This is a genomic window from Neoalteromonas arenosi, from assembly GCF_030362855.1.
Taxonomy (GTDB): Bacteria; Pseudomonadota; Gammaproteobacteria; order Enterobacterales; family Alteromonadaceae; genus Alteromonas_E; species Alteromonas_E arenosi.
Genome location: NZ_JAUCBP010000007.1, coordinates 865073 through 1095758 on the forward strand (window position 1 = coordinate 865073; position 230686 = coordinate 1095758).

The 230686-nt window shown below is 45.6% G+C and carries 206 protein-coding genes and 4 tRNA genes (2 of these 210 cut by a window edge); 89 read left to right on the forward strand and 121 right to left on the reverse strand.

What is annotated here, in order from left to right:
- From QTP81_RS10205 to QTP81_RS10225, 5 genes are all read right to left on the reverse strand, one after another.
- Window positions 1-310, reverse strand: the start of a protein-coding gene (locus QTP81_RS10205; protein WP_289365258.1) for a rhomboid family intramembrane serine protease. The gene continues 413 nt to the left of window position 1, outside the view; only the first 310 of its 723 coding nucleotides appear in the window; its start codon is at window positions 308-310; its stop codon lies off the left edge, out of view.
- A gap of 386 nt (window positions 311-696) precedes the next feature.
- Window positions 697-1275 carry a nucleotidyltransferase family protein gene (locus tag QTP81_RS10210; protein WP_289365260.1) on the reverse strand — a complete coding sequence of 193 codons (579 nt, stop codon included), beginning with the start codon at window positions 1273-1275 and terminating at the stop codon, window positions 697-699.
- A complete protein-coding gene (locus QTP81_RS10215; protein ID WP_289365261.1) occupies window positions 1272-2255 on the reverse strand; it encodes an XdhC family protein in 984 nt (327 codons plus the stop codon). The genes QTP81_RS10210 and QTP81_RS10215 overlap by 4 nt, the downstream gene beginning before the upstream one ends.
- Before the next feature lie 9 nt (window positions 2256-2264).
- Entirely contained in the window at window positions 2265-3446 is a 1182-nt protein-coding gene (locus QTP81_RS10220; protein WP_289365262.1) for a vWA domain-containing protein, read from the reverse strand.
- On the reverse strand, window positions 3446-4282 hold the full coding sequence (locus tag QTP81_RS10225; RefSeq protein ID WP_289365263.1) for an AAA family ATPase: 837 nt from the start codon (window positions 4280-4282) through the stop codon (window positions 3446-3448). Before QTP81_RS10225 ends, QTP81_RS10220 begins: the two co-directional genes overlap by 1 nt.
- Window positions 4283-4470: 188 nt before the next feature.
- Between QTP81_RS10225 and cysK the strand changes: the two genes are divergently transcribed.
- The 7 genes from cysK (at window position 4471) to QTP81_RS10260 (ending at window position 12029) form a co-directional block, all read left to right on the forward strand.
- A complete protein-coding gene (gene cysK / locus QTP81_RS10230) occupies window positions 4471-5436 on the forward strand; it encodes a cysteine synthase A (RefSeq protein WP_289365264.1) in 966 nt (321 codons plus the stop codon).
- Between the two features lie 118 nt (window positions 5437-5554).
- Window positions 5555-6010, forward strand: a complete 456-nt coding sequence (locus QTP81_RS10235; RefSeq protein WP_289365265.1) for a hypothetical protein — start codon at window positions 5555-5557, stop codon at window positions 6008-6010.
- Between the two features lie 96 nt (window positions 6011-6106).
- Window positions 6107-7282 carry a hydroxymethylglutaryl-CoA reductase gene (locus QTP81_RS10240; RefSeq protein ID WP_289365266.1) on the forward strand — a complete coding sequence of 392 codons (1176 nt, stop codon included), beginning with the start codon at window positions 6107-6109 and terminating at the stop codon, window positions 7280-7282.
- A gap of 159 nt (window positions 7283-7441) precedes the next feature.
- A complete protein-coding gene (locus QTP81_RS10245) occupies window positions 7442-8740 on the forward strand; it encodes an efflux RND transporter periplasmic adaptor subunit (protein WP_289365268.1) in 1299 nt (432 codons plus the stop codon).
- A 25-nt stretch (window positions 8741-8765) separates the two neighbouring features.
- Window positions 8766-9467, forward strand: coding sequence for an ABC transporter ATP-binding protein (locus tag QTP81_RS10250; RefSeq protein WP_289365269.1), 702 nt, complete (start codon window positions 8766-8768; stop codon window positions 9465-9467).
- A gap of 17 nt (window positions 9468-9484) precedes the next feature.
- On the forward strand, window positions 9485-10795 hold the full coding sequence (locus QTP81_RS10255; protein ID WP_289365270.1) for an ABC transporter permease: 1311 nt from the start codon (window positions 9485-9487) through the stop codon (window positions 10793-10795).
- Between the two features lie 40 nt (window positions 10796-10835).
- Window positions 10836-12029, forward strand: coding sequence for an ABC transporter permease (locus QTP81_RS10260; protein WP_434532979.1), 1194 nt, complete (start codon window positions 10836-10838; stop codon window positions 12027-12029).
- Here QTP81_RS10260 and QTP81_RS10265 read toward each other — a convergent pair.
- The 5 genes from QTP81_RS10265 to QTP81_RS10285 form a co-directional block, all read right to left on the reverse strand.
- On the reverse strand, window positions 12026-12739 hold the full coding sequence (locus tag QTP81_RS10265; protein ID WP_289365271.1) for an SOS response-associated peptidase family protein: 714 nt from the start codon (window positions 12737-12739) through the stop codon (window positions 12026-12028). The two genes, QTP81_RS10260 and QTP81_RS10265, sit on opposite strands and share 4 nt — an antisense overlap.
- A gap of 35 nt (window positions 12740-12774) precedes the next feature.
- Complete coding sequence (locus tag QTP81_RS10270) at window positions 12775-13191, reverse strand: hypothetical protein (protein ID WP_289365272.1); 417 nt, start codon at window positions 13189-13191, stop codon at window positions 12775-12777.
- A complete protein-coding gene (locus QTP81_RS10275) occupies window positions 13191-14381 on the reverse strand; it encodes a hypothetical protein (protein ID WP_289365274.1) in 1191 nt (396 codons plus the stop codon). Before QTP81_RS10275 ends, QTP81_RS10270 begins: the two co-directional genes overlap by 1 nt.
- Before the next feature lie 72 nt (window positions 14382-14453).
- Entirely contained in the window at window positions 14454-15881 is a 1428-nt protein-coding gene (locus QTP81_RS10280) for a DNA recombination protein RmuC (RefSeq protein ID WP_289365275.1), read from the reverse strand.
- Window positions 15882-15926: 45 nt separating this feature from the next.
- On the reverse strand, window positions 15927-17456 hold the full coding sequence (locus QTP81_RS10285; RefSeq protein ID WP_289365277.1) for a fumarate hydratase: 1530 nt from the start codon (window positions 17454-17456) through the stop codon (window positions 15927-15929).
- 115 nt (window positions 17457-17571) lie between these two features.
- Between QTP81_RS10285 and pabB the strand changes: the two genes are divergently transcribed.
- The 4 genes from pabB to QTP81_RS10305 all read left to right on the forward strand — a co-directional run bounded on the left by pabB (window position 17572) and on the right by QTP81_RS10305 (window position 22141).
- Window positions 17572-18948: an aminodeoxychorismate synthase component I gene (gene pabB / locus QTP81_RS10290; protein ID WP_289365279.1), complete on the forward strand. Its 1377-nt coding sequence runs from the start codon at window positions 17572-17574 to the stop codon at window positions 18946-18948.
- A complete protein-coding gene (locus QTP81_RS10295; RefSeq protein ID WP_289365280.1) occupies window positions 18945-19520 on the forward strand; it encodes a CoA pyrophosphatase in 576 nt (191 codons plus the stop codon). Before pabB ends, QTP81_RS10295 begins: the two co-directional genes overlap by 4 nt.
- Before the next feature lie 129 nt (window positions 19521-19649).
- Window positions 19650-21023, forward strand: coding sequence for an L-serine ammonia-lyase (locus QTP81_RS10300; protein ID WP_289365283.1), 1374 nt, complete (start codon window positions 19650-19652; stop codon window positions 21021-21023).
- A gap of 86 nt (window positions 21024-21109) precedes the next feature.
- Window positions 21110-22141, forward strand: a complete 1032-nt coding sequence (locus QTP81_RS10305; protein WP_289365286.1) for a metal-dependent hydrolase — start codon at window positions 21110-21112, stop codon at window positions 22139-22141.
- Window positions 22142-22156: 15 nt separating this feature from the next.
- Here QTP81_RS10305 and cysB read toward each other — a convergent pair whose 3' ends face one another.
- Window positions 22157-23131, reverse strand: coding sequence for an HTH-type transcriptional regulator CysB (cysB, locus tag QTP81_RS10310; protein ID WP_289365288.1), 975 nt, complete (start codon window positions 23129-23131; stop codon window positions 22157-22159).
- A 188-nt stretch (window positions 23132-23319) separates the two neighbouring features.
- Here cysB and QTP81_RS10315 point away from each other — a divergent pair, with 188 nt between their 5' ends.
- The 4 genes from QTP81_RS10315 to QTP81_RS10330 all read left to right on the forward strand — a co-directional run bounded on the left by QTP81_RS10315 (window position 23320) and on the right by QTP81_RS10330 (window position 25536).
- Complete coding sequence (locus QTP81_RS10315) at window positions 23320-24003, forward strand: sensor histidine kinase (protein WP_289365289.1); 684 nt, start codon at window positions 23320-23322, stop codon at window positions 24001-24003.
- A gap of 69 nt (window positions 24004-24072) precedes the next feature.
- Window positions 24073-24837: a hypothetical protein gene (locus QTP81_RS10320; RefSeq protein ID WP_289365637.1), complete on the forward strand. Its 765-nt coding sequence runs from the start codon at window positions 24073-24075 to the stop codon at window positions 24835-24837.
- Between the two features lie 158 nt (window positions 24838-24995).
- Window positions 24996-25214 carry a hypothetical protein gene (locus tag QTP81_RS10325; RefSeq protein ID WP_289365290.1) on the forward strand — a complete coding sequence of 73 codons (219 nt, stop codon included), beginning with the start codon at window positions 24996-24998 and terminating at the stop codon, window positions 25212-25214.
- Complete coding sequence (locus QTP81_RS10330) at window positions 25201-25536, forward strand: low molecular weight protein tyrosine phosphatase family protein (protein ID WP_289365292.1); 336 nt, start codon at window positions 25201-25203, stop codon at window positions 25534-25536. The genes QTP81_RS10325 and QTP81_RS10330 overlap by 14 nt, the downstream gene beginning before the upstream one ends.
- Before the next feature lie 70 nt (window positions 25537-25606).
- Here the strand turns inward: QTP81_RS10330 and QTP81_RS10335 are convergent, their stop codons facing one another.
- Entirely contained in the window at window positions 25607-26506 is a 900-nt protein-coding gene (locus tag QTP81_RS10335) for a LysR family transcriptional regulator (protein ID WP_289365294.1), read from the reverse strand.
- Window positions 26507-26613: 107 nt separating this feature from the next.
- Here QTP81_RS10335 and QTP81_RS10340 point away from each other — a divergent pair, with 107 nt between their 5' ends.
- The 5 genes from QTP81_RS10340 to QTP81_RS10360 all read left to right on the forward strand — a co-directional run bounded on the left by QTP81_RS10340 (window position 26614) and on the right by QTP81_RS10360 (window position 31283).
- The gene (locus tag QTP81_RS10340; RefSeq protein WP_289365296.1) at window positions 26614-27312 is read left to right on the forward strand and encodes a CoA transferase subunit A; all 699 of its coding nucleotides are present in this window, start codon (window positions 26614-26616) and stop codon (window positions 27310-27312) included.
- Window positions 27313-27322: 10 nt separating this feature from the next.
- Complete coding sequence (locus QTP81_RS10345; RefSeq protein ID WP_289365297.1) at window positions 27323-27979, forward strand: CoA transferase subunit B; 657 nt, start codon at window positions 27323-27325, stop codon at window positions 27977-27979.
- Between the two features lie 203 nt (window positions 27980-28182).
- Window positions 28183-29385: a toll/interleukin-1 receptor domain-containing protein gene (locus QTP81_RS10350; protein ID WP_289365298.1), complete on the forward strand. Its 1203-nt coding sequence runs from the start codon at window positions 28183-28185 to the stop codon at window positions 29383-29385.
- Window positions 29360-29701: an SH3 domain-containing protein gene (locus QTP81_RS10355; protein ID WP_289365300.1), complete on the forward strand. Its 342-nt coding sequence runs from the start codon at window positions 29360-29362 to the stop codon at window positions 29699-29701. Before QTP81_RS10350 ends, QTP81_RS10355 begins: the two co-directional genes overlap by 26 nt.
- Window positions 29702-29942: 241 nt before the next feature.
- Window positions 29943-31283, forward strand: coding sequence for a DEAD/DEAH box helicase (locus QTP81_RS10360; protein WP_289365301.1), 1341 nt, complete (start codon window positions 29943-29945; stop codon window positions 31281-31283).
- Here QTP81_RS10360 and QTP81_RS10365 read toward each other — a convergent pair.
- The 4 genes from QTP81_RS10365 to QTP81_RS10380 all read right to left on the reverse strand — a co-directional run bounded on the left by QTP81_RS10365 (window position 31264) and on the right by QTP81_RS10380 (window position 34420).
- A complete protein-coding gene (locus QTP81_RS10365; RefSeq protein WP_289365302.1) occupies window positions 31264-32409 on the reverse strand; it encodes an alpha-hydroxy acid oxidase in 1146 nt (381 codons plus the stop codon). The genes QTP81_RS10360 and QTP81_RS10365 overlap by 20 nt on opposite strands.
- A gap of 96 nt (window positions 32410-32505) precedes the next feature.
- The gene (locus QTP81_RS10370) at window positions 32506-32751 is read right to left on the reverse strand and encodes an EF-hand domain-containing protein (RefSeq protein ID WP_289365304.1); all 246 of its coding nucleotides are present in this window, start codon (window positions 32749-32751) and stop codon (window positions 32506-32508) included.
- Between the two features lie 102 nt (window positions 32752-32853).
- Entirely contained in the window at window positions 32854-33846 is a 993-nt protein-coding gene (trhO, locus tag QTP81_RS10375; protein ID WP_289365306.1) for an oxygen-dependent tRNA uridine(34) hydroxylase TrhO, read from the reverse strand.
- 85 nt (window positions 33847-33931) lie between these two features.
- On the reverse strand, window positions 33932-34420 hold the full coding sequence (locus QTP81_RS10380; protein ID WP_289365308.1) for a VC2046/SO_2500 family protein: 489 nt from the start codon (window positions 34418-34420) through the stop codon (window positions 33932-33934).
- Between the two features lie 121 nt (window positions 34421-34541).
- Here QTP81_RS10380 and QTP81_RS10385 point away from each other — a divergent pair, with 121 nt between their 5' ends.
- The 4 genes from QTP81_RS10385 to QTP81_RS10400 all read left to right on the forward strand — a co-directional run bounded on the left by QTP81_RS10385 (window position 34542) and on the right by QTP81_RS10400 (window position 38769).
- A complete protein-coding gene (locus QTP81_RS10385; RefSeq protein WP_289365309.1) occupies window positions 34542-36197 on the forward strand; it encodes a tetratricopeptide repeat-containing response regulator in 1656 nt (551 codons plus the stop codon).
- Window positions 36194-36496 (forward strand): hypothetical protein, encoded by a 303-nt coding sequence (locus tag QTP81_RS10390; protein ID WP_289365311.1) that lies wholly within the window; start codon window positions 36194-36196, stop codon window positions 36494-36496. The genes QTP81_RS10385 and QTP81_RS10390 overlap by 4 nt, the downstream gene beginning before the upstream one ends.
- A 157-nt stretch (window positions 36497-36653) precedes the next feature.
- Window positions 36654-38279, forward strand: coding sequence for a Na/Pi cotransporter family protein (locus tag QTP81_RS10395; RefSeq protein WP_289365312.1), 1626 nt, complete (start codon window positions 36654-36656; stop codon window positions 38277-38279).
- The gene (locus tag QTP81_RS10400; RefSeq protein ID WP_289365313.1) at window positions 38263-38769 is read left to right on the forward strand and encodes a hypothetical protein; all 507 of its coding nucleotides are present in this window, start codon (window positions 38263-38265) and stop codon (window positions 38767-38769) included. The genes QTP81_RS10395 and QTP81_RS10400 overlap by 17 nt, the downstream gene beginning before the upstream one ends.
- A 98-nt stretch (window positions 38770-38867) precedes the next feature.
- Here QTP81_RS10400 and QTP81_RS10405 read toward each other — a convergent pair whose 3' ends face one another.
- Genes QTP81_RS10405 through QTP81_RS10415 form a run of 3 tightly spaced genes read right to left on the reverse strand, consistent with a single transcriptional unit; the run spans window position 38868 to window position 41241 of the window.
- Window positions 38868-39431 (reverse strand): hypothetical protein, encoded by a 564-nt coding sequence (locus QTP81_RS10405; RefSeq protein WP_289365314.1) that lies wholly within the window; start codon window positions 39429-39431, stop codon window positions 38868-38870.
- Between the two features lie 38 nt (window positions 39432-39469).
- Window positions 39470-40399 (reverse strand): DMT family transporter, encoded by a 930-nt coding sequence (locus QTP81_RS10410; protein ID WP_289365316.1) that lies wholly within the window; start codon window positions 40397-40399, stop codon window positions 39470-39472.
- Window positions 40400-40404: 5 nt separating this feature from the next.
- On the reverse strand, window positions 40405-41241 hold the full coding sequence (locus QTP81_RS10415) for a DUF6279 family lipoprotein (RefSeq protein WP_289365317.1): 837 nt from the start codon (window positions 41239-41241) through the stop codon (window positions 40405-40407).
- A 157-nt stretch (window positions 41242-41398) separates the two neighbouring features.
- Here QTP81_RS10415 and QTP81_RS10420 point away from each other — a divergent pair, with 157 nt between their 5' ends.
- Window positions 41399-42394, forward strand: coding sequence for an ATP-dependent 6-phosphofructokinase (locus QTP81_RS10420; protein ID WP_289365318.1), 996 nt, complete (start codon window positions 41399-41401; stop codon window positions 42392-42394).
- A 9-nt stretch (window positions 42395-42403) separates the two neighbouring features.
- Here QTP81_RS10420 and QTP81_RS10425 read toward each other — a convergent pair whose 3' ends face one another.
- From QTP81_RS10425 to QTP81_RS10440, 4 genes are all read right to left on the reverse strand, one after another.
- Entirely contained in the window at window positions 42404-43231 is an 828-nt protein-coding gene (locus QTP81_RS10425; RefSeq protein WP_289365320.1) for a LytR/AlgR family response regulator transcription factor, read from the reverse strand.
- Window positions 43221-44306 (reverse strand): sensor histidine kinase, encoded by a 1086-nt coding sequence (locus QTP81_RS10430; RefSeq protein ID WP_289365638.1) that lies wholly within the window; start codon window positions 44304-44306, stop codon window positions 43221-43223. The genes QTP81_RS10425 and QTP81_RS10430 overlap by 11 nt, the downstream gene beginning before the upstream one ends.
- Before the next feature lie 119 nt (window positions 44307-44425).
- Complete coding sequence (locus QTP81_RS10435) at window positions 44426-44887, reverse strand: Mpo1 family 2-hydroxy fatty acid dioxygenase (RefSeq protein ID WP_289365321.1); 462 nt, start codon at window positions 44885-44887, stop codon at window positions 44426-44428.
- Between the two features lie 17 nt (window positions 44888-44904).
- On the reverse strand, window positions 44905-45636 hold the full coding sequence (locus QTP81_RS10440) for a PilZ domain-containing protein (protein WP_289365322.1): 732 nt from the start codon (window positions 45634-45636) through the stop codon (window positions 44905-44907).
- A gap of 37 nt (window positions 45637-45673) precedes the next feature.
- Between QTP81_RS10440 and QTP81_RS10445 the strand changes: the two genes are divergently transcribed.
- Window positions 45674-47476 (forward strand): M61 family metallopeptidase, encoded by a 1803-nt coding sequence (locus QTP81_RS10445; RefSeq protein ID WP_289365323.1) that lies wholly within the window; start codon window positions 45674-45676, stop codon window positions 47474-47476.
- Window positions 47477-47478: 2 nt separating this feature from the next.
- On the opposite strand, the gene QTP81_RS10450 is transcribed toward QTP81_RS10445, so the two are convergent.
- The 3 genes from QTP81_RS10450 to yejK all read right to left on the reverse strand — a co-directional run bounded on the left by QTP81_RS10450 (window position 47479) and on the right by yejK (window position 50333).
- Window positions 47479-48303 carry a M23 family metallopeptidase gene (locus tag QTP81_RS10450; RefSeq protein WP_289365325.1) on the reverse strand — a complete coding sequence of 275 codons (825 nt, stop codon included), beginning with the start codon at window positions 48301-48303 and terminating at the stop codon, window positions 47479-47481.
- Window positions 48296-49204, reverse strand: coding sequence for a 6-carboxytetrahydropterin synthase (locus QTP81_RS10455; protein WP_289365327.1), 909 nt, complete (start codon window positions 49202-49204; stop codon window positions 48296-48298). The genes QTP81_RS10450 and QTP81_RS10455 overlap by 8 nt, the downstream gene beginning before the upstream one ends.
- A gap of 88 nt (window positions 49205-49292) precedes the next feature.
- Window positions 49293-50333 (reverse strand): nucleoid-associated protein YejK, encoded by a 1041-nt coding sequence (yejK, locus tag QTP81_RS10460; RefSeq protein WP_289365329.1) that lies wholly within the window; start codon window positions 50331-50333, stop codon window positions 49293-49295.
- A gap of 154 nt (window positions 50334-50487) precedes the next feature.
- Here yejK and QTP81_RS10465 point away from each other — a divergent pair, with 154 nt between their 5' ends.
- Both QTP81_RS10465 and QTP81_RS10470 read left to right on the forward strand, forming a co-directional pair.
- Window positions 50488-50700, forward strand: a complete 213-nt coding sequence (locus QTP81_RS10465; RefSeq protein WP_289365330.1) for a YejL family protein — start codon at window positions 50488-50490, stop codon at window positions 50698-50700.
- A gap of 6 nt (window positions 50701-50706) precedes the next feature.
- Window positions 50707-52248, forward strand: coding sequence for a DUF3413 domain-containing protein (locus tag QTP81_RS10470; protein WP_289365332.1), 1542 nt, complete (start codon window positions 50707-50709; stop codon window positions 52246-52248).
- Between the two features lie 5 nt (window positions 52249-52253).
- Here the strand turns inward: QTP81_RS10470 and QTP81_RS10475 are convergent, their stop codons facing one another.
- The 5 genes from QTP81_RS10475 to QTP81_RS10495 are packed head-to-tail and all read right to left on the reverse strand — an operon-like array spanning window position 52254 to window position 57564.
- Window positions 52254-52823: a D-glycero-alpha-D-manno-heptose-1,7-bisphosphate 7-phosphatase gene (locus QTP81_RS10475; RefSeq protein ID WP_289365333.1), complete on the reverse strand. Its 570-nt coding sequence runs from the start codon at window positions 52821-52823 to the stop codon at window positions 52254-52256.
- Window positions 52824-52858: 35 nt separating this feature from the next.
- Window positions 52859-53746 carry a 3-hydroxyisobutyrate dehydrogenase gene (gene mmsB / locus QTP81_RS10480; protein WP_289365334.1) on the reverse strand — a complete coding sequence of 296 codons (888 nt, stop codon included), beginning with the start codon at window positions 53744-53746 and terminating at the stop codon, window positions 52859-52861.
- A complete protein-coding gene (locus tag QTP81_RS10485; protein ID WP_289365335.1) occupies window positions 53743-54894 on the reverse strand; it encodes an enoyl-CoA hydratase/isomerase family protein in 1152 nt (383 codons plus the stop codon). The genes mmsB and QTP81_RS10485 overlap by 4 nt, the downstream gene beginning before the upstream one ends.
- Window positions 54895-54902: 8 nt before the next feature.
- Window positions 54903-56057: an acyl-CoA dehydrogenase family protein gene (locus tag QTP81_RS10490; protein WP_289365336.1), complete on the reverse strand. Its 1155-nt coding sequence runs from the start codon at window positions 56055-56057 to the stop codon at window positions 54903-54905.
- A 16-nt stretch (window positions 56058-56073) separates the two neighbouring features.
- Window positions 56074-57564, reverse strand: coding sequence for a CoA-acylating methylmalonate-semialdehyde dehydrogenase (locus QTP81_RS10495; protein ID WP_289365337.1), 1491 nt, complete (start codon window positions 57562-57564; stop codon window positions 56074-56076).
- 229 nt (window positions 57565-57793) lie between these two features.
- Between QTP81_RS10495 and QTP81_RS10500 the strand changes: the two genes are divergently transcribed.
- Window positions 57794-59455 carry a response regulator gene (locus tag QTP81_RS10500; RefSeq protein WP_289365338.1) on the forward strand — a complete coding sequence of 554 codons (1662 nt, stop codon included), beginning with the start codon at window positions 57794-57796 and terminating at the stop codon, window positions 59453-59455.
- Window positions 59456-59466: 11 nt separating this feature from the next.
- On the opposite strand, the gene QTP81_RS10505 is transcribed toward QTP81_RS10500, so the two are convergent.
- Window positions 59467-60336, reverse strand: a complete 870-nt coding sequence (locus QTP81_RS10505) for an NAD(P)-dependent oxidoreductase (protein WP_289365339.1) — start codon at window positions 60334-60336, stop codon at window positions 59467-59469.
- 146 nt (window positions 60337-60482) lie between these two features.
- Between QTP81_RS10505 and QTP81_RS10510 the strand changes: the two genes are divergently transcribed.
- The gene (locus tag QTP81_RS10510; RefSeq protein WP_289365341.1) at window positions 60483-60965 is read left to right on the forward strand and encodes a glutathione peroxidase; all 483 of its coding nucleotides are present in this window, start codon (window positions 60483-60485) and stop codon (window positions 60963-60965) included.
- 3 nt (window positions 60966-60968) lie between these two features.
- Window positions 60969-61976: a 2-hydroxyacid dehydrogenase gene (locus QTP81_RS10515; RefSeq protein WP_289365343.1), complete on the forward strand. Its 1008-nt coding sequence runs from the start codon at window positions 60969-60971 to the stop codon at window positions 61974-61976.
- Window positions 61977-61978: 2 nt separating this feature from the next.
- Here QTP81_RS10515 and QTP81_RS10520 read toward each other — a convergent pair whose 3' ends face one another.
- The 4 genes from QTP81_RS10520 to QTP81_RS10535 are packed head-to-tail and all read right to left on the reverse strand — an operon-like array spanning window position 61979 to window position 65149.
- A complete protein-coding gene (locus QTP81_RS10520; RefSeq protein WP_289365345.1) occupies window positions 61979-62695 on the reverse strand; it encodes an SDR family NAD(P)-dependent oxidoreductase in 717 nt (238 codons plus the stop codon).
- Window positions 62696-62710: 15 nt separating this feature from the next.
- Window positions 62711-63589, reverse strand: a complete 879-nt coding sequence (locus tag QTP81_RS10525) for a peptidylprolyl isomerase (protein ID WP_289365346.1) — start codon at window positions 63587-63589, stop codon at window positions 62711-62713.
- Between the two features lie 40 nt (window positions 63590-63629).
- The gene (locus tag QTP81_RS10530; protein WP_289365348.1) at window positions 63630-64376 is read right to left on the reverse strand and encodes a methyltransferase domain-containing protein; all 747 of its coding nucleotides are present in this window, start codon (window positions 64374-64376) and stop codon (window positions 63630-63632) included.
- An 11-nt stretch (window positions 64377-64387) separates the two neighbouring features.
- Entirely contained in the window at window positions 64388-65149 is a 762-nt protein-coding gene (locus QTP81_RS10535; RefSeq protein WP_289365350.1) for a Nif3-like dinuclear metal center hexameric protein, read from the reverse strand.
- Between the two features lie 95 nt (window positions 65150-65244).
- Between QTP81_RS10535 and QTP81_RS10540 the strand changes: the two genes are divergently transcribed.
- Complete coding sequence (locus QTP81_RS10540; RefSeq protein WP_289365351.1) at window positions 65245-65595, forward strand: hypothetical protein; 351 nt, start codon at window positions 65245-65247, stop codon at window positions 65593-65595.
- 34 nt (window positions 65596-65629) lie between these two features.
- Here QTP81_RS10540 and QTP81_RS10545 read toward each other — a convergent pair whose 3' ends face one another.
- From QTP81_RS10545 to topA, 3 genes are read right to left on the reverse strand one after another with little or no spacing between them, the layout of a single operon-like run.
- Window positions 65630-66082 carry an acyl-CoA thioesterase gene (locus QTP81_RS10545; protein WP_289365353.1) on the reverse strand — a complete coding sequence of 151 codons (453 nt, stop codon included), beginning with the start codon at window positions 66080-66082 and terminating at the stop codon, window positions 65630-65632.
- A gap of 10 nt (window positions 66083-66092) precedes the next feature.
- A complete protein-coding gene (locus QTP81_RS10550; protein ID WP_289365354.1) occupies window positions 66093-66638 on the reverse strand; it encodes a DUF2058 domain-containing protein in 546 nt (181 codons plus the stop codon).
- Window positions 66639-66659: 21 nt separating this feature from the next.
- On the reverse strand, window positions 66660-69293 hold the full coding sequence (gene topA / locus QTP81_RS10555) for a type I DNA topoisomerase (protein ID WP_289365355.1): 2634 nt from the start codon (window positions 69291-69293) through the stop codon (window positions 66660-66662).
- 258 nt (window positions 69294-69551) lie between these two features.
- On the opposite strand from topA, the gene astB reads away from it, so the two are divergent.
- The gene (gene astB, locus QTP81_RS10560; protein ID WP_289365357.1) at window positions 69552-70892 is read left to right on the forward strand and encodes an N-succinylarginine dihydrolase; all 1341 of its coding nucleotides are present in this window, start codon (window positions 69552-69554) and stop codon (window positions 70890-70892) included.
- Between the two features lie 64 nt (window positions 70893-70956).
- On the opposite strand, the gene QTP81_RS10565 is transcribed toward astB, so the two are convergent.
- Window positions 70957-73158, reverse strand: coding sequence for an Ig-like domain-containing protein (locus tag QTP81_RS10565; protein ID WP_353059725.1), 2202 nt, complete (start codon window positions 73156-73158; stop codon window positions 70957-70959).
- A 119-nt stretch (window positions 73159-73277) separates the two neighbouring features.
- Between QTP81_RS10565 and QTP81_RS10570 the strand changes: the two genes are divergently transcribed.
- Complete coding sequence (locus QTP81_RS10570; protein WP_289365358.1) at window positions 73278-74639, forward strand: dicarboxylate/amino acid:cation symporter; 1362 nt, start codon at window positions 73278-73280, stop codon at window positions 74637-74639.
- A gap of 148 nt (window positions 74640-74787) precedes the next feature.
- On the opposite strand, the gene QTP81_RS10575 is transcribed toward QTP81_RS10570, so the two are convergent.
- Window positions 74788-76161, reverse strand: coding sequence for a sensor histidine kinase (locus QTP81_RS10575; RefSeq protein WP_289365359.1), 1374 nt, complete (start codon window positions 76159-76161; stop codon window positions 74788-74790).
- Window positions 76151-77563: a sigma-54-dependent transcriptional regulator gene (locus QTP81_RS10580; RefSeq protein WP_289365361.1), complete on the reverse strand. Its 1413-nt coding sequence runs from the start codon at window positions 77561-77563 to the stop codon at window positions 76151-76153. The genes QTP81_RS10575 and QTP81_RS10580 overlap by 11 nt, the downstream gene beginning before the upstream one ends.
- A 202-nt stretch (window positions 77564-77765) precedes the next feature.
- Here QTP81_RS10580 and QTP81_RS10585 point away from each other — a divergent pair, with 202 nt between their 5' ends.
- The 3 genes from QTP81_RS10585 to QTP81_RS10595 are packed head-to-tail and all read left to right on the forward strand — an operon-like array spanning window position 77766 to window position 82278.
- Entirely contained in the window at window positions 77766-79112 is a 1347-nt protein-coding gene (locus QTP81_RS10585) for an efflux RND transporter periplasmic adaptor subunit (RefSeq protein WP_289365362.1), read from the forward strand.
- 33 nt (window positions 79113-79145) lie between these two features.
- Window positions 79146-79826 (forward strand): ABC transporter ATP-binding protein, encoded by a 681-nt coding sequence (locus QTP81_RS10590; protein ID WP_289365363.1) that lies wholly within the window; start codon window positions 79146-79148, stop codon window positions 79824-79826.
- A gap of 19 nt (window positions 79827-79845) precedes the next feature.
- A complete protein-coding gene (locus QTP81_RS10595) occupies window positions 79846-82278 on the forward strand; it encodes an ABC transporter permease (protein WP_289365364.1) in 2433 nt (810 codons plus the stop codon).
- Between the two features lie 174 nt (window positions 82279-82452).
- On the opposite strand, the gene QTP81_RS10600 is transcribed toward QTP81_RS10595, so the two are convergent.
- The 8 genes from QTP81_RS10600 to dnaQ all read right to left on the reverse strand — a co-directional run bounded on the left by QTP81_RS10600 (window position 82453) and on the right by dnaQ (window position 87750).
- Window positions 82453-83046: a DUF1287 domain-containing protein gene (locus QTP81_RS10600; protein WP_289365365.1), complete on the reverse strand. Its 594-nt coding sequence runs from the start codon at window positions 83044-83046 to the stop codon at window positions 82453-82455.
- A gap of 115 nt (window positions 83047-83161) precedes the next feature.
- On the reverse strand, window positions 83162-84394 hold the full coding sequence (locus QTP81_RS10605) for a lipoprotein-releasing ABC transporter permease subunit (RefSeq protein WP_289365367.1): 1233 nt from the start codon (window positions 84392-84394) through the stop codon (window positions 83162-83164).
- The gene (lolD, locus tag QTP81_RS10610) at window positions 84391-85074 is read right to left on the reverse strand and encodes a lipoprotein-releasing ABC transporter ATP-binding protein LolD (protein WP_289365368.1); all 684 of its coding nucleotides are present in this window, start codon (window positions 85072-85074) and stop codon (window positions 84391-84393) included. Before lolD ends, QTP81_RS10605 begins: the two co-directional genes overlap by 4 nt.
- Before the next feature lie 136 nt (window positions 85075-85210).
- Window positions 85211-85287 (reverse strand) — tRNA-Asp (locus QTP81_RS10615).
- A gap of 20 nt (window positions 85288-85307) precedes the next feature.
- Window positions 85308-85384: transfer RNA gene (locus QTP81_RS10620), tRNA-Asp, on the reverse strand.
- A gap of 24 nt (window positions 85385-85408) precedes the next feature.
- Window positions 85409-85485 (reverse strand) — tRNA-Asp (locus tag QTP81_RS10625).
- A 169-nt stretch (window positions 85486-85654) separates the two neighbouring features.
- Complete coding sequence (locus QTP81_RS10630; protein WP_434532975.1) at window positions 85655-87010, reverse strand: TIGR03503 family protein; 1356 nt, start codon at window positions 87008-87010, stop codon at window positions 85655-85657.
- Window positions 87011-87036: 26 nt separating this feature from the next.
- On the reverse strand, window positions 87037-87750 hold the full coding sequence (gene dnaQ / locus QTP81_RS10635) for a DNA polymerase III subunit epsilon (protein WP_289365370.1): 714 nt from the start codon (window positions 87748-87750) through the stop codon (window positions 87037-87039).
- A gap of 116 nt (window positions 87751-87866) precedes the next feature.
- Between dnaQ and rnhA the strand changes: the two genes are divergently transcribed.
- Window positions 87867-88334 (forward strand): ribonuclease HI, encoded by a 468-nt coding sequence (gene rnhA / locus QTP81_RS10640; RefSeq protein ID WP_289365373.1) that lies wholly within the window; start codon window positions 87867-87869, stop codon window positions 88332-88334.
- Window positions 88335-88341: 7 nt separating this feature from the next.
- On the opposite strand, the gene QTP81_RS10645 is transcribed toward rnhA, so the two are convergent.
- The gene (locus QTP81_RS10645; protein ID WP_289365374.1) at window positions 88342-89322 is read right to left on the reverse strand and encodes an NAD(P)H-quinone oxidoreductase; all 981 of its coding nucleotides are present in this window, start codon (window positions 89320-89322) and stop codon (window positions 88342-88344) included.
- Between the two features lie 63 nt (window positions 89323-89385).
- On the opposite strand from QTP81_RS10645, the gene QTP81_RS10650 reads away from it, so the two are divergent.
- Entirely contained in the window at window positions 89386-90573 is a 1188-nt protein-coding gene (locus QTP81_RS10650; protein ID WP_289365375.1) for a class I SAM-dependent rRNA methyltransferase, read from the forward strand.
- A 12-nt stretch (window positions 90574-90585) separates the two neighbouring features.
- Here the strand turns inward: QTP81_RS10650 and QTP81_RS10655 are convergent, their stop codons facing one another.
- The 4 genes from QTP81_RS10655 to QTP81_RS10670 all read right to left on the reverse strand — a co-directional run bounded on the left by QTP81_RS10655 (window position 90586) and on the right by QTP81_RS10670 (window position 96605).
- On the reverse strand, window positions 90586-90888 hold the full coding sequence (locus QTP81_RS10655) for a PilZ domain-containing protein (RefSeq protein ID WP_289365641.1): 303 nt from the start codon (window positions 90886-90888) through the stop codon (window positions 90586-90588).
- 96 nt (window positions 90889-90984) lie between these two features.
- A complete protein-coding gene (hrpA, locus tag QTP81_RS10660; protein ID WP_434532980.1) occupies window positions 90985-94932 on the reverse strand; it encodes an ATP-dependent RNA helicase HrpA in 3948 nt (1315 codons plus the stop codon).
- 95 nt (window positions 94933-95027) lie between these two features.
- Window positions 95028-95444 carry a CBS domain-containing protein gene (locus QTP81_RS10665; protein WP_289365378.1) on the reverse strand — a complete coding sequence of 139 codons (417 nt, stop codon included), beginning with the start codon at window positions 95442-95444 and terminating at the stop codon, window positions 95028-95030.
- Window positions 95445-95591: 147 nt separating this feature from the next.
- On the reverse strand, window positions 95592-96605 hold the full coding sequence (locus QTP81_RS10670; RefSeq protein ID WP_289365379.1) for an isoaspartyl peptidase/L-asparaginase family protein: 1014 nt from the start codon (window positions 96603-96605) through the stop codon (window positions 95592-95594).
- Between the two features lie 182 nt (window positions 96606-96787).
- Here QTP81_RS10670 and QTP81_RS10675 point away from each other — a divergent pair, with 182 nt between their 5' ends.
- The 3 genes from QTP81_RS10675 (at window position 96788) to QTP81_RS10685 (ending at window position 101621) form a co-directional block, all read left to right on the forward strand.
- Entirely contained in the window at window positions 96788-98431 is a 1644-nt protein-coding gene (locus QTP81_RS10675) for a response regulator (RefSeq protein ID WP_289365381.1), read from the forward strand.
- Between the two features lie 16 nt (window positions 98432-98447).
- Window positions 98448-99890: an exodeoxyribonuclease I gene (gene sbcB / locus QTP81_RS10680; RefSeq protein WP_289365382.1), complete on the forward strand. Its 1443-nt coding sequence runs from the start codon at window positions 98448-98450 to the stop codon at window positions 99888-99890.
- Between the two features lie 75 nt (window positions 99891-99965).
- Entirely contained in the window at window positions 99966-101621 is a 1656-nt protein-coding gene (locus QTP81_RS10685; RefSeq protein ID WP_289365383.1) for a flagellar assembly protein A, read from the forward strand.
- Between the two features lie 18 nt (window positions 101622-101639).
- Here the strand turns inward: QTP81_RS10685 and QTP81_RS10690 are convergent, their stop codons facing one another.
- Window positions 101640-102332: a substrate-binding periplasmic protein gene (locus QTP81_RS10690; protein WP_289365385.1), complete on the reverse strand. Its 693-nt coding sequence runs from the start codon at window positions 102330-102332 to the stop codon at window positions 101640-101642.
- Window positions 102333-102607: 275 nt separating this feature from the next.
- On the opposite strand from QTP81_RS10690, the gene QTP81_RS10695 reads away from it, so the two are divergent.
- Both QTP81_RS10695 and QTP81_RS10700 read left to right on the forward strand, forming a co-directional pair.
- Complete coding sequence (locus QTP81_RS10695) at window positions 102608-103021, forward strand: CBS domain-containing protein (RefSeq protein ID WP_289365386.1); 414 nt, start codon at window positions 102608-102610, stop codon at window positions 103019-103021.
- 193 nt (window positions 103022-103214) lie between these two features.
- Window positions 103215-103907, forward strand: coding sequence for a 2OG-Fe(II) oxygenase family protein (locus QTP81_RS10700; RefSeq protein WP_289365389.1), 693 nt, complete (start codon window positions 103215-103217; stop codon window positions 103905-103907).
- A 53-nt stretch (window positions 103908-103960) separates the two neighbouring features.
- On the opposite strand, the gene QTP81_RS10705 is transcribed toward QTP81_RS10700, so the two are convergent.
- From QTP81_RS10705 to QTP81_RS10725, 5 genes are all read right to left on the reverse strand, one after another.
- On the reverse strand, window positions 103961-104299 hold the full coding sequence (locus tag QTP81_RS10705) for a hypothetical protein (protein ID WP_289365390.1): 339 nt from the start codon (window positions 104297-104299) through the stop codon (window positions 103961-103963).
- Window positions 104283-105764, reverse strand: coding sequence for a transporter substrate-binding domain-containing diguanylate cyclase (locus tag QTP81_RS10710; protein ID WP_289365391.1), 1482 nt, complete (start codon window positions 105762-105764; stop codon window positions 104283-104285). Before QTP81_RS10710 ends, QTP81_RS10705 begins: the two co-directional genes overlap by 17 nt.
- Window positions 105764-107017, reverse strand: a complete 1254-nt coding sequence (gene kynU / locus QTP81_RS10715) for a kynureninase (protein WP_289365393.1) — start codon at window positions 107015-107017, stop codon at window positions 105764-105766. Before kynU ends, QTP81_RS10710 begins: the two co-directional genes overlap by 1 nt.
- Window positions 107010-107849, reverse strand: a complete 840-nt coding sequence (locus QTP81_RS10720) for an alpha/beta hydrolase family protein (RefSeq protein WP_289365395.1) — start codon at window positions 107847-107849, stop codon at window positions 107010-107012. The genes kynU and QTP81_RS10720 overlap by 8 nt, the downstream gene beginning before the upstream one ends.
- A gap of 106 nt (window positions 107850-107955) precedes the next feature.
- Window positions 107956-109131, reverse strand: coding sequence for a thiolase family protein (locus tag QTP81_RS10725; RefSeq protein ID WP_289365397.1), 1176 nt, complete (start codon window positions 109129-109131; stop codon window positions 107956-107958).
- A 258-nt stretch (window positions 109132-109389) separates the two neighbouring features.
- Here QTP81_RS10725 and QTP81_RS10730 point away from each other — a divergent pair, with 258 nt between their 5' ends.
- From QTP81_RS10730 to QTP81_RS10755, 6 genes are read left to right on the forward strand one after another with little or no spacing between them, the layout of a single operon-like run.
- Window positions 109390-109779 (forward strand): MerR family transcriptional regulator, encoded by a 390-nt coding sequence (locus tag QTP81_RS10730; protein WP_289365400.1) that lies wholly within the window; start codon window positions 109390-109392, stop codon window positions 109777-109779.
- Window position 109780: 1 nt separating this feature from the next.
- Window positions 109781-110950, forward strand: coding sequence for an isovaleryl-CoA dehydrogenase (locus QTP81_RS10735; RefSeq protein ID WP_289365403.1), 1170 nt, complete (start codon window positions 109781-109783; stop codon window positions 110948-110950).
- A gap of 56 nt (window positions 110951-111006) precedes the next feature.
- Window positions 111007-112614: a carboxyl transferase domain-containing protein gene (locus QTP81_RS10740; RefSeq protein ID WP_289365405.1), complete on the forward strand. Its 1608-nt coding sequence runs from the start codon at window positions 111007-111009 to the stop codon at window positions 112612-112614.
- Between the two features lie 11 nt (window positions 112615-112625).
- Window positions 112626-113426, forward strand: coding sequence for an enoyl-CoA hydratase/isomerase family protein (locus QTP81_RS10745; RefSeq protein ID WP_289365407.1), 801 nt, complete (start codon window positions 112626-112628; stop codon window positions 113424-113426).
- Window positions 113423-115429 carry an acetyl/propionyl/methylcrotonyl-CoA carboxylase subunit alpha gene (locus QTP81_RS10750; protein ID WP_289365410.1) on the forward strand — a complete coding sequence of 669 codons (2007 nt, stop codon included), beginning with the start codon at window positions 113423-113425 and terminating at the stop codon, window positions 115427-115429. The genes QTP81_RS10745 and QTP81_RS10750 overlap by 4 nt, the downstream gene beginning before the upstream one ends.
- On the forward strand, window positions 115422-116327 hold the full coding sequence (locus QTP81_RS10755; RefSeq protein ID WP_289365413.1) for a hydroxymethylglutaryl-CoA lyase: 906 nt from the start codon (window positions 115422-115424) through the stop codon (window positions 116325-116327). Before QTP81_RS10750 ends, QTP81_RS10755 begins: the two co-directional genes overlap by 8 nt.
- 19 nt (window positions 116328-116346) lie before the next feature.
- Here QTP81_RS10755 and QTP81_RS10760 read toward each other — a convergent pair whose 3' ends face one another.
- The 3 genes from QTP81_RS10760 to QTP81_RS10770 are packed head-to-tail and all read right to left on the reverse strand — an operon-like array spanning window position 116347 to window position 119046.
- On the reverse strand, window positions 116347-117534 hold the full coding sequence (locus QTP81_RS10760) for an MFS transporter (RefSeq protein WP_289365414.1): 1188 nt from the start codon (window positions 117532-117534) through the stop codon (window positions 116347-116349).
- Complete coding sequence (locus QTP81_RS10765; protein ID WP_289365415.1) at window positions 117527-118474, reverse strand: fatty acid desaturase family protein; 948 nt, start codon at window positions 118472-118474, stop codon at window positions 117527-117529. Before QTP81_RS10765 ends, QTP81_RS10760 begins: the two co-directional genes overlap by 8 nt.
- Window positions 118475-118509: 35 nt before the next feature.
- Complete coding sequence (locus tag QTP81_RS10770; RefSeq protein ID WP_289365417.1) at window positions 118510-119046, reverse strand: SRPBCC family protein; 537 nt, start codon at window positions 119044-119046, stop codon at window positions 118510-118512.
- Between the two features lie 140 nt (window positions 119047-119186).
- Between QTP81_RS10770 and glgC the strand changes: the two genes are divergently transcribed.
- Entirely contained in the window at window positions 119187-120449 is a 1263-nt protein-coding gene (glgC, locus tag QTP81_RS10775; RefSeq protein ID WP_289365419.1) for a glucose-1-phosphate adenylyltransferase, read from the forward strand.
- Between the two features lie 23 nt (window positions 120450-120472).
- Here the strand turns inward: glgC and QTP81_RS10780 are convergent, their stop codons facing one another.
- Window positions 120473-121288 (reverse strand): alpha/beta fold hydrolase, encoded by an 816-nt coding sequence (locus QTP81_RS10780; RefSeq protein ID WP_289365422.1) that lies wholly within the window; start codon window positions 121286-121288, stop codon window positions 120473-120475.
- On the reverse strand, window positions 121285-122340 hold the full coding sequence (locus tag QTP81_RS10785) for an AraC family transcriptional regulator (RefSeq protein WP_289365424.1): 1056 nt from the start codon (window positions 122338-122340) through the stop codon (window positions 121285-121287). Before QTP81_RS10785 ends, QTP81_RS10780 begins: the two co-directional genes overlap by 4 nt.
- A gap of 160 nt (window positions 122341-122500) precedes the next feature.
- Here QTP81_RS10785 and QTP81_RS10790 point away from each other — a divergent pair, with 160 nt between their 5' ends.
- Entirely contained in the window at window positions 122501-123664 is a 1164-nt protein-coding gene (locus QTP81_RS10790; protein WP_289365426.1) for an alkane 1-monooxygenase, read from the forward strand.
- On the opposite strand, the gene QTP81_RS10795 is transcribed toward QTP81_RS10790, so the two are convergent.
- Window positions 123661-124974 carry a spinster family MFS transporter gene (locus QTP81_RS10795; RefSeq protein WP_289365427.1) on the reverse strand — a complete coding sequence of 438 codons (1314 nt, stop codon included), beginning with the start codon at window positions 124972-124974 and terminating at the stop codon, window positions 123661-123663. The two genes, QTP81_RS10790 and QTP81_RS10795, sit on opposite strands and share 4 nt — an antisense overlap.
- A 156-nt stretch (window positions 124975-125130) precedes the next feature.
- On the opposite strand from QTP81_RS10795, the gene QTP81_RS10800 reads away from it, so the two are divergent.
- Complete coding sequence (locus tag QTP81_RS10800; protein WP_289365431.1) at window positions 125131-125946, forward strand: acyl-CoA thioesterase; 816 nt, start codon at window positions 125131-125133, stop codon at window positions 125944-125946.
- A 10-nt stretch (window positions 125947-125956) separates the two neighbouring features.
- On the opposite strand, the gene QTP81_RS10805 is transcribed toward QTP81_RS10800, so the two are convergent.
- Together QTP81_RS10805 and QTP81_RS10810 are read right to left on the reverse strand one after the other, a co-directional pair.
- Entirely contained in the window at window positions 125957-126802 is an 846-nt protein-coding gene (locus QTP81_RS10805) for an HDOD domain-containing protein (RefSeq protein WP_289365432.1), read from the reverse strand.
- A complete protein-coding gene (locus tag QTP81_RS10810) occupies window positions 126799-127887 on the reverse strand; it encodes a 2-dehydropantoate 2-reductase (protein ID WP_289365434.1) in 1089 nt (362 codons plus the stop codon). The genes QTP81_RS10805 and QTP81_RS10810 overlap by 4 nt, the downstream gene beginning before the upstream one ends.
- A gap of 79 nt (window positions 127888-127966) precedes the next feature.
- Here QTP81_RS10810 and QTP81_RS10815 point away from each other — a divergent pair, with 79 nt between their 5' ends.
- On the forward strand, window positions 127967-129181 hold the full coding sequence (locus tag QTP81_RS10815) for a glycosyltransferase (RefSeq protein WP_289365435.1): 1215 nt from the start codon (window positions 127967-127969) through the stop codon (window positions 129179-129181).
- Window positions 129182-129288: 107 nt separating this feature from the next.
- Window positions 129289-130674: a diguanylate cyclase gene (locus QTP81_RS10820; protein ID WP_289365437.1), complete on the forward strand. Its 1386-nt coding sequence runs from the start codon at window positions 129289-129291 to the stop codon at window positions 130672-130674.
- Window positions 130675-130868: 194 nt separating this feature from the next.
- Here the strand turns inward: QTP81_RS10820 and QTP81_RS10825 are convergent, their stop codons facing one another.
- The 6 genes from QTP81_RS10825 to QTP81_RS10850 form a co-directional block, all read right to left on the reverse strand.
- A complete protein-coding gene (locus tag QTP81_RS10825; protein ID WP_289365439.1) occupies window positions 130869-131120 on the reverse strand; it encodes a BLUF domain-containing protein in 252 nt (83 codons plus the stop codon).
- Window positions 131121-131209: 89 nt separating this feature from the next.
- A complete protein-coding gene (locus tag QTP81_RS10830) occupies window positions 131210-131959 on the reverse strand; it encodes a DUF3379 family protein (RefSeq protein WP_289365442.1) in 750 nt (249 codons plus the stop codon).
- Window positions 131959-132510: a sigma-70 family RNA polymerase sigma factor gene (locus QTP81_RS10835; RefSeq protein WP_289365642.1), complete on the reverse strand. Its 552-nt coding sequence runs from the start codon at window positions 132508-132510 to the stop codon at window positions 131959-131961. The genes QTP81_RS10830 and QTP81_RS10835 overlap by 1 nt, the downstream gene beginning before the upstream one ends.
- A gap of 98 nt (window positions 132511-132608) precedes the next feature.
- The gene (locus QTP81_RS10840) at window positions 132609-133295 is read right to left on the reverse strand and encodes a hypothetical protein (protein WP_289365444.1); all 687 of its coding nucleotides are present in this window, start codon (window positions 133293-133295) and stop codon (window positions 132609-132611) included.
- A gap of 38 nt (window positions 133296-133333) precedes the next feature.
- Window positions 133334-134941 carry an aminotransferase class V-fold PLP-dependent enzyme gene (locus tag QTP81_RS10845; protein WP_289365446.1) on the reverse strand — a complete coding sequence of 536 codons (1608 nt, stop codon included), beginning with the start codon at window positions 134939-134941 and terminating at the stop codon, window positions 133334-133336.
- A gap of 45 nt (window positions 134942-134986) precedes the next feature.
- Complete coding sequence (locus QTP81_RS10850; RefSeq protein WP_289365448.1) at window positions 134987-135403, reverse strand: DUF2750 domain-containing protein; 417 nt, start codon at window positions 135401-135403, stop codon at window positions 134987-134989.
- 176 nt (window positions 135404-135579) lie between these two features.
- On the opposite strand from QTP81_RS10850, the gene xthA reads away from it, so the two are divergent.
- Together xthA and QTP81_RS10860 are read left to right on the forward strand one after the other, a co-directional pair.
- A complete protein-coding gene (xthA, locus tag QTP81_RS10855) occupies window positions 135580-136386 on the forward strand; it encodes an exodeoxyribonuclease III (RefSeq protein WP_289365449.1) in 807 nt (268 codons plus the stop codon).
- 3 nt (window positions 136387-136389) lie between these two features.
- Window positions 136390-137034: an energy-coupling factor ABC transporter permease gene (locus tag QTP81_RS10860; protein ID WP_289365451.1), complete on the forward strand. Its 645-nt coding sequence runs from the start codon at window positions 136390-136392 to the stop codon at window positions 137032-137034.
- A 32-nt stretch (window positions 137035-137066) separates the two neighbouring features.
- On the opposite strand, the gene QTP81_RS10865 is transcribed toward QTP81_RS10860, so the two are convergent.
- The gene (locus tag QTP81_RS10865) at window positions 137067-137630 is read right to left on the reverse strand and encodes a phosphoribosyltransferase (protein ID WP_289365453.1); all 564 of its coding nucleotides are present in this window, start codon (window positions 137628-137630) and stop codon (window positions 137067-137069) included.
- Between the two features lie 43 nt (window positions 137631-137673).
- Window positions 137674-138867, reverse strand: a complete 1194-nt coding sequence (locus tag QTP81_RS10870; protein ID WP_289365456.1) for a lipoprotein-releasing ABC transporter permease subunit — start codon at window positions 138865-138867, stop codon at window positions 137674-137676.
- A gap of 111 nt (window positions 138868-138978) precedes the next feature.
- On the opposite strand from QTP81_RS10870, the gene QTP81_RS10875 reads away from it, so the two are divergent.
- From QTP81_RS10875 to QTP81_RS10890, 4 genes are read left to right on the forward strand one after another with little or no spacing between them, the layout of a single operon-like run.
- Window positions 138979-139587 (forward strand): PilZ domain-containing protein, encoded by a 609-nt coding sequence (locus QTP81_RS10875; protein WP_289365457.1) that lies wholly within the window; start codon window positions 138979-138981, stop codon window positions 139585-139587.
- Between the two features lie 33 nt (window positions 139588-139620).
- A complete protein-coding gene (gene mfd, locus QTP81_RS10880) occupies window positions 139621-143118 on the forward strand; it encodes a transcription-repair coupling factor (protein ID WP_289365459.1) in 3498 nt (1165 codons plus the stop codon).
- Window positions 143115-144482: a CsiV family protein gene (locus QTP81_RS10885; protein WP_289365461.1), complete on the forward strand. Its 1368-nt coding sequence runs from the start codon at window positions 143115-143117 to the stop codon at window positions 144480-144482. Before mfd ends, QTP81_RS10885 begins: the two co-directional genes overlap by 4 nt.
- Window positions 144479-145003, forward strand: a complete 525-nt coding sequence (locus QTP81_RS10890; protein WP_289365463.1) for a cob(I)yrinic acid a,c-diamide adenosyltransferase — start codon at window positions 144479-144481, stop codon at window positions 145001-145003. Before QTP81_RS10885 ends, QTP81_RS10890 begins: the two co-directional genes overlap by 4 nt.
- A gap of 16 nt (window positions 145004-145019) precedes the next feature.
- Here the strand turns inward: QTP81_RS10890 and QTP81_RS10895 are convergent, their stop codons facing one another.
- Complete coding sequence (locus tag QTP81_RS10895; protein WP_289365466.1) at window positions 145020-146417, reverse strand: SLC13 family permease; 1398 nt, start codon at window positions 146415-146417, stop codon at window positions 145020-145022.
- A complete protein-coding gene (gene nagZ, locus QTP81_RS10900; protein ID WP_289365468.1) occupies window positions 146414-147424 on the reverse strand; it encodes a beta-N-acetylhexosaminidase in 1011 nt (336 codons plus the stop codon). Before nagZ ends, QTP81_RS10895 begins: the two co-directional genes overlap by 4 nt.
- Window positions 147425-147508: 84 nt before the next feature.
- On the opposite strand from nagZ, the gene QTP81_RS10905 reads away from it, so the two are divergent.
- Window positions 147509-149800, forward strand: coding sequence for a penicillin acylase family protein (locus tag QTP81_RS10905; protein WP_289365469.1), 2292 nt, complete (start codon window positions 147509-147511; stop codon window positions 149798-149800).
- On the opposite strand, the gene QTP81_RS10910 is transcribed toward QTP81_RS10905, so the two are convergent.
- Window positions 149793-150323, reverse strand: coding sequence for a hypothetical protein (locus QTP81_RS10910; protein ID WP_289365471.1), 531 nt, complete (start codon window positions 150321-150323; stop codon window positions 149793-149795). The genes QTP81_RS10905 and QTP81_RS10910 overlap by 8 nt on opposite strands.
- A 100-nt stretch (window positions 150324-150423) precedes the next feature.
- Here QTP81_RS10910 and QTP81_RS10915 point away from each other — a divergent pair, with 100 nt between their 5' ends.
- Window positions 150424-150732 carry a hypothetical protein gene (locus tag QTP81_RS10915; protein WP_289365473.1) on the forward strand — a complete coding sequence of 103 codons (309 nt, stop codon included), beginning with the start codon at window positions 150424-150426 and terminating at the stop codon, window positions 150730-150732.
- Here the strand turns inward: QTP81_RS10915 and QTP81_RS10920 are convergent.
- From QTP81_RS10920 to thrS, 8 genes are all read right to left on the reverse strand, one after another.
- The gene (locus tag QTP81_RS10920; protein WP_289365475.1) at window positions 150726-151025 is read right to left on the reverse strand and encodes an integration host factor subunit alpha; all 300 of its coding nucleotides are present in this window, start codon (window positions 151023-151025) and stop codon (window positions 150726-150728) included. The genes QTP81_RS10915 and QTP81_RS10920 overlap by 7 nt on opposite strands.
- Window positions 151026-151028: 3 nt before the next feature.
- Complete coding sequence (gene pheT / locus QTP81_RS10925) at window positions 151029-153416, reverse strand: phenylalanine--tRNA ligase subunit beta (protein ID WP_289365477.1); 2388 nt, start codon at window positions 153414-153416, stop codon at window positions 151029-151031.
- An 11-nt stretch (window positions 153417-153427) separates the two neighbouring features.
- Window positions 153428-154408, reverse strand: a complete 981-nt coding sequence (gene pheS / locus QTP81_RS10930) for a phenylalanine--tRNA ligase subunit alpha (protein WP_289365643.1) — start codon at window positions 154406-154408, stop codon at window positions 153428-153430.
- Window positions 154409-154606: 198 nt separating this feature from the next.
- Window positions 154607-155329: a PEP-CTERM sorting domain-containing protein gene (locus QTP81_RS10935; RefSeq protein WP_289365479.1), complete on the reverse strand. Its 723-nt coding sequence runs from the start codon at window positions 155327-155329 to the stop codon at window positions 154607-154609.
- A gap of 225 nt (window positions 155330-155554) precedes the next feature.
- Entirely contained in the window at window positions 155555-155911 is a 357-nt protein-coding gene (gene rplT / locus QTP81_RS10940) for a 50S ribosomal protein L20 (protein WP_289365481.1), read from the reverse strand.
- Window positions 155912-155928: 17 nt separating this feature from the next.
- Window positions 155929-156126 (reverse strand): 50S ribosomal protein L35, encoded by a 198-nt coding sequence (rpmI, locus tag QTP81_RS10945; protein ID WP_289365483.1) that lies wholly within the window; start codon window positions 156124-156126, stop codon window positions 155929-155931.
- Window positions 156127-156244: 118 nt separating this feature from the next.
- Window positions 156245-156784, reverse strand: coding sequence for a translation initiation factor IF-3 (gene infC / locus QTP81_RS10950; protein WP_289365644.1), 540 nt, complete (start codon window positions 156782-156784; stop codon window positions 156245-156247).
- 86 nt (window positions 156785-156870) lie between these two features.
- On the reverse strand, window positions 156871-158787 hold the full coding sequence (gene thrS, locus QTP81_RS10955; protein ID WP_289365485.1) for a threonine--tRNA ligase: 1917 nt from the start codon (window positions 158785-158787) through the stop codon (window positions 156871-156873).
- Window positions 158788-159048: 261 nt separating this feature from the next.
- Here thrS and QTP81_RS10960 point away from each other — a divergent pair, with 261 nt between their 5' ends.
- Both QTP81_RS10960 and QTP81_RS10965 read left to right on the forward strand, forming a co-directional pair.
- Window positions 159049-159966, forward strand: a complete 918-nt coding sequence (locus QTP81_RS10960; protein WP_289365487.1) for a fructosamine kinase family protein — start codon at window positions 159049-159051, stop codon at window positions 159964-159966.
- Window positions 159967-160030: 64 nt separating this feature from the next.
- Window positions 160031-161065, forward strand: a complete 1035-nt coding sequence (locus QTP81_RS10965) for a DUF3080 family protein (RefSeq protein ID WP_289365489.1) — start codon at window positions 160031-160033, stop codon at window positions 161063-161065.
- Between the two features lie 16 nt (window positions 161066-161081).
- Here QTP81_RS10965 and QTP81_RS10970 read toward each other — a convergent pair whose 3' ends face one another.
- Both QTP81_RS10970 and QTP81_RS10975 read right to left on the reverse strand, forming a co-directional pair.
- Window positions 161082-161264, reverse strand: a complete 183-nt coding sequence (locus tag QTP81_RS10970; RefSeq protein ID WP_289365490.1) for a hypothetical protein — start codon at window positions 161262-161264, stop codon at window positions 161082-161084.
- A 284-nt stretch (window positions 161265-161548) separates the two neighbouring features.
- Window positions 161549-162574, reverse strand: coding sequence for a phospholipase A (locus tag QTP81_RS10975; RefSeq protein WP_289365491.1), 1026 nt, complete (start codon window positions 162572-162574; stop codon window positions 161549-161551).
- Between the two features lie 246 nt (window positions 162575-162820).
- Between QTP81_RS10975 and QTP81_RS10980 the strand changes: the two genes are divergently transcribed.
- From QTP81_RS10980 to QTP81_RS10990, 3 genes are read left to right on the forward strand one after another with little or no spacing between them, the layout of a single operon-like run.
- A complete protein-coding gene (locus tag QTP81_RS10980) occupies window positions 162821-164527 on the forward strand; it encodes a RyR domain-containing protein (RefSeq protein ID WP_289365495.1) in 1707 nt (568 codons plus the stop codon).
- Window positions 164528-164545: 18 nt separating this feature from the next.
- Window positions 164546-166681, forward strand: a complete 2136-nt coding sequence (locus QTP81_RS10985; protein ID WP_289365497.1) for a hypothetical protein — start codon at window positions 164546-164548, stop codon at window positions 166679-166681.
- Between the two features lie 18 nt (window positions 166682-166699).
- The gene (locus QTP81_RS10990) at window positions 166700-168613 is read left to right on the forward strand and encodes a hypothetical protein (RefSeq protein ID WP_289365499.1); all 1914 of its coding nucleotides are present in this window, start codon (window positions 166700-166702) and stop codon (window positions 168611-168613) included.
- 4 nt (window positions 168614-168617) lie between these two features.
- Here the strand turns inward: QTP81_RS10990 and QTP81_RS10995 are convergent, their stop codons facing one another.
- From QTP81_RS10995 to QTP81_RS11005, 3 genes are read right to left on the reverse strand one after another with little or no spacing between them, the layout of a single operon-like run.
- A complete protein-coding gene (locus tag QTP81_RS10995; RefSeq protein WP_289365500.1) occupies window positions 168618-170360 on the reverse strand; it encodes a trypsin-like peptidase domain-containing protein in 1743 nt (580 codons plus the stop codon).
- A gap of 20 nt (window positions 170361-170380) precedes the next feature.
- The gene (locus QTP81_RS11000) at window positions 170381-172312 is read right to left on the reverse strand and encodes a serine/threonine-protein kinase (RefSeq protein ID WP_289365502.1); all 1932 of its coding nucleotides are present in this window, start codon (window positions 172310-172312) and stop codon (window positions 170381-170383) included.
- Window positions 172313-172331: 19 nt separating this feature from the next.
- Window positions 172332-173660 carry a trypsin-like serine peptidase gene (locus QTP81_RS11005; protein ID WP_289365504.1) on the reverse strand — a complete coding sequence of 443 codons (1329 nt, stop codon included), beginning with the start codon at window positions 173658-173660 and terminating at the stop codon, window positions 172332-172334.
- Window positions 173661-173952: 292 nt separating this feature from the next.
- Here QTP81_RS11005 and QTP81_RS11010 point away from each other — a divergent pair, with 292 nt between their 5' ends.
- Both QTP81_RS11010 and QTP81_RS11015 read left to right on the forward strand, forming a co-directional pair.
- Complete coding sequence (locus QTP81_RS11010; RefSeq protein ID WP_289365506.1) at window positions 173953-179094, forward strand: nSTAND1 domain-containing NTPase; 5142 nt, start codon at window positions 173953-173955, stop codon at window positions 179092-179094.
- Window positions 179087-182800: a tetratricopeptide repeat protein gene (locus tag QTP81_RS11015; RefSeq protein ID WP_289365507.1), complete on the forward strand. Its 3714-nt coding sequence runs from the start codon at window positions 179087-179089 to the stop codon at window positions 182798-182800. Before QTP81_RS11010 ends, QTP81_RS11015 begins: the two co-directional genes overlap by 8 nt.
- Here QTP81_RS11015 and QTP81_RS11020 read toward each other — a convergent pair whose 3' ends face one another.
- The 3 genes from QTP81_RS11020 to QTP81_RS11030 form a co-directional block, all read right to left on the reverse strand.
- Window positions 182801-183871 carry a hypothetical protein gene (locus QTP81_RS11020; RefSeq protein WP_289365508.1) on the reverse strand — a complete coding sequence of 357 codons (1071 nt, stop codon included), beginning with the start codon at window positions 183869-183871 and terminating at the stop codon, window positions 182801-182803. It lies immediately after the preceding gene.
- A 56-nt stretch (window positions 183872-183927) separates the two neighbouring features.
- A complete protein-coding gene (locus tag QTP81_RS11025; protein ID WP_289365510.1) occupies window positions 183928-187371 on the reverse strand; it encodes a toll/interleukin-1 receptor domain-containing protein in 3444 nt (1147 codons plus the stop codon).
- Between the two features lie 96 nt (window positions 187372-187467).
- A complete protein-coding gene (locus QTP81_RS11030) occupies window positions 187468-188682 on the reverse strand; it encodes an EAL and HDOD domain-containing protein (protein ID WP_289365645.1) in 1215 nt (404 codons plus the stop codon).
- A 183-nt stretch (window positions 188683-188865) separates the two neighbouring features.
- Between QTP81_RS11030 and QTP81_RS11035 the strand changes: the two genes are divergently transcribed.
- Window positions 188866-189795, forward strand: a complete 930-nt coding sequence (locus QTP81_RS11035) for an ATP-grasp domain-containing protein (protein WP_289365511.1) — start codon at window positions 188866-188868, stop codon at window positions 189793-189795.
- A gap of 10 nt (window positions 189796-189805) precedes the next feature.
- On the opposite strand, the gene QTP81_RS11040 is transcribed toward QTP81_RS11035, so the two are convergent.
- From QTP81_RS11040 to QTP81_RS11055, 4 genes are read right to left on the reverse strand one after another with little or no spacing between them, the layout of a single operon-like run.
- On the reverse strand, window positions 189806-190549 hold the full coding sequence (locus QTP81_RS11040) for a HugZ family pyridoxamine 5'-phosphate oxidase (protein WP_289365512.1): 744 nt from the start codon (window positions 190547-190549) through the stop codon (window positions 189806-189808).
- 7 nt (window positions 190550-190556) lie between these two features.
- Complete coding sequence (locus QTP81_RS11045; RefSeq protein ID WP_289365514.1) at window positions 190557-191327, reverse strand: ATP-binding cassette domain-containing protein; 771 nt, start codon at window positions 191325-191327, stop codon at window positions 190557-190559.
- Window positions 191320-192351: a FecCD family ABC transporter permease gene (locus QTP81_RS11050; RefSeq protein ID WP_289365515.1), complete on the reverse strand. Its 1032-nt coding sequence runs from the start codon at window positions 192349-192351 to the stop codon at window positions 191320-191322. Before QTP81_RS11050 ends, QTP81_RS11045 begins: the two co-directional genes overlap by 8 nt.
- Window positions 192341-193162: a heme/hemin ABC transporter substrate-binding protein gene (locus QTP81_RS11055; RefSeq protein WP_289365517.1), complete on the reverse strand. Its 822-nt coding sequence runs from the start codon at window positions 193160-193162 to the stop codon at window positions 192341-192343. Before QTP81_RS11055 ends, QTP81_RS11050 begins: the two co-directional genes overlap by 11 nt.
- A 92-nt stretch (window positions 193163-193254) precedes the next feature.
- Between QTP81_RS11055 and QTP81_RS11060 the strand changes: the two genes are divergently transcribed.
- The gene (locus QTP81_RS11060) at window positions 193255-195471 is read left to right on the forward strand and encodes a TonB-dependent hemoglobin/transferrin/lactoferrin family receptor (RefSeq protein WP_289365519.1); all 2217 of its coding nucleotides are present in this window, start codon (window positions 193255-193257) and stop codon (window positions 195469-195471) included.
- A gap of 50 nt (window positions 195472-195521) precedes the next feature.
- Here QTP81_RS11060 and QTP81_RS11065 read toward each other — a convergent pair whose 3' ends face one another.
- Window positions 195522-196073: a hypothetical protein gene (locus QTP81_RS11065; RefSeq protein ID WP_289365520.1), complete on the reverse strand. Its 552-nt coding sequence runs from the start codon at window positions 196071-196073 to the stop codon at window positions 195522-195524.
- Entirely contained in the window at window positions 196033-196236 is a 204-nt protein-coding gene (locus QTP81_RS11070) for a hypothetical protein (RefSeq protein ID WP_289365521.1), read from the reverse strand. The genes QTP81_RS11065 and QTP81_RS11070 overlap by 41 nt, the downstream gene beginning before the upstream one ends.
- A 275-nt stretch (window positions 196237-196511) precedes the next feature.
- Here QTP81_RS11070 and ylqF point away from each other — a divergent pair, with 275 nt between their 5' ends.
- Window positions 196512-197519 (forward strand): ribosome biogenesis GTPase YlqF, encoded by a 1008-nt coding sequence (gene ylqF / locus QTP81_RS11075; protein WP_289365523.1) that lies wholly within the window; start codon window positions 196512-196514, stop codon window positions 197517-197519.
- Between the two features lie 12 nt (window positions 197520-197531).
- On the opposite strand, the gene rlmE is transcribed toward ylqF, so the two are convergent.
- Window positions 197532-198152 carry a 23S rRNA (uridine(2552)-2'-O)-methyltransferase RlmE gene (gene rlmE, locus QTP81_RS11080; RefSeq protein WP_289365524.1) on the reverse strand — a complete coding sequence of 207 codons (621 nt, stop codon included), beginning with the start codon at window positions 198150-198152 and terminating at the stop codon, window positions 197532-197534.
- Window positions 198153-198247: 95 nt separating this feature from the next.
- On the opposite strand from rlmE, the gene QTP81_RS11085 reads away from it, so the two are divergent.
- Window positions 198248-198994 carry a TrmH family RNA methyltransferase gene (locus QTP81_RS11085; protein ID WP_289365525.1) on the forward strand — a complete coding sequence of 249 codons (747 nt, stop codon included), beginning with the start codon at window positions 198248-198250 and terminating at the stop codon, window positions 198992-198994.
- A 127-nt stretch (window positions 198995-199121) separates the two neighbouring features.
- Here the strand turns inward: QTP81_RS11085 and QTP81_RS11090 are convergent, their stop codons facing one another.
- The 10 genes from QTP81_RS11090 to QTP81_RS11135 all read right to left on the reverse strand — a co-directional run bounded on the left by QTP81_RS11090 (window position 199122) and on the right by QTP81_RS11135 (window position 206943).
- Window positions 199122-199739, reverse strand: coding sequence for a hypothetical protein (locus tag QTP81_RS11090; protein WP_289365526.1), 618 nt, complete (start codon window positions 199737-199739; stop codon window positions 199122-199124).
- Window positions 199740-199889: 150 nt separating this feature from the next.
- Complete coding sequence (locus QTP81_RS11095) at window positions 199890-200117, reverse strand: DUF2798 domain-containing protein (RefSeq protein WP_289365527.1); 228 nt, start codon at window positions 200115-200117, stop codon at window positions 199890-199892.
- 27 nt (window positions 200118-200144) lie between these two features.
- Complete coding sequence (locus QTP81_RS11100) at window positions 200145-200675, reverse strand: NADPH-dependent FMN reductase (RefSeq protein WP_289365528.1); 531 nt, start codon at window positions 200673-200675, stop codon at window positions 200145-200147.
- Window positions 200676-200708: 33 nt separating this feature from the next.
- Window positions 200709-201611 (reverse strand): pirin family protein, encoded by a 903-nt coding sequence (locus tag QTP81_RS11105; RefSeq protein WP_289365529.1) that lies wholly within the window; start codon window positions 201609-201611, stop codon window positions 200709-200711.
- A gap of 648 nt (window positions 201612-202259) precedes the next feature.
- Window positions 202260-202823, reverse strand: coding sequence for a flavodoxin family protein (locus tag QTP81_RS11110; RefSeq protein ID WP_289365530.1), 564 nt, complete (start codon window positions 202821-202823; stop codon window positions 202260-202262).
- Window positions 202824-202879: 56 nt separating this feature from the next.
- Window positions 202880-203962, reverse strand: a complete 1083-nt coding sequence (locus QTP81_RS11115) for an alpha/beta hydrolase family protein (RefSeq protein ID WP_289365531.1) — start codon at window positions 203960-203962, stop codon at window positions 202880-202882.
- Window positions 203963-204394: 432 nt separating this feature from the next.
- Window positions 204395-204835: a hypothetical protein gene (locus tag QTP81_RS11120; RefSeq protein ID WP_289365532.1), complete on the reverse strand. Its 441-nt coding sequence runs from the start codon at window positions 204833-204835 to the stop codon at window positions 204395-204397.
- Between the two features lie 61 nt (window positions 204836-204896).
- Window positions 204897-205346, reverse strand: a complete 450-nt coding sequence (locus QTP81_RS11125; protein ID WP_289365533.1) for a GNAT family N-acetyltransferase — start codon at window positions 205344-205346, stop codon at window positions 204897-204899.
- A 224-nt stretch (window positions 205347-205570) separates the two neighbouring features.
- Complete coding sequence (locus tag QTP81_RS11130; RefSeq protein WP_289365534.1) at window positions 205571-206314, reverse strand: NAD(P)H-binding protein; 744 nt, start codon at window positions 206312-206314, stop codon at window positions 205571-205573.
- A gap of 227 nt (window positions 206315-206541) precedes the next feature.
- Complete coding sequence (locus QTP81_RS11135; protein WP_289365535.1) at window positions 206542-206943, reverse strand: hypothetical protein; 402 nt, start codon at window positions 206941-206943, stop codon at window positions 206542-206544.
- A 297-nt stretch (window positions 206944-207240) separates the two neighbouring features.
- Between QTP81_RS11135 and QTP81_RS11140 the strand changes: the two genes are divergently transcribed.
- From QTP81_RS11140 to QTP81_RS11165, 6 genes are all read left to right on the forward strand, one after another.
- Window positions 207241-208149 (forward strand): LysR substrate-binding domain-containing protein, encoded by a 909-nt coding sequence (locus QTP81_RS11140; protein WP_289365536.1) that lies wholly within the window; start codon window positions 207241-207243, stop codon window positions 208147-208149.
- Window positions 208150-208427: 278 nt separating this feature from the next.
- Window positions 208428-208805: a VOC family protein gene (locus tag QTP81_RS11145; protein WP_289365537.1), complete on the forward strand. Its 378-nt coding sequence runs from the start codon at window positions 208428-208430 to the stop codon at window positions 208803-208805.
- A 114-nt stretch (window positions 208806-208919) separates the two neighbouring features.
- Window positions 208920-210146 (forward strand): hypothetical protein, encoded by a 1227-nt coding sequence (locus QTP81_RS11150; protein WP_289365538.1) that lies wholly within the window; start codon window positions 208920-208922, stop codon window positions 210144-210146.
- A gap of 155 nt (window positions 210147-210301) precedes the next feature.
- Window positions 210302-211795 (forward strand): serine hydrolase domain-containing protein, encoded by a 1494-nt coding sequence (locus QTP81_RS11155; protein ID WP_289365539.1) that lies wholly within the window; start codon window positions 210302-210304, stop codon window positions 211793-211795.
- Window positions 211796-212000: 205 nt separating this feature from the next.
- Window positions 212001-212828 (forward strand): alpha/beta fold hydrolase, encoded by an 828-nt coding sequence (locus QTP81_RS11160; protein WP_289365541.1) that lies wholly within the window; start codon window positions 212001-212003, stop codon window positions 212826-212828.
- A 132-nt stretch (window positions 212829-212960) separates the two neighbouring features.
- Entirely contained in the window at window positions 212961-213578 is a 618-nt protein-coding gene (locus tag QTP81_RS11165) for a hypothetical protein (RefSeq protein WP_289365542.1), read from the forward strand.
- A gap of 340 nt (window positions 213579-213918) precedes the next feature.
- On the opposite strand, the gene QTP81_RS11170 is transcribed toward QTP81_RS11165, so the two are convergent.
- A tRNA-Val gene (locus QTP81_RS11170) sits at window positions 213919-213995 on the reverse strand.
- Between the two features lie 169 nt (window positions 213996-214164).
- Here QTP81_RS11170 and QTP81_RS11175 point away from each other — a divergent pair.
- A complete protein-coding gene (locus QTP81_RS11175) occupies window positions 214165-218010 on the forward strand; it encodes a response regulator (RefSeq protein ID WP_289365543.1) in 3846 nt (1281 codons plus the stop codon).
- Window positions 218003-219829, forward strand: coding sequence for a putative bifunctional diguanylate cyclase/phosphodiesterase (locus QTP81_RS11180; RefSeq protein ID WP_289365544.1), 1827 nt, complete (start codon window positions 218003-218005; stop codon window positions 219827-219829). The genes QTP81_RS11175 and QTP81_RS11180 overlap by 8 nt, the downstream gene beginning before the upstream one ends.
- Here the strand turns inward: QTP81_RS11180 and QTP81_RS11185 are convergent.
- Window positions 219805-220734 (reverse strand): GGDEF domain-containing response regulator, encoded by a 930-nt coding sequence (locus QTP81_RS11185; RefSeq protein WP_289365545.1) that lies wholly within the window; start codon window positions 220732-220734, stop codon window positions 219805-219807. The genes QTP81_RS11180 and QTP81_RS11185 overlap by 25 nt on opposite strands.
- 135 nt (window positions 220735-220869) lie before the next feature.
- Between QTP81_RS11185 and QTP81_RS11190 the strand changes: the two genes are divergently transcribed.
- The 7 genes from QTP81_RS11190 (at window position 220870) to QTP81_RS11220 (ending at window position 225232) form a co-directional block, all read left to right on the forward strand.
- Window positions 220870-221925 carry a patatin-like phospholipase family protein gene (locus tag QTP81_RS11190; RefSeq protein WP_289365547.1) on the forward strand — a complete coding sequence of 352 codons (1056 nt, stop codon included), beginning with the start codon at window positions 220870-220872 and terminating at the stop codon, window positions 221923-221925.
- Between the two features lie 85 nt (window positions 221926-222010).
- Window positions 222011-222394, forward strand: a complete 384-nt coding sequence (locus QTP81_RS11195) for an ACT domain-containing protein (protein ID WP_289365548.1) — start codon at window positions 222011-222013, stop codon at window positions 222392-222394.
- Window positions 222394-222915 carry a PTS glucose transporter subunit IIA gene (locus QTP81_RS11200; RefSeq protein ID WP_289365549.1) on the forward strand — a complete coding sequence of 174 codons (522 nt, stop codon included), beginning with the start codon at window positions 222394-222396 and terminating at the stop codon, window positions 222913-222915. The genes QTP81_RS11195 and QTP81_RS11200 overlap by 1 nt, the downstream gene beginning before the upstream one ends.
- A gap of 22 nt (window positions 222916-222937) precedes the next feature.
- Entirely contained in the window at window positions 222938-223288 is a 351-nt protein-coding gene (locus QTP81_RS11205) for an ArsC family reductase (protein WP_289365551.1), read from the forward strand.
- Window positions 223285-224409 carry a succinyl-diaminopimelate desuccinylase gene (gene dapE, locus QTP81_RS11210; protein ID WP_289365553.1) on the forward strand — a complete coding sequence of 375 codons (1125 nt, stop codon included), beginning with the start codon at window positions 223285-223287 and terminating at the stop codon, window positions 224407-224409. Before QTP81_RS11205 ends, dapE begins: the two co-directional genes overlap by 4 nt.
- A gap of 8 nt (window positions 224410-224417) precedes the next feature.
- Window positions 224418-225092 carry a M15 family metallopeptidase gene (locus QTP81_RS11215; RefSeq protein ID WP_289365646.1) on the forward strand — a complete coding sequence of 225 codons (675 nt, stop codon included), beginning with the start codon at window positions 224418-224420 and terminating at the stop codon, window positions 225090-225092.
- A complete protein-coding gene (locus tag QTP81_RS11220; protein ID WP_289365554.1) occupies window positions 225089-225232 on the forward strand; it encodes a DUF2897 family protein in 144 nt (47 codons plus the stop codon). The genes QTP81_RS11215 and QTP81_RS11220 overlap by 4 nt, the downstream gene beginning before the upstream one ends.
- Before the next feature lie 15 nt (window positions 225233-225247).
- On the opposite strand, the gene yghU is transcribed toward QTP81_RS11220, so the two are convergent.
- The 6 genes from yghU to QTP81_RS11250 form a co-directional block, all read right to left on the reverse strand.
- Window positions 225248-226123: a glutathione-dependent disulfide-bond oxidoreductase gene (yghU, locus tag QTP81_RS11225; protein ID WP_289365555.1), complete on the reverse strand. Its 876-nt coding sequence runs from the start codon at window positions 226121-226123 to the stop codon at window positions 225248-225250.
- A 74-nt stretch (window positions 226124-226197) separates the two neighbouring features.
- Window positions 226198-226524, reverse strand: coding sequence for a heavy metal-binding domain-containing protein (locus tag QTP81_RS11230; protein WP_289365556.1), 327 nt, complete (start codon window positions 226522-226524; stop codon window positions 226198-226200).
- Window positions 226521-226946 carry an HIT domain-containing protein gene (locus tag QTP81_RS11235; protein ID WP_289365557.1) on the reverse strand — a complete coding sequence of 142 codons (426 nt, stop codon included), beginning with the start codon at window positions 226944-226946 and terminating at the stop codon, window positions 226521-226523. Before QTP81_RS11235 ends, QTP81_RS11230 begins: the two co-directional genes overlap by 4 nt.
- Entirely contained in the window at window positions 226939-227973 is a 1035-nt protein-coding gene (astE, locus tag QTP81_RS11240) for a succinylglutamate desuccinylase (protein ID WP_289365647.1), read from the reverse strand. Before astE ends, QTP81_RS11235 begins: the two co-directional genes overlap by 8 nt.
- 80 nt (window positions 227974-228053) lie before the next feature.
- Window positions 228054-229370, reverse strand: coding sequence for a putative bifunctional diguanylate cyclase/phosphodiesterase (locus tag QTP81_RS11245; protein WP_289365558.1), 1317 nt, complete (start codon window positions 229368-229370; stop codon window positions 228054-228056).
- Between the two features lie 131 nt (window positions 229371-229501).
- Window positions 229502-230686, reverse strand: partial view of a glycogen/starch/alpha-glucan phosphorylase gene (locus QTP81_RS11250; RefSeq protein ID WP_289365560.1) — the final stretch only. The gene runs 1326 nt beyond the window's last position; the window shows 1185 of its 2511 coding nt (coding positions 1327-2511); its start codon lies beyond the right edge, outside the window; its stop codon occupies window positions 229502-229504.

Below are 230686 nucleotides of genomic sequence, written 5' to 3' on the forward strand. Positions count from 1 at the left end.
GCGTGGCTTGTCGCGCAAATAACCATACGCCGATCCCAGATAGCAGCCAAACTAACACTAACACTCTGCGCCTAGAATTTGGATAGCCGTACCAGAGCATACTCAGCAAAATGATCAGTGGTAAGGTGTTGTTGAATAAGTGCTCGTAACTACCATGCACTATGGTGCCTGTGATAATTCCGTAGATTTGCGATACGTCGTGAGGAACAACACCTAGGGCGTGCTGATTCAGGCCAAATAGCACAACTGCAGAGTGAATCACCCACAGTAATGCCGTAAAGGCTACCGCTAGCATAATTGATTTTTGCATAACACCCTCTGTCTCTATCGCTTACCTCTTGTATCTTGGTCCATAAGACCCAGATACAAGAGGTAAGCTTACAATAGCATTAGCGGTTTGCTGACTGAGTTAGAACAAAACTCTCTAAGGACTAGGGCGTGTTGATCTTTGCGGTACAATTTTGCAGCAGTAAGACTACAATTTAGACAAGGATGAATGCGCGCAGTGTAGTTATTCTACATAAGCGCATGAAGACGCTGTATAAATTGTAGTATTGCGCTGCCCATTGGGTTAGGTTAAGTGGCTTGGGGCCTTTGTCACTCCTCATTCACTTAGAATAACTAAGCTTCATTCATCGTTTCGCGGCCGCAAGCCACTTAATTGAACAAAATTCGTACCGCAAAGATCAACACGCCCTAGCTCTTGGTTTTTAAAAAAGCGGCTAGTTCTGTGCGAGTATCAATGTCGATAGCCGCCTGAGGCAAGTCGATGGTGCTTACACTTGCTTTGCCATTTAGAATTTGTCGAGCGCCCTTGTCGCCACTACAGGCAAGTAACTGCGTAAAGTATTTACGTGGAAAAATAGCAGGAACACTGTTTACTGACGGCAACTTAGCGCAAACGATGGATTCAGGTAGCTGCACAGCCTTACTAAGCAACAATTCAAGGTGATGGCTGGTAACACTTATTTGATCAGCAAGCACAATCAATAGGTGGCTGCAATTTGCTGGGCACGCATGCACCGCTTGATGTAACGAAGCACTTAAACCATCTTGCCATTTATCGACTTGGATTATATTGAAATCGGCTGGCACGGTGCTCGCGATTTCATCAAAATATGCGCCTAAACACACTTGCATATGCGCCACATTGAGCTGGCGCACCTGTGATAGTACTTGCGACAACATGGTGCACTGCCCGACCATTGCCAGTTGCTTAATACCATCGAATCGGCTTGACTCACCTGCTGCTAATACAGCTACGGAAGTTTTCATGTAGTGCCCAAGATCTGGCTGATCGATTGGCCATCCTGCTGATTTAACCAAGCGTGTATCTCTGCCAACATAGCCAGCGCAAGGGATTCAGGTAAATCGCCGCCTAACCGCAAACCAATTGGATTAGCGAGTCGCCCCTGTAGCGCTGCTAAACCAATACCAGCGTTATCCAATACGCGTTCAGTCCGATGCCCAGGCCCAAGCAATCCGATATAACCAATATGTGCTGCTGTTGGCAGCAGGGTTAACTGCAAAGCTTGCGCATCGAGCTCAACACTGTGGTGCATAACAATAACTGCTGACACTTTGGCTAGATGCTCGTGGTCGGCAAGTGCTAAGGGCGCGAGATTGCTGCCGCGCTGCGCATTTACAAAATCACTGCGGCGCGCGTATCGCGGGCGTGGGTCATTCACCCACATTTTCCAACCTAATTGGTGTCCCATGCTGACCACAGGTACGGCGTCTACCCCACCACCTAATACCAACACTGTTGGTGCTGGCTTAATGGCAAAGCTCAACCAATCAGGTTGCTGTAATTCAGTATCGCTCCAAACGCCCTGAGGTTGTTCATCATTGATCGGTTGCGCGAAAAAGCCACTTTGGTCTTGCTCCAGTGCCCGATACACAAGATCGAGTTGCAAATAATCGTTGTCGGCGTTTACCGGCTGCAACAACAAGTCGACCTTGCCACCACAGCCAATCCCCAAGTTCCAAGCTAAGTCGCCCTCTTCACGCATGTCATAGGTAATGCGCTTGCTCGTGCCTAATTGCCAGCACTGTCGCGCATGTTTGAGCACATCGCTTTCTAAACAGCCACCACTGACTAAGCCAAATTGCTCACCGCTATCATTAAATAGCATCATTGCGCCAGGCCTGCGATAACTCGAACCTTCAGTACCTATTACCGTTACTAACACCCAATTAAGCGTATCGCGCTCGGCATGCCAGATGCGCAGCAATGTTTCTAGTTGATTATTCAAGACCATCACTCACTGTTTTTGGCTTAGCGCTTTAATGCCCTCAGACAGGCCTTCTAAGGTCAATGGATACATGCGATCCGACATGAGCTCCTTCAGAATTTGAATGGAGGCGTAATAGCCCCAATACTGCTTACCCTGCGGATTAAGCCAAATACAATGACTAAAATGGTTGTTTAACCGTGTTAACCAATCAGCACCTGACTCTTCATTCCAATGTTCGATACTGCCGCCAGGATAAGTGATTTCGTATGGCCCCATTGTGGCATCACCGACAAAAATCACTTTATAGTCGCGGCCGTATTTATGCATGATTTCCCACAAACTCATGCGTTCTTTATCGCGCCGCGCATTGTCTTTCCATACGTCTTCGTACACGCAATTGTGAAAGTAAAAGTATTCTAAGTGCTTAAATTCTGAATGAACTGCTGAGAACAGTTCCTGACACTGTTTTATGTAAGCGTCCATGGAACCACCAACGTCAAAGAACATTAAAACCTTCACGGCATTGTGTCTTTCCGGCGTCATATGGATATCTAACAGTCCACCATTTTTAGCTGTAGCACCAATCGTTTCATTGACGTCCAATTCCTCGCTGGCTCCGGTACGCGCGAACTTGCGCAGTTTCCTGAGCGCCATTTTAAGGTTACGCGTACCCAGTTCGACGTCACTGGAGAAGTTTTGGAACTCGCGTTTTTCCCAAATCTTGACTGCCGAGAAGTTACGGTTCTGTTTTTGACCAATACGAATACCCTCTGGGTTGTAACCCTCTGCACCAAAGGGTGAAGTACCACCGGTACCAATCCATTTGTTACCGCCTTGGTGACGTTTCTCCTGCTCGGCTAGACGCTCTTGCAGAGTTTCCATCAATTTGTCTAAACCACCGAGCGCTTGGATCTTGGCTTTTTCTTCGTCGCTTAAATATTTGCTAATCGCATTATTTAACCAATCTTGCGGAATACTTGATTCAAACAAATCGATACTTTCAACGCCTTTGAAGTATTCGGCGAAAGCCCGGTCGAACTTATCAAATTGGCTTTCGTCTTTAACCATGATCATACGGGCGAGATAGTAAAAACTGTCGAGATCGGCATACACAACATGTTGCTCTAGCGCACCAATAAGGTCGAGCAGCTCGCGCAGACTGACGTTAAGGCGATGCTTTTTGAGGGTGAAAAAGAAATCGACTAACACTAGCGGCGCGCCATAAACACCAGTTTTTCGAACAAGTGAATATCCTGTTCATTTTTAAGCAGAGCCCCATACAGCGGAGGAATTGATGTCTTGCCATCTTTGTTGTGTAGTGTTTCTGCAGGGATATCTTCAGCGACAAGTAATTTTAACCAGTCGAGCAATTCCGAGGTCGAAGGCTTTTTCTTTAATCCCGGCACTTCACGCAAATCAAAGAAGGCCTTCAAGGCTTCGTCGACTAAACGCTGTTTTATGTCTGGGTAATGCACATTGATAATACTGCGCATCTCATCAGCCGATGGGAACTGAATGTAATGGAAGAAACAACGACGCAAAAACGCATCCGGCAACTCTTTTTCGTTGTTAGAAGTGATGATCACAATGGGACGTTGCGTCGCTTTGACCAACTCCTGAGTCTCATAAACGAAGAATTCCATTTTATCGAGTTCGAGCAACAAATCGTTAGGAAATTCAATATCGGCTTTGTCAATTTCATCGATTAAAAGCACCGGGCGCTTGTCAGCTGTAAACGCCTGCCAAAGCTTGCCTTGCACAATGTAGTTTTTAATATCGTGTACTTTCTCATCGCCCAGTTGCGAATCCCGCAATCGCGATACCGCATCGTACTCGTACAAGCCTTGTTGGGCTTTCGTGGTTGACTTAATGTGCCATTGGATCAAGTCTGTGCCTAAACTCGCTGCGAGTTGTTCAGCTAACATGGTTTTTCCGGTACCAGGCTCGCCTTTTACTAACAGCGGCTTTTCCAAAGTGATCGCGGCGTTAACCGCCAATTGTAGCTCCTTGGTTGCAATATAATCTTGGGTACCGGTGAATGCCATTGAGTGCCTCTTAGTTACTTCAGTTTTTTTGAATTTTCTATATCTTATAGCAAAAAAGCCCGTAGGATTTTTGGCCATCATACCAATCATATGGTTATTATGTTACGCAAAGTGTTAATGGCTTGTTCACTTTTATCGTGGATATCCGTTAATACACCGACAGATAAGACAGAACAAAAGGTAAATCCATGAAAGTCTATGACGATAATTCTTTAGCTATTGGTAATACTCCCCTAGTGAAATTAAACCGCGTTACCAGCGGCAACGTCTACGCCAAAATCGAAGCTCGTAACCCAAGTTTCAGTGTTAAGTGCCGTATTGGTGCTAACATGATTTGGGATGCTGAAAAGCGCGGTGTATTAACCAAAGACAAAGAATTGATCGAAGCAACCAGTGGTAACACTGGTATCGCCTTAGCTTTTGTGGCTGCATCACGCGGTTACAAACTAACGCTAACTATGCCAAGCAGTATGTCTCTTGAACGTCGTAAGCTACTCAAAGCGCTTGGTGCAAACCTGGTACTCACCGAAGCGCCTAAAGGTATGAAAGGCGCTGTTGCGGCTGCCCAAGAGATCGTTGATTCAAATCCCGATAAATACGTATTACTGCAACAGTTCGACAACCCTGCCAACCCAGAGATCCATGAAAAAACCACGGGGCCTGAAATTTGGGCAGATACGGATGGCGCAATTGATGCATTCGTTGCCGGCGTTGGAACTGGCGGCACAATCACGGGTGTTAGCCGTTATATCAAAAACACCAAGGGCAAAGCGATTACATCGGTAGCGGTTGAGCCAACAGATTCGCCTGTAATCACTCAGGCGAAAGCCGGTGAAGAACTAACACCTGGACCACATAAGATCCAAGGTATCGGAGCAGGCTTTATCCCAGGTAACCTCGATTTAGACCTTATCGATGAAGTTGAGCAAGTCTCTAATGAAGAGTGCATGGAAATGGCCCACAAGCTCATGCAAGAAGAAGGTATCTTGGCCGGTATTTCTTCTGGCGCGGCAGTAGTAGCAGCGAAGCGCTACGCTGAAAGACCTGAGAATAAAGACAAGATCGTTGTTGTGCTGCTAGCCAGTGGTACTGAGCGTTACTTGAGTAGCCCGCTGTTTGCAGGCCAATTCAGCGATGCGGAAGAAGTACAATAATAGGCACTATTTTTTCGCTAAATACGCGTCATTAACGTATTTTTTAAAAGGAAGGCTGACACCTTCCTTTTTTTGTGTCTACAATAGGAGTTGGAAGTTATTGTACTGAGAATTGTTGATGAAACATTGGTTTAGCGCGGGATTGCTGTTACTCGTTCTATTAACAACTGCCTGTAGCGATGTAAAAGACGGCCAAGGTGTTGGCAAATACGGCATGATGGCCGAAAACACGCCTGAGTATACTGCCGTTAGATTTATGCAGGTTATCTATCACGAAGATAGCCTTGATGAGGCCCTCGAACTCAGCTCCGAACGCATGGCTCGCCTACTCAACAATTACCACACTAACCGCAACGTTCAACGCTATGTTATTAGCCAACTATACGACGAAGTCGAAATAAGTCCCGACAGTGGTGACACTGTTGGTCGAACAGAGTTTGCTGATAAAGCCCAGCTCACTCTGTTGTTCACCGGTTTTTATGATGAAGACAAAATCATCGAATTACGCAAAGTATCACTAGTTAAAGAAAGCGGCGATTGGAAAGTCGATAAGGTTGAAGTTTATCCCTATTGACGTTGGTTTGTTTTTTATAACCGCCAGCGACTTGTATTTATGCCAGAAAGGTGCAAACTTAACATTTAATTAACATCGTGCAATTAGGAGCAATCAATGAGCGACGATTTTCGTATCCCCCGCAGCCCCGATAATGATTATTCGGATGAATGGGCAGGCAAACGACGTGAGTTTTTAAAAGCGAAAACCGGCGCCGATTTGACCCACACGGGACAATACTCAATTGGTACCGATACGCTACCGGGTAACATCGAAAACTTTATCGGTGTAGTGCAAATGCCAGTAGGTGTTGCAGGTCCCGTACAGATCAACGGTGAACACGCCAACGGTCTGTTTTACGTGCCATTAGCAACTACTGAAGGTACATTAGTTGCCAGTTACAGCCGTGGTATGCGCGTCATCAATGAGTGTGGCGGTGTTAAAACCACGGTAGTAGAACAGTTCATGCAACGTGCGCCAGCGTTTATTTTCTCTGACGCACGCGAAGCACGTGAATTTGGTCAATGGGTTGACGACAACATGGAAGGTATTGCAGCGGCCGCTGAAAGCACCACAAGTGTTGGTAAGTTGATGCATATTCACCAATGGTCTGTCGCCCGTGTGCGTTACTTGCGATTTAACTACACCACAGGCGATGCGGCTGGTCAAAACATGGTAGGTAAAGCAACTCTTGCTGCTTGTGAGTGGATTAAAGCCACCTACCCTGGCAAGTGTTTATATCTGCTTTCCGGTAACATGGATACCGATAAGAAACACAGCCACTTAAACGTACTTCACAGTCGTGGCAAGCGCGTGATCGCAGAGATCGTGTTGAAAAAAGAAGTACTTGAACGCGTGATGAAGGTTGATACGAAAACCCTCGCCAAAGCTTCGGTGCTAGCGAACACCGGTGCGATGATGGCCGGTGCTGCGTACAATGGTCCACACAGTGCTAATGGTATCGCTTCACTATTTATTGCGACCGGTCAAGACGAAGCTAACGTTGTAGAGTCACATGCAGGTTTACTCTCGCATGAACTGCTGGATAATGGCGATTTCTATATGGCCGTTACTTTACCTTCATTGATTTGTGCAACCTACGGCGGTGGTACAGGTCTACCAACGCAAAGAGAGTGTCTAGAACTTCTAGGCTGCGTGGGTAAAGGTAAAGCCAACAAACTGGCTGAGATAGTCGCCGCCACTGTGCTTGCGGGTGATATTTCACTCGCTTGCGCAGTAATTGCCGGCCACTGGGTATCAAGTCACGACAAGTACGGTCGTAACCGCAGCTAAAGCCTGTGCAACGTTCATTTTAAGCCGGCGTTTCGCCGGCTTTTTTGTGCTCTCGCGATATACGCCAGCATTTTTATTAAATTTATTTTCAACCGGTTTAAACTTTTCCTCTATCAGCTTCGACTTATGCAGTGATTGTTATTTCAGGTGATCACTACAATGAAGATAGAAGATACCAGCGCACAGGACGAAGTTCTGGTTAAACGCGCCAAACCCAATAAAGCCGTAATCATAACAGCCGCTGTGATTCTGACGCTTGGTTTGTTTTATTACGCAGCGCCTTCAGTACAGGCTTGGAGCACATCAGGCGCATCAGTTCCCTTTGAGCGTTTACGCATTGCCACTGTCACTCGCGGTGATCTGCAACGCGATCTATCAGTCCAGGGGCGCGTGGTAGCTGCAGTCAGCCCGACAGTCTATAGCCCTGCATCAGGCACAGTTACACTAAAGGTTGAAGCCGGTGACGACGTTAGTGTCGGTCAGGTTATTGCGGTCATTGACAGTCCAGAGCTCGATAACCGTCTAAGTCAAGAACAAGCGGTTTTAGAAGAAAATGAAACCGCCCTCGCCCGTCAACGCATCAGTGCCAAAAAGGCAATGCTGGAAAATCAAAAAGCGGTTGATATAGCCAATGTTGCATTGATTGCTGCAGATCGAGAGAAACGTCGTGCTGACAAAGCTTTTGAGAGTCAGTCTATAAGCTCGATTGATTTTGAGAAGGCGCAAGACGATCTACAAAATGCCCAACTCGTCTATGAACATGCGGTTAAAGACGCCGAGTTGGATGCTGAGAGTTTAGCCTTTGAGATCCGTAGCCGCGAGCTGCAAGTGGAGCGCCAACGTTTACTCGTCAGTGACTTACAACGTCAAGTGAATGAGTTACAAGTGATCTCGCCAGTGAATGGCATTATCGGCAATCTTGCCGTAGAGCAGAAAAATCAGGTCATCGAGAACCAAGTTTTACTCAGTGTAGTCGACCTCTCTGAGTTTGAGCTTGAAGTCGATATTCCCGAAAGTTACGCCGACGACCTCGCGATTGGCATGCTAGCTAGCGTATCGATTAATGGCGTGTCGCATCCTGCGCAACTGGTAACTATTTCGCCTGAAATCGAAAACAATCAAGTTACCGGTCGGGTGCGATTCGCCGCCACTGATGACGCGGGAAATCCAGTAAACAAACCGCTAGGATTACGCCAGAACCAGCGCCTTACCACGCGTATATTGATGGAAAATAAGCCGAATGTATTGCTCGTACAACGCGGACAATTCCTCGAAACAGCCGCTGGTAGATTCGCGTACGTGATCACTGACAACACTGCGCAACGCACCGCTATTCGCACCGGCGCTCGGAGCTTATCAGCCGTCGAAATCATCGATGGATTAAACGAAGGTGATCAAATCATCATTTCATCTACTGATCAGTTTGACGGCGCTGACGCCGTGCTCATTACCCAATAACAGCAACAAAATACAAGGAACGCTCATGCTTACGATGCAATCGCTCACAAAAACATATGTTACCGACAATGTACAGACTCACGCGCTACGCGAATTTAATCTACAAGTAAACGAAGGTGACTTTGTTGCCGTAACAGGGCCGTCAGGTTCAGGTAAAACGACGTTTTTAAATATTGCCGGGTTACTTGAGACCTTTAACCAAGGTACCTACACCCTCGATGGGCAAAATGTCAGTGCGCTCAATGACAAACAACGCAGTAAAGTACGCAATGAAAAAATTGGTTTTATTTTTCAGAACTTTAATCTGATCCCAGATCTAAACCTCTATGACAATGTTGATGTTCCTTTGCGCTACCGCGGCTTTAACGCCCAAGAACGCAAACGCCGAATTGAACAAAGCCTAGAGCGTGTAGGATTAGCTAAGCGAATGCAACACCTGCCCTCACAACTATCCGGCGGTCAGCAACAACGAGTCGCGATTGCGCGAGCACTTGCTGGAGAACCGAGGTTTCTGCTTGCCGATGAGCCCACCGGTAACTTGGATACTAAGATGGCTCACTCAGTAATGGCCTTGCTAACAGAAATCAATCAAAACGGTACGACCATTGTCATGGTAACCCACGATCCAGAGTTAGCAGCTCAAACCCAGCGCAACATTTTCGTGCGTGATGGCAAAGTCAGCGAAACCACGCCTGAACTAGTCGTCACCGATAAAATCGCAGTGTAGTGTCCGGAGTATCGATCATGTTTGGTTATTACTTACGGCTTGGTTTTGCCAGTATCAAAAAGAACTACATTTTAAGTTTGCTTATGGTTGTCGCCATAGCCTTAGGCATTGGTGCGAGCGTTTCGGTCGTGACGGTAAACTATTTAATGTCATCCAATCCGATCCCGCACAAAAGTGACCAACTGTACTACGTGCAACTCGATAGTTGGAGCCCGCACGAACCGGCGCGCGAACCAAACGATCCGCCCGATCAAATTACGTGGCGTGATGCAACCAACTTAATGGCCGCTGGCGCTGCATTTAGACAAACAGCATCCGCGAGCTCTGGTGCAGTTATTGAACCTAATGACGCCGATGTACGTCCATTTATGGCCAGTATCCGCCTAAACTTTGCAGATTTCTTTGCCATGTTCGACACCCCCTTTCTTTACGGCTCAGGTTGGACTGACGCTGAAGATCAAGCGCGTCGCCCGGTTGTTGTGCTATCAAAGGAGATTAATGATCGCGTGTTTGGTGGCGAAAACTCAGTCGGACGCTCAATTCAAATCGCGGCCACAGAGTTCCAAGTGGTTGGCGTAATGGACACGTGGCAACCCGTACCGAAGTTCTACGATGTGACCACTGGCGCATTTAATGATACCGAAGACGTTTACATGCCCTTCTACATGAAGCAAGAACTCCAGCTAAGCAACGGCGGTAATACCAATTGTTGGAAGTCACCGGAAGGCGAAGGCTTTGAGGCATTTTTAAACTCTGAATGTGTTAACTATCAATTTTGGGCTGAACTTCCTAGCGAAGCCGACAAAAATGCTTATATGACATTTCTCAATGGTTATGTTGAACAGCAAAAGGAACTCGGGCGCTTTGAACGACCATTGAACAATCGTTTGTCGAATGTAATGGAATGGCTCGAATACGAAGAAGTTGTGGCTGACGATGCACAGATCATGCTCTGGGTCGCCTTTATGTTCTTATTCGTATGTTTGGTGAATACGGTTGGGTTACTCCTGTCTAAATTTAGCCGTAAAGCCCCTGAAATAGCGCTCCGTCGTGCTATTGGTGCGTCAAAACAAGATATTTTCTATCAACATATCGTTGAAACTGCATGCATAGGTTTATTGGGCGGTGTCTTGGGCTTAGTTTTATCCCTCGCCGGCTTGGAAGGCATTAAATTGTTGTATGGCGATTTTATGCAAAACCTCGTGAAACTCGATTTAACTATGGTTGGTTTTGCATTTGTTCTGGCGCTTATTAGCAGCATTCTAGCCGGACTCTACCCCACTTGGCGTGCCTGTGCAGTTGCACCAGCAGCACAGCTTAAAAGTTAAGGAGCCTCTCGTGAATTTATCCTATTTAGAACTTGGCCCCATGTGGCGTGCACTGATGCGCAATAAAGTGGGCGCATTGCTTATCGCTATTCAAATAGCTGTCACCATGACGATCGTGCTCAACAGTATTTCGATTGTGGTTGAGCGCGACAAAATGATGCAGCGCGCCAGTGGCTTAGATGAGCAAAACACGTTTTACCTCACCAGCACAGGCTACACCAGTGATTTTAATGCACAGAACACTGTCACTGAAGATTTGCTGGCGATCCGTGCCATTCCAGGTGTGGTAGATGCTATTCAGCTAAACGCCATCCCTATCAGTGGTGGCGGTTGGTCGATGTCATTGGCGACTGAAGCAGGCCCCGATGTCGAAGGTACTGGTACCGCCGTCTATATGGTTGATGAACATGGCTTGGAGACACTCGACCTAGATCTTATTGCAGGTCGCAACTTCACAGCTAATGAGATTCGCTGGCGCCAAGCGGCTCAGCCGGACTGGCCAGAAACAGTGATTATCACCGAAGCACTCGCGTTAACGATTTTTGACAACGTCGATGCCGCGGTTGGCCAAACGGTTTACATAGGCAACGATGAGCCCATGACTATCATCGGTGTAATTGATCAGTTACAGGCTCCTTGGGTCGGCTGGAATAACCTTGAGCACTCTATGCTATCACCGGAAAATATGGCGTTTAATTCCACGCGTTATTTAATCCGTACCGAAGATGGAGAGCGCGATCGGTTAATGCCGATAGTCGAAGAGATGTTAGCTGCGCGCACGTCCGGACGCATCATCCGTAATATGGATACGCTAACCGCCACACGTGATCGCAGCTACCGACAACACAATGCCATGATCAAAATACTGTTAACCGTGATTGTATGTTTAACCCTAATTACCGCTCTGGGTATTGTTGGTTTAGCGAGCTTCAGTGTACAAAAACGCATTAAGCAAATTGGTACGAAGCGAGCGCTGGGAGCTAGCCAAGCAAGTGTCATGCGCTATTTCATGCTTGAAAACGGTATGATAAGTACTGTGGGTCTTGTGCTCGGAACCGGCTTAACCATTGGCTTAAACATGTTATTGGTAAATTGGTTCAACTTAACGCCGCTTGATTGGATGTACATCCCAATTGGTGTTATCAGTTTACTTATTGTTGGACAAATTGCTGTGTTAGGGCCTGCACGTCGCGCCGCGAATATTGCACCAGCCACAGCAACACGCACGCTTTAATCGCGCGGTATCAGCACACTTGGCGCAATCGCATTGTATAAACTGGGTTTATCAATCGGTTGCGCAATTATATTTTGCGGTAAGCGAGGCGTTAACAATGGGTCAAACAATTGTGTATTGGTCTCGCGATAATCAAGCCACTGGTGCAAGGTATCATCATCTTGGTTAAGCATTAACGGGCTGGCTTTTTGATGATATGACGCAATTTTAGGGTGCGCTGGCGTGGTAATAATTGAAAAACTATATACGCTACCGGGCTGCCATACTCGATACAAACCACCAAGTGCAATGCACTTATCCGGTTCGGCCAGAAAGTCGGTATACTGCATCGTGCCGTCGGCTACTTTTTGACTCTCGCCAAACCCCTTCACTAGTACCACACAACGTTGTTTTCGATAACTTTGGTAACCAGCGCTGCGCGGTACATTGAGTTTGTCATAACGGGTATTAAATGACGTGTACCTAGACGGTTTAAAACCAACTACATTGTCTTCACCCACACACTTATCGAGTAACAACCACCACGTTGCGGGCACTCTGCGAAGGCCTTTTTCATCGTTAATTAATATTTCGACCGTTTGGGTAGCGCGAATAAAGCGTCCTTGGTGCACATTTTGATGCGCCCTCAAGTCAAGTCCTAGTTGCTCACAAAGTTCGAATACTGAGGTGTCATCTAATACGTTAAGGCGTCCACACATAGAGGTAAACACAGGCTTGCTATTACATGCGCTACACCCTAACGCGTTTATTGCGTAGCGTAAATAACTACAAAATCATCCGATAATTCTATCTCAGCAGGAAGATAACCTACTGCATTGGGGTTTTTCTGGATATAAGCCAGTAATGCTTCAACCGTTTCAAACTCTTGGGGCGGTTTGTTGCGACCACTAAAGTGCATTTGCGCCCAATAGGATTGTACTCGCGATTCGGTTAAACCAAGGATCTTGGTATTGAAAATTAACCGAGCATCAGCACCGGGCTTTAGTGCTAATGGCTCGAGCTGTTGGGTACTCACGCCCCCCATAAATAAATTTTTTATTTCATTACGGGTTAGTTCAATGCCAGCATGTTTTTGATGCGTAATGACTACGATATTCTGGGTGTCAGCGTTAGCAGATACAGCTAACAACGCTTGCATGACAAGAGCCGCAAAAATACGCATTAAAACACCCACTCGACGGCAATTTGATAGAGTACTGCCTCACGATCAAAACTTGCATCATTTATGACGAAGAAACCACGCTCGTCTGGCTTTGTGTCCAACCAAGACACATCCGCTTTTAAAGCAACACTAGAGTTAAGATCATAGCGAACACCGACTGTAGCAGAATCCAACGTATCCAACGGCAAATTATCGATAAAAGTATCGTACTGAAAATGCAATGCATCCAGTTGAGGGTTAATACCAAGTGGCACTTCGTTTTCAATCGTATCGTATTCAGCAGAAGAGCTGGCATAAGTAAAATGCACTTGGAAAGGTGCAAGGTTCGCACCTACCGTTACATAGAAGCTATCTGTTTTCGGCACTAACAGCACATCTGAGGAAATGCGCATCCATTCGGTTGAAGCAAAATAGTCGACAGAATCGTAGTTTAAGCCACCCAACATAACCTCAACTCGGCCTTTTAACGCCAAAGAATCGGCTGACTCTTGAAAGCCCGCACTTCTCAATATATTTGCGAATTGATCGAATTCGGCAACAACAGTAGAAAAATCATTGGTACGAATATATGACGCATGCAATTGCACTGCATCATGTCTTGATTTAAATACAAAACCAGCCAAGGGATCAGCTTTGACTGGAACTATTAGACCGGCATAATTCTCAGTTTCATCAAACATCCCTAAGAACACTTCAAAATCGAAATTAAAACCCGAGTAATACTGTCTATAGGTAGCTGTCGCACCTTCATAGTTAGAAAACAAATACGCGCTATAGATCTGTTGAGGTGGAGTTATCCAGGGGTAGGCAAAACCCACGTCTAGGATATCACTATATTGAAAAATTGGTGTCCGCAACCTCCCTAACTTAAAACGCCAGTTTGGGCTCGGCTCATAACGCAAATACAACCACTCAACGCCAGAATCTCTACTGTCGCCTGAATGTGCCAATAGCTGTGCGGCTACCGATAGCTGCTCGTTAAACGAATATTCTGCTTGAACGCCTAACAAAGATTGTTCCGACAGACTCAGACTATCGTCATAACCTTCATAACTGGCCTTGGATTCATCAAGATAGCCGGCGACAACTCGGGCAAAACCCGAAACGTCAAAATTGTTGCTGTCGTCAGCCGCAATTGTCGTACTGCTAGCGAATAGTATCCCGGCAAGTACTAATTTTAACCTCTGCATAAGCACTCTCAAATCAGCATTGAATTAAGCTTAACAGAGAATTGCGATTATGCGAGTTTAGCGTCTCGCTGGCTATTCATCTGCACTGTCATCACTGATTAGATGCTTCGGCAATTGTTTGCTAGGCTGTACACCCATGGTTTTAAATTGTTCTACCTGACGCACTAAATTGCCTTTTCCGCTACTGAGTTTATTGAGTGCGGCATCATAAGTTTTCGCCGTGGTATCTAAAGACTTACCCAGTTTTTCCATATCAGTGACGAAACCGGTAAATTTGTCATACAGCTTAGCGGCCCGCTCGGCAATAAGTTGGGCATTTTGGTTTTGGTATTCGTACTGCCAAATATTGTTAATTGTGCGCAGCGCCACGAGTAAATTCGTTGGACTAACCAACATAATGTTATTCGACAAAGCAAAATTAACGATGTCTGGATCGTGTTCTACCGCTAACAAAAAAGCGGGCTCAATCGGAATAAACATAAGCACGTAATCTAAGCTGCGCAATCCTTGGAGCTTTTGATAGTCCTTTTTACCCAAGCCTTTGATATGTGTGCGAATTGACTGTACATGCTGACGCAGACACTCTGCTTGTTTCTGCTCATCGTCAGACGCGTGATAGCCCTCATAACCAATCAGTGAAACTTTTGAATCAATTACGACATCTTTTTCATTGGGCAGATGCACCACAATATCTGGCTGTAACTGACGCCCCTCTTCTGAACGCAATGAAGCTTGAGTTGTAAACTCGTGTCCCTCTCGCAAACCCGATTGCTCTAAAATTCGCTCGAGTACCACCTCGCCCCAGTTACCCTGCTGTTTATTATCGCCCTTCAACGCGCTGGTTAGCGCGGACGCTTCAGCGGTAATACGCTGATTCAGCTCCTTTAACCCAAGGATTTCGGTTTTCAGTGAAGCTCGCTCTTGTCCTTCGCGAATGTAGGCATCCGCCACTTGCTTTTTAAACCCTTCGATTTGCTCTTTTAGCGGCGACAATAAACCATCTAAACCGGTTTGATTCGCCTTAACAAAGGATGCACTTTTCTGCTCGAAAATACGATTGGCTAAATTCTCAAATTGGGTTTGCATTTTTTGCTCAGCATCTTGCAGCAACTGAAGCTTTTCCGCCGCGGCTTTTTCATTGGCATTCAACGTGGCAATGCGCGCTTCATATTGGGCCAATTGCTGAGCGTTTTGACGTCTCTCAGTATCGAGTTCGTTGCGCAACAAATCGCGCTGCACAGCGATATCGGCAGCTTGCAATACCTGTTGACGTAACTCAATCACCTCGCGCTGTGCATCCTGTAGATCTTGAGCCGCACGTTTGTGCAGTGCTTCGGTTTGTGCATGCGTTTCGTGTAACTGAACGAGCTGTTGATTTAAATAATCATTATCGCGTTTACGAGACTGAAGTTTTAATAGCAAAACGACAAACAAGATAGCGGCTGCAACGCCAGCCCCAATGACAACCCATAGTTGTGCGGTAGTTGTGACTTCGAACACACAGTTCCCTTAAAAAGAAGGCGAGCTATGCTCGCCTGTTGACGTTTACTTGCTTAGCTCTGCATCTAATTCGGCAATTTTTGCTTTCCAGATTGCAGGGCCCGTTTCGTGAGCATTGCTGCCGGTACTGTCTACCGCGACAGTCACGGGCATATCTTCCACTTCAAATTCGTAAATGGCTTCCATTCCGAGATCTTCGAACGCTACCACACGTGATTTTTTGATAGCTTTCGATACTAAATAGGCCGCACCACCGACAGCCATTAAGTAAACTGACTGATGTTTTGCAATACTGTCGACTGTAGCTGGTCCGCGCTCGGCTTTACCAATCATGCCAATGAGTCCAGTTTTCTCGAGCATCATATCGGTAAACTTATCCATACGTGTAGCCGTTGTTGGACCAGCAGGACCAACAACTTCATCGCCCACCGCGTCAACCGGCCCCACGTAGTAAATGAATTTATTTGTAAGATCAACGCCATCAGGAAGGCCTTCACCGCTGTCCATCATCGTTTGAATACGTTTATGTGCTGCGTCTCGACCGGTCAGCATTTTACCTGACAGCAACACGGTTTCACCAACCTTCCACTCTTTAATATCGTCTTTGGTCAATGTGTCGAGATTCACTCGGCGCGTGCTCTCCCCGACTTCCCAAGTGACTTCTGGCCACTCTTCGAGTTTTGGTGCTTTTAGCTCCGCTGGGCCTGAACCATCCAAATAAAAATGCGCATGACGAGTCGCGGCACAATTTGGGATCATAGCGACAGGTTTAGACGCCGCATGCGTTGGCATTGATTTGATCTTGACGTCGACCACCGTCGTCAAACCGCCCAAACCTTGAGCCCCGATACCCAATTTATTTACTTTGTTGTAGATATCAACGCGTAACTTTTCTTCGGTTGTCTCTGGACCACGGTCGATCAATTCTTGGATATCAACCGGATCCATCAAACTTTCTTTCGCCAATACGGCTGCTTTTTCGGCAGTACCACCAATACCTATACCCAACATTCCCGGTGGGCACCAACCCGCTCCCATAGTCGGCAACGTTTTCACGACCCACTCAGCAATATCGTCGCTGGGGTTTAACATAACCATCTTCGATTTGTTTTCTGAGCCACCACCTTTAGCAGCAATCATGACTTCAATTTTGTCACCTGGCACAGTATCAATGTGGACAACCGCGGGCGTGTTATCTTTTGTGTTTTTGCGCGTACCAGCAGGGTCGGCAACGATTGATGCACGCAAAGGATTATCTGGATTTAGATAAGCGCGACGTGTACCTTCATCGACCATTTCTTGCACGGTCATATCGGTTTTATCCCAACTTGCGCCCATTCCGATCTTGACGAAACAGGTGACAATGCCCGTATCTTGACACAATGGACGCTTACCTTCGGCAGACATTCTAGAATTGATCAGAATTTGCGCCATTGCGTCTTTTGCTGCTTGGCTTTCTTCACGTAAATAAGCCTTTTCAACTGCCTTTACGTAATCTAATGGGTGATAATATGAAATAAACTGTAACGCATCTTCGATGCTATCAATGAAATCTTGTTGACGAATAACGGTCATGTGGTCCTCATAACAAATGGCTTGCTACAAAATAGTGTAGTGATTTGTGCAACAAACAGTATACTACCCTGCGCGGTGAGAATGCACTACATCCGATCTAAGACTTAAGTACAAAATGCAAAAAAAAGCTTTCGTAATCAGCCCTATTAGAGCAGCACAACCAGTCGATGTATTAACCCTTTTTGCCCAGTACGCGGGGCAACCATGGGCGCTATTATTCGATAGCGCCGGTGAACGTGAAGCCGATAATCAGTTCGATATTCTTTTGCATTCCCCGAGTAAAACCATCGAGGCTTTCCCCAATTCGACACGCGTTACCGATGTTGTAACCGGTGCAGTAGTGGAACACTCTGGCGATCCTATCGCTATTGCGCGTGACATTCACCGCTCGTTTGTTGAATCAATCTCTGAGATTGAACAGCCAGATAACACAAGTCTGCCATTTTTAGCGGGTATTGCGGGCATGTTTAGCTATGACTTAGGTCGACACTTTGAACACTTGCCGTCTCCTTTTAAGGAACATACCAGCACACCGCGGATGGCGTTGGGTCTGTACACCCGCTCACTTATCTTGGACCGAAAAACCCACACCCTCTACGACTGTCACCTGACTGATCAACAGGAACAGGATATCAAACTGAGCTCAGGTGATTGTAAAGCTGACTTTGCGCTAACCTCTAAATGGCAAAACAGTTGTAGCAAAAAAAACTATGTTGAATGCATTGCGCGGATCCATGACTACTTAATTGCAGGTGATTGTTATCAAGTCAACTTTGCTCAACACTTTGCTGCGCATTACACAGGTGATGAATGGCAAGCCTATAAGCAACTGCGCGACGCCAACAAAGCCCCATTTTCAGCCTTTATGCGTTTACCGAAGGCGTGTATTCTAAGCATCTCGCCAGAACGTTTTTTAGCGGTCAAAGATGGTCAAGTTGAAACCAAACCAATCAAAGGTACGCGTCCTCGCAGTGTTGATAGCGCCAATGATCAAGCCTTGGCCGAAGAATTATTGGCCTCTCCTAAAGATCGCGCTGAAAACCTGATGATCGTTGACTTACTCCGCAATGACATCAGCAAGCACTGTCAACCCAATTCCGTTTTGGTACCTAAACCGTTTGCGCTGGAAAGTTACGCGGCGGTGCATCATCTGGTATCGACGGTAACAGGTCAGTTAAATGCAAATTCTGACCCCTTCGCCTTGTTGCGCGATGCCTTCCCTGGCGGCTCAATAACCGGTGCCCCAAAAGTTCGCGCCATGCAAATTATTGACGAATTAGAAAGTCAGCCTCGCTCAATTTACTGCGGCAGTATTGGTTATGTTGGTATCCAAAATGATATGGATACAAGTATTTGTATTCGCACATTACTGGCAGAGAGTAACCGGCTCCATTGCTGGGCTGGCGGCGGTATTGTGTTAGACTCTGATGCAGAATCAGAGTATCAAGAGAGCCTTGATAAGGTGAATAAAATTCTACCGGTATTAGCATGACAGAAGCAGAGTTCTTAGCTCGCCTTCATCATGTCAGACAAGTCGCGTCTGAAGCAGACTATCCATTGCGCGTAGCAGGCAAGCCTGCCGGAGTGCTAGTTCCACTTGTCAATCGCGAGCAAGGATTACAGATTTTGCTAACGCGGCGGGCATTGCACTTGCGTCACCATCCCGGACAAATTAGTTTTCCCGGCGGTCGACAGGAAGCGTCAGATGCTGACGCTGTTGAAGCTGCACTGCGTGAAACCGAGGAAGAAATTGGCATTTGCCGAGCGCATGTTGATGTCATAGGTCAGCTACCTGCGTATCGAACCATATCAGGTTACGCGATGGTTCCCGTATTAGGCTTTGTAAAGCCAGACTTACCCCTACACTTGGATAAAAATGAAGTAGAAGACGCATTTGAAGTGCCGTTGAACTATGCGTTGGATAAGCAAAATCACTTTATCCATTGGATTGAACGGCAAAACTATCGGCATCCTATATACTTCATTCCGTTCGAAGATACTTATATTTGGGGAGCTACTGCCGCTATCTTGCGTACGCTAGCCAATCACATTCACGCTGATTGACCACAGTTTCAGCAACTTTTCTTTACATTCGATTAACAGACCTAATCCATGTAATTAGGTTTTTTAATTTGTGACAGCTATGATTGCGAGCATAATAGCGGCGATTAATATAACCATAAGAGACACCCTATGATCAGCGTATTCGATATGTTCAGTATTGGTATCGGTCCCTCAAGTTCACATACAGTCGGGCCCATGCGTGCAGCCCAGCAATTTATTGCAACACTTGAAGACCAAAAAATACTGGCGAGTGTCGACCGCATTGTCACCGAACTCTTTGGCTCTCTTGGACAAACAGGAAAAGGCCACGGTACCGGAAAGGCCGTTATCTTGGGACTTCATGGCTACGCACCGGAATCCATTCCCGTAGAAGCCATCGAGCCAATGTTACAGAATGTAGAGCGCACGGAACGTTTGCCAGTTAACGATTCACATTCGATTGCTTTCCCGAGTGAAGGCGCGATTGTATTTCATCGTCGTAAAACCCTACCTCTGCACGCTAACGCTATGACTTTGCGAGCATTTAACGGCGATTCTCTACTATTTGAACAAACCTACTACAGCATAGGCGGCGGTTTTATTGTTACCGAAGAAGAGTTTGTTAACGCTAAGCAAGATGCAATAGATTTGCATGAAAAACCTGTGCCCTATCCGTTTAGTACTGCCGCTGAGCTTATTCAGCAAGCAAAGGATAACGGTATCTCTATCAGCTCTCTTATGTGGCGCAATGAAATGGTCCATATGTCAAAAGAAGCGGTACAGGAAGCGTTAGCCAATATTTGGCAGGTAATGCAGGCCTGTATCAAGCGCGGCATCGAAACCGAAGGCATTTTACCTGGTGGACTTAAAGTAGTCAGGCGTGCCCCAGCGCTATATCGTCGCCTCAAAAATGAGAAATCGGCCGACCCAATGCAAGCTATGGACTGGGTCAATTTGTTTGCCCTGGCGGTAAATGAAGAAAACGCCGCTGGCGGTCGTGTGGTTACCGCTCCGACTAACGGTGCGGCCGGGATCCTGCCTGCAGTGTTGAGTTACTACGATAAGTTTGTCCAGCCCGTTGACGACGAAACGGCAACCCGCTTTTTACTCACTGCTGCGGCTATAGGTATATTGTATAAGAAGAATGCGTCGATCTCTGGTGCAGAGGTTGGCTGCCAAGGTGAAGTTGGCGTTGCTTGCTCTATGGCAGCTGGTGCGTTAACCGAAATACTGGGTGGCTCAGTCAGTGCGGTCGAAAATGCGGCGGAAATCGGTATGGAGCACAACCTTGGATTAACCTGTGATCCAGTTGGCGGCTTGGTCCAAGTGCCCTGTATCGAGCGCAATGCTATGGGTGCGATAAAAGCCATTAATGCATCGAGGTTAGCGGTTCGAGGAACGGGCGAGCATAAAGTGTCGCTGGATAAAGTGATTAAAACAATGCGCGATACTGGCAATGATATGAAAACCAAATACAAAGAAACTGCGCGCGGTGGTTTGGCGGTTAATATCATTGAGTGTTAAACGAATACATTACCTATATTTAAGATGAAACTTACGTCCAAACCGCGCTAGACTAATCATCATTTTAATCTGTAGCGACAGAGTTCATGGATTCAGTGAGTCAGTTGGTCTTGGGTAGCGCCGTAGGCTACGCGGTTTTAGGCCGAAAAATGGGTGTAAAGGCCGCCGTGTACGGGGCTGCGTTTGGTACACTGCCGGACTTGGATGTTTTCCTATCTTATGGTGATCCGGTTAAAGACTTTACCTATCACCGCAGTTTTACTCACTCAATCGTCATGCAATTACTGATAGCACCTGCATTTGCTTGGGGATTGCAAAAGCTACATAAGCTTCGAGAAACAACGTTCAACGAATGGTTTTGGCTGGTATTTGCGGTGCTCAGTACGCATGCCATTCTCGACAGTTTTACCGTTTATGGTACGCAGTTGCTTTGGCCTTTTACCGAGTACCCCTTTGGAATTTCGAGTTTATTTATTATTGACCCCGCGTACACATTACCCCTGTTATTTAGCTTTATAGTAGTCTTACTCCCCCCCTTAAATCCTGCTCGTAAACGCAGTATTAATCACTATGCACTCGCGATAAGCTGTGGGTATATGCTATGGAGTCTAGCGGCCAAGTGGCACATTGACGGCTTGGTCGATGATGCTCTGACAAAGCGCGGCATTGATAATTCCCTATCAGTAAGCACCCCAGCACCGTTCAATACCTTCTTATGGCGCTCCGTGGTTGTTGAGCAGAACCATTACTATGAGATTTATGCTTCGGTGTTTGACTCTGTCGATGACGTGAGTATTTATCAGTATCAAACTCAACCAGAGCTTATTGCACCACTCCAAGACGAGTGGCATGTACAACGCTTACAATGGTTCACTAAAGGTCTTTATGCCGTTAGAGCTGAGGGAAACAACGTACATATCACTGACCTACGCATGGGGATTGAAGGCAGTTACGTGTTTGACTTTGTCGTCGGCGAACAGAAAGCCTTGGCTGTTATCCCATCCGCACCAGAACAAAAAGCTGTTCGGCCTGACATCAATCAAGCGGGATTATTGTGGGATCGCATATTGGATCCCAACGTAGACCTAAGCCGGTGTGCCCGAGAACAGCTTTGTTAGGTTTACCGGCTAGATTTATTTAACCGGCAAGGTGATATCTTTAAACAGCTTTTCAACCTCATCGTTGTTCTTTTGCATCATTGCTTTTTCAACCATAGTTTTGGTCAAATGCGGTGCAAAACGCTCGATAAAGTCATACATGTAGCTGCGTAAAAATGATCCCTTGCGGAAGCCTATTTTGGTTGTACTGTACTTAAATAAGTGGCTGGCATCGATTTTTACCAAATCATCATCGGTATCTTCATTCACTGCCATAGAAGCAATAACGCCGATCCCTACGCCCATACGCACATAGGTTTTAATCACGTCGGCGTCCGTAGCGGTGAATACAATTTTAGGCGTTAAACCTGCGCGTTCAAAGGCTTGGTCGAGCTCAGAGCGGCCAGTGAACCCAAATACGTAAGTAACCAAAGAATACTTGGCTATATCGTGTATATCGATTGAAGATTTCTTTGCTAAGGGATGTTCTTTGTTGACAATAACGCTTCTGTTCCAGTGATAACAAGGCAGCATTACTAAGTCGTTGTAAAGATGCAGGGCTTCTGTCGCAATCGCAAAGTCAGCCTCGCCCTTAGCGGCTAAATCACTGATCTGCGATGGAGTGCCTTGGTGCATGTGCAAGGAAACTTTGGGAAATTTGTGCATGAACCCCTGAATCACTTCAGGTAAGGCATAGCGCGCTTGAGTGTGTGTCGTAGCAATATTGAGTTTGCCCTGATCAGGTAATGTATGCTCTCTCGCAACTGATTTGATACTCTCAACTTTGGCTAATATTTGGCGAGCAATATTGATAACGTCCTGGCCAGCGTCTGTAACATGGGTCAAATGTTTACCACTGCGCCCGAAAATCTGTACACCTAATTCATCCTCTAACATTCGGACCTGCTTGCTTATACCCGGTTGCGATGTGTATAGGCTCTCAGCGGTTGCTGAAACATTGAGATTGTTATTTTGTACTTCGACTATGTATCGTAGCTGTTGCAGCTTCATGTATGATTTCCATTTGGCGCTATTATATTCCTCTAGCGTGCACGCATTTTCTACTAGAGTTTCTCCGTCAAATACAGAGGTTGACCGCTTTATTGTAGTTAAAAACACTTTCTTTATGCAAAAAAATTAGGCAAAACACGCAAATATACTAGATACTAGAATAAGGAAAGAGATCAAAAGGTTTCAAAATGTCAGGTAACATCGACTTTTCATCCGTACTCGCCGCGGCGATCCACGATATGAAAAATTCGCTTAATTTACTGATCCAAACCCTGGAATCGCTCGACAAAGCAATCGAACCTGAGAATCACACTGCGCGGGAGCAGCTCTCGCAAGTACATTATGAGTCATCGCGCTTAAATACAGGTTTGGTACAAATGTTATCGTTGTACCGCGCTGAGTTGTCAGGACTTCCCCTTAATATCGATGAACACTTCATCGAGGATTTGTTCGTTGAGCTAGAGGGCGCCAATCAAACCTATATCAACCAACGCAAAGTAACACTCACCACTGAAATTAATGACGTGGATGGTTGGTTCTTTGATAAAGACCTTATTTTCCTGTTATTAAATGATGTACTGATCAACGCAATGCGATACGGAAATCAAAAAATTCATTTGTCCGCAGCTATTGCCGATAACATGTTAGTTGTTAGAATCGAAGACGATGGACCAGGTTACCCTGAAAACATGCTTGAACAAAGCCATTCAGATTTGGCGGAGTTTAATTTGAGCCAGGGCCGTACTGGTCTGGGATTGTTTTTTGCGCGCTTAATTGCAACTGCGCATCAGAATCAAGGCTTACAAGGCGAAATTTCGCTGAGTAATGGCGGTCGGTTCGGCGGTAGTGTATTTCAAGTAAAATTACCCTAAACTGTGCCCATAATAATAAATTGCGCTTCTTGAAAAGCGCTCAACTAGTGAAGCAGCTTATCTATGTCAATGTTTGCAATTGTGGTTGGCTTAATTGTTACGTTAGTCGTAGTCGCTATCGTGATAAATGCGTTCCAACAGCACAAAGCTAAAATCGAAGCCGAAAAACGCACAGAAATAGCTAAACAGAAGTCTATCATTGATGAGACTGAGAACGTCCTGATGGCCGCTTCGCAGTTTCCGCTGTCACCTAAATTGGTTTGGGTTTTACATCAACGCGTGCAAAACGCATTGAAGATCATGCTGGAGTTAAACCCTTCATTGCCGGAGATTCGTCAACGCGTGAAAGATGCTGAAGCTCGCGTGCAATCAATTGACCTCAACAGTTCAGCATCTGAGCAAAACAGTTTTTCTTTACCCGACAATGACAAAATGATCATTCAGATGATTCAAGCCATTAAGAAACTGCGCGTGTTGCTGCGTTCTGAACACAGCAAGGGTAAAGTCGACACCCAAATGTATATGCAAGAAGACCGTAGCTTGGAGCGTTTGCAGTTACGTGTAAATGTCGAAACGTTGGCACGCCGCGGCAATGCGGCACTGAGTTCGAGTATGCTTGGTTCAGCTCGTCAATATTTTGAGAAGGCCATTGGCGCCTTGGAAGCGCAAACTCAACCCGACGAGTACATGCAAACGCGTCACGCTGAATTATCAGCTCGCTTGCAAGAAATCCAAGATAATCTTAAAAACGTTAACGCTCAGGACCGCGCGAGGAAGAAGGCTGAAGAACGCGACGAGCTCGACGAATTATTTGCACCAAAGAAAAAATGGTAGAACCAAGCCACAGGATCTGCTGGCAAACGATGATTGAATAAATCAAAGTGAAACTCTTTGTAATTTTGATAGACTAACATTCAGTAAAGAGATAAATCTCTTGACGATTTCTCAGTATTACCGCGGCTGCTGACCCCGGTAACGAATGAGGAATTACTATGCAAAAGGAAAGAAATCGCGCGTGGCGTAGATTTAAAAACTCAGTCAATCAACACAAAGGTATGGGTACAGAAAACCTGTGGAAGCCCGAAAAGAATTGGAAACAGGTGTATTTGCGCTCCGAAAAGCTCAATCGCGCTAAGCAGCTTGGTTTTGATTACCCTCGGAAGAACCTCACCAAGCAGGCACTAGAAGAGTATCAATGTGAAACGCACTAACTTACTCTTTATTTGTAGCCGTAACCAATGGCGCAGTCCCACTGCGGAAAGTCTGTGGCGTCGTTCGGATTTGTACGACGCCCGTTCTGCCGGCACTAGTCCAAAAGCAAAAAAAACTGTAAGCGCTAAAGACATCCAGTGGGCAGATATTATTTTCGTAATGGAAAACAAACACAAAAATCGGTTAGTTGCAGCTTTTACCCGCATGCTGGATCACAAGGTCATACATGTATTGGATATTCCAGATGAATATCAGTATATGGATCCCGAGCTAATTGCAGAACTCGAAGCTAAAGTGCATAGCTATTTACCATCGTCGTAACGCCATGTCGCCGAAAGTAGGGTATTAGATCACCGCTTTATGCAATGATTGGGAGGCAATACTTGTTGATTCAAGCAACAGCCTCGCTCGCCTCGCGATTACATATGTGATCCCAGAACCGCTGCGCCGCAACTGACAATGTCCGACGCCGGGCGCGTATCATCCCGACCGGTTTGACCAAGTGGTTTTGCGCTAGTGGCACGCAAACCAGCCCTTTGGCGAGCATTTGTTTGCGACACAACATGGGGACAATTGAAACACCGATACCTGCAGCGACTAACTGGCCCACAGTACCTAATTGGTTAGCCTCAGCAATCAATTTAATATCGGTATCCAGTGATTCAGCAGTGCTGTGCAACCAATTGCGTACGCTAGAGTCATGATTCATTGCTACGAATGGCTCTTCCAATACCGCCTGCCAGTCAATTTTTTCACGTTTTGCGAAAGCATGCTCTGGGTAAACCACTGCAATGAATGCATCATCGAATAAGGGATGAAACTCAAGACCATCCTCCCGCTCGGGCTTAAAACTAAAGCCGATCTCAGCCCGCCCACTGAGAATACAATCAATAACCGCTTCCATTACAACATCAAGGACTCGAAAACGAATATTTGGATTAGATTGGTGAAATCCACGGAGTAACCTAGCCAGCAGGCCTTCTGCAAAAGACGGCATGGCGGCGACAGTCAATGTCCCCTGCTTCACTGCAAACAACGATTTTATATCTGCCATCGAGTTTGACCAATCCATCAGGATCCGTTTTGCTTGCGGTAAAAACACCTTACCTTCAACACTCAAAGCAACATTTCGCGTATTACGCGAAAATAGAGCGCCCCCGAGATCTTCCTCAAGCTTTTTAATACTAGTGGACAAAGCCGGTTGAGTGATGTGTAACTTCTCGGCAGCTTCGGCAAAAGTTTTTGATTCAGCTAAACAAACGAAGGCACTTAAAGTCTTTGGATTGAGCATGATCACAATTGATAAATTATTTTTATCAATTAAGACATTAAATTAATTTCACTTCAAGCGCGTCTTCTACAATACTAGGTGAATAATTCATCAACAGAGAACATCTAATGTCAGGATTTGATAAAGTCGTTAGTAGCTATGCTGACGCAATGCAGGGCCTTACAGACGGCATGACCGTCATAGCTGGAGGCTTTGGCTTATGTGGTATTCCCGAAGGCTTAATTGCTGAAATCAAACGCATGGGCGTGAAAAACCTAACGTTTGTTTCAAACAACTGCGGCGTCGATGACTTTGGGTTAGGCATCTTGCTTGAAGACAAGCAAATCAAAAAGATGATTTCGTCTTACGTGGGTGAAAATGCTTTATTCGAACAGCAACTGCTGTCTGGTGAATTAGAAGTTGAACTTACTCCGCAAGGCACACTGGCTGAAAAAATGCGAGCAGGCGGTGCAGGTATTCCTGCGTTTTACACAGCGACAGGTTACGGTACTCCAGTAGGCGAAGGCAAAGAAGTCAAAGAGTTCAATGGTCGTCCATATATTCTAGAAGAAGCCATCACCGGTGAATTCGCCATCGTGCGCGCGTGGAAAGCTGACCGCTATGGCAACTGTATCTATCGCCACACAGCGCAAAACTTCAACCCAATGGCGGCAACAGCTGGCAAGATCACGGTTGTTGAAGCCGAAGAAATCGTTGAGCCAGGTGACTTGGATCCAAGTCAAATTCATACGCCAGGCATCTATGTTAACCGCGTAATTCAAGGCTCGTTTGAAAAACGCATTGAACGTCGCGTATTGGCAAAATAGGAGAATCACCATGGCTTTAACTAGAGATCAAATCGCAATGCGGGTTGCCAGTGAATTCAAAGATGGAGATTACGTAAATTTAGGGATTGGTATTCCAACGCTTGCCGCCAACTACGTACCAGACGACATCGAAGTGATGCTGCAATCCGAAAACGGATTATTGGGTATGGGTCCTTATCCAACAGAAGAGCAAATCGATGCAGACATGATTAATGCTGGTAAAGAAACAGTTACCGCAATCAAAGGCTCATCTATTTTTAGTTCGGCGGAAAGTTTCGCGATGATCCGCGGTGGACACGTTGATTTTACCGTACTGGGAGCCTTTGAGGTCGATGTACACGGCAACATTGCATCGTGGATGATCCCAAACAAATTAGTCAAAGGTATGGGCGGCGCGATGGATTTGGTCGCAGGTGCAAAAAACATCATTGTAACCATGACGCACGCGGATAAACATGGCAACTCGAAGTTACTCAGCGAATGTACCTTACCGCTAACCGGCGTTAATTGTATTACTCGCATTATCACTGACTTGGCAGTGCTAACCGTTGCCGATGGTGCTTTCCACTTAACGGAGCGTGCGCCCGGCGTCTCGGTCGAAGAAATTGCAGAGAAAACCGCGGGCAAGCTGGTCATTCCAGAGCACGTGCCAGAGATGGTTATTTAAACCATAAACCAAATAAATCCCCAAGGCGCTTTATAGCGCCTTTTTTCTTCCAAATAGACCGCTTGAAATTTGCAGCTAGCCAAGGCGTGAAATTAGGATATCCATGCTCGGTGCAGACACTCTCACCGTTGTTCTATCATTGATATTAAAAATAAGCTATTTAAAAAATCATGATTGAATTTCAATTCTGAGCTCCGTCACTAATGCCTCATCAAGTATTCATCAGTTATTCATCACATGACCGTCTTGTGGCTGATGCTATTTGTTCAAAGATAGAAGAAGCGAATATAGATTGTTGGATTGCACCGAGAAACGTAAGACCTGGATCTGACTGGGGTGAATCAATAATCGATGGTATCGAGGCAAGTAGAATATTCGTATTAATTTTTTCTGGACACTCTAACAATTCTAACCAAGTAAAAAGAGAAGTAGAGCGTGCTGCTAGTAAGGGCCTTATTATTCTGCCGTTTCGTATTAACGATGTAAAACCAACGCGAAGTATGGAATATTTTATCAGTACATCGCATTGGTTAGATGCAATTACAGAGCCTTTGGACTCTCATATAAACATTCTGGTCGGTCATATTAAAAGTCTTCTGAACGACAAATTAGAACCTGTAGTCGTTGAAACAATAGAAACTAAGCCTATTTCAAACAGCCAAAAGAAACCTATCATTTCGTTGAAAAAATCATTCCTGTTTACCCTCGTTTCCGTTATTGCGGTGGTAGCTTATGTTATGTACCCAATATCTTTCACGGATGAAAACCATAGCATGACTGACGTTTCTGATAGCCAAGAAGTAAACCTCCCCCTGACGCTACAATGTGAACAAAAGCTTTCCAATGGACCTCTTCAGGAAGCTAGTATTTTAAATGGGTATGCTTATGAACAAAGTGAAGAAGCTAAAGTATTTTGCAAAGCGCTTTTGGACAGCGCCCCCACAAATCCTACAAATATTCGCCTTTATGCGCGCTCTCTAGTCGCTTCTGCAAATTATGAACGCGCAATAGCGTTTTTTATTCAAGCTGCAGATTTGGGAGATGATTATTCCAGTCTTGTAATGGGGTATTACTATTTACTTTGGAGAGAGGCTGATAGGCAGCGCGGCATTGCGTACATGGAGAAAGCAGCTGCAACTATGCCCCTAGCGCTTCTCGAACTTGGACTTACGTATGAGTTAGGAAGGTTAGCTACACCCAACTATGAAAAAGCGGTGTATTACTATCAACTGGCGGCGAATCAAAATCTTGCTGAGGGCTTTTTCCGACTAGCACAAATGTATCAGTTTGGGCTTGGCGTTGAAAAAGATTTGAGTACTGCTCGCGATTATTACCGAAAAGCAATTGTAGAAAACCATGAAATGGCTGAAGAGGCTTTAAATGAACTTTCGAAGAGAAAATATTAGTATTTCATTGTTTGCTCTTGTACTTATCGTTGTTACAACAGCGTTAAACCCAACGTTTGCCGCAATTAAAATAAGCAAAGTCGGTAGTGCAATAACCCTAGAACTAAAAACACCTATTCGCACTAGTTATCCAGCCGGGCGAATACTCTCCGTTTTGCCGAAAGGAACAATGATAGAGTTCAACAACATTGTAGGAGATGGCCGAGGCCATTGGTACTTGGTGACCTATGTAGATCAAAATGGTGTTCAATTTAAAGGATTTGTTGACGCAAGATTTTTACAAGAAATAGATGAAGAGGTGACAAAGAGTCGATAATGTTACTAGTAAGTGTTAGTTCTGTTTTCAGCTAAACATGTAAACTCGTTGTTTACAGTGGTTCATCGACTAATAAACCAAGTAACAGATTAATACTCTGCTACATTTTTTCAGCGTACAACTGAAACGTCATAGACTATAAAAGAACAAACAAATAATTGATCTCCCCATTTCGTTCCCACTCTATCGTTTTGCGCTGTATTCAGGGATAATAACGGCGAATTCTGCCGAGGAAAGCGCATTGCTATTTAATGATTTACCCCTTGATCACCGGATCAAGAAAGTTTTAACCGATAAAAAGTTTACTGACTTAACGCCTATCCAAGCGAAAGTCATTGCTCCTGCTTTAAAAGGCAATGACATAATCGCATCGTCAAAAACCGGTTCAGGTAAAACCTTGGCTTTCCTCGTGCCTACCGTACAGCGTTTACTGAAAACTAAGGCTCTCAGCAAGCAAGATCCGCGTGTGCTTATTCTTGCTCCAACTCGCGAGCTGGCCAAACAGGTGTTTTTCGAAGCTAAGTGGTTAACCGCCAATATGCCGATAACTTGCCAGCTGATTGTAGGTGGCGAAAACTACAACGACCAAATTAAGGTTCTGCGCCGCAATCCGCAAATTATCGTCGGTACCGCGGGTCGTATTGCCGACCACCTAGACAATAAATCATTTTTTATCAATGGGTTAGAACTGCTTATTTTTGATGAAGCCGATCGTATGCTCGATTTAGGTTTTAAAGAGCAGCTGTTACTTATCAACCGCTTTGCCGACCATCGCAAACGCCAAACCATGATGTTTTCGGCAACACTTGGTCGCATCGAAATCGATAGTCTTGCCCAGTCACTGCTTAAATCACCAACAAAAGTAGTGGTTGGCAGCGCAACCGAGCAGCACAGTGAAATCAGTCAAAAATTAGTGTTTGCCGATAATGTTGAGCACAAAGACCAATTATTAGTAGCTGCCCTACAGCAAACTGAACACAATCAAGCCATCATTTTTGCAGCCACTCGCGAAGATACTGAGCGTTTGGCTAAGCACTTGAATGAAAACGGCTTGGATGCCGTTGCCTTGCATGCTGAAATGGCGCAAAACGCCCGTTCGAATGTAATGAATGCATTTGCTAGGGGACAACATTCGCAATTGGTATGTACTGATGTGGCCAGTCGAGGGTTAGACTTACCCCGCGTGGGTTTGGTAATTAATTTTGATTTACCAAAACAGGCTGAAGAGTACATTCATCGCATTGGACGAACGGGCCGTGCGGGTAACACAGGACAAGCCTTTGCTTTTGTTGGGCCGCGTGATTGGCGCAGTTACACTGATATCCGTGCCCTACTCGATTATCCGCTTGAAGAATTTAGCTTTGCCGACATGGTCGCGACCTTTAAAGGTTACGATCACAAACCAGTAAAGAAAAAGACGAATAAGGCTGAAACCATTTCTCGTCGTGCAGTAAAAGCTAAAACAGCGGCACCAAAGAAACGGGTAAAAAGTATGGCAGGTATTGATGTGGGAGACGCCCCAATGCGACGTAAACCCAAACCTGTTATCACCGATGACGAGTCTAGCGATAGCGAAGATTAGCGGCCGAAAGTTCGCTAATACTTGATTTGCCAAGCAGTTGCATATCGCGGCGTATCTCGTCTTTAAATATTTGCAACGCTTTATGCACGCCCTGTTGGCCACCCGCCGCCAACGGGAACAAGTACCCTCTGCCAATGCCAACAGCTTTGGCGCCGAGCGACAAGGCTTTAATAATATGCGTGCCGCGCTGCACACCACCGTCGAATAGCACATCCAAATCATCACCAACGGCTTGAACTATTTCGTCAAGCTGATCGAATGAACTACGACTACCATCGAGCTGCCGTCCTCCGTGATTCGATACCACAACCCCCGAACAGCCCACGTCAACAGCGCGCTTGGCATCGTCTGGATGCATCAAGCCTTTTAGACAGAATTCCCCGCCCCAAAAATCAATCATCTCTGCAACATCGTCCCAATCAATACTTGGCTCTAACATTTCGGTGAAATAGTTGCCGATTGATGTGGCTGAGCCGCTAAAATCAATGTGCGCATCTAGTTGTGGTAACGCAAAACCACCGCTGCGCAAGTAGCCAATGCCCCAGCGCGGTTTCCGGATAAACTCGAGTATTGAGCCTGGTGTTAAACGCATTGGGATAGAGAATCCACTGCGGATATCGCGTTCGCGGTTACCTCCAGTGACTGAATCAACGGTTAGCATCATCACTTTGATACCCGCTGCTTTAGCGCGCTCTAGCATGGCGCGGTTCAAGCCGCGATCTTTGTGGAAGTAAAACTGAAAAACCTGTGGCGTTTGCACCAACTCCCGAATGTCTTCTAAGCTTTCTGTGCCTAAAGAGGATACGCCAAACAGCGTATTAAATTCTGCCGCAGCAAGCGCCACCGCGCGTTCCCCTTTATAGTGGAATAAACGCTGTAATGCGGTCGGTGAACAGTAAAAAGGTACATCAAGCTTTTGCCCCATGACTGTGACCGACAAATCAACATCACCAACCCCGGTTAATACCGAAGGAAGTAAATCACAGTCATCAAATGCTGAGGTATTTCGCGCTTTGGTGATTTCATCATCAGCACCACCGTCAATGTAATCAAAAATCGGTCGGGGCAGTCGCTTTTTTGCCAAGCGCCTGAAATCTGCGAAGTTGATACACCGGTTAATACTCATTGTGGAAAGTCTGCCGCGATTTGGGTGAAAAATTGTGGGGAGTACAAACGAAAATGTGCGCCTTGGCGCACATTTCTAAGTCATGTTGGTAAACTGCTAGTATTCCCACCAGCCTTCTTGCCACCACTTTAGGAACTCATCAAAGTCGATAAACCCATCGTGGTTGTCATCAATTAAATCAAAACCTTCTTTAACTCGATTGGCTTTGGTTTTTGGTGACAAGATCGTCAGCAGCTCAATGAACTCCTGCATATCGATTTGACCATTGTTGTCTTTATCAAAGTAGTCGAACTCTTTGCGAACATCTTCGATTTGCGCTTCGGTAAGGCTTCTATCAGACATGTTTCTCACTGTTTACATCTAAACTACAATGCGGTTAGTGTAGCGCTGATTGTGTAAAGATGTCTACGCAAACCTTGTCCACAATCAGCATTTTTCGATGTTTTAGTAGGCTTTGCCCATTGCCTTCTTTTGGTCTCTGCGCGCTGCCGCTTTTTCTTGGCGACGACGTTTAGTGGCAAGCCGTGCATCACTACCCACGTGCGCTTCGTTGCGCTCTTGTGCTAGCTGAACTTGCTTCTCACGTTCGCGGAAACGGGCAATTTGCTCTTCGCTGTGTTTGCCATAGCAATGTGGACAACTAACACCTGGCTCATACTTATCACTGGCCTTGTCTTCGGCGGTGATCGGTAAGCGACATGCATAACATTGGTCGTAATGACTTTGCTCAAGATCGTGATTAACGGCAACGCGATTATCGAATACGAAACAGTCACCTTCCCACAAGCTCTCTTCTTGCGGCACATCTTCTAAATACTGCAAGATGCCACCTTCAAGGTGATAAACCTCTTCAAAGCCCTGCTCTTTCAAATAAGCGGTCGATTTTTCACAACGGATCCCACCGGTACAAAACATTGCCACTTTTTTATGCTTGCTAGGGTCAAGTTCATTCGCAACATAGGCCGGGAACTCGCGGAAAGACTCGGTGTTAGGATTGATCGCGTGCTTGAACGTACCAATTTCAATCTCGTAGTCGTTGCGCGTATCAATAACAGTCACGTCAGGATCAGCAATCAATTCATTCCAGTCTTTCGGCTTAACATAAGTACCTACGGTTTTACGCGGGTCGATACCCTCTACACCCATGGTTACGATTTCTTTCTTAAGCTTCACCTTGGTGCGATAAAACGGTTGTTCTGAGTGGATGCTCGTTTTATACAAGATAGGAGCTAAGCGCTCATCACTGTTAAGCCAGGCCAGTAGTGCATCAATCCCTTCTTGAGAGCCTGATACAGTGCCATTTATACCTTCTTGCGCAAGCAGCAATGTGCCTTTGATTTGGTTGTCTACCATGACCGTATATAGCGGTTCACGCATAGATTTGTAGTTATCGAGCGTTACAAATTTATATAACGCACAGACGATAGTCTTGGACATTCAGATTTTCCTTATTTGCTAATTGGAACGTAAAACCAGGGCAAAATTCGGCGCGGACTGTACACGGATTGACCGTGAAAAGCAACTAGCTCAATGCTGCGTGTGCTTGCGGGATAAGTTCTGCTAGCTCGTTGGGAGACAATGAAAGTTCTTCATTTTCAGGCATTTTCAAGGCTTTTTGAAACGCGTTCTGGGTTTGCCAATGACAATTGGCTAATATTTCGTCATCAATACGTGATGGGTCATTTTTTACAGCGAGCGGGTCTGGATGCATACATTGCCATAACAGCAATTGATTTACCTGTTGATTAGCGATCAATTCTGAACTTATGCGTAAATGTTCAAAGTCCGCAGATTTTGCATCCAATGGCGCAGAGCGATAGTGGTTTTCAATGCCTTCGCCGCGCAGTTCTGGCTCGACGGGTGTTGCTAATTTTGGTGAAGAAAAGAGATTAGAATTAATCGCTGCCAGATAATACGCAAAGTTTTGCCCTTGCTGAACCGCACGACAAAGCTGCCCGCTATACTCAGGCTCGTACTCTGTTAATGCGTGACTGACCGGCGCAGCTTCCATCGACTCTTAAAATTTTATAGTGCTGTTTATAGCTTATCGACAGAAAAAGAAGATTCTTAATCTTGCGTTACGCCAGTGAATGTTCGACTATGTGTGTGATATCCAGCGATTTTATTCTTAAATGGAAATAATCAATTACTCCGAAAAGCGTTTTCTAGTCGTCGAAGATCAACGCCCATTCTTGGTGATGCTGCGTGGTTTGCTCAACACCATGGGAGCGCAATCGGTAGCGGTCGCGCAAAATGCTGAAACCGCTATTAGTTTGTGCCGTAAAGAGAAATTTGATTTCGTCGTGTGTGATATTCACCTTGGTGCGGATAAAAAAAACGGTTTTGAATTGATCGAAGAATTGCGCTTGCGCAAGCTTTTAAAACCAACCACGGTGGTACTGGTGATCAGTGCCGATAGTGCCCGACACTTGGTCATCGGCTCGATTGAGAAAGAGCCTGATGATTACCTCATAAAACCCTTTTCACAAATTCAATTAAAAACGCGACTCAATCGCGCATACCATCGTCGTACAGAGCTAGCAAATGTCTACAAAGCCATGGCTAAAGATGATAATGAAGCGGCAATCGACGCGTGCTTAGACCTATTAAAAGGCAGCCTAAATTACCGCCAAACCTGCCTCAAGTTATTGGCTGAATTATATTTGCGCAATGGCGATTACGAAGCCGCCAAGTCGCTTGCCGAACGAGCCAATAATCAACGCCCGATTAAGTGGGCCCAAAAGACTATGGCACAAAGTCACCTGGGCCTAAAACAACCGGAAGAAGCAATATCGATGGCTGAGTCATTGTTGAAAGCCAACCGCTTCAATGTCGACGCGTATGACGTGTTGGCTAGTGCACACACAATGCAGAAAAAACACGATAGTGCACTGGAAGATATTCAGCAAGCGGTCTCAATAGCGCCGCTATCACTGCAACGACAATTTCACGCAGCGTCGATTGCGCGCAATGCCGGGGATTTTGAGTTTGCTAAAGATTCCTGCCAGGCTATTTGGCAGATTAGCAAGCGCAGCGTTCATCGCGATGTCGTTCACTTAAGTAACTATATCCGCAGTATTCTGGACGTTGCAGAGCACGCGGACGATAAAAAGACGCGTAACCGTTTTCAGCAAGAAGCGTTAATTACATTACAGCGTAATCGCAACGATGAAGTATTTACACGTGGCGATGATAGTTTCGACTTTAATCTTTATGAAGCGATTGTACATTCGCGCATTAATGCGTTAGACGGCAAAACTATTCAAGCGAAAAAGTTGCTCGAAGAAGCTCAAATTGGCATTGAAGCAAAATATGAAGAGTATCCGCTGAAGCTCGCTCCTGACAGCTTTAAAGTGATGGAAGAAATTGGTGACTATGAAGACGCCGAACGCTTAGGCAAACTACTCGTTAGCAGGATAGACGAACTCGATCCCAATGTTCGCTATTTAATTGAGAATGAAAACAAGCAACATGCAGAGCAACACGAAGCTTACAAGGCACACAATAAGGCTGGCATAGAAGCATACCGCGACGGCAAATACGAGACCGCGATGCAAAGCTTTACGGCAGCAAAAGCGTTGGCTCCAGTAAATATTGGTGTAGCCCTTAATCTGCTTCAAAGTATTGTTAAGCTTCTTGGTATGCAACGAAAACCCGAACCTAAACTGGTAATTGAGTTGCGCCAAGTCTATAAGTTAGTTAATGGCCTTCCATTACGCGATAATCACCAGCAAAAGCTAGACGACTTGCAGGAAGAACTTGCGCCTTACTTGGACCTGAATAAATGAGCATGTTGTACGACACATTAAAATTGAGCATCACCGCGGCTATTGTCGTTTCGGTTACGTCTGGCTGTAGCTCCAATAACTTTTGTGAGGATATTTTAGAAGTTCAGCGGCAAGAGCAAATGTGTCAAGAGCTCGCTCAAATAATGCGCAACAACCGCTACCCACAACAAGCCCTTACTGCACGCAAACGCTTTGAAACTGAATGCACCGAACTGCGTTACTATCGCGACGACTACGACACTATTTGCAAAGGTGATCAGCAACCTATCGGTGCGACACGAAGAGAAAAACAGCCGTAAGTTTCATACTACCCCACGCTCAGGAATAGCATCCCAGACTTGATGCGGGCATTGTATCGAAAAAAAAGACATTAAAACATTGATATAAATCACCTTTTCCATGCGACGAGAGCGCTACAATCAAGCAAGTCCTTAAACAAAGAAACTGGAGTCGAGATTGGAGTATTTGCACCTAATCATCGCTGGCTTATCTGGCATTATTCTATTTGTTTTTGGTCTTGATAATTTTTCTAAAGAGATTGAAAAAATTTCCGGTGAGCAATTCCGAAACGCCCTCAGTTCGGCCACCCGTTATCCGATCATTGGGGTGCTAATAGGTGCGATAGTCACCATGTTTATTCAATCCAGTTCTGCGACTTCAGTGATCAGCATAGGACTGGTCAATGCAGGCGTGTTGTCGTTTAAAAACAGTGTTGGCATTATCTTTGGCAGTAATATTGGTACGACGGTGACCGCTCAGCTCGTTGCGTTTAAGCTCACTCATTTCGCCCCGTTTTTTATCGTATTAGGCTTTATATTAACAATAATGCGCAACCGCGCATCGCTGTTTGGTAAGGCGGTATTTTACTTTGGTTTTGTTTTTTTCAGCCTCAACCTAATCTCAACAACGCTTGAACCCCTGCAACACAATCCAACCTTAATCGCATTTTTAACCGAGCCACAAAATCCTGTGTATGCGATTCTACTTGGCTGTGTATTTACAGCGTTAGTGCAATCTAGCTCGGTCACAACCGGTTTAGCCATTATATTTACTCAACAGGGTATGATAGGTCTTGAAAATGCAGTACCACTCATACTCGGCGCTAATATCGGTACTACTGCAACCGCGCTAATTGCAGTTTTTAATATGGACACCGCGGCAAAAAAGGCGGCTTTAAGCCACTTTCTATTTAACGTTGGCGGTGTCGTTTTGTTCTTACCCATACTTTTTATGTACGGCTACAAGCTCGCCGAATTCGATCAGAACCCCGCCCTTGCACTGGCTAATATTCATTTGGTGTTTAATTTAACAGCCAGTCTCATCTTCACTGTTTTTATCGGCCCTTTTACGCGTTTTGTTGATTATGTGTTAGGTGATGGCGATATGGACTTCGATCGGATTGTACAACCGCAAATAGAGCCTGAAGACAATTTTGACACCGTAAAGCAGAAGCTCAATACGAGTACTGACTACTTATTTAACTTTTTAAAAGAAAACTACAACGCCGTAACGCTCAGCATCGAGACGAACTATAAAGGTCTATATGATGCAGCCGAAAAGCGAATCGCTTATGTCGATTTTTTAAAAAAACAAATGCAGTATTTTTTTGCCAGCGCAATCACTTTGATTAATCAAAAAGCTGAATCAAAGGAGTTGTTAAAGCTAATCAATCAGTTCGACTATCTCTTTCAGATCCACGATTCCATCAAAGATTTATTTGAAACCAAACGCTTTCTCAATGATAGCTATGTGGAGTTAAATAGCGATTTGTTATTATTAACCCGAGGATTGTCGATTTTAACCTTAGAGTATTTCGAGGAAATTGCCGCTGAAATGCGTGACAAATCTTCGGATAATCAGCAGGTCGTATTGAAAGAAAAAGCGAAAATAATGCAGCAAGAAATCAACGATGCCAATCGGTCTCTTTTGTTGTTAATGCTCGATCCAGAACGAAAGGACGCGGCATCGCTGATCAACTTTGTGACCTACTCACAACGACTCAAAGATAAACTCAGTAATTTTGCTCACCTTAACGTTAAGTTGACGCATGATATCCCAGACGCCCATGACGCGAAGCAGTGAAGATGAAAAACAACGGCTAGAGTTGGAGGCCGCATCTATATTCTTACAGTGGTACCAATCACACACACAGCGGCCGTGTAAACTACTTCACGCCAACCTGCCGGCAAAACCAGACGTTAGTTGTAAAATTGGTACGGCCCACATTGATTTAGAAATAGCACACTTGTACGGCAGTGAAACCGAGGCGATGCAGATTTTAGGACGAGAACTGCCGCAGCAAACAAGAAATGAACTTGCGGAATTAAACGCTCAAGAAAACACCCAACGTCGATTACATGTAGCCTTAGCACGGATATTAAAACAAAAAGCAAATAAACATTACCACAGTCGTGAAGTATGGTTAATTATTCGTAACATGCATCCGCAGTGGCGTCCACATGAAGCGGTGCTTGAACTCCGCAATTGCATTCAACCGCTCGCACATCCATTCAAACACATTTGGTTAGTTAGTGACCAATATGGCGCCAATGGCGTGTTGCAATTAATTTAAAAAAAGCCGGCCATTATTAATCGCGATTTCCACACACTAGCGAATAACACAAATACCGAAACTACTCTATATCGCAAAAAGCGCATTCGCTGTTTGGTTTAATTCCCGATGGGACAGGACTCTACCCTACCGGGTCTAGGATGACTGGCGTTATACGTCGATACCCAACAACGTTCGTATAATGAGCAGTAACAAATATCAAATTTCATCTGCCAAAAATCATCCATAAAGCGTTGAATTATTGGCTGGGTTTCTGGGTTATTTGGCCAAGTCACCTGCCAGATGATTTTCTCTTCGCCTGCGCCGAGTAGGTAATTTCCAATTTGCCCCTGATACTCGTCTATAGAGCTTAACCCGCTTGGAAACAGATTTTTAATTTCAGCAGCGTGAGTAATATTTTTACCGGCTATTTCCCACGCCCCCTGCCCGATAAAAGCAGGGCCTACGCCTTCGTTGCGAGCGGAGAATAAAAGTACGCGAACTGAATCCCCTTCGGCAGTTGTTTGAGTGACATACTGACTACTCAACTCAACAACCGGAAAAACATCTGCGTGCTGCTGGGCGCGATAAATCCGCGACTGATCCCAACCTACATACAATGCCACACAGGCAACGATGAGTGCGGCATAGCTGGTCAAATCTTGTGTCGATATTCTTCTCATGCGAAATTACCTTTTAATTACCACTCAATACACCTTTATCAGCGCGGCTTACGTCCCAATGAAGCCGTCATACTGCCCAATACTACGCAACCAGCCCCAAGGTACGCGAGCCAATCTAACTCCGTTACCACGAATACATCTGGCCACACTCGGATCGCTACTGCTGTTGCTAAGAACGTAAACAGTGGCGCTGTCGCGACCACCGCCCCTACTTTTGAAGCCTCCCAAATACCCAGTGCATAGGTAAATGCGCCATACGCAATCAGCGTGTTTAAGCAACAAAATATCAAGGCCAAGACTTGCAGCAGCGGTAAGTCGAAAATGCCCAATGGTGACGTCCAAGGAATGAGTATTAATCCGCCAACGATATAAATGATGAAAGTCAGTTGACGTGCACTGAAGTGTTGTAAAAGTGGCTTTTGGATAAGGGCATAGATAGCCCAGCAGGCGCCCGCGCCAACAACAATGGCGATACCAATTGGCTGTTCTTGGTCAGAACTTGCGATTTGAGGTAAGCGTTGATGAAAAAACAGCATTAATCCGATCGTTAATATCGCTGCCCCCACCAACTGTAAATGCGAGAAAGACTCGCGAAAAATAACTACGCCCCCCAACATTAGCAGCAAAGGAGCGACCTGCATCAACACTTGCACTGATTCCGGACTTAAATACACCAGCCCTTGCACTGTCGCTACATAGTTCCCGGCTAACATCAGTGTTGCCAACAGACATAGCATCAGCAGCCGATAAGGCGATTTATGCAATACCTTAAGCTCATGACGCATAAACATCATCGGCAATAAAATAATGCCAGCACTCAAGAAGCGTACTGACGTAATGGTCACCGCATCCAGATATAACAGACACAACTTGAGAAACACCGGCAATACGCCCCACATAACGGCGGTGAGTAATGCCAGAGAAAAGGCTACTTTAGGACGGTAATTTAACGCTACTACAACTGCCAATACAGTTAACTCTGTAAGTCTTCAAGATCCTCAATAATAGCGTTCATTTCTTTCATTAGCTTGCGTTTTTGTTTATCAGTAAGCGTTGTGTGTAGTTCCGATACCATGGTTGCATACAACAAGCGGTTGCGCTCGATGGTCTGCACGTGTTGATCGGTACGGTAAACATCTGGATTAACCATCAATTCGGTTAACTCTGCAACGAAATTGGGGTTGCTGTCGCGGGTAATAAATAATTGACGCGCAGCTTGCTGAACATCGCGTCGATACGTCAACCAGAAATCATAGGTTGATTCAAATTGTGGTGCATAGGATTCGATAATGGACGCTTGGTCGTCGGTGATTCGGCCAATCATGTCTTCCACTTGTTCAATAATACTTTCCGTGCGGCGCTCAAGTCGCTCTTGTTCGTCGAGTTCCTCTCGCTCTTCCTCTTCTTTACGGTTTTCTTTGTCAAGCGCGGCGAATAGATAAATGACTTGATCGTCTGTGAGCAATGGGGCCATTTGGGCCAATTCAGGACTGAGTTTATTGCGAACGCGTTCCCAATGTTGACGAGCATTATCGAACTCTTGCGCAATCTCCTCGGGGGTCATAGGTTCACCGAGCGCCTTGGCCTTTACCCGCTCTAGGTGGGCCACATATTGGTTGAGCTCTTCAGAGCGATGCCAATCTAACCAAGTCGCCAATTTTGCATCAAACTGCTCTTCTTGTTGATCAGAAAACTCGATATAGTCGTCCACATACCAATACACCAACCAGTCCAAGTTGTTATAAGCAAATTTAGACGAACAGCCGGTGGTGGTAATCAATAATAAAACAGTAAAAACAACGTGGCGCATGAATCACAACTCCCTTTCTATACCAAACAAGCATACGGTGATAAGCATTCACTGTCGCTACAACAAATGTAAGGATATGTGACTTGCCAAAACCGGATACCTTGCGTAGCGTGTATAACTGTTACGACCGATCACGAGCAAAAGGATTCACTTTGTAATGAAAAAAATTGCCGTATTAACATCAGGTGGCGACGCCCCTGGTATGAATGCCTGTATCCGAGCCATTGTGCTCACCTGTGAACGTCTCAAACTCAAGGCCTATGGCTACTTGCACGGCTATAACGGTCTGCTACAACAGCATTACAAAAAACTCGAAGCCAAAGACATGCATAATCTTATCCAGCGTGGTGGCACAGTGTTGCACAGCGCGCGATGTCTTGAGTTTAAAACGCCCGAGGCAGCGGTGGTAGCGGCCAAAAATCTCAACGAATTGGAAATAGATGCCCTCATCGTAATTGGGGGTGACGGTTCATTCCGAGGGGCCCACCACCTGAGTCAGCATTGGCAAGGACAAGTCATTGGATTGCCCGGCACGATTGACAACGATATTTACGGTACTGATGCAACCATTGGTTACTATACGGCGATTGAAACCGCGGTCAGTTCTATCGATAAGGTGCGCGATACGGCTGATGCCTTTGAGCGTATATTCTTAATCGAGGTAATGGGCCGCCACGCAGGTTTTATTGCCCTGAATGCGGCACTTGCCTCAGCGTCTGATCACGTCATAGTACCCGAACTGTTTGAAACAACGGAAAAAGCCCTGGCGGCAATGCTTGAGGAGCTGCAATACCGACGCGACAATCATGGCAGTGTCAGTTACATCATTGTTATTGCTGAAAACGTTTGGCCTGGTGGCCTGGGTGCCTTAGTGAGTGAATTAGAGCAGCGTACCGGTAGCGAAGTAAGGCCTGTAATTCTTGGCCACGTGCAGCGCGGCGGGTCACCTGTACCTCAGGACCGTATTCTAGCAAGTAAACTGGGTAGCCATGCCATACAAGCTATCATAGACGGTCAAACAGGAGTGATGATCGGTGAGTGCAACGGTGAGCCCGTTGCTGTGCCCTTAGAGCAAACATGGGCCCAACAAAAACCGTTAGAGCCCTTTTGCGTAGAAGCCATGAGTCAACTGGTCAACGCTACCACTGACTAAGCTCTCAGCTTATAGATTCATCGCTTGTTTGACGCGATCGCGATGACTGCGGCTGACTTTAAGTTCTGTGTCGTTATGCAAAATCAGGTGGTACTCACCACTAACATGGCTGACTAACTTCTTGACAAAATTGATGTTCACCAGCGCTGAGCGGTGCACGCGAATAAAGGTTTTTGGATTTAATGATTGCTCCAACTCCTTCATCGTTTTGCGCATAATATGCATGCCTTCTTTGGCATGCACACACATATAATCACCCGCCGCGTCAACCCATTGAATATCGGCAACGGGAACGCGTGTCACCTCGGAACCATCTTTAATCGACATAACATCTGGGTACGGTGATGATTCAACCGGTTCACCGGCCGCTAACTTGCGCAGGATCTCTTCACAATCATCGCCAGTCAGATCAGCCACCAGGTTTACCAGTTTGTTAGTGTTGTCTTGATTCTGCTGCGCTGACAAAGTATCGCGGACTTTACTTAGCGCCGCTTCTAAACGCATATCGTCTATTGGCTTCAATACGTAGTCCAAGGCGTGGATGTCGAACGCTTTAATGGCGTAGCTGTCGTAGGCAGTAACAAACACAATCAGCGGCATTGGCTGTTTGAGTTCACGCAGTTTGTGGATCACTTGAAAGCCATTTAACTCGGGCATTTGAATATCCAAAAACACTAAGTCAGGACGCTCCTGTGAAATTGTGGTAACCGCATCAAGACCGTTGTTGCACTCCCCGACTATTTCGACATCAGCATGCGCTTGCAATCTGAGTTTTAATCCTTGTCTTGCCAGAGGTTCATCATCTACTACCATGACTCTTAGCGTTTTATTCGTCATGCTCTACTTCCTTTAATTCATAGGGTATACGAAGACTCACTCGCAGCCCATTCGGTTGGTTATTCGCGATCACGAATGAAAAGTTCTTGCCATAAAGCGACTGTAAGCGTTCGCGAATATTAGGTAAACCGACACCGTGTTCCCGGGTTAGTTTACCGTTTTTAATTTCCGCTCCAGGGCCATTATCGGCCACATCAATCAGTAAATCAGAACCGAATATTCGCGCAGTAATTGTGATCTTGCCATCTTTGCTTAACTTAGAGATAGCATATTTGATTGCGTTTTCGATTAAAGGTTGCAAAATCATGCTTGGCACGAGCGCACGTTCACAGCGAGGCTCTATTTCCCATGCAACGCTTAGGCGATCATCAAAGCGAACCTTCTCAATCTCCAAATACAATCGCAGCGCTTGAATCTCCTGAGCTAGAGGCACTTTCTTAATCGGATCGTTATCAAGTGAATAGCGCAAGAAATTGCTTAATCGAGTTACCATGCCCTCAGCAGTTTTGTTGTCCTGCATTAAAATCAAGGTCGATATCGCGTTCAGCGTATTAAACAAAAAATGCGGATTGAGTTGATAGCGCAACATTTTGATATGCGCTTGGTGCGCCATCGTTGACGCTTTTAAGGCATTTTGTTTCTCTTTTTGTAGCATTTGGAAGTTCTTAATACCAAAGTACAAACCTCCCCAACACACAATCATGATCAATGAATTAATGGTATTCGAAAAATACATATACCATTCGTCGGGCCTGTAACCGTGCTTATAGATTTCCCAATAGTTCACGTTTTTGATCAAGGCCCACAGGGACGCCACAATGTAGATTGCAACGGCGACACTCACCAGCATTTTTACCGCTGATTGACGCTTACTCCAGCGAAAGACATAACGCAAAGGAATGGTCAGCAACCAACCAGCATAAGCGTTCATTATGATTATTAAGAACCAGATAGACCGCATGTCATGCAGCAGTGATTCGATGTAATAGACTAGAGCGAACCCTGTCCACCCTGCGGTGTGCAGGGTCCAGAACAGGCGTTCATTGTTATCAAAAACTTTTTGCCAACGGACCACGAGTAACTCTTTTGACATACCTTACTCGTATTATAAACAGCGAATAGACGACCAATAGTACACTGGTCGTAATAGCACACCGACTGGTCGCATGAAGTGTAAATTAATGGCGCGGTCTCTTAGTAACTAATGTTCATGCGTTTTAACCAATGTACCCACCACCAAGCAGGACCAATCAATAAAAAGCGCAGGTCTTCAAAAAATGATGGTTTCTTTCCTTCCACCTTGTGACCGATAAACTGTAATATCCACATCACGACGAATAAGACAAGACTGAAATACAACACACTGAGTCCTGAATTTTCAACTAACTTGATGCAACCGAATGACACGATTGTCAGCAATGTCATTGCTGCCCCTATCGGTCCTGACAACTTAAAGTAATAATACAGCACAGGAATTGCCACGATATGTGCAAAATTAACATTAAACTGCGCAATGAACTCCGGTACAGGGATAGACCAAATTAAGCCAATACTGACTAAATAAATCGAAGGAACCGCAATGGCGTGGATCCAAATATTGGTTTTATTTTGATGACTTTCACCATATTTATTAATCAATCTTTCAATCTGTCGCATTGGACGTCTCTCTTAAGCTAAACCGTAATAATGTGACGCTCTAACAATACGTCAACATCACTATTAGATGAGTCAAACTGGATACCCATATACAAGTGCCCAGCATCTTTCTTTAAATTTTTTATCACGCCTTTTAATATGATGGTTTTATCGCTGAGATCAATACACAAGGTGACCTCAGTTTCAACGGCTAAATCCTCAGCTGACGTATCGTCAAAATGTGTCTGGTCGAGCAATACGCGACAGCCGCTTTGAGACACATCGACGATCACGCTTTTCACAGCTTCGCCATCTTCACCAACCGTTATCTCGGCTGCTATGCCAGGCGAAGTGCGCTTTTCCGAGCGGAGCCCTAAGCTTTGCAATGCCTTCGGTACCGTCGTAAAAAACAAATTACTCGGTTGCGATTGAATGTGATTGATCTTGGCTTTGAAAGCGATTACTTGACCACTATCGCCTTCCAATACATAACGCACAATCACCGTATTCTCTGGATACAAAACATCCTTTAACACACCGTACTTATTCATATTGGGGAATTGAAATACCATACAGCGAGGATAGTCCATTCCGACGTACTGAGTTTTAACCCGTTTAGGGCTGGTTGGCGTAGAGATCTGTAAATCAACCAAGGTTCCGGGCTGTAACGCTCGTAAACTGGCTAAATCAACAGCAGAAAGACCGCTACTGTTTTTTTTGTTGTTATTTGTCACAGTAAAATGATGGTGCTTTGTATTTGTTAAAAGCATAATCTGCCTTCAATCACAAAGCAATAAGGGTTCAATAATGGCTGACGCACCAGGCATTCGTTATACACTTCAACCGCATAGCATTTCTCAACACCTGTTTGCCGTCACCATAGACATCCCCGCCCATGATACGAATATCCTGTTATTGACTCTACCCGCTTGGATTCCAGGCAGTTACCTTATCCGCGATTTTGCCAAAAATATTGGGGAATTTAGCGCAACAGCGAATGATGTACCTATATCATGGCATAAGACAGATAAACAAAGTTGGTCACTGTTAACCGGTGGCCAAGCATGCCAGATACAGTATACGGTTTACGCTTTTGACTTATCAGTACGCAGTGCCTACCTATGTGATGAGTACGGTTTTATCAACGGTACCAGCGCCTTCATGCAAGTTGCAGGTTTCACTGATCGCCCGCACCACGTCACTTGCAAAAACGCAACGACAGCCAATGTGGCAGCTTGGTGTCTTCGCACTGGCATGCCTGCACACAAAGTCGATCAGCAAGGGTTTGGTGAATACATTGCGGAGAACTATCAAGCACTGACAGACTATCCGCTGCTATTTGGTCAGTTTATTGAACACTGCTTCACCCATCTAGATATTGATTTTAGTTTGATTTTTACCGGTGAACTGCCGTTAGACCTGTTGCGCATGGAGCGCGATTTAAAGCCAATTTTGGCTGAGCATATAAATATGTTTGCTACGCCGCCCCCGGTAGACAAATATATGTTTATTACGTTACTAGCAGAACAAGGTTATGGCGGCTTAGAGCACATGAACTCTACGGTTTTGCTGTTTCCTCGTTGGGATTTACCTCAGGTCGGAGAGAGCCCCGAAATAAGTACGAGTTACCGTGATTTCCTCGCCTTGTGCAGCCATGAATTTTTGCACACTTGGCACGTAAAACGGATCCGGCCGGAAGGGTTTGAGCAATATCAACTTGCGCAGGAGTGCTATACCGAACAACTGTGGATCTATGAGGGGTTTACTTCGTTTTACGACGATGTTGCTCTAGTCCGTTCCGGGGTAATACCCCCAGAGCAGTACCTCGAAATTCTCGGTAAAAACATAACTCGAATTATGCGAAATCCAGGTCGCTTTAAGCAAAGTACTGCAGAGTCTAGCTTCGATGCATGGACTCGCTTTTATCAGCAAGACGCAAACTCGATAAACCATATTGTCAGTTACTATACCAAAGGCGGCTTGATCGCATTGTGTCTAGACGTATACCTGCGCACTCAAACCGGTGACACTAAGAACCTCGATGATGTCATGCGCTACTTATGGCAGAACTATGGGCTAACTGGGCAAGGAACACCAAACAACATAGTTGAAATAGCAGTACAAGCAGTTGCGGGTATAGATTGTAGTGCTTTGTTGAAAGCTTTAGTTCATCAACCCGGTGACTTACCTTTGGCTGAAAGCCTAACCAATATCGGCGTTAGGATGAACCTAGCATACGCTGAAAACAGTGATGATGTTGGTGGTAAGCCAAGTAAGACAGGCCATAGAAATAACTTAGGGATCAATGTTGCCGCGGCTGACCTGGGATTAAAAGTGACTCAGGTTCGCGAAGGCGGCAGTGGCGACCAAGCCGGCATGCAAGTCAATGATCATTTGATCGCGATTAATGACTGGGTGGTCAATAAAAACAATTTGCACCGCATTCTGCAGCACTTGAACAATAGCGCAGTGATAACACTCGTAAGAGATGGTCGCCTTTTGACTATCAACGCGACCATCAATAGCTCACTTCCGGATACATGTTACTTGACTATCAGTGATGAAACCAAGTTTAACCACTGGCTGGGATTACACAGTAAAAGCGTTTAGTTTCACTCTCGCTCAGGTACGAGTAACTGCGGATCGACCCTCACCTTACCCCAATTGATCCGCCAATCTAAATGTGCACCTGTAACACGGCCGGTCGCACCAATCTCCGCAATCAGTTGCCCTTGTTTTACGTAATCGCCCACTTCAACGTGGGCCTTGTGTAAGTGAATAAAAGTCGATGAAACTTTGTGACCATGGTCAATGATCAAAGTGCCACCCGAGAAGTACATGTCAGGGACAAACAGGGTCACGACCCCATCAGCAGGCGCAAGCACAGGCGTTCCCGTTGGTGCCGCGATATCAAGCCCATAATGTGGTCGGCGAGGCTCTCCGTTAAGCATCCGCTGGCTACCATAAACCCCACTCAAACGCCCTTCAGCAGGCCAAATGAATGACTGCATAAAATAGTTAAAGTCGGTATCACCAGCTCGAGCTTGAGCAACTTGCTGGTTGTCTTGGCGGATCCGGGCAAGCACACTTTCATCTGGCGTGACCATATTTTGTGGTAAACCGTCAATCCGTTGAATGTCGTACTCCCTAGAAGGTAACGCGTAACGCTTGGAACCACTCTCACTCGCTGATTGCCACTCGATTTCAATACTTCCAGTGGCGTCACGGCTCAAGCCAAACACAAAATCGCCGTTGGGACTGACTTTTAGAGCTTCACCATTAAATAGGATGCGTGTTTCGGGAGTCTCCACAACACCGCGCACAAGTGCTCCGGGTTGAGGCTCATCTAATAACGTAAATGCAGCTCTGGCTGAAAAGCTGACCCAGATCGCTGCAATCGATAGAAAAATTATAGTGCGAATTGAACGCTTAACCATTTGCTATGGCTCCCTTACCAACACCTTCAAATGCTATGACGGTAAAATGTTTACTGGGTTCCATTCGCTGTTGTTCGTGTAACATGTGTTGCGCTAAACACTCTACAGTAGAATCTTGATTAATCAGCTCGCTTTCAGCTTTAGCGATTACCAGTTCAAAATAGCCCTGCGACGCTTCATAGGAGAAACAATGAGCATAGCTAAAGTCTTTATCGACACCCTGCAAGCGCAGCTCTTCAGGCGCTATTAGATCTTCGTAAGTACCAATATAGATATCACTCCAGCGCGTCGCCCAATAGTTCTCAGCATTAAAGTCCTCTTCGCCATCAGTCTTAACAATTACTTTTGAGCGATGACCATGCGCTATGCGTTGACAGTTTCCCTCGTGCTTTTTAAGACCATGCGTGTAGTGATAAAACGGCGTATTAATAACTTCAGTGCGCAGCTCAAGTGTAATGTCATCTACGTTATCGGGTAGGTGTGTGGCAATGATATCGGTCAAATATTGCTTGACCGAATCCATATCAACCTCTTCGGCATACACAAAAGCGTATGCCTCATCGGGACATAACAAGTAAATACTGGCATCCTGTTCTACCAGTTCACCCTGCTGTTCCGCGATTTTAATCCGTTCAAAGTTGACCTGCACCAACTCCGCGGTTTCGTCGTGAATTATAGTGGTGCATGGAGATTCAACTGGTACGAGTAACTTGTGATCGACATATTGATCAATCAGGCGCTTCAAATCTTTTTTTACATTACCAAAGTCTTGTATCATGCTCTCTTCATTTAGCTCACCGGCTAAAATCACATCGACGATCCAGCTCTCACCAACCATGCCGCGTTTCGGGCAAAGGTAAGAGAAATCCATTACAGTCAAATCATTTACAAATAATTGCATTGTTACCTTAGTTTTTCATGCCAACTGTGTGGCCATATTCCGTTTATAGTATACCTAGGTTTATTCACTACCTAGAGATTTACGCCGGTTACTTTTCGCTGCGCAACAATTGGTCCTTCAAGTTGGGCGGAATACCTCGGATCACTAAGGTGTCAGTGGTCGCATCATAACGAACCTTGTCACCGTAAAGTTTGCGATCAAAGCTCAAACTAATTCCACCTCCTTGCCCGCTGAACTTTGCTAGTTGCTTCAGCACTGTTTTATCCGGCTGAAAGCTGTCATCTAATTCGGCTTCGCTATCTTCAACAAATTGTTTAAAGTCGAATTTTTGTTCTAAATCTGCAGGTAATTTTGCCGTTAGTTCACTCAATACAATATCGTCACCGGCAGCAATTTTTTCTTTGTAGTAATCTTGCACCACTTCGCGATGTGTTTGCTTTTCTTCGATGTCCAGCTGTTCCGTTGATAGGTACGCATCAACAGAGTCGATAAGCTTTGCGTTCTGTTGTTTGACATCCATTAGCTCCTCGCAGCCTAAAAAAGTCATGAAAAAATCAGCGACTTTTCGGCCCATTCGTCCCTTGATAAAACTAATGTAACGATTCTGCTCTGGCTGAACACTTAATTGCGTTAGATCGATGCGCGCGGCCAGTTGCATTTTTGCTAGATCCAAGTGCTCACTGATGGATAATTCTAGCTGCTTATCAACGTGCACATGCTGTTTGGTATTGAGTAAACACACCATTAAGTAATCGGTAGCCAAATACTCATAATGACAAAAGACCAAGAACCCCGTTTCGATCATTTGCATCTCAGCCATTGTTCTAACCAAATGCTGACCTGCCGCCACGGTAAATTGTTGAAAGATCGAATCATCCTGATTTTCAGCTAGGCTCGCTAACGTTGCGCTCAATGACGCTTGAAAGTTAAATTCAGCTTCATCGTCAGGCACTGCAAAATTACCCACCCCTTTACCAGGCTTGGCATTGAACGCATGGTTTATTTGCTCAGCAAGGACTTCTATCGATGAAGTTACATCGATACATTGGCTACGCGGGGCAATTGTGAGCTTCTTTTCAGCAGTAACAAGTAGTTGATGAACAATAAATTGATGTATGACAGCACTCATGCAGAGACATTTTCCTAAATTTGATTCACGTCGCGAAGATTGCGCAGATGATTAAACTTTGCGATAAACATTGTTATCGTTAAAGCAGCGATTATAATCGATCTAAATAAAAAACCATGCCTTTTCATAAAAACAACCATAAATAGAGTATTGCATGCCTATACAATCACGTTACTCCACTGCGCAAATTGAAACAGTTATGCAAGCCGTTGTTGATACGTTAAATCAACACGGATGTGACCGAGAGTTGTCTTTGATGGTGCTTGGCAATACCGTCACAACCGTGCTCAATCAGCAATTTGAACCCGCTCAACGCGAGGCGGTTGCGCAACAATTTTGTGCTGCATTGCAAAAAAGTTTAGGTTAGTCGCGTATGATTTTAGCTGAATCTCCGCGTCGACAGCGCGTCACGAAATTAGTCAACTGGGGTCATTGGTTTGCACTTGCCAATATTATTTTGGCCTTGGTGATTTCTTCTGTGTTTGTTTTTTCGTCACCTGCTACAGGCACACCATTAGGCAATATTTATCTATTTGCCAATTGGTTCGGTCATATCGGCTTTCTAACCTTTTGCGGCTTCGTAATTTTTATTCTTCCACAATGCTATTGGGTCACAAACCCCAATATCGTCAAAGGCAGTGGTACTGTTATAGCAGCGGTAGGATTGGCCTTATTGGCGTTTGACGCCCTGATATACAATCGTACGGGTTTTCATATCACATTGAGCTCAGCAGAGCTGGTTCGATCTGAAACCCAAAATCAACTCAGTGCATTTTCGTGGCAACAGTGGGCATATTTGGGCTTGCTGTTTGTCGTTTGGCTTGGTTTCCAACTAGTCCTCGCCAATGCCATCTGGAAGCGTATTGATCGTTTGGTCAAACATAAAATTGGCACTTCAGTGACTACTTTGTTTGTGCTTTGCTTTGTTTCTAGTCATGCAATGCACGTATGGGCTGATGCACGCTTGTACCAGCCGATTATTAAGCAGGACAACATGTTCCCGTTGTCTTATCCAGCGACGGCAAAGACCTTACTCTCGCGTTATGAATTGCTTGACTTAGAGAGCTACCAGCAACGCAAGCAATTGCAGTTTGACCCGCAACTAAAATCTGCCACCTACCCTTTGTCGTCAATCTTTTGCAGTATTGACCCAGAACAGTCGACGGCAATTTTTGTACAGACCGACAACGCTCCTATTGAAACTATCGCAGCACTCGATTTACGCCAAAATAAGCGATTCTATATGCCTTCGCGTGATATTCAGTCACTCGTTCACACCACATTATTTGGAGCACCAGAAATTTATGCGCAAAGCTTAAATGATTTTACACCGGTTATTTTCGACATGGCTGAAGCGTTCAATTTGCCCGTTATTGTCGATACTGACCCCAACTTAGTGCCGCAACCGGGCAATGCAGTAGTCACTGAAGACGCGTTGCGCTATGTCAACACGTTGATCGGCGGCAAGCTAGTCATTGTTTTTGCATCCGCAGCTGAAATCGACCAGTGGTTATCGATTCCCCTAATAGCTCGCAGCCATCTATTAATTGCGACCGGGTTTGATGCGCAAGAACCAAACGCTACTGGCACGTTGTACAGTAGCGCAGATATTGTAGACACCATTGCTACAACTGAAGATATTTTGCCAACGGCTTTACATATGATGGGCTGCGAGGCTGATACAGGGCTCTACTCTACTGGTCAAAACCTTCTCAAACCGATACGAAATTGGGTGGTAACAACTAGTGGTGAAAAAATAATCCTAATGCACGGCGAATTGCGCACAGAGATCATGAGCAATGGCAGTTACGAAATTACTAATCTTATCACCGGAGATCGAAGTACAGCGGCACTGAACACAGATTTACTCAGTCAAGCTATCAAGCATCTCAGCCGCTTTTCTGCGCCGCAATAACCCTTTCAAAGCGGTTGTAGCAAGTTGAGGTCGTCGATCACTTCTATTTGACTCATGACGCGGCGTAACTGTTCATGCTCGTGTAATTGCCCGCGTTGTTCGCCCGCTAAATCATATAGGATTGGGCGCGCTACACCCGCTGCAGTAGCGGCGATGATATCGATTACCTTATCTCCAACCATCACAGAACGACCTAAATCAATGTTTAGCTCATCGCTTGCAGCTATTAGCATTCCTGGCGCAGGCTTACGACAACCACACGGATTTTCGAGCGTATCGTATTGAGGGTGATGGGGACAATAGTAGTAAGGTACCTCAGCAATACCCTTGGCACTAAATTGACGCTGAATATAGGCCATGACTTGATGAAAGTCTTCATGACTATACATACCTCGCGCAATGCCTGATTGATTAGTAACGATAACGGGCTGAAATCCGGCAGCAACAAAACGTCGGATTAAGGCAAAAACACCAGGAATAAACTCAATATCATCGGCTTTGTAAACATAACCGTGATTGACGTTAATAACGCCATCACGATCAAGAAAAAGTGCAGGTTTTTTCGCGTTCGTCATTACTGTCTCACTATCGTTCGACGAACGCACTTGGGCTATTTCGCCGAGAACATTTTAAATATGCTCGAAAAATCTAGTTTACCATTACCCTGCTTACTATGCAGTTTATACAAGCTTTGCGCCTGCGAGCCCATGGGGACCGCCGAATTCGACTGAGCTGCACATTGAGTCGCGAGCATCAAATCTTTATTCATTAAGTCAACCATGAATCCGCCTTGGTATTGATTCGATGAAGGCACGTTTGGCATAACGTCTGGACACGGATTATAAAGCTCTAACGTCCAGTTGCGCCCTGAGCTTTGTAGCATAATCTCAGACAATACTTTGGGATCTAAACCATTATCTATCCCCAACTGTAACGCTTCAGCAGTGCCCGCCATTAAGATCGACAACAACATGTTGTTGCATATTTTAGCCACTTGACCAGCGCCACAGTCACCTGCATGGAAAATATTCTTACCCATTGCCTCAAGTACGGGGCGAGCAGTATCTAAATCGGTTACATTACCGCCCACAATAAAGGTTAACGTACCCGCTTGTGCGCCACCTACACCACCAGAAACAGGCGCATCAATAAAACGTACACCTCGGGCTTGCAAACCTTCTCCTACCGCTCTGGCAGACTCTGCATCAATAGTGCTGCAGTCAATGACTAATGCCCCTGGCTTTATATGTTGTCCAGCCCCCGTGTCGTCGAGATACAGGGATCGTACGTGCGCACCTGCGGGCAACATCGAAATGATGATATCAGCATGAGCAACCGCCTCTGCGGCCGTCGACGCTGACGTTGCACCTGCATTACACAACTTCTCTACCGCCGCAGGCACTAAATCAAATACCGCGACGCTGAAGTTGTGTTTTAGTAAATTTTCGGCCATCGGGCCGCCCATATTACCTAAGCCAATAAATCCGATCTGGGTCATAGCGATTGTCCTAATAGTGCTAAGGGGTGTTCTTCAGTTGTCCACGGAGAAGTAAAAAACCATTCAATGGTTTCCTGAGGGACTGCTGAGATGCTGTTAAAACGCCATTGCGGCTGCATGTCTTTGTCGATTAATAGCGCTCTGACGCCCTCAGCAAATTCGCCGAACTCTCCGCAACGACACGACAAATCAAGCTCCATGCGGAAACAATCCGCCAAGCTTAGTGATTGAGCGCGACGCATTTGTTCAAAAACAATGTGAGCGGTGATCGGTGAGCCGTTGGCCAAACCTTTCTGCGCGCGAGCCAACCATTTATTGTCAGTACTATCTAATGCCAAAATATTGTTTGCGACAGTTTCAACGTCGGTTGCATTGCACGCCTGTGCAATGATATTCACCGCAGGTTCAATCTGTGCCGACGGACGGTCTTTTGACAGTCCATCAAAGGTTTTCAATACAATATTAACCACCTGGTGCATCTCACGGACCGCATTTATGGTTGAGCGTTCAGACGGCCATGGTTGGCGCTTGAGCGCATCGATGAGATCTTCGCTGGTGTAGACTCCGAGATAGTAATCGGCGAGTTCGACATACAGTGCATCGACAGCGTTCATACTAGCACCGGTTAGACCGAGGAATAGCCCTAAATTGTCACGCATCTTTTGCAAAAACCAACTACCGCCCACATCCGGATATAAACCGATAGTAATTTCCGGCATCGCAATTCTTGAAGTTGCCGTAACGACGCGGTGACTAGCTCCATTGAATAAGCCTAAACCTCCGCCCATAACGATACCATTACCCACCACAATTATAGGTTTGTCATAAGTGTGAATGCGATAATCGAGTTGATACTCAAGATTGAAGAAATCCTGCAAAAACTGCGGTGTTTTACCTGGCTCTTGACGCATCGCATTGTACATTGATACGACATCGCCGCCGGCACAAAATGCTTTATCGCCAATACCGTCTAACACAATACAAACGATGTCTTCGTTGCCTTCCCACTCAAGTAATTGTGCATCAATCCGGCGCACCATAGATAAATCAATAGCATTTAATGCTGCTGGTTTATTTAGCCGAATATGGCCAATAAAGGTGTCAGCTTCCGTAGCAATGGTTGTACATATAACACTTTGTTCGGTCATAAATGATCCTACAGTATTTCTGCTGCATCAGATAATAGACGACGTGCAATGATCACACGCATAATTTCGTTCGTTCCTTCAAGGATTTGATGCACACGAACATCACGCACATAACGCTCTAGTGGATACTCTTTGATATAACCATAACCACCGTGGATTTGTAGCGCTTCGTTGCACACTTTGAAGCCGACATCGGTAGCAAAGCGTTTTGCCATCGCACAATAAGTCGCGCGGTCTGGATGTTTTAAGTCGACCTTACTGGCCGCTAAGCGGACCAATTGTCGTGCAGCAACCAGTTCAGTGTTCATATCAGCTAATTTAAACTGTAACGCTTGGAACGCGGCTAATGGTTTACCAAATTGCTGGCGTTCATGCATGTACTCTCGCGCAGTGTTCAATGCTTGCTGTGCTGTACCGATAGAGCAAGTGGCAATATTTATTCTTCCGCCATCTAGCCCCTGCATAGCCAACTTAAACCCATTGCCTTCTTGATCAAGTAACGCACTTTTTGGCAATTTAACATTGTCGAAGGTAACCATCCTTGTCGGCTGGGCGTTCCAGCCCATTTTTTCCTCTGGTTTGCCATAGCCAACGCCGTCGGCATCTGCCGGAACAACAAATGCTGATACACCGCTCGCACCTGCGCCTCCTGTGCGCGCCATTACGACTAGAACATCAGTTGAGCCAGCACCAGAGATAAACACCTTTGAACCATTCAGAATATAATGTTCGCCATCTAACTTAGCATTGCTTTTCAGCGACGCAGCATCGGAACCTGAACCCGGCTCAGTCAAGCAGTAAGAGGCAAGTTTTTGGCCGGCAATCAGATCATCACACCATTGTGCTTTAGCATCTTCAGTGCCCCAAGTAGCAATCATCCAGGTTGCCATGTTATGAATGGTCAACATCGCCGTTGTGGTGGTACACCCCATGGCAAGTTGTTCAAAAATAATCGACGAATCAAGGCGCGATAAGCCTAAGCCTCCCGCTTCCTCGGGAGAGTAAAGGCCACAGAAACCAAGCTCGCCAGCTTGACGAAAGGTATCTGTAGGGAACGTATGCTCACGATCCCACTCTGCGGCAAAAGGCGCTAACGCTTGGTCAGAAAATTGTTTGGCTGTTTCTGCAAACGCAATTTGATCATCAGTCAATTCAAAATTCATAAAATACCCCGCCCTTTTATCGCAGTGAGATTGTCATGTTAGGACCAGATGGAATATCGTTTTCAACCCAACGTGACGTAATGGTTTTAGTTTCTGAATAGAAGCGAATCGCTTGCTTTCCATAAGCATGCAAATCACCGTAAAATGAATTTTTCCAGCCAGTGAAAGAGAAAAATGGCAAAGGTACGGGAATAGGAATATTGATACCCACTTGACCCACTTCTACATCGCTTTGATATTTGCGTGCAGCGGCACCGCTATTGGTGAATATAGACGTGCCGTTACCGTATTGATTAGCATTTACGATAGCTAATGCTTCTTCGAGGGTGTCAACGCACATGCAACATAATACCGGACCAAAAATTTCTTCTTGGTAAATACGCATGTCGGCAGTTACGTTACTGAAAACAGTTGGGCCGACCCAGTTGCCTTGCTCGTACCCTTCGACAGTTGCATCACTGCCGTCTACTAAGCACGTAGCGCCTTCATCTTTACCGCTTTGAATTAACTCAAGCACGCGCGCCTTCGCTTTGGGGCTGATCAGCGGGCCAAATCCAGCTTCTTTGTCGTTCCATATACCGGGTTTAACCTTTCCAATGCGCTCAGCGAGCTCTTCAATCCAATCCTTGCTATCCCCCACAAAAACCGCGACAGAAATCGCCATACAACGCTGCCCAGCTGCACCTACTGATGCGCCAACCATGTTATTAAGTACGTGCTCTTTATTCGCATCCGGCATGATAACGGTGTGGTTTTTAGCACCTGCAAAGCATTGTGCGCGCTTCATATTCGACGTGGCCGTACGATATATGTATTGACCAACAGGCACTGAACCGACGAAAGAAACAGCTTTGACTGTTGGATGGTTAAGCAGAATATCGACCTGTTCTTTGCCACCGTGCACGATATTCAGCACGCCTTCTGGCGCTCCGGCTTCAATAAATAGCTCAGCCAAACGCATGGGTGTCAATGGATCCTGCTCTGAGGGCTTTAATACGAATGTATTGCCGCATGCAATTGCCATTGGGAACATCCACAACGGGATCATCGCTGGGAAGTTAAATGGCGTGATACCCACACAAACCCCCAGCGGTTGGATATAACTGTAGGTGTCGATATTACGGGCAACATTTTCAACCGTCTCACCCATCATCAATGCTGGGATGTTCATCGCTTGTTCAACAACTTCGATACCACGCCAAACGTCGCCTTTAGCGTCATCAAATGTCTTTCCCGTTTCACTCGCTAGTATCGTTGCCAACTCATCGTGGTGTTCTTTCAATAAATGCTGATAGCGCATCATGACGCGCGCACGCTCGGGAGTTGGCACTTTGCTCCAAGTTTTAAACGCATTCTGAGCAGCGGCGATAGCGGCTTCTACTTCAGCATCCAAGGCTACCGGCGCTTGCGCGATGGCTTCGTTATTCGCAGGGTTTGTGACGGCAATAAATTGTGAAGACTCTGATTCAACAAATTGTCCGTTAATCAGTAAGGGTACGGTTTGCATGTGATTTTCCTAGCGGATTTTTGAATTGCGCTAAAGATACCCTCATCTTACCTTGACGTAAACGTAAACCTAAATGGTCCGCGTAGTGTCGTTGTAAAAATTTTGTGACGCAATTCAATTTTCGCTTGGTTATCATTAACAATAACTAAACATCAATAACGCAGTGGCGTTTTTATGACCAGCTGATATTCTGCTGTTGGAATGGTTAAAAATCGAAACAAAAAACCTTATGAGCTCTAAAACGCGAATAGCGATTGTTGAGGATAATGCCAGTGCGAGAATTCACTTGCGCAGTCATCTGTTGTCTCTGGGCAACCTCGACATCTCAAGCTATAGCAACGGCAACGAACTCAAAGCGGCTTTGCGAACGCAATCAGTTGACGTCGTTCTGTTCGATTATCATTTAGGTCAGCACAAAAATGGGGTTGAATGGGTTAAGAGTCTGCAGAAATCAGGGTTGCTTAAACCGTCTACAGGGATCTTATTTATAACCTCTGATCAGACGCCACAAACCATTGGCCATATTGTTGATTTGCAACCCGATTTTCTGATCATCAAGCCCTACACTATTCGTTCAATGAAGCAAACCGTCAGTCAATATCTCGCAATTCGCAAAGCAACTGCGGCGGCGTTACATGCGCTAGATGCAGGTGATCATAAATCGGCTTTGCAAAATGTCGACAGCCTACTTAGCAAGCAACAGTTCGCGCGGATCCGCATCCATTTGCTCAAGCTTAAAGCGCGCATTCTTCTGTTACTGAAACGCTACGATGACGCAATGACACTCTATGAGTCCGTGCTAACGCGTTCGGAAAATGTCATATGGGCTCGATGGGGTGCGATTAAATGTCTGTTTATGAGTGGTGATTGGCAACAGTGTCAAACGGCAATCGGCGATTTGCTCGAACTAAAATTAACCCAAAACAAAGCTTATGAATGGCTCGCTTGTATTGCGTTTGAAGAGCACAATTTCGAGAAGGCCGAACGTTGGTTAGACAACATAAAAACCAGTGAGCTCACGATGCAAGCAACGCGTTTAAAAACACTCACCTATCAAATGCAAGAGCGGATTGACGATGCTATCGCGCTTCTGGAACGCAAGCGCATGAGCAATTTGAGTGTAAAAGAGCACCGCGATGAACTGACCTTTGAATTAGCCGATTGCCATATTCGGCACGCAGCAACAGTAGATGAAGAGGAGCGCAGTGAAAATTTGTATAAAGCGCGGTGTTTAATTGGCAATGCAGGTCGTCACGCGGGCGATCGTCAGGCACATCAGCGCCGCGATTACATGTTGAGCTTTGCCAATATCTTGGAAGGCGACACTGAACGCGCCAAACGCCTACTCAACAATGATTGGATGCACGATTTCTCGCGCTCTGAGGCCAACACTATGGTCATAGCAGCACAAGTCTGGCACGGTGTTGGAGACGAACAACGTGCTCAACAAATCCTTGAATTATGTGCGGCGAAAAGCGAACAACTCGATGATCAAATTGAGCATATGATGATTGAGACCCAAATCATCGCTGGAGAAAAAGCAATTGGTGTTGCCGAAGACAAAGCCCTAGCGTTAAACAGTGAAGGTACCGAAGCCTTTGTGGCTGGAAATAACCTGTTAGCACTGGAAAAGTTTGCTGAAGCTTATCGCTTAGCCAATCACATTCCGGCATTTGCATTAAACCTTCTACAAAGCATGGTGCGCCAGAAGATCTCAAATTATCGTGGCACCCACACCGTTAGTCTACTCGAAGACCTAGAAAGTATGGAACTATCCGAAACCAATCAAATTCGTCTGAACGATATTCGCGCCGCCATTAATCAGACGCTTGCAAGGTTTCAGGTTGAACCGTTTGAACCATCCACCGAATCTTCCTCTACACCCGCTTGAACTCAGCTCAACTATTTAAAACGGCGCAATAAGCTGGATGTATCATTGCGACCACCACCCATTGCTTGTACATCGGCGTAAAACTGATCAACCAAAGCGGTCAATGGTAGACGCGCTCCTACTTGATTGGCATTATCTAAGGCAATTTTGAGATCTTTGCGCATCCAATCCACTGCAAAGCCAAAATCGTATTCACCAGCCAGCATAGTCTTGGCGCGGTTTTCCATTTGCCACGATTGCGCTGCCCCTTGACTGATGGTGTCGATGACTGCTTGGCAATCCAACCCCGCACATTGACCAAAGTGTAATGCTTCGGCTAACCCCTGCACAACACCAGCGATACAAATTTGATTCATCATCTTTGCTTGCTGACCTGCACCAATATCACCAATCAATCTGACGCACCGAGCGAAATGCTGTAAGGTTTGCTCAACTTTGTCATAGGTCTCTCGCTGGCCCCCCATCATTACCGTTAATACGCCATTCTCGGCGCCAGCCTGGCCACCGGACACCGGCGCATCTAAAAAGCCGACTTGTTGTTTTGCACAGGCGGCTTCAAGCTCAACAGCCAACTCTGCCGATGCCGTGGTGTGATCCACTACAATAGCGTTTTCGCTAGCACCAGCCAATACACCATCATCGCCGTACATGACCGAGCGCACGTCATCATCATTGCCCACACATACTAAAATTAATTCAGCGTCTGCAGCGGCCTCTCGAGGCGTTTTACATGCACTACCTTTGTACTCTGTCATCCATGCTTGGGCTTTCGAGTAAGTGCGGTTGTATACTTTCACACTTAACCCTGCGTTTGCGAGATGTCCCGCCATTGGATATCCCATTACGCCTAAGCCCACGAAGGCTACATTATTGATAGTCATTACACGGTTACCTTACATGCTGTGATCCGCAGCCATAAAGCCATTTGATAGACCCTGATAAATACATAACAAAGATCGATTTGGCATTGTCAAAAGCTGCACTTTTTCGTTTATACTCAATGACAAGATAATAACAGGAAACAACAATGTCGCAGCCAATTTATGACCATGAAGTCGCGCTCAACAATGGCGAGTTAAAATCACTTAAGGATTACGAAGGTCAGGTGATTTTGATCGTCAATACAGCGAGTAAGTGCGGATTTACACCGCAATATGACGGATTACAGGCTTTGTATGACGAATATAAAGACAAAGGGTTTACAATTTTAGCATTTCCTTGTGACCAGTTTGGTCATCAGGAGCCAGGTGATGATAATGAAATTCAGCAATTTTGTAGTCTTAACTTCAATGTGAGTTTCCCGCTGTTTAAAAAGATTGAAGTTAACGGCGAAAATGCTTCACCGTTATTTAACCAATTAAAAGCAGATGCTCCTGGCTTACTGGGTAGCAAGGGTATTAAGTGGAATTTCACCAAATTTCTAGTAAATCGCGACGGCAAAACCGTTGAGCGTTTTGCCCCTGCAACTAAACCTGAAGCGCTGAAGCGCAAAATCGAAGAACTGTTGTAAGTTATGCGGAGTGCTGACGCTTCTCGAATAGCCTTCTTCAGCAGTAAACGCTATGACCAAGAGATGTTTGAGCCTTTGGCTCAAGCATCGAAATTACACATTGATTTTAAAGAGCCCCGCTTAGATCAAACCACAGCCCCTCTCGCAGCAGGTGCAAAGCACGTATGTGTCTTTGTCAATGACGAAGTTAACACCAGCGTGGTTGAACAGTTAGCGAGTCTGGGTGTAGAGCATATTGCTCTGCGTTGTGCGGGCTACAATAATGTTGATATTGAAAGCTGCCGCGCTGCGGGTATCAGAGTGAGTCATGTGCCCACTTATTCGCCCGAAGCCGTGGCAGAGCATGCAATGGCTTTGATCCTAACCCTCAATCGCAAGATGCACAAAGCCTACAATCGGGTCAAGGAAGGCAATTTTGCGCTACAGGGATTATTGGGTTTTACCATGCATGGCAAAACTATTGGGATTATAGGGACTGGCAATATTGGCAAAGCGTTCGTACGCATCGCTTTGGGTTTTGGCTGCAAGGTACTGTGTTTTGATCCCTATCCAGACCCGTCAATCATTTCTCCAAACTGTCAGTATGTAGAATTATCTGAATTATTCGCCAAATCTGACATTATTAGCCTCCACTGCCCGCTTATGCCGCAAACCCAGCACATTATTAATACCGACTCCATTGCTCAAATGAAGCCAGGGGTTATGGTCATCAATACTTCACGTGGTGGATTAATCGACACAGCAGCACTGATTAAAGGCCTAAAGTCCAAGCACATTGGTTTTGTAGGCTTAGATGTTTACGAAATGGAGTCAGAATTATTTTTTCGAGACCGCTCATGTGAAGTTATTCAAGACGACCTTTTCCAACGTTTATCGACTTTCCACAATGTACTGATTACTGGACATCAAGGTTTCTTTACGATTGAAGCGGTCACCGAAATAGCCAATACCACTTTGGCTAATATCCTTAACTTAAACCAGGGGCAACCCGTGGCTGCGCGCTTTTTATAACGCTACAGCACAATTGAGCGACCACCATCAACCGTAATTGCAGTGCCTGAGACAAACGCGTTATCGAGAATATAGTCTACGGTTTTGAGCAGCGCTGCAAACCCCGCCTCGACGCCACTCAAGCTATTTTTCAATACCGCGTGCTGCTCACCTTTAGAATGTTCTGGCAGGAATTTAATTGCTCCGGGTTTGATACTATTGACTCTGATCGCTGGCGCTAGTTGCTTGGCCAATGATTTGGTTAGATTCTCTAAGCCAGCCTTTGTCGCAGAATAATACATATGTTGTGGTTTAGGGTTATCAGCGTATATATCAGTGAGATTAATGATCACACCTTCTTTAAATGCAGCTGGGTTAAACTGCTCGGCAAACCAATGGCTCAAGGTTGCTGGTAGCGCCATATGCACCTTATACATGTTCATAAACTGCGCCTGTGCGTCTTGTTGATTATCCTTATCTGCCTCAAAGAGCGAAGCATTATTGATCAGCACAGTCACGTTTTTAACGCCTGCATCTTGCAGTACTTGCAGCGCTGAATCAGGTGAGTAGTCGATACACTCAATCACATTGATATGCGCGGGAAACTGATGAGTCAGGTCCTGCAAGGCCAGATTGGACTCGCGTGTCATTGCCGTCACTTGGTAACCCTGCACAACAAAATGTTCAACGAGTGCAAGGCCGAAACGACGCCCAGCACCACTGATTAAGATATGTGGCATTAGTGTTTTCTCATTCTAATCTTCGCTAGCACGCACTCTAACTGTCGGACGATAATAACAAACGTCTAAGTTACCCGTGCCTTTGTAATGGAAAAATTCATTGTCTAACGTCCGAGCTGATCTCAAGCGCGATTGAAATGCTAGTGAAGCGAAGTGCAGTCGCTCCAATGACATTTGTTCGTCCGCAGGTAAATCACTGCCTATTGATGCACTTATAATTCTGGTTCGCTCAGTTTCATTGTCTATTACGCCACCATTCACTGCCGCATCACCGCGTTTAATTGATTGTACGTTAGCCATCCCATAGACCACTTGGCCAAATATACTCATATTGCGGTCTAGATGCCGCGGCGCTTGACCAATGACAATATAGAAATCGGTGGTGGCAGAGTCGGCCTTAACACCTCTAGCCATTGCAACAGCCCCTGGGCAATGTAACAACCACTGTTGCTTATCATTAAAGCTGCGACCTGCGGGGAAACCATGGGCAAATCCGGTCTGTGCAGCTAAAAACTCAGGACTTTGCACTACTTCAAAGACAACCGCTTTTGAGTCCACAGGTAACGTATATTCAGCTGGCAGCGTTGAACGAAACGCTGATTCCTTCTCACCACTTACGTCGCCTCCTTGCGCAACAAAACCATCAATAACCCGATAAAAGTCTAAACCGTCGTAAAAACCGCTTTTTACCAGATCTTTAAAACGCTGCGCGTGTTTGGGAGCGAACCTGTGGTTAACTTCTATGACCACCAAGCCCGCAGTCGTGTTTAGGTAAACCAAATTTGCGTTGTCTAAAACCTCGTATTCAGGCTGCGGTTGCTCAGCAAGTGTCAAATGAATGGGAAGCAAAAGACATAGCCCTAATAAAAGTGTTTTGAGCTGCTTGATAATCATCGTTGTCTCTCCATAAATTTTGTGGTTCACACCAACTACTCTAGCGCTTGGCAATGACATGAAAATAACGCCCTAACCACTTAAACGGGTCTTGCGTTGAATACGCCAGCTCCATGGCAAGAATGTCATTGTACTTACTCTCCCAGTGGTCGCGATCACGCATGTAATCGTGAAAGCAGCGTACCCCCGCAGTCAGCTCGATGCTTAGGCCTTGAGATTGCAAATAATTAATAATGGCTTCTGGCTTTTGCGGATTGTTCGGGTTTAAACGCACCCGATTTTTCGTGACCAGTCCTTGCTCAATTAAGTCAAAATTACCATACAGCGCATTGCTGAATAACGCGGCATTGTGATTGAAAAAGCTTAAACTTAATACGCCATCCGACTTGAGCAAGCTAATACATTTATCGATCACAGAGAATGGTTTAGCACACCACTCTAAAACAGCGTGACAAAAAACACGATCGACAGGCGCCGATTGCAATGCTTGTAAATCGCCCACAGCAAACGCTATCCGCGTTGATCCTGCGTGCTTTGCTTTTGCCAAAGCGATAGCGTCAGCAGATATGTCATTGAGTAAAACCCGGTGCCCGGCATTAAGCGCAAATGCTGCCATTTCGCCCGTTCCACCGCCCACATCGATAACATCGAGTGGCTTGGGACTATCGAGAAAAGGCCGTAAATGTGCCGCCAAAACAGCTGAGCGAATTTTGCCTTTACTAGAGCCATAGATGTTGCGCTCAAACTTATTCGCAATACCATCAAAACTTTGATCACTTTTCGACATCAACACGCCTTTTATGCGGGGTTTGGAATGTCGACAAAGGTAACATCGAGCTCAAACTTTTCCGCTAAATGCTCGCCTAACGCCTTTGCACCATAACGCTCGGTGGCATGATGTCCGGCGGCAAAAAAGTCAATATTCATCTCGCGGGCCGTATGAATCGTTTGTTCTGACACTTCGCCACTGATAAATGCGTCGATCCCCAAATCAGCGGCTGCATCTATGTAACCCTGACCTCCCCCGGTACACCAAGCGACCGTAGTTATTATCCGCTCGGGATCCCCCTCACTTAAAACCGTGGTCTTAAGTTCAGTGCGCAGACGATCGACTAACTGTTGATGGGTTATTGGCGTCTTAAAGCGGCCACGCAGTGCCACGCTGAATGGATCGTTAGCATCGACACCTTGCCCAACGTCAATCGATAAGCGTTTGGCAAGTTGCACATTGTTGCCAAACTCCGTGTGAACATCCAACGGTAGGTGAAATGCAAACAGGTTGATATCGTGCGCCAACAATGCAGCTAGGCGACGTTTTTTCATGCCTCGTAAGCACGGATCTTCACCTTTCCAAAAATAGCCATGATGAACCAGTATGGCATCGGCCTGATACTCGATGGCAGCATCAATTAGTGCCTGCGAGGCTGTTACTCCGGTAACAATTTTCTGAATATTAGTTTTACCTTCTACCTGTAAACCATTTGGACAGTAGTCTTTAATTTTACTCGTTTTGAGCAATTCAGATAAATAATGGAGTAATTCTAAATTTGTAAGGGACATGTAAAACCTATGTAAATTAGACTTTGCTGGCATTTATGGGTATAAAACACATCTAGTTTTACTATGAATAACCACTAAAAGGAAATCTATCCATTATGGCAGCGTTAGATAAAGACCAAGTCATCGAAAAGTTTACCAAAGCCTATACTGCACAAAATGGCAAAGCCCCAACTATCGAGGCAAAAGGCGGATGGTACAGTGTTGACGGTGGAAAAAACATGCGTCTTGCAGCACTTGATGAACTGGCAGATTCAATGGGCGGTGAAGCGCCTGCAGAAAAACCTGCAGCAACAGCCAAACCGAAAGCAGAAAAGAAAGCGCCTAAAGCCGCAAAACCTGCTGCGAAAAAGGCTAGCAAGCCGAAAGCAAAGGGTTCTTTTTCTGTAAAAGCGGCTTACAATGCAAAGCTACAAGCCGAAAACCCTGGTGCGCTACTACCGCGCTAAACTTTAGGTTGGAGTGCCTGTTGGCACTCTCCTGTTATTCGCTCCGTTCCTGTATCGTACCAGCTAAATTGACTGGGCCGCATACCTTATCTTCAAGTAATGAATCTCTTAGCCATTGTGGGACTGCACATTTAGTCTGGGCGTGGGTATCAAGCATTACATAAACCGCACTGGCTTCGGCAATTTTTCGCAGGTCATTGAGTCGACTAATATCGCAATTGAGAACGAACGAAGTATTCCCTACGCGCTCGCACTTCATCGCTAAATGCAGAACATCATCAAATTGAGCAGACGCAAACCAACGGATATTGAGATTGACGACTTGTGTCATCCACCCTTGCGCTTCGAGTTGCTCATAACCGTTACACAAGAAACGCATATACTCGGTACTTGCCACATCAACGTAGTCAGCATAACGCGCATTAAAAACCACATTTTGCGGATCGCATTCAGCAAATCGAACGCGTAGATATACATCGGTTTGCATGGAACTTAGATTACCACGTTAGATCGTCTGGTATCTCATAATCGGCATACCAATCTTCAGTACCTTCAGTAACCTCATCCGTTACAGCTTGGTCAATCTCAGCGATATAAACGACAGATTGTGGTGCACGCTCAGCAATTTTTTCAGCAACAACGATTGGCACCAACTCATATTCTTCTTCCAATAGAACAACCGCCAACTTAGCCGCCAATACGCCCTTGTGTTGCGCATCGGTCACGTACATACGCTTGATCTTGTTGTCATGAGTGAAGTTGAGTAGCGTTTCACCTTTGCTGCGCGATTGTTTATTCAAATCAATTAGCTGTTTAACTTGCGCCGCAACTGAACGCTCGTGTTTCACAGCATTCTGCTGTTGATTGAGTTCGCGATCTTTGACTTTTTTGGCAGCTAGCGCCTCTTGTGCCGCCGCCTGTGCCGCATTATCTACTGGTTGCTTACGCTTTTTCTGTTTGCGCTTTTCAGCCCGCGCTTGTTTCGCTTTGGACTTATCCGCAACACCCGCTTTTAGCAACTGCTCTTGTAGTGATAAAGCCATGGTTTTTCTCTAAATTTTTAACTACTTTTTCTTGCGCTTGTCATCCACCGACCACTTTTTGTCGGTGTACCATGCGGACCACCCTGTTGCCTTGCCGTCTTTGTTTTCTGACATGACATACTGTTGCTTAGTCTTACGACTGTAACGCACTAGTGTTGGGTTACCGTCGGGATCTTTTGCTGGAGCATCTGCCAAATAGTGGAATTTCGGTGAAATTCTATCTCTAAAGCGCGCCAACTCTGCAACCAATGGCGCCCGTGTCTCCCGCGATTTAGGGAAGTTATGCGCGGCTAAAAATATCCCCGATGCACCATCGCGTAACACAAAATGCGCATCTGATTTTTCACACGGCAACTCCGGCAGATCGACAGGGTCTTCTTTAGGTGGCGCAGGTTCGCCGTTACGCAATAGTTTACGGGTATTTTTACACTCTTCATTAGTACAGCCGAAGTATTTGCCAAAACGTCCGTTCTTCAGTTCCATATCAGAACCGCACTTATCGCACTCGATGATCGGCCCTTCGTAACCTTTGAGTTTAAACGTACCACTTTCGATATAAGTACCGGGGCAAGTTGGATTATTACCGCAGACATGTAGCTTGCGCGACTCATCAACCAAATAGCTATCCATCGCGGTACCACATGTGTCGCAGCGGCGCTTTGAACGCAGCGCTTCAGTTTCCATTTCCTCTTCATCATCAACCTTCACGACCTCATCGCCAGGTGTCAAATTCATGGTGTTGGTACAGCGCTCTTTAGGTGGCAAGTTATAGCCCGAGCAACCTAGGAACACACCCGTACTGGCAGTACGGATATTCATCTCACGACCGCATCGCGTACATTCAATACCAGCAGGAACCGCTTGGTTAGGCCGCATGCCCCCCTCTTCAGAATCCTTTTCAGCAACCAAAAGCTTTTGGTAAAAATCACCGTAGAACTCATCTAGGACTGCCTTCCAGTCTTTTTGACCTTCAGCGATTTCATCGAGTTGTTGCTCCATATTTGCAGTGAAGTCATAACCGATGAGGTCATCAAAATTCTCCATCAAACGGTCATTGACGATTTCACCCATTTTTTCAGCATAGAAACGCTTATTCTCGAGTTTCACATAGCCGCGATCTTGAATTGTAGAGATGATACTGGCATAGGTTGATGGTCGACCAATTCCGCGCTTCTCAAGTTCTTTAACCAAGGATGCTTCATTGAAACGCGCAACGGGCTTAGTAAAGTGTTGCTTTGGCTCAAGTCCCTTTAACTCGAATACATCACCGACTTTCACGTCTGGTAAACTTAAATCTTCATCGCCTTTCTTGCGCAACTGAGTTTGCACTCGAGTCCAACCATCAAACTTCAAAACTCGACCTTTGGCCGTTAGTTCATAGTCACCCGCTTTAACTCGGATAGTAGTAGCGTCGTACTTAGCTGGTGGCATTTGACAGGCAACGAATTGACGCCAAATCAACTCATATAAGCGCTGAGCATCGCGCTCCATATCCTTTAACGAATCGGCTTTGACATTGACATTCGAAGGACGAATCGCTTCGTGGGCCTCTTGAGCACCTTCTTTACTACCATAGCGATTTGGCGAATCGGGTAAATACTGCTGACCAAATGACTGTTCGATATAATCACGACATGCAGCAACTGCTTCACTACTCAAATTGGTTGAATCAGTACGCATATAAGTAATGTGGCCAGCTTCGTATAAACGCTGTGCCATCATCATGGTTTTCTTTACTCCAAAGCCCAAGCGCGTGCTTGCTGCTTGTTGAAGCGTTGAGGTAATAAAGGGTGCTGATGGCCGACTAGAAGTCGGCTTTGATTCACGCTGTAACACTTCGTAGCGCGCTTTTTCCAACTCAGCTAATGCCTTATCTGTTTCGGCTTTATTCTTGGGTTTAAAGGCCTTAGCCAGATGTTTGGCAACTAGCATTCTAACCGGTGTTTGCGCGGTTGTGAGATCAGCGTGAACATCCCAGAACTCTTCAGGGATAAAGGCTTTGATTTCTCGCTCACGCTCTACGACTAGACGAACCGCGACTGACTGTACACGACCAGCAGACAAACCACGGGCGATTTTCTTCCACAACAAAGGAGACACCATGAAGCCGACAACGCGGTCAAGGAATCGACGGGCTTGCTGCGCATTTACTCTTGCAGTATTAACGTCGCCTGGATGTTCAAATGCTTCTTGTATCGCATTTTTTGTTATCTCGTTAAATACTACGCGTTTGTATTGTTTATCCTTTGTACCGAGTAATTCTTGAAGGTGCCAAGCGATCGCTTCTCCTTCCCTATCCAAGTCGGTTGCAAGATAAATAGTGTCAGCGTTTTTAGCTAATTTTTTGAGCTCGTTGACGACTTTCTCTTTACCTTGCAGGACTTGATAATGCGCCTGCCAGTTTGCCTCGGGATCGACTCCCATGCGATCGACCAATTTGAGATATTCGTGTCGTCGTAAATATTCCTGCTGCTTTTTTTCGGACAATTTTTTCAGTTCTTTGGCCGGTTTTTTCGGCTCAACTTTGCCCAAAGCCTTCGTTGGGAGGTCGCGTACATGGCCTACGCTAGATTTTACAATAAAATCTTTACCTAAATATTTATTTATTGTTTTCGCCTTAGCAGGAGACTCCACAATAACCAGTGATTTTGACATTAAATTCGTATAAACCTATGTTTTATATTGGTTTTAGGTGCTTTTCATGAATACTTATGTAGGCATTCGACAGCGTTTTCTTTTTTAACATATATCGGCAAAGTGAATAGAAAACAAGTTCTTATTCATAGATAAGCAGAATTGAGTATTTCGATCAGTATTTTACTGTTCATTTTTTAACCACTCTCATTGGCTTGCCATTTGAAATGCGTATAATGCCTGACATTAATAAGAACAACTAGCAGGATTGTAGCCCTTATGCAGCACTTTGAAGTCAATTTTGATGGCTTAGTTGGCCCTACTCACAACTACGCAGGATTATCCTATGGCAATGTCGCATCGTTAAACAATGCGAACGCCAGCAGCAACCCCAAGCAGGCAGCCAAACAAGGACTGCAAAAGATGAAGGCATTATCCGATTTGGGGTTGACCCAAGGGGTATTGGCACCACAAGAGCGCCCCGACATTTATGCATTACGACGTTTGGGCTTTACCGGCAGTGATGCGCGGGTGTTAGAGCAAGCTTATCAACAAGCCCCACAGATTTTCTTGGCGTGTTGTTCGGCTTCTAGTATGTGGACTGCTAATGCAGCTACCGTATCTCCGAGCGCAGATACCAGTGATGGCCGCGTGCACTTTACACCAGCTAATCTGACGAATAAGTTCCACCGCAGCTTGGAGCCCAAAGTTACCGGAAACATTTTACAGGCGATTTTTAACGACGATAAATATTTCGCTCATCATCAACACTTGCCAGACAACGAACATTTCGGCGATGAAGGAGCTGCCAACCACACCCGCTTATGCTCTCAGTACGGCCACTCTGGTGTAGAGTTATTCGTATACGGTCGCTATGCATTCGACTCGTCCAAGCCTGCACCTCAAAAGTATCCTGCTCGTCACACGTTTGAAGCCTGTCAAGCCGTAGCTCGTCTGCATGGCTTGAATGATGATGGCGTGGTGTACATCCAACAAAACCCAGATGTGATTGATCAGGGTGTATTCCACAATGACGTTATTTCGGTAGGCAATCAAAATGTGCTTTTCTACCACGAACAGGCGTTTTTACATACCGAGCGAGTACTTGCAGAAATCCAGCAGAAATTTGGCGATGAGCAGCTTCACTTTATCAAAGTAGACACTCAGTCTGTCAGTGTTGCAGACGCAGTTAAAACCTATTTGTTCAATACCCAAATCATTACATTGCCAAATGGTGAAATGGCTATTATCGCGCCCACCGAATGTGAAGAAAACCCTGCAGTTTCCAGTTACTTAGCCAATTTAGTCACTACAGATACACCGATCAAGCACGTGAAGTACTATGACGTTAAACAAAGTATGCAAAACGGTGGTGGTCCGGCGTGTTTGCGTTTGCGTGTAGCAATGAACGACCAAGAACTTGGTGCTGTTAATCAGAACGCGTTAATTACCGACTCACAATTTGAGCGACTTAATCAATGGGTCGACAAGCATTACCGAGATGTATTAACCGTGAAAGATTTGTGCGACCCGCAACTCTTAGTCGAATCTCGCACTGCACTTGATGAACTTACACAGATTATGAAATTAGGTTCAGTATATCCATTCCAGCAAGCGTAATTGCTCATGTAAGTTTCTCTCATAAAAAAGGCGCTTAACGCGCCTTTTTTATTTTTCGATAACTTTAGTTAGCATCAGTACACACACCGCTAGAGCCAAATGGATTAGGTGGTGGTGGCGAAGCTTCTTCAGTCACATCTGCGGCAGCAATTGGTAGCGTCAGACGCAAATTATCTGATGTTTCACTTCCGGCAGAGCTACCAAAGACGGTGATTTCTACTTCGGTCCACGGTGCAAACTGTTTGGGATAACGCAACTCAACATTAGCTTGACCATTTTGGTCGGTGCTAGACACACCGTTCTCAAAGCTCACAGTCCCCAAAATACCTGGTGTTAATTCACCATCATTGTTTGTATCTTCGCCCGCATCTAAACGGCCATTAGCGTCGATATCTTCATTACTACAGGTTGCAGTAACCACTGTTTGCCAGACTTCAACATCATCGTTCCACACCCAGTAACCTTTGCGATACGTGCCCCCCTGGGAAAACTTAACGGGTGTAGACGACACCGTTAAATCAGCATTGACCACCGGTTGCCCCACAGAATCACTGACAAACACAGCAAAGCGTTTCAAATAAGTCGAGCTATCTGGCGTTTCGATCTCACGCCCCGTACCTATGGAAATATCGAAGGCGCGATCGCCTACGGTTAACGTTGTAAAGTCTGTTACCGATGCATCGTCTGCGACGTCTGCATAAACAATCACCGCATCTTCACTGCTAACTGAATTACTGGTGTAAACTGTCGATGCTATGCCGTTACTGTCAGTTGTTGCACTATTGGGACTGATAAAGCCGCCACTGATATCATCCAACCGAAAGTTGATCAGTTTACCCTTAACTAAGTTGCCGGTTCCATCGCGAACAACTGCGGTGATGGTACTGGTTTGACCGTCTGGCCCAATTAAATCAGGTGAAGCATCAACATTGATGACTTGTGCATCAGTAGCCACAAACTCCACTTCTGCTCGCGCTGTTACTTCACTGCCAGAGCCGTCAGAACCAATCGCTGATAATGACGATAACCCTGCGTTATTTGAATTGATAGTAAACGTCGCAATCCCGTTTGCATCCGTTTGCTGCGTATCGGTACTCAATGTGCCGCGGGATGCTGTAACGGTCACTGTGCCATTCACCAATGGACTGTTGTTTTTAAACCAGCGAATTTCTATAGTCGCGTCTTGACCTAAAGTTACATCACCTGAAGGTACGCTCGAGAAACTAAAATCGTCTTCTTGAATAGTAACGTCAATTGATGCCGACGTATTTAATGCCGCAGCTGTAATCGAATCGACTCCGGCACTTGGCGAAGTGTAATCCACAGTGACCTGACCATTTTCATTGGTTACTGGGCTCGTGTTGCTCAACGTACCTATTGTCGAAGTTAAATTGACGACTTGATTAGCGATACCCTCTCCGTCTGAGTCTGCGACAATAATTGTAATAGGTGAGGTATCGTTGATGATTACGCTTGAGGGTGCATTTAGATTGATTTCCGTACCAACAACGTCTACTGCGACAGTTTGAATCAGTGTTTCTGTTGATGTAGAAACCGTCGCTGTCGCCGTAATAGTCCGCAATGACTTATCAGACGTTGTTAGAATTGCGCGCGCAATCCCATCTGCCAGGGTCGTCCGCTGAGTGATTTGCAACGAAGCTCCCTGATCAGCCGAAAAGTCGACATCAATGCCTTCCATCAAAATATTCTGATCATTTTTAATGACTGCAATTAATTCAACTTCATCTGAACCGCTTGACGCTAGTTGAATGGATGATGCGAAGAATTCTAGTGACGATGGTTGCTCACCCACGACAACTTGACCAGATGAACTAAAGCCAATTTGTGCTGCAGCTGCATTACCCGCATTTGCGATAACCAAGCCGTCACCAGAGTTTTCTCCCACTAAGATATTAATGGTAGCGACGCCATCACCATTGGTTAGTGCTGTTCCGGTATCATTACTAAACTCTGCCAAACCCGGCGTATTGAAGGTAAATGTGACCAACTCATCAGTCGCGGCACTACCATCTTCAGTCACGGTTGCAATAATGGTTAAAGGGGCACCTGCTGTGAGTTGATTAGATGCTTGACCACCTTGATCGACAATTTGCAATGCAATGCTCATCACCGGCGTTGGGTCCGGTGTCGGTGTTGGATCCGTCGTGCCTTCACGGGTCACTTCTCCACCACCACCACAGGCAGCAAGAATTAAGCTCAATAATAAAATCAGCACTCTAGGTATTGCAGATAGCATACGTTTCATTCCGTTTTCCTCGCTATGGTTTGCGTCGAAATACCACAGTTTGGTGTTTATTAAGGTTCAGGTTAATCAGCAAACTTGATAGGCTATCAACTACAACAACAATAACACTCGGAAATTGCATGTCTGACGCTTCATCTAAATATAGCCTAACCGCACGAATTTTTATCGGCATGATAGCCGGAATCCTTATCGGTGGATTGCTGCAACTCATCGCTGATGATAGCGGAGATTTCGTTTTTAGCCTATTTGGACTCGAGCTTTCCGCGTATACAATTTTGGTAGACGGTATATTTTTCACCCTAGGAGCCATCTTTGTTGCCAGTCTAAAAATGTTAGTCGTTCCGCTCGTATTTGTCTCACTGGTCTGCGGTACGAGTAGTTTATCTGATCCCAGTAAGCTCGGCCGTTTAAGTGGTAAATCGATTGGCATGTACATTTTTACTACTTGTATCGCCGTAACTCTCGCCATGGTGTTTGCCCTCATGCTAAAACCAGGTGCCGGCGTCGAGCGCCCGACTGACGCCGAGTTCACCCCTAACGAAGCCCCCCCATTAACGCAAGTCATTATTGACATGTTCCCATCTAACCCGATCAGCTCAATGGCTGATGGGAATATGCTGCAAGTTATAGTATTTGCGGTTCTATTTGGAATAGCCATGGCAATGTCCGGTGACGCGGGCAAACGCATCGGCAAATTCTTCGACGATATCAATACCGTCATCATGAAATTGGTAACGATTATCATGAATCTTGCACCCTACGGTGTATTTGCCTTGATGGCTAAATTATTTGCCACTGTAGGCGCAGATATGCTCGGCAGTTTGGCTAAGTACTTTTTCTTGGTATTTTTCCTGCTCGTAGGTCACGCACTGATCACATACCCCACCTTGCTTAAGTTATTCACCGGCTTAAACCCGTTGATTCTGCTTCGCAAAATGCGTGATGCCGCCTTATTTGCATTCAGTACCTCAAGTAGTAGTGCAACATTACCGGTCACCCTTGAAACCGCACGTTACAAGCTGGGTATCAAGCCTACGGTCAGTTCATTCACTATTCCTCTTGGTGCCACTATCAACATGGATGGCACAGCAATCATGCAAGGTGTAGCGACTGTGTTTATCTCGCAAGTCTACGGTATACCGCTTTCCACCACTGATTTGCTGATGGTCGTATTAACTGCCACACTTGCATCTATTGGTACGGCAGGTGTGCCCGGCGTTGGTTTAATTATGCTTGCCATGGTACTTGGACAAGTCGGCTTACCTGTTGAAGGAATTGCGTTAATTATCGGTATTGACCGATTGCTCGATATGACGAGAACCGTGGTCAATATTACGGGCGACTGTACCGTTGCGACGATTGTTGCTAAATCTGAGAAAGAACTCGATATGGATGTCTACCATGATCCTGATGCAGGTAAAAAAGTTGAAGACGTAGACTTTGAAGATTTCACGCATAACAGCACAGAAAAGTCTTCGTAGTAAGGTACTTAACTCTTACCGGGTGAATCTTCGGAAGTCCCAGCCTGTGCTGGGGTGAAAAGGTAGCAAATTAGGCGTCAGCCTATAGTTGCGCAAGGAGGACATACAGTCCTCTTTGCCGTAAGCTACCCTTTGCATAGTCGTCGCATTAAAACGTCAACGTGAACTTCGCTCCGCCTAAAGTGCTGCGCGATAACCTTACGTTGCCTCCGTGGGCAATCATTACTTGACGTGTTAATGCCAACCCAACGCCCGATCCTTCGCGTTTAGTCGTAAAAAATGGCACAAAAACTTGCTCGGCGATTTCATCGTCAATGCCGGGGCCAGAATCTTCTACAGTCATTTCCATATGCCCTCGCTTGTTTAAACCAATACCTATTCGCACGACTTTAGGCTTGTCACAGGCGTTTTGTTGCAACGCTTGTTCGGCGTTTTTCAATAAATTTAACAGCAATTGCTCGACCATTGCACTATCTATTCGCGCTCGCAGCCCCTGAGGCTCAACATCGATTTGAAGGGCAATATCTGCGGCACACCAGTCATTGTGAATTAACGCCGCAATTTCCTGTAAATACTCAGTCAGACACACCTCCTTTTTGTCTGCTGGCGGCAAACGAGTTAACCGCCGATAGCTGGTTACAAAATTCATCAGAGTATCGCTGCGACGCGCCACGGTTTCCACCGCATTGGATACATCGTCAAGCTCATCGATCAAATCCCTCCAATCGGGCGCACGCTGCACAACTTGCGAACGCGCGTCATCGGCCAACGCTGAAGCGGTTTTCGCTAGTGAAGTTACGGGTGTAATACTGTTCATTATTTCGTGGGTAAGCACCCTGACCAAATCCTGCCACGCTTTTATTTGGGTGTGATCAAGTTCGCTTTGGATATCTTGCAGACTGATCAATTTCTCTTGCCGCCCCGACTGAACCAATTGCGTTGTTTGGACCGCTAACATACGCTCCATATTGTCTACTTGGAAGCTAAGAAGCTGACGCTCTCCGGCTAACATCACTGGTAGTTTTTGTGCAAACTGCTCGCCAAACTGCGCCAAATCCTGCACGTTCGCAACTGAATAGGTACCAAATAATCGTCGAGCACTGTTATTACAGAGCGTAACCTTCTTATCGTCAGCGATAGTGATTAGTGGCACTGGAACATGTTCTACTAGTGCCTTTAGGTGGCGTAATTCGAGCTCTTGGTCGTTACGAGATGCAGCTGCGCGTTGCATGATTTGGGTGAACGTCTCCCCCAATTCAGAAAAACCTGTACCCAATTGCGTCATATGAAAACGCTGAGAAAAATCAGCAAATTTAAGCGCGTCTAGAAACCGCGTGAGCTCAGCATTGGTCTTATTGACATACCCCAACAAGAGATAACTCTGATAAGCCACAATCAAAATCACGATAATCGTTGCGGCATGATAGCCAGGCAGCATGAGTAAGTAGGACGCAATAGCTAGCGTGACTAGTAGGCCCATTACATGCAATGAAACACGTGCGGCAAAGTGTTTAAAGACCATGTTTTTCCATCCTTCTATACAAGGCGGCTCGGGTTAAACCGAGTGTTTTGGCCGCGTGACTAATGTTAAAACCATGTTGCTTCAGGGCCTGCGATATCGCCTGCTTTTCCAGTTTATCTAAATTTAAATCGTCGTCAGTTCCCAACTTATTCGGTATCGCCGGTTCAGATAACTGATTTGCCGTTTGCGAGCCCGCATTGCGCGGATCCAACTGGAAGTCTTCCGCTTCTAACACCGCTCGGTCTGACAAAATAACCGCGCGCTCGACCGCGTGTCGAAGTGCTCGAACATTGCCCGGCCACGAATAGCTACACATGGCATCAAGCGCGCTTTGAGAAAGCAACTTTGCTGTTTTCGCGTATTTTTTACAGTACAGCTCTACATAGTGTCTAGCGATTGACGGGATGTCTTCAGGCCTTTCTCGCAGTGGCGGTATTGATAGCTCTACAGTATTGAGTCTAAAGAGTAAGTCTTGACGAAAATGTTCTGGATCAGCAAGCTTTGCAGCGCTCATATTTGTCGCGGCAACTAAGCGCACATCGATGGCAATACTTTCATTGCTGCCGACCGGGGTTACTTTGCGCTGTTCCAGTGCTGTGAGTAAACGCGACTGAAGATGTAAGGGCAAATTACCGATTTCATCGAGAAACAACGTGCCGCCATGGGCTGCCTGCATGCGCCCTACTCGATCTTCATTAGCTCCGGTGAAGGCCCCCTTCTTATGACCAAATAATTCACTTTCAAACAGACTCTCACTAATGGTACCCAGATCAACACTAACAAAAACATTATTGCCGCGCAGACTCTGCTTGTGAATTGCCCGCGCAACCAATTCCTTGCCTGTGCCATTTTCACCGAGGATAAGCACATTGGCATCTGTGGGTGCTGCGCGCTCTAACATTGTCATTACTTGCGCCATAGCGACGGATTCTCCCCATATCAACGGACTTGTTGGTTGCCCAGAAGATTCGGCGAGCACTTCGTTAGTACGTTTTAACGTATTAACCTCAGAGCGTGATTGTTTTAATTTTAGTGCGCTGGATACGGTCGCTTGCAACTTTTCGTTTTGCCAAGGTTTGATAATGAAATCCGTCGCACCGAGCTTCATTGCATTCACAGCGATGTTAACTCCGCCATGGGCGGTGATGAGTATCACAACAGCTTGCGGATCTATCTGGAGGATTTTTTCCAGCCACATCAAGCCCTGCTTGCCATCGCTTTCACCAGGACCAAAATTCATATCAAGTAATATCACATCAAAATTGTTGCTCGCCATTAAGCCTGGAATATTGCTCGGATCGGCACAGGTTGTAATCGAGTTGACCTGACGCTTAAGGAGTAATTTACCCGCCGTCAAAATATCTGAGTCATCGTCCACAATTAACAAGTCACCTGTTTTCATTAGCACTTTTCATCCCCAGTTCACCTGTTCAAAAACGTACACTAAGTGTTCGTAATCGTACAGTAAAAACTGTTCAAAAATGAACAGCTATAAAATTAATATAATAAAATCAGCAACATAAAATTTGGCCTAACCTTTGCTGTATTACTCTCAACACTAGCGATAACGTAACATCCAACGGACTGCGATAAGGCTGATAAACATGAGTAATCCAAGTAATACACTACAAACCGCAAGCAACACTCAAGCAAGCCGCTCAGAGTCTGGGCTTCATTCAGTGTCATCTGGTACTGCTCGCTCCGGCGCAACCATGGATCGTGTTGTACGCAAGCAACCTTGGTATAAAAAACACACCGGTACTGTCGCTGTTGCATTACTAATCGCGGCAGCAGGGTACTGGTTCTATCAGAACGCCTCGCAAAAACAAATGAGCGTTGATACTGGGCGCATAGTAACGGCAAGCGTAACCAGCGGCGTATTTGAAGATGTGATCCCGGTGCGCGGCCGCGTAACTCCTGCAACTACTGTATTTCTTGATGCTGTTGAGGGCGGTCGAGTTGAACGCATTTTGGTAGAAGATGGCACAACACTGGAACCTGGTCAGATGATTGTCGAGCTTTCCAATCCGACATTACAGCTCAATGTTTTGGGTAACGAGGCGCGGGTGGCCGAGCAACTTAACAACATGCGCTCTATTGAGCTAAGCCTGGAGCAAAATCGTTTGCAGCACAAACGCAATCTCGCCGATATTGAATATCAAATAAAAATGCTTGAGCGTCAGTTAGAGCGCGAAGCTAACTTATTAACAACTGGCGCCGTGGTTCAATCTCAGTACGATGATACCCGCGACACTTTGGACTGGTACATCACTCGTCGTGAACTAACGTTGGAGAGCCAGGCATCTGACGCGCGGATGCAGGAGAGTCAATTAGCTTTTTTGCAGTCCACTTCAGAGCGTTTAGAAAGCAACTTGGCGATATCGCGTCAAAACCTTGAGAACATGAATGTTCGTGCCCCTGTCGGTGGCAAGTTATCTGGCTTTGACATTGAAGTAGGACAGAGCATTGGCCGCGGCGAGCGCCTTGGCCAAATCGATACACCCAATGATTTCAAGTTAACCGCTAATATCGATGAGTTTTATTTGGATCGCATCGCTTTAGGTCAATACGCGAGCTTTGACGAATACCAATTACAAGTATCAAAAATCTACCCACAAGTGACTAACGGCCAATTTGAAGTCGACTTTCGTTTTATTGCTGAGCAACCACACAGTATTCGTCGTGGTCAGTCAATTCAACTTGAGCTACAGCTGGGTGATGACACAGAAGCGTTACTTATCCCAAATGGTGCCTTTTACCAAGAAACGGGTGGCCAATGGTTATTTGTAGTCAGTGCCGATGGCAGCAATGCGGTCAAGCGCCAAGTCAAGCTTGGACGTCGAAATGCCCGATACATCGAAGTGCTAGATGGTCTTGAAGCCGGCGAGCAAGTGATTACCAGCCCTTATGGCAGCTTTCGAGACATGGATAGCTTAGCGCTATCAGAGTAATCAATTTATATAATTCAAAGAAGGAACAATACGATGCTAAAACTCCATAACCTAACCCGAATCTATCAAACTGACGAAGTTGAAACCACTGCGTTACGCAACATCAGCGTCGAAATCGACCAAGGAGAATTCGTCGCTATTATGGGGCCTTCCGGCTGTGGTAAGTCTACGCTGCTTAATATTATCGGTATGCTCGACAAACCTACTGATGGCAGCTATCTGTTTATGGGGGAGGAAGTCGCAGGCTGTTCAGAAGCGCAACTTTCCGATATTCGCAAAGCCAATATTGGCTTTATCTTTCAGAACTTTAACCTGATCGACGAGCTAACTGTTGCCGAAAATATCGAATTAGCATTGTTGTATCACAATATTCCAAGCAAAGAACGCAAACAACGCGTTGCCGCAGTTATGGATAAAGTTGGCATTGCCCATCGCGCTAAACACCGCCCAAGCCAATTATCAGGTGGTCAGCAACAGCGCGTAGCCGTAGCTAGGGCCGTTGTCGGTGATCAAAAAGTAATTCTAGCTGACGAACCAACCGGTAACCTAGATAGTGCCCATGGCCAAGAAGTCATGGAAATGCTGCAAAGTCTGAACCGCGAGGGCACAACCATTATCATGGTAACCCACAGTCCAGCCCATGCTGATTATGCACGTCGCACCATCAATTTATTTGACGGACACGTAATCACAGAAAACGTACGCGCAGCGTAAGCGTTCGGAGGCATCAATTATGTTGCAAAATTATCTAATGATCGCCTTGCGAGCGATGGCCAAAAACAAGCTATATGCCCTGATCAATATTTTGGGCTTAGCGGTGGGTTTGAGTATTTACTTATTTGCCGCGATTTTGGCTGACTACGAATACAATCACGATACGGGCTTCGCCAATCATGAGCGTACTTATACAGTCGGTTCAATTCTTAGTCCGCGCGCCAGTATTAGTGTTGGCGAGCTGGACAATACCTACACCACCATGGGGCCCCTTATCAAAGCCGATATGGATGAAGTTGAGTACATGGCACGTGCCGTCAACCAGAACTATTTGGTATCTATTGGTGATAAACACTTTCACGAGACAGTAAAGTTTGCCGACAAAGAATTTCTACATATCTTTGATTTCAATTACATCAGTGGTAATAGCCAAGCGCTGTATGATCCCAGCGGGTTAGTTATCACTGAGTCTATCGCAAATAAATGGTTTGGGCGCACCGATGTAATTGGCGAAAATATTCAGCTGAATCACGAACATGATTTATATATCAAGGCGGTGATCGAAGATGTGCCAAGAAATACTCATTTCTATGGATTGATCACTGGCTCTGGCATGGAGATCCTTACATCGCTAGTGGCTTTAAACCGTTTTACTGGCTGGGATTTAGAGGGCAATTGGAACAATATTAGTACTGGTAACCATACCTATTTAATGACCTATGAGCCGGCCGACATAGATACATTGGAACAAAAAGTAAATGCCATTTTTGACCGCAACGTAGACCCGGAAATGCAAGAAAACTTCATGGCTAGCTTAACCATTCGGCCGCTGAAAGCGACTGCTTCTGCAGTGTGGGATATGGTAGGTATGCCTGTGATTGAGAGCGTACAATTACTAGGGCTACTGGTATTGATCATCGCAATCGTCAACTACACCAACCTGGCCACAGCGCAAAGTATGGGGCGTGCACGCGAGGTTGGTTTGCGCAAAACCATGGGCGCAAAGCGCAGCCAATTGATGTCACAATTTCTGATTGAGAGTCTAACTACGGCTGTATTCGCAATGTTAATCGCTGTAGCAATTTTAGAAGCGGCCATCCCTGCTTTTAACAACGTGACCGATAAGGTCGTTAATCTACAGTACATTTCACTATTACCCTGGCTGTTGACGACAACAGTAGTCGTAGGTCTGATAGCGGGCGCCTATCCCGCATTTTTGATTACCAAAACCTCCCCTATCGATGCGCTAAAGGATGCTCATGTCAAAGGTATTAAAGGCAATCTGTTTCGCTCGCTCATGATAGGTATACAGTTTATGTTGTCTATCTTCATGCTGGCATTGGTTATGATCGTTTTCTTCCAAAACGAAAAGGTAAAAGAAGGCAGTAATATCTATCCCAAAGACGAAGTATTATTACTTGAACGCGTCGGCGTACAAGATATTCGCGATCGCGAAGATGTATTGAAGAATGAATTACTTGCCATAAACGGCGTGCGCAGTGTTAGCTTTTCTTCTCAAGTTCCTTTTGAGCAAAGCAATAACGGCCGTGCGGTCAGCCGCACAAAAGGCGATGAAGAAAACGAAGTTGGCATCAACATCAATGTTGTTGATCATGACTTTATGCGTACGTTTGATGTGCCGTTAGTAGCGGGTCGAGACTTTGACCAAAACATCGTTGCAGATGCAAACACAAACAATGAACGCAATCAGGTAAACGTGATTGTCAACGAACTGCTTGTCGACCGCCTCGGCTTTGCTTCGCCACAAGAAGCCTTAGGCCAGTCCTTCTGGCAAGATCGTGGCGAAGATGCTGAGCCGTTTGAATACACCATTATCGGCGTCATGGAAGACCAAAATTTACAAGGGCTGCACAACAGCGTGAAGTCTTGGATATTTTTAAACAGTGGTGATCGCCATAACTACGGTGCTGTACGTATCGCTAAAGGTGCTCCTGCTAACGTTGTATCGCAAATTGAGCAAGCATGGCAGCGTGCTATTCCTGACTACCCCATAGAGCACCGCTTCTTGGACGACATGTTTGATGATGTGTACAGTATCTATGAGGCAATGAATGGTGTATTGGCAGGTTTTGCAAGTTTGGCTCTACTTCTCGCATTGATTGGGCTATTCGGTATGGCAGCCTTCATGGCGCGCGGTAAAACGCGAGAGATTGGCATCCGTAAAGTGTTGGGGGCATCGTTGACGCAAATCATTAAGTTGATCAGCTGGCAGTTCTCCAAACCGGTTATATGGGCTATCGCCGTGGCATTACCCTTGGCCTATATTGCCTCTGGAATGTATCTAAACTTCTTTGCGGACCGTATCAGTATGCAACTACCATTGATTTTGTTAGCTGGAGTGTTTGCGGTAGCACTTGCGTGGTTAATCATTGCCTTTCATGCGCTGCGCGTGGCTCGTGCAAACCCAATTAACGCACTGCGATACGAGTAAACTAGTCCAAGGGGGTCCCGGCCTACGTCGGGATGACGCTTTTCTCCGTCATTCCAATGCAGGTGGGAACCTCCTAAACCCCGACCTATCTAAGCCACATAAACCACAACAATACACCTATGCGAATATGGAATTTCAAACTGTTCAGCTTCAGCCCGATGAGTCTTCTGGGCATTAATCTGGCCTAAAGCGATAGTGGCCTGTTATGTCGAAAACAAACAACAGTTCTTCGAGTTTGGGCCCCTCACCTATGTTATGCACAATCATTGGATTTCCGTTTGGTGCGTTGCGATCAGTAACAATGCCAATATGGGGTAAGTTACCTGGTAGCATCCAAGTAACAAGATCGCCAGGTTGATAATCACTTGCCTCATCAGTTATCGCCAAGGATTCACCATGTCGTGTAAAAAAGGTTTGTAAGTTGGGTACTCTGCGATGATCGATATTTGTATCAGGTCTAGTCAGGCCCCAAATGCGCTCGGAAGGATAACGACTAAATGCAACTGCCATATCTTCGTGTACGAGCTGTTGCAAGTCGATACCCAGCGCTCTATAACTGCGTATAACTACATCTGTACAAACACCAGTATCGGCGGGTACATCACCATTTGGGTATTGAATACCTACATATGCCCCATCATAAGTCACTTGATGGTTGGTGCGCTCTATGGCCGCAATAACCAAACGCTGACTAAAATTATCAGTATCGGCATAGGTGCTTAATGGCAGCAGAGCGATAACGATTAATATTGAGTACAACCTTCGCATAAGGTCCTTGCACTAATAGATTTCAATGTTTATTGAGAGTTTATGGAGTTAAAAAAGTTCGGTGATAATCCAAGGAGGTCCCAGTCTTCGCCGGGATGATGAGCCACTTAAACTATCAGCTCAATGCTTTTGCGGGTGAAAGCTTGGCTGCTTTATTGGCTGGGTAAAGCGTTGAAATCAAGCTTAGTATAAGCGCGATTACCGCAGTAATCATTACGTCTTGCCAATGCAGCTCAGTTGGAAGGAAGTTTACAAAATAAATATCACCTGACAGCAGTGACACACCTAACAGGCGCTCTATACTCGTGATCCAATCCGTTAGATTTAACGCCGTAATTACCCCCACAGCCGTGCCTACAGCAACACCGATACAGCCATTCAACAGCCCCTGCAACATAAAAGTCATACGCACCTTATTCGCAGATAGCCCCATAGTCATCAGAATACCGATTGAGCTTTTCTTTTCAGCAACCGTCATGACTAATCCTGAAACGATATTGAAACACGCAACAGCGATAACTAAAACCAAGGCGATATAGACAATTAATCGCACTAATTGAATATCTTGATACAAATGCCCTTGGGTACGTGTCCAGTCAGATATATATACTGCTTGCTCAAAGCTATAACCCAGTTCACGCATGACTTGCCGGGCTTGAAACGGAGTGCTCAGTTGAAAGCGCAAACCTTGGGCCCCGTGGCTAATGTTAAGCTTTTCGACTGCAGTTTTAAGAGGCATAAACCCTACTCGATTATCCAACTCTCCGCCGAGACTAAAACTTCCAACATAGGTTAACCAAATCGTTTGCGGTGCGACAAAGGTTAAGTCGTCAGTCACCGTAGGAATTAAGAGTTGAACAGTATCCCCTACTTCAAGCTTGAGTTGCTCTGCAATACTTTTGCCTAATATCACCGCGTCTTTATCTGTCGTATAGCGCTGTTTTACTTCATCATCAATGTAATCAAACAGTGCATCACTACTGGCTATATCAGGCTCTAATGCAGTAAGCTCAACAGCTTTCATTTGCCGTGCTTTTTGAAGCATGCCAGTAAGTTTGGCATAGGGCTGGACCTTTTCAACACTGTTGTGCTGGCTAAAGCGCTCGATGGCTTGCGGCCAATTTTCTATCCCCTGACTCGATACCGCGTATAATTCACCGTGGGGAATAAATGCCAACAAACGCTGTTCTAATTCTCGCTGAAAACCGTTCATTACCGACAATAATAAGATCAGCACAAAGCAACCTAAACCTATACCAAAGGTTGATGATGCAGAAATAAAAGAAACAAAGCCATTGGCTTGCTTTGCACGGCGAAAGCGTGTCGCAAGTTGCCACACTAAACTCATTTAGTGCGCTCCTCCAACTGTCCCGATGACAAAGTAAGCACTCGGTCAAATTGAGCAGCAAGCTGAAGGTCGTGCGTTACGACGATAAAAGCCATCTGTAAAGATTCACGCAGTTCTGCTAACAAATCAGCAATGGCTTCTCCGGTCGATTTATCCAAATTACCTGTTGGTTCATCAGCCAGTACAAGCTTTGGTTTATTCACTAATGCTCTGGCAATAGCAACGCGCTGACGCTCCCCTCCCGACAACGCTGATGGCTTGTGTTCGATGCGATGCTGAAGACTGACTTTGGCGAGCATTTCGTTCGCAATAAGACGGGCTTTATCAGGGTTTTCGCCAGCGATTAGAAGTGGCATTGCGACATTTTCGACGGCATTAAACTCAGGGAGTAAATGATGAAACTGATAGACAAATCCCATGGTTTGATTGCGAAAACGCGCTTGTTGATTGCTATTCAAGGCAAACAGGGATTGACCGTCAACTTCAACCGTGCCGGAGCTAGGGGTATCTAATGCACCGAGGATGTGTAATAGCGTGGATTTGCCTGACCCGCTGCTGCCCAGAATGGCGATCTGTTCGGATGCATTGACTGAAAAAGTGATATCGCGCAATACCTGAACTTCATTTTTACCGTCAATAAAGGACTTAGATACTGAATCGCACGAGAGTAATACAGACATAAATTCGCTTAGCTTATAATTTTGCGGCCATAATAGCGCAATTAAGGCTGGATAACAGGCAGTTAAGCACACAAAATCTGTGAGTTCGCGCAAAATAAAAACAAGAAATGGGTTTTGAGACGTTACAATGAATAAATGGCGGAGTGGACGGGACTCGAACCCGCGACCCCCGGCGTGACAGGCCGGTATTCTAACCAACTGAACTACCACTCCGCACGGAGGACTTCAAATAATGGCGGAGCGGACGGGACTCGAACCCGCGACCCCCGGCGTGACAGGCCGGTATTCTAACCAACTGAACTACCGCTCCGGCGATTATTTGATACATTGACAGTGGCGGAGCGGACGGGACTCGAACCCGCGACCCCCGGCGTGACAGGCCGGTATTCTAACCAACTGAACTACCGCTCCACATTTATCAATTAAAACAACAAGTTACACGAAATTATCGAAATCCCCTTCCCTCATTGCGGCGCAGATGATACGGGTTAGCCCGCGGTGAGTCAACGGTTTTTTACCGCTTTAATGCAGTTGTTGGAGCAATTGATTGATAATCAATCAAAATCAGCCACCTAATCTACTAAGGTGTCTTTTTATTAGGCAGCAGCCCACGCAGTTTGGCCATCAATCCGTCAGAAACAGAGTCAGTTGTACTGCGCTTGCGCCACATTACAAAACCCAAAACACATAACGCGATAACAATAATCGAACCGTTTATTACTAGAATCCAAAAAATAACGTCTACGCTTTCTTCAGGTTCAGGCTCATCCGCAATCATCATCTCGGCCAAGGCAATATCAGCTTCAGTCATTTGCTCTTCATTACCTTCGACCACAGGCTCTGGCGCTTCTACTACCGGCTCTTCTGCGACAAACGTGTATTCTGGAACATCGAGTATGAAATCGCGGCCATTCACCGTTTTACCATAAGCGGTTAATTTTACTCTGAATACGCCGTATTCATAGTTAACCACTAAATGCTCGCGAGTTTTGTCACTGAGCTCGGTTAGAGAAAAGTTTTGAATATCGCCATTAGGGAAGCGGATTTTACCGTCAATGAGTAACGAGGATATATCCACTAAGTCGCGTTTCGCATCTATCAGTAGTTTGTGATAGCCCTCGCCGCCACCATCAAATTGGACGTCAATTTCAATCGGGTTAGGATGCAAAACGAGCGGCTCGTCAATTTGTTCGCGAGTAAACATAGGTGTACTTACTCGGAAAATTGGCTGCCATTCACCTGCGGCAATCGCCAAGTTAAATTGACCAGTAAATGTGCCGTCTAGCGGTGCTTCGTCCATGCCCAAACCATTGTCGACAAAAGTTGCCACCAATTCGCTCTTTGCGCCAAAGTTATTGTAGTTAGGATTATTTGTACTGCCCAGCTCGATGGTTAGGTCAACCACATCGCGAAACTCACTGTAATTGATCGGCTCACCGCCATTGGTGAGATAGGCTGTTTGTTTGAGAATCTCACCGGAGAAAATCATCGGCGGTAAAGGTTCCGCGTGTAAGCGAATATCCGACAAAACCATCACGCGGCTACCGGGTAAAATCTGCCCTACCGCCTGCCATGGGCCGGGTGTGGGATTTTTAATACTGATCATGTCGTAGGTGTTGGCGTCGTACCAAAAAATGTCTTCACCATCTGCCTGAGTAGAAAAAATTTTCGAACCATCAGGTCGAACCAACACGACTGGAGCCGAGCCGAATACGCGAAAAAACACCAATGTTATTTCATCGACTTTATAGTCAATGCGAAAGCGATTTTGCAGTAGCTTGATACTGTTGTGATACTCGTCACCCAAGGTAGTTAATGGTGACTCTTCGACAACATCAGTGGTAACCTCAGCGTCTTGATTTTGTTGCGCAATAGCAAACGAGCTTAATGCCAAAAGCACAAAGCTTAGTAATACAAACTGAATCCTAGTACTCAATGACCGCCGCAAAAATTATTCCCGTTTTATGATTGACGCCAAACACATGTACCTGATTGTTTCTCAACGATATCTAGGCGCGCTTCATGTCTAGCTAATTCATCGGCCGAGGCCGAGATAACCTTTAATTTCAATCCGCTTCGATCGATTGGACGTCGATCACTACTGCGTTCACTTTCGCTATTTCCCGTTTGCTGGCCGGCCAAATTTAAATGCTTTTGACCACCCGTCATGATCAAATACACATCCGCGAGTATCTCAGCATCCAGCAAAGCACCGTGCAGAGTACGATGACCATTATCGATACCGTAACGTCGACACAAAGCATCCAAATTGTTTTTCTGGCCTGGGTGCATTTTGCGCGCGAGCACCAAACTGTCCAATACGTCACAAATTTGCGCTGTGCGAATATCCGTGACGCTTGGCGTCATGGCAAATTCGAAATCCATAAAGCCAACGTCGAATGGCGCGTTGTGTATCACTAATTGGGCACCGCGAATAAACTCGACAAAATCTTGCGCAACGTCCTCAAACTGCGGTTTATCTTGCAAAAATTCATTCGTAATACCGTGAACATCAATGGCCTCTTGTTCAATTTCACGTTGTGGGTTTAGATAAACGTGAAAGTGATTACCGGTAAGTTTGCGGTCAACGAGTTCCACACAGCCAATTTCGATTATGCGGTGGCCTTCTTTGGGATCGATCCCAGTGGTTTCAGTATCTAGTACAATCTGACGCATTCAGTTGAAACTCTTATTGTTCTGGTTGATGGCAATAGTATACTCAAGCCGGTCCATGACACCACGCCGTTCTGCGATATAAGGCGTAAATTTTTCGATATTGAGGTTTTTAGTTAATGAAAAGTGTTCAGCTGTATACCGACGGCTCCTGTTTAGGCAATCCAGGTCCTGGGGGCTACGGCGTAGTTCTTGAGTTTAATCAACACAGCAAAGAATTGAGTCAAGGGTATAAGATGACAACCAACAATCGCATGGAATTGTTGGCGACGATTAAAGGATTAGAAGCACTCACCCAAGCCTGTAAGGTCACCTTGACCACTGATAGCCAGTATGTGAAAAATGGTATCAATCAATGGATCCATAACTGGAAGAAAAACGGTTGGCGCACTGCCAATAAAAAACCGGTAAAGAACGTCGATCTATGGCGTGCACTAGATAAGGCCATTCAACGTCACGATGTAGATTGGCGTTGGGTAAAAGGTCATTCAGGTCATCCACAAAATGAACGTTGTGACGAATTAGCACGAACGGCTGCAGAAGGGAAAAAGTTATTGGAGGACAAAGGGTTTACTACCCCATCGTGAACTCCTATTAATGCTCCCAAGTGATAATGAGTTTGCCGTGGGTCTGATTGCTTTCAATGCGCTGATGGGCTTGCTCAATGTCAGTTACTGCTATAAGCGAGTAGACGTTTACGGTTAGTTCACCCAAATCGAATCCGCTACCGAATCGTTGCCAAAAGTCACTGACCAATTTGCGTTTGTATTCTAGTGAGCGATTGCGCAAGGTAGAACCTTGAACGGTAGCGCGTTTACCGAGCAACAACGCCATATCCATCTCGCTGTAGCGACCACCAAGCATCGCTAAGTAAATTATCCGACCATCGGTATTGAGAATACGCAAGTTACGGGTCAAATAATCACCGCCAACAAAGTCGACAATGACGTCTGGATTAAAATTAGAGGACTTAAGTTCGTCGACAAAATCACTAGTGGTATAGTTAATGGTGTGTTTTGCACCATTTTCTGCACAAATAGCCAGTTTTTCATCATTCGATGCGGTAACAGCGACTTCGCATTTTGCGGCAGTAGCCAATTGAATCGCTGCCAGACCGACACCACTAGCACCTGCGTGCACCAGCACTTTATTTCCTGGCTCAAGTTTCCCCAAGGCAAACAGCGCTTGGTAAGCCGTGACAAAGACTTCCGGCAGACCTGCACATTCTGCCAATGAAAAACGCTGAATCCGCGGAATTAACAGCCCCTGATCAACGTTGACATATTGCGCATAACCACCGCCGGCTAGCAGCGCACACACTTCATCACCAACTTGCCAGTTAGAAACCGCATTACCGACTGCGACAATAGTACCGCTGACTTCCAAACCGAGAATTGTACTTTCACCTTTGGGTGGCGGATATTTACCTTGGCGTTGCAATGTATCAGCGCGATTAATACCAAATGCGCAGACTTGAATGAGCACTTCGTTAGGCGTGCAATTAGGCCTCTCGCCTTGCGCCAAAACCAGTTGGCCAGAACCGGTGACACTGATGTAGTCCATGGTTTTTGCCATAACAAGTCTCCAAGGCATTGATAATCTGCGATATACTTAGGGTTTTATCTTAGCGCGAAGTTTATGCCTGCCACAATTACCCTTGCCCCCGACCGTGAAAAATCCTTATTGCGCAAACACCCGTGGATATTTGCCAGCGCTGTAGCCGATATCAAAGGGCGTTGCCATCGCGGCGATACCGTTGATGTCCTCTCATCAAAAGGCGACTGGCTCTGTCGCGGTGCCTACTCGCCCGATTCTCAAATTCGCATACGCGCCTGGACTTTCCAGCGCAACGAAAGTGTCGATAATGCGTTCTTTTGCCGTCGTATCCAGCAAGCGCTGGCCCAGCGACAACACGTTATCGAACAGGCCAGAACCAATGCTTACAGGTTAATTGCCGGCGAATCAGATGGACTGCCGGGTGTGACCATTGACGTATATGACAACGTGGTAGTACTGCAATTATTGTCAGCCGGCGCAGAAAAACAGCGCGACAAAATTATATGGGCCGTCAAACGCTTTTTCCCTGACGCCGTGATCCATGAACGCAGTGATGTTGCTGTGCGCGAAAAAGAGGGCTTAGAGCAATTGATAACCACCCATCAGGGACATTTACCTGACGAAGTGGTGATCACTGAAAATGGTGTGAAAATCATTGTCGATTTAATCCATGGTCACAAGACGGGTTTTTACCTCGATCAACGCGACAACCGTCGTATTACGGCGAGTTATGCCAAAGATAGAACGGTACTCAATTGCTTCTCTTATACCGGCACTTTTGGCAGTTATGCGTTAGCGAATGGAGCCTCACATGTGACCAATGTTGACGTTTCTGAATCGGCATTAGCTACCGCTATGCGCAACATTGCAATCAATGATTTGGACGATAGCCTTTGTGAAAATTTACAAGTCGATGTATTTCAGCAATTACGTGACTATAAGACTTTGCAACAACAGTTTGGTTTAGTCATCCTCGATCCGCCGAAATTCATTGATAGTAAAGCGTCATTAAATCGGGCGGCCCGCGGGTATAAAGACATTAATTTATACGGTATCCACGCCGTTGAATCGGGAGGTTTTCTGGCTACCTTTAGTTGCTCTGGCTTAATGCCAGCCGACTTATTTCAGAAAATTGTTGCTGATGCCGCCCTCGATGCAGGAAGGACGATTAAAATTTTACAACGCGTATCTCAGGCACCAGATCACGCGACATCTGGCAACTACCCTGAAGGTTTTTACTTGAAAGGTATGATTTGTCAGGTCTGGTAACCGCTTTTGCGGTTACTTCATCTCACTGATTTCGACGCCAACAACACAAGCGTTTTCGCCTTGCGGTTCGCAGCGTACTACTTTTGCTTTGACCAACAGCGAAGAAATTTGCGTACTGGTTGATTCAATCGACACCTCGACTTGAGTGCCAATTTCAACGGAGGACTCACCGATTTCTAACGACATCCCGGTAGAGCTGATATCACGGCATACCGCATGAACGATACGATTTGACTCATTGTCTTTAATCGTTACCTCGCATGGTGCATTAACCATCAGTCGGAGGAAATTTCGTTTGTCGTCATATCCCAGCATTACCACTTCTCCTAATTGCCCAGTCTGTTCCACGTTGAGACCGGTCGAGATTGAATGAAATAACACTTCAAGTTATAGGGCGGTATGACACTATTGTCAATGAGAAAACTCGCGCAAATGGTTCTCGATCCGTTTCACCGAAATGGGGTATTTAGTGCCAAGCTGTTGCGCGAAAAGGGAAACACGTAACTCTTCAATCATCCATCGAGTTTCGAGAAGCTCTGTGGGTATTTCTCTTTGCTTTTTGAACTCGCTTAACAGTTTCTCGTAGGCCTGACTGACTTTGTCTATCTGCAGCATGTTTAGCCGATCGCGATTGACATCTACTTTGAGTTTTTCAATGCGATTAGCCAATGCTTTTACGTAGCGCTGCCAATCGCCTAATCTCGCGACGCCTAAATCACTCACAAAACCGGGGAAGACCAATTGATTTAAGTGGGCTTTTACATCGCCCAACGCATGCACCAAGCTAAAGTCTACTTTGCCTTTCAATTGCTTTTGAATGTTGGCGGCGACGACTAAACCTTTCTCGAGCTCTGTCGCGATAGCCAATACATCATCATTGACGTTCGCCCGCGCAGCTTCACACAACTCATTAAACTGGGCTTTGCTGCGAATATTCTCGTGGGTTTCGAATTTGCGAATCGCAATTGCATCGACTGCTGCTGTAACGCAATCGTCTATCAAGGCTGCTATAGAACCAAACGGATTAAAATACAAACCGAGTTTCGCTTTATTCGGTAATTTTTGCTGCAAGTGTTTTATCGGCGAGGGAATTACCAACTTAACCAGCTCAGTAATACCGCGCTGATGCGCTTCATTTGCGAGGTTTTGCGTATCAAACAAGCGAATATCGATACCCTGCTCGCCCGGTACAAGTGCGGGGTATGCCTGTACTTCAAACTGCCCGGTTTTGCGACTAAATTTTTCCGGTAGTTGCTCAAAATCCCAAGTATTTAATCCTGAGCGCTCAAATTCAGGCGTCGCTGCTTCATTCAGAGTCTCTTGTACCTGGCCTTGTAACTGGTTTTTAAGTGCGACTAAATCGTCGTTACTAGCAATGATTTTATTGTGCTCATTAACGACTTTAAAATGCATACGCAAGTGCCGAGGTAATGTGCTCACATCAAAATCGTCTAAGTTTAACTGCACACCAGACATCTTTAACAGCTGTTGGGATAGCGCCGCCAATAAAGGTTGATTATCGCGTTCATCTTGTAGAGCATTTTGACAGGCTTTGGCATAATCGGGCGCCGGCACAAAATGACGCCGCAACCGCTTGGGTAGTGATTTGATCAAGGCCACAATCAGTTCGTGTTGTAAGCCAGGCACAAGCCAATCAAAACCGACGTTTTGCAACTGGTTCAGCAGCGGTAACGGGATCAGTAAACTGACGCCGTCGTCATCAGCGGTTGGTTCAAATTGATAACTCAACGGCAGAACTATATCCCCTTGGCGCCAAAACTCGGGAAAAAGATACTCGGTATTGGTTGTCAACACTTTAGTATTGCTAATGTGCTCACGCGAGAACTTTAACGCTTCGATTTGATTATCATCGAGCGTCCGATACCACTTTTTAAAACTCGCTTCACTGACTACATGGTTAGGTATGTGTTGACGATAAAAGTCTACCAACTCATCTTCGCTAACTAATAAATCTCGACGCCGCGTCTTTTGCTCGAGTAACTCAATATCCTCTAGTAGCGATTGGTTGTGACGTAAAAAGGCGTATTGAATATTACAGTGTCCTTGGACTAATGCTTCTCTTATAAACAATTCATAACAAACGGCAGGGTCGATATTGCTGTAATTGACGCGCCGATTAGTAACGATAGGTAGCCCAAATAACGAAACCCGTTGTATAGCGGTTACTGAACCGCGTTTTTTCGACCAATGTGGTTCACTGTAACTTGATTTAACCAAATGCGGTGCCAGTGGCTCTAACCATTCAGGGTTAATTTTAGCTACAACTCGGGCGAACAAACGCGAGGTTTCCACTAATTCGGCCGCCATTACCCACTTAGGTGTCTTATTAGCTATTCCTGAACCTGGGAAAATCATAAACTGCGCGTTGCGCGCACCTTTGTATTGACGGTTTTTATCCAGCTGACCAATGTGCGACAACAGACCCGTTACAATACTTTGGTGAATTGCCTCATAGTCCGCAGGTTGGCTATTTATGCGCAGATCAACTGACACCAACGCATGTTTAATTTGGCTTACGATATCCTGCCACTCACGCATGCGTAAATAATTGATAAACTGCGTTTTACACCATTTCCGCAGTTGATTGCCACTCAACGCTTTTTGCTGTTGCTTAAAGGTTGTAAATAAATTCAACAATGCAATAAAGTCAGACGCGTCGTCCGCGTGCTGTTTATGTGCTTCATCGGCTTTCTGGCGCATGTTTTGTGGTCGTTCACGCGGATCTTGAATGGATAAACCAGCCGCAATGACCATCACTTCATAAACGGCATCAAACGACCCCGCTGCAAGTACCATGCGAGCATAACGCGGATCAATCGGGAACGCAGCGAGATTGCGCCCCAACGAGGTTAGTTTTGGATTAGCCCTCGAACTGATAGCCTGTAATTCTTCGAGTAACAAAAAGCCATCATTAATGTTGCGACTATCTGGCGCCTGAACGAATGGAAATCGCTCTATATCCCCTAACCCTAACGACAACATTTGCAAAATTACCGAGGCTAAGTTAGTCCGCAATATTTCCGGATCAGTAAATTCTGGTCGCCCCAGGTAATCCTCTTCTGAGTACAAGCGAATACAGATACCCTCAGACGTTCGGCCGCAGCGCCCTGCTCTTTGGTTTGCCGACGCTTGTGATATCGGCTCAATCGGTAAACGCTGAACTTTACTGCGCGCACTGTATCGCGACAGACGCGCCATACCAGGGTCAATAACGTACTTAATCCCGGGTACCGTTAATGAGGTTTCAGCGACGTTAGTCGCTAATACGATTCGCCGCCCCGCGTGGGATTGAAAAATTTTATTCTGCTCACTGGCACTTAAACGCGCATACAGCGGTACGAGCTCGGTATTGCGGTACTGTTGGCGATTAAGTACCTCTTCGGCATCGCGGATATCGCGTTCACCACTTAAGAAAATCAAAATATCGCCGGGTGGTTCACGCATCAACTCGTCAACGGCATCGACAATATTATCGAGCATATCGTTGTCGTTTTCTGTTTCGTCGCGATAGCGTATTTCTACCGGGTAAGTGCGTCCGCTCACTTCAATAATTGGTGCATTACCAAAGTGTTTGGAAAAGCGCATCGGATCAATCGTTGCCGACGTTATGATCACCTTTAACTCGGGACGCTTCGGTAATAACTGTTTTAAGTAGCCCAGCAAGAAATCAATATTGAGGCTGCGCTCATGCGCTTCATCGATAATGATGGTGTCATATTGGTTTAAAAAGCGGTCGTTTTGCATCTCTGCTAACAGCATACCGTCAGTCATTAGTTTGATATAACTCGAATCGCTGACGTTATCACTAAAGCGAATTTTAAAACCAACGTGTTCGCCTATTGTTGATTCAAGTTCATCAGCTATGCGCGTTGCAACACTTCTGGCCGCTAATCTACGTGGTTGCGTGTGTGCAATTAAGCCCTTGGTTCCCAACCCCAACTCCAGACACATTTTGGGAATTTGAGTGGTTTTCCCTGACCCGGTTTCACCGGCTATGATGACCACTTGATGTGCGGCAATTGCAGCTTGAATAGCCTCTTTTTCCTGGCTGACGGGTAAGTCTGGATACTCGACCTGTGGGCGCTGTTGAACACGACTTTGGCAGCGGTGTAACGAGCGTAATAAGCGCTTAATAAAAGGCGCCCACTGTTTATGCTGATTAAATCTAATCCCTTTCGATGCATTACTTTCACGCTGAATAGTTTGCCAACGACGCTTTAGCCAAAAAGCATCTACATACATTACCGACGTAAAAAGTTCACTGGCTTTGCCCAACGACAACCATTCAATGACTGTATCTTCGTCAACAGCAACATCCGAGAAGTTAATGGAGTTCAATGGATCCAATCTGCACCTGCGTTTGATTTTCAGGTGCGCGATCGTAGAAGAAGCGGCTGTAAATTGCTACTGCATAAGGGAAGTTTTTGCCTGATTTACGTACCTTTATAACCCGAGCGGAGTTGCACATCGATGGCGTTGAGTACGTCAGAGCGATTGATTACGCCAAGTAAAAATCCGTCATCATCGACAACCGGGTAAATCTTGGGTTTCGCCTTCAACATCATATTGGCCAATTCTAACACTGACGAATAAGGTTTTACTGCCAGCACTTCACCATGCATCACGTCTTTAACACGACAAACTTGTTCGCGATAGTAGCTCGAAGTAATCATCTTGCTCATGCAATCTTGTTCTGACAAAAAGCCCACGACCTTTTTATGCTCATCGACTACTGGGCCACCCGCTTGTTTACTTGTCAATAAACGTTCAACCGCCTCTGCAATAGGCAATTCAGTGCTCAACTTAACTGGGCGATGATTCATATAGTCGGAAACCAATAACGATTCCATTGCAACTCCTATCCAATCAATGAATTCTTATTATGCGATCAGCCCCTGAATAATCGTGGGTCTGCCAAATAAGCGTAGTTGCTAATTTGATAAACCACTAGTTTTAAACACAATTATTTCAATTTTTTGCCGATCGCTCTTGAGGCCCTATTCTTCCCGGTAGATTGCGATCACTTTAACACCGGCTGAATCGATACTCGCTCGGTACATGCCTTCAGTGTTAAATGGCATTGCCACGTTACCAGCAAAATCAACAGCAACGACTCCGCCGTCTCCGCCGGCGTCTTTGAGGACTTGATTGATCACCACATCGCTTGCCTCCGCTAACGACAATTTTTGATACTGCATCCGGGCACAAATATCAGCTGCAACGTTGTAGCGAATAAAATATTCACCATGTCCGGTTGCCGACACTGCACAACTGCTATTATCAGCAAAAGTCCCGGCGCCAATGATCGGTGAATCACCAACCCGCCCGTAGCGCTTTGCCGTCATCCCGCCAGTGGACGTACCGGCAACCAAATTACCTTCACTATCGAGCACCACAACGCCAACAGTACCAAATTTATATTCGGCATTAATGGAGAATAACTGCTGCATGCTGGTTTGTTGGTCCAGGTGTTGTTTGGCTCGCTGAAGCGCGCGCCTGCGACGGTCGGTATTAAAGTAACTATTATCTACCACAGTGAGTCCCTGCTGCTGAGCAAACACTTCAGCCCCCTTGCCGGTAAGCAACACATGAGGAGAAGACTCCATCACCGCTAACGCGGCAGCAATGGGACTTTTAATATTCGTGACGCCAGCCACAGCACCTGCCTCGCGGGTTAAACCGTGCATAATTGAAGCATCGAGCTCGTGCACACCATCATATGTGTACACCGACCCAATCCCGGCATTAAAAAGTGGCGACTGTTCCATCAATTGAATGGCTTTGACCACTGCAACCTGACCCGGCTGCCCCGTTTTTAACTCTTCGTACCCAGCGATTAGCGCTGCTTCCAACGCGGCTCGATATGCTGCATCTTGTTCAGGCGTTAAAGCGGCTTGAGTGATTGTGCCCGCCCCACCGTGAATCGCAATAGCGATGGGCCCTTTATGAACCTCATTTGCCGCCACTTGGACACTGAAAAATACCCACAATATAATTAAACGATACGTCATAATGACCCTTGTTAGTGCATACATCGTTCTGTGAACGATACGCGCAATCACTTGAATTTTCTACATTCGAGGCTTTACTATTGTGGTAATAGGGGATTGCCGCTATTATCTTTAATAAGGGACAAATTATTAACGCAAGCGCGTGAAATATAGACAAAAAATAACAAACATTGAGTGTTGGCTTGAAGAAAATACCTGCTCCGCTTGAACCTAGAGAAATTAGTGTTCTTATAATCGATGGTCAAAGCCTTATTCAGGACAGCGTGAAGAACGCCCTGAACGAAGTTGGTATTACCAAAGTAAAAAACGCGCAAAATGCATTCTATGCGTTACGGCTGTGTGAAAACACCCAATTCAACATTATTTTGATTGCCTTTGATGTAAGCGCTGATAAAGATGGTTTCCATCTTTATGAAGAGCTAAAAATGAAAGGCCATATCAAAAAAGATACCACCGTTGTATTTTTAAGCGCCGAGACAAGTCCGGAACTGGTGAATTGTATCATCGAGCTACAGCCTGATGATTTTTGGGTTAAACCGCTCGATAGAGCAAAGGTCGAAAGACGCTTGAGCTATCTGCTCAATGTTCGATTAAAACTGCACAAGTTATTGTATTGTCTCGATCATCATGATTATTCAGCGGCTATTTATCACGCTGAGCGGCAATTACTCGATCCCTCATTAAAAGATCTCGTACCGCGAATTAAGCGCATTATTGGCGATTGCTATATTAATTTGCATGAGTTCGCTGAAGCAGAAAGGTATTATACAAAACTACTCGAAGATTATTCTTATGGTTGGGTTTCGATTGGATTGACCAGAGCCCTCCTCAAGCAAGGCAAAAAGGACGAAGCCGACGTCTTAATCGAAGAGATGCTTGAGCGCGATGACACTCGCTTCAATACATACGATTTACTTGCTCAATATCACATCGAACACGAGCAATACGCTGAAGCTTATGAGCAAATGAAAGAGGCTAGCCGCCTCGCCCCTCGTAATATCAATCGCAACAAGAAGTTATGGGATTTGGCGCGCTTAAATCACGATAAGATGGGCCAATATCAGGCAACGCAAAACATGGCTCGTTACGCAAAAAACTCTATTCACGATTCACCTGAGTTAACTCTCAATGTAATTCGTTCGGGTATTGATTTAGCGACCAACCTGACTATAGAGGAAGCAACACCGTTCTTACAAAAAGCTGAACGAGACATAGCGGCATTAAAACAAACGCGAGGCTCCATGGCCGTTGGCGATGAGCAATTAGCCGTACTGCAGGCGCGTTTACTGTGCGTAAGAAATGACAAATCAGGCGCTGAAAAGATTATGGACGAGCAAGTGAGCATGCGTGACAACGCCTCGCTTGAAGATAATCTCGACAAGATGAAGGCCTTTCACGAGTTGGGCCAAAAAGAAAAGTCACTAGCTATCCTCGACCGACTCGGGAAGCAAATTGCGGGCGATACGTTCTCAAGTAACGTCGTGAATGAATACCTTAAGCAAGAGTCTATTGAGCGTCGTGAAATTAGTTTTACGGCAAAGGAATTGAAAGAAATGGCAGCGGTCAATTATAAAGAGAATCGCATGGGCCCCGCCTTCCAAAATCTCAAACACGCCTTAAAATTATCACCGCAAAATAAACAGGTCGCAATGAGCTTGTTAAAGGTTCTGACTAATATCGCCAAAACAGATAGATTAAATCCAGAGCAAGTGGGCGAAGCACAAAAAGCTAAAGTTTTGTTGTGTACAGCGCAAATGGGACCCGCGCAAGTTGCCAAGCGTGATGCGTACCTTAAGTTGTTAGGTCTTGACGAAGACGAAGAGTAAGAGTAGCGCCAACGCCGTGTCTAGTCATACGCCTGCCTCCTTCCTGTTTCACGATTACGAAACGTGGGGTACCGATCCAAAGCGCGATTGGCCAAGTCAGTTTGCGGCTATACGCACCGACGCAGACCTCAACCCAATTGAGCGGCCAATCAACTGGTTTTGCCGCATCCCCAATGATTATTTACCACAACCAGAAGCAGCCTTAGTCACCGGTATAACGCCACAACAAACCTTGCGAGACGGATATATTGAGGCTGATTTCATAGCTCGAGTTCATGCTGCTATGAGTAAACCAAACACTTGTGTTGTCGGTTACAACAGCATCCGCTTTGACGATGAAGTCACGCGTTTTGGCTTATTCCGTAATTTCTATGATCCCTATGCCCGTGAATGGCAAAATGGCAATAGTCGCTGGGATATTATCGACTTAGTGAGAGCTTGCTATTCGTTGCGACCTGAGGGTATTCAATGGCCAAAACGCGAAGATGGTTTGCCCAGTTTTAAATTGGAACATTTGAGTCAAGCGAACAATCTAGAACATGGAAACGCCCACGATGCCTTGTCTGATGTAAACGCAACGATAGGTTTGACTCGCCTACTCAAACAAGCCCAGCCTAAATTGTTTAACTACGCTTTTGAACTTCGCAGTAAACGCAAAGTACTTGAGCGCATTGATGTAATTAAAATGACGCCAATTGTGCATATTAGTTCGAGATTTAAAGCCGAACACGGCTGCTGCGCTATTGTCATGCCAATTGGTTTTCATCCGCAGAATAAAAATGCGGTGATTTGTATTAACCTCAGCGAGCCAATTGACAACCTTCTGACGTTGAATAGTGCAGAAATCAGCGAATTGCTCTACCGTAAAAGCTCAGAATACGAAAGCCATGAGAGTCGCCCAGCCCTAAAGCAAATTATCATCAATCGCTGCCCTTTTGTGGCCCCTTTGGCGACTCTAAGCGCAGAAAATGCGGCGCGATTAGGCATCGATCTTGAGCGAGTCAACGCGCAGCGTGAACAATGTCGTGCAGCTGCCGGATTATTTAGTAAATTATTAGACGTTTTCGACCAACCGTATGAGAACGATGTAGTACTTGACCCTGACTACAGCCTTTATCAAGAACCGTTTTTGCAACCGGCTGAACGCCAATGGTGCGACCAGGTCATTGATAGCACGGCGGAGAACTTAGCGGCACTGCAAGCCGTTGCGCCAACTCAGGCATTGAAGACTCGCCTATTTCGCTACCGAGCACGCAATTATCCCAATACGCTGACAGACAGTGAAATGCAGCAATGGCAAGCGCATCGGCATGCGCAAATAACCGCGCCTGATGATAAAAAACGTCTGGCAATGAATGATTACTTACAACGATTGGAATGGTTAGCAGAGCAACATCAACATGACCAAAACAAAGTAGCCATAATTCGAGCCTTAGTGAACTATGCGCAAAACTTATAAAGGTTAGCTATTCTTAGATTAAAAAATTGTTAATATCAGTCGATAACAACCTGTTAGGGAAAAGAAGGTAACGCAATGAAAGGTGTTTCACTGTCGTATGACGAACAAGCCAACGAAGTCAGTTTGACGTTAAACCCAGCAGAGTTTGATAAAGAGCTGGACTCAAAAGCGCTGGTTAAACATGTTCACAGTAGTGAGTTTTCATCACTGTACTTGTCAGAAACTGAAATCAAAGCGACCTGTGATCAGGCAAATCATCATTTTAAGACCAATGATTTTGCAGTAATCACTAAAAAAGTCGGAGAAAAACGCAATGCCGAGGTCGAGTTCCGAGTACCTGAAGAAGGCATGCAAGCCACTGTTGTGGTTACCGCGCCCTATGGCGGGGCCGTGCCCGATCTAACAGCGATGTTGAATCTCGCAAAACAGAATGGCATCAACCGAGGCTTGGGCAAAAAGAAGTTAAAAGCCGTTTTACAAAAAGTGGCCAGTGCTAGGCCAGGTGAAGTTGTCGAGGATATTGTGGCTCGCGGCCTACCCGCCAGAGACGGTCGCTCCTCACGTGTAAAACCCCTAGTCCCGAATGCTTTAGAGCGCGTACTTAAGCCTCAGGAATCATCAACGTCTCGGGTTGATATGCGTAACTTAGGTGAACTTATTTGCGTAAAAGCAGGCGCTGAAGTATTACGCCGCATGGCCCCAACCAAAGGTCGCTCAGGATTTACGGTTCGCGGCACAAAATTAGAAGCCAAAGCCGGCGATTGGCAATCGATTAAGCTGGGCGACGGAACCGCAATCAGTGATCATGATGAAAACCTCGTGGTTGCAACGATTTCGGGTATGCCAAAGTTCCTAGATTTGATCATGACAGTTGATGACACGTTCACTTGTCAGGGCGTCAATGTTGGCACGGGTAACATTAAGTATGACGGCGCCGTTTTGGTTAACGGCGACGTGACCGAGAAAATGGAAATTACCGCGACTGGTGACGTCACCGTAAATGGCTTTGTTGAGTCGGCAACAATTCATGCTGGCGGCGATATTGTCATTACCGAAGGAGCAATGGGTAAAGCCAACGATGAAGGTACAGAATTCAGCTGTGAACTTCGTGCTACGGGCAGTATTCATGTGCAGCACGGACAAGGGTTAAATATCAAATGTGGCGGCAATATAACGATTGGCAGACAAGTAGCGTACAGCCGCTTGGAGTGCAAAGGCGATGTAATCGTCGGTCGTATTGACAACCCGAATGGCAATATATTCGCGTGTGATGTCATTAGCCAGCGTACCGTTAAAGCCGGCACTTTTGGTGCGGTGTCGGGTAGCCACTTGGCGATCGATTTCAGTAAAGGCTTCAACCAACTGATGGAGCGCAAAGACTTATTGGATGACATACTCAAGCAATTGCGCGAAAACAATGACAAACACAAAGATAAAATTGATTTGATTAAAAGCAAGTTGATCCCCAAAAATTTGCGTACAAAAGTCGATGAAGCGATCGAAATGTTTGAAAACGAATCGCAAATGCTTAATTGGTTGGAAATCAAAAATTTAGAAATGAAAGCCGCCAAAGAAGAGTATACCCGCAGCATTCTGTTGATGGCATTTAAACGTGTTTATTCAGGTGTTTCTGTCAAGCTCAACAATAGAGTCTGGCGATCTGAGAGAGAGTACGATCGCTCAATCGTGCGATACGACGAGCACCAATGGCAATACGAGCCAATGGTTTAATCCTTCCATAACCTCACATCAATAAGCGTCGAGTGAAGCTTCATGCTCGGCGCGAATTTTGGCAAAGATACCCTGTGCAACAGCGTCACTGATTATTTTAGCGAGTTCAGCTTTGCGTGCATACAGTGCTGACCCAGTGTGAAGGGCAACGTAGTAATCCAACGGGAATCCGGGTTGATAAGGTGCAGGACCGATTTTGTCGGCAACCCCCATCTGATTGATTTTAAAATCTGCACTGGATTGGAAATGAACAAACGTATCAATACGTCCTTTTAAAAGTAGGCCAATTTTTTGCCCCAAGTTAGTAACAGGGACAATATCTTTGAAATCCGACTGTACCGTTTCCGTAATGCCGACTTGATCAATAGACACCCCCACCACCGCATTGTCGAAGGCTTGAGGATTAACATACTTTTCAATGTCTTCTCGTCGAACAAAATAAACACCTTGTATCGTTTCATAGCTTGGCCGGATGAACTCAAAGCCATTCTCTTGGTGCAAATGCTTTAGACCCACCATAATGTCTATATCACCATTTTCTAGCGACACCACTCGCCGCGCAAATGGCATGGGTAATATCTCTATTTCACATTGCAATTGGCGAGCGATAAAAACGAGGTATTTATAATGCAATCCATTGATGAACTCTGGCGAGACAGAGCTTTTAATTAGGCAAGATGGTGGCGCTGAAAGTTGAGCTTTGACCGGCATCGATAAAAGCCCTGCGCAAACCACTACTAGTGTAAATCTGACTATGCACAACATACCAGCAAAGTAGCAAACAAGCGTCGTGGAGTAAACGAAACACGCTAAAATCCTTGCGGCGCGCGACTGTTAACTTTTTCTCCCTTCCTGTGTGCTGTTTAATTCGCACTTACACCGTGTTGATATAAATCTAATGACAGTGCTTGTTAAACAAAAACAATAGGTGTTAGCCTTGTGGAAATGCAAGCTTAAAGTGATATCAGAGATTACGAGGACAAGCAGTGGCCGTCGATAACATCATGACTAAAAAAGTTGTTTCAGTTGATATGGATGATCGACTGGAAGTCGTCAGAAACCTGTTTGTTCGTCATCGTTTTCATCATTTGTTGGTAACTGACAAACAGGGCTGCTTAGTCGGTGTAATATCTGACCGCGACTACTTTAAAGCAACAACCCCGAATGTCGATTTACCGGCGGCAAATACTAAAGATCTTGCCACCCTACAAAAGCGGGTGCACCAAATTCTGACTCGTAAACTGGTTTGTATTGAATCTGGTGACAGCTTAAAAAATGCCATCAGCAAATTTAGACAATATAAAGTATCGTGTTTGCCTGTTGTCAATACCGAACGAAAACCTGTAGGTATCATTACTTGGCGAGACCTTATCCGTTGGCTGTACGATAAAGTACACTGAGTTTTTATGCGTACCTCAGAACAAAGAAATTACTGATTTTTCGTTGTGAAGCCACCGTAATTTCAGTACAGTACCTGACTTTCAAGGAGCTAGTAGGTAACTCTGTCGTCACGTAATTAAATACAACGACAATTTACATACTTCATTATCTCGTGTCGCCTCATTACGAATACAAGAACAATAACAAACCATCATGATAGAACTCAATCCCACGTTAAATACCGAAGCAATAACTCAAGAATATCGCACTGATAATCGCGTTATGATCAATGACATCTTTCAACCGCAGTCAGCTATGCAAGCTCAGGAGATCCTGATGACCAGTGATGCTTTTGACTATGCGTATGTGAAAGAAGGTAAACCCGCAATCCTAACACCAGCAGAAAGTGCGCAAATGACACCTCAACAACAACATCAGATGCGCAAAGAAATTCTCGAGCAAGCTTCTCAAGGCATTGGATATTTGTATGGCCGCCAAGCCATTGGCGTGCAATCAGATGAACGTTTTCTTGCAATTAAGCATTGGCTAGGTGACCGCGCTACTCTGGATATGGTTAAAGCAATTACCGGTCATCAGGACATCAGTAAAGTCAGCGTTCAAGCAACGAAATACATGCACGGCCACTTTCTCACACGTCACAATGATATTCACCCTACGGAAAAAAGACGGGTCAGCTTTGAACTAAACTTCAGTCATGATTGGCATCCAGATTGGGGTGGCTTGCTACAATTTTACGAACAAAGTGGTAAGCCTCGCGATGCATGGGCTCCAGGGTTTAATACACTGGCATTGTACGACGCACAACACATTCAGTCGGTCACTTATTTAGCACCGTTAGCTCGCTATCCTCGTGTCGCCATTAGTGGCTGGTTTTTAGCTGACTAGCTCTGCGTTATGCACCCGACAACGATTTGAGTAATTGGTAATTGTAAAGCCAATTACTCATATCCATTCTTGACGATGTAAAACTCCCCATCATACGTCATGGACACTTTCATACTTGCAATTTGAGCAACGGTTTTTCTGCCTATTTTTTTCTCTGGTGCTAGGCAGCTGCCTTGATTGAAGCTCATTCCAGTTGCAAAGGGAGCTTCAAAATAAACCGGTTTTAAGAATCGCCAACAATTCTCACTTAACTCCATAACCATCGTCATGGGAAGATCGCCATGAGTCCTACCGACTGTCGGTAAGGTTTTAGGGCCACATCCAATTTGCATTAACAATACGGCAGCTATTAATGTGCATCGCAGTAGACTGCCATTAACCAATATCGTCATTACACACAACCCTGTTTCTTCCTTCACTTTTCGCCCGCAGTAGGCATTTATCGGCATTATCGAACCAGCTTGAGAAATCATCGCCCTGCTGTATTTCTGCGATACCGAAGCTGCAGGTAATTGGTACTTGAACGGGCGGAATTGTATTAGCTTCACATCGACTGCGAATACGTTCAGCTAACACGCTCGCCTCTTTTTCATCGGTATTGGGGCAAATAACTAAAAACTCTTCGCCCCCCCAACGCGAAACTATATCAACTTCGCGTAAACTTCTTTGCGCAAGTTTAGATATCTCAACTAATACGCGGTCTCCCACTGAGTGACCAAACTTATCGTTTATTGATTTAAATCTATCAACATCCATAACGATAAGGCTTACGGGTAATTTAAATCGCTCGAACGCATTCACAGCTTCTTCAGCACGCTGTAACATAAAGTTGCGGTTGTACAGTCCTGTAAGAGGATCGTGAATCGATAAGAACTCTAGATTGCGATTTTTCTCGACCAACTGCTCCTGGAGGCGCTCTAACTCAGCATTGGCACGCGTTAACTTTAAATTATGCGCAGCGACCGTTCTATTGCGCCAGATTACGCCAAACAGTATCAACAAAACACTTGCTAGTGGCCATAAAAATACCCTGTAGTTCGTACGCTCTACATATTTGACATTATTCCACTTGCGATAAATTTGAACGTGCTGTAGTTCTGAAATATCCGCAATCGCGGTATTGAATCGTGCGACTAATTCATTGGACGACAATGGAAATGTACTAGTCCCTTGCCCCAATCTCCGACTCACGCCAATTCGCAACATATCGTGAGGTTGTGCCAACCCGATCACTTGTAAACTATTGAGTCCGTGAGTGTAAATCAAAGAATTGACTGCAAGTAGGCTGCCAACCGCAACGTCTGCATGCCCATCAGCAACCGCTTGAATTGCCGCCATTTCAGTATCGAATTGCACCAACGGAATATGTGGGTAGTAACGATTGATGTATTCATCGTGCCGATATCCCCTAACCACAGCCAATACTTTGCCATCCATTGCGTCGTATCCATGGACTACATTGGTTCCGGTTTTAGCAACCAACACATTCGATGCCGTAAAAAACGTATCCGTAAACACCATCGTGCGTTCACGTGCCGGTGTTTTGTTAAGCATTGCAATAAAATCACAGTCGCCTCGCGCTAGTGACTCCAGACTTTCTTGCCAAGATTTAGTGATAAAAAGTTCTAATTGGTACCCCGTAGATGCAGCCAAAAGAGATATGTAATCAGAGGAAATACCTACATGCTCACCGTTTCGAATAGCTTCATAGGGCATCCAATCGGGATCAATACAGTAACTTAACGTCAAGTGTGAACTATTGGTTTGAGCATTTGCGATGGTACACAACCAACACAGGGCCAACGCGAATATTGTGCGCAAGTATTTGTTCGGCAATAGTGGTGTTGTACGTTTCATTAGGTTACGGTGTGGACTTCGTTAAACTGCGGCTGAAGATACTCTGCAGCTTCCATAATAGCAGATAACTTTTCAACCGCGCTAACTAGGTCGCTAAAACTCAAGAACAGCGGAGAAAATCCAACGCGGAGAATATCTGGTGCGCGAAAATCTGCGATCACTCCAGAGGCGATCCAGGCTTGGCAAATCGCGTAAGCGTTTTCATGTCGCAATGCTAATTGCGCCCCACTGTGCCGCGCATCGAAATACTCTGAAACGCTAAACACCTTATTCATCTCTGCGCGTTCTAGCAATGTGTGAAACCATTGGGTCAATGCCAGTGCTTTGGTTTCAAGCGCAGATATTTCAACATCGGCAAAGATATCAAGTGCGGCATCCATAACGCTCATAGAGATTACACTTGGTGTACCGACTAAATTACTTTTTATCGACGCAGCTGGTTGATAGCGCGGGTCAAAACTAAAGGGTTGAGTATGTCCCATCCAGCCTTGTAATGGCTGTCGATATTGTTCTTGATGTCGCTGAGCCACGTAGACAAAAGCCGGCGCACCGGGCCCACCATTGAGATATTTATAACCACAGCCGACAGCGAAATCGACCTGATTATCATCCAGTTCAACAGGAATGACCCCCGCACTGTGTGCAAGATCCCATATAATTAAACACCCCTTATCATGTGCGCGTTGAGTAATTGTCTTCACATCCAGACGATTGCCAGTGCGGAAGTTGACTTGCGTTAACATTACCACTGCAATGTCTTCGTTAATGGCTTCGTAAATGTTTGCTTCGCTGGTACTGCGAAGCTCTATTGGATGCGCCCGATTCAATTGATTGAGACCTTCTGCCACATAACGATCGGTTGGAAAGTTATCCATGGTGGTTAACACCGCATGGCGGTCTGGACGCATGTTCAATGCGGCACTCAAGAGCTTGAACAAATTTACCGAAATTGAGTCACAACAAATGACTTGACCGGCAGCGGCGCCGATTAGTGGTGCTATTTTTTCTCCTGTTATAATCGGCAGATTGATCCAGTCGTGGCGATTCCAACTAGTGATCAAATCTTTTCCCCACTGTTGTTCAACAACAGTGTAAGCCCGCTCTTTGGCGGCGATCGTCAGGGGGCCAAGTGAATTGCCATCCAGATAAACCATATCTTCGGGGAGGTCGAAGCGCTGTTTAAAGTGACTTAATTGGTCAGCATCATCCCTTTGGTTCGCCTGCTCAAACGCAGTTGCAAAAACGTTATTCATGTAAACGGCTCAACGTATTTAACAATCGTTGATACGCTTCGCTGTCAGGATGGATCCAATCAAAATGACCTATTCCCTCGCCAACAAATCGCTTCGCTTGAGGATGACGGTTTTGCGCCGCTGGCACAATTGAATCAGCATCGCCGGTTAATAAATAAAGCGGAGGTAGGATGTTCTTATCTAGGGTATTGGCGGCATCCATTCGCGCCTCAAACTGTTCGTCTTGCTCACCGATAAAACGCAGTGCCGCTTGCTGACAACCATTTTCACCTTGCGCATAGGTTTCTATATCAGTAATTGCAGCTAAACCAATTAGCGCCCCTAAGCGCAAGCGTGGGTCAGTAGCTGCCAACATCGCCAGATGCCCACCAGCACTGTGCCCAACTGCCGTGAGTGACATACGCGGGTATTGTTGCCTTACTGCATAAATCGCTTCGTTCACATCGTTTAAGCTACCGGGCCACCCCCCGCCGTCTTCGCCGGTACGGCGATATTCCACCGCAAATACATTGTAGCCCTTGTCACTCAGAGCCGTTGCCAATGGGCGCACGTGGTCAACGCCATATTCCTTTAACCAACAACCGCCGTGAATCAGCACAATACCCACTGATAATGGTTCTACTGCTGCGCGGTTTTTGCTCGCCCAAACTTCGATAAATTGTGAAGTATGTTGTCCGTAAACAATTGTGTTTGTTGGCTCGCGATATTCCAGAGCGGTAACGTCGCTAAAAGCCACGTTCATCAAATAACGTGAAACCAATGGCGTCGCGCTTAAATGCGCACTAATAAGAATTAAACTAAGGCTTAGCGCCGATACTATTTTTCTCAACATCATGTACTTTTTATTTTTCTCAATGTGAATATCAGAAGAGTAATACTGCGCAACCAATAAAAAAGAGCACGCAAGGTGCTCTTTTTAACGGTTACAGTCAGAATAATCAATAAAGTTCTACAGCTAACGCAGTCCCTTCACCACCACCAATACACAAAGCAGCAATACCTTTCTTCTTGCCCTGTTGTGCGAGTGCGTGCAATAGCGTTACCACGATACGTGCGCCTGAAGCACCGATTGGATGACCGAGCGCACACGCACCACCTTTAATATTCACCTTGTCACTGTCAAGTCCTAGCTTGTTAATTCCAAGCATAGTCACCATTGCAAACGCTTCGTTGATTTCAAATAAATCAACGTCGGCTGTTTGCCAGCCAGCTTTCGCCAATACCTTTTCCACCGCCCCAACCGGTGCCACGGTGAAATCCTCTGGCTTGATAGCGTTAGTCGCATGTGCGACAACTTTAGCTATCGGTTGTAATCCCAAGCTCTGAGCTTTGCTTTCTGACATAACCAGTAACGCGGCTGCGCCATCTGAGATTGAGCTTGAGTTAGCGGCTGTTACTGTACCGTCTTTTTTAAACGCAGGACGCAAACTAGGAATCTTCTCCGGACGCGCGGCGCCGGGACCTTCATCAGTATCAACAACCACGTCGCCTTTACGCGTTTTGACTGTCACCGGGGTGATCTCATCGTTAAAAGTACCGTCGGCGATTGCTCGATTGGCTTTCGTTAATGAGTTTAGGGCAAATTCGTCCATAGCTTCACGAGTAATCCCCTCCGCATCAGCCGTACCTTGGGCGAAGCAACCCATCGCTTGACCGTCGTAGGCATTTTCTAAGCCATCAAGCATCATATGGTCTAAGACTTGGCCGTGTCCCATGCGCATACCCCCACGCGCTTTTGGCAATAAATAAGGGGCATTACTCATACTTTCCATACCACCGGCAACAACCGTTTCTGCCGAGCCCGCTTTAATCAAGTCATGCGCGAGCATGATAGCCTTCATACCCGAGCCACAGACCTTATTGATAGTTGTTGCACCAGCTGCCAATGGTACGCCTGCGCCAAGCGATGCCTGACGCGCTGGTGCTTGGCCTTGGCCAGCGGGCAATACACAGCCCATAATCACTTCATCAACGGCGTTCTTATCGACACCGTCTAACACTGCATCAATAGCTTGGCTGCCCAACTGCGTCGCTGGTACCGCTGAAAGTGCGCCCATAAACCCGCCCATCGCGGTCCGTTTTGCTGCAACAATTACTACTGAGTCTTGGCTCATGATTTTTACCCTTATTTAAAGTTTCAATTGGCAAGCTATCATTCGTACAGCAAATTTGACACACGACTTTGGTTGTATGTCGCCTTTCCAACAGGTCTGAGTTGACGAAGCTTGCCCGCTACTTTACCTTTACGTTAATTAAGGTTTACGTAAACGTAAACTTAACGTGTAATAGTGATAAGAACAATAGTTCATTCGCGAATGTGTTGTTATGACAATGTGCGCACGTAAACAAAACAGAACAGGTAACTACCACCCATGACTGACCGGACATACACGATTGGTGAACTCGCCAAGTTTTTCGATGTTACGCCTCGCTCGATCCGCTTCTATGAAGAACAGGATCTGTTGACACCCGAGCGTATTGGCCAATCACGGGTTTATCACACTAAAGATAAAGTCCGGTTGAAACTTATTTTACGCGGTAAACGCCTCGGTTTTTCGTTGGCTGAAGTTAAAAACCTGTTTGAACTGTACGATTCGAATCCAAATTCCGCAGCACAGTTAGAAGCCATGCTGCAAATGACAGAACACAAAAGAGCACTGCTGCGTCAACAGCTAGACGATATCCAAATGCTAATGAATGAGTTAGACGAAGTGGAGAGTCGTTGTCGTGAAGAGCTCAATGAATTAGAACGAGGAAACTAAAATGAATACTCCCTACCCTACGCTAAACTTTGGTCTTGGCGAAGATATCGATATGTTGCGCGAGCACGTGTATCAGTTTGCGCAAGGCGAAATCGCGCCGTTGGCAGAAAAAGCGGATGAGCAGAATGCATTCCCTAACGAGTTATGGCCAAAACTGGGTGAAATGGGCTTATTGGGCGTAACTGTATCGGAAGAATACGGTGGTTCCAACATGGGTTATTTGGCGCATACGATCGCCATGGAAGAAGTCAGCCGAGCGTCTGCTGGTATTGGCTTAAGCTACGGTGCACATTCGAACCTCTGTGTTAACCAGTTATTCAAAAATGGTAACGACGTACAAAAGGCAAAATACCTCCCTAAATTGGTCTCTGGTGAGCACATTGGTGCACTGGCAATGAGCGAGCCCAATGCCGGTTCTGATGTTGTTAGTATGAAACTGCGCGCTGAAAAGCAAGGCGACCGCTACATTCTAAACGGCAACAAGATGTGGATCACAAACGGTCCTGATGCTAATACCTACATTATCTATGCGAAAACTGACGTCAACGCCGGCCCACGCGGCATCACGGCATTTATCGTCGAGCGCGGTTTTAAAGGCTTCAGCCAAGCACAAAAACTCGACAAGTTAGGGATGCGCTCATCGAATACTTGTGAATTGGTATTCGAGGATTGTGAAGTGCCTGAGGAAAATGTCCTAGGTGAAGTCGGTGGCGGCGTACGCGTATTGATGAGCGGACTAGACTACGAGCGCTTGGTATTGTCAGGTGGTCCTCTAGGTATTATGCAAGCTTGTATGGACGTGGTTGTGCCTTATATCCACGATCGCCAACAGTTCGGTCAGTCAATCGGTGAGTTCCAGCTGGTACAAGGCAAAATCGCCGACATGTACACCCAAATGAATGCCGCACGTGCATACGTTTATGCCGTAGCGCGCTCTTGTGATCGCGGTGAAACCACGCGTAAAGACGCAGCCGGTGCTATTCTGTACTCAGCAGAGCTAGCAACTAAGATGGCCCTAGATGCAATCCAGTTACTGGGTGGCAACGGCTACATCAACGAATACCCTACGGGACGTTTGCTGCGCGACGCGAAGCTTTATGAAATTGGCGCTGGTACTTCTGAAATCCGCCGCATGCTAATCGGCAGAGAGTTGTTTAAAGAATCAGCTTAAGCTGTGCTCTAGATAAGTAACGATAGTTTTATCCGGACGACTGCGGGAGAGAATGCGTGCCTCGGATCATTAGTAAGATAAACCCTAACAGCCAAGCCTATGCCGACAATGCCGAGCATATGCAGCAGCAAGTCAACGATTTGCGCGACAAGATCGCGCAAATTAATCAAGGCGGTGGTGAAAAAGCGAATCAACGTCACCTTTCACGCGGAAAGTTACTTCCTCGTGAGCGCATAAACGTGTTACTTGACCCAGGTTCACCGTTTTTGGAAATCGGCCAGCTAGCAGCGTGGGACGTCTATGAAGACTATGTACCCTGTGCAGGCGTTATCGCCGGTATCGGTGTAATCAACGGTATTGAGTGTATGGTTGTCGCCAACGATGCGACCGTTAAGGGGGGGACATACTACCCGTTAACCGTTAAGAAGCATTTGCGCGCTCAAACTATTGCGGAGCAGAACAACCTGCCCTGTGTGTATTTGGTTGACTCAGGCGGCGCAAACCTACCCCGCCAAGATGATGTATTTCCAGATCGCGAACACTTCGGCCGGATATTCTACAATCAAGCGAATTTGTCGGCACAAAATATTCCACAAATTGCGGTTGTAATGGGTTCGTGTACCGCTGGCGGCGCTTATGTACCCGCAATGGCTGATGAATCAATTATCGTTAAAAACCAAGGCACGATATTTTTGGGTGGCCCACCGCTCGTTAAAGCGGCTACAGGTGAAGTCGTTACGGCCGAAGAGCTAGGCGGTGGTGATGTTCACTGTCGTACCTCCGGTGTAGTTGATCACTTAGCCAATAATGACCATCACGCATTGAGCCTTGCGCGCAATAGTATCGCGCGGTTGAATCGCAAAAAAGCCTATGACGTCGACATTCAGCCAGTCGTTGAGCCGGCTTACCCAACTGAAGAAATTTATGGGGTCGTCCCCAAAGACACACGCCAGCCCTACGATGTGCGGGAAATCATCGCGCGTATCGTCGATGGCTCTGAATTTGATGAATTTAAAGCCTTATTTGGCACAACGTTGGTCTGTGGTTTTGCCCGTATTTATGGCATTCCAGTCGGAATTGTCGCGAATAACGGTATTTTGTTCAGCGAATCCGCACAAAAAGGCGCGCACTTTATTGAGCTGTGTGCCCAGCGTAAAATCCCATTGATTTTCTTGCAAAACATCACTGGCTTTATGGTTGGTAAACAGTACGAATCTGGCGGTATCGCTAAACACGGTGCCAAGATGGTAACGGCCGTTGCGTGTGCCAAAGTCCCCAAGCTCACCGTACTGATAGGCGGTAGTTTTGGTGCTGGGAACTACGGTATGTGTGGACGTGCGTATGATCCGCGCTTCCTATTTATGTGGCCTAATGCACGCATTTCAGTGATGGGTGGCGAACAAGCAGCTGGCGTACTGGCGCAAGTTAAACGCGACCAAAAGGAACGCGTCGGTGAGCAATGGTCCGCCGAAGAAGAACAATCCTTTAAGCAGCCGATCATAGATACTTATGAACAGCAAGGTCACCCTTATTACGCGTCTGCGCGTTTATGGGATGATGGTGTCATCGACCCTGCTGATACGCGTCGAGTGCTCGGGCTGTCGTTGTCTGCCGCACTTAATAAACCAATCGAAGAGACGCAGTTTGGCGTGTTCAGAATGTAAGGATGATGACAATGACTGCTTTTAACAATGTCACTTACCACAAAGACACAAACAACGTGGTTACGGTAACGCTAAACCGTCCAGATAAGCACAATGCGTTCAACGATGAAATGATTGCCGAATTACAGGCTTGTTTTGTTCGCGTCAATCAAGATCCAGAAGCGCGCGCGATGATCTTGGCGTCGAATGGCAAAAGTTTCTGTGCCGGTGCTGACTTAAACTGGATGCAGCGCATGGCGGAGTATTCCTATGAGCAAAATAAACAAGATGCGGAGAAACTCGCTGCTTTGTTTGAAATGCTTTATCACCTGCGCGTACCCAGTATTGCTCGCGTTCAAGGCTCGGCGTTTGGCGGTGCCATAGGCCTTATCGCCTGCTGTGATATGGCAATTGCCAGTAAACTTAGCAAGTTTTGCTTAAGTGAAGTAAAAATTGGCTTAGTGCCCGCAACTATTTCTCCGTATGTCGTCGAAGCCTTAGGTCCTCGGGTGGCGAAGCGTTACTTTATGACGGCTGAAGTGTTTTCATCACGTCGCGCACGTCGCTTAGGCTTAATTAGCGAAGTTGTAAATGAAGAGTCGCTAGATGAAACCATTGACGATTTAATCAAGCACATCCTCGCCAACGGCCCACGGGCTGTTGCTCAGGCCAAAGAGCTAGTTGAAGAAGTAGCATACAAACCCATTACTGCTGATTTAATTGATTCTACTAGTGAGTTGATTGCACGGATCCGTGTGTCTGAAGAGGGCCAAGAAGGTCTCCAAGCATTTTTACAAAAACGCAGCCCTAACTGGCGTGAGGACAACGCATGATAAACAAGTTATTAATTGCCAATCGCGGTGAAATTACCTGTCGAATCATTCGCACGGCCAAACGCCTAGGTATTGCAACCGTGGCTGTTTACTCCGATGCGGATGCCAACGCGTTGCACGTGCAGATGGCTGATGAAGCCGTACATATTGGCGGTTCTGCCTCAAAAGACAGCTACCTTAAAGGCGACATTATCATTGCCGCAGCAAAAAAAACCGGTGCTCAAGCGATTCACCCGGGCTATGGCTTTCTGTCTGAGAATGCCACGTTTGCTCAGCAGTGTAGCGATAACGACATTATTTTCGTGGGTCCCCCAATCGGTGCTATCGAAGCTATGGGATCTAAATCTGCCGCTAAGACCATTATGGAACAAGCCGCAGTACCTTTGGTACCCGGTTATCACGGTGAACAGCAAAGTGAAGAGATGCTTAAACAGGCTGCCGATAACATCGGCTATCCGGTACTGTTAAAAGCTGCTGCCGGTGGCGGTGGTAAAGGCATGCGTCAAGTGCACAGCGCTGCAGAATTTAGCGCAGGTCTTGCTGCCGCCAAACGCGAAGCGATGGCGAGCTTTAACGACGATGTAATGCTGGTTGAAAAGTATTTAACCCAACCACGCCATGTTGAAATCCAAGTTTTCTGTGACCATCACGGCAATGGCGTGTACTTGTTTGAACGTGATTGTTCAGTCCAACGTCGTCACCAAAAAGTCATCGAAGAAGCCCCTGCACCGGGTCTGCCTGAAGAGATTCGCAGCGCTATGGGTGAAGCGGCACTGACGGCCGCAAAAGCCATTAATTACGTCGGAGCAGGTACCGTTGAATTCTTGTACGACAGCGATGGTAGTTTCTATTTCATGGAGATGAACACACGCCTGCAAGTAGAACACCCCGTAACTGAGATGATCACCGGACAAGATCTCGTTGAATGGCAATTGCGCGTTGCGAGTGGTGAACCGCTCCCCGCCACTCAAGAACAGCTGACAATTACTGGTCACGCTTTCGAAGCTCGGGTATATGCAGAAGACCCAAATAATGAGTTCTTACCGGCCACCGGCGTGCTCTCGACCTTGCGTCCGCCACAAGAGAATAGCTTTGTGCGAGTTGATACCGGTGTTTTAGAAGGCGATACGGTTTCGGTTTTCTACGACCCGATGATAGCCAAGTTGATCGTATGGGACGAAGACCGCGGTAAAGCCTTACAGCGCATGGCGCTTGCTTTACAGGATTACCACATTCACGGTGTTACCACCAACATCGAGTTTTTATACAACATTGCGACCAGTGATCCATTCGTGAATGCAGATTTAACCACTGGGTTTATTGATGATCACTACGACGCACTGTTTGCTAGCCATTTAGCCAGTGATGAAATGTTAATCTATGCGGCGTTAGGTGTTCTACTTAATCAAACGCCAGTTACTGTGCAGCAAGGTCCTATTGCAGGCTGGGTTTCGCCTGCACACATTGCCGACGGCTGGCGGGCTAATGAAGATCACATGCAATCGATTCAGTTGCGTTTAAGCTGCGGTGACGTTGTTGATGTGTCTGCAGTGTTTGTTTCTCGTCGCGAGCAAAATACCTGGAAAATCAGCATCAATGGTAAATCGCATATGTGTAGTGGCAGATTGCACGACGGTAAACTCGACGCCAATGTCGACGGCCATCGCCAACAGCTTACGCTGGCATCGGATCATAACCATTATCATGTGTTTGGCGACCGCCAATCGCTACAATTTGAGCATGTATTGCCTGATCTGGGAATCGATGACAACGCCGATAATGAAGGCGGATTGACTGCGCCGATGAATGGCACGATCGTATCTTTGTTAGTTGAACCTGAAACACCTGTTGAAGCTGGTACACCGCTATTAATTATGGAAGCCATGAAAATGGAACACACCATTAAAGCCCCCACCAACGGCACAGTTCAAGAGTTCTTTTTTAGCGCCGGTGCACTAGTGGATGGCGGTGCAGCGCTGTTGGAGTTTACCGCAGATGAATAGCGAGTTACCGACTTCAGTCAGCATCGTCGAAGTAGGTCCACGAGATGGCTTACAAAACGAAGCCGGTGTGATTGCCTTGCAAGACAAAGTGACGCTAATTAATCAGCTTACAGAGGCTGGTTTAAAGCGCATTGAAGCAGGTAGCTTTGTATCACCGAAGTGGGTTCCGCAAATGGCTGACAGTGCCGACGTTTTGGCTACTATTAACCGCGCTCAAGGCGTTATTTATTCGGCATTAACACCGAATATGCGCGGTTTTGAAGCAGCCGTTAATGCCGGTGCTGACGAAGTTGCTATTTTTGGCGCAGCATCGGAAGCTTTTTCACAAAAAAATATCAATTGTTCAATCGCAGAGAGTTTAGAGCGCTTTAGTCAAGTGATGGACGCAGCCAAACAGCAGGATATTCGCGTACGTGGGTATGTCTCATGTGTATTGGGCTGTCCATACGAAGGTGAGATTTCGCCCAGTAAAGTTGCTGAGGTCAGCAAGCTCATGTACGACATGGGCTGCTACGAAATATCATTGGGCGACACCATTGGCGTGGGGACGCCACGCAAAACCGCACAGATGCTAGATGCAGTGCTTGCCGTTGTACCTAAACAAGCGCTTGCTGTACATTTTCACGATACCTACGGACAGGCACTTGCCAACATACTCGTGGCACTAAACTACGGTATCAGTAATGTTGATAGTGCCGTGGCTGGCTTAGGCGGTTGTCCGTATGCCAAGGGTGCAAGTGGCAATGTTGCATCTGAAGATGTGGTCTACATGCTCAATGGCATGGGCATCGATTGCGGTGTAGACCTTAAAGCACTTGTTGCTGCGGGTATGCGAATTTCTCAAGCGCTAAACAAAGTCAACCAGTCGAAAGTCGCTAACGCATTAAGTGACAAATAGACGTTATACAAGAGCATTATCAAGCCTTTTCGCTTGATAACGCAAATGTAGCAAGCACACCGATTGCTATCATAGCTGCCATTATCGCCACTATCCATTGCCCTAAAAGCGGTTGTAGCAATGCGTAGATGCTGCCAGCCACAAGCAGTACTAAACCGATAAGCGTATTTGCACTTCCAACCAACTCTGTTCGCGATTGGCCTTCGTCGATATCCAATGTATAGATTTTCCGCCCTGTTCGCAGCCCAGTGTGCGCAATAGCGAGCGCGAAGAACAAGACTACTGACAACCACAGTGAGTCAGGTTGTAATAGCATCAATCCCGCGCACGCAGTAATTGCTAAAACGCCGCCAATGCGCATTACGTACCGCGCGTCCTTATCGGCCAAGCCGCCCCATATTTTTGCACTTAATAATGCCGCAGCTGCCTCAGCAGCGAGATACAGTAACGCCAACTGCTGGCTTTGCTCTGCTTGAGCCAACATAAAAAAGGGTGCGACTAAGGCCGAGTGCACAAATATGGCGCGTACCACAATAAATCGCTTGGCGGCAGGTGAAAGTTTGGGTAACAGCATGTGCCACTGAAACGGATCATCTGAAGAATTCTCTGTTTCAACAGTAGTTTTCAATGGCCACATTAACACTGCCGTGAGTGTTAACATTACTGCAGACAACGCGACAATGAGTAACAACGAAAACTCCGACTGAAACTTGTCGACCAAGCCCATTGGCACAGCAATAAGGATTGTCACTAGTCCCGATAATGTAGTGGCCGTGCCAATAAGCTCTCCCCTTCGTCCTTTGTCAACGATATCGGCTTGAATATCTTTTACGGTTAACGAACAACACGAACGTCCAATGCTGTAAGTGGCCAAACAAACGATAAAAACCACACTTACGCTGAGCGCAACAGTGTCAGACTGACTGGCATGATGACATACGGCTAATATTGCACTCGTACTTAAAATCTGGATCAACATACCTAAACGCCACACCACATAGCGTTGTGGGTAACGACGTAATATCAGGCTTAATACAACTTGTGGGATTAAAGCGAGAGATTCTCTGATTGGCACTATCCAAGCAACGACCCAGCTTGGCATACCTACGGCTAAAACCAAGCCTGGCAGCAATGACTTAGCCGAAAACAGTACACTGGCGCACTTGTTGGCTGTGAGGGTAATAATTAAACGCTTAGAGTCACGCAAGTTTACGGATCACCGCGAAATAGTTAGGTAAAATTTCGGCGCCTTCAAGCGCTCGCTCCCTTTGCAAGTAATCATGTAATGCGGCTAGTCGGTACGGTGGCACTTGCGGTAACCAATGGTGCTCAATATGATAATTTACATGATTAGGCGCGACAGTCAGTCTTGCCAATACCCCTGCCTTAACTGTGCGCGCATGGCGACGCGGATCAACATCAAGCAAATCAGGAACACTCGCATGTTCAGCGGCGTTTCTAATACGCGAAAACAGAGAAAAGGTGGTGAAATAAGCTACCCACCAAAGCGCATAACTGAGAACACTCCCCATGGCGAAACAAAAACTGAAGAGTACGAAATGACACACTATAGGTCTGTGTAGGTTGCGAATCAAATTCACTGCGACTTGTTGCCAGCTTAACGATTTGCGTTCTACCGACTTATACGCCATATCGTAATTAACAATACCCGCATGCATTAACATCACTAAAGCAAAGTTCTTGATGCCGGTGATGGCAAAGCAGTCGCGTGCTATTTTTCTCACTAAGCCAAAACGAGACACTGGGTAATTTCGATAGTTGATATAATCAGGGTCTTTGGTTGTGCCGGCATTTGCGTGATGTTGCAGATGATAAGTTTGATAACCGTCGAATTGTGCCCAAATCGGTGCAGCACAAAGCCAGCGACCAACCCATTGGTTTAGCTGTTTAGACAAAAACAATGCATGATGGGCACAATCGTGCATCAAAATACCTAGTCCCAATTGACGATTACCCAGCAAAACTAAACTGATCAAATAACTGGGCCAGGCCGCCCATAACGCGGGCAGAGCCAACGCAAACGCAATCAATCCATAGTTCACCACAACAAACTGCCATGCGGCAACGTTTGAGCGTTGTAAATACGGTCTGATGTTTAATTTTCGGATTTGCTCTAGATGCGTCATAACCTATTGTTCGTCACTACATTTCGTTAGGCGGATTAACTCGTGGTATTTTCGGCAACTATTTTTAAGTTAGCCAACCCATCTTCAAAGTCTGGTCCAATAAACTTGTCCATAAATAAACCGAAATAACGAAAGGTGACGCTGTCGCCCAAATCGCCGTAATCCATCCAGGTAACTTTTGTACCGTCATCGAGCGGTTCAAGGATCAACTCACCAGTAGAGCTCATATCCATGTCGGGAAAAACCAGGTCATATACAACCCGTTTATTATGCTCAAGTTCAATGATTTCCATAGCACCATTACCTTCAGTTTCACTTAACCACTCTGATCGCATTCCCACGGCTCGGTCAGGCCCCGAATAGGTTAATGCCATATTGGGATCGCGTTTGAACCAAACGCCCCATTGTTGCCAGCGACGCAAATCAACCAAATGACTATAAATGTCTTCTGGCTCAGCATTAATAACCACTGAACGCTGAACGTGAAACGAACTCGGCAACATCAGACCAATCAGATATACAGCTGCAATCAACACAGCAAAACCAATAATCAGTCGCTTTAATAAAACCATGATATGTCCCTATTTAATGCTGACTTACGATTTTATAACAAGCTGTTAACAATGTCTCCAGCAGATTCGATTATTGCACTAGCGTTTAGTGCAAAGGCGTGTAGTATTGATGGTAGGCCACAAGTATATAAGGGGATCCAATGTCTGAAAGTAATGCGCGCTACATCAGTAATTTAACCAAAGATACATACGCATTAATTCTCGCAGGGGGGCGCGGGTCACGTTTGCATGAACTCACCACGTGGCGAGCTAAACCCGCACTGTATTTCGGAGGCAAATTTAGAATTATCGATTTCCCGCTGTCTAATTGTGTTAACTCAGGTATTCGTCGTATAGGCGTTATTACCCAGTACAAGTCGCATTCACTGATCCGACACTTGGTGCGAGGTTGGGGGCATTTCAAAAAGGAGCTTGGCGAGTCTGTTGAGATACTTCCTGCTTCACAACGTTTTTCTGATAACTGGTACGAAGGTACTGCCGACGCGGTATTTCAAAATATCGATATTATTCGCGACGAGTTACCCAAGTACGTCATAATCCTCTCAGGCGACCATATTTACCGTATGGATTATGGTGCCATGATTGCAAAACATGCGGAAAGCGGTGCACAGATGACGGTGAGTTGCATGCCGGTCGGCGTTGATGAAGCCGCTAACGCATTCGGTGTTTTATCCGTAGACGAAAACATGCGCATTTTAGGATTTGAAGAAAAGCCCGCCAACCCTACTCCTCTGCCAAATGACTCGACAAAGTGTCTTGCCTCTATGGGTAACTATGTTTTCAATACTGAGTTCTTGTTCGCGGAGCTGAAGCGCGATGCTGAAAACAGTGGTTCAGAGCGTGACTTCGGCAAAGATATTATTCCCAGTATCATCAAAGATCATCCAGTTTATGCATACCCATTTGCAGCCGGTGACGCCGGCGCTAATTACTGGCGCGATGTAGGTACCTTGGATTCGTTTTGGGAAGCGAATATGGAATTAGTCTCACCAGTGCCAGCACTTAACCTTTATGACCGACGCTGGCCTATTTGGACCTATCAAGAACAATTACCACCGGCTAAGTTTGTCTGGGAAGAGCACAACCGTCGCGGAGAAGCGATTAATTCAGTTGTGTCAGGTGGCTGTATTATTTCTGGTTCAACGTTACGTCGTAGCCTGTGTTTCTCCAATGTGCGCGTCCACTCGTACAGTCAAATTGACGAAACCGTAATATTGCCTGACGTAGAGGTAATGCGGCATTGTAAGATCCGCAAAGCCATTATCGACCGCGGTTGTGTTATCCCTGAAGGCACAGAGATAGGTTACGATCATGATAAAGACCGTGAACGAGGCTTTAGAGTGTCATCAAACGGTGTCGTTCTGGTTACTCGTGAGATGCTCGGACAGCCAGTAGGGTTTTAAATCTGCGTTAACAGCGCGGCAAATCATGCTGATTTACCGCGCTGCTGCTCAATCAATTTAGTCAGCAAACGAGCCGTGTCCACTGGGCGCTCCAGCGGGAATAAATGCCCACCGGGCGTCACAACGTGCTCAAGCTTATTTTGTCTGATAAACGCGCGGCGCAGAAATGGTACACAAACGTCAGTCTTATCTCCTGTGACTATGGTCGCCGGGCATTGCAAATGCCCCGAGTACTTATGCAAATTATGCGGTACCGTGCGAAAAACCTCCGCTTCGATATTAGGGTCAAAGTTAAGTACTTGCTCATCATTATGTAAGTCGATGACTGAATTTACATAGTCTGCAATACAGTCTCTATCCACATGTCTAAACAGTCCTTTACCGGCAAAATAGTCAACTAAATCAACACTTCTATGCCAGCGTCTGTTGCGGGTTTTCGCTAAACCAGCAGGAGAGAATTTGTCGATTAACGGCGTGCGTTTCAACACTGCAGCAATGTGCCGGCCGATCCCCGTTGCTAAGGGTGGATCGAGCATGATCAAACCTGCATATCGATCGGGATTACGGCAACAGGCCAAATAGGACACAACGGCGCCGAATGAATGACCAACAGCAAAAACCTTTTGGTTTCGCTCCAATTGCGCGTCAATAAAGTGATTCATCTCATCGGCTTGGTTAGGCCAGTTATTCGACACAGGAAACTTGCGCGAATGGCCAAATTTTTCAATCGCGATAACGTGGTAATTCGCGGGTAAGGCTTCAAACAGTTTGCGGTAAGTACCAGACGGGAAACCATTAGCGTGGGCAAAGTGTAGATATATCTCTGACGCAGAGCTCATAATGTAGGATCGTTCTCTTGTTTATATTGTTGGGGCGTTATGCCGCACCATCGCTTAAATGCACGCCTAAAGTTTGCAACATCGGAGTACCCTAATCTATACGCAACACTTTTGATTGTAGATGTGTGTTCAGCGAGATATTGCTTTGCCATTGCTAACTGCGCTTGCTCGAGGATAATTTTAAAGCTTGTCCCTTCTTTTTTTAAATAGCGATGTAATGTCCGTGGAACAAGGTGCAATTGCTCGGCAATAGTTTGAATATCAGGCACCCGATCGTTTTGCTTTATCACCTGCATTAAAACCTTGCTCTGCCAACTCGCATGGGCTATCGAATTCGCCAGCTCTTGCTCACAAAACATTTTGGCTTGGGTCAAGCTGGCTTGGTCAACAGTTTGCATTTGTTTATCAACCCAATGGTTGTTTAATACAATGTGTGTCTGTGCTTGTGAGAAAGCCATATTACTCCCCATCAATTGCTGATACTTGGGCAAATAATCAGGCTGAGAATAGCGAAAACCGACGCGCTTAATGATCGGCAACGAGCGCGCTTGAATAGGTGTTTGGCCAACTCGAGACAGCGCTGTCTGAATGGTCGAAAACAAGGTGGTAACCATAACTTCGGTCATTGCTCGCTGCACTTGTTCATTGACCAGGCTTGAGTTTATAACCACCTGAGTCTCGTCTTGATGTCTGTCTATATCTAACGAAAATAAAGGTGTACGGGTGATTAAGTAGCGCTGAAAAAAATTCAGCATTTCTTTGATTGAGCCACAATTGAGCAACGCAAACCCTAACGCACCATGATGATTAATAGATAATTGTGCACCAATTACCAAACCTAAATGAGGCATACTAGACAAACGAATTGCACTGACAATTAAACGACAATACACATCGACATCAACCACACAGCTGCTGTCATACAAATCGCTTTCTCGCAAGTTTTCAGCACCGAGCCACTGCTCAACTGATCGCTGTCTTGAGCGCAGTACTTCCGCCACATGGTTCAGATAGTACAAAGTTACCTGTGTAACTAATTGATTGTGTTTCACTCTTGCTCTCTTGGTAAACCAGCGTCGCCAGTATGCCCCACTCTATACGCAGTTTTGTTTCACTGTCAATAAATGACCCCCTTGTGTCATTAATTGCTCTCGTGCATGACAGCTCACGATTTAACCTAAAGTGGTTTAAAACTAGACAGAATGGATAACGATGCTATTTCACCACCTCAAGTTTTACAGTGTTTACGTTATTGGCATTGCTTGTGCACTGAGCATAATGGCCGGAAGCAGTGTAATTGCTTATGGCTTCTTAATATTTCTTGGCTTTTTCATTATTGGTGATGTGTTGTTTGGCGACGACCATTCCACACCTGAATATCGCTATCCTGGATTATTGACATTTGCTCTCTGGTTGGCGATGCCCATGAGCCTAATACTTATGCTCAGCGGATTATGGCTAGTCTCGCCCTCTAACAATTGGCCAGGTATAGCTACCATGAGCCTTTGGTTAGGCATCGATTTAGTCGCACAAAAACAACAAACAACCGCAGTTCAACTTGCCGTCGCTGCGGTATTCTGTGGTTATATTTTAAGTTCAATTGGTACCATCAGTGCACATGAGCTCGTCCATCGCGTTGGCGACAAATTCAGCGTAACGATTGGCCGTTGGATCATGGCGATGAGCTTTGACGCAAACTTTTCCATCGAGCATGTATACGGGCACCACCGCTATGTAGCAACGGAGCAAGATCCCGCAACAGCTCCCCGAGGCCGCAACGTCTACACCCATATTGTGATCTCAACTATTCGCGGCAACGTGAGCGCTTGGCACCTCGAAAAGCAGCGTTTAGCGCGCAAACACCAAGCCGTTATGAGCTGGCATAACCGTTGTCTGCGCGGCTATGCAATGTCTGTCGTGTGGTTACTTCTGGCTTATGCTATTGCCGGTGCCGCAGGCGTATTGTTCTTTGTTGCTGCAGGTTTGGTGTGCAAGGCAATGCTCGAAATCGTCAATTACATGGAACACTACGGCTTAGTGAGAGATCCGAAACAGCGTGTGATGCCCAAACACTCGTGGAATACCAATAAGCGTTTAAGTTGCTGGGCAATGTTTAACCTAACTCGTCACTCTCATCATCACGCGCAAGGCGCTGTGCGCTTTGAGAAGTTAAAACCCATGCCCGAAGCGCCAGAAATGGTTACCGGTTACATGGCATGTGTACTGCTCACATTGGTTCCACCGTTGTGGTATCGAGTTATGCAATCCAAGCTTGAACACTGGGATACGCATTATGCCAATCAACAAGAGCTCGATATTATTAACCGCCAAAACAATGAATCGCATAGCTTAAATACACCAGCACGCAGCCTCTAATGGCCGCGTGCTGTCGCCACTTTAAGATCGCCGCGGATGCGCGTTGAAGTCCAGAAAAAGACCGCAATCGACAGCACATACATCACAACTAAGTATTCAAGTGCCGTCGTCAGGGCTTTAGTTTCTCCATATTCGGCAACCATTGACTGGCTGAATATGCCCACTAGTGTGGGCCCACCGCCCAGGGCAATAATGTTCAAAACGAAGAAAAACAATGCGGTAGACATAGCGCGAACGTTAACTGGCGCCAAAGTTTGAGCCATTGCAAAAGAAGGTCCTAAATAAGAGCCACTGGTAAATAGAAATAACGTGATCAGTGCTAATGACATATTGACACTTTCTACCTGTAACGTGAAGTAAAACGCAGGAACACCAATAATTAGCGCTAAAGCCGGTAATAACGCATAAGCTCTTTGGTCATGCTTACCCCACTTATCTGCTAACACGCCTCCTAACCACACGCCAAGTGCATAGGCTGTACCGTTGATAATGCCAAATGCAATCAACAGATCGCGAATTGGATAATCAGGGTGAACGCGTACATAGAAATCAATCATCCAGGTCGATATGGCATAATTTCCAAATGACGCAAACGAAATGCCTAAACACATGCCCCACCAGGTTGGGATCTTTAACAATACTTTAATTGACTCACCCACTGATGGTTTGGTGCCCGACTCTGCAACTACCACCTTAGGTCTTTGTGGCTCTTTAACCGTTAACTTCATTAACATTGCCAACGCGATACCAGGTAATCCGACGCTGATCATAACAATCCGCCAATCGGCACTACCACCAGTTAAGAAGAAAGCCGAGGCAAAAAACGCCGCCATGATGCCAAACGGTATGCCCAATGAATATACCGCTAGCGCCCCTGCGCGTTTTTCTTTAGGGAATAAGTCACTGATAATACTGTGTGAGGGAGGGCTTCCTCCGGCCTCACCAATACCAACACCTATTCGGGCGAGTGCTAACTGAGTGTAATTCATCGCTAATCCACTTAACGCAGTGAAGCCAGACCACATGGTAAGAGACACAGCGATAATATTGACGCGGTTGTATTTGTCTGCCAACCACGCGATCGGAATCCCTACTATGGTGTAGAGCAACGCAAAATATATCCCCTTTAAGTAGCCTAACTGAGCATCGTCTAAGCCGAGATCGGCTTTAATAAATGGGCTTAAAATCCCGAGTATTTGTCGGTCGATAAAATTAAAAGCGTAAACCAAGGTCAAAATTAGTAAAACATAATTTCTGTAACCTTGTGAAACTTGCTGAGGTGCCGCTGTTGAACTCGCTGATGTTGTCATAAGTTGGTTCTTTTTATTGGCTTATTCCCATACTACGGAAAGCCAGCAAAATTGAACAACTAAATGTTAATTATTTGTGATCATAAGTAAAACCGTTTGCACTTCTATTGCGTATCAAGCATGATACGCGCAACTCATCCGACCAGAGGCCAGCACATGCATATCGATGAACTTATTCAGTTAATTTCCGACAACCAAGTGTTGACTGAAGACCAAAATACCGTCGAACTATCGATTGGTGATGACTGGGCCCAAGGACGCACGTTATTTGGCGGTGTTTCAGCAGGTTTAACCTACTTGGTCTGCAAACCATTAGTTGAAAGCGATCGAGTGCTACGCTCTTTTACAACTAACTTCGTTGGACCATTAATGTTCGACAAAGCCTTTACTATCACAGCTAAGGTATTGCGAAGTGGTAAAAACGTCGCTCAAATTCAAGCTGAGATCCGTCAAGACGATAAGTATTGTTTAGTCGCACAAGCCTGTTTCGGTGTTGGCAGGCCCTCTAAAATCAGTGTTGAGAACACAGACACACATGATTTAGAGCCACCGAAGAAAGCCAAGTTTATCCCCCAAATCCCCAAGGTTACACCGCGATTTTTGCGTCATTTTGACCTCGCAATAAATGCTGGCGGTGTGCCGTTTATGAATGGTAAAGATGCCCACTATCACGGTTGGATGCGCTTTAAAAAGCCGCCTACAGAGATATCTGATGTCCATCTAATTACGTTGATAGATGCGTGGCCGCCAACGTTACTACAGAAGCTAAAATGGCCCGCACCCGCAAGCACCGTCAGCTGGAACTTAGAATTTATTCATCCACATAAGCCAGTTGCGGCGGATGATTGGTTTGCTTATAAAGCTGAAACGCGCCAAGCGGCAGAAGGTTACGGACACACAGAAGCGAATATATGGGATGCGGCAGGTGAACTAGTCGCCATTAGTCGCCAAACAGTGGCAATATTCGACTAACGAGATAGCCCTAGTACACCATAAAAGCACTTGGGTTAAACATTGAAATAACATTAATACACTGTAAGTTGGTGGTATCTAATGCAACTTCAATGTCATCTTCGTCTAGTTTTAAACACTCATTTAAAAACGGCTGCAAATTCGCGTAGGGTTCGTATACGTCTTGGTTGACGTTATCAAGTGCGAGGACGTACGCGAGCTGCATTATTTGCACGTCGGTATCGTCTGCCGGGAAAAGCTTGTGATGTACACGACTCACCAAATCATTGAGAGTATCGGGCAAGCCCCACGCAGTCATAATCTCTGAGGATAACTCCGCAAACGTAAAACCACATAACGTCTGCTGCATCACGCGCGGCGTGGTATTTTTGTTAATCGCGGCACACTGAGATGCCATTTCCGGATGAATTTGCACCATCGCCAACTCACCGATGTTATGTAGCAATCCTGCAACAAACAGGCGTTCAGGCTGACGTAACCTTTTTGCTTCAGCGATATGTTTGCCCAATAGCGCACAGCTGAGACTCTGCTCCCAAAATTTATCTAAATCGACAATATTGGCATTTACAGAAGCAAAGGTTTTCGCCACACCATACGAAACGGCTAAGTCATACAGGCTTTTGGTGCCAATGATCTGAATCGCTTTTGATATAGTGTCGATGCGATTGGGAAACTTGTACATCGCACTATTGGCAAGCTTTAGAAGCTGTGCTGCGAGCGTCGGATCAAAGGTGATCAAACGCGCAATGTCATCAACGGTAGACTGTTCGTCATCTATAACTGCGCGAAGACTGGTTACCGTATCAGGTAACACAAACAACTCTGCCGCCTCACTTGCATATTCTACAACGTTCATACATTACCCTTAACGTCTGGCCTGAACGACTTTATCAAATTTGTTAGCTCATCCGCCGAATACGTGGGCCTATTCTCGGGATGCTGCTCTACGGCCTTAACGGTACTCACAATAGCTTGATTCACCGGACAAGCAACACCTAGCTGTTGACCGTATTCAACCACCTTTTGATTGAGAAAATCAATCTCTGTTGTCCGCCCCAGTTCTAAATCCCACCACATAGAGGTTTTTACATGCGGATCAATCTGTAACATTTGATTGGCAACGCGTTTAAACAATACATTGGGTAATCGCAATACCCATGGAATTACCCGTGGCCCTACCGCTGCGACGTTGGGTAGTACAATCCCTGCCTGTCGAGTCACTGTTAGCAATTCTGACATCATCGCTGCAATGATCAGCCGATAGCCTCTATCTTCAAGCATAGCCTTGACTGGAATATTCGCCAATGCATTCACACTATTGCCTAAGTTCAATTGTAATTTAGCCCACTGCAATGCAGTCATTTCCTCAGTGAACGCCAATGGCAAAATGCTTGTGTCGCTACCATTATTGATACTGGGTTCAGTTAACAAACGTCGAAATACTCGATCATGAGCACTCGTTTCTATCGTCAGTGTCCCCTCTGAGCCACGGTGAAAATGCCCATTCCCTTGCTCAACAACATTAAACGGAACCATCACTCGTAAAACCAAGTTGTTAGGGAAAGCTCGTTTCACTGTCATATGAGAGTCAAGCCCATTTTGACAACAGATGATGACAGTATGAGGTCTAACTATTTTGCACAAGTCCTTACTGGCATTTTCCACAGCTGTACATTTCACCGTGAGCCATACGTAATCAATCGGTTCTTCGTCAGTTAACCCAGCCAATTGTGTGATCACGCTTGGCTTTGCGTTTGCGATTTCATTTTGATTAAAGTCAGTTATACGCACGCCATTAGTTAGCTTCTCAGCCCAGCTCGGCCTTGCATACCAAACGACCTTAGCCATGCCGATATTATCGGATGACTGTGCAATTTGGTTCATAACGGTACCCAAGTAACTACCAATTAGCCCGGTACCAAAGATAAGATGTTTATTCATCAATGGATTATATTTGTCTTACTTGCTGATATCATACGCTAATCATTCCTTTAAAGTCTTATGAATAAGCGCCAAAACTATGCAAGTTGTCGTGATTGGCTACGTATGGCCAGAGCCAAATTCTTCCGCCGCTGGGCAAAATATGCTGAATCTGTTAGAGGCCTTCGTCAATGCAGGCTGGAACACCATTTTTGCGTCGGCTGCAGCACCCTCTAAACATGCGATCGATCTCAATAAATACGGTGTTAGACCGACGACGATCGAGCTCAACAATTCGAGTTTTGACGCGTTTATTCAGCGCTGTAATCCCGATATCGTAATCTTTGACCGCTTTATGACAGAAGAGCAATTTTCATGGCGAGTCAAAGAGCATGCTCCCGATGCATTGCGCGTGTTAAATACCGAAGACTTGCACGCATTGCGCGATGCTCGTCAGCAACAATACAAGCAAAATAAGGATGATATAGACCTGCACACAGCACTGTTCTATCGCGAGATAGCCAGTATTTTGCGCAGCGATTTAACCTTACTTGTATCATCGTATGAGCAACAGTTCATAACCACTGAATTTCCAGTCAATCGGAAAAACACCTGGCACTTCCCTCTATTGCCAGCTCTCAGTTCAGGGAACCTCACACCCAGTTATACCGAACGACGAGACTTTATCTTTATCGGCAACTTTAGACATGCCCCCAATTGGGACGCGGTTTTAAGGCTCAAACAGCTTTGGCCTCGGATTCGGCGCCGTGTGCCAAATACAAACATGCTAATTTATGGCGCCTACCCACCTAAGAAAGCCACTCAACTGCATAACGAGAAAGACGGCTTTTTAGTCAAAGGCTGGGCTGAAGATGCGCAAGCAGTATTGCGCAACGCGCGCGTTTGTGCGGCTCCACTTAATTTTGGCGCGGGTGTAAAAGGCAAGTTTTTAGATGCATTTCAGGCACAAACGCCAAGTATAACGACTACAGTAGGGATTGAAGGTATCACCTCACCAGAACACTGGCCGGGGATCGTAACCGATAACGATGAGGCCTTTGTGGATGCTGCCGAGTATCTCTACAACAATGCTGAGCCGTGGCATTTGGCGCAAAAAAAAATTGCTGCGCTAGAGATAGACGCAGATGCTAAACAGCATCACCAAGCGGCACTAATCCAGCGCCTTACTGATGCAAAACTCAACCTAACCCAATTGCGCCAAGACAATTTTGTCGGCGCTATGCTGCACCATCATACCCTGGCTAGCACTCGCTATATGGCGCAGTGGATAGAGGCCAAGAATAAGTACAACTAGTAAAAAGTAGCCAATTGCTAGTTTGACATTTGTCGATATCGCGTTTTACTTATGTCGCTGTCTAAAACTCGAGTACTCGACTATGCTTTATGCGGAGGTGCGTACATATGGAAATTGAAGAGCTAGACCTGCGAAAAATACTCGATAATGCGCATATGGGCGTAGTCATTCATCGTTATGACACATCAATAGTATATGCCAATCCTGCCGCTCTTCGCCTTTTACGTCTCGATTACCAACAACTCATTGGCAAAGATGCGTTCGATCCTGGTTGGCATTTTTTGGATGAAAGTGGCCAACCGCTAGAGCTAGAGCAATACCCGGTTAATCGCGTTCAAAGCTCTAATGGCAATATAGAAAACGAAGTTATTGGCGTAGTTGATAAGAACGCAGATTTTATCAGCTGGTTTCTTGTCAATGGTTATATCGAGGGTCGAATAGGTGATGATAATAGTTTTATTGTAATTACTTTCTCTGACGTCACTGAAACTGTCAGACCATTCTCCGCAGAGGATATCGTCGAAAATACTCAAGATATCGTGATTGTCACTGAAGCAGACACCATTGATTATCCTGACGGTCCAAAAATCGTTTATGTCAATAAGGCCTTTGAGCGCCTAACGGGTTACTCCAAGGCAGAAGCGATTGGTGAGACGCCGAGAATATTGCAAGGAGCGCTGACGGACGCTGCAGCAAAACAGAGAATAAGAGGCGCGTTATTGAAGCGCGAAGCCATATCAGAAACCTTGTTAAACTATGACCATCAAGGCAGGCCCTACTGGATTGAATTGAGTATTTTCCCGCTCAAAAATCGGCGTGGAGACGTTACGCATTTTGCCGCGATCGAACGCGATGTCTCGCAGTTACGGTTCCAACAAGAACAACTAAAGACAAGAAATGCAGACTTAAAAGCGTTAAAAGAGTCGCTTGAAACTAAGATAAAAGAACGAACGCTAACGCTCAAAAAAGCCACCGCGAAACTCGAGAAAATTGCGTATTATGATCCGCTTACAAACCTTGCAAACCGACGGTTCTTCAGCCATTTATTTGATAAACAGGTCAAGATAGCACGCAGAAGAGAGCAGAATATAGGGTTTGCTGTCATTGATATCGACGACTTCAAATTCATCAATGACAATTATGGTCACGATGTTGGTGATCGGGTTTTAATTGAAGTTGCTCAAGTCTTATCTAAATCCGTACGCAGTGAAGACTCGTTATGCCGTTATGGCGGCGAAGAGTTTGTTGTATGCTTATCCGGAACTAATAAAGATGAATTTGAACAGTGCTGCAGACGATTAGTTGAAAGTATGCGTACTATTTGTGTTACGGGAAAGTCTAACCACATCAAAATCAGTATTAGTCTTGGCATGATAGTGGTATCAAGCCAGCAAGCAGTTGAAGAGCAAGAGGTTTACCGCCTAGCTGACGGTCTGATGTATCAAGCTAAAAAACAAGGTAAAGACCAATTTGTCTTAGACATAAAGGTGTAAAATAGCGTCAATCAGCAATAGCTTGACCTCGCGTTTTATAGTGATGCAAATGTTTTTACGATGGCTAATGCTGCATCTATGTTCTTAATTCGGTTCTCGTCATCTATTTGGTCAATGACTTCCTTTAACTTAGAAAGATCTTTTTGTTGCTTAAAATCCAACGAAACTAGTTTCATGAACCAGTTATTAAATAGTCATTTTGACTCTTGTCGTGAGTAGACGATTCGGCTCTTGGTGTGTCGTGGGTCTGCTGCAATATGCGCGTACAAGCTATCAACCACTGAATCTTCGCCTTCTAAAAGCTGTAAAAAAACACCTTCATTATAGGTCAAACACCCAGTGACATTGCGTTGCTTATTTGCGGCGCTTGAAATCGCAGCTAATTCAGCTAACTCGTTATTATCAAATGGTTTTGTAGCACGACTAATATAAATAAGTTGTTTCACAATAACTGTCCAATGCTCATTTAATACGAGTATGGCCGCACCGGTTTAAAAAACAAATTATGCGCAGTTAGCATGATTACTAGGGGCGATTAAATCGCCCAACGCATACTGTTTTCAACTCTGCTCTGGAATGTATGTAGCGGTTCGCCTTTTTCACCGACAATCACCATATCTGCGTTGCTATAGCGCGACGCTTTGCCGTTGAAACGACTATCACTAAACTCGTCCCAACCGCCGAGGCGATTGTCTTTAGGCAATATGTACATATTGATCTTACCTGCCTCGCCTTCAACCACTAATCGCAACACACTGACGTTGTTGTAATTACAATGGTAAGAGTTTGCGTACATAACAGGCCCTATTTCTTGTTCCATTTGCACGCCGTAGCTCGCTAACTGTGCATTCACCTCCTCTAGAGGAATTGATTGCTCAGCTTGCTGGACATCCTTATAGGAATATGTGAGTGCATATTCTCCCGCGGCTAAATTGCCTTCCGGTTGCAACGAGCTCACATTGATCATTAAACCAATCACAAAAGCCACACACGCCGCAGCTGCAATTTGCCAGTAATTAGCGTCATTGGCGGCCTTTAATTTTACAGGTGCATCGGAACTATCGTCGACGTCTTCTTGGCTTTCCATTGCCTGACGCAAAATCAACTTGCTCGCCAAGTCTTCAGGTACATCAACTTTTGCAGCAGCATCAATTTTGGCATTCAATACTCGCATTTCATCAACGTAATGCTTCTTAGCCGGATCATCGGCAATAGCGCGTTTAATTTCTTCGGATTGCGCGTTGGGATCAGCCAATAACGCGCGGCGAAATTCTAAATCATCCATTAGTTTGACCTCGCTTCTTTGACATCATTTTCCACATTTTCTTTCAACATATTTCGGGCTCTAAACAATCGAGTCATTACAGTATTTCTGTTTAACTCTAATAACTTGGCAATTTCTTCTCCACTAAATCCCCAAATAACTTGAAGCATTAATGGCTCGCGGTATTCTTCAGCTAGTTTGCCAATTTGCGCTCGCATCCATCGTTGCTCAGCGTTTTGTTCATTGGTTGTGCCTTGCACATCGGCAACGTTATGGTCATCAATATCAACCAAATCGAATTGTTTACGCTCAAAGCGACGGGCATTCTCGCGCCGCAAGATGGTGATTAACCATGACTTAGCGGCTCTTTCATCTTGCAAAGAATCAAGGGCTTTCCATGCGCGCAAAAAAGTCTCTTGCACCAAGTCCTCTGCTACCTGTCTATCGTTAACTAACCAATAGGCATAGCGGTACAAGTCTTTGTGCAGTGCGTGTACCAGCGCCTCATAGCGTTTTTCTTTACTAGCCATGCTCGTAAAGACCGAGTCACTGTGATTTTTATTTCGTTTTATTGATTTATTTTTAAAATATTTTGTAACCACAGGTAATCCATTTACAACATTGTCATTTACGCACCATGAAGCGGCGTGGTTTTACTTTGTTCAGCAGATCAGAGCGTTGGGCAATACCGATCGCGCCGAGTCTCCAAATCACGGCATATCGCGCTTTGCCGCTCTCTCTCATCAGTGATTGTGGAAAATTGAGCCAGATAATCATCGATATTCACTGCATCCAAGTTAACGGCCAATTTTCGAAAAGGACGTGGAAACGACTGTCCGGGCGCCATTACATGATGTAAGCCGCCGCTGTGCGCAATGATCATACTGCCACCGGAAAATTGCGGTAACAAGTCGCAGATACCACTTTTTACCGTCATGGGTTGTCCATTTTTATCCAGTCCATTGGGTCTCTTCATTCGACCTTCAGGCATAAATATCAAGATTGAATCGCTTGCTAATAGCTCCAAAAAGTGCTTCCACGTGTGATCGCGCTTACGACTTAAACTGGCGATACGCGGAGCAAACAATTTGAGGATTTTCCCCTGCGGCTTGCGCAAACTGACATCGGCAACCGGAAACACTAAGCGCTGTGACATTTGCCACAAAAATCGAGTAGGCATTGCAGTACTGTAGATAAACTCGAGCAGGCTGGTGTGATTTAAGATCAATATTAAGCGCACGTCGCACCAGTCTTTGTCGGTGGGCGGGTTAATCCATTCCACTTTCGTTGGATAACACCAATAACGCATTAATTTTACAAAATACAACAGTGTAAAACGTAGGACATTACCAATCACAAGTCCTCCTTTAAAATATCAATACAGTGTAGCGCTATTTACGACTTTATCGCTTGAATTACTGCATTGATACCATTTTGCCGAGAGTCGCTTAAAAACCGCTGTAAGCCTATCGCTTCTAAGTGTTGATGGTAATCGAATCTCACTTGTTGCTCTGGCGCGAGTGAATTTGCGCGCTCTAATACCACTGCCAGCAGGCCTCGGACAATTTTCGAAGGCGAATATGCGGCATACGCAGTATTACCTGTTCGCTGTATCACTTTGTGCAGCCAAACGTCGGCCTCACACCCAACCACTTTGGTGGCCTCGCCGCGCAATTCGAGGGCTAATACAGGTAACTGTTTACCCGCTAACATTATTTGCCGGTATACCGCATCCCAGCCAGTGGCCGTTCTAATCGCCGTGGCTATCGGTAATTCTGCGTCTGATACAGTTTCAACAGTAGCATTAGCCTCCATTACTAGCGCCTTTTTAAGTGCATCAACAATAGCCTCGACTTCTTCAACGGTGTTGTAGGCAGCTAGCGATATGCGCGTAGTTCCGGACACCTGTAATACATCCATTAAAGGCATCGCACAGTGATGCCCACTTCGCACGGCTACTGACGCTTTATCCATCAGTAAAGCAACATCGTGATGATGGACGCTATCAAGGATAAACGAAACGAGCGGAATACTACTAATGCCTTGGCCAAAATCGCCGAGCATTCGCAGCCCCTCAATCGCTTTTAGGCCCCTATACAAATTCACAGCTAAGGTCTTTTCATGCTCTTGAATGGTTTTCAGATGCTTCGCCAAAAAATCAACTGCAGCAGCAAAAGCGACGACACCGGCAATATTGGGTGTACCCGCTTCGAATTTCAGTGGCTTTGATTGCCAACTGGCCCTCGAAAATGTTGCTTGAGCAACCATCTCTCCACCCAATTGATAAGGCGGTAGCGCATCGAGTAACTCTGCTTTGCCATAAAGTACGCCAACGCCCGTGGGACCATACATTTTATGCGCACTAAAGACGTAAAAATCACACGCTAACTCACGCATATCCACTGGCATGTGCGCAACGGCCTGAGTTCCATCAATAACCGACAACGCTTTGTGCGCATGGGCGGCATCTATAAAGCGTTTGATTGGGTACTCATTGCCCAGTGCATTTGATACCTGTGCTATCGCAACAATCGCTGTCGCTGGCGTAACCATTGCCAGAGCGCGTTCAACCTCTAGCTGGCCAGCGCTATTGATCGGCATGATCTTTAGTGTTAATCCACGCTTCTCTGCTAGCTGCTGCCATGGCAACAAGTTTGCGTGATGCTCACTGCCACAGACAAGGATTTCACTACCGGATAACAGCTCTGAATTGCCAAGTGTAGTCGCAAGTACATTCAGTGACTCTGTTGCCCCTTTGGTAAAAATAATTTGATTAGCTGATGGTGAGCCGATAAACGCAGCAACTTTTTGTCTTGTTGCTTCAAATTTATTTGTCGCGTTGTTACCCGCTCGATAAGCACTGCGATGCACTGTCGCATAATCCCGAGTGAGAAATTCGACAGTGCGTTCAATTACGGCTTGTGTTTTATGCGTAGTCGCAGCGCTGTCGGCATAAATACCAGTAGACTGCTGGAAATACGGAAAGTGGTCTCTAATACTCAATCGTTCAATCATTTAGTGTGAATGAACCGCTAGTATAAAACACTGTTAGTCTTTGGGTAAAACCTCTTGCATACACGTTACCCATTCATTTGCGTGCATGACAATACCCTCTTCTTCTTCTCCGCATGGAAAAACCAATAGCAACGTATTGTTTTTCTCAAGACCGGGCGCCCACAATTCGATAAACTCTGAAGCGGTAATTTTCTTGGGTGCGCACTCAGGAAAATCATCGCGTTCCCACGCTACAACAAACTCCTCGTGCGACCAGATGGGTAAGCAAAGCTCATTTTCGCTGTCGACCATGATCCAGCCATTTTTGCCAAACAATCCCCAAAAACAGTGACTGCTTTTTAGCGCCTGTAAGAAGTATTCGAAGCGATCTTCAGGAGAAAGGCGAGTAACCCGGATAAATTCATCCGGAGAGAGTGTTTCCGTGGGTGTAACTGGTCCGTCGATATTCATGCTTTTAGTCCTTTAAAGTGACGGTTAATTGTACCGAGGACAGCCGTAATAAGCTACTCATATATAGTTAAATGTGATTACTATTTAACCAACTTATAAAGTCACCTGCTCACTTTGGTTCATTATCGTCAAACGCTTTGCTACCATTGCTGAAAAATCCTTTTACCTAGAAAACTATGAAAGTTGTATCCTTTAATATCAATGGTATTCGTGCTCGTATTCACCAACTCAAAGCGCTTATCGATAAACATCAACCCGATGTCATCGGTTTACAAGAAATAAAAGTGGATAACGCAGCATTTCCAGTGAGTGATATTGAAGCACTTGGTTATCATGTTGCCTTTCATGGTCAAAAAGGTCATTACGGCGTTGCCCTTATGTCTAAGCAGGCGCCAAGCAAAGTGGAATATGGCTTTCCTGGCGATGCAGAAGATGCACAGCGCCGTATGATCACGGGTTATTATGAATTTAATGGTCAAACCGTTGCAGTGCTCAATGGCTATTTTCCTCAAGGTGAGAATCGTGATCACCCAGTTAAGTTTCCTGCTAAGCAAAAATTTTACGCCGATTTAAACCATCATTTGCAAACCAATTTCAGTGCTGATGAGGCAGTGATCGTGATGGGCGATGTAAACATATCGCATACAGATTTAGACATCGGTATCGGTGAACCCAATGCAAAACGCTGGTTGAAGACAGGCAAATGTAGTTTCTTGCCAGAAGAACGCGAGTGGCTCAACACTCTGATTGATTGGGGGTTTTCCGACACATTTCGCCTTCAACACCCTGAGGTAAACGATCAGTTTAGTTGGTTTGATTACCGCTCAAAAGGCTTTGATGACAATCGAGGATTACGTATTGACCTTATCCTTACGACGCAAGTTTTGACCCAAGCATTGACCCAAACCGGCATTGATTACGAACTAAGAGGTATCGAAAAACCTTCTGATCATGCACCAATTTGGGCGGAATTTGCGAGTTAAACCATGACGATGTTACAAGTCATAGCCGCACTTGGTCTCTTGGCCTTGTTAGCGAGTGTTGTGAAACATATCGAATTTACACAGCTAAGAAGCTCCAAACTACAACAACACTTAGTGTTTGGTGCCGCCGCCAGTGTTTTTGTGCTATGGATCTTTCGCGCCGGTATTTACGAAGGGTTGGATGTTCACTTCCTATGGCTCTCGGCGCTGGCTTTAACGCTTGGTGTGCGCTTCGCATTGTTAGCGGGTACCGCAGCGTTGTTAGGTGTTACGGCATTAGGTTACGAGCAATGGCAAATGCTTGGGGTCAATGGCTTGTTGGGTGTTGCGGTACCGATTGTCATCACCCATCTAATCTATAACATTTCTTTTCACCGGCTCCCACGTAATCTTTTTTTGTATATCTTTGTATGTGCATTTATTCCAGGTGCCGCGTTAATTGCGTTAAAGATGTTTTTATTGGGTAGCTATTATGTGATTGATGGCACCTATGATTGGCTGACAGTAAAAGATAACTTTTTGATCTTGATACCGTTAATGCTCTTCCCAGAAGGCATGCTCAACGGTATGACAATGACCTTACTGATAATCTACAAACCCCACTGGGTTTATACGTTTCACGACAAATTCTATATTGATGGTAAATAAAAAAAGCCGCTGTTCTCAGCGGCTTTTCCGTTTTACGATTTGAACAGCACGTCCATTATACCGCTGAGCTCTGTTTTACCTTCACGGATTTCCTGTTCGGTAAGACCGGCTAATTCATGCGGGAAGACCAACCACTCTTCGCTTTCACGCACAAAGTAATCGGGCACCAAATCAGTTTTATTATTCTTGGGTTTATACCAAGGGCATGCAATACGAATATCACTTGGCATATTTAAACGCATCTGACTACGGATCTTTTTGATCAAGGCATCGACACTGCGTCCTGAATCGAACACATCATCTACGATTAAAATCGCATCGTCAGCATTGGCGTTTTCAATCAAATAGTGCAGACCGTGAACCCTGATTTCTTTGCTCTGCTTATCGATTCCATAATAAGACGATGTGCGCACAGCGATGTGATCAGTTGGCGTGTTTCGAAATTCAAAAAACTCCTGAACCGCAATACCTATAGGCGCACCACCTCGCCATATACCGACGATAAATTGCGGCCGAAAGCCGTCTTCAAAAACTTGCGAGGCAAGTCGGAACGAGTCTTCTAGCAAAGACTGAGCGGTGATATAGGTTTTTTGCATAACAACTTCCGATATTTTCGAGTGGCGCAAGTATAGTGAAAACTCACTCGTATTGTAAGGCTCTGGCAGGTTGCACGCGCAATGCTTTTAGCGCCGGATAAATCGTTGCGAGTATACACAACAACAACGAAAACAAGGTGACCGCGATGACTTGTTCAACGCGCATATCAACCGGCAATCCGCCAGTGATAGTATAGCCAGTATTCACATTAAACAGATCGAGTATGGTATTCAGTTGCCAAACCACTAGCACGCCCAATACAGTCCCCAGTATTGCACCCTTTAGGCCATTGGCAACGCCATTAAAAAGAAAGATTTTCATAACCTCGCTTTTAGCCATTCCCAGACTCATTAAAATTGCTATATCCCCTTGCTTTTCATTGACGATCATCACCAATGCAGAAACGATATTAAATGCAGCCACTGCGATGACCAGAAGCAATAACAAAAACATCATGTTTTTTTCCATTTTCACTGCGTCGAATAACGGGCCCTGACGTGCCCTCCAAGTTTCGAATACTAAACCTTGGGCTTCGATTTCCTGAGCAATAGCTTCATACGCAAAGGCATCATCCAAAAACACCCGAGTATTATCTATAGCGCCTCGTTGCCGCAATAAACGCTGTAAGTCCGCCGCATTCATGTAAATGGTTTTGTCATCGAGCTCCGAACCCACATTAAAAACCCCAACGACTTCTACGAGGCGTTGGCTCGGTACTTGTCCAAACGGTGTGTATACTGACGCGCCTGCCACCAGCAAACGCAGCGGATCGCCCGGTCTGATGTTCAACTGGGCCGCTAACGCTTGTCCAACTATAATTCGAAATGACTTCTCGGTAAGTGAATCAAAACTGCCGACGACAAGGCTTTGCGCGACTATAGACAATGATTGCATTTGTTCCGGCATGATACCTTGAATGGCAACTCCACGAAGCTCCGTAGGTGTTTGAATGACACCCTCTGCTTCTAGATATGGCATAGTACCAACCACACGCGATTGGTCTACAAAGGTTATTTTTTCCGGTGCTGTTGCAACAGTTAGATGTGGCATGATGCCCAAGATGCGCTGCTTTAATTGACCTTCGAAACCATTCATCACCGACAACACGATGATTAGCGCCATGATGCCCAAGGTTATACCCGTAACGGAAAAGAAATTGATAAACGCGACAAAACTACTCGCTTGTGAGGCACGAGAATAGCGCAAGCCAATAAACGCGAAAACGGGATGAAACATAACGGCAGGTCACCTTTTGCTGTGAAAACTGTGAATAGCTTGCGAAAGTTATAGTTAATGCGACAATGCGTTGCATGATACGAACATCTGCAAGGGCATACAAGGTAATCTATGACTGAACCGGCATTCGATGATTTGACAGCAGAACAAAAACGCCAACAGTTTAATGAGTATTTTCTGATTAAACACGAGCTCAATGTCAACATTAAGCCGGTTGACGAGAACACCTTACCCGCTGCTAATAAGCTTGAAGAATGCATGCCTTATGCCTTTAAAATAGCCGGTGAGATGGCCAGTATTGAAGCACAAGCGTTACGTCCGCTGCGCAACCTCAGCAGCCACGCGGCAGAGCTCGCCGAATTTCTGAATGCACAAGCGCGCAAAATAGATTTGATGATGTCGTTTATTTTGCATCAGCAAGATGAAGAAACGGCGCGTTACTCCACGTTGCGATTCGGTGGTGGCGGGATTGAAGTTTTAACCTCAACACCCTTCGCGGTTGGCAGTCATGTCGAGCTCAAAATTTTTCTCACCGAAGAAGCGGCAGCGGTATATTGCTTTGCTGAAGTAATTACTTGCGACGAGCATCCAGATGGTTACCATAGCGCCTTCATTTTTAGTCGGATCCGCAATGTTGACCAAGAGTTATTGGTACGCGCAAGTTTGCACCTCCAAACTCAACAGTTGCGGAAGCGATCTGAATCGAACAATTCTGAGTAAAAACGCGCATCTTTAAGGTTGTTATTCGCATTCATGAGTCATTCTATTTTCGATCCGGTCTTACCGGTAAAAAAAGCCACGGTTGTTGATCAATTACAATGGGGTGAACTCCCCGCCAGTAGCTCTGCGCTTGCTATCGCTAATGTCGTTAACAAACACCAGGGCCCTACGTTACTGGTTACTGCAGATACCCCCAGTGCTCATCGACTCGAACGCGAAATAAAATTTTTCGGGCAGCCGAATTCACTCAAGATTAATGTCTTTCCCGATTGGGAAACCTTGCCCTACGATACATTCTCACCGCATCAGGATATCGTTTCTCAACGCTTAGAGACGCTAGATGCTTTGGGCGAAAGTCAGAATGCGCTATTTATTGTTCCAATCAATACGCTGATCCAGCGCCTAGCACCAGTAGAATACCTTGCGCAATATTTGCTGCTATTAAAGACCGGCCAAAAACTCAATATTCAAGCATTCAGTCGTAAGCTTGAAAAAGCCGGATATCTGCATGTCAATCAGGTGATGAGTCATAGCGAATTCTCGGTCCGCGGGAGCATCATCGACTTATTCCCGATGGGGAACGATCACCCGTTTCGAATCGACTTGTTTGACGATGAAATTGATTCCATCCGGATCTTTGACCCCGAAGACCAGCGCTCTGGTGATAGTGTTAATGAAATACGCCTATTACCTGCTCGTGAGTTCCCTACCGATAAAGCGGGAATTTCTCGCTTTCGTGAACAATTTTTAACTCACTTCGATGCCACTAATGCCAAAGACTCTATATTTCATCGAGTGACTTCGGGGCAAGGCACTCTGCCTGGTGGCGTGGAATACTATCTGCCACTGTTTTTCGAGCAAACAGCAACTTTGTTTGATTACTTGAGTGATAATACCCAAGTTTTGCTGCATGGCGATATTGTTGATGCGTGTGAGTTTGTCTGGGCAGATATCAACCACCGCTACGAGCAGCGCCGCTACATTCCTGAGAGGCCATTACTCCCTCCGGCCGAAATCTACCTCAGTGTTGACGAGGTGTTTGCACAGCTGAAACAGTGGCCGCGGATTAAAATTCAAGTACCCGCCGTTGAAGTTAAAGCGGGCCGGTTTAACTTTGGGGTGCACAAAGTCGATGATATTGCGATTCAGCCACAACACAAAGAGCCGGCTCAACGACTGCGTCAACGAGTTGAGAAGACTTTGGGCAATGGCGGTAAAGTGCTGTTTTGTGCGGAAACACTGGGACGCAAAGAAAACTTAATTAAAATACTTAAGCAAGCGCATCTCAAGCCGCACTCGGTCAAGTCTTTAACCGAATTTCTCACTCAGCACGAATCTGTGGGTCTAACCATCGGTAATGTCGAGAATAGCTTTCATTTACAGGACAGCGATGGTGAATTGCTGTTTATTACTGAAACCGAGCTGCTTGGTCACAAGGTTAGTCAACGCAGGCGCCGTGAAAAGCAGCGGGCTACTGATGAATCCGCCGTTATTCGCAACTTAGCGGAGTTAACCGAGGGCCAACCGGTCGTTCATATTGACCATGGTGTCGGACGCTACTTAGGACTACAGACTCTAGATGCCGGCGGTGTAACCACTGAGTACTTGACTATTGAATATGCCAAGGCCGCCAAGCTTTATGTCCCGGTTGCTTCACTGCATTTAATCAGTCGTTACAGTGGTGGCGATCCTGATCATGCGCCGTTACACGGCTTAGGCTCTGATAACTGGAGTAAAGCAAAACAGAAAGCAGCAGAAAAAGTACGCGATGTCGCCGCGCAATTGTTGGATGTTTATGCGCGACGTGCCGCTAAACCCGGTTTCGCTTATAAAATTGATTGGCAGGAATACCAACGCTTTGCCGACAGTTTCCCGTTTGAAGAAACGGTCGACCAGCAACAAGCGATTAGTGCAGTGATCAATGATATGGGACAACCCAGCGCCATGGATCGCTTGGTCTGCGGGGATGTTGGCTTTGGTAAAACTGAAGTTGCAATGCGCGCCGCATTTTTAGCCGCAAATCAAGGTAAACAGGTGGCGATTTTGGTACCCACGACCCTACTCGCGCAACAGCACTTTGAGAATTTTAAAGACCGATTTGCCGACTGGCCATTCAATATTGAAGTCATGTCTCGCTTTGTTAGCACCAAACAAACCAATCTCGTTCTGAATGGTCTTGCAAATGGCACTGTAGATATTGTTGTAGGCACTCATAAACTCATTCAGGATGATGTTAAATACAACGACCTAGGTTTAGTGATCATCGATGAAGAACACCGCTTCGGTGTACGACAAAAGGATAAATTCAAGTCATTACGCGCCGATGTGGATATTCTTACCCTTACAGCAACGCCTATACCGCGAACGTTAAATATGGCGCTAAGTGGCATGCGAGACCTCTCGATAATTGCTACGCCACCGGCTAAACGACTGTCGATTAAAACCTTTGTGCAACAGCGTAATAAAGAAATCATCCGCGAAGCGGTAATGCGGGAAATACTGCGCGGCGGCCAAGTGTACTTCTTGCACAATGAAGTTGATACAATTGAGCGCACCGCAGATGAAATTGCCGAGATCGTGCCTGAAGCTAGAATTGCTATTGGACATGGCCAGATGCGCGAGCGTGAACTCGAACAAGTCATGAGTGACTTTTATCACCAACGCTACAATGTGTTGGTGTGTACTACCATCATAGAGACAGGTATCGATGTCCCGTCGGCGAATACCATAATCATGGATCGCGCCGATCATCTAGGCTTGGCGCAATTACACCAACTGCGCGGTCGAGTCGGGCGTTCACACCATCAAGCTTATGCCTACTTGCTTACACCCCACCCTAAGCGCATGACCAAAGATGCGACTAAGCGGTTAGAGGCCATTGCTAATCTCGAAGATCTTGGCGCCGGCTTCCAGTTAGCGACCCACGACCTCGAAATACGTGGCGCAGGTGAGTTATTGGGTGATGATCAGTCGGGCCAAATTGCCACGATCGGTTTCACTTTGTATATGGATATGCTCGAGCAAGCAGTTGAAGCATTAAAAGCTGGGAAAGAGCCGTCGTTGGATAGTGTGCTCGCAACACAAGCAGAGATTGAGCTACGCATTCCTGCCCTGTTCCCCGAGGATTATATTGGCGATGTCGGGATCCGCTTATCCCTGTATAAAAAGCTAGCCAGCTGTCAGACCAAAGTGGATATTGATGCGCTGCAAATAGAACTTATCGACCGTTTCGGAATGTTACCTGACGCAGCGAAAAACTTGATTGCAATTGCAGAATACAAGCTCAAAGCGAAGCGAATTGGCATAACCAAAATAGAAATGGGTAACCAATCTGGCAGTATAGAATTTGCAGCTGACACGAAGGTTGACCCTGGCTTCATCATCCAATTAATACAAACAAAGCCGAAACAATTCAGATTTGACGGCCCAACTAGACTCAAGTTAATAAATACGCCAGATTCTGCGCAACAGCGACTTGATATGGTATCTTCCCTATTAGACGATTTGTGTAAGGAATCCAATCTGCAATGAAGCGCCAGTTCGTTCGTAAAATCAGAGCATTAACGCAACGTATCAGTGCCGTCACCTATATCTGTGGCGCTGTAGTTGTGGGTATGTCTTTACCTGTAGCAGCGCAGCAGCAAGACTGGTGGTTCGATATTGAAGTTATTGTGTTTGAGCGGCAGCACGATACCCCATTGGCAGAACAGTTTGACTCCGAATCAGAGACCCCCTCTGGTTATGCATATGACCTGTTAAGCCGCGCTTTATACCCTGACGTAAGATCAGTGTTGCGGACCTTTCCGATTTGCCCAAATGATGAGCTACCAAGTGTTGAAGCGATAATTGAAGAGTATCGCGCGTTTATAGCCTCTCAACAAGCGGCTACAGACGACACACTGACACAGGAGACACCTGAAGAAGTCACGCCCCTTCCAAACCTTGTTGAAGATGAAGACGTCGAGAATACTGAAGAGCCAAGCGAAACGGTCTTAGCTCCACCACTTTCTCCTCTGACGAGATTGATCGAAGCGCAGCAAGCCTACATCGATAAATTACCGCCACTTGCTGAAGTCACATGGCAGCGCCCCTATGATTGTCTTACCCCAAGTGATGTGCTCGCAACCGATCACTTTGTGTTTCTAAACAATATCGACCTATTACCGCGTGCTAACCAAATGCTGCAAAGCCCCACAGGCGCTAATTGGCAGCGTAGTTATCAGCCGCATTTACTCGATGATGATCAGCGTTTGCTGCAAGAATTTGCTGACGATATCCAGCGCCAACGCAACCAGCGTGTGTTGTTGCACACTGCGTGGCGTCAAGAGGTGCTCTTTGGCCGAGATGTTGCGCAAAGTATGCGCTTAATTGCGGGCCAAGATTATAACGCGCCGCTCTATCAACGCTGGGAATTGGAGCAACAATTAGCGGAACTTGAGCGTCAACAAGAACAGGAGCAAAACCGGTCAGCTAATACCGAAACAACGCAGGACGAAGACCCTTTCTTCACAGACTTGTTTGCGGCTATCAATGGCCCAGTAAACCCCAATATTGTTGACGAAATCCTCGCTGAGCAAACGGATCCTGTTGCACAAGCCGTACATTTAATTAAACCTTTATGGCAGTTAGACGGTGAGTTTAAAGTGTTCTTGCAATACATTGGCGGTGTGCCATACCTGCATGTTGATAACGACCTGCGTTTTAGGCGACCTAGCCAATACAATGATTTTGGTGAAGCCGTGGCATTTGACAATATAGAAATGAAACAGCTACGTCGGGTTATTAGTCAGCAAATCCATTATTTTGATCATCCGTTGTTTGGCGTAATCGTGCAAATTCGTCGATATCAACGCCCCAGCCTATTGGATGATAGTCTCGGAGAAACCAACGAGTGAAGATTTACACCAAAACCGGTGACCAAGGTGAAACTCAGGTTTATTTAACAGACACGTTGCGCAAGCGCAAAGACGATCTACTTCTTGAAGCTTACGGCACACTGGATGAGCTGAATGCGCATGTAGGGGTTTTGATTAGTCACGTCAACAACACTGATAAGGCGCTGATTGAGCAGCTGACTCTGGTTCAACGCGATTTGTTTCAACTGGGATTCGCCATTTCGGCGAGTAGCACGCTGGATGAAACACGCATTGTAGCGTTAGAAAATGCAATCGATGCTATGCAGAAATCTGTTCCTGCGCAAACGGCGTTTATTTTGCCCGGTGGCACACTACAGGCTGCGCAAGCACACGTATGTCGCACGGTTTGTCGGCGCGCGGAGCGCGTGCTGGTCTCACTCGCTGAACAACATGAGCTTGCGCCGGTTGCCCAAGCGTATATCAATCGGTTATCAGATTATTTCTTTGTACTTGCCAGGTACTTCAACTATCACGCGGAAGTTTCAGATATCGAAGTGTAGTCGAGTATCGTTAACGCTAAAACTGCACACCGATAACTAAGGCCGCTACCACTGCAACCATGACATTGAGCACCGCCCCTTCTCTTGCCATGGTTTTGATGTCTATTTTTCCCGTACCATAAACAATAGCATTCGGTGCTGTTGCTACTGGCAACATAAACGCGCAGCTAGCGCTGATAGCTGCTGGGATCATCAGCAATGCCGGATCCATATTACTAGCAAGTGCAGCACTTGCTAAGATCGGCATTAACAATGTGGCGGTAGCAGTATTCGAAGTAATTTCTGTTAAAAAGCTAACCGCTAAGCACAACAGTAATACTAATAACAGCGTTGGTAGGCCCGCTAAACCGCCTAACCCTTGACCGATGAGCTTACTTAACCCACTTTGAGTAAATGCACTGGCTATACAAATCCCCCCTGCAAACAATAACAACATACCCCAGGGAATATCCTTCGCCGTTTCCCAATCCAACAAATATGAGCGTTTTTCTTTACTGTTTTTGCGCGGCTCAGTGGGAATGATACACATCAATATCACGCCGATCAGCGCAACAGTGCTATCGCCAATGCCGGTTACACCCAGCATTCCACTCCACTGAGGGCGAAATACCCATGCCAATGCAATAAACGCAAAGACAATTAGCACACGTCGCTCCGCTGAGCGCCAAGCAGGAAGTTCGGGAATTGTTACATCCCCCAATGGGCCAATACCGCGGGTTAACCATAGAGCCATCAATGGGATCGCAACAACTACAACGGGAATGCCATATTGCATCCAGTCAGCAAAGCCCAGTTGAATACCAGTGAACTCTTCGTAAATACTAATAAAGATTATATTGGGCGGCGTACCTATGGGGGTGCCCACTCCGCCTAATGATGCTGAGTAGGCAATCGCAAGCAACAACACGATAGCCAACCGAGGCTGATTGAAATGACTGACCAAAGCCAAGCCTATCGGCATTAGCATCAAAGTTGTGGCTGAATTTGAAATCCACATGCTTAAAATTGCGGCGGTTAACATAAAGGCCAACACCAACCGTTTAGCACTATGTGCGCCGGTAAGCTTTAACATGCCAAATGCCAGCCGCGTATGGACGCCTGACTTTTCCAACGCCTTAGATAACATGAACGCGCCCATTAACAACACAATCACATGATTACCTAAAGCGGAAGCGGCCTCGCGATGAGTCAAAATTCCAGCCAGAGGAAACGCCGCAAATGGAATGAGCGAAGTAATCGGAATTGGCAGCGCCTCTGTCACCCACATGGTTCCGACCAGCATGGTTATGGCAGCAGTTATCGCCACTTCATGCGGCTGCCCTATCGCAGTCAGCACACCATACATAGTTACTGCTAACACTATCGCTAGCACAAGCATCGGCAACTTGAGCCAATCTTGTCGAGCTGCTGTCATTGTTCGGCTCCTAACACTTGTGATATTTGGGCTTTGGCTTGTTCATATTCGGCGGTAACGGCCGCTAACGCGATTTCAATATGCGGTTTTAACTGCTGTATGCGTGAGCTCTGTTTAAAATCAATGGGAAGCTTGGCCAATACCTCTAGCACTGCGGCTCGATCGTTACACACTAACGCCATATCACAACCCGCCGATAATGCCGCTTTGGTTCGAGCTACAGCATCTCCGGTGACTGTAGCGGCTTGCATCGAAAGGTCATCAGAAAAAATAACCCCATCAAACCCAAGTTTGTCGCGTAGAACGCGTTGTAACCAGAACGTTGAGAACCCAGCTGGGTGTTGATCCACCTGCGGAAAGATCACGTGAGCAGGCATGAGTGCATCAATCTTATTTGCGGCTATGAGTTGACTAAAAACCTGCATATCCGCTTGTTCTATTGCGGGCAAATCGCGATGATCAATTGCCGCGGCTATATGTGAATCGGCTTTAACGCTACCATGCCCCGGGAAGTGCTTTCCCGTAGACTTCATGCCAACCGCACGAAAGCCATCGACAAATGCACTGCCCATTTGACAAACTTCGGTTATAGAGCCACTGAATGCTCGGTCACCAATCACATCTGAAATATTGTCCAGATCGAGGACTGGCGCAAAACTAATGTCAATATCGAACTGGCGTAACTCATAGCCAATCACTAAACCACAAGCAAACGCCAGTTCAGTCGCGTTGCTACCAGTAATTTTAGCGAGTTGTAGTAGCTGCCCCATCGCAGGGATCCGCGTAAACCCATCTTTAAAGCGTTGTACGCGACCGCCTTCTTGGTCAACAGCGATAAGGATTGACGGTGTAATAGCTCTGATAGATTCGACCAAGCTGCGCAACTGTTCGGTTTCGCTATAATTCCGACTAAACAGAATCAAACCACCGACCAACGGGTGAGTAAGCACATCAGCATCTTCAGCGGTTAACTCAAGACCAGCTATATCAACCATCAATGGCCCCATTCCATACCCTCCGCAAATTTCTTCTTCTAATTGTAACGATGCATGGTTACGATGCTGTAAACGTCGGAAACTATACGAAAAAAAATGATTAAACGCATCTCAATCGTTCTCTTTACATTAGTATTTTTAGTGCTCGCTGGCGCTTATATTGCGTTGTGGTTAAGTTTACCCAATCTTGATCAACAGCGATTGGCCCCCGTAACAGCAACCACGCTATTAGAGCGCGATGCGCGCGGTCATACAATTGTCACAGCTGCAAATGGCATGGATGCGGCCTATGCGACAGGATTTGCGCACGCGCAAGATAGACTGTTTCAGATGGATCTTCTACGCCGTAGTGGTGCCGGTGAAATTGCCGAGTTATTTGGCTCGGCCGCACTGCCGCTTGATCAACGTGCTAGGTTTCATCAGTTTCGTCAACGCGCCGAAATGATCACATCACAGTTACCAGATAACCATCGCGAGCTGCTTGCCGCCTATACACAAGGCGTTAATGACGCGGTAAATGAGATGTCCGTATTGCCATTTGAATATTTATTTCTACGACAATCGTTCAAACCGTGGGAAATGGCTGACTCGATTTTAGTTTCGTTTAGCATGTACATGGATTTACAGCACTCTCAAGTTAGTCGCGACCTTACGTTTACACGTATCGCTGCGCGCTACGGTGAAAATATGGTGGATTTTTTATTGCTACCGAGCGCTTACCAGGCAGCGCTAGACAACTCCGTAGTACCGCAACCGTTAGTCATTGATATTCCACAACTCACTAACATTGATAATCGCGACTGGGCCTACCGTGCTATCGAAGAGCCTATCGATATAGGCAGTAATAATTGGGCTGTGAGTGGCAGTCTCACTTCTACAGGTGCGGGCATGATCAGTGATGATATGCATTTGGGATTACGCGTGCCACCAATATGGTATCGCTTGAGTCTTAATTACCAGCAAGAAGGACAGGATGTCAGTCTTCATGGCGTTAGCCTCCCTGGTTCTCCTGGTATTATCGTTGGCAGTAATACGCACATTGCTTGGGGCTTTACCAATGCCAATTTAGACAATACTGATTGGATTGAGTTAGCCGACGATACGCCGGTCACATCAATTGACGAAGTCATTAAAACGCCTGATGGCGAACATATCTATACCATTTTAATGAGTGAATACGGACCGGTAAAAACCTTTAACGAACAACGCTACGCACTGCGCTGGACCGCTCATTTTGACTATGCGGTCAACCTCAACCACACCTCATTGGCTACAGCAAAAACAGTTGCGCAAGCACGTGAAATCACTCAATCCATGGGGATCCCCGTGCAGAATTTCGTTGTTGCTGACAACAGCGGTAACGTGGGTTGGATGCCCGCAGGCGCAGTCACCGCTCGTTTGACACCGAGTAACATTGCCATCCCTCAAAGTGCAGTCTCTGAGAGTTGGTCTTTTCAAGCGCACGATCTACCAGCCGTCATCAATCCTGACTCGAACAGGATCTGGACCGCAAATGCTCGGGTGATTTCCACGCAACAACTCGAGCGCTTCGGCGATGGAGGTTATGCACTTGGCGCACGAGGACTACAAATTCGCGACCGACTGTATGAGAGAGAAACGTTTTCAGAAGATGATTTTTACGCGATACAGCTCGATAACGAAGCCCAATTCTTGAGTAGATGGCATGCAATATTAACGCGCACCCTACGTCAAAGCCCTAACGAATTCAAAGCCGATTTAGCATTGTTGGACAACTGGCAAGCTTGCTCTTGTCCAGACTCTGTGGGTTACACATTGGTGAGAAAATTCCGCACTGAAGTCATTAATCAGCTTTTAGCACCGATAGAAAACCACTTACACACCGAAGAATTGACCTTACGCCCCGTTTTACGCCATGTTGAACCGGCTATAAATGTCATTTTGCAACAACAACCTCAGTTGTGGTTGCCTGAAGACTATCCCAACTATCAGCAATTTTTAGTCAATATGTATCGCCAAAGTCGCGGTAAACTGTTAGCGCAATATGTAGATGGCGATATTGACCGTTTAAATGAATTGCGTTGGGGCTTTGTCAATGAGCTTAGGGTACAACACCCATTCAGCCGGGTAATGCCTTTCTTATCTGGATTTTTAGATATGCCTAGCGTGCCGGGCTTTGGTGATAGCTACTTACCCGCCGTTCAAAATGGTACGCACGGTGCTTCACAGCGCCTAACGGTACAACCGGGATTTGAACACAACGCCATTTTGACTATTCCGGGAGGACAGTCAGGTCACCCGCTAAGCCCGTTTTATCGACTTGGGTTTGACGACTATACCCGAGCACAAGACACACCGCTGTTACCCGGGGAATCGGCACATAAAATTGAATTTTCAGCGCTTAATTAGCGGCTTCATCCAAACGACGCTGCCATTCAACTAACGCTTGAGCATTCGCTTGGGCGTAGCTTAATGGCTCCTCATTACTCTCACGGTTGGCCTCTAGCAATGCCTCAGTCATGGCTTCTAATGTGGCGTTGCGGTTAGCAAACAATTGTTGTGTTTTAGGGAATAAGTCCGCTGCCTCGGGATAGCGCCCAGCTAAAGGTTCAAATGCTTCACCGAGGTAGTACGCCTGTTCTACAGCCTGCAGGAACATTCGTCGTTTTGCCTGAAATTGCAAATAATCTAGGCCTCGTTGTCCGTCTAAAAAGACCAGTTGCGGATCTTCATATCCCACTTGTCGAGCCGCTGCAAGTATGCGCTCTTGCCATCGCTCAAGTGCGTCCATATCGTTGTTTTTAAACGCTCTTACAATACCCTGTTCAACATCAGACGCTGTCAGTAATTGTTCTATGGTCAACTGTGGCGTATCGAAGTTAGAGACGTTTTCCTGTTGGGTAAACCATAAAAATGCGATGACACTTGCCACCGCGATGAGAACAACGAACAAAACAGATTTATTTATTTTTAAACTAAACATCATTTACTTCAGTAATAGATCACTAGACAAATTTAAGCTGGGCCAATGTATGCCAACCATTGCTAACATAGAAGACCGATTATTGATCCTCAACTCATTAATCCGACGCAAAGAGTTACCTGACTTGTGGTATCAAGACTCGGCCTTGAATGTCAGTTTTGAAACTCGAGACAATCGGGTTACTCGCGTTGTTGTTACGCGTGAAGCCGACAATGGAATAACCGTCACTGAATATGAACCTATGTATAGCAAGGCAAGTCTCAGTGAGCAGTCGTTGTTTATGCTGAAAACATCAGAACACCGTCAACAAGCGCCGACGGTGATTTCCAATAATAGAGCTGTTAATTCGCCTTACTGACCTGCAGGTTTGGCATTCTCGACGCGGCTTTTGAGCTTTTGTCCGGGTCTAAAAGTTACAACTCGACGGGCTTTGATAGGAATATCTTCACCCGTCTTAGGATTGCGCCCAGGCCGTTCATTTTTGGTACGCAAATCAAAATTACCAAAACCTGAAAGCTTGACTTGCTCACCAGACTCTAAAGAAGACTTAATTTCTTCAAAAAAAGCTTCCACGAGTTCTTTCGAATCACGTTTATTCAATCCGAGTTTATCAAACAAATGTTCGGCCATTTCGGCTTTGGTCAATGCCATTTCTTATTCTCTCAACGCTGCCTTAAATTGTGCTTCGAGACCAGTTACCACCTTATCAACCGCTTGCTGTATTTCGGCTTCTTCTAAGGTTTTGTTCTGATCTTGCAATGTAAGCGACAGAGCCAGGCTTTTCTTCCCTGGTTCGATTCCTTTACCTCTGTACACGTCGAACAAGTTTAGGTCAACTAATTGATTTACGCCAATTTTTTCTACATACCTGTGTATATCGCCAAGATTAATTGCTTCATCGACAATAATTGCAATGTCTCGGCGATTAGCTGGATATTTAGAAATCGGTTGTGCATCCGGAAGCGTGCGGCGACTGACTTTATCGACAAACAATTCAAATACAAATGTACGACCGTTTAAACCCAGCGATTTTTCAAATTGCGGATGCACTGCGCCAATCCAACCAATGACCTCGCCGGCCAGAGTGATCTCGGCATTTTGACCTGGATGTAGTGCGCTGTGTTGGGCCGCAACAAAATCGGTATCACCCTGTATGCCCGCAGCCGCTAATATAGACTCCACATCACCTTTCACATCGTAAAAGTCAACCGGTGCTTCGGTGCAGTCCCAATGTAAATCATCGCGCTGCCCCGCAGCTACACCTGCAATCATCATTTCTTGACGCAAGCCATTTTCACCCTGTTCATCAGGAATAAAGCGCAACCCCGTCTCAAACAAGCGCACACGTTGTTGCTGACGCTTTTGATTATAACTAACGGCTTGTAAAAGACCCGTCCACAAACTTACCCGCATTACCGACATCTCTGAAGAAATTGGATGTGGTAACACTAGGCCTTGTTGTTCAGGGAACAACGCCGATTGGTGCTTTGGATCGACAAATGAATAGGTGATCGCTTCTGTATAGCCGCGCTCAAGCAAGGTATTTTTCAGCTGTGCTAGCGGCAAATGGCTCTCTTGTGCTGCCAGCATTAGCAATGAAGATTGTGGCGCTTTGTTCGGAATATTGTTGTAACCATAAACGCGCGCAACCTCTTCAATGAGATCTTCTTCAATGTTGATATCAAAGCGATAGGTCGGCACAACGGCGGACCAACTGTTATCACCCACAGTCACTGACAGACCCAGTCGCTGAAGTATTTCCGTAACCGTTGCATCGTCAATTTTATGACCTAACACACGATCAAGTCGCTCACGACGCAAAGTCACACTGCGCGAAGCTGGCAGGTGCTGTTCTGACTTAGCTTCGACAATGGGTCCAGCTTGACCGCCAACAATATCTAGCAGTAGTTGTGTTGCGCGCTCCATGGCGGTGTACTGCAATTCAGGGTCGACACCGCGCTCATAGCGATGTGAGGCATCAGTGTGTAGGCCATACTGGCGCGCTTTACCAATGATTGCATCCGGCGCGAAAAACGCTGATTCAAGGAAGATATCCTGTGTCTTGGATGTCACGCCCGAATGTAACCCACCAAAGATACCCGCCATCGCAACGGCTTTACTCGCATCGGCGATCACCAAGGTATTGTCTTTTAAGGCGACAGTAGACTCATCGAGCAAGGTGATTTTTTCATCCTGCTGCGCCATGCGCACAACAATTTTCTCATCGATTGCCGCTAAGTCGAAGGCATGCATAGGATGCCCTAACTCCAAAAGCACGTAGTTAGTAATGTCAACCACTGGGTCAATACTGCGGATGCCGCTACGACGCAACTTTTCCACCATCCACAACGGCGTTGCCGCAGCGAGGTTTACCCCTTTGATCACACGCCCCAAATAGCGCGGACAAGCATGCGGTGCTGCTAATTCGATTTCTCGCGTATCATCTATAGTGACCGCTGCAGCCGCAACGGTAGGCTCGGTCACGTCGAGCTTGTTTAACACACCCACCTCACGAGCTAATCCACGAATACCCAAGCAATCAGCGCGATTGGGCGTTAAATCAACTTCAATCGTTGCATCTTCAAGAGCCAAATATTCGATTATGTCTTGTCCAATTGGTGCATCTTGAGGTAATTCAATAATCCCGCTGTGGTCTTCGCCCATACCCAATTCAGAGAAACTGCACAGCATACCGAAACTGGGTTGGCCACGCAGTTTCGCTTTTTTAATTTTGAAGTTACCTGGTAATACCGCGCCGACAGTTGCAACAGCTACTTTAAGGCCTTTGCGGCAATTGGGGGCGCCGCAAACAATGTCGAGTAACTCTTCACCGCCAACATTGACTTTGGTTACTTGTAGCTTATCAGCGTCCGGATGTTGGTCACATTCCACAACCTCACCGACAACTACGCCAGTAAACTCGCCTGCTACAGGCTCTGTCGCATCGACTTCTAAACCCGCCATGCTTAATTGCTCTGCTAGAGCATTGGTATCTAGTTGAGGGTTTACCCACTCACGCAACCACTTTTCGCTAAATTTCATTGCGTCGCCCCTTATTTGAACTGCTTTAAGAAGCGCATATCGTTTTCGAAAAATGCGCGTAAATCGTTAACGCCGTAGCGCAACATGGTAAGACGCTCTACGCCCATACCGAACGCAAAGCCGGTATATTCTTCAGGGTCGATATTTACCGCTTTTAATACGTTGGGGTGGACCATGCCACAGCCCAAAACTTCAAGCCATTTGCCGTTTTTACCCATTACATCTACTTCAGCCGAAGGTTCTGTAAATGGGAAATAAGACGGACGAAAACGCACTTGTAAATCTTCTTCAAAGAAGTGATGTAAGAAATCGTGCAATATCCCCTTTAGGTCCGCAAAGCTGATATTGCGGTCGACCATTAAACCCTCTACTTGATGAAACATTGGTGTATGTGTTTGATCGTAATCATTGCGATAAACGCGACCAGGCGAAATGATCCGCAATGGCGGTTTCTCAGCTTCCATGGTGCGGATTTGTACACCCGACGTCTGTGTACGCAGCATGATATTCGGTGAAAAATAAAACGTATCATGATCTGCACGTGCTGGGTGATTCGCGGGGATGTTAAGCGCGTCGAAGTTGTGAAAACCATCTTCCACTTCTGGACCGGTTTTAACGGCAAACCCCAAGTCGCCAAAGAATTGTTCAATCCGTGCAATGGTGCGTGATACCGGGTGTAAATTACCTGAAACTTCACCGCGACCGGGCAACGTAACATCTAACTTCTCAGCGGCTAACTTTGCATTTAACTCAGCGGTTTTTAACGCTGCGCCTTTCTCACTCAACAAGCCCTGAATAGCTTGCTTAGCTTGGTTAATCTTTTGACCGGCTGCTGGGCGTTCTTCCGCAGATAATTTCCCTAGCCCTTTTAACAGGTCGGTCAACTTACCTTTTTTGCCCATAAACTCGACTCGAATTTCATCGAGCCTTGCCACATTATCTGTGGCATCAATCAACGATTTTGCTTCGTTGATGATTGCATCAAGATCCATAACATCCTCTAGCGGTGAGTGCGCGTTTTTACTGCGCACAGGGAGTGCAAAATAAAGCTCGACATTTTACACAAGAACCGCTTAGAAGTAACAGGTTTAAGCGCTTTTTATTATGAGTTCAGACAATTTTTGCCAATAAAAAAAGCGAGCTTACGCTCGCTTTTGCTAGTTTAAGTCATTCTGTGATTTGACGAATCTCTACTTACGTTTGCGGCGCATTGAGAAGCCGACTAACGCTAGAGCCAACAAAGCAACAGAAGCCGGTTCTGATACATCTGCTGCTTGACGAACACTACTGTTAATGATGTCAGTAAAAAATAGACCATTAATCACGCTTGATGCTCCACTGTCTGTCAAATCTTGCCAATCCCAACCTAATGCGGTCACACGGCCTGCACCGAAAGCACCAGAAACACCAACATTAAATCCGCCGGCAATGGTAGCGATGATATCGACGCCGTTGCCAATATTAGTGAAAGACTGGAAGAAGCTGGTGGCACCACCATTTGAATACGGATTGCCTGTTGCGTTCCCAAAACCTAAATCAAGACCAGCCTGAGTAAACGTTACGGGAACAGCATTTCCTTGGTAGCTTATAGATGCAACATCAGCATTTAACATAGATACAGTATCAACTGCCCACTCTGCTGCAGACCACTCAGTGATCAAAACACCACCATTGGATACATAGTTGAGTAGTGTTGCATTACCTGAAGTGCGAATTAGCCATACTTGATCAACCGCTGCTAAATCGGCTGCTGTACTTGAACTATTCAACGCGACGGCAGAATTGCCTGTGCCGTTAATAAGAGTCTGAAAACTACTAAAGTTTCCGCCCCATACGCCTATTAGTGCTGCGTGGGAAAATCCCGAAAAACCCAATAAGACGATTGATAACAGAAATTTACGATACAACTTCATATTTATTGCTCCTAGCGACAGGTTACGTGTTTTTATAATTGGTATTTGGATAACATACAGCGAGAGCAAAACTTGGGCCAACAATAATTACTCTAACTTTCAATAAGATAGAAAGAACTGTTACAGAAGTGTAAATAATTTTGACAGTTTTTAAAACGCAAAAAAAAACGGCGAGCTTCCTGCTCGCCGTTTCGTGAAAGAACTTAAACCTAAATGGTTAAAAGATTATGCCAAAGCGCCTTTAGCTGCTTCGACAAGTGCACTGAATGCCGTTTTATCGTGTACCGCAATATCCGCAAGGATCTTACGATCGATTTCAACAGATGCTTTCTTAAGGCCGTTGATGAAACGGCTGTAAGACATGCCGTTTTGACGCGCAGCAGCGTTGATACGAGCAATCCACAATTGACGGAATTGACGCTTACGCTGACGACGGTCACGGTATGCATATTGACCTGCTTTAGTAACTGCTTGGACAGCTACGCGATAAACACGACTACGGGCACCGTAGTAACCTTTAGCCTGCTTTAGTACTTTTTTATGACGTGCGCGTGCGATTACACCGCGTTTTACTCTAGCCATTATTCAGTCTCCTTGTCTTAAACGTACGGCAACATGCGTTGGATAAGCTGAGTATCCGCATCATGAACCAGTTTTTTGCCACGCAAATGGCGTTTACGCTTAGTACTCTTCTTCGTCAAAATGTGACGTAAGTGAGACTGTTTACTTTTGAAACGACCTGAAGCGGTTTTACGAAAACGCTTGGCAGCTCCACTGTTGGATTTCATTTTAGGCATTGCTAAAACTCCGCATTGTTAAATGTAGGCCTTTGCACGTGCAGTCGTACTTAACCTAGTTAAAATTTGCAGCAGGGTGACTAAAGGTTGCAGAGCCTCTAATACTTGTAAACCACTACTACTTCTTAATTGGGGCGAGCACCATGATCATTTGACGACCCTCTACCCTTCTGGGGAAAGACTCGCAATTAGCAATGTCTTCTAAATCGGTTTTAACGCGATTTAGCAAATCAATGCCGATCTCTTGGTGAGCCATTTCACGTCCGCGGAAGCGAATCGTAACTTTGGCCTTATCACCACCTTCTAGAAAGCGACGCAGGTTGCGCAGTTTTACCTGGTAATCGCCTTCATCAGTGCCAGGGCGAAATTTAATCTCCTTGACCTGAATTTGCTTTTGTTTTTTCTTTTGCTCTTTCTGAGCTTTACTTTTTTCAAAGAGGAATTTGCCATAGTCCATAACTTTACAGACTGGCGGCTCGGCATTCGGACTAATCTCTACCAAATCTAGGTTGGCATCGTCGGCTGATTGCTGTGCCTCTGCGAGCGTCACAATCCCCACTTGTTCACCTTCTTTGCCGATTAAACGGACTTCTCTAGCGGTAATTTCGTCGTTAATGCGGGCTTTATCGCCCTGAGCCTTATTGTTAGCGCCTTTAATGTGCTATTCCTCCAAAAATTAAATCGTCTGTCTGAGCCCTGCTGGATAAACCTTCAGGACTCAAACGCTGTCACACCTAACGAGAACTAATTGATCGCCTTGTTCTTTACATCGTTGTTGATCAGTTCAATGAACGCATCAAGCGACATTTTGCCAAGGTCTTCGCCCCGTCGAGTCCGGACCGCAACTGCATTTTCTTGCATTTCGGCGTCGCCGACTACCAGCATGTACGGAACACGCTGTAATGTGTGCTCGCGGATTTTAAAGCCAATCTTCTCATTTCTCAAGTCAGACTTTGCTCTAAACCCTGATTCTTGTAGTTTTTTTGCAACTTTTTGCGAATATTCACTCTGTTTATCGGTAATGTTGAGTAAAACTGCTTGCGTTGGCGCTAACCAAGTTGGGAAGAAACCGGCAAACTCTTCGGTTAAAATCCCAATAAAGCGCTCGAGTGACCCCAAAATCGCACGGTGGATCATGACCGGCACTTTGCGCTCACCATCTTCAGCCACATAGGTCGAACCTAAACGTCCCGGCATTGAAAAGTCCAGTTGAACCGTACCGCATTGCCAGGCGCGATCAAGACAATCGTGCAGAGTAAACTCGATCTTCGGTCCGTAGAACGCACCCTCACCCGGCAAGTAATCAAACTCGATGTCATTTGCAGTCAATGCATCGGCGAGTGCTTTCTCAGTTTTATCCCATACCGCATCCTCGCCTACGCGTTTTTCCGGGCGCGTTGAAAGCTTAACTACGATTTTTTCAAATCCAAATGCCGCATAAGTGTCGTATACCATTTTGATACAACCGCTTACCTCTTCTTGAATTTGCTCTTCAGTACAGAAAATGTGTGCATCATCTTGGGTAAAACCGCGTACGCGCATCAAACCGTGTAGTGCACCTGAGGGTTCATTGCGGTGACAGCAGCCAAACTCAGCCATTCTAAGCGGTAAATCGCGATAGGATTTGAGCCCTTGATTGAAAATCTGCACGTGTCCAGGGCAGTTCATCGGTTTAATCGCGTATTCGCGCTTTTCCGACTCAGTTGTGAACATGTTTTCGGCGTACTTGTCCCAGTGACCTGATTTTTCCCACAAAGTGCGGTCCATCATCAATGGACCTTTAACTTCGCCGTAGCCATACTCGCGTAATTTTTCACGCACAAACTTTTCAAGTTCAGTGTAAATTGACCAGCCGTCATTGTGCCAAAACACCATACCCGGCGCTTCTTCTTGCCAATGCCACAGGTCTAATGCTTTACCGATCTTACGGTGGTCGCGCTTTTCGGCTTCTTCTAAGCGTTGTAAATAAGCTTTAAGCTGCTTCTTATCACCCCAAGCCGTACCATAAATGCGCTGCAGCATTTTATTACTGCTATCACCACGCCAATAAGCACCTGCGACTTTCATCAATTTAAAGTGGTGACAAAAACGCATGTTGGGTACGTGTGGACCGCGACACATATCCACGTATTCTTCATGGTGGTAAAGCCCTGGCTGGTCTTCTTTGGCAATATTTTCATCCAAAATTTCAACCTTATAACTTTCGCCGCGAGCCTCAAAAACGTCACGTGCTTCTTGCCAAGTAACCTTTTTCTTCACTACATCGTAGTTGGTTTTAGCCAACTCCATCATGCGCTTTTCGATTTTGGCCAAGTCGTCATTTGATAATGGCTCAGGCAAATCGACGTCATAGTAAAAACCATTATCAATGGTTGGACCAATCGCCATTTTAACGTCCGGATATAACTGCTTGATGGCATGACCAATCAAGTGAGCGCATGAGTGACGAATGATTTCCAAACCGTCTTCATCGCGAACAGTGATTATGCTTAACTCTGCATCACTTTCGATCATGTCCGTGGCGTCGACGCGTTCACCATTGACACGACCAGCAATGGTAGCTTTGGCTAGACCAGGACCGATATCCATAGCGACGTCTAAAACAGAAACAGGGTTCGAAAATTCTCTTTGGCTTCCATCAGGAAGAGTAATTACAGGCATGTTGAGTCCTACACAGTGGTGACACCTACTATGTGCCACTTGTTAAAAAATTGATTAAGGCAATAAAAAACACCCTTACGATGGGTGTTGAGCACGCGATTATAACCTTATCCAAACCAGATGCAATGCAACGCCAAAATTCGATTGGAATAAAAAGCTCATACCTATTTTTACTCCGTTAAGATCTAAAAATTTAGTCTTTAGATCAAACTAGAACAACGCAGCGACTAACATTGGCCATACTGTAGATTCAGGCATTGGTTGAGTGAAGCTATGTGGCATTTCATCAGTGATCAAATTAGTCAGGAAATCGGTGAGGTTTTCATCTGTGAGAACGCGAAAAAGATCCACCAGCAACACAATCATACCGCTTATGTTGTGCGCAGTAGTCAAAAGCGATTTTTCGTCAAAGTTTGCACCCGCGAATCCCGTGTTGAAGACGTGATCACCCCGCTGCAAGCTGAAGCAGACGGACTAATGGCGCTCGAAAAGGTCGGCGCAATCAGCACACCAAAGGTCGTTTGTTTTGGTCAATGTCAGGAGAATCAAAAGCACTATGAATATTTGGTATTAAAGTTCATCGCTTTTAAATCGCCCTCTGAATTACTCTGGTCACAAGCGGGACAACAACTCGCAGAATTGCACAAAAGGTCTCGTGACATTCAACTGCCAATTAACGCTGCGCATTATGGTTGGCATAATGATAACTATATCGGGCCGACCAGACAGAAAAACCACACTAGCACCAACTGGGTCGATTTCTTCGTACAAAACCGCTTGGTCGATTTAGCCGACCAGTTACCTCAGAAAGCCCAGCTTATGGGCCCTGATGTATGGCAAAAGATCACTACAATACTGCAAGGGCATGATCCCGAGCCCTGCCTATTACACGGAGATTTATGGATCGGCAACATTGGCTTTTGCCGACAACAACCGGTGATATTTGATCCAGCAGTTTGGGTTGGCGACCGTGAGTTTGATCTCGCTATGGCAGAGCTATTTGGCGGCTTTGCTAAAGTTTTTTTTAGCGCTTATGAAGCAACATGGCCTTTACCAGAGGGGTATGCGAAGCGACGTTTAGTTTATCAGCTAGCCCCTATTCTCAACCATGTTTTGATGTTCGACGGGGACTACATTCCGCAACTTAATCTGCTACTTGATCAAATCATGCAAGCGTAGTCACCGTTAAAAAAATATTTTGTCGCTAGCTGAACTGACTGCCGATTTGTCCCATACTAGCTCTATGACTACTAAATTTTTGCAATGTCGACTGAATGTCGTCGCCCTACTCTTGGTATTACTGGCTTCTGGTTGTTCACGCCATCAAGAACTGCCCGATGCGCTTTATGAGTACCACCAACGTTTAGCTCGAGTATTGGATGTCGATGCTCTTGAAGTTTCGTTTGTTTACGATAAACGCTTTAATAACAGACAATCGATGTATCAAGAGCCTGATACAATCAGCATTAATGTCAGAGAATTTTTTAATCTACCTGACTGCTCCTTGAGCACAATCATTGCAGAGCGCAACACAGCGCTGGGCAAAGCCCATTTACCTTCACAGCGATTTGTTTATGAAGTTGAATTACTGCAGGGCTTGCAAGCGTGTATCGATGTTACACGCCAAGGAGAAGTTAAGGATAAACTCATTAGCCTGCACAGATTGAAAAGCAATCATCTGCCAATTAATTATTCAAATTTGCTAGCCACTAGCGACGAGGTGTTTTTGAGTCTCACACAATCACCCGGGTTTATAAGTGGTGATGCCAGTGACGGTTTCCATGAAAGCATTTCTGCCTGGCAGTATCTGCGGGATATTCGAGCAACAGAAAACTCAGAGATAGATTCAACTGAGTTGGAAAATCACTTAAAAACGCTAGAGCAAACTCGCTTATTAGCAAGACAATGGCGCTCGCAACAAATATTGATTCAATGGCTAACGGCGAGCAATGTGTGGTTATCATCTCTGCTCAATGATTGGCAATGCGATAGTCTGCAACAGCAGCAGAAAGCCACTACGTTACGCAATGTCTTCTCACTTTTTTTCGCCGATAAAATTCAACCGATAGCAAGTCAACTTAACCACTATCACTACCAGCTTTTACCGATTATACAAAGCTTGATTGACGACCCTGTGATTACAGCAAGCTGGCGCGAGGCTGCCAGACAGCATCTAACGGCTGAACACGAAGAATATCGAGCTGCGATGATGGCGCATATAAAGATATGGCAAACGCTGTTTGCGCAATGCAATCTAGCGCCTGGCCGCACCGGTTAGATAAACACCTATTGTCTTACGCTGACTTACGCTGGTCCCGATTGAAATTGCTATCAGCTGAAGCTTGCTCTGCTTGTAGCTTGTCAAGCTTCTTAAGCTTCATAATGCGCGCACCAAAAATGCGCTCAACGTTTTTACGACCGAGATAGGCGATAGGAGAATACGGATACTTCCGTTTAAAAAATTTTGCTAATTTCACAGTAACCCTCAAATTTTAACTTGTTGATTTCAGGTTGCTACGAAAGCCTTCAAGATATCCTTGACGTTCAAAATACTGCGCTTTGTTCTTGTTGTTTTGTATTTCGATTAATTATGCAATTCGGACCGATTATTTTTATGTGTCCATGCATCAAAACTACGACAAAAAAACACCTCACTTTCGTTAAACCCTTAAAAAGTATAGCACGAATAACACTTGACTGCTTCGGTTTCTCTATATACTTCCAGCGAGCGTCGTATTTTAATTTTGCATTTTGCTCTTAGTTACAAAATATCCGTAAGCGCGATACCAACACCAAAGCGCGTTTGGTTGTAATTGTAATCAATCAAGCTTTCACCATAACCAGAGAATGCCGTGGCATAACCGCGTAAACGACCGAACAATGGGAACGTAAAACCTATCTCGGCAGAGCCATTATCGGTCGCAAAGTTGCGTCGCCCAAGAAAGGTAAACTCTAGCTCATCCCATTTATAGGCTAACCCTAATTCGAAATGCCCCATAAAATCTTCAATATTCGGGTTGTCATCACCGCTGGGATCAAACTCAAACTCCTTGGGATCTTCGCTTAAGCGCACCCAAGGACGAAAACTCAGAGCAAAGTCATCTTTTTCATATAGGAACTGCGCGTACACTCGGTTCCAACTACGCGATAAAACTTGACTGCGTCCATTGGACTGGTGCTCGATCCCCAAAATCATTGCCGTATTACCATCAAATGGTTGCCAACCTAGGGGGGTAAAATAGAAGAGTTCAGGCTGATAATTCGTTTCGCGAAACGGTTTTGAGATATTGTCCGCGTAAATTTGCCACCACGCTTGTAGCGTAAACCCGAGAAACAGTCCGTCCCCCTCTACAAACAAGCTGTTTTCAAATAAAGGGACTTTCAAGCTAATCTGAAACTTGGCCTCGAGATCTTCCAGATTTTCAAAAAAACCATCATTAAATTCATAGGCATCGCGATTTATAGCGTTGGTAGTATACGCTGGAAGGATATAGTTCATTTTATGTGGGGTGATCACATAAGGATTGAAAGCGGTTACTCGCTCACGAGACAAACGTGTACTCAGTGCACCTCTATTTTCACCTGTACTGCTTATTCCGTCTACTTCAATTACGTTCTCTGAAGCTTGTTGCTGCAAACAATGAGCCTTGACTTGCGCGATCGTCCGCGTTTGATCAGCGGCATTCATTTCGCGTAAAAAACACGACTCCAATTCGGTTTGTGTCGCCGCATGCAGCGATTGACATGCGCCTAGGGCCAACACTATACCCATCTTACTGTATCTCATCAGAGATCCTTTGCTTTAGTTATCAATGACCCATAGATATCAAACAATGAGCGTCCTTACTTCATACGTAACCGCGTTAATTAAAACAGAGTAATCTTAATGCGATTCTACCCCAAATCAATTAATGATCGCCAAACTTATGGATTGAAACGCGTTATTGAGTGCACACTATTGTGTTGTTTGTCTTATTTGTATCCCCTAGTTATACTCAAATGCGGATAAATTCTATAAAAACAGGGAATTGCCTTGAGTAGCACGCCAGATGAAAACAATCGGATTTTTCACCCCGTGGAGCGTTTGCTCGTGGGGGGCTTGGGCGTTATTGCGCTTGTTTTGGGTATCTTGGGTTTTCAGGAACTATTTACTTCACTTGACCAAAAGGCTTCATTGTCTGACCTAGTGTATGCAACGTCGCGTCTATACTTACTGGATTTTCCAGATCATTTAAAACCACCACTGTATTTAGATATCGCTCGTTGGCTAGCGCCTGCAACACTAAGTTATACGCTATTTCGCACCATTGCCGCGGTTGCTCGGGGTTACTGGCATCGCGTTAAGATCCGCTATTTCTCTGAGCATGCTGTTGTTGTGGGCTTGAGTGAGAGTATCGTACCAACCATTCGTTCACTCAATCGAATGGGCATTCAAACCGTCGTTATTGAGCCAAATAAAGACAACCCATTGTTAGGTGCAATCAATCAACGACGCACCACTGTGTTGTATGCAAATCCACATGAACCGCAGTTGATGCGCACAGTTAACTTAGTGGCTGCCCAATATCTTATTGCCGGTGCCAGCGATGACACGGCAAATATTGAAAGCCTCTATGCCGCGTATAAATATTTGAAGGAAAATGCGCCGGACAAACCGCTCAAGTCAGTCTGTTGTATCGACCAAAACTCGCTGATGGATGCTCTTTATAGCCTGCCATTATTCGCGATAAACCATCCACAAATGAGTACTCGTATCGTTAGCCATCACCGGATGACAGCGCGTTTACTGGTAAATAACTTTGGACCGGAGTCATACATTCATCCTTTAAGTGAACAGCAATCGTTAACCGTTACGTTAGTCGGTGATGATCCGATCGTTGCTGAGCTAGTGATCCGCTTTGCAGAGATTGGAGTGTATGGAACGAGAGGGAAACTGACGCTCCAGTTAGTAGGCCGTCGTGCCAATACTTTTAAGTCTGAATTGCAAACTATGTACCCCGCACTGAGCGAGCTAGTTGAGCTTGATGCCCACGAAGTATTTACCCTTGATAGACAGAGTTTAACGCACACTGCGCTCCAGTTAACTCATGACATAATGTACGTTTGTACTACCGAAACAAACGAAACCTTGTTGTCTTTACAAAGCCTCGTGGATTTGGCGCTACCCTGCCCAATTATTGCAATTGAAAGTGGTCATCAGTTTGGTTTCAACCAATACGAAAACGAATTTTTAGCCTACGACAATATTCATTTTGCTAGTGTTGGTGAAGATGTATCGGGTCTGGATAATATGTTTGGCGATAAACACGACAAAATCGCCATGACAATTCACAATAACTACGTCGCGAAACAAAATGCGCTAGGCGAAACAGAGGCAACCAATTCTTCTTTGGTAGACTGGACGCGTCTGCCAGAAGTTTTAAAGAATGCTAACCGCAATCAAGCTGACCACATTGGGATTAAATGTCGCATCCTGACCGGTGAATCACTGCCAGAGCCGGAAAAGGTCACGCAAGCGCTAAATAGCGAGATTATATTGCGGTTGGCCAAAATGGAACATCAGCGCTGGATAGCCGATAAAAAAATGGCTGGGTGGCAATACACGGATGGTGAAAAAGATCCCATTCGGCGGTTATCACCAAGTCTAATTGAATGGGATGATCTGTCTGAATCAGAGAAACAGAAAGATATAGACACCGTCGAACAACTCCCCGAATTATTGGCACTTATTCGCGAATAAAATAGAGGTCAACCAACTATGGCAGCTCCTTTGGACAAAGAAACCGCTAGCATCTACCAACAAGCAGTTGCCGACCCAAGAACCCCCTTGTGCTTGCGCATTGGCATTGCCGGTTCACGTAAACTTTCAAGTCAAGGTCAAAGCCAAGCCGAAGAAACGCTAACCCAAATTTTAAGCTCAATAACAGACGTCCTACAGGACTTTACAGGTAACCACCAAACAGCCAAACGTTTGTATCAGACTGAAGCCGGCGCCTTACCTATTTTACGCCTGACAAGCTCACTGGCTATTGGTGCAGATCGCCTGATTACCCACCCACCAATGTTAGCCGCCATTGAAGAAAAAGCGCTAGTTGAAATGGCCGCGGTTCTGCCCTTTATTCCTGAAGATTGTAAACTGGGTTATCGCGATGATTCTCGCGATGAAGCAACTAACGAGGCCGAATGGTCCGAGTTTGAAACCATATTACAACGCATAAATAATCAAGCAGTCGCACGTGTGCTGGCCATAGACGGTGACGTAAAAACGCCAGAATCACGAGATCGCGCCTATTATCGCTGCTCTGAGTATCTCGCAGAAAACATTGACCTATTAATTATCGTTACCGAGGGTGCACCTAAGCCCCAAGCAGTAACTCACTTAGCGGGTTCAGCAGCTACGATCAAACAAGCCAGAGACCTTGGTAGACCTGTTATACACATTATTGTAGATCCACACGAAGATGTCGAGTTAGTCATCTATCCGCCGCGAAATATTGTTGGTCAACCTAAGCACACCGAGTGGTCAGAATCCATCGCTGTAGAGTTGATGGAACAACTCGTGTTGTTTAAAGGCGTTATTCAGCAATCAAGCTCATACACAGCAAATCTGCACGATACATCCGAAGAGCGCAGGCATAATTTAATCCTAAATGAATTTGAGCACCACATTACAGATCGCAAGTTTCTGAGCACGGACGAAAGCAGAGATACAGACTTTAACTACTCAGGCCCCATCTACACACCCGTGTCATGGTCAGAAAAGTTACGTGGGTTTAAAGCTTTTGACTGGTTTAAAAAGCTAGCCTCTAGAAAAAATGTACACGTTCATACCACGAGTCAGGCTGTAGAGCGAGCTCGAACGGTATTCAATCACAAGCAATCACCTTCAGCGACGCGATTGACTCATCAAATCTATGCTTACTTTCTGCGCGCTGACGCATTGGCGATTAGATATGCGGCAATTCACCGCAGTACTTACCTTTTAATCTATTTATTTGCCGCAGCAGCATTGATTACAGCAGCGATAGCAATAACCTTTCAAGATTATGACGGTTTGGTTGCAGCTCTCATTGGTGCAGAAGCAACCTTCTTAATATTGATTTACTGGCTGTACAAACAGGATCATCACAACCATAGGCGATGGCTACAAAACCGCTGTTTAGCAGAGGCGATAAGGCCCAATATTTATTTAAACCCCCTAGGACGCTGCTTTTCATTCATGCAGGCACGTAGCTCAGGTGAGTTTTTGTATCGAGAAGTGTTAGGCCATCAAGAAAGTGGCGCTCAATGGGTGTGTATACAAGCAGAACTAATCAATCGCTACGTTGGGTTTGAGCGTTGTATTTATTCACAATCCACACTGCATCAGTCGTACTCATTTATCACCGACCGCTGGCTCACAGGTCAAATTCAATACCATCAGAGTAATGCATCAGTGATGCAGAGTATTGGTGAGCGCTTGTCAAAAGCCACCCACGCATTGTTTTTCTTGACCGCTTCAGCCCTTCTACTGAAAGCAGGTTTGTACATTGCAGAGCATTATTTTGACTTACCGGTCAAAGATACGCCTGTAAGCTACTATCTATACAAGTTTTCGTCACTATTTACTGCCGCGTTTCCAATTTTGGGTACGGCGATATTCGCCATTCGCAATCACTCAGAGCTTGATATATCAGAGCAGCGATCACGTACGATGCTCGCGGTTTTAAATAGTGTGTTGCATAACTTTAACGTCAACGCAGCGAGCGTTTTTCAACAGCCCAATGATGACAAGCTGAACAAAACCACCAGTGTCGTATTTGATCCCGATATTCAACGGCTCAGTGAAGTCAGTATCGATGAAGTGTCTGATTGGCTTGAAATATATGAAGTTAAAGAGTCAGAACCTGGATAAAGGTAGAAAGGAAATAGTATGCAGGATTGGCCATTAGAGCGTTTAAAAAGCCTCGGCATAGATAAAAACACTACAATTCAAGGGGTCTTTGATGAAACAGACAAGATCTCCACCGCACTCGCCCCTGACCACCGCAAACTGTGGCGTTTGTTGCTTATGCTCGAAGGTTTCGCCATTCTGTTGCCGCTTATTTGGTTATTAGGCAATGAGCGTCAATGGCCTCCTGTCGTTATGGCACTAATAGTCTTCACGTGTACCCTATTACTGATGGGGTTCATTTGGTGGACGCGCTGGCGTTCGATGAAAACGCACTGGATCCAGTTGCGCTTGCTCGCAGAAATTAGTCGTTCGCGATTGCACACAGAACACGTGTCGCCACAGCTTACTGGCGAAATTCTTGAGGCCTATCCTGACCTTTATACATTTGCAAAACACCTCGATAGCCTCTCAGCCGTGCAAAAGTCACCAACGACGCAGGCCGATATCGACAAGTATGTTATCGAGCGACTCGACAATCAAATCGCTTATTATCAGAAACAACATGCCGCTGCTCAACGCGAGCGACACCGCCTAAGCCGCTACGTAACGCTATCTATGGATGCGGCCATTTTTTTGGCGGTAGCTGGTCTTATTTTGGTTTTTGGCGAATCAGGACAGCGCCTGATTCGTTTAACCGGCGCTGGTATCTTTTTAGGTTTGATTGGTTGTTGTTTGCCATTAATCGCAGTGCTGGCGCAAAAAATGGGCTCTTTTCTAGAGCTCAATCGCCGTGCTGGTAAATATGCCCAACAACAAATTATCTTGCAGCACTATCGCGAGAATTTGATTAATTCACCTGATATTGAGCACGCCAAAACAATAATCAAAGATATCGAGCAGAAGCTGCTTGGTGAAGTGATCGACTGGTATTACGAAGCAAAAAATGTCGAAATCTACTACAAGTTAAAAGCCGCAGCGAAGCAACGAGCAGTGACGATCACTGGGACAGTTACGGGCCGCTGGCTGCGCCGACTATCTGCTCCCATCTCATTTTTATTTAAATTGGTATTTGACCGTATGCTAGTCGTGGCAGCATCATTTATCGTGACCACAGCACTAATTGCATATATGTCTCCCGAGGATCCAGAAACAGGGGTAGGTACTCGTTTAAGCGATGTGCGCTTATTGTCCAGCCCAGATACAAAAGGCTGGTTTACTGCTGACAAGACGCAGCAGGGTGTGATCTTTATTGCGCATGGTCTGCACGATGGTGTTAGTGCTGAGTTATCTGAGCAGGGGGAGCCCCATTGGATGGCAGATATGCAAAATAAACTCAATCTGCGTCTTGGAGAAAAAGCCCCCGATATTGTGTTGATCGATTGGCACCAGATCGCAAAACCATCGCGCACTACGCTATTTAGTTTCGGCAATACTGAATTTGATGCTGAAGACTATTCCGTCATGGAAATGGTCCAAGATGTATCAGCGATACGTCCAAGCGCTGAATCACTGGGCGAGTTAGTAGGGATAATAATCGCACGCAAAATTATTACCGGCGAGATGGACCGCAACCAGCCAATTCATTTTATTGGCCACAGCGCGGGCGGCTTTCTCGTTACTCGAGCAGCACAAATCCTTCAAGAAGTCGGTTTGGCGGACGGGCAAATCACTATTTCAATCCTCGACACGCCAGCGGCTGAACGCCAAAACCTACTGAACGCTGCGGAGTTTGCAAAAGTAGACTTCTATCTCACGTCTTACTTCGCCAAAGGTGTCCCCGAAAGCGACCTACATCCCAATTACACAATGTTTGACATCGCAACGCCCGAGGGCATCGATATGTTTATTGAGGCTCATTCTTATGTCACCGATTGGTATATCGAAAGTATTACAGACCCCAGTTTACCGGGTTTCGCGCGCTCGCCATTTGCACAGCGCGCGATTGAGGATTAACGGCTTATTCCACAGTGTAGACATACAAATTGAAACTAACGCCTTGCTCTGCTGAATAAACCATCAGGTTGTTGTTTTGCAAGGCCTGCCAATCAGTGTCCTCATCCAAATAACCAATAGCAAAAGGTTCGGATCCGTTGTCACCAACGACTGCATCTTCATATTGATCGAACCAGACTAAGTCAATGTCAGCTACGTTTACAGGCTCAGCAATAACCAGCTTTTGTTTGCCGGGTTCAACATTAATTTGCCCTTCCCAATAGTAAACCTCGTACTCTTCGAGATATTCAGATAACACCAAACTCTTCTTGTTTTCTTGAATATTACTCGTGTCAACACCGTTGCTAGCAAGCATGCGACGCCAATCACTGACGATAATCTCCGCCGGTGTTTTGTACTCGGACAATCTCTGTCCCCAAAACTCCAAACGCTGAGGCTCAACCTGAGCAACGCTATCATTCAACATTTCATTCAGAATGTCGGCTCGCTGGGCGAAATTAACACCAATCCCCGTCGCCACTCGATGCCCTTCGACAAATACGACGTTTCCGGCATTAAACAATGCCACAACTTCACCATTCACATTAAAGATCGGCGAGCCACTCGCACCACCATGAGCGGGTAAACTGTGTTGAATGAGGTGATTGCGCTGATCAGATTCCCTGACCATAAAGTAGTCAGTAACGCTTGTGACCGCGCCAAACTGAACCTGCGGTGTTGGGCTAGAATAGTTAAAGCCACCGCCGATAGCATCTTCCATGGGATAACCAACAAAAGCCACTGCAGCACCGCTATCCAAGTCGTACAGGTCGGCATTAGACGCGATTTTGAGTGGCGCAGCCAATGCATCAGCTTGGTCGACCGACAGTAATGCAACATCATAGGCAGGTGTCAAATCGAGGTTGCTGCCATCGTCCATCAGGCGATAAACATTAGTTTGATGCTCGCTAAACATATCCCAGTGAGGGTGGATCTCCATACCAATAATTTTGTGTTGCAGGTTATCCGGACCTTGCGGTGATATCACTACCGCTTCGATGTCGCCACCTGAATCCTCCAATGCTTCTTGTAATCCCTCAACGACATGGGCATTAGTTGCGAGTACACCATCACCGACAACCCATGCTGTGCCTTGCCCTATTAATCGCTCACCCGATTTAATCGCTACCAAATAAACCGAATCGCGTTGTGATAAAACCGTATCTTCGAATTGCGCCCGTACATTCGCCTTCTCACTTTGCGCCGCTAAGAGCTGTAATTGCTTGTCCAATAAGTTGGATGTCTCATGCAGTAGCTGATAACCGACAAATCCAACGACGGCTAATACGGCAATCGCAACTGCGACAGTTTTACGCAAGGACTTGTGCTGCTTCGCTGTAGACTGCTTGATTTTGTAGCTCGGCTCGGTAACGGCAAGCCCCTCATCTTGTGACGTTATCACGATTTCAAATTGTTCAGGAGAGTCTTTTAAGCCAACGGTTAGGCGATGTTTACCCAATGGCAACTCATCATCAGGATAGGCTTCTTCATCATTGATAAAGACGGGATTATCGGCTTGCATGGCGACCTGGTATCGGTCGTTTTCTAATTGCAGAGATAAATGCTGGCGACTGATACTGGTATCATCTGCCGGAAAAACAATGTCGTTGACAGAACTACGTCCAAAGCCGATTGATTGTTTGTGTTCGTCAAACGAAAAACGTTTGCCTTCGTGGTGACCGGATATTCCAATAATTTCAATTGGCACAGCGTCTACTCCTATTTGAGTTATTTATTTTCTAAGGCGTTAACAAAATCCATAGCCGTCGGACGCTTTGCTGCATTTGGATGCAATGCGTCTATAAGTAATGACAATATCACAGAATTATTCAATGTGGGCGCCAATACCTTTTTCAGTTTTGCCAATTGAAAGCGATATGCGATCCCACTGGTCGCAACATTGTCGTTAAACGGGTGTGCGCCGAGCAACGCTTCGCAACACACCACCGACAGGGCAAAGATATCCTGGGCGGGACTACTGCGTTTACCTTCCAGTACCTCAGGCGACATGTAGGGCAATGTACCGCTGGCGTCAGATTTGTGCAATTTACTTGATACCGACATCGCATTGCCAAAATCAATCAAATATGCGCGATTATCTTCATCAATTAAGATGTTTTCCGGTTTAATATCACGATGAATAATGCCTTTTTGGTGAGCGTATACCAGCCCGTTGGCAACATCGGACAACACCAAAAGTAAGCGTTCGGTATTCAGCTGCGATATCTGTGCACGTAAATTTTTCCCCTCAACAAATCGAGAGGTTACATAAAATCTAAACTGATCAACCTTGCCATATGACTTAGGCACAATTAACCGTGGGTGATTTAACTGACTGATCAGCTGCAGTTCTGCCTGTAATGACTGCTCTAAGTCCCCCACCATAACAGTGGAGCTTGGGTCGCTAAAATCAAAAATCTTTAGTGCAATCTCACATTGTTTAACCATGTCGTAGGCACGATACACGGTGCCGTACCCACCTTTGCCTAACTTATCAATCACTAAAAAGCCATTCTCTGCGCGGCTGTAATCATCGGCGATTGCGACACTGTGTTTTATTTCTAGACCCGCGGGCAAATCAAATTGAATGGCAAGTTGGTCGGCGACTTCTAATAAACGACGATTGTGTGTCTCTGTAGCCACCTGCTTAGCATTCATCAGCATCTGTGCCGCTTCTGTTTGTTGCTCGAGTTTGTGATGGGCATAGACTTGTTGAATTCGACAACGCCACAAATGCGGAAGCAAAGCGTGCTTAGTAAAATACACTTCTGCCTCGCGTAAATAATCAAGTGCTTGCTGCGGCTCATGATTAACCAGATAGGCACCCAAAGCCGCCATATATGCTGCACTTTGCCACTCACTGCCATCCATGATCTGTTCTATTTGTGCTTTAATAGTGGATAACGAACTGCTATTTGCGTGAAAATCGAGTAAGCGCAGTTTCAGCAGTAATACCAGAAACTGCGTGTAGGTACTGACTTGCTCAGTGTGAATATTAGCTAAACTTGCTACCGCTTGATCATACTGATTAAGCTCACAATGACACTGGGCTACTTCTACACCTAGTTTTGCAAGTGAATCGTGATCGAGAATCGTCCGCCCCTGCTCAGTGGCTAGCGAGAAAAACGCCAATGCCTTTTGATAGTCATTGCGCTCCCAATTAATGTGTCCCAGTTTAGACCAACTCGCCTGTTGAGCTTCTGGGTAATCGATACTAGCCAGCAATGCAATTGCCAACATTAAGTCATCAGTTGCAGCAAGTGTCTGTCCCATCCATGCGAACAAGGTACTGCGCTCAAGCAACACTTCAATTCGCCAAATCACCTTTTGCTGGTTTTCAGCGAGTTTTTCAGCGGCGAGAAAGCTTGCCATCGCTCGCGTGCGACGGCTAGCGCGATTGAGTAAGATACCACTAAGGTATAAACACAGAAACTCGACAAATACCGGCTGTTGGGTCGCTTTCACCTGCGTCAACGCCGTTAGCGCAGCTTTGGGGTTAGTTCGCTCCAGTACCGACACAAGTGCCACGTGGAGCGGCTCTAGAGCATCTTTTAGATGCTGCTTACACCACAGCTCCACGGCAGCATTATCCGACCGACGCAGGGCTTTAAATAAGCTCAAAACCTGATCATCGGAGGGTGTCTGAACACCTACATTCATATTAATGTCAGTTAAACGACTAATTACAGACTAACCTCAAGGTGTAATTTTGCTCGCTAAAATTGACTTGTTGCATACCGTAGTTCTTGTCGTACATAACAACATTTACGTCATCGCCTTCCCAGCTGCGGTTACTGTTAAACGCAGTGAAATAGAAGTAACTAGAACTCATTTGGAAATCGATATCTTCATTGTAGGACTTGTCCCAAAAGCCGCGATTCACCCATTGCCCTTGGAGGTTCTTAAACCGCACTGCAATCCACACATTTTCGTTACATTTATTCACTACGCTAAACGACTTTAAGTTATCCAAATGTCCCGTAGTGTTTTGATTCAACCGTTGATGATAGGTGTTTTCATCAACAACATCCTGTTTCCAGCGGCGGATCATATCAACAGCGTATTGATTGAGTGCTTGATTGTAGTTACCAACGTCATTCCAATCACCGCGAGCAAACGCTGTTCTATTGCCATTTGCATCGGTAATAAAGTTTTCAGCGCGCGCATTTTGAAATGAACGAACCGACGTTATGTAATAATCGTCGTTAAAAAATCCACTGCCACTTGAGCCAGGTTGAGAGTCGCAGTATGACTGGACTAACTCATAATTGCCCATGGGTTCGTCAATGGTGCGGTAGAAACAGGTATCACCCCACATTTCGTTATCTTTATCGCCCGAATAGCCCATGTAGTGGGTTTTGTATTCAGGCAGAATGTAAACTAACTCATCAATAGCTTCATTGATGTATTTATCGCGCATGGATGATTGACTGCCAGCTTGTGAAGCCGCGTCTCGTAAATAGTCATTTACTTGGTCAAGACTCTCTGGGGTAGTGTAATTAACGACTTGATAGCCTAACCATCCCAATCTGTTGCCTGCGGGCTCTTTTAGACGCAGCACCGCAAGGTCACCCACACCAAATTCCTTCTTGACCATGTAATCGCGCGGCAAATAGATATCAGTTACTGCGTATAAACCGAATGGAAAGTTACTGCCCACTCGACCGGGTGCGAAAAACACACGTAATTTAAAACCATTGTCGTGATCGTAGACACAATGGGCTGCCGTCAGAACATGATACTCACCGATCAGCGACGCACTGCACGTGCTACCGTCCATAACTAATTGGCCGAGGGCCGTATGAGGGTAACTGGTGGTGTCCCATTGCTTCTCTCTATCATCGTCACCGATTACCGCAAAGTCAGGCTTTTCGGTGGCATCAGCACTAAAATGAGCATCGACCGTGATTGATTTTGGAATATAAGCATCCCCCTCTTTAGCGACCGGCAACGCTGCAACACTTGCAGACATCACCATACTACCGAACAACACACCAAGCTTCTTCATCGCACCCCTCGCCTTATGAACATTGCGTTTTTTTATAGCTAAAATAGTAGCCTAAATATGAAACTATGATTTGATAATGACACATTCTAAAGCTGAATTCATTAACTCAAAATGAATGAATAAAAAGCACAAGAAGGGATGCCATCTTGTATCGTTTAGGAACTACGACGTCGTTGATAAACCAGGCCCCAAATTGTCATAGCTCGGAAAATTTGCTTATATTGTAATCATCTGGGGAGACGTAGTTGCTGTATTTCTGATAGTAGCGCGCACAACAATAAGGCAAAAGTCCGTGTCGAAGATATTTATCAGCCATTCCAGTGCGAATAACTTTGAAGCGTTAGCCGTTCAAGAGTGGTTGCTGGGACAAGGTTGGGATGAGTTATTCCTTGACCTCGATCCAAAGCGCGGTATAGCCGCTGGAGAGCGCTGGGAACGTTCACTCCACGAGGCCGCTAATCGTTGTGACGCCGTATTATTTTGTGTTACCGAAAAATGGTTGGAATCTGAGTGGTGCCGCAAAGAGTATCGCTTAGCTCGACGTCTCAATAAACAGTTATTCGGCTTGCTTATGGAAGAGCTCGATATTGGCAATCTGCCTGAAGAGCTCACCAGTACGTGGCAACTTGTTGAACTGGCCACCGGTACAGACCATGAAATTCACCGCGTCGTCCACCCGTATACCAATGAAGAACGTCACGTTCATTTTTCCAAACAAGGTCTCACTCGACTACATACCGGATTAGTAAAAGCGGGTTTAGATCCTAAGTTTTTTGAATGGCCACCATCTAGCGACCCATTTCGCCCGCCCTATCGCGGGTTGTTGCCGATGGAGTCCTGCGATGCGGGTATATTCTTCGGTCGCGAGGCACCAACTATAGAACTACTGGCGCGACTGCGTGGTTTAAAAGAGCTTCCCCCGCCTCGGTTCATGGTTATTTTAGGCGCATCGGGCGCGGGTAAATCATCATTTTTACGTGCCGGTATCATGCCGCGATTGTCGCGCGACGAACGTCATTTTGTCCCGTTACCCATCATGCGACCTGAAAATGCAGCGATTACTGGCGATTCAGGCTTGGCGAATACCTTACTCGAGTGTTTTTCTGCTAGTCAGATCTCGACAAACCGAGCAGCATTGCGCGAACTCGTATTAAACGCAGGTGAATCTGCAACTCACTTTACCCAATTGATGACCTTATTGTGTGATTACTACAGCGAGAAAACCAAAGCGGTTGCGTTGTTTGATAGCGCCCAAAAGCCCGCATTGATTTTGAGTATTGATCAGGCAGAAGAGCTTTTCATGGGGGAAGGCGAAGTTGAAGCTGACAAACTGTTGGAGCTGTTAAAGCGTTTGGCGGTGCAGGATGAACTCCCAATCATTGTACTTTTTACTATCCGCTCGGACAGCTACGAAACACTGCAAGCCTATAAGACCTTTTCGGATGTCTCGCAGCAGACATTTAGTCTAGCACCTATGCCCAAAGGCGCTTATCAAGAGGTCATTGAAGGCCCGGCGAAGCGGATGAATGAGTCTGGCAACCCATTAGACATAGAACCTGCTTTAACTGAAGCTCTATTGAAGGACCTCGATGAAGGTAGTGGTAAAGATGCGTTGCCATTACTCGCGTTCACATTAGAGCGCCTGCACAAAGACTATGGTGCCGACGGTGACCTTACACTTGCAGAATATCACGATTTGGGCGGCATCAACGGTGCGATTACCGCAGCGACCGAGGAAGTCTTTCAGCGCGCCTTAAAAGACTCGCGTTTACCCAGTGACAGAAGTGCGTTAGAGGCATTGATGCGGCGCGCTATTGTGCCTTGGTTAGCCGGTATTGATCCAGAAACACAAGCACCTCGTCGTCGCATTGCGCGAATGTCTGAGATCCCTTCAGAGGCACATCCGTTAGTCGAACTCTTAGTGGAACAGCGCCTACTGTCAACGGATATCAATACAGAGAAAGAGATCACCGTAGAACCCGCCCACGAGGCGTTGTTAAGGCAATGGGGTTTACTGAAAGGTTGGTTGGAAGACGATTTTGCCGCATTGATGGTACTTGAATCACTGCAGCGAGCGACACGCGATTGGCTCGCTAACAACAGTGCGGACGATTGGTTGAACCACACCGCCGGTCGACTTGAAGATGCTGAAGCTCTGCGTGCGCGCACAGATATGGCGAATTTCTTCTCGAGTAGCGATGACGCATACTTGCACGAGTGCCGCAAACGCGAAGACGCGATCAAAAACAAAGCATTGAACGAAGCCAAGCAACTCGCTGAAGCTAAAGAAAAAGAAGCCATGGCACAAAAACGCGCAGCGGAGCTAACGCGCAAGGGTTTAATTGTTGCTTCGTTGCTACTGGTCATTGCTATTTTTGCTGGTTGGCAAGCGTTTGAGCAAAAGGATGAAGCAGAATTCGCGCGTGAAGAAGCGCAGCAGGCACTTGCTGTATCGCTGGCGGCACAAGCCGACACATTTGCCGATCGCGATGAAAAAGACAAAGCTCTGCTGTACTACAAAGAATCACTCAAGCGCAACTTTACTCCGCAAGTCGAGACTAAAACTTGGCAGCTACTCAATCAAATGCCGCTCGCTGTAGCCCAAGCGACGACTGGGTTAGAGCCCACCTGGGCGATGCTATCTTTAGCTGAGCGCGGCGTCGCCCTTGTCGGCAGCGATCTAGGAGGCTTATATGTGATCACGACAACAGATAAAGGACTTGCATTTGAACATCACAAAACCAGCCAGTATGCAATTTCTGCTTTGGCGGCATCTGCTGATGGTCAGTGGGTTTACGCTGGCGATACCCGAGGAGATATTTGGCAACTCGATTTTGACGAAGACAATAAACTTAGAGCTACGCGCATTCTATCCGACTCTGACAATGATCAGATCCGCGCTTTAGCGGTGCATGAAGACGGACAATTACTGGCATTAGGCCTATATACCGGTGAAGTCATGCTGTACTCCAATGCGGACAATAGTAAATCAACGATATACGCCGACCCCGCTGAAAATGACATCTATGCACTTCAGTTTGTTTCAGACACTTCAGAGCAACTTTTTATTGGCCACAGCGGTAATACTTTGGTTGAGCTAAGTGGAGACAACTACACCGAGGTCAGTATTCACGATGTAGGTGTTAATGCCGGTCGTCAGTTTTTCCCATCCGGCAACAACCTTTACTTTCTCTCACAAAATGCGCTAACCGTGTGGAACACTGAAACGAGTGAAATCGAACAATCGATTATTATCGATGAGCCAATGCACAACACTGCGATGCTTGAATATGACGGCTCAATTTTTATCGGCGGTTATAATGGCGAACTGCTAAAAGTCGATAAAGACAGCCTCAAAATACTGCGACAAACGCAATTAAAACCCAGTTGGTTGCAAGCCTTAGTGACGATTGATGATGGCCTATTGGTGTTCAATGACAAGGGCCGTGCGTTCGAAATCGATCCAAGCTCTTTGAATACGCGACTTGCCACACCAGGTAGAACGGTTGAGGATGTTGTGGTCGCCGCCAGTGAGGCAGCGGTGTTTGTTGGTTCAAACGAAATGCTCTATCGCTATGACAGTGAATCGTTAACCCCCAAAGCTGCCGTCACAGCTCATTTAGATAATATTAATGCTGTCGCAATCAGTCCGTCTGGAGATTTTGTTGCAACCACATCCGAAGATGAGACGGTTAAAATATGGCGTACCAACGATTTGACGCTGGCTCACGAGTTTAGCGCGTTTGAAGGAGCGACAACGAGTGCATTTTATGCCACTGAAAATACGCTACTTATTGGCGACGAACGCGGTCACCTAAGCGCAATTGACATCTCTGAGCAAACAGTCAATTACCAGGCAAGTTTGCATCATAGCAGGGTTAACTCGATATCGATGGTGATCAACCCACAACATACTTATGCGCTGAATGCATCGGGTACTGTAGTCATCTCAGTGAGTGGTAATGGCAGAATCGTATTTTCTGATTTAGCCACCGGTACCGCAGTACGTGCAATGCAACTCAGTGACTCCAAATACTCCATTAATGATTCCGCATTTGACCCACAAGGTGGTGCTATGGCGATTGCATTAGATAGCGGTAAAGTGTGTGTATGGGAGCATAGCTACACCGAAGAGTACTTGTATCAAAGTGTGACCTTTGGCGATGATGACTTAAACTGCTTACAACTTCACACCGACAGTATTGAGTCGGTAGTCCATGCCAGTGATCGTTGGCTAGCGGGTGCCGCCAACGGTGAATTGATTGAGTTCAACAGCGAATCACTGCTGCGAACATTTCCCGTGCACAAAGACGCTATTACGCAATTAGACTGGAATGCCCCTAGCCAGACCTTGATCACTGCAGCTGATGACACTCGGCTCAAAATGTGGCGTTTACCCGCGCAAAACCATACACCGTTGCCAGAGTCGATTGAGGCCCTGAACGGTAATTTATACGACACATTGTTACTGGATAACGAAATGTTAATTGCTGGTGGTTTTCAGCTCAACCGAGTGTACACCATGCCTCTAGGCGGATGGTATTCCGGTGAACTGTATGGTTTTTATGAATCTAGTGCGGTAGGTGGTAATCAGTTTTACGCCCTTGCAGCGAATGAGCAGTACATCGCTTTTGGGGGACAAAATGGTTACCTAGCCCTGCAAGACAGAGATTCGGGTAACAATACACTTTTGCCAATAACGCAATCTTACATCCAACATTTGGCTTTTTCAGTCAATACAAGCAAATTGTTCGCTGCATATAACGATGGTCGAGTTGAGATATTTGATACAGATAATCCACTCAATACACCGGTACATTTTTATCAACACGAAAGCGCAGTTACTGGTTTAATCGTCTTGCCTAATAGTCAAAACGTGCTTACATCCGATGTCGATGGCTACATTTATATTTGGAATGAGCTCAGCGGTGAAGTTGTGCAGCAATACAAGCGCCAATTAGGTGTAGGAGGCATCGCGATAAGTTCCGATGGTTCGCTTATCGCCGTCGGCGAAAGCGATGGCACGGTTTCGCTTTACGCAGGCAGTATAGATGAGCAAAAGCTGGTATGGCGTATGCAGTCAATCGACGCCATATACGGCCTATTGTTTTCTCAGGCTGACGATACACTTGTTGTTTACAGCCGCAACCAAGTCAGCTTTATTAATGTAAACAACGGCACCCGTTACTTCGAGTCTGAGGTCAATACCAGCAAGTATTACAACAAAGGCAAGATACACGGAACGCAGTTGGTGATGACCGGCAACAAGGGATTATACGAAAGGTATAACCTGGTCAGTATAAAACCGATTGAAGGGGTTGAGTTGATTCCTGCCATTACTGAAACTATTGATATGGAGCTAAGCCCAAATCAACGGATCCGCGAATTGTCACATCGTATTGAGCTTGTACCGGCAGGAGGCAGTAATGACTAATTCATCGATTTTGACATGGTTAACGTTAGTTGCCTGCCTATTGTTGTCTTCACAGTCATTAGCCGATGACTCTTGTCAGTTTGCGCTCGACGGCGAATGTGACGAACCACATGCTTGTGCTACCGGCACCGATTCAACTGATTGTGGAGTGACCACCTCCGCTGCTGATAGCTGCCAGTATGCCTTTGATGGTGTTTGTGACGAACCCGGGCTATGTCAGTACGGCACAGATTCCACAGATTGCTCCGCGGGAAGCGATATTTATCAACTGGCTCGACGCATACAATTTGAAGTTGATTTGCATGATCTGACTGGCTCAACCGATGTTTTTGCTGAATGGCACGATAGCGAGTACAGCTTACTTATCTGTGGCAATTACTTCCCTAGCCTAGTCGAAGGTTTGTCGCCAGTCCCACAGACAGCACTATTTCAACGCTGCCAATCGATGGGGGGCTGTGATTGTGATATCGAACAAAATAGCTTTCAAGCACTGGCAATGAAACGCAATGCCGACGCAAGTATTGAAACGTTAACGTGGTTCGAAGATGGTCCTGTTCATGATATTTCCAAAGCGACAAATATTGCCGTAGTTGGACACTTGCGCAGTCATACCGGAGCCGCTGGCAACTGGCTTAATGCTCAAGCGCTGCGCGAAACTATCAAGCTGACGCTATTACACCAATACAAAATGGGGGTTGTTCATGATGAACTCATCAATCGACCGGCAAGTCCATTTAGTCCGCAAAAAACCCACCCACACCTGTGGGTTAATGGTCATTTAGTTGATGCCAAAACCAATCAAGCGAAGCGAATGAATGGCCAACCCATTCAGTTAGTGATTGATATGGCCATACACAATAACAACCAACTGATTATAACCACCCATTCAGCCAGCCTAAATCAGCCGGTATCACTGACGGTTTCACTTGAAGAAATTTCCTTGACTGAATTGCGAAAAGTACGCAATTACATAGCGACAACCGCAGGTCAAGCAGGGTTGATGAAGCATGCGCTGACTCCCGACGCCATGAGTTCCTCAATTACAGAATGGCAGCCTTCTGGTCTGTTATCAGTTTACAGCCGCCTTGATGAATTGGCGCCAGGCGTTGAACAGTTTTCACCAGAGTACTTGCAGGAGGCGGCTCGCGCGTGGAATTGGCTGAGTATTCTAAGTAGCCGCATATCGCCTATTTTAGCGCATCAACACGCAGCTACTGCCATCGCCCATGTATTGTTAGCTGCGGATTCAACGGGGCTAACCGCTGATCAAAAAGCCCTAATTGGCTCGGCGCAAGCATCAGCTTACCGTGATTTATTCGCGCTTAATCTGTTGCCAAATACGACGCGTTACCCTGAGATAAACGTATTGCGTACGTTTTCTACAAGCGACTACCTTGCTCCAGAGGAAAAAGGCGATGTGAAGAACTATGAGTTATTTCTGCACGCCTTGCAGTTAATGGAATTTACCCCTCATCGCGATCAAGCTATGCAATCGATGATCGATACTCGCCATGCTGAAGATGGCTTGTTTCTCGATAGTGTTTTAACTGTCTCGTCATTTAATAAAACCAGTATTACCATGCAACTCAACCGCGGCGATTCAGGTTCTGTAACTAGCTATGCATTCTTGTTGTTACTCAACAATGCTCAATTAGATGCCGATTTATCAAGTATCAGTCGGTATTTGGATGCCGGAAACGGTTTCAGTTATGCCGCTGAAATGATGTATTTAATGGAGCAGCAAGCAACTGCTGCGCCCATCCTATTAGCCGACAATAGGCGACAGCAAAGACAGTATCAGCTTCTAAAGGAAGTCACGCATCGCTTGATTTCAGCGTCTAACTACAAACTGTCAATGTGGCGCGCTTGGGGCATGCGAGACAATATGGTAAGCCGCTTGAATGAAGGCTTAGCTGCACTGTTAGAAGTACCTTCGGCAACGCCTGAGTCAGCGCACGCATTTATTACATTTAATCGCTATGCCTCGCGCACTACCGGATGGCAAGGCTCGTATAAAAATAAAATTAAACGCACTGCTATCGATTGGTCAGCCGCCTACCCTGGCGTGCCGTTGTTGAACTATTTAGAAGATCCATTTAATGAACTCGCCGCACAATGGGCAGTCAGTAGTATCGATGCAATCAGGGTAGCAGCCCATATTAAACGATCGGATTTGTTGTTTGGTTCCCCACTTGAGGCTTCTGAGTATTCCGTCCCCGAGGACTATCTGCTCAACTACACCCTCAGTCCCAAATGGTGGCAGTCGGAATTTACCTCAACGCCGATCCCGCAACGGTATGCTGATAATTGGAAAACTGGTCATGAGCTTGCGAAAGCGGTCGCCAAGCGTGACCCACAGCGCGCAATAGCATTATATGAAGCGGTCCTATCCGTACATCAATATCGCCTTGAAGTACCCAGTATGGAGCTTGAAAAGCTCTACGTTGACACAGGACAGCGCAGTAAAGCGATTGAGGTTGTGAAAAAGTTCATTGCCTCTGATCCTCAGGGTTTTCTGGATGTGTCCTCGGCACAACAGCGCCTTGCCGAACATTACATTCACAGTGGTCGTTTTGAAGAAGCATATGCAATTGCTTACCAAGCCAGTAACTCAGGCTCAGCCCGTGGATATCAAACCTTAATCATCAGCGCAGTCTTAGCGAGAAAGTTTGACGTTGCGGAACGCACTATTACCACAATGCAACGCCATTACAGTAGCGCGAGCCCTTACCTCAACCAGTTCCGGACACTGGGACGAGCAGTCGCACAAACGGTTAATTATGAAGACCAATGGCAACAGTTTATCAATTTCATAAACCAACAAAACATAAGCGATATAGCGGCATCTGTTTGGCTACTTCCGTTTTTAAGAGAATTCGATCTGACGGCACGGTTTTTCAGCGAAGACAGTGAGGTGGTGCGCGAGTTAATGGCACGCTCAATCGTCAAAGATTGGTTACCTCAGACGCAAATTCCAGCTACCCAATACCCATGGTTGGCGGATCTTCAACAAATTCAGGTGCTCAAGACAAGCAGCGATGATCCGGTAACTAACACCTCACAACTGCTCGCCATTGACTACACTAAAATTCCTGCGGCTGATGACGTTAAAGATGCCTGGGAAGAGGCCTTCAAGCGACAGATGAGTGACGCCCTATTGCAGAAAACCGCCGCGCAGAATGATGCAGGACTGAAAAGCCTATTAACCGAACTCAAGGGCCACGAGCACTGGCGTGCGTGGACCGACGTACAACGTCCATTAGCATTGATCAACTGGATGATTGAAAAAGAGGCTTCTGCAGCACAAGTCAACCGCTTTATAGCCCAATATGCCGCATTGAATACAAACTGTTACAGCTGTTTGGTATTACAAGCTATTCAAGATATACCCTCGTGGACGGAGAAACTTGCGGTCACTGATATCTATAAAACTGCAGGTCAAGCCGTTTATCTTGCTGTAAGAACGAATAACGTTGCTGCAGCAGAGAACATTCTGACGGCGTTATACAGTTACGCTAACTTAGATATTACCTGCGGCAATCAGACTGCTGTCGCTACCGCAATTCTCGCAACAGGCTCTATAACCAATGCCAAAGCGTGGATGGATGAGCAAGCATTATCCGCCCGCTGTAAAGCCGATGCGGAGTTTGCCCGCTTCGAGCACTATGAACCATTAGCGAACTACATTCGGGCACAAACACAGTGATTATCCCGCTTGTGATTGAAACGCATAAGCTTCATTGAATACGTGAGCAGGATATACTCGATAAGCGGGCCCCCCTTGACTTGATGTAGTATCGTTGCGACCGAAGGTTTCTCGATAGATAAAGTATGTGTCATCGCCCTGCTCCACGTAGCCGACTATCACGACCGCGTGACCAGACATATTGGGAATTGAAAAGCGCCCGATGGCGCTGTCTGTTATCACACCGCCACTGCTAGCAAAACGGATCCTAATCCCAGCATAGATTGGCCCATATTGATGGAGTGCATGTTTAAGTCGTAATGTATGCTCTTTACCGTCATCGCGCACTTCATAAGACGCCTGATAGTCAAATACTTGAACCGTTGTTAGCATCGGCATCTTCGTCGTATCGAGGGTATGCGAAACTCCCGGCAAGACATAATCATCAATTACCAACGTCGTCTGCGGTTGCTGGCTGGCCAATGAAATAATCTCAGCGAAGGCTGGCATGCGATAAGAAATCGGTGTTTGCTCCACGGGGTCCAACTCAAAATCGAGCAACTCATAAGTGTCAGCGAAGGCCTCTTGTTGTGCACGCTGATAATACAAGGCATCCAACGCCCGATGGTCAATCCCCGACTCCTGCTTGCCGCTTAACCAGGAGGTAAAGGGTTGTAAAGACTGACCCACATTTAATGCGTGCCAATTGATAATAGTGGCCGCCGAAATACTCATACACTTGTAATGCCCCATTCGGTTATCGGGGTTATAGACCCACGCCGGCTCGGGTTGATACGTGTTATTGATGTGCTCAATCCATGCTTGGCTTTCTTCTGTGTTGAGGTAAGGCAGTTGGTCAATCACATACGGCAGGACAAACATATTACCAAACGCGTATTCGCTATGGCCTTCTGCTAACCAATTGACCCTCAATGGAATGCCTTGAGCAGCGATCCAAACATCGCTATCGGTCGCGGGTAACTCGATCATCGTGGCCGAATCTTGCGGGGTTTCAATCATTTGCTGAACCGGAAGATGCAGACATCCGGTTAACATAAGCGTCGTAAGTAAACATAAAAAATTGTGTCGCATAACATCGCCGCGTTGACAGAGACGGAGTCATTAATCTGTCAACTCTGCCTCCTCTTTTAACGTCGCAGTAACTCGATATTGTCTTGTAAGGGTTGAACCGTTTGATGAATTTGTAACCCTGTTTCCGTCAATAGATACAAGATACCGGTATCGGTAATATAAAAATTATCATGCGTTGCGACACCTATAGGTAGCTCGTAAGCCACAGTGCAGCTGCGCAAATCCATAACCCATAAGTTGTCGTCTGCTAATGCTAAAAACCCCGAACCAGGAGACATTTGCACTTTCCAAGTGCCAAAACCGGGGGTTTGCGGTATTGGGCACCCCTGTCTTTCCGCAAGAGGAACGATTTCATCGTCAGCATACACATACTTACGGTCATGACTGAGATGACTGTCCCACCAATCGCCTTGAGTAATCGTTTCACTTTTCAAGGTTCCCGCATAATCAAACACTTGCACGTATTTATCGGGCGTTACTACCACTATCTCATCGGCATCATCGGCTAAGAGCATGCGTAAATTCCATTCATCTTGCCACGCAGTTTGAATGTCCTGTATTTGCAAGTCACTGTGTAAGGCCTGATACTCTTTTGGCTTGTCATAGCGTATATCCCACTCCAACAGCGCCGAGTTTGCATGACGCATCGTTGTTACGCTAAGGCCTTGAGCTTGCTTTTCAGCAAATTTTTGCAACGATTTTTGGTCGGGTGATAACCGAAAAAGTGTTATCACCCGTTTATCTGGCTCCTCAGTATGCTCATCAGACGCTGCCACAACGATATGGTTGTCTAAAACCAACACCTCAAACGGCGTATGCGGGGCTGGCAATGGTAAAGCCATTTGCTCAAATGAGCCCAAATCAATCAACTGCAGCACGTCATTATGCAGGTACGCAATGTACTGGCTATTATGGGCTAATTGCTGAATAAAATTAGTTTCCATGGTAAAAATGAGCCGAGAAACACCGGTTTTGGCATCAATTAACTCGATGCTTACTTCACGACGTCGCCACTGATCTAAGTCTTCAGCATTGGGATCGACTCTGCTGATACCGAGGATTTGATTGGGATATAGGTGGAACTCGGGGTATTGGTCAATACCGGATGAATAAAAGGTTTGCATCTCGCTGGGGGCTAACGCATTTGCATAATGCCAGCGATGTTGCCACTCATTCGCATCATTGCCTGTTGTTCGCGCCTCAGTCTCAATCACAAATACAGCTTCCTGTTGCACGTGGACTTGGCTGTCAAACAAATCTAAATCCAGATTCAAGCGCTGCTCTGAGCCTCTAAACGCAAAATTACGAATAGTGCGATCGACAGCGGCATACCAAACCACGCCGCTAGTTGCATCAATCGCAATCTGTTCGATTTGTCCGGCGACATTCGGCAAACGGAGCTGTCGCTTATCCGCATAGATAAAGGATTTGTCGGCGTACAATAATTCGCTATTGTTGTACACAGAGTCAACTGGCTTATTAATATCCGTAGACAAGCTGCCATTTTGGTAGAGTCGAACAGGTTGACTCATCAGCGCTGTGTTTACCGCCGCCTCAGTGATTTCATTCCATGGCTCATCACTGGCATAATCAATGGCAATGATCGGTGATTCGGCTGTTTCGCTTATTGCCCAGGTTTTCAAACAAAATGAGAAATCACTGTCGCGCCGTTTCCACACGCCCACAACTGAATCTGCCTCTCGATTGATACTGATCCGTAAAGCATGACCTGTATTTTCTGCGGCAGGTTGTAGTTCGGCACTGTCACACTGGACTGGGGTATTTGATTGCCAAAGTATTTTAGGTGTCATTGACGACGTTGAATATTGAGCAACTTGTTGGAGGTAACTCTGCTCATCATTCGCATAGCGAATTTGCTGCACCACAAATTGGTCATTATCGATGGCAAAAAAACTGTGTGCACTGGCATCTAACGATGCAGAGAAGCGAACCTCACCGGTTTGGGTGTTAAAGGCATTAAAGCCATATTTCGCGTTATCTTCGCTGTAGTCTTCAGTGCCCACTAGAAAAGTAAGACCATCAGGTGAAAACAATAATTGCTCTTCAGCTCCCCAAAAACCACTGCGGTAACTCAACGAAGCTTTATCAACATTTACATCAACCTCATAAAGGATTTCTCCCGATAAGATATCGATTGTTTTTGTCGTAAAGTAGTCAACGTAATGGGTATCCCAGAAATGATCCTCGGGTGCCGGCTCTTCTTTGCTAACGACTGCCGCACCCACTAATCGTTGACGGTCAGAGGTAACCTGCAATACCATTTGAGCACCAAACTGCCATTCCCTGAGCTTTTCACCCGACTTTGTATACAACACCGCGCGATTATTTTCATCGATTGCTAAAAGGTGGTGCTCATCAATGACTTCGAGCTGTGCAAATCCACTTATATCGGTTTGAATAACCACATTACTTTCGGTTAATGCAACAGCGCGATTCAGTACGGTCGCAGTTCTATCACTTATAGGCCACTCGGGGTTGGCGATGTCTTCAGGTATCGCATCATCAAGACGCTCAAGTGTGCCTTCAACGTTGCCGTCATCCAGATACTCAATTGCTTCGTTGGTTAATCGATTGGCATCGGCAATTTGCCTTTCTTGTAAACGCTCGACGGCGATTTGTTCATTCTCCAGAGCTACCTGACGCTGCATCCAGGCCCAAATTCCCGTTGATATTGCAATAACAGCTAACATCCCAACGGCGGTTAACCAACGACGCAACTTCTTCGCACGCTCTTTCTCTTGCGCGAGCTGATAGGCTTGATCGCGTTTGGTAAGATGTCCCAGTGGAATACCCAAAATACCGGCAATGATTTTCAGTCGCATTAAATTTAATTGCGCGGTGTAAGCTTCCACTTTTGTCGCAATTGCGGTGGTCTCTTCACCCCGCTCTAATAACCAAGAGCGATATGCTTCGGGTGATGTCCAGCCCTGGTAGGGTTTGCCTTGCGCATTGACTCTGAAGTCGGCAGCGATTGGCTCCGCGCGTTTCTCAGTTTGCCCATTTTCGTCATATTCAAATTGCAACGGGACCGGAAAACACTCATCTTGCGGACTAAAACCCAGTGCTTCCTTGCTGGTATCCCAGCTAGTGTTGGGCTCCCCTTCGATGATGGCGGCAATGATCCGGTCGGAACGCCCCAGTTGCTTAAAATAACGAATTTCATCTGCAACATATGTCGACTGCACCGCGTTAGGCGAACACAACACAATCAATGTCTCTGTATGGTCCAGGGCGAGTGTTATCGCATTACCCAGGTCGGCATGCGCAGGTAGTTCTTCTTCATCGCGAAAAATAGGGAAAATCCGGGCCGGAATTTCTTCACCACGCTGATTCTTAGTGCCAACCAGATCATCCGGCACTTCATAGGTTTCAATCGCTTGATGTAACCAGGTAGCCCACTGCCGCCCCGCCGCTTTGTTATCTGCATGCCGATAACTGATAAAGGCGCGATACGTTCTACCCAATACTTCTGTTGTCATGGCAATCGTTCCTTAGTCGTGGCGGCAGCTTTAATTATTTACTAATCAGTAACGCTATCAAACACTTAGTAGGATAACAAATAAACGCGTTTACGCTTACGAGGGAAGGTTTCGCAGTACTTCGTCAGCCCAAACCAAACTTTTTTGATAACTGTGAATAAACGCAAACTTCTGCTCATCGCTCATACGCTCAAATACACTGCTATCGAATCGTTCATAGCCGATCGTGTCGTTGAGTAATTGCCCCATAAAGTTATCTTGTGTCAGTAACGCTCTTTTAACCTCATCATCGAGGGTCAGCTGCTGAATCACGGTCCCTTGCTCAGTCCCGAAAATGGCATCAACACCGGAAAGAATACCCGTGAGAAAACACCCTGACACATCTATGTCGGGTTGCTCCTTCGCCTGCCGCTCACCAATCAATGCTAAGGTTTTCGCTCGCACCAACAACTGCCTAAACAGTTCTTGAGGACTATCTGAGGCCGAAACCAGTGACAATATAATCGCCCATTGTTTAACGACATTAAGACCGAGAATAACAACGGCTTCTCGAACGCTTTTTACTTCCCGTACCAATTGATACAAAGGGCAATTGATTAGACGTAATATCTTTACCGTTAGGATAGGATCTAAAGAGATCAATTGCGCAACCTCTTCGGTTTCAATATCGGGCCGAGATAATTCCGACACTAGACGCAATGCCGCTTGCTGATTGGTTTCTAATTTTTTGCCGTGGATGGGTTTGGGCCTTTCTAAGTGATAACCTTGAAATAAATCAAAGCCCAGTGCTTTGCAGCGCTCAAACTCCTCTTCTGATTCAATTTTTTCAGCCAACAATAAGCAGTTTGATAACTGCAACTCAGGTAGCTTGCTCGCCATTAACGCCCAATCAATCCCCATCACATCAATTTTCAGAATGCTTAGATACTTGAAAAAGGGCGTTTTGTTGGGCTCAAACACAAAATCATCAAGCGCAAACTTAAATCCAGCTTGTGCCAGTTTGCGCACCCTATTCACGATTTCAGGTGTGGGTTCAACGGTTTCTAGAATTTCGAAAATGACATTATCTAGCGGCGTGTGAAACAAGTTGTCATCGAGTAAAAATTGCTCATCAACGTTGAGTAATAAAGGTTTACCGGCATTGAGGTTCTCTTCTAAAATGCAGGTGCACATATGGTCGAGCAATTCGATAGATGCCAAATGAGCCGCATTGGGATCGTCACTGCCCAACCTAGCACCGCGATATAAGAACTCAAAGCCATACAGCTCGTGCTCAGCTGTAAATATCGATTGTCTGGCAAACAACGGCATATTCGACACGTCACACTCTCCTTACTGGTTAATGCTGATTTGCATCTTTCAGCATAGTTCAGATTACATGTCACAGCTTCGTAGTTTTTAACCTCGCGAAGCACACACTGTGGTTGGCTTGATCTTTAATTAGGCTAACAGTCTATTTACACTAGCATTTTGATTAGAAAGACTAGGCGAAAAATGAGCAAGATTTACGTAATTCACGAAAACAATGAATGGACTGATCATCTCGTCGCGCGTTTGCAAGAACTTGCGCTGGACTATGAACTCTGGCATTTAGACGAAGGCGAGATTGACCTGTCTCAACCACCCCCTGAAGGCGTGTTTTACAATCGTATCAGTGCCTCATCTCACACCCGTGATCACCGCTTTGCACCTGAATTTACAGAAGCGGTTTTAGCCTGGCTGGAGCGGCATGGTAGAACAGTGATTAATGGCAGCCGCGCATTGCGTTTAGAAGTCAGTAAGGTCAATCAATATATGGCGCTAAACCAAGCCGGTATCGCAACCCCCAAAACGATTGCCGCCGTTGGAAAATCTCATATCATTGCAGCGGCCAAATCCTTTGCAGGCGAAAGCTTTATAACCAAACACAACCGCGCGGGTAAAGGCCAAGGGGTTTATCTTTTTGAAGATGTCGATGCATTGCAGAACTATCTGGATAGCCCACAGTTTGATCAACCCGTTGATGGAATTACCCTTATCCAGCAATACATCAAAGCACCAGAGCCTTATATAGTGCGCCACGAATTTATCAACGGAAAATTCTTCTATGGGGTTCGGGTTGATACCTCCGCTGGGTTTGAATTATGTCCAGCCGATGTGTGCAGTATCGAAGACCAAATGTGCCCGACTGATGGCCCGTCTAGCGCGCCAAAAGCCAAGTTTGAAATTCTTACCGATTATCGGCCAGATTTTATCAACACCTATGAACGCTTTTTAGCCGCAAACAATATTCAGGTTGCCGGAATTGAAACTATCTGGGATGCCGATGGCAAGAGCTACGCCTACGACGTTAATACCAATACAAACTACAATTCCAGCGCAGAGGCAGTCGCAGGACAATACGCGATGCTTGCACTGGCCCGTTATCTTCAGAGTCTGGGTTAACCCCGAACGTTTATACTGCAGCCTCTAGCTCTGGCTGAACGCCACGCGCCTTTTTTGTTAGCACAACCATTGCGTGGCGTAAATCACTGGGTTGCTGCAGTTCTTGCTCATAGGGAATGAACAGCGTTTTCACACCGTTGGATAAATGAAAACCTTCCTGAAAGATACTTAGCATTTGCGGCTCGCTAGTGCTGTTAGATTGCATCGCGTGCTGATAGATTTCCTGCAACGCGTCCATGTGGTCGTCATGCATGTGCTCGATGGCACCTAACTCGTTTGCACTCATATCAATAAAGCTATCGCGCCACATATCTTCGGCAAACCAAAAGATCTCGCCAAAACCACCGATGTAACGCACACGTGTTGTCTTAATGGTGTAGAACCTAAAGTCATGCGCCTTTTTATAGGCTCGCGCCTGTGGGAATAAGCGATAATAACGCTCGATATCCGCATCACTCACAGTGTCGGCTTCAGCCAAGCCCAATATCGTCACGCGAGCGGTCGCTTGAGAATCCTCGGCACTACCGTCGTTGATGCATAGACTCACTTTGGGATCAGCCTTCATATTGCGAGCATGTTGCGCAATATCTGAGGCATAGATCACCAAGTCCCCATTGCCAAGCAACATAAAAGGCGTAACTGAACCAAAGGGGTAACCGGCAACCGAGATACTTATCGTCGATAAGATCCCGCTGTGTTGATTGCGCATTAACATGCGTGCGTCGCGGATAGCTGTAGTAACTTTTTCTGACATATTTCCCTCATAAACTAAAAGACATGACGCCACGCTTTTCATCGTGTACGACCTGTCCATTGACATTAAAACATTGGTTTAAATTGGTTTGGGTAAAGACTTCGTTGGTTTTGCCAGCAGCGAGACACTGGCCTTGCTTCAGCAATAGCATCTCATCGCAGTACTTGGCTGCAACATTGAGATCGTGCTCAACAACTATGACACTGCCACCAGCGGCTACAAATTTGCGTAAGTATTGATAGAGCTTTTGACTTTGATTGATATCCAAAGCCGAGCCTGGCTCATCGAGCAGTAAGAGCTTGCCATCTAGTTGTTGATGATCGAGTAACTGACACCACGCTCTGGCCAGCTCGACACGCTGGTATTCGCCGCCGGATAGTTCGTCCAATCGTTTGAACATCATCGCGATTAAATCCAGCTCATTAATCACGTGCTGCACATGCTGCTCTGCACTGGATTGTGATTCAGTGTAATGTACTCGCGCCAGCAATAGATACTCGACAACCGGTAATGCTAATCGCTGTGTACCATGTTGCGCCATATAGGCCCGGCGCAGCGCCAACTCCTGAAGTGTCCACTCAGACAATGCGACACCTTGAAAATCTACTCGCCCAACATCGGGTTTAACGATACCTAGCAGACCTTTCAATAACGTTGACTTGCCCGCCCCGTTCGCACCGATAATGCTGGTTATCTTGCCCTGCGCAAATTGCCACGACACATAACGCAGTAGTGTGTTTTTACCGATGCTGTAACTGATATTGTGGCAATCAAGCATGACTAAACCTTCTTTTTTCTCGCAGTATTAGCCACAAAAAGAACGGCACGCCTAGGGCAGAGGTGAGCAAGCCTATCGGCAACTCAGCGGGTACGATGATGACTCGCGCTGCAACGTCAGCCAGAGTGACCAATGCGCCACCAACAATAGTGACAATCGGCAGTAAAATGCGTAGTTGCGTACCCACCAGCATGCGGCAAATATGCGGCACAACTAGCCCCACAAAGCCAACGATGCCGGTAAAGCACACACAAATGGCGGTAACAAACGCCACTGTAATCAGCAGTACGCGTTTTAATTTATCCACATGAACGCCTTGGAAGCGCGCGTGCTGCTCACCGATTTGCAGCAACATAATTGCATTGGCGTGGCGCCAAAATACGCATAACGCAATTAACACCAGGGTGCCGGCTAATAATGCTTTAGACCAATCAATGCCGCTGTAGCTACCGAGTTGCCAAAATGTGATTAGACGCAAGGTGTTGTCATCGGCAACAAAGGTAATTAATCCCAATAATGTTGCAGCACCGGCGTTGATGGCGACACCAGAGAGAATTAATACCAGTGTGTTAATCGAGCCTTTATAATTAGCAATCGCCAGCAAGAGAAACAATGCCAATGCAGCACCAACAAACGCCATCGCGGGAATAAAAAACAGTGTGAGGGTGGCATTAATAACCATGCTACTGGAGAGTAAAATAGCCAAAGATGCAAATAAGGCTGCGCCCGAAGCGACACCCACTAACCCAGGATCGGCAAGCGGATTGCGACAGATGGCTTGCAAGACCAAGCCACAGATTGCCAGTCCAGCGCCTGTTGCTACAGTCATCAGTGCTCGCGGTGCGCGAATTTCAGTAATAATGCGTTGTTCAAGCTCACTTAGCGCGTCCAACAGATCGATTGCCATCGCGCCTTGTGTTAATGACAACATTACGCTGAGCACTAATACGCCAGCAAGCCAAAGGTGCAGTGTTCGAAAACGTTGCTGCTGGGCAATCCGCCATTGAGCGATATTAATCTGCATACTGCACCAATAACTCGTGGGTATGAGCGATAGCCTGCGGTACACGCGGCGTTAGGCCCATGAACAGCAGCGAATCAACCTTATGTAACTGGCAACCTCTGCTGTCTGCCCACAATGCCAGTTGCGGTTCCTGACACAAAAGCTCGACGCTTGTGTCAGTACTGGTGTGGCTTGCTAATAGAATAATATCGGGATTCTCGGCCGCTAAGATTTCCGCTGATACGGTTTTAAAACCGCTCAGTGAAACAAAGGGATTACGCAGATCTAGCTGTTCAAAGATAAGCTGCGGCATTGTGTCACTGCCTGCGGCAACTAAGCCTCGCTCGCCCGCCGAAAGTAAAAACACTACTGACTTCCCTGCCACCGAAGTCAGCTGTTGTAGTGCGGCTAGCTCCGCTTGAATTTGGGTGATTAATTGCTCCCCTTGCGCCTGCTTGTCGGTCACTTCAGCGACTTGTTGGATTGTCGTATACAGGCCCGTCAGTGACTTAGGGTTATTAATAACGGTGGTTTTAAGCCCCAAACTATCGAGCTGGTTTAGCACCGCTTGTGGGCCAGTACCATTGAGTACCAATAGTTGTTGTGGTTGTACGGAAAGGATCCCTTCAACATTGAGCGCGCGGTAATAACCGATATCAGGTAGCGCCCGAGCCTGTACTGGATAATGGCTGCTACTGTCGACGCCGACCAACTGGTTACCAGCACCCAGCGCAAACACAATCTCTGTCAAACTGCCACCGGCTGAAACCAAACGCTCAGCGTTTGCAAAGACACTTAGGTTCAATGCAACAAGTATGAGTAAACAACGCACATTTATCTCCTTTCAAACTCATTGTTGCAAATGATAACGATTATCATTAGCATTGTCACGTCGAATAATAATCAATTTTAGTTAGGAAGCAAATGATGAATGTAAACCCCGTGACAAAATCGATCCGTCAGGCAATACCGCTTTTAACCGTTGGAGCTATGTCACTGGCAATGGATGTACATGCCGCAGGAGTGGCCGGCGCAGATATGGGTGTTGAAACGATTGTTATTACCGCTACGCGCTCTGCGCGAGAGATCAATGAAATTGCTGCTAATATCACCAGTATTGATGCCGAGCGCGTTGATGCAATCGCAGCGAGTGATATACGTGACCTACTCCGCTATGAGCCGGGTGTCACTGTTGAGGGGAGTGGTCGTTATGGGATTTCAGACATCAACATCCGCGGTATCAATGGTGACCGCGTACTGATCTTACTTGATGGTATCCCCGTTGCAGATGAATTCAGTTTTGGCCCAAACTTATCCGCACGCCGCGACTTTATCGATGTGGATTTGATCAAACAAGTGGATGTGATCCGCGGCCCAGCTTCTACGCTCTACGGCAGTGATGCAATTGGTGGTGTGGTAGCGTTTACCAGTAAAGATCCCAGTGACTTGGTCGAACCCGGCGAATCATTCGCAGGCCGCGCCAAAGTCGGTTATATCTCGCAATCCAGTCAATCATTTGTTAATTTGCAGCTCGCTGGCGTCAATGGCGATTGGCAATGGTTGGTAAACACGGGTTATCGCGACCAAGCAGAAACTGACACCTACTTTGACAGCCCATTAGATGGTGCACAACGCCAAGCCAACCCGCAGGATGGCTCAACCACTAATGGCTCAGTTAAGCTGATTTGGACACCAGGTACTGAGCACCGCCTAACGTTAGTCGGTGAAACTTTCAAAGCCGAGCTATACACCGACATTACATCAGACATTGGCACTGCCTTTATCCGCGGCGTACCAACGACTACAACAGCCAGTACCGGTGACGATGAGCGCAGCCGCGAGCGCATCTCTTTGCACTATAGCTATGCGCCCGAAGACGCCTTTTTCAATCGCTTTACATTTGATACCTATAGTCAGTCATCAGAAACGCTGCAACATTCTGAAATTGTTCGAACCGCACCAACGGCATTTTCTAGAACTCGTGATAGTTATTTCTCGCAAGATACGTTGGGCGTTCTATCGCAAATTGATTTCCAGTTTGAAGGCGCTTTAGAGCACTATTTAATTGCCGGCTTTGAATGGCAAGAGACTGACTCTGAATCGCTGCGTGAAGGTCTAACACTGGATCCAACAGGCGCAGTGGTTCCAGAGTTTAGTGTTTTTCCAGCGCGAGACTTTCCTGTATCTACGCTCACAGAATTTGCTTTTTACGTGCAAGACGAAATTCAATTATTCGATGGCACGCTTACCCTGAGCCCTGGTATTCGCTATGACAAATTTGACCTAGAAGCGAACGCTGACGATATTTTTGTCAATGCTAACCCGGGTGTAACAGTTGCTGATTTTGACGATAGCGAACTATCCACCAAGCTGGGTATGGTTTATCAGCTCTCACCCGACGCTAATATCTGGACACAATGGTCAGAGGGTTTCCGCATTCCGCCCATGGACGATATAAATGTCGGCTTTACTAACTTTGCCGGCGGTTACACGTCGTTAGCAAACCCAGACTTGCGCTCAGAGCGCGTGCAAAGCATTGAGGTTGGGTATCGTCAGAGTTTCGACAATTTATCAGTGTCAATTAGCGCCTATCAAAACGACTACCAAGACTTCATCGAATCACTGGCAGTATTAGGGTTTAACCCAATGACGGGTTTAGTGGAGTTTCAAGCCCGCAATGTTGAAGATGTCGAGATCAAAGGCGTCGATGTGAGCTTGAGTTACTACTTAGATGACTGGCAAATGCGCTTAGCGTCGAGTTGGCAAGACAGCGAAGACAAAGCGACTGGCGAAGAGCTCGACTCGGTGTTGCCAGCTCAAACCGTCGTGGGTATTCAATACGGGCAAATTGATGCGCCGTGGCGTGTCGAGATAGTCGGTACCTATACTCAAGATGCCAACGTTATAACCCCAGAAGATGGTCAGCCTGAGCCGTTTGTCGCGCCTAGCGCTACGCTAATTGACTTACTGGCCCACTATCAAATCAGCGATAATCTGCGCATTAACGCTGGTATTTTTAACCTTACTGATAAGCAATATTGGTACGCGTCGGAAGTACGTGGCAGAACAGCCGCAGAAAACTTGGATAGATTCACGGCACCCGGTAGAAACTATTCGGTAAATATCGTTTATACGTTTTAATCTAGCGCTCTCACCGCTCGTGCTAGAAGGGAGCCCTTGTGGCTCCTCTTTTAGCGCTCGTCAAAAAACATCGACACCAGCACCGCAGCTAACGCGGTCGAGAAAATAACGATAGTCACACCAATATTAATCAGTGGGATAGATGTCATATAGAAGTCAGCTAAGTAATCAGTTTCTGTAACGACCTGATCGATATAACCCAGTATTTGAATAACAGCCATGGTGATAAAAGCACCGGCCATCACCTTGGATGCCGTATCGAACTTGAGGTTGTCGCGTTTGCTCAGCCCAATCACAATAAGTACCATCATAATGTCAGTAAGCGCAAACCCGAAATACCAGAGATTTCTGACTAGGCCGCGATATTCTTCATTCTGAGCGAGAGCAAGAAGCTGGTTTTGATACAGTATGTGCAGTGGTGAGAGCAACAAAATGCCGATACACATGTACACGAAAGTATCGGCAGCTCTGAATTTGAGGATATAGGCCATACATGCAAAGAGTTGAATATATAGCCCATATTCTTGGATGTAATCTTTAATCGAGTCTAGATCCATACGACTATTGTGGTGGTCTTTTACCTCCGCCGTTCCCTGCACCATCAGTAGTTACTTTGCACTTATCTGATGTCGGGAAAAGTTTGCAGTAATCCACTACCTCCTGATTTGCTTCGTTACTCATTGACGTCGGTTTAGTTACCACTGCCTGAGCGATACCTGCAGACAACGCCAATACTACCAATACTAAAAGCTTTTTACCTTTCATTTTATTTTCTCCTTATACCGTCGGAATTAACGGCTGCGGTAACTGTACCGCAAAAAGGAGGAACAAAAGGCATATCAAACAGAATATTTGAATAAACTCAAATACCTGCAGCCTGATACTCATACATTACGTTAGATTTGGCATTAACTAAACATATAATTGCAAGAGACAAACCTAATCAGTTATTAATTGAGCAATTAGTTACTTGTTTTCGTGAAAAATTTACTCACAAATCAAGTACAATAGCGCTTTAAGTAGAGTAAAAGGCTATTCAAGTGGCGTTACAGTGGTTTCCTGGGCATATGCACAAAGCCCTTAAAGAGATTAAAGAAGCGCTCGATAAGGTAGATATCCTCATCGAGGTTTTGGATGCGCGTATTCCCTACTCCAGTGAAAACCCAGAAATTGCCAAAATCCGAGGCGACAAACCTTGCCTTAAGATCCTGAACAAATATGACTTGGCAGACCCTGAAATTACCGCGCGCTGGCAGGCCCATTTAGAAAGCGAACGCGGTGTTACCACCATTACCACGTCGAGCGACAAACCGGCTGAAAGCAAACAAATCATGCAGATTATACGCCGTATCTGCGCCGATAAAGATGCGTCTGTAAAAGCCATTAACGCCATGATCACCGGCATTCCCAATGTAGGTAAGTCGACGTTAATCAACATCTTAGCTGGTCGGGTAATTGCTAAAACCGGCAATGAACCGGCGGTCACCAAAGCTCAACAGCGGATTCGGTTAGACAATGGCATTGTGTTGCACGACACACCTGGGGTGTTATGGCCAAAACTGGAAAATCCTCATTCAATTTATCGCTTAGCGTCTTCAGGTGCAGTTAAAAACACCGCAATGGAATACGACGACGTGGGCTTTTTTGCTGCCGATTATTTGATCAAGGCCTATCCTGAACTGCTAAAGCAAAACTACAAGCTCGACGAAATACCCGATACTGAAATAGAATTTTTAGAAGCTGCTGCCCGCAAGCGCGGTGCAATTATGAGTGGCGGTAGAGTAAATCTACACAAAATTTGTGAGGTGCTGCTAACGGAATTGCAGTCAGGCAAGCTCGGTCGAATTAGCCTTGAAACCCCAGAAATGCTGGCTCGTGAAAAAATCGAGATTGCTGAAGCGGCTGCTAAAAAAGCCGCCGCCAAAGCCAAGCGCAAACAGCGGTTCAAAGATGGTTCCGCAACACCGGATAGACAAGAGCGCAAAGAAAAGCGCAATCAGAAACGCGCCGAACAAAGCGCGCGCATGAAAAAGAATCGCGGTCAATGAGTATCTAAAGTGTTACGCCCGAAATCCTTTTCCGACTAAATACACCTCGCGCGACCGAGGCCTTGAGGCCGCTGGTTTGCGCACAATGACCTTATCGAACGAACGCTGCACGTCTTTGACGTATTCATCGTAGCCCACGCCTTGGAATACTTTCGCGCAGAAGCTCCCGCCGGGTTTTAACACATTACGCGCCATGTCGAGCGCCAACTCAACCAAATACATCGAGGTGTATTGATCGGTGCTTTTAACCCCGCTTAGGTTAGGTGCCATATCGGAAATCACCGTATCAACCGGGCTACCATCAAGAGCTTGTAGAATTTGGTCATACACAGCCTCTTCTGTGAAGTCGCCTTGAATAAAAGTCACGCCAATGATCGAATCCATCGGCAGAATATCCGAAGCAATCACGCGCCCTGACTCACCCACTACCGGCGCTACGATTTGTGACCAGCCTCCCGGCGCCGATCCCAAATCCATCACCACCGAACCCGGACGGTACAACTTGTCCTTTTCGTTGATTTCGATGAGCTTGTAGCTGGCGCGGGAGCGATATCCATCCATTTGCGCCTTCTTAACATAAGGGTCGTTAACGTGCTCATCCAGCCATTTTTTACTGGTCTTTGATCGGGCCATTGGGTGTGTCTTCTGTTGGTATCGCTAAAACGGCAAACATTGTATACTCGCGGGCTAGAATTACAAACCGTTCACCGTACAACAGGCTCCCTTATATGAAGCTGGACGATGTTAAAAAGCTCCATCAAAAGAAATATCGCTCACAATTTGGCTACTATCTGGTTGAGGGAGAACATCTCATACTCGAGTTACAAAAAGCGTTACCAGATGAAGCCGCTGCTGCTGACATCACGTTGTATGTAACTGAGTCCAACGTAGAATGGGCCAAACAGTTAAGCGCTGGATTTGAGTTGTCAGTGGTCAGCGACAAACACATGGCTCAGCTCAGTGACACTAAATCGCCCCAAGGAATGATTGCGAGAGTCCCACTAGTAAGCTTAAGCGCGAGTGTGGAAGACTCTACTACACAAGCCAAGCGCTGTATTTATCTGCACGAAGTACAAGATCCAGGAAACCTCGGTACCATCATTCGCACACTCGCTTGGTTTGGCCAATTTAAGCTACTGTTAAGCCCAAACAGCGTCGATCCTTACAATTCAAAAGTGGTGCGCGCCAGCATGGGCGCAATTTTTAGCTTACCCATAGAGCTGGATGTAGCACTAGAGTCCCTACCCGATCGCTTCGAGAGATTTGCATATTTGGATTTGCAAGGCAGTGCTATCAACTCGTCTGAATTCGCTGATTTCGACTGTTACTTATTTGGCAATGAAGCACGCGGCGTTCCCCATCAAGCGCTTACGCAATTTAATGCTAAGCCATATACCATCGCAGGCAGTGGCGTTATAGACTCGCTTAATTTGGCCAGCTCAGTGAGTATTTGCGCGTATCAGCTATCGGTTTAGTGTTTAAAAAAATAAAGCATAAGACAGTTTTTAAACAAGACAACTAAGTTATCTATTTTGATTACACCTCTCCATCCCTAGGCTAATCGAACGTTTCAATGATCACTGACATAATAGTACTTGTCGCTCAAGCATGTTTCCGATTTAGTGCTAAGCCAATAATATTAGTTAGATAAATCTCAACGTACTCTGGTAACCATTTATTATCGTCTATTTTTTTAAACCGCTCTTTGAGGTTCTCTTTGTTCTTTGAACTAAGGTGAACAATCTTCCAAGTATTCTGAGGATTACCTTCATCACCTTGAACACCGTGTTGTACGTGGAAAACAGGTTGTGTTTTACTCTTCTTAAAATTTCCGTATTCAGCAGAAGTAGCTTGTAGTTCGCCAATGAATGTAACTATTTTTGAGCTGTGGTCGACATGAACGCTCTCTATCACTGTTCCATACTTTGTTTCGTCTAACCAAAGGCGTTGTAATGATACTCTCGTAAAAGTTTCAACATTGCCCTTAATCTCCCCCCCCCATGCTAAAGCGGAATTTGGTTGAACAACAGACGGTATAAATAAGTCTGGTCTCCTAGCTTTCATAACTTCCATATCCCATAACTGGCTCTTTGTCATGCAAAATCGAGAGCCACACGAATAATGCTCTCCTAGCACACCATTTATGTCTAGCGGGTCCAGCTCTATTTTAGTAAATCGGGAACACTCCCAAGCTCGGTTAAATGCATTTAAATGATTCATAAGTTTTATCCTAACTTAATTGTGTTATTTGCAGGCATCTCTATGAGAAATCAGATCTGCCTTCAAACACTGCTAATTTTTTTGGACAATCGACTAATAACATAAAAGGTGTCGTCAATTTCGCTAGTAATTAAATTGAAAGCAATACCACTACTTGTCAGAAACAATTTTTGATAACAAGCGATGGGTAAGCGGCACGACAAATAAACTAAATGGAAAAGCCACGAGCATTGCTACAATCCATGCGTAAGGCCAAGCAGAAAGTACTTCAGCAAGGGTTTCTAACTCGATAACCATCATAGTCAAAGACACCACACCGGACATCAAAAATGACATAACAAATGAAAAAGCATAAGACGCGAATTTTATCGGGATCATGACACCGACCTCGTAATTAAAAAGAGCTTAGATGCAGTCTAATGTCGCGAGAGCCGCTTGCAGTTCCGACACGAGTTCAGTGTTAGAAAGCCGCCCATTCTCTAAGTCAAAGTTGTCGTAGAAGTATGGGATCGATAGTGTGGCAACTACATTTCCATCGAAGTATTGCGCAGAGTCACGCGCTAAAGACAATACACTATTGGCACCACCAGGCCCAGGTGATGTTGACAACATAACTATCGACTTCCCTTGATATACTTTTGCATTAATGCGGGATGCCCAATCTAAAAGATTCTTAAATGCAGCCGTATAATTACCATTGTGCTCGGCGTAAGAAATTAACAAAGCGTCCACATTTGCAACTCGATTTAAAAAACCGTAGGCAGCATCAGGAATTCCGTGAGCTTCCTCTAGGTCATTACTATAAATGGGCATGTCGTAATCATTGATATCTATCACATCGATGCTATGGTGACCCAATAATGATGTAGCGTAGGCGACTAAAGCCTTATTGATAGACTTACGGCTGTTACTTGCAGCGAGAGCTAAAATCTTCATCCTTATCCTCTTTAAAAAACTTCTAATTAGCGGTTAAACCAGTTTCCCTAACTTGCCTGCAGAATAATCTGATTCTATTTGTGCGATTTCTGTTTCTGAGCCCATGAGAAAAGGCCCCTTCTGGATATAGGGTTCGTTGACAGGCTTTCCGGCAAACAGTGCAAAATGAGCTTGCTCAGCACAGGGGTTGACTACATGCATAACTAGCTCGGTATCTGATGAAACTTCAGATACTGAAACGGCTTGACCAGAAGATAGGCGGACATGTTTTCCGTCAATCAAGACAAGTAGTTCACCTTTCACGACATAGAACCATGCATTTTCACCAATCTGTAACTGATGAGAAAAGGTCTTATTTGAATTAATTTTCCCATCTAAAATAGTCATAGGTAATGCGGGGGATTGCTCCCCTACGATGCCATTGCTTTGACCCAGTACAACTCTTACCCGACTCCCCTCACACTCGATATGAGGCATATTTTCGGCTTTCACATGGAGTGATTTCGGTGTACTCATTCTTTGATCTGACGGCAAATTTACGAATACTTGCAACCCATGAATTGTCGAACCTTCGCGAGGTGACTCATCATGAATAGCGCCAGAACCGGCCTTTAGCCAGTATAAATCTCCTGGCATTATGTCGAAATCATTGCCCAGTGAGTCGCGGTTGTGAAACAGGCCCTCACTGTCTTCAAATATGACAGAGACAGCAGAGAGGCCTGCATGAGGATGTGCTCCAAAGGTCGGCTTAGTCATTGTGTAATGGTCAACCATTACCAGCGGGTCCATAGTTCCTGAAAAATTTTTATCCCGAAAAGCTAGGGCACTAAAACCATCTTCAATTTTAAACATCTCACCAGAGATCGCCTGAGAAATACTAGAGTTCATAATTTGATTATCAGAAGTTTCAATAATCGAATTCATTAATGCATTCATTTCTAATTACCTGTTGTCGCTATAAATCGATACATTAATTCTACATGTAGAACGATAAACACCGATAGCTAGAAAAATCAAAAGCTAAGTTCCACATTTGGAACGAAAAAGATAACCAAGGAAGAGTTTTAGACTCGCGTTGAAGAGGTTCTATTTTAACAGCCACCAAAGTCTTAAAAATACTTATTGCCAGCATTAATATCTGCGCACTGATCCATTCTTGAATGTGGTATGTCCAAGTCACACTTAAACTGTATGGATAAACACATCATGAATACAATATCGATGGCTTTCACAATGTTGGTTTACGCATCTGTTGGATATTATATTGTGCTAATGGGTGGGATAACTGGCTGTATTTTATTGTTTTACCGCCTCTTTTCTTTGGATTATTTATGATACTTGCTGCTCGCATTCCCCAAGCCAAAGAAGCACATAACGAAAACTATAAAAAACGCGCAATATCATCTTCTAGTCATAAGCATCATCAATATCAAAATCGCTGAGTTGTCGACTCAAAGACACGCAATAATCCAGTGACTGTAATTTGTCTTCAGTAGATCGTTGATTGCTCGAGGATGAAAGGTAGGGGAACACTCTTCCAGAGCTTTTTATGATTACTTGCTATCTGTTTCAGAGTGAAATGAGTCAGAATGAACCTTTCATTTTAGTAACAGTACTCACAACCCTTTTTGCGAGATACTCCGCGCTGCGTACATCAGAATCAGCAGCTTTGCCGTCCTCACTATGCGCCGTTACACCCAGCTGGCAACCCAATCTATTAACGTTCTTGTTTTTGTCGCCAAACGGAGCATCGAGTCCTAACCACAACATTCCATGCTGACTAGAAAAAGTTACTAAATATTGCAACGTTGATGATTGATCGCCGTTCATACCACTTCCAGAAGTTATTCCACAAGCGATTTTCCCCGCCCATGATTGCCGCTCCCAAAATTCGCTAGTTGAATCAGCGAACGCTTTAAACTGAGCAGAGACAGAGCCCATATAAGTAGGTGAAGCAAAAATAATTGCATTGCAATTATGCAAGTCAGTCATCAATGAGCGATTCTCAAACCGTCCCTCGATAATCTCTTTTCCGCAAATTTTATGCGAAATGTATGCAACGCTCATTTTAGTAAATTGCTTACACACAGCTGAGACTAAGGTCCCTGTAATGTCTGTAGCAGAAAAATAAACTATTCCTATTTTCATCACTTTTACCTATTTTCACACTATCAGTGAAATAAACACTGTAATTCAATTAAAGGTTACCGTTCTGTAGTGAGTATCCATTTAGCAATAGTCCCTGCAAAACCATCAACAAATCGTTTCTCTAAAGTTGCATACTCTTCTCGCTGTCCAGTATTCGCCTTCTGAAAGTAGTGGTTCGCATCCTTAAAAGTCACAAATTTGTAGGTTGCGGCTGATTTTAATAAGGCGTTCTCCATCCTATCTTTATTTTGCTCTATTGTTACTTGTAAATCTTTCCCTCCAAATAGCGCCAAAACGGGCACAGAAAGCTTGCTATAGTCCACTGCAGTATCATGGTAAAGGAAAGATGTAAGTGACGGTAAACCGTATATTATTTTGAATTCCTCCGCCATTGACTTGGCGAGCTTTTGAATTGCGACTTCGTCTTTCTGTTCAGGAGCGGTGGCGCGTAATGAGGCTGTTGTCGCACCTATAAATTGACGCAAAGCATGCTCCTCGTTTTTGCCCGCAGAGATAGATGCCATCAATTTATTGTGAGCCGAAACTTCTTCTTCAACTATGTCTTTGTCTATGTCAAGGTCCTCATACTCTTCCCTTAGTTGATAGGTAACAACTTCTACAAGAGGCACAGCTGGTGCGCCCATAAGAATCACTTTGGCTATATCCTGATTTTCAGCAGCAATATTCGCAGCAACGATCCCGCCTTGACTATGTCCAAGCAAAATAAACTTGTTGAATTCGTATGTTTTATGAGCTTTGAAGTAGGAGATTATCGCTTCAACATCATGGACATGATCCTCTAACGTACTACCTGGAAAGTTTCCTGTACTTTCGCCCACCCCTCTATCATCAAAGCGAAAACTAGATATTCCAAATCCTCCCAACTGTTGAGAAAGCTTTTTAAAAATTTTAAAACCATCGAGCGTTTCATCTCTATCTTGAGGGCCACTTCCGGAAAGCATTATCACTAAGGAGCCGATTTTCCTGTCGTTAGGTATTGTTAACGAACCTCCAATTGAAACTGTTTCTGTCGAAATTATTTGATCAACTTCATAATAATCACTTTCTGCTCGTGCAGAGTTGCCAAATAAAAAACTTAAGAAAAACCAAAGTAAGATTGAATTTATAATATTAAACATGAAAGCTCTCCGCGCAAATACCTTAAATTGTCGATATATAAAACATCACCAACTTCAAACGCTTCACCTCCAACAACGGTTAAAACGATTAAATTAGTAAATTCACTTTTAGCATCCCAAATCTGATTCAGGGCAGAAAGCTATACTGATGTTTTCTTTAGAACGTAAATTCTTTGGATCAGCTTAGCAGGGCGCTAGTAAGGGGGTAAACGAACAAAAAACGAATTCACCATTCCATTTTTGGAACTCTAATTTCGTTGCGATTCAGAAAGATTTGTTTGTTTAAAGGTGATAGTGCAGCCAGATATCTCTTAATTATGAACCAGCTCCCGACCACGCCAATGGGAAAAATTCAGTACCGTCTAATCTAACTTAAGTCTACTTTTAAGCAGTGGGGGCTGACCAACACGAATAGATATACAATCACTTAGATCAATTCATACGATTCATTAATGATAATATATCCACAATTTCCTTTTGAATATTTAACGTATATTGCGGGGCACTCGATGATTTCAAATATTCTAGAGTTTTCATAGACGTTGCCAAAAAATCAAACTTTCCATTGACATCTATATCAGCCCCCTCAGCGGCCCTTGACTTTCGTCTTGGAAAACTCATAACAGCATAAGTATCAGAGCTGATCGCTCCTATATCTTTCAAGCGCTTTGATAGCTCAGCTAGTTCGCCCTCAGTGATAGCCTGAACATCATACAAACGCCCTAGCACCTCAATTTCTTCACCGCTGTGATTGTTCGAAAATATTATAGACTCCGAACTATCAGACACCTGATTATTTTTATTTACGGGTTCGTGAAAGTTTCGTGTGTTATTCATTGAAAGGCTCGCGGCTTGTAAGCTTTTGATATCCACTCTCCATCCTTATTGAACTTAACGCTTAAAATAATGGTAGTAAGACCCGTCACATAAATATTTAGGTCGATATTTTTCTGACGTAATAATTAAAGTCTTCGACAGGCGAAAAACCCGTCTTTTCATAAAGCGACTTTGCAGAAAAATTATTTATTTGAGTTGAAAGTTCAATGCCACTTGCTCCTAACTCAACAGCTTTTTCGCACGCAGCTTCTATAAGTCCTCTTCCAACACCCGCATTGCGATTATTTTCAGAAACATATAAATCGTTCAGATAAAGAATTGGAGTCATGGCTACTGAAGAAAATGAAGGATACAATTGCGCAAATCCTATACTTAAGCCTTCTTGAGAAACTGCCAATAGAACTATTGATTCGCGTTGTCGCATCCTTTTTTCAATGAATTTATTTGCAGCTGGTAAATTACTTTTTTGGCCATAAAATCGACGATATAAATCAAATAGTTCACAAACTGAATGAATATTCTTTCGCGAGGCTTCAATAACTTTCATTTCAAGATCTCAATGTATCTAGTAAGTCGCGATAAAAAATCGTAACGACTTACACAAAACAATAATCCGTTTAGTTTGCCTATAAATCGCATATGAATAAATGTCCGAAAAAGCAACATTCAATTCCATTTATAGAACAATAAAGAACGTTTAATCGACTGAAGAGTTCTCGAATGATGATGTTTAGAGATTCTTTCGGACAATGCGACTACTACAGAGCGATTTTAACTATCTTTAAGCTCACTGTTGTATATTACGGGCATTTTTTTGCACCAAGCTTTCCATAAATCCGGTTCATTGACCAATCTAGACATTAGATTTGCCACATTAATTCTACTTGTTTTGCCAGGGTTAAAAATAGCGTTTCGGATCGGAGATTCACAAAGTGTGTAATATGTAACGTATTCCTTATTTACCAATGTGTCAGGCCTTAAAATCACCCAATCAATAAGGTCGTTCTCGGTACTACTTGCAGATAAAAGATTGACTGCTAACTCATTGTCTTTTTGAGGAGGGATTAATTTTCGAATGATAGCAATCATTACTTTTTGGGATATGGGGGGTTGCTCATTGTTAAATTCATTCATACACCCTGTCGACGCCATTAAAACTAATTTTACAGCTGAGTGTGGTAGTGTTTCATTTATTGCGTTAATGGTTCTTGAAACAACCCCAGAGACTAGCTTCCTAGGCTCTCCCCAAACCCCTTTGAATGACAAATTATGCCCCAACGTAAAAAGAACATAATCCATACCTTTAATGAGTGACTGATATTCTTTATCCGTTAGCTTGGACACGTTTACAATGTGTATATTAAACTTCGGATTATTTAATAAAGATGTAGAAATCCAATTTTCACGGCGAGCAACAGCATTAACCTCAATATCCAGGTCTAAAAGTTGTTTGACTAAAAGTTGCCCAGTCCTTCCACTGGCGCCAAACAGTAAAACTCTCTTATAAGTTTTCACAGGACATATACTCGTATAAGTATGTCATCAACAAAAAAATCTAGTAAACCTTCAAGGTTAAACAAGCTCACAATCTCTCTTCTATGTAACGATTAATTGTTTTGAAGATAGCTATAAATTCTAGTGATGAAGTTTTGTAAGACCGACCGTTTATATTCGTTGAGTAATATTTTGCGGCGGGATGATTGACTTTTACTATTCACCTACTCTCAGTTTGTGAGATCTTTTTAATACTGCATGGCAAATTTAACTTCGATTTGGTGATAGCCGTCTATATCAGGATGTGAAGACCAAATCTGTTGCCAATCTTCGCCAGCAAACACTTTCTCTCGAATTCTTTCTCGTTCCTCCATTGAATTCCAACGAATGATCCAAGTGACATTTGCTGAGCCAAGGTATTGCTTCATAGGGTTAGTACCGGAAATAATGGCGTTGTCTTCAGTGCTTATCCAGATGCCAACAACATCCAGGTTAGTTTTCAAAAAGCTAGCTGCATCGTCATTCATCCATTTTTTAAACGCAATAATCTTTGACGTATCGTAGTGATAATTACGGATTTCATAGACGCTTTTCTTGACTCTACCTTCGGCCATGCCAGATGAGTAATCATCAAAAAAAGCAAGAGCCAAACACACTGTCACTATAAGTATTAAAAAATAAAGTAAGTTGCCTTTCATTTCATACCCTCAATGTTTCGCTTATGTCTATTTCCAATAGTTTGCGAAACCTGTGTTAATAGAAAAACCTAGTTGTCAGATGTACAAGTTGAAGACTTGATTAAAGTATTAGTTTTTAGTGATTAACATTTTTACCAGCTGACAATTTCACTTTACCAAAAGGGAGTTCATGATTAGTAGATAGAAAAGTCGAAAGCTCTGTTCTATATTTGGAACCTTAGCTGATGATTTAAAAAGGTTTATCACAATATGATCGACTTAAATGATTATTACTACTTCGTGCACGTCGTTGAAAAAAAAGGCTTCACTCCTGCGGCTAAAGCGTTGAGCATGCCTAAATCACGCCTTAGTCGTCATGTTTCAAAGCTAGAGGAAAGATTAGATATAAAATTAATTCAGCGAACTTCTCGTCAGTTCAAGGTCACAGAAACTGGACAATTGTTTTACCAACATGCCCGAGCTCTATTAGATGAAATGGAGGCTGCAGAGGCCGCGATAGAGAGCAGAAAAACCTCTCTAAGTGGACGGGTTACGATGAGCTGTTCACTTGGGGTTGCTCAGTTCGCCGTAAAAGACTTAATTGTGGAGTTCTTACAAAAACACCCAAAAGTTGAGCTTGTCCAACAAGTCACCAACCAGAATATAGATCTAGTGTCTTCTGGCATCGATTTAGCAATAAGAGGACACGTTGAAACCCTACCAGACTCAAGTATTATTCAAAGAAGCCTTGCTACAGTCTCTTGGCAATTATTTGCAAGTCCTGACTATCTAACAAATTCGGGCACCCCACAAACCCCTTACGATTTATACAAGAGGCAGACTTTAAAGGTTGGCTGGCAACCCGTGGTTGGTCACTGGACACTTCAAAATAATGAAGGCGTAAAAACCACAGTCCCCTACACCCCCCAACTCTGCAGCGATGACATGAGTACTTTGAAAGCAGCTGCAATTAACGGACTAGGTATAGTCAGCTTACCTGCTTATACATGCCGACAGGAAATTAGTGTCGGTTCACTGGTCAGGGTTCTTCCCTCATGGGTTACAGGCAGAGCACAACTAAGTCTACTTACCCCCTCACGAAGAGCCCAGTCCCCTTCAACAAAAGCGCTTGGTGAATATTTATTGAACAATTTGAGTGAAAAAATTGGAGACTCGTAAGACATTGTCGAACGCTTTATTAGACATGTCATCTAGGCCAACGTAACTCATGAATTTATCTAGATAATTAAAAACGCTGAGAAAATTCGACCTACTCTTTTCACCCTCGCGTTCCAAAATTAGAACATTGTGTTCGCTTAATGTCCGTATACAAATTGAGCACCCCATTGCTATTGTTAATTTAACTCTAGAGCTCACACAGCTTTAGCTAGATTAATACTCGTCGGTTGGTCATTCGTTGACACGTGACTTTTAACTGCAAACAAGAGGGTGAAAAGATGGAAATTGAACGTTTCGGAATAATTTTGAATGTTGCTAATTTCGACGACTGCGTCTCGTTTTATAAATCACTATTTGGACTAGGGGAACTATTCACAAAAAGTGATGGCGATTTTAGACTGACTTGCTTGCAGTTTGGCTCAGCTTACTTAATGATAGAAACCGGAGGAATTGCCGCCAACCAGGAGAAAACCCCCTCACAAAGTTCCACCGTCCTTCGGTTCCATGTCGAAGACACACAAAAAATTTTCGAACTAGTACAGCAACATGATCCCTCTGCTAAACGATTCCAAACAGACTGGGGAAACATTATTCGGTGTATAGACCCTGATGGTAACCCTATTAGCATCCGAGAGTCTTCTGGTTTCGAGGGTTAACACAACAGGTTTATTAAGTTTTACAGCTTTTACAAATAAACCACGAATACAAATAAAGCTAAACAAAGATTAGGAATCTTCATCATTTACGCTCATATGAATAAAGGTACGTTAATGAATACATTGAAACTAATAAATTTTTTAATCTTTGGTTTAGCTATCTCAGTAGGTCTCAGAGCTGAGGCAACTACTCACCAAATTAAAATAGATACCCACAACATTACAGATGAAATCGCCGTAAAAGTTTATGTCCCAACTAGCGATATCCAGGAAAGTTTTCCCACCTTGTATTTGATGGATGGGCAGCACTATTTATATTCAGCAGTAGGATTGCAAGATAGCTTAAATCACAGAAACATAACAATCCCCAACTTTTTAGTGGTAGCTATTGATACATCGAAACTTTCGGAACCCTCGGGCTTAAGACATCAACTCTTAAATGAACGCTCTTTTGAAATGATGTCCATCTTACTATCGAAAATAGTTCCCTTAATCGAATCTACTTACCCTTCGAGCGATTTGAAAATCTATTTTGGCTGGGAACTTGCTGCAGGATTTGGGCTAGAGTTAGCTAGTTTAAGTGACTTTAATGGATTTTTGCTCGCAAGTGCTCCAAATCTAACCATTAACAAAGTAAATAGCTTTCAAAATAGTCTTCTCGCCGATAGAAACATAGAAACTAAGTTTTATGTATCATTAGGGCACACTGAGCTTCAAAGAATTGAGGAGCATAAACAGCTCCTTGATGTGATCAGTGCACCCAGTTCTAAAGACGTTGATTTGGAATTAAGCATAACAAAAAATCATGGCTACTTTACTACCCCTATCGACGCTCTCACCAACGGTTTAATGTGGCTCTTCTCAGATTTCAGAGGAGTGAATTTCTACTCAATTGAAGAAGTCATCCAATTTGGAGGCGTTGATGGCATTATAAATTATTACGAAAAGCGTTCTAATTTGTACCAGGTTCCATATCAGACTCCCGAAAATACTAAATTTACAATGGCACGTCATGCCGTCAAAAGTGATAACAAGGAATTGTTGGATGAAATTATAGAGCGACTTGGACGTTTTTCTACAGGCGGAGATTATTGGGGCTATTACTTCGCTAAGTTTGCATTCGAAAAGCAAGACTATACGTTAGCGCAGCAGTTTATTACCTCTTCTGTATCTACAGACAAAACCAGTTATAGACTATTAACACTTCAGGGCGATATTGAAACACGTGCAAACCGGTTGGATAAGGCAAAATATTTTTACGAACAGGCCTTAGCATCGACAGACCTTGAGGATTTAAAACGCATTATCCAAAACAAAATCAATGCACTGAAAATGATGTGAAAATCTCATATTTATTTAAATGATTCAGAGCGAATCTGAACAAAAGTAATTAGTTACAGCGGCACCGTTAACTTAAACGCAAATGGCGTTAAGTGTACAAATGCTTATTCGAGCAATGTCTAGTTAGCGAGCTTATTAACAATAGGAAAATCACGATGAAAATATTCTCATGTGCGTTAGTCACAACTTTAATGTTATCAGTTAACGCTTATACAACTGCTGCTGGCGTAGACGACGCTGCTAACCAGAGGCTTATCCAGAACCTGCCCAGCAAACTAGAAAAAATTTATCAAAAGCATCAACTAAAAGGTGATCTGCTAATTGCGGTCGTCGATAGATCTGGACTGCGTTATTCCTACACGCTCAACACTCAAGGCAACGACGGATCGGACAATGGCATTTCAACTGAAACGCCTTTTCTAATAGCGTCACATACCAAAGCGTTCACAGGCACCCTAGCGCAAGTTTTGGCATCAGAGGGTGTATTCCAACTGGACGCGCCAATCGAAACCTATTTGGCTGACGAAGTTACGAACCCCAATATTGCAAGCGACACCATCACTGTAACTCAATTGCTTGATCATACAGCTGGATTCACCAGTATTATGCATACTTTCAAAACCGCCTTTTTAGGTTACGACACCGAAGCCGAGCTGGTTAAAGCGCTCAACACCGATACGCTGGTTGCGCCTGCAGGCGTTTTCAGATATTCCAACACAGGTCCCATTTTGGCAGCGCGCGCCATGGAGATTGCCACCAAGAAGAGTTGGAAGAAATTAATGGACGAAAAGCTATTTTCGCCGCTCGGTATGTACCACACCAGCTCAACGCTAAGTGCCTATCCAGCAGGCGCGATTTTACCTAGTATCGAAGTCGGAGCAGATGGAGAGGTTTTACGTACAGGGCTGTTCAAAACAGATTTAACGCTACATGCCGCAGGCGGCAGCGTTTCGACCTTAAGCGACATGGCCAAATGGCTACAATTCAATTTAAATCAAGGTGAAGAGCTATCGGCTGCAGATTATTTTTTTACGCCTTTGCATGAACCAACTACAACTCAGGAAAAGACCTACTATACCTACGAACGAACAGGTTATAGTTTGGCATGGGACATTGCTAACTACCATGACAATACTATCCTAACTCGTTTTGGTGGCTACGCAGGACTAAGTTTTCACGCATCGTTCATGCCTGAGCAAGGTGTCGCAGTGGTCGCCTTTTTCAACGACCAGCGTGGCTATGTGCTTCCTCACCTAGCCGCAAACTACGCTTATAATTTAGTAATTGCGCCAGATTTAGCCGAATCACGCTATTCTAAGGAATTAGAAGGCCTAGAAAAGAGCATCGCTCGTGAAAAGGCAAACTCTCTTTATTCAGAATCTCGAGTGGTCCCTACCTCGGAATGGCAAGAACATCTTGGAACCTATTTGAACCAAGACGGATGGCCGCCAATCACTATCACAGTAAATGCCAATCATGTTTGGCTGAGTAGCGGCGTGCTATCTGGCCCTCTCTATGCTGACCAGAAGGAAGAAAAAAGTTATGTCGTAAACTTCGGTTCATTACGCCGTCCCATTAAGTTTTCAGTTTCCGAGGATGGTAAAAACATGCTGTTAAACGGAAGTTTGAAATACTTCAAACGAGATTAAATTTGGTTATTTTAAGCACTGCTTTATCACTCGTACTTTCTTCCATTGATGCAATAGTAATCGAAGTTTTGTAGATAAGCGCCTTCAGCATATTTAATTTCCGGCACTGAACAGGATATTCACTTGGTTGCCCTTAACAGTAAGAAACTGTCGTTTTATTAATCGAAATATAAAGAATATTTCAAAAGAAAATACAGGAAAAATAATGAAAAACTTCATCATGAATACCATCAGTGTATATTTTTGGAGCGTTAGCCGGATATTTCCTGCTTTTTCAGCGCAAAGAGCTTTAAAACTGATGTTTACTGTTGACACGCCAAAAACAATTCAAAGTAACATCCCTGCACCTGATGAGTTACTTAGGTTACCCAGCGGTGCTCACCTCTATAAATGGAAAGGTAATGGTCAAAAAACTGTATTGTTAGTTCATGGTTGGAATGGCTCTTTCGAAGATTTTAAAGAACTTTTCCGAAAGTTGGTTGAACGTAATATGACGATCTACGGAGTTTCCCCAGCAGGCTATGGCCCTTCCAACGAGGAAATTTCTCACCCAAAGTTATTTGTCGATGCAATCATTGAGGCTCAACATTCAATCTCAAAAACTATTGATGTGGGCATCGGTCATTCAATGGGGGCGGGAGCCCTTGCTCTAGCCGCTTCGCAATGTAAGATTGCGAACAAATTAATCCTAATATCAAGTCCTTCTTCATTTTTGGATGTCGTAAAAAGATTTGCTTTTGCAATCAAGCTAGGGAGGCGCGCCAAGCGATTGTTTTTAGATCAAGTCGAAATTCTGGTAGGTAAACACAATGAGGTTGAAGTTGCCGAAAAAGTACGATTATTAGATGTACCCTGCACCATTATTCATGACATTTTTGACAGTCAAGTTCCTTATACAAATGCTTTGCGTTTAGCCGACAATATCAAATACTCAACACTCTACCCAACTGAAAACATGGGACACAAACGACTCTTATCGAGTTATACAATTTGTGAATTAGTCTTATCCAAAATCGCGCGTACAGCAGAGTAAAAAAGTGTATTTGAGTCATAAACTATAACTACGTATCTATGTTTACATTCAGCGAAGCAAGCCCATTACAATGCAATGGCTTAACACCCAGTCACTGACTACACATGTACAATTTAAAATCTGGAGTTATCAATGAAAAACATATCTAAACTTTTATATCTAGGCCTTTCAATTGCCCATGCTGGTGCCTTAGCTGATGAACCAAAAAGTATCGCTATTAATTCTACCAATGAATCAGCATTGCTTGATGGGCGTTGTGGAAATGACGAGTGGGAGGTTGCAAGCAGGCTTCACCTTCCCTCTGACGTAACGGTATTTCTCATGCAGGACACAAAATATTTTTATATTTGTACCAAAGGTAAATCTGAAGATATTAACGTGCTGGACCTCTATATTGAAAGTACGGAAGCTGAGCAGCCCTACAAGTATCATCTTTCAGCCCAAATGGGGGAAAGTAAGCTGACTGAAAATGGTTGGGAAAGTACTGCTGATCAGGGTGTACGAAATGGTTATGCTGGGTTATGGGTTCCATACAGCGGCTTGAAAGACCCCGAAAACAGAAAAAATCCCACATTTGAAAGAGGATCACATAGGCAGGTCCAGATTACGCGTGGAAAATTTCCTGGCAATAATTGGCGTATGATGATTAGTGTCAGTGGCATAAAACAAAAAGATGCTTGGACAACGCTGACCTACCCAGAAAATGCTGAAATGGACGATACTTCGACTTGGGGTGTATTTTCTTTTTAGAAGTTAATTATGACGACAATTTCAAGCGTCAGACTCTGATAGTCTGAATTTGAGCCCTTAGTTAAAATGAATCGCCATTAGTTTCTAGGCTATTTGTCACATGTTTCGAGCATTTGGAGAAGCCCCATCAGGGTGGGCTCCTAATCTAATGTTCTTGCGCATTTTGGTGAATGATTAGTAGTATGTAAACATCCAAATCTTGGAGTCTGGGGGCTTAATTCTGAGTACCAAGCCATATACCATCGCGGGCAGTGGCGTTATAGACTCACTTAATTTGGCCAGCTCAGTGAGTATTTGCGCGTATCAGCTATCGGTTTAGTGTGGAATAAATATAGAAATTTGGTGCGTCTACCCTGACTCGAACAGGGGACCTCTACCATGTCAAGGTAGCGCTCTAACCAACTGAGCTATAGACGCATGAGATGTGCTTGACTAAGCGGCGCGTATGTTAGCGATTCGCCCCCCAGACTGCAAGCGCTTTTTGGCATATTTTTGCCCTGAAATCTCGGATTGCAAAAAACTAGACTAAATAAAGTACAGACTGCTAAAGTTTAACTATCAAGCACTTAACACATGGCATAAGCAATTGATCAAGCGAGACCTTGATAGTGGCAGTAAGCGTCTGGTTAAAACCGCTGTTGTCGCGGCAATTTTATTGGTAATCGTTTCAGCAATTGCTACCCGCTATGCATTAATTGACATACGCGAAGATATTCGCAAAGAAACCAGTAAAGCCCTCAATGTCGTGCTAGATACAACCGTTGCGGCATTACAACTGTGGCACGATGCCAGTATCAATGAAATATCAGAAGCAGCCTCAACTGATGGCGTTAACGCGGCTGTCGCCAGGCTTATTGATGAAAATGCCAGTGAGGCCGAGCGCAGCGTATTAGATGAGTTGCTGCATACGCGTTTTTTTGAATTACAGCGTTTGCAAGGCCACGAGGGATTCGATTTACTGTCGCTAGACGGGCAACGCCTGATCACAACATCATCCTTCCCGATTGGACAAGCCCCCAATTTTTTTAAGCTCTACCCAGAATTAATCCGCAGTATTATCACAACAAACGAGCCTTTGTTTATTCCGCCAACCGAAGAACGCGGCTACGACCGAGATGTTATCGTTGCTCACTTTGTCGCGCCAATCGTTTATCGCGGAGAAACCATCGCCCTACTCGCTGCTCAGCATTCTCCTGACAAGGGCATGTCGACCATTGCTCAATTAGGTCGTATTGGAGATAGCGGTGAAACCTATCTTTTTAATCGCGCCGGGATATTAGTCACCGAAAGCCGTTTTACCGATGACTTGGTCAACACCGGTCTTATTGCACCAGACTCGCCTGCCATTTTTAATGTATCGATTCGCAACCCAGGCACAGACTTAACCCAAGGCAAGCAAGCACGCGCAGAGCGCGACGAACAGCCACTGACACTAATGGCACAAAGTGCGACATTGGGCCTATCAGGTGAAAGCATGGAAGGCTATCGCGATTACCGCGGTGTCCCCGTTATGGGCGCGTGGACCTTCATTGATGACCTGAACCTGGGTATCACATCTGAAATCGACGTTATGGAAGCCATGCAGCCTTACTTCAGTGCTCAGGCTACAATCTTGTCACTATTAACCGTAAGCGGCAGTTTCGCTGTTGCTCTGGGCATTTTGTTGTACATGCTAATGAGTCGCACCACCCGCTTACTACGCTCTTCAGCCCGACAATTGGAGTCAGAGGTTGAAGACCGAACGGTTGAGCTGCGCCAAACCGCGGAACAATTACGCACAGAACGAACCTTGATATCAACCGTATTTCAAGAAATTCCGGATCCTATATTTTGTAAAACCGATGATGGTCATTACTTTAGGGTCAACCAAGCGTTTGCGGAATTGTTGGGGAAGAGCATTGACGAAGTCGAATCAAAACACGACCGCGATTTGTATTCGACTGCAGAAGCCAATTCCTTTCAGCTTGATGATCAAGAAGTACTAAAAAGTGATACGCCACGCGTGAATGAGCGTTGGACGTCGAACCGCCATGATGAACAGGTACTGTTTGAAACACGCAAATCAGCGTTTAAGTTACCAGGCAGTTCACGGCGTTATATTTTGGCGGTTAGCCGTGACATTACCCAGCGAAAATTGGCTGAGCAGCAGTTAAAACTTGCAACCCAACAAGCCAACAATGCAAACACCGCCAAGAGCGAGTTTTTAGCGCGCATGTCGCACGAGATCCGCACGCCTATGAACGGCGTCTTAGGTATGCTGGAACTCCTCAGTCGTTCGACCCTTAACAACGACCAAATTCAAAAAGTGAATGTGGCTAAAAGCAGTGCAGATGCTCTGTTAGCAGTCATCAACGACATCCTTGATTTTTCCAAAATTGAAGCCGGTAAACTGTCAATCGAGACTGTCGATTTTAATCCGCGTCAATTAATTGAAGAGAGTGCGCAAGCGTTGGCCATTCGCGCTGATGCCAAAGGCATCGAGTTATTGGTAGACGTATCCAAAATTGAAATTGAAACCGTTGCAGGTGATCCCTTGCGGATTCGACAGGTACTGACAAACTTGGTCGGTAATGCGATCAAATTCACCAATGAAGGACAAGTGGTTATTGAAGCCGCCATTGTTGAACACGGTGATGAAATAAGACTGAACTGCAAAGTTAGTGACACCGGTATCGGCATTCCAAAGGAGAAAATGCTCGGCTTATTTGAATCGTTCTCACAAGTCGACAGCTCCACCACACGCACCTATGGCGGCAGTGGATTAGGTTTGGCTATCTCCAAGCGCTTGGTTAATTTGATGGATGGCGAAATATCGGTTGACAGTAAAACCGACAAGGGTAGCTGTTTTGCATTCACCGTTGCCCTCTCGCCAGCTAAATCAGCCATCAAAGAAGTACCGGAAATTAGTATGCGCGGCTGGCGGGTATTAACCGTCGACGACAACCAAACCAATCTCGATATTCTCAATGCGCATCTCGACAATTGGGGCGCTAAGGTTACTCAAGCTGCTAGTGTCGATGAGGCAATGGATATTTTGCGCCTTAATCAAATTAGTAGCGATAACGCGAGTGCGAGTATTGATTTTGATTTAGTCATTACCGATATGCACATGCCTGAAAAAGACGGGCTTTACTTAACTGAAGCGATACGTCAGCAGCGTTCTAATGAGGAATTACCCATCCTGATGCTGAGTTCAGTGTCCAGTCAAATTGCTACGTCTGATTTGGCCCGTTTAGGATTAGATGGATGCCTAATTAAACCGGTAGTTACTTCAGATTTGTTTAACGCCATTGCCATGATCGCAGCGAACAGCCAAAACGGCTCGGAGCGATTATTCGTTTCAGAACACTCCTTGCAGCAATTAAGTCGCGCAATAAGCACCAAAGTAGAATGGCCAGAAGGCACAAAAGTGCTGTTGGTAGAAGACAACCACGTCAACCAACTCGTTGCCCAAGGTTTACTCGAGAGCATTGAAATGCCGTGTGATATTGTCGAGCATGGTTTAGAAGCTCTTGAGCGATTACGCGCGGCCGACGACAACGAATATGCAGCCATTTTAATGGATTGCCAAATGCCCATAATGGACGGCTATCAAGCCACTAGTAAGATACGTGAAGGTGCTGCGGGTGACCGTTGGCATCGTATCCCAATCATCGCCATGACTGCCAATGCGTTAAAAGGCGATCGCGAAAAATGCCTTGCTGCAGGTATGGATGATCATGTACCTAAACCCATCGAAGTTGAGAATTTAAAGGATGCGTTACGCAGTGCGCTGAACGCCAAAGAGGTACAATTTTGCGATGTTGACAATCGAGCGCCAGCAATCCCCGAAGATGCACCTGCAGAGCGCCCTTCGCTAAACATTCCTGACCAATTACTCACGATGAATTGGCAAGATGCTTCCCCTAGCCTTGCCGAGCAACCACAGCTATACCTGAAGAGTTTGCAGGTCTACATCAATCAATACCAAAATATTGCCAGCGTTATTCAAACCCATTTTGACGCCAAACAATTTGACCAACTCGGTAGTATTTTTCATACACTCAAAGGCACCAGCGGCAATATGGGTTTTATGACGCTGTTTGAACGCAGTAAGCATATCGAAGAAGTGCTTGACGATGGCGAGCTCGATCAACAAGCCTTGGATCATTACAAAGATGCTATTGAACTGTCCTTGCGCGACGCTGGTGCCATTACTGCGGCCAATGAAACGACTAAAACAGTGTCGAGTGAACGTCAAGCCTGTGATGTTTTAGCTGAACTGGTAAACCTTCTGGAGAGCAGCGAATTGATTCCAGATGCATTATTGGCGGAAGTTGAAGGCTTACAACCGGATGAATTTAAAGACGATGGATTAACGCGATTAGTTGCTGCGTTAGATTCGTTTGATTACGATAATGCTTTAGCCATTATTAGGGAAAATGATGCCTGATTTATCACAGTATACGATCCTCGCGGTAGACGACGATTCTATTAACTTACGCGTTATTGGCCAGCAATTGCAGACGCTTAAGCCGCGATTGCTCGTCGCTACCGATGGCCAACTGGCGCTGGATATTATCGCGCGAGAGAAGCCGGATCTAATCCTTCTGGATATCAAAATGCCAGGCCTCAGCGGCATCGAAGTATGTCGACAAATCAAGGCCGATAGCCAATACGCCCACATTCCAGTGTTGTTTCTCACGAGCAGTGAACAAGACACAGCCAAAGCCTTTGATGTGGGTGGTGTCGACTACATTATCAAACCAGTGGATAGCGATGCCTTACAAGCTCGTGTAACAACCCATTTAAAACTCGCCTCTACGCTCAAAGCATTAGATGAAACCAACGCCTTGTTGAGCTCAGCTAATGAGCGGCTGGAAAAGAAAGTTGAAGAGCGCACGCGAGAATTGGTGAATACCAATGCGAGTTTACGCCGTGAAATTAATGAGCGGCGCAGTTTACAAGATAAACTGTCATTCCTGTCGCATCACGATTTTGTCACCCGTATGTACAATCGTTTTGCCTTGGAGGAAAAACTAACTGAATCGATGGCCAATACCGAGGAGATTACAGATGCCCGGTTTGTATGCCTGATTGATTTAGACCAATTTAAGATCGTTAACGATACTTGCGGTTATTTAGCGGGTGATGAACTGTTGCGCCAGATGGCTGAAGTATTACGCGGCCAACTCGACACAGATGATATCGCAGCACGCATTGGCGGCGATGAATTTGCCGTTTACTTTCATCAGCCTGATATGGGCTTTGCGATCTCTAAAGTCCGAGCGATTAAATCAGCGCTTGAGAACTTTGAATTTACTTGGATGGATGAGCGATTCAAACACAATGTCAGTATGGGCTTGGTCGAAATTGACCAAAGCATTGATTCGGTATCGCACTTGATAAGTGTCGCAGAACGGACCTGTTATCAAAGTAAATTAAAGGGCGGTGGCGAGATTTCCGTGTACAACGTGACACGTACCCATGTGGATAAAACCCAGCAACAAATGCGTCTCGTGCCGATTATTCGTCAAGCGATTGAAGAAGGCCGTCTGCAATTGCACGTGCAAGGTATTTATTTAAACGATGGAGAAACCTTAGTTAAAGCTGAAGTGTTAGCTCGTTTAATTGATACTGCAGGCCGCTTGCAGCCGCCGAGTTATTTCATTCCTGTCGCGGAAAAATTCAATATTATTGATGCGATCGATCGCTATATGATTGAAAAGTCTGTGGTGGCCCTAAGTGCTACCGGTTCGGGTATTCAATTATCGGTCAACGTCAGCGGCGCATTTATCAATAAAGAAGACGCCGCTAGTTTTATTAAAGAAACGCTATCGCAGTGTCAGGTCGACCCTAGCCTGCTGTGTTTAGAAATCACCGAATCATCAGCGATCAGTAACTTAGAAACCACCACGCAATTTATCAATGAACTCAGTGGGTTTGGCTGTCAATTTGCATTGGATGATTTCGGTACGGGTACATCGAGCTACGAGTACTTAAAAGTGCTCGCTATCGACACAGTAAAAATTGATGGAATGTTTGTGCGCGATGTAGAAACTGATTTGGTCAATCGCCGCATGATAGAATCCATCGCAGGAATCGCATCTGCCAAAGGAATTAAAGTAGTCGCAGAGTGCGTTGAAAGCAAAGCAGCGGTTAGCTTATTAAAGCAGCTCAATATTGATTACCTACAGGGCTTTGCGTTGCATCACCCCGAACCACTGAATGATTTTTTAGCCAATAATCAGAAAACTGACGCCACCTGCTGAGTAAACGCTGGCATTATTCTGGCACGCCCTTCTTTTTTCGCATTATACAACTGCACATCGGCTTGATGGATAATTTCTTCCGCCGTCAAATCAATATCAACGGGGAATGTGGTGATCAGACCACCACTAAACGTCACTACGTCGTGGACGGAAGACGTTTGATGGGGAATATTCTTTTCGACCATTTTACCCAAGGCAATATTAGCCAGTGCAATAGCATCTTTTTGATCGGTATTAGGCATAATAACGGCAAACTCTTCACCGCCAAAGCGAGCGACTAGGTCAGATGCGCGTTTAAAGACTTCTATCAGTAATTTTGCAACTTGACGCAAACACATGTCGCCACTGGTGTGCCCATAGGCATCGTTGTATTTTTTAAACTCATCAACATCGATAAGCAATAACGACAATGGCTGCCCTGCCCGTTTGCAGCGATGCCACTCGCGCACGAGCGACTCATCAAACGCACGACGATTCGCCACTTCAGTAAGCCCATCAATACGCGCCAGTTTGTTTAGCAATGCGGTTTTACGCAGCAGGTCAACTTGAATTTCAATTCTCGCCTTGAGAATTTGATTGTGCAGCGGCTTAGAAATAAAGTCATTAGCCCCATACTCTAACGAGCGTAACTCGTCATCAGAATCGCGGCTTCCGGTCATAACGATAATGGCAGGATTTGAATAGGTTTCACGGTCATCGCGAACCATCTTGCAGATATCTAGACCATTACCATCAGGCAAGTTCAAATCGAGTAGCACAATATCAATTTTTTTCTCGATGAGTAATTTGAGCGCTTTTTCTTTGGTTTTGGCGATAAACACGGTGTAGTCGTCACGCAACGTGCCAACGAGGACGTTGATATTAACTGGATCGTCTTCAACAATGAGGATTTGGTGCCTTTCCACGACATGCACTCTTGTTATCTTTATCGCCATCATACCCGAACGACCTAAAGCTGCAAGCCCTGCGCACAGCGCCGCTCGCCAGTCGCTGCCGATTGTGATAAAAAGACTGTAAAAAAACAACGCGCTAAAGACTTTATGTTAACAATATATGCAGGCCCTAATGCCCGTGAACGGATCAGCGACGGCGCGATTAAAGCCGACGATTTCACCGTGTTTTTGGGCGCGTCTGGCGGCCCCAAGTGGTTTAGCCTATTTGGTTTAGACAAGTACATGTTTGGTGAGTTTTTCGCTGACCGTCAACAGCCCCTGCACATGATTGGTTCATCTGCAGGGGCGTTTCGCGCTGCGTGCTTTGCACAATCTGACCCGGTGGCAGCAATAAAGCGCTTAGCAAAGCACTACTCAACCACGACATACTCCGATAAGCCCACACCGCAAGAGATCACCGATTCCGCTAAAGCCTTATTGGACATAGTGGTACCTGAAAATCAAATTGAGGCAATTATTCATAACCCCGTGTTTAAGGCTCACTTTATTGTTGCGCGCACCCTGGGTTTAGCCGCTTCTGAAACCTCTATTGTACAAATGGCTGGTTTGATGCGCAGCTATCTTGTCAACCGCGTCAGCCGCCGATTGCTCAAAGACCAATACCAACGCTTTGTATTTCAATCACCCTCTAGTGCACTTGCGTTTAAAGACGACATGGGTTTTGCGACACAAAGCGTTGCTTTCACCACCAACAATTTAAAGCCTGCATTGTTGGCATCAGGTTCGATTCCTATGGTAATGAAAGGCATTGCCGATATTCCAGATGCCCCGAAGGGGATGTACCGCGACGGCGGGATCATTGATTACCATTTTGATCTGGATATTGATACCCAAGGGGGATTGATTTTATACCCTCATTTCAATGCTTCGCCGCGCGCTGGATGGTTTGATAAATCACTGCCACGTAAAGTCCGCGAGAAAAATTATACGAATACAGTGATGCTAGTGCCTTCTGCAGAATTCGTTGCTTCCTTGCCCTATGGAAAAATTCCGGACCGTGAAGACTTTACTAAAATGGATAGTGAGCAGCGCATTGCCTATTGGCGCACGGTATTGACAGAGACAGAGCGCCTTGCAGAGAGTTTTGACAAAACAATCAATAACGTAGGCGCAACGAAGATATTACCAATTGATAGTATCTAGACTATTTTAATCGCAATCTTGTGGCGTCATCCGACTGTTTTTTATGCTAATCTCAAAGTTTATGGAGTAACAAGTGGTTAAGCCTATGCCAAAGCAGACGTTAGCAGTAGTTGCCGATACAATGATTATTCATTCGTTGCCAGCCGACGCTGACGTCCCTGACGTTGTATTTAGGCAATCTTTGTACTTCATAGGAAAAACGGCTGAGGAGCTCTCTATCGTGGTGCCCGAAACGGTCGCAATTGAGTCTGAAGACAGCGACGGAAATTGGCGAGCTTTGGAAGTTTTAGGGCCCTTGAGTTTGTCTATGATTGGGATCATGGCCAGTATTTGTAATGTGCTCGCCAAAGCTAATGTCAGTATTTTCGTACTATCCACGTTCGAAACCGATTACTTCTTAGTGAAAAATAAATCGCTTGATACTGCATTAGCGGCTTTAGAGGCTGAGGGTTACACGGTTATTCGCTAGTGACTATTACCGTTTCGAAACACGTCGACAAAGCCCCAGACAGCTTTGCTCATAGCATCTCTATATCCGCGCCGATCAGTGGTAAAGTCAAGTCCTTAGCTACCAGTAATGAAGCATTGATGGCTATGCGAGCCTGTGGTGATGGTGTGTGTGTAGACGTATCAGGTTCACAATTATTTGCGCCTTTTGAGGCGTCGGTTATTCAGTCTACAGCTACGGGTGAAACCACCGTTCTAAAAGCCCGAAGTGGCTTAATTCTGCGCTTGGGATTTGCCAGTAGTGTTCATCAGCTTATGGGAGAACGATTTAGACGACATGTAAGCGTTGGCGATAGAGTTGCGCCCCAGCAATGCATAATGGATTTTGATCTGGCTTTTCTGCGCAATCACCTACCTCAGGTGGAATTGTATGTAACCGTGTTGAATGGCGGTAAATTACGCGCAATCACTACGCCCGGTGGCCCGCAGACTTCGATAGCAGTCGTTGCCAATAGCGACGACCTTATGACATTATTTTTTTAACTCATACGAATGTACAGAAACTATGACAATTACGCTTTACGGTATTAAAAATTGCGACACCGTGAAAAAAGCTCGCAAGTGGTTTGAACAACAAAACATTGAGTATGTTTTTCACGATTTTAGGGTGGATGGAATTGAGCAAGACTGGGTTAGCAGCACTGCTAAGCGGATCCCGTGGGACACGCTATTAAATAAGCGCGGCACGACCTACAGGCAGCTTGATGATGCGACCAAGAATACTATTGACGAGGCTTTGGCTATCCAGTTGATGGCTGAGCAACCCACGTTGATAAAACGCCCTGTGGTTTTATCAGATTCTGTAGCGTTGGTGGGTTTTAAAGCAGACCAATACGCGGAATTATTTGCGCAATGAGTGAAGTGTTAGCGTTAACCAAAGCGTTAATTGAACGCCAATCGGTAACACCTGAGGACGCTGGTTGCCAAGTATTACTTGGCGATCGTCTGGCAAAATTAGGCTTCAAGCTAGAAACGATGGTGTTTGAAGACACAACCAACTTATGGGCCCGACGCGGTTCTGAAGCACCGGTATTTTGCTTCGCCGGTCATACTGATGTAGTCCCCTCAGGCCCAGCAAATAAATGGCGTTTCCCGCCGTTTGTGCCCACCGAAGACAATGGTTTGTTGTACGGTCGCGGTGCGGCGGATATGAAAGGAAGTCTCGCAGCGATGATTGTCGCTATCGAACGTTTTGTTGCTGCCAATCCCGATCACAGAGGCTCGATTGCGCTGCTGATTACCAGCGATGAAGAGGGTCCTTTTATCAATGGCACTACGCGGGTTATTGATACGCTGGAAGCTCGTAACGAAAAAATTGATTGGTGTATTGTCGGTGAGCCCTCGAGCACCCGCAGTGTCGGAGATGTGGTAAAACACGGTCGTCGCGGCTCATTAACCGGTGATTTGGTGATCCACGGTGTACAAGGTCACGTTGCCTACCCTCATCTAGCTGAGAACCCCGTTCATCAAGTTGCACCAGCACTTGCTGAGCTCAGTGCTATCGAATGGGACAAAGGCAATCCTGATTTTCCCCCAACAAGCTTTCAGGTTTCCAACATTAACTCCGGGACTGGCGCAGGTAATGTCATACCAGGCGAATGTCACATCATGTTTAATTTTCGCTATTCAACCGAAAGTCATTCAGAAGGTTTAATTGCCAAGGTCAATCAGGTGCTTACCAAGCACAATCTTAACTACGATATAAACTGGACCCACAATGGTTCACCGTTTTTAACCCAACCTGGTGAGCTGCGCGCAGCTACCGCTCATGTGATCAAACAGATAACGGGCAACAATCCAGAATTTTCCACCGCTGGCGGAACCTCAGATGGACGCTTTATTGCTCCTACTGGCGCTCAAGTCGTTGAATTAGGCCCAGTCAATGCCAGTATTCACAAAGTAGATGAGCATGTGAAAATTGCTGACCTTGAGGTCTTAACCGACATGTACACAGGTATCCTGGAGGAGTTGTTATAACGGTGACAATGCAGCATTGGTTAGGTCAAGATGAATCTCATCTCGTAGAAGTAGAAGGCAAGCACCGTCTTCAGGCTGAGGTGCGCGACAACTTTTTGCGCATGCGACAAGCAGCGCAAGCTGCTGGCATCGATTTACAAATGGTCAGTAGTTTTCGCAGTTTTGCTCAACAATGCGCAATTTGGCGACGCAAATGGCAAGGTGAATTGCCATTGTATGCACTTGATAATACCTTAATTGACAGCGCGACATTGAATGACACACAACGCTTACATGCCATGTTACTATGGTCTGCGCTCCCCGGTGGCTCTCGACACCACTGGGGCACCGATATCGATGTGTACGACAAAGCACGCGTTGAAGCCAGCGGTATCGAATTTCAGTTGATCAGCAGTGAATATGAGCCGCCAGGCCCCTGTTCTGAGTTATCACATTGGTTGGCAGAAAATGCCGCGAACTTTGGCTTTGTGCGCCCATACGCTAAGTACGTAGGAGGTATTGGCGCTGAGCCTTGGCACCTAAGTTATGCACCAATAGCAACCCAGATTGAGCAACAATTCGATCCAAACGCGCTAAAACGAACAATTCTCGACGCCAATCTTCCAGCAAGCTCACTTATCGCTGAGCACTTCGATGAACTCTACCGGCGTTATGTTCGCAATCAAGGAGCGACAGACGCATGAGTACGTGGTTAATTGTGGGCATTATTGTTTTGGTACTGGGCTTGATTGTCAGTAACATAATGCTGCTTAAATACAGCGCCAAACTGCCCATGAAAAAAGGCTCAACAACAGCAAAAGACGATTCTGATGCTCCCCGCTGAGCCCTTCTCTAATGCTTATTCACCTTCTTGCGGTGCGATTTTATCTTGGGTCTTATGTTCGAAGTCACTGGCATCGTGACGTTCGTGTAACTGGCCTTTAGGGTCGCCCCAGCTGCGATTCACCTTTTTACCACGCTTAACCGCCGGCCGCTCGGCAATGTCTTTGGCCCAGCGTTGAACGTTGGTATAACTTTCAACATCGAGAAACTCGCCTGCTTCGTATAAATATCCCAACGCCAGCGCACCATACCATGGCCAAATAGCAATATCAGCGATAGTGTACTCATCCCCCAGAATATAGGTCTTGCCTGCCAATTGTTTTTCCAAAACATCTAACTGTCGTTTGACTTCCATTGCATAGCGATCAATCGGGTACTGCCATTTTTCAGGTGCGTACGCATAGAAGTGTCCAAAACCACCGCCTAACATTGGGGCGCTACCCATCTGCCAAAACAGCCAATTCACACATTCAGCGCGCGCGCTCGGCTCAGCAGGTATAAACGCTTGGTGCTTCTCGGCTAAATACAACAAAATAGAGCCAGACTCGAACAACCGAGTCGGCGGATTCGTCGATGTGTCATACATCGCCGGAATTTTCGAATTGGGGTTAACTTCGACGAATCCCGAACCGAATTGTTCGCCTTCCATAATATTAATCATAAAAGCATCATATTCGGCGTCAGTGATCCCTAATGCTAACAACTCCTCAAGCAGAATTGTTACCTTTACACCATTGGGAGTTGCCAATGAGTACAACTGCAATGGGTGCTTGCCCTGTGGTAATACTTTGTCGTGAGTAGCGCCAGATATTGGACGATTGATATTGGCAAACTTGCCACCGCTTTCAGCGTCCCAAGTCCATACCTTGGGCGGCTGATAAGAGTTTGTCATGCAATTCCCCTTGCATTGCTTGCGTTAGATACAACATTGACCTAGTTATATGCAGATTGGTTTCAAACGGTTTATTAGACGTCCGAATAGCGCACTGCGGTACCCGCAATACTTACCATCAGCATGCTGCCTTTATCACCAATTACTTGGTAATCAATATCAATACCGATTACCGCGTTCGCCCCCATAGCTCTCGCTTCTTGCTCGAGTTCGGCGAACGCAATTTTGCGCGCGCGGGTCAATTCATCTTCATATGAACCTGAGCGACCACCAACAATATCGCGAATAGACGCAAACAAATCTTTAAACAGATTCGCTCCCATAACCGCCTCACCGATGACAATACCGTAATAGTTATCGATGGACTTACCCTCGAGTTGGTTAGTTGTAGTGATAATCATAAATCGCTCCTTGTGGTGATGTAGGCTTCAAATGCAGTGGTGATTTCCTGCACCCGCGCAGTAGTATAGCTAATTGCCGGTACGGCATTCCAAACAGGCCCAGGCCATGCTGCATCAGAGGCAAAACGGCCAATGTGATGCACATGCAATTGCGCAACGACATTGCCTAATGCCGCAACGTTTAACTTTTCAGCGTTAAAGAAATCACAGATAAATTGGCTGACCGTGTTGCTTTCCAGCAATAGCTGCTGCTGTTGAGCTATGCTCAAATCAATCAATTCTTTAACCCCTGCGATTCTCGGCACAAGAATAAGCCAAGGATAGTTTGCATCTTTACTGAGTAGCGCTGTCGATAAGCTTAATTCCGCAAGCAGATAGGTATCGCTTTTTAAGCGACTGTCTAGTTCAAATGATTCAGTCATCTAGTGACTCTATTGTTGTCGGAACTACCGTTAATAGTGCGCGCTGACCGATAGCGACGCTAGCATTGGGAAAAACAATGGCTTCGCCGTCTTGCTGGGCAACATATTGCCGTTGTGTCTCTGATGCTAACACTTGGCCTGCCTTATAATCCGTAAAGTTCGCTGTATCATCGCTAAAGTGTAATTGAAAATCCGCATGTTGCTTATTAATGACCTGATTAACGCGATAGATCAACAAATCATCTAGGGAAATACTCGGCGGCTGATAATCCCTGTCGCAAACCAGAGCCAATAATGCTGCCTTAGCCTCGGCAAAACGTGTCATATCGTTTTGACCAAACGGCCTGACTTTACCGAGCTCCACCGTAAATGCATGGGCATTAAATGCTGTTGAGCTAAAATAGCTGAACGTAGTGGTTGGACTCTCGGACAACAAAATCGTTTTCACCCCACAGGCCGCCATAAAGGCCAGCTGTGAGCGGCTGTGATTGCGTCCGTGTAACAGTGGATACACGGCAAATTTTTCATTCTTAGAGGCGCGAATCGCAGTGTGTAAATCATAGTGAATTCGTGTTTCTACTGAGCTTTGCGCGGCGTAAAAATGCTCGATGTGCTGTTCTAGTTGCAACGCACGTCGACGCTCATCATTGACTAACCCCGGAGCTTGACTGTGCGCACCAGAGAATAATCGGTTCATATTTTCTTCGACAAAGCGTTCACCAATATCCATCGCTGGTAAATTACCAAACAGTACCAATACACTCTGCTGGCATTGCAAATTGCCGTTGAGTAACCCTTGCACTAAATCATCAAGGATTTCTATCGGAGCCGTTTCGTTGCCGTGCACGCCACATGACAAAACGATCGCTTTTGTCGCTGAATGCGATGGGACAAATTCGATTATTCCTGGCGCATGCACTGTCACCCGTGTGTTGTTGGCCAGTGTAAATGATGTTGAATGGTCGAACATTTCAGGCTGTTGCCGAGAAAGTGCTAAGAAGCCTTGGCTGGTAATAATGTTTTGCAGTTCCATAATGTCTTAGTAATTAACTACATAACACTATGGTAACCGAATTTAACCGATTATTTCACGTTTGTTACACTGGTCTAAGAAGATAGGCTTTGGCGTTGTAGGAAGGAAGTCCCAATACTGATATCGTGTTGAGCGAACTCGATAAATTCACTTAAAGGCAATGCGCGCGTAAATAAGAAACCTTGGCCGTGCTCAATCCCAACCTCACGCAGGACGTGCAAGTGTTTAACGGTTTCAATGCCTTCAGCAACCACATCGCACTCTTTGGCGTTACCAATCAACTTGACGGCTTGGATAATCGCTCGGTTAACCGCATCTTTGTCGATATCGAGAATAAACGTTTTATCGATTTTAAGGGTGTTAATCGCCAAGTCGCGAATATAACTCAAGTTTGAGTAACCTTTGCCAAAATCATCAATACAAATCGATAATCCAAGCGCTCTGAGCTCATCTAACTGGCGTTTAACCATCAAGCTGTTGGACAGTGCCACGTCTTCAGTTAACTCAAGTTCAAAGCGCTCTAGCGGCAAGTTATAGACACGCGAAAAACGTCTAAGTGTTGGGACTAATTGCGAATCGTAGAGTTGCGTAGGCGAAATGTTCACCGATAAGGTGATATTTAACCCTACAGCGTCAAGTTCGCGCATTTGCTGGAATGCATTCTCGATGGTCCAATAGCCTAGCTCATTCATCATATTGTAAGACTCAGCGGCTTCAATCAGAGAACCAGGAAAAAGTACGCCATCGAGGGGGTGATTCCATCGCAGTAAGCATTCAGCACCAATTATTTCTAGATTACTGAGTTTTACTTTAGGCTGAAAATAAAGCTCTAACTCACCATTGCGCAAAGCGCGTTGTAAATCAGCTTTAAGGGTTAGACTGCGCGCATTTGAATTTTTATTGCGCTCACTGAGAAATGCAAAATTTTCATATTTGTTTTGTTTGGCTTGCTTAAGGGCTGCCTCAGCGCGCGCAACAAAGTCAGTGATACTGAAGCTGGACATATCTGCGACCGCAGCGCCAACATTAAAATCGGCAATAAACGAATGGTCGTCGTACTGGATTGGCGTTTTGAAATGTTCGACTAAGTATTCAAACTTGGTCATCAGCTCTAAAGGCGTATACTTTTTATCAAACAACAATGCGAAAACATCACCGCTTATGCGGCCAAACTGCGCGGCATCTTTGAATAATAAGCTAATGCGATTGGCGATGGACAGAAGGAACTCATCGCCTATGTGTGTTCCAAAACTGGTGGTCACGTCAGAAAATCGAACAACATCGATTAACATCATCGACACCGAGTTGCTTTCCTGTGCACATCTCTCTACGCAGTGAATAAAGGCAAAGCGATTAGGGATCGCAGTCAATTTTTGGTGAATACGAATCATGAGTACAACGGATAACTCACACAAGATAGGTCGAGTTTAACGATAAACTTTTGCATTAGCCAGTGATTAATATCGTGCCCATAAAAAAACGCGAACAGAGTTCGCGTTCTTTAATTACTTCATTGTTCTTATTAGTTTTCAACGATACAGGCGGTTAAATTCCATACCCGGTCAACATAGTCTTTAATTGAGCGATCAGAGGTGAACTTACCCATCATTGCTGTGTTCATTATGGCCATTTTTGCCCATCGCGTTTTATCGCGATATGCAGCATCAACCTGTTCTTGTGCCGCTGAATAAGAGTCAAAGTCAGCTAGACACAAATAAGGGTCACCCCCCGACAACAAACTGTGTTTGACCGATGCTAACGCACCAGGTTTGCCCGGTGTGAAGTAGTCGGTTTCTAGCCAATCAAGAATCGCTTTGATTTCCGCATTCTTATAATAATAATCGTCTGGGCTATAGCCCTTACGCTTCAACTCAGCGACTTCATCAACGGTCAATCCAAAGATAAAGATATTGTCATCACCCACTTCTTCAGCAATTTCAATATTAGCGCCATCTAGCGTACCCACGGTCACCGCACCGTTAAGCGCAAGTTTCATATTTCCGGTGCCGGATGCTTCTTTACCTGCCGTTGAAATCTGTTCAGATACATCAGCTGCCGGGATCATTTTCTCAGCGAGTGACACGCGATAGTTCGGTAAGAATACAACTTGCAGCTTAGTATTGACCCGTGGATCGTTATTGATTTTCTCTGCAACTTTATTAATCGCAAAAATAATATCCTTTGCCAACGTGTAGCCCGGAGCAGCTTTTGCACCGAAGATAAACACTCTTGGATGCATGTCGTAACTGGGGTTTTCCAACAAACGACGATACAGTGCAAGAATGTGCAATAGGTTCAAATGCTGTCGCTTATACTCGTGCAAACGCTTGATTTGGATATCAAAAATCGCATCGGTATTAACCGTTAAACCCGTCAATTCTTTGATAGTTTGCGCCAGCGCTACCTTGTTGTCCTGCTTCACCTTCATAAACTGTTTCTGGAAGGTTTTATTATCTGCATAAACCGCTAGCTCGGTCAGCTGACTAAGATTTAGGGGCCATTGGTCACCAATTTTCTTATCGATGAGAGCCGACAATGCAGGGTTACACGCCTTTAACCAACGACGCGGAGTGATACCGTTAGTCACGTTAGTCAGTTTCTCAGGCCACAACTGGTCAAACTCAGGGAACAGGTTCTTTTTAACTAGCATACTGTGAATTTCTGCTACGCCGTTGACGCGGAAAGAACCGATTACCGATAGGTTGCC

Coding starts and splice junctions, on each gene's coding strand:
- QTP81_RS10210 (WP_289365260.1), bottom strand. CDS start 1,275: ATGAAAACTTCCGTAGCTGTATTAGCAGCAGGTGAGTCAAGCCGATTC.
- QTP81_RS10225 (WP_289365263.1), bottom strand. CDS start 4,282: ATGGCATTCACCGGTACCCAAGATTATATTGCAACCAAGGAGCTACAA.
- cysK (WP_289365264.1), top strand. CDS start 4,471: ATGAAAGTCTATGACGATAATTCTTTAGCTATTGGTAATACTCCCCTA.
- QTP81_RS10235 (WP_289365265.1), top strand. CDS start 5,555: ATGAAACATTGGTTTAGCGCGGGATTGCTGTTACTCGTTCTATTAACA.
- QTP81_RS10240 (WP_289365266.1), top strand. CDS start 6,107: ATGAGCGACGATTTTCGTATCCCCCGCAGCCCCGATAATGATTATTCG.
- QTP81_RS10245 (WP_289365268.1), top strand. CDS start 7,442: ATGAAGATAGAAGATACCAGCGCACAGGACGAAGTTCTGGTTAAACGC.
- QTP81_RS10250 (WP_289365269.1), top strand. CDS start 8,766: ATGCTTACGATGCAATCGCTCACAAAAACATATGTTACCGACAATGTA.
- QTP81_RS10255 (WP_289365270.1), top strand. CDS start 9,485: ATGTTTGGTTATTACTTACGGCTTGGTTTTGCCAGTATCAAAAAGAAC.
- QTP81_RS10260 (WP_434532979.1), top strand. CDS start 10,836: ATGTGGCGTGCACTGATGCGCAATAAAGTGGGCGCATTGCTTATCGCT.
- QTP81_RS10270 (WP_289365272.1), bottom strand. CDS start 13,191: ATGCGTATTTTTGCGGCTCTTGTCATGCAAGCGTTGTTAGCTGTATCT.
- QTP81_RS10275 (WP_289365274.1), bottom strand. CDS start 14,381: ATGCAGAGGTTAAAATTAGTACTTGCCGGGATACTATTCGCTAGCAGT.
- QTP81_RS10285 (WP_289365277.1), bottom strand. CDS start 17,456: ATGACCGTTATTCGTCAACAAGATTTCATTGATAGCATCGAAGATGCG.
- pabB (WP_289365279.1), top strand. CDS start 17,572: ATGCAAAAAAAAGCTTTCGTAATCAGCCCTATTAGAGCAGCACAACCA.
- QTP81_RS10295 (WP_289365280.1), top strand. CDS start 18,945: ATGACAGAAGCAGAGTTCTTAGCTCGCCTTCATCATGTCAGACAAGTC.
- QTP81_RS10300 (WP_289365283.1), top strand. CDS start 19,650: ATGATCAGCGTATTCGATATGTTCAGTATTGGTATCGGTCCCTCAAGT.
- QTP81_RS10305 (WP_289365286.1), top strand. CDS start 21,110: ATGGATTCAGTGAGTCAGTTGGTCTTGGGTAGCGCCGTAGGCTACGCG.
- cysB (WP_289365288.1), bottom strand. CDS start 23,131: ATGAAGCTGCAACAGCTACGATACATAGTCGAAGTACAAAATAACAAT.
- QTP81_RS10315 (WP_289365289.1), top strand. CDS start 23,320: ATGTCAGGTAACATCGACTTTTCATCCGTACTCGCCGCGGCGATCCAC.
- QTP81_RS10320 (WP_289365637.1), top strand. CDS start 24,073: ATGTTTGCAATTGTGGTTGGCTTAATTGTTACGTTAGTCGTAGTCGCT.
- QTP81_RS10325 (WP_289365290.1), top strand. CDS start 24,996: ATGCAAAAGGAAAGAAATCGCGCGTGGCGTAGATTTAAAAACTCAGTC.
- QTP81_RS10335 (WP_289365294.1), bottom strand. CDS start 26,506: ATGCTCAATCCAAAGACTTTAAGTGCCTTCGTTTGTTTAGCTGAATCA.
- QTP81_RS10340 (WP_289365296.1), top strand. CDS start 26,614: ATGTCAGGATTTGATAAAGTCGTTAGTAGCTATGCTGACGCAATGCAG.
- QTP81_RS10345 (WP_289365297.1), top strand. CDS start 27,323: ATGGCTTTAACTAGAGATCAAATCGCAATGCGGGTTGCCAGTGAATTC.
- QTP81_RS10350 (WP_289365298.1), top strand. CDS start 28,183: ATGCCTCATCAAGTATTCATCAGTTATTCATCACATGACCGTCTTGTG.
- QTP81_RS10355 (WP_289365300.1), top strand. CDS start 29,360: ATGAACTTTCGAAGAGAAAATATTAGTATTTCATTGTTTGCTCTTGTA.
- QTP81_RS10365 (WP_289365302.1), bottom strand. CDS start 32,409: ATGAGTATTAACCGGTGTATCAACTTCGCAGATTTCAGGCGCTTGGCA.
- QTP81_RS10370 (WP_289365304.1), bottom strand. CDS start 32,751: ATGTCTGATAGAAGCCTTACCGAAGCGCAAATCGAAGATGTTCGCAAA.
- trhO (WP_289365306.1), bottom strand. CDS start 33,846: ATGTCCAAGACTATCGTCTGTGCGTTATATAAATTTGTAACGCTCGAT.
- QTP81_RS10380 (WP_289365308.1), bottom strand. CDS start 34,420: ATGGAAGCTGCGCCGGTCAGTCACGCATTAACAGAGTACGAGCCTGAG.
- QTP81_RS10385 (WP_289365309.1), top strand. CDS start 34,542: ATGGAAATAATCAATTACTCCGAAAAGCGTTTTCTAGTCGTCGAAGAT.
- QTP81_RS10390 (WP_289365311.1), top strand. CDS start 36,194: ATGAGCATGTTGTACGACACATTAAAATTGAGCATCACCGCGGCTATT.
- QTP81_RS10400 (WP_289365313.1), top strand. CDS start 38,263: ATGACGCGAAGCAGTGAAGATGAAAAACAACGGCTAGAGTTGGAGGCC.
- QTP81_RS10405 (WP_289365314.1), bottom strand. CDS start 39,431: ATGAGAAGAATATCGACACAAGATTTGACCAGCTATGCCGCACTCATC.
- QTP81_RS10415 (WP_289365317.1), bottom strand. CDS start 41,241: ATGCGCCACGTTGTTTTTACTGTTTTATTATTGATTACCACCACCGGC.
- QTP81_RS10420 (WP_289365318.1), top strand. CDS start 41,399: ATGAAAAAAATTGCCGTATTAACATCAGGTGGCGACGCCCCTGGTATG.
- QTP81_RS10425 (WP_289365320.1), bottom strand. CDS start 43,231: ATGACGAATAAAACGCTAAGAGTCATGGTAGTAGATGATGAACCTCTG.
- QTP81_RS10435 (WP_289365321.1), bottom strand. CDS start 44,887: ATGCGACAGATTGAAAGATTGATTAATAAATATGGTGAAAGTCATCAA.
- QTP81_RS10440 (WP_289365322.1), bottom strand. CDS start 45,636: ATGCTTTTAACAAATACAAAGCACCATCATTTTACTGTGACAAATAAC.
- QTP81_RS10445 (WP_289365323.1), top strand. CDS start 45,674: ATGGCTGACGCACCAGGCATTCGTTATACACTTCAACCGCATAGCATT.
- QTP81_RS10450 (WP_289365325.1), bottom strand. CDS start 48,303: ATGGTTAAGCGTTCAATTCGCACTATAATTTTTCTATCGATTGCAGCG.
- QTP81_RS10455 (WP_289365327.1), bottom strand. CDS start 49,204: ATGCAATTATTTGTAAATGATTTGACTGTAATGGATTTCTCTTACCTT.
- yejK (WP_289365329.1), bottom strand. CDS start 50,333: ATGAGTGCTGTCATACATCAATTTATTGTTCATCAACTACTTGTTACT.
- QTP81_RS10465 (WP_289365330.1), top strand. CDS start 50,488: ATGCCTATACAATCACGTTACTCCACTGCGCAAATTGAAACAGTTATG.
- QTP81_RS10470 (WP_289365332.1), top strand. CDS start 50,707: ATGATTTTAGCTGAATCTCCGCGTCGACAGCGCGTCACGAAATTAGTC.
- QTP81_RS10475 (WP_289365333.1), bottom strand. CDS start 52,823: ATGACGAACGCGAAAAAACCTGCACTTTTTCTTGATCGTGATGGCGTT.
- mmsB (WP_289365334.1), bottom strand. CDS start 53,746: ATGACCCAGATCGGATTTATTGGCTTAGGTAATATGGGCGGCCCGATG.
- QTP81_RS10485 (WP_289365335.1), bottom strand. CDS start 54,894: ATGACCGAACAAAGTGTTATATGTACAACCATTGCTACGGAAGCTGAC.
- QTP81_RS10490 (WP_289365336.1), bottom strand. CDS start 56,057: ATGAATTTTGAATTGACTGATGATCAAATTGCGTTTGCAGAAACAGCC.
- QTP81_RS10495 (WP_289365337.1), bottom strand. CDS start 57,564: ATGCAAACCGTACCCTTACTGATTAACGGACAATTTGTTGAATCAGAG.
- QTP81_RS10500 (WP_289365338.1), top strand. CDS start 57,794: ATGAGCTCTAAAACGCGAATAGCGATTGTTGAGGATAATGCCAGTGCG.
- QTP81_RS10505 (WP_289365339.1), bottom strand. CDS start 60,336: ATGACTATCAATAATGTAGCCTTCGTGGGCTTAGGCGTAATGGGATAT.
- QTP81_RS10510 (WP_289365341.1), top strand. CDS start 60,483: ATGTCGCAGCCAATTTATGACCATGAAGTCGCGCTCAACAATGGCGAG.
- QTP81_RS10515 (WP_289365343.1), top strand. CDS start 60,969: ATGCGGAGTGCTGACGCTTCTCGAATAGCCTTCTTCAGCAGTAAACGC.
- QTP81_RS10520 (WP_289365345.1), bottom strand. CDS start 62,695: ATGCCACATATCTTAATCAGTGGTGCTGGGCGTCGTTTCGGCCTTGCA.
- QTP81_RS10525 (WP_289365346.1), bottom strand. CDS start 63,589: ATGATTATCAAGCAGCTCAAAACACTTTTATTAGGGCTATGTCTTTTG.
- QTP81_RS10530 (WP_289365348.1), bottom strand. CDS start 64,376: ATGTCGAAAAGTGATCAAAGTTTTGATGGTATTGCGAATAAGTTTGAG.
- QTP81_RS10535 (WP_289365350.1), bottom strand. CDS start 65,149: ATGTCCCTTACAAATTTAGAATTACTCCATTATTTATCTGAATTGCTC.
- QTP81_RS10540 (WP_289365351.1), top strand. CDS start 65,245: ATGGCAGCGTTAGATAAAGACCAAGTCATCGAAAAGTTTACCAAAGCC.
- QTP81_RS10545 (WP_289365353.1), bottom strand. CDS start 66,082: ATGCAAACCGATGTATATCTACGCGTTCGATTTGCTGAATGCGATCCG.
- QTP81_RS10550 (WP_289365354.1), bottom strand. CDS start 66,638: ATGGCTTTATCACTACAAGAGCAGTTGCTAAAAGCGGGTGTTGCGGAT.
- topA (WP_289365355.1), bottom strand. CDS start 69,293: ATGTCAAAATCACTGGTTATTGTGGAGTCTCCTGCTAAGGCGAAAACA.
- astB (WP_289365357.1), top strand. CDS start 69,552: ATGCAGCACTTTGAAGTCAATTTTGATGGCTTAGTTGGCCCTACTCAC.
- QTP81_RS10565 (WP_353059725.1), bottom strand. CDS start 73,158: ATGAAACGTATGCTATCTGCAATACCTAGAGTGCTGATTTTATTATTG.
- QTP81_RS10570 (WP_289365358.1), top strand. CDS start 73,278: ATGTCTGACGCTTCATCTAAATATAGCCTAACCGCACGAATTTTTATC.
- QTP81_RS10575 (WP_289365359.1), bottom strand. CDS start 76,161: ATGGTCTTTAAACACTTTGCCGCACGTGTTTCATTGCATGTAATGGGC.
- QTP81_RS10580 (WP_289365361.1), bottom strand. CDS start 77,563: ATGAAAACAGGTGACTTGTTAATTGTGGACGATGACTCAGATATTTTG.
- QTP81_RS10585 (WP_289365362.1), top strand. CDS start 77,766: ATGAGTAATCCAAGTAATACACTACAAACCGCAAGCAACACTCAAGCA.
- QTP81_RS10590 (WP_289365363.1), top strand. CDS start 79,146: ATGCTAAAACTCCATAACCTAACCCGAATCTATCAAACTGACGAAGTT.
- QTP81_RS10595 (WP_289365364.1), top strand. CDS start 79,846: ATGTTGCAAAATTATCTAATGATCGCCTTGCGAGCGATGGCCAAAAAC.
- QTP81_RS10600 (WP_289365365.1), bottom strand. CDS start 83,046: ATGCGAAGGTTGTACTCAATATTAATCGTTATCGCTCTGCTGCCATTA.
- QTP81_RS10605 (WP_289365367.1), bottom strand. CDS start 84,394: ATGAGTTTAGTGTGGCAACTTGCGACACGCTTTCGCCGTGCAAAGCAA.
- lolD (WP_289365368.1), bottom strand. CDS start 85,074: ATGTCTGTATTACTCTCGTGCGATTCAGTATCTAAGTCCTTTATTGAC.
- dnaQ (WP_289365370.1), bottom strand. CDS start 87,750: ATGCGTCAGATTGTACTAGATACTGAAACCACTGGGATCGATCCCAAA.
- rnhA (WP_289365373.1), top strand. CDS start 87,867: ATGAAAAGTGTTCAGCTGTATACCGACGGCTCCTGTTTAGGCAATCCA.
- QTP81_RS10645 (WP_289365374.1), bottom strand. CDS start 89,322: ATGGCAAAAACCATGGACTACATCAGTGTCACCGGTTCTGGCCAACTG.
- QTP81_RS10650 (WP_289365375.1), top strand. CDS start 89,386: ATGCCTGCCACAATTACCCTTGCCCCCGACCGTGAAAAATCCTTATTG.
- QTP81_RS10655 (WP_289365641.1), bottom strand. CDS start 90,888: ATGCTGGGATATGACGACAAACGAAATTTCCTCCGACTGATGGTTAAT.
- QTP81_RS10665 (WP_289365378.1), bottom strand. CDS start 95,444: ATGGAATCGTTATTGGTTTCCGACTATATGAATCATCGCCCAGTTAAG.
- QTP81_RS10670 (WP_289365379.1), bottom strand. CDS start 96,605: ATGACGTATCGTTTAATTATATTGTGGGTATTTTTCAGTGTCCAAGTG.
- QTP81_RS10685 (WP_289365383.1), top strand. CDS start 99,966: ATGAAAGGTGTTTCACTGTCGTATGACGAACAAGCCAACGAAGTCAGT.
- QTP81_RS10690 (WP_289365385.1), bottom strand. CDS start 102,332: ATGCCGGTCAAAGCTCAACTTTCAGCGCCACCATCTTGCCTAATTAAA.
- QTP81_RS10700 (WP_289365389.1), top strand. CDS start 103,215: ATGATAGAACTCAATCCCACGTTAAATACCGAAGCAATAACTCAAGAA.
- QTP81_RS10705 (WP_289365390.1), bottom strand. CDS start 104,299: ATGACGATATTGGTTAATGGCAGTCTACTGCGATGCACATTAATAGCT.
- QTP81_RS10710 (WP_289365391.1), bottom strand. CDS start 105,764: ATGAAACGTACAACACCACTATTGCCGAACAAATACTTGCGCACAATA.
- kynU (WP_289365393.1), bottom strand. CDS start 107,017: ATGAATAACGTTTTTGCAACTGCGTTTGAGCAGGCGAACCAAAGGGAT.
- QTP81_RS10720 (WP_289365395.1), bottom strand. CDS start 107,849: ATGTTGAGAAAAATAGTATCGGCGCTAAGCCTTAGTTTAATTCTTATT.
- QTP81_RS10725 (WP_289365397.1), bottom strand. CDS start 109,131: ATGAGCCAAGACTCAGTAGTAATTGTTGCAGCAAAACGGACCGCGATG.
- QTP81_RS10730 (WP_289365400.1), top strand. CDS start 109,390: ATGACTGACCGGACATACACGATTGGTGAACTCGCCAAGTTTTTCGAT.
- QTP81_RS10735 (WP_289365403.1), top strand. CDS start 109,781: ATGAATACTCCCTACCCTACGCTAAACTTTGGTCTTGGCGAAGATATC.
- QTP81_RS10745 (WP_289365407.1), top strand. CDS start 112,626: ATGACTGCTTTTAACAATGTCACTTACCACAAAGACACAAACAACGTG.
- QTP81_RS10750 (WP_289365410.1), top strand. CDS start 113,423: ATGATAAACAAGTTATTAATTGCCAATCGCGGTGAAATTACCTGTCGA.
- QTP81_RS10755 (WP_289365413.1), top strand. CDS start 115,422: ATGAATAGCGAGTTACCGACTTCAGTCAGCATCGTCGAAGTAGGTCCA.
- QTP81_RS10765 (WP_289365415.1), bottom strand. CDS start 118,474: ATGACGCATCTAGAGCAAATCCGAAAATTAAACATCAGACCGTATTTA.
- QTP81_RS10770 (WP_289365417.1), bottom strand. CDS start 119,046: ATGGTTTTATTAAAGCGACTGATTATTGGTTTTGCTGTGTTGATTGCA.
- glgC (WP_289365419.1), top strand. CDS start 119,187: ATGTCTGAAAGTAATGCGCGCTACATCAGTAATTTAACCAAAGATACA.
- QTP81_RS10780 (WP_289365422.1), bottom strand. CDS start 121,288: ATGAGCTCTGCGTCAGAGATATATCTACACTTTGCCCACGCTAATGGT.
- QTP81_RS10790 (WP_289365426.1), top strand. CDS start 122,501: ATGCTATTTCACCACCTCAAGTTTTACAGTGTTTACGTTATTGGCATT.
- QTP81_RS10795 (WP_289365427.1), bottom strand. CDS start 124,974: ATGACAACATCAGCGAGTTCAACAGCGGCACCTCAGCAAGTTTCACAA.
- QTP81_RS10800 (WP_289365431.1), top strand. CDS start 125,131: ATGCATATCGATGAACTTATTCAGTTAATTTCCGACAACCAAGTGTTG.
- QTP81_RS10805 (WP_289365432.1), bottom strand. CDS start 126,802: ATGAACGTTGTAGAATATGCAAGTGAGGCGGCAGAGTTGTTTGTGTTA.
- QTP81_RS10810 (WP_289365434.1), bottom strand. CDS start 127,887: ATGAATAAACATCTTATCTTTGGTACCGGGCTAATTGGTAGTTACTTG.
- QTP81_RS10815 (WP_289365435.1), top strand. CDS start 127,967: ATGCAAGTTGTCGTGATTGGCTACGTATGGCCAGAGCCAAATTCTTCC.
- QTP81_RS10820 (WP_289365437.1), top strand. CDS start 129,289: ATGGAAATTGAAGAGCTAGACCTGCGAAAAATACTCGATAATGCGCAT.
- QTP81_RS10830 (WP_289365442.1), bottom strand. CDS start 131,959: ATGGATGATTTAGAATTTCGCCGCGCGTTATTGGCTGATCCCAACGCG.
- QTP81_RS10850 (WP_289365448.1), bottom strand. CDS start 135,403: ATGAATATCGACGGACCAGTTACACCCACGGAAACACTCTCTCCGGAT.
- xthA (WP_289365449.1), top strand. CDS start 135,580: ATGAAAGTTGTATCCTTTAATATCAATGGTATTCGTGCTCGTATTCAC.
- QTP81_RS10860 (WP_289365451.1), top strand. CDS start 136,390: ATGACGATGTTACAAGTCATAGCCGCACTTGGTCTCTTGGCCTTGTTA.
- QTP81_RS10865 (WP_289365453.1), bottom strand. CDS start 137,630: ATGCAAAAAACCTATATCACCGCTCAGTCTTTGCTAGAAGACTCGTTC.
- QTP81_RS10870 (WP_289365456.1), bottom strand. CDS start 138,867: ATGTTTCATCCCGTTTTCGCGTTTATTGGCTTGCGCTATTCTCGTGCC.
- QTP81_RS10875 (WP_289365457.1), top strand. CDS start 138,979: ATGACTGAACCGGCATTCGATGATTTGACAGCAGAACAAAAACGCCAA.
- mfd (WP_289365459.1), top strand. CDS start 139,621: ATGAGTCATTCTATTTTCGATCCGGTCTTACCGGTAAAAAAAGCCACG.
- QTP81_RS10885 (WP_289365461.1), top strand. CDS start 143,115: ATGAAGCGCCAGTTCGTTCGTAAAATCAGAGCATTAACGCAACGTATC.
- QTP81_RS10895 (WP_289365466.1), bottom strand. CDS start 146,417: ATGACAGCAGCTCGACAAGATTGGCTCAAGTTGCCGATGCTTGTGCTA.
- nagZ (WP_289365468.1), bottom strand. CDS start 147,424: ATGGGGCCATTGATGGTTGATATAGCTGGTCTTGAGTTAACCGCTGAA.
- QTP81_RS10905 (WP_289365469.1), top strand. CDS start 147,509: ATGATTAAACGCATCTCAATCGTTCTCTTTACATTAGTATTTTTAGTG.
- QTP81_RS10915 (WP_289365473.1), top strand. CDS start 150,424: ATGCCAACCATTGCTAACATAGAAGACCGATTATTGATCCTCAACTCA.
- QTP81_RS10920 (WP_289365475.1), bottom strand. CDS start 151,025: ATGGCATTGACCAAAGCCGAAATGGCCGAACATTTGTTTGATAAACTC.
- pheT (WP_289365477.1), bottom strand. CDS start 153,416: ATGAAATTTAGCGAAAAGTGGTTGCGTGAGTGGGTAAACCCTCAACTA.
- pheS (WP_289365643.1), bottom strand. CDS start 154,408: ATGGATCTTGATGCAATCATCAACGAAGCAAAATCGTTGATTGATGCC.
- QTP81_RS10935 (WP_289365479.1), bottom strand. CDS start 155,329: ATGAAGTTGTATCGTAAATTTCTGTTATCAATCGTCTTATTGGGTTTT.
- rplT (WP_289365481.1), bottom strand. CDS start 155,911: ATGGCTAGAGTAAAACGCGGTGTAATCGCACGCGCACGTCATAAAAAA.
- rpmI (WP_289365483.1), bottom strand. CDS start 156,126: ATGCCTAAAATGAAATCCAACAGTGGAGCTGCCAAGCGTTTTCGTAAA.
- thrS (WP_289365485.1), bottom strand. CDS start 158,787: ATGCCTGTAATTACTCTTCCTGATGGAAGCCAAAGAGAATTTTCGAAC.
- QTP81_RS10965 (WP_289365489.1), top strand. CDS start 160,031: ATGACTACTAAATTTTTGCAATGTCGACTGAATGTCGTCGCCCTACTC.
- QTP81_RS10975 (WP_289365491.1), bottom strand. CDS start 162,574: ATGAGATACAGTAAGATGGGTATAGTGTTGGCCCTAGGCGCATGTCAA.
- QTP81_RS10985 (WP_289365497.1), top strand. CDS start 164,546: ATGGCAGCTCCTTTGGACAAAGAAACCGCTAGCATCTACCAACAAGCA.
- QTP81_RS10990 (WP_289365499.1), top strand. CDS start 166,700: ATGCAGGATTGGCCATTAGAGCGTTTAAAAAGCCTCGGCATAGATAAA.
- QTP81_RS11000 (WP_289365502.1), bottom strand. CDS start 172,312: ATGAATGTAGGTGTTCAGACACCCTCCGATGATCAGGTTTTGAGCTTA.
- QTP81_RS11005 (WP_289365504.1), bottom strand. CDS start 173,660: ATGAAGAAGCTTGGTGTGTTGTTCGGTAGTATGGTGATGTCTGCAAGT.
- QTP81_RS11015 (WP_289365507.1), top strand. CDS start 179,087: ATGACTAATTCATCGATTTTGACATGGTTAACGTTAGTTGCCTGCCTA.
- QTP81_RS11020 (WP_289365508.1), bottom strand. CDS start 183,871: ATGCGACACAATTTTTTATGTTTACTTACGACGCTTATGTTAACCGGA.
- QTP81_RS11025 (WP_289365510.1), bottom strand. CDS start 187,371: ATGACAACAGAAGTATTGGGTAGAACGTATCGCGCCTTTATCAGTTAT.
- QTP81_RS11030 (WP_289365645.1), bottom strand. CDS start 188,682: ATGCCGTTGTTTGCCAGACAATCGATATTTACAGCTGAGCACGAGCTG.
- QTP81_RS11035 (WP_289365511.1), top strand. CDS start 188,866: ATGAGCAAGATTTACGTAATTCACGAAAACAATGAATGGACTGATCAT.
- QTP81_RS11040 (WP_289365512.1), bottom strand. CDS start 190,549: ATGTCAGAAAAAGTTACTACAGCTATCCGCGACGCACGCATGTTAATG.
- QTP81_RS11045 (WP_289365514.1), bottom strand. CDS start 191,327: ATGCTTGATTGCCACAATATCAGTTACAGCATCGGTAAAAACACACTA.
- QTP81_RS11050 (WP_289365515.1), bottom strand. CDS start 192,351: ATGCAGATTAATATCGCTCAATGGCGGATTGCCCAGCAGCAACGTTTT.
- QTP81_RS11060 (WP_289365519.1), top strand. CDS start 193,255: ATGATGAATGTAAACCCCGTGACAAAATCGATCCGTCAGGCAATACCG.
- QTP81_RS11065 (WP_289365520.1), bottom strand. CDS start 196,073: ATGGTGCAGGGAACGGCGGAGGTAAAAGACCACCACAATAGTCGTATG.
- QTP81_RS11070 (WP_289365521.1), bottom strand. CDS start 196,236: ATGAAAGGTAAAAAGCTTTTAGTATTGGTAGTATTGGCGTTGTCTGCA.
- rlmE (WP_289365524.1), bottom strand. CDS start 198,152: ATGGCCCGATCAAAGACCAGTAAAAAATGGCTGGATGAGCACGTTAAC.
- QTP81_RS11085 (WP_289365525.1), top strand. CDS start 198,248: ATGAAGCTGGACGATGTTAAAAAGCTCCATCAAAAGAAATATCGCTCA.
- QTP81_RS11090 (WP_289365526.1), bottom strand. CDS start 199,739: ATGAATCATTTAAATGCATTTAACCGAGCTTGGGAGTGTTCCCGATTT.
- QTP81_RS11095 (WP_289365527.1), bottom strand. CDS start 200,117: ATGATCCCGATAAAATTCGCGTCTTATGCTTTTTCATTTGTTATGTCA.
- QTP81_RS11100 (WP_289365528.1), bottom strand. CDS start 200,675: ATGAAGATTTTAGCTCTCGCTGCAAGTAACAGCCGTAAGTCTATCAAT.
- QTP81_RS11105 (WP_289365529.1), bottom strand. CDS start 201,611: ATGAATGCATTAATGAATTCGATTATTGAAACTTCTGATAATCAAATT.
- QTP81_RS11110 (WP_289365530.1), bottom strand. CDS start 202,823: ATGAAAATAGGAATAGTTTATTTTTCTGCTACAGACATTACAGGGACC.
- QTP81_RS11115 (WP_289365531.1), bottom strand. CDS start 203,962: ATGTTTAATATTATAAATTCAATCTTACTTTGGTTTTTCTTAAGTTTT.
- QTP81_RS11125 (WP_289365533.1), bottom strand. CDS start 205,346: ATGAAAGTTATTGAAGCCTCGCGAAAGAATATTCATTCAGTTTGTGAA.
- QTP81_RS11140 (WP_289365536.1), top strand. CDS start 207,241: ATGATCGACTTAAATGATTATTACTACTTCGTGCACGTCGTTGAAAAA.
- QTP81_RS11145 (WP_289365537.1), top strand. CDS start 208,428: ATGGAAATTGAACGTTTCGGAATAATTTTGAATGTTGCTAATTTCGAC.
- QTP81_RS11150 (WP_289365538.1), top strand. CDS start 208,920: ATGAATACATTGAAACTAATAAATTTTTTAATCTTTGGTTTAGCTATC.
- QTP81_RS11155 (WP_289365539.1), top strand. CDS start 210,302: ATGAAAATATTCTCATGTGCGTTAGTCACAACTTTAATGTTATCAGTT.
- QTP81_RS11160 (WP_289365541.1), top strand. CDS start 212,001: ATGAAAAACTTCATCATGAATACCATCAGTGTATATTTTTGGAGCGTT.
- QTP81_RS11165 (WP_289365542.1), top strand. CDS start 212,961: ATGAAAAACATATCTAAACTTTTATATCTAGGCCTTTCAATTGCCCAT.
- QTP81_RS11180 (WP_289365544.1), top strand. CDS start 218,003: ATGCCTGATTTATCACAGTATACGATCCTCGCGGTAGACGACGATTCT.
- QTP81_RS11190 (WP_289365547.1), top strand. CDS start 220,870: ATGTTAACAATATATGCAGGCCCTAATGCCCGTGAACGGATCAGCGAC.
- QTP81_RS11195 (WP_289365548.1), top strand. CDS start 222,011: ATGCCAAAGCAGACGTTAGCAGTAGTTGCCGATACAATGATTATTCAT.
- QTP81_RS11205 (WP_289365551.1), top strand. CDS start 222,938: ATGACAATTACGCTTTACGGTATTAAAAATTGCGACACCGTGAAAAAA.
- dapE (WP_289365553.1), top strand. CDS start 223,285: ATGAGTGAAGTGTTAGCGTTAACCAAAGCGTTAATTGAACGCCAATCG.
- QTP81_RS11215 (WP_289365646.1), top strand. CDS start 224,418: ATGCAGCATTGGTTAGGTCAAGATGAATCTCATCTCGTAGAAGTAGAA.
- QTP81_RS11220 (WP_289365554.1), top strand. CDS start 225,089: ATGAGTACGTGGTTAATTGTGGGCATTATTGTTTTGGTACTGGGCTTG.
- yghU (WP_289365555.1), bottom strand. CDS start 226,123: ATGACAAACTCTTATCAGCCGCCCAAGGTATGGACTTGGGACGCTGAA.
- QTP81_RS11230 (WP_289365556.1), bottom strand. CDS start 226,524: ATGATTATCACTACAACTAACCAACTCGAGGGTAAGTCCATCGATAAC.
- QTP81_RS11235 (WP_289365557.1), bottom strand. CDS start 226,946: ATGACTGAATCATTTGAACTAGACAGTCGCTTAAAAAGCGATACCTAT.
- QTP81_RS11245 (WP_289365558.1), bottom strand. CDS start 229,370: ATGATTCGTATTCACCAAAAATTGACTGCGATCCCTAATCGCTTTGCC.